The sequence below is a fragment of the Rhizobium sp. 'Codium 1' genome (assembly GCF_020889605.1).
Lineage (GTDB): Bacteria > Pseudomonadota > Alphaproteobacteria > Rhizobiales > Rhizobiaceae > Allorhizobium > Allorhizobium algae.
On record NZ_JAJGPW010000001.1, the window covers coordinates 112,322 to 339,935 of the forward strand.

General features: G+C 62.1%; 220 protein-coding genes, 1 tRNA gene, 3 pseudogenes and 1 riboswitch (1 of these 225 only partly in view). Of the genes and pseudogenes, 87 read left to right on the top strand and 137 right to left on the bottom strand.

The genetic code is table 11. The features are described from left to right. A protein-coding gene (locus LJE98_RS00535) for a YkgJ family cysteine cluster protein (protein WP_229572786.1) crosses the window boundary here: on the bottom strand, positions 1–72 show its beginning. 270 nt of this gene lie to the left of the window's left edge; only the first 72 of its 342 coding nucleotides appear in the window; its start codon is at positions 70–72; the stop codon falls past the left edge of the window. A gap of 5 nt (positions 73–77) precedes the next feature. Next, positions 78–1,262, bottom strand: coding sequence for an MFS transporter (locus LJE98_RS00540; RefSeq protein ID WP_229572787.1), 1,185 nt, complete (start codon positions 1,260–1,262; stop codon positions 78–80). A gap of 214 nt (positions 1,263–1,476) precedes the next feature. On the opposite strand from LJE98_RS00540, the gene LJE98_RS00545 reads away from it, so the two are divergent. After that, a complete protein-coding gene (locus LJE98_RS00545) occupies positions 1,477–1,710 on the top strand; it encodes a hypothetical protein (protein ID WP_420710073.1) in 234 nt (77 codons plus the stop codon). A 150-nt stretch (positions 1,711–1,860) separates the two neighbouring features. Here the strand turns inward: LJE98_RS00545 and LJE98_RS00550 are convergent, their stop codons facing one another. The 6 genes from LJE98_RS00550 to LJE98_RS00575 form a co-directional block, all read right to left on the bottom strand. Then, the gene (locus LJE98_RS00550; protein WP_229572788.1) at positions 1,861–2,649 is read right to left on the bottom strand and encodes an outer membrane protein; all 789 of its coding nucleotides are present in this window, start codon (positions 2,647–2,649) and stop codon (positions 1,861–1,863) included. A 269-nt stretch (positions 2,650–2,918) separates the two neighbouring features. Continuing rightward, positions 2,919–4,838, bottom strand: a complete 1,920-nt coding sequence (gene dxs, locus LJE98_RS00555; protein WP_229572789.1) for a 1-deoxy-D-xylulose-5-phosphate synthase — start codon at positions 4,836–4,838, stop codon at positions 2,919–2,921. Between the two features lie 89 nt (positions 4,839–4,927). Then, positions 4,928–5,854 carry a pirin family protein gene (locus LJE98_RS00560; protein ID WP_229572790.1) on the bottom strand — a complete coding sequence of 309 codons (927 nt, stop codon included), beginning with the start codon at positions 5,852–5,854 and terminating at the stop codon, positions 4,928–4,930. Between the two features lie 92 nt (positions 5,855–5,946). Beyond that, positions 5,947–6,336: a DUF1850 domain-containing protein gene (locus LJE98_RS00565; protein ID WP_229572791.1), complete on the bottom strand. Its 390-nt coding sequence runs from the start codon at positions 6,334–6,336 to the stop codon at positions 5,947–5,949. After that, a complete protein-coding gene (locus tag LJE98_RS00570; RefSeq protein WP_229572792.1) occupies positions 6,333–8,450 on the bottom strand; it encodes a TRAP transporter permease in 2,118 nt (705 codons plus the stop codon). Before LJE98_RS00570 ends, LJE98_RS00565 begins: the two co-directional genes overlap by 4 nt. 100 nt (positions 8,451–8,550) lie before the next feature. Then, positions 8,551–9,507, bottom strand: coding sequence for a TAXI family TRAP transporter solute-binding subunit (locus LJE98_RS00575; RefSeq protein WP_229572793.1), 957 nt, complete (start codon positions 9,505–9,507; stop codon positions 8,551–8,553). Between the two features lie 508 nt (positions 9,508–10,015). Here LJE98_RS00575 and LJE98_RS00580 point away from each other — a divergent pair. Next, positions 10,016–11,029 (top strand): TerC family protein, encoded by a 1,014-nt coding sequence (locus LJE98_RS00580; RefSeq protein ID WP_229572794.1) that lies wholly within the window; start codon positions 10,016–10,018, stop codon positions 11,027–11,029. 99 nt (positions 11,030–11,128) lie between these two features. On the opposite strand, the gene LJE98_RS00585 is transcribed toward LJE98_RS00580, so the two are convergent. Together LJE98_RS00585 and LJE98_RS00590 are read right to left on the bottom strand one after the other, a co-directional pair. Beyond that, the gene (locus LJE98_RS00585; RefSeq protein ID WP_229572795.1) at positions 11,129–11,383 is read right to left on the bottom strand and encodes an exodeoxyribonuclease VII small subunit; all 255 of its coding nucleotides are present in this window, start codon (positions 11,381–11,383) and stop codon (positions 11,129–11,131) included. A gap of 2 nt (positions 11,384–11,385) precedes the next feature. Beyond that, positions 11,386–12,321, bottom strand: a complete 936-nt coding sequence (locus LJE98_RS00590; protein WP_229572796.1) for a histone deacetylase family protein — start codon at positions 12,319–12,321, stop codon at positions 11,386–11,388. 179 nt (positions 12,322–12,500) lie between these two features. Here LJE98_RS00590 and LJE98_RS00595 point away from each other — a divergent pair, with 179 nt between their 5' ends. From LJE98_RS00595 to LJE98_RS00605, 3 genes are all read left to right on the top strand, one after another. Further along, entirely contained in the window at positions 12,501–12,902 is a 402-nt protein-coding gene (locus LJE98_RS00595; RefSeq protein WP_229572797.1) for an acyl-CoA thioesterase, read from the top strand. Between the two features lie 345 nt (positions 12,903–13,247). After that, positions 13,248–14,072, top strand: coding sequence for a TlyA family RNA methyltransferase (locus LJE98_RS00600; RefSeq protein ID WP_229572798.1), 825 nt, complete (start codon positions 13,248–13,250; stop codon positions 14,070–14,072). Then, positions 14,069–15,319 (top strand): class I SAM-dependent RNA methyltransferase, encoded by a 1,251-nt coding sequence (locus LJE98_RS00605; RefSeq protein WP_229572799.1) that lies wholly within the window; start codon positions 14,069–14,071, stop codon positions 15,317–15,319. The genes LJE98_RS00600 and LJE98_RS00605 overlap by 4 nt, the downstream gene beginning before the upstream one ends. A gap of 150 nt (positions 15,320–15,469) precedes the next feature. Here the strand turns inward: LJE98_RS00605 and LJE98_RS00610 are convergent, their stop codons facing one another. The 4 genes from LJE98_RS00610 to LJE98_RS00625 form a co-directional block, all read right to left on the bottom strand. Then, positions 15,470–15,775: a hypothetical protein gene (locus tag LJE98_RS00610; protein ID WP_229572800.1), complete on the bottom strand. Its 306-nt coding sequence runs from the start codon at positions 15,773–15,775 to the stop codon at positions 15,470–15,472. 198 nt (positions 15,776–15,973) lie between these two features. Further along, on the bottom strand, positions 15,974–18,064 hold the full coding sequence (locus LJE98_RS00615; RefSeq protein WP_324255806.1) for a methyl-accepting chemotaxis protein: 2,091 nt from the start codon (positions 18,062–18,064) through the stop codon (positions 15,974–15,976). Positions 18,065–18,249: 185 nt separating this feature from the next. Continuing rightward, entirely contained in the window at positions 18,250–19,008 is a 759-nt protein-coding gene (locus tag LJE98_RS00620) for a crotonase/enoyl-CoA hydratase family protein (RefSeq protein WP_229572801.1), read from the bottom strand. Positions 19,009–19,154: 146 nt separating this feature from the next. After that, entirely contained in the window at positions 19,155–20,933 is a 1,779-nt protein-coding gene (locus LJE98_RS00625; RefSeq protein WP_229573856.1) for an acyl-CoA dehydrogenase, read from the bottom strand. A gap of 401 nt (positions 20,934–21,334) precedes the next feature. Between LJE98_RS00625 and LJE98_RS00630 the strand changes: the two genes are divergently transcribed. Further along, complete coding sequence (locus LJE98_RS00630; protein WP_229572802.1) at positions 21,335–23,251, top strand: PhoX family protein; 1,917 nt, start codon at positions 21,335–21,337, stop codon at positions 23,249–23,251. Positions 23,252–23,362: 111 nt separating this feature from the next. On the opposite strand, the gene minE is transcribed toward LJE98_RS00630, so the two are convergent. From minE to LJE98_RS00660, 6 genes are all read right to left on the bottom strand, one after another. After that, on the bottom strand, positions 23,363–23,623 hold the full coding sequence (minE, locus tag LJE98_RS00635; protein ID WP_006726700.1) for a cell division topological specificity factor MinE: 261 nt from the start codon (positions 23,621–23,623) through the stop codon (positions 23,363–23,365). After that, positions 23,620–24,435, bottom strand: a complete 816-nt coding sequence (gene minD / locus LJE98_RS00640) for a septum site-determining protein MinD (protein WP_229572803.1) — start codon at positions 24,433–24,435, stop codon at positions 23,620–23,622. The genes minE and minD overlap by 4 nt, the downstream gene beginning before the upstream one ends. A 29-nt stretch (positions 24,436–24,464) precedes the next feature. Further along, positions 24,465–25,235 (bottom strand): septum site-determining protein MinC, encoded by a 771-nt coding sequence (gene minC / locus LJE98_RS00645; protein WP_229572804.1) that lies wholly within the window; start codon positions 25,233–25,235, stop codon positions 24,465–24,467. 189 nt (positions 25,236–25,424) lie between these two features. After that, a complete protein-coding gene (locus LJE98_RS00650) occupies positions 25,425–25,883 on the bottom strand; it encodes a BA14K family protein (protein WP_229572805.1) in 459 nt (152 codons plus the stop codon). Between the two features lie 276 nt (positions 25,884–26,159). After that, entirely contained in the window at positions 26,160–27,245 is a 1,086-nt protein-coding gene (locus LJE98_RS00655; RefSeq protein ID WP_229572806.1) for a hybrid-cluster NAD(P)-dependent oxidoreductase, read from the bottom strand. Position 27,246: 1 nt separating this feature from the next. After that, positions 27,247–28,491 (bottom strand): aromatic ring-hydroxylating oxygenase subunit alpha, encoded by a 1,245-nt coding sequence (locus tag LJE98_RS00660; protein WP_229572807.1) that lies wholly within the window; start codon positions 28,489–28,491, stop codon positions 27,247–27,249. A 98-nt stretch (positions 28,492–28,589) separates the two neighbouring features. After that, positions 28,590–28,793, bottom strand: a riboswitch (cobalamin riboswitch). A gap of 304 nt (positions 28,794–29,097) precedes the next feature. Between LJE98_RS00660 and LJE98_RS00665 the strand changes: the two genes are divergently transcribed. Next, on the top strand, positions 29,098–29,703 hold the full coding sequence (locus tag LJE98_RS00665; protein WP_229572808.1) for a DUF6656 family protein: 606 nt from the start codon (positions 29,098–29,100) through the stop codon (positions 29,701–29,703). A 17-nt stretch (positions 29,704–29,720) separates the two neighbouring features. Here LJE98_RS00665 and LJE98_RS00670 read toward each other — a convergent pair whose 3' ends face one another. Then, positions 29,721–30,800 (bottom strand): GGDEF domain-containing protein, encoded by a 1,080-nt coding sequence (locus tag LJE98_RS00670; RefSeq protein WP_229572809.1) that lies wholly within the window; start codon positions 30,798–30,800, stop codon positions 29,721–29,723. Between the two features lie 216 nt (positions 30,801–31,016). Here LJE98_RS00670 and LJE98_RS00675 point away from each other — a divergent pair, with 216 nt between their 5' ends. From LJE98_RS00675 to LJE98_RS00685, 3 genes are read left to right on the top strand one after another with little or no spacing between them, the layout of a single operon-like run. Then, on the top strand, positions 31,017–32,015 hold the full coding sequence (locus LJE98_RS00675; protein WP_229572810.1) for an L-threonylcarbamoyladenylate synthase: 999 nt from the start codon (positions 31,017–31,019) through the stop codon (positions 32,013–32,015). A 5-nt stretch (positions 32,016–32,020) separates the two neighbouring features. Then, positions 32,021–33,448: an FAD-binding oxidoreductase gene (locus LJE98_RS00680; protein ID WP_229572811.1), complete on the top strand. Its 1,428-nt coding sequence runs from the start codon at positions 32,021–32,023 to the stop codon at positions 33,446–33,448. A 4-nt stretch (positions 33,449–33,452) separates the two neighbouring features. Beyond that, on the top strand, positions 33,453–33,839 hold the full coding sequence (locus tag LJE98_RS00685) for a winged helix-turn-helix domain-containing protein (RefSeq protein WP_229572812.1): 387 nt from the start codon (positions 33,453–33,455) through the stop codon (positions 33,837–33,839). A 16-nt stretch (positions 33,840–33,855) separates the two neighbouring features. Here the strand turns inward: LJE98_RS00685 and modC are convergent, their stop codons facing one another. From modC to LJE98_RS00705, 4 genes are all read right to left on the bottom strand, one after another. Then, the gene (modC, locus tag LJE98_RS00690) at positions 33,856–34,944 is read right to left on the bottom strand and encodes a molybdenum ABC transporter ATP-binding protein (protein ID WP_229573858.1); all 1,089 of its coding nucleotides are present in this window, start codon (positions 34,942–34,944) and stop codon (positions 33,856–33,858) included. Beyond that, positions 34,941–35,642, bottom strand: coding sequence for a molybdate ABC transporter permease subunit (modB, locus tag LJE98_RS00695; RefSeq protein WP_229572813.1), 702 nt, complete (start codon positions 35,640–35,642; stop codon positions 34,941–34,943). Before modB ends, modC begins: the two co-directional genes overlap by 4 nt. A gap of 25 nt (positions 35,643–35,667) precedes the next feature. Beyond that, positions 35,668–36,462, bottom strand: a complete 795-nt coding sequence (gene modA, locus LJE98_RS00700; RefSeq protein WP_229572814.1) for a molybdate ABC transporter substrate-binding protein — start codon at positions 36,460–36,462, stop codon at positions 35,668–35,670. Positions 36,463–36,551: 89 nt separating this feature from the next. Next, positions 36,552–38,735, bottom strand: coding sequence for a DUF1217 domain-containing protein (locus tag LJE98_RS00705; RefSeq protein WP_229572815.1), 2,184 nt, complete (start codon positions 38,733–38,735; stop codon positions 36,552–36,554). A gap of 350 nt (positions 38,736–39,085) precedes the next feature. Here LJE98_RS00705 and LJE98_RS00710 point away from each other — a divergent pair, with 350 nt between their 5' ends. Next, positions 39,086–39,652, top strand: a complete 567-nt coding sequence (locus LJE98_RS00710; protein WP_229573859.1) for a DUF6101 family protein — start codon at positions 39,086–39,088, stop codon at positions 39,650–39,652. A gap of 132 nt (positions 39,653–39,784) precedes the next feature. Here LJE98_RS00710 and ubiA read toward each other — a convergent pair whose 3' ends face one another. Next, the gene (gene ubiA / locus LJE98_RS00715; protein WP_229572816.1) at positions 39,785–40,738 is read right to left on the bottom strand and encodes a 4-hydroxybenzoate octaprenyltransferase; all 954 of its coding nucleotides are present in this window, start codon (positions 40,736–40,738) and stop codon (positions 39,785–39,787) included. Positions 40,739–40,819: 81 nt separating this feature from the next. After that, positions 40,820–41,617 (bottom strand): MipA/OmpV family protein, encoded by a 798-nt coding sequence (locus LJE98_RS00720; RefSeq protein WP_229572817.1) that lies wholly within the window; start codon positions 41,615–41,617, stop codon positions 40,820–40,822. Between the two features lie 300 nt (positions 41,618–41,917). Between LJE98_RS00720 and LJE98_RS00725 the strand changes: the two genes are divergently transcribed. The 3 genes from LJE98_RS00725 (at position 41,918) to LJE98_RS00735 (ending at position 45,555) form a co-directional block, all read left to right on the top strand. Then, a complete protein-coding gene (locus LJE98_RS00725; RefSeq protein ID WP_229572818.1) occupies positions 41,918–42,805 on the top strand; it encodes a branched-chain amino acid aminotransferase in 888 nt (295 codons plus the stop codon). 102 nt (positions 42,806–42,907) lie between these two features. Then, a complete protein-coding gene (locus LJE98_RS00730) occupies positions 42,908–45,016 on the top strand; it encodes a S9 family peptidase (protein WP_229572819.1) in 2,109 nt (702 codons plus the stop codon). A 221-nt stretch (positions 45,017–45,237) separates the two neighbouring features. Then, the gene (locus LJE98_RS00735; RefSeq protein ID WP_229572820.1) at positions 45,238–45,555 is read left to right on the top strand and encodes a hypothetical protein; all 318 of its coding nucleotides are present in this window, start codon (positions 45,238–45,240) and stop codon (positions 45,553–45,555) included. Positions 45,556–45,626: 71 nt separating this feature from the next. Here LJE98_RS00735 and LJE98_RS00740 read toward each other — a convergent pair whose 3' ends face one another. Then, the gene (locus LJE98_RS00740) at positions 45,627–46,340 is read right to left on the bottom strand and encodes a cation transporter (RefSeq protein WP_229572821.1); all 714 of its coding nucleotides are present in this window, start codon (positions 46,338–46,340) and stop codon (positions 45,627–45,629) included. Positions 46,341–46,420: 80 nt separating this feature from the next. Here LJE98_RS00740 and LJE98_RS00745 point away from each other — a divergent pair, with 80 nt between their 5' ends. From LJE98_RS00745 to LJE98_RS00755, 3 genes are all read left to right on the top strand, one after another. After that, on the top strand, positions 46,421–46,834 hold the full coding sequence (locus LJE98_RS00745) for a MerR family transcriptional regulator (protein WP_229572822.1): 414 nt from the start codon (positions 46,421–46,423) through the stop codon (positions 46,832–46,834). 312 nt (positions 46,835–47,146) lie between these two features. Then, a complete protein-coding gene (locus tag LJE98_RS00750) occupies positions 47,147–47,638 on the top strand; it encodes a GNAT family N-acetyltransferase (RefSeq protein WP_229572823.1) in 492 nt (163 codons plus the stop codon). A gap of 32 nt (positions 47,639–47,670) precedes the next feature. Continuing rightward, positions 47,671–48,246, top strand: a complete 576-nt coding sequence (locus LJE98_RS00755; protein ID WP_229572824.1) for a DJ-1/PfpI family protein — start codon at positions 47,671–47,673, stop codon at positions 48,244–48,246. Positions 48,247–48,256: 10 nt separating this feature from the next. On the opposite strand, the gene LJE98_RS00760 is transcribed toward LJE98_RS00755, so the two are convergent. The 6 genes from LJE98_RS00760 to LJE98_RS00785 all read right to left on the bottom strand — a co-directional run bounded on the left by LJE98_RS00760 (position 48,257) and on the right by LJE98_RS00785 (position 53,216). After that, positions 48,257–48,481 carry a hypothetical protein gene (locus LJE98_RS00760; RefSeq protein WP_229572825.1) on the bottom strand — a complete coding sequence of 75 codons (225 nt, stop codon included), beginning with the start codon at positions 48,479–48,481 and terminating at the stop codon, positions 48,257–48,259. Positions 48,482–48,556: 75 nt separating this feature from the next. After that, positions 48,557–49,474, bottom strand: coding sequence for a cytochrome c (locus tag LJE98_RS00765; RefSeq protein WP_229572826.1), 918 nt, complete (start codon positions 49,472–49,474; stop codon positions 48,557–48,559). A gap of 89 nt (positions 49,475–49,563) precedes the next feature. Further along, on the bottom strand, positions 49,564–50,007 hold the full coding sequence (locus tag LJE98_RS00770) for a c-type cytochrome (RefSeq protein ID WP_229572827.1): 444 nt from the start codon (positions 50,005–50,007) through the stop codon (positions 49,564–49,566). A gap of 164 nt (positions 50,008–50,171) precedes the next feature. Beyond that, positions 50,172–51,047 (bottom strand): metallophosphoesterase, encoded by an 876-nt coding sequence (locus tag LJE98_RS00775; RefSeq protein WP_229572828.1) that lies wholly within the window; start codon positions 51,045–51,047, stop codon positions 50,172–50,174. A gap of 63 nt (positions 51,048–51,110) precedes the next feature. Beyond that, positions 51,111–52,187, bottom strand: a complete 1,077-nt coding sequence (locus LJE98_RS00780) for an AI-2E family transporter (protein ID WP_229572829.1) — start codon at positions 52,185–52,187, stop codon at positions 51,111–51,113. A 147-nt stretch (positions 52,188–52,334) separates the two neighbouring features. Then, the gene (locus LJE98_RS00785) at positions 52,335–53,216 is read right to left on the bottom strand and encodes a VOC family protein (protein WP_229572830.1); all 882 of its coding nucleotides are present in this window, start codon (positions 53,214–53,216) and stop codon (positions 52,335–52,337) included. Positions 53,217–53,426: 210 nt separating this feature from the next. Here LJE98_RS00785 and LJE98_RS00790 point away from each other — a divergent pair, with 210 nt between their 5' ends. Next, on the top strand, positions 53,427–53,837 hold the full coding sequence (locus LJE98_RS00790; RefSeq protein WP_229572831.1) for a universal stress protein: 411 nt from the start codon (positions 53,427–53,429) through the stop codon (positions 53,835–53,837). Positions 53,838–53,862: 25 nt separating this feature from the next. Then, positions 53,863–54,183, top strand: a complete 321-nt coding sequence (locus LJE98_RS00795; RefSeq protein WP_229573860.1) for a TraR/DksA family transcriptional regulator — start codon at positions 53,863–53,865, stop codon at positions 54,181–54,183. Between the two features lie 65 nt (positions 54,184–54,248). Here the strand turns inward: LJE98_RS00795 and LJE98_RS00800 are convergent, their stop codons facing one another. Continuing rightward, the gene (locus LJE98_RS00800) at positions 54,249–56,567 is read right to left on the bottom strand and encodes a Tex family protein (RefSeq protein ID WP_229572832.1); all 2,319 of its coding nucleotides are present in this window, start codon (positions 56,565–56,567) and stop codon (positions 54,249–54,251) included. A 276-nt stretch (positions 56,568–56,843) separates the two neighbouring features. Between LJE98_RS00800 and purD the strand changes: the two genes are divergently transcribed. The 4 genes from purD to LJE98_RS00820 all read left to right on the top strand — a co-directional run bounded on the left by purD (position 56,844) and on the right by LJE98_RS00820 (position 62,877). Further along, positions 56,844–58,115: a phosphoribosylamine--glycine ligase gene (gene purD, locus LJE98_RS00805; RefSeq protein ID WP_229572833.1), complete on the top strand. Its 1,272-nt coding sequence runs from the start codon at positions 56,844–56,846 to the stop codon at positions 58,113–58,115. 124 nt (positions 58,116–58,239) lie between these two features. Further along, complete coding sequence (locus LJE98_RS00810; RefSeq protein WP_229572834.1) at positions 58,240–58,689, top strand: plant virulence effector HPE1-like domain-containing protein; 450 nt, start codon at positions 58,240–58,242, stop codon at positions 58,687–58,689. A 276-nt stretch (positions 58,690–58,965) separates the two neighbouring features. After that, on the top strand, positions 58,966–60,801 hold the full coding sequence (locus LJE98_RS00815) for a methyl-accepting chemotaxis protein (RefSeq protein WP_229572835.1): 1,836 nt from the start codon (positions 58,966–58,968) through the stop codon (positions 60,799–60,801). A gap of 258 nt (positions 60,802–61,059) precedes the next feature. Further along, positions 61,060–62,877 (top strand): methyl-accepting chemotaxis protein, encoded by a 1,818-nt coding sequence (locus LJE98_RS00820; RefSeq protein WP_229572836.1) that lies wholly within the window; start codon positions 61,060–61,062, stop codon positions 62,875–62,877. Positions 62,878–63,181: 304 nt separating this feature from the next. Here the strand turns inward: LJE98_RS00820 and LJE98_RS00825 are convergent, their stop codons facing one another. From LJE98_RS00825 to LJE98_RS00900, 16 genes are all read right to left on the bottom strand, one after another. Further along, entirely contained in the window at positions 63,182–64,174 is a 993-nt protein-coding gene (locus LJE98_RS00825) for an MDR family oxidoreductase (RefSeq protein WP_229572837.1), read from the bottom strand. Between the two features lie 15 nt (positions 64,175–64,189). Next, positions 64,190–64,846, bottom strand: a complete 657-nt coding sequence (locus LJE98_RS00830) for a TetR/AcrR family transcriptional regulator (protein WP_229572838.1) — start codon at positions 64,844–64,846, stop codon at positions 64,190–64,192. A 41-nt stretch (positions 64,847–64,887) separates the two neighbouring features. Further along, positions 64,888–65,406: a DUF523 domain-containing protein gene (locus LJE98_RS00835; RefSeq protein WP_229572839.1), complete on the bottom strand. Its 519-nt coding sequence runs from the start codon at positions 65,404–65,406 to the stop codon at positions 64,888–64,890. After that, positions 65,403–65,702, bottom strand: coding sequence for a type II toxin-antitoxin system RelE/ParE family toxin (locus LJE98_RS00840; protein ID WP_229572840.1), 300 nt, complete (start codon positions 65,700–65,702; stop codon positions 65,403–65,405). The genes LJE98_RS00835 and LJE98_RS00840 overlap by 4 nt, the downstream gene beginning before the upstream one ends. Next, a complete protein-coding gene (locus LJE98_RS00845) occupies positions 65,695–65,946 on the bottom strand; it encodes a type II toxin-antitoxin system ParD family antitoxin (protein WP_229572841.1) in 252 nt (83 codons plus the stop codon). The genes LJE98_RS00840 and LJE98_RS00845 overlap by 8 nt, the downstream gene beginning before the upstream one ends. A 104-nt stretch (positions 65,947–66,050) precedes the next feature. After that, positions 66,051–68,204 (bottom strand): glycine--tRNA ligase subunit beta, encoded by a 2,154-nt coding sequence (glyS, locus tag LJE98_RS00850; protein ID WP_229572842.1) that lies wholly within the window; start codon positions 68,202–68,204, stop codon positions 66,051–66,053. A 124-nt stretch (positions 68,205–68,328) separates the two neighbouring features. Beyond that, positions 68,329–68,859, bottom strand: a complete 531-nt coding sequence (locus LJE98_RS00855; protein ID WP_229572843.1) for a hypothetical protein — start codon at positions 68,857–68,859, stop codon at positions 68,329–68,331. 42 nt (positions 68,860–68,901) lie between these two features. Then, positions 68,902–70,836 carry a DUF2207 domain-containing protein gene (locus tag LJE98_RS00860; protein WP_229572844.1) on the bottom strand — a complete coding sequence of 645 codons (1,935 nt, stop codon included), beginning with the start codon at positions 70,834–70,836 and terminating at the stop codon, positions 68,902–68,904. Continuing rightward, entirely contained in the window at positions 70,833–72,098 is a 1,266-nt protein-coding gene (aroA, locus tag LJE98_RS00865) for a 3-phosphoshikimate 1-carboxyvinyltransferase (RefSeq protein ID WP_229572845.1), read from the bottom strand. The genes LJE98_RS00860 and aroA overlap by 4 nt, the downstream gene beginning before the upstream one ends. 37 nt (positions 72,099–72,135) lie before the next feature. Next, complete coding sequence (locus tag LJE98_RS00870; protein WP_229572846.1) at positions 72,136–72,687, bottom strand: LemA family protein; 552 nt, start codon at positions 72,685–72,687, stop codon at positions 72,136–72,138. A 103-nt stretch (positions 72,688–72,790) separates the two neighbouring features. Beyond that, positions 72,791–73,723 (bottom strand): glycine--tRNA ligase subunit alpha, encoded by a 933-nt coding sequence (locus LJE98_RS00875; protein ID WP_229573861.1) that lies wholly within the window; start codon positions 73,721–73,723, stop codon positions 72,791–72,793. A gap of 149 nt (positions 73,724–73,872) precedes the next feature. Beyond that, complete coding sequence (locus LJE98_RS00880; protein ID WP_229572847.1) at positions 73,873–75,012, bottom strand: sensor histidine kinase; 1,140 nt, start codon at positions 75,010–75,012, stop codon at positions 73,873–73,875. A 137-nt stretch (positions 75,013–75,149) separates the two neighbouring features. Beyond that, positions 75,150–75,347, bottom strand: coding sequence for a hypothetical protein (locus tag LJE98_RS00885; protein WP_229572848.1), 198 nt, complete (start codon positions 75,345–75,347; stop codon positions 75,150–75,152). 36 nt (positions 75,348–75,383) lie between these two features. After that, a complete protein-coding gene (locus LJE98_RS00890) occupies positions 75,384–76,247 on the bottom strand; it encodes a S49 family peptidase (RefSeq protein WP_229572849.1) in 864 nt (287 codons plus the stop codon). A gap of 93 nt (positions 76,248–76,340) precedes the next feature. After that, positions 76,341–77,117, bottom strand: a complete 777-nt coding sequence (locus tag LJE98_RS00895; protein ID WP_229572850.1) for a tRNA1(Val) (adenine(37)-N6)-methyltransferase — start codon at positions 77,115–77,117, stop codon at positions 76,341–76,343. 35 nt (positions 77,118–77,152) lie between these two features. Beyond that, complete coding sequence (locus LJE98_RS00900; protein WP_112240894.1) at positions 77,153–77,383, bottom strand: DUF2007 domain-containing protein; 231 nt, start codon at positions 77,381–77,383, stop codon at positions 77,153–77,155. A 126-nt stretch (positions 77,384–77,509) separates the two neighbouring features. On the opposite strand from LJE98_RS00900, the gene LJE98_RS00905 reads away from it, so the two are divergent. The 4 genes from LJE98_RS00905 (at position 77,510) to moaB (ending at position 81,908) form a co-directional block, all read left to right on the top strand. Continuing rightward, on the top strand, positions 77,510–78,526 hold the full coding sequence (locus LJE98_RS00905) for a polyprenyl synthetase family protein (protein ID WP_229572851.1): 1,017 nt from the start codon (positions 77,510–77,512) through the stop codon (positions 78,524–78,526). Positions 78,527–78,645: 119 nt separating this feature from the next. After that, positions 78,646–80,457: a tetratricopeptide repeat protein gene (locus tag LJE98_RS00910; RefSeq protein WP_229572852.1), complete on the top strand. Its 1,812-nt coding sequence runs from the start codon at positions 78,646–78,648 to the stop codon at positions 80,455–80,457. A 5-nt stretch (positions 80,458–80,462) separates the two neighbouring features. Next, positions 80,463–81,359, top strand: a complete 897-nt coding sequence (locus LJE98_RS00915; protein WP_229572853.1) for a 4-(cytidine 5'-diphospho)-2-C-methyl-D-erythritol kinase — start codon at positions 80,463–80,465, stop codon at positions 81,357–81,359. Further along, on the top strand, positions 81,360–81,908 hold the full coding sequence (moaB, locus tag LJE98_RS00920; protein WP_229572854.1) for a molybdenum cofactor biosynthesis protein B: 549 nt from the start codon (positions 81,360–81,362) through the stop codon (positions 81,906–81,908). Here the strand turns inward: moaB and LJE98_RS00925 are convergent, their stop codons facing one another. Continuing rightward, positions 81,909–82,430, bottom strand: a complete 522-nt coding sequence (locus LJE98_RS00925) for a glycosyl transferase (protein ID WP_229572855.1) — start codon at positions 82,428–82,430, stop codon at positions 81,909–81,911. A gap of 130 nt (positions 82,431–82,560) precedes the next feature. Between LJE98_RS00925 and LJE98_RS00930 the strand changes: the two genes are divergently transcribed. Both LJE98_RS00930 and LJE98_RS00935 read left to right on the top strand, forming a co-directional pair. Continuing rightward, on the top strand, positions 82,561–83,718 hold the full coding sequence (locus LJE98_RS00930; protein ID WP_229572856.1) for a PA0069 family radical SAM protein: 1,158 nt from the start codon (positions 82,561–82,563) through the stop codon (positions 83,716–83,718). A 143-nt stretch (positions 83,719–83,861) separates the two neighbouring features. After that, positions 83,862–84,545 (top strand): ribonuclease HII, encoded by a 684-nt coding sequence (locus LJE98_RS00935; RefSeq protein WP_229572857.1) that lies wholly within the window; start codon positions 83,862–83,864, stop codon positions 84,543–84,545. Positions 84,546–84,792: 247 nt separating this feature from the next. Here LJE98_RS00935 and LJE98_RS00940 read toward each other — a convergent pair whose 3' ends face one another. From LJE98_RS00940 to LJE98_RS00985, 10 genes are all read right to left on the bottom strand, one after another. After that, complete coding sequence (locus LJE98_RS00940) at positions 84,793–85,272, bottom strand: F0F1 ATP synthase subunit B (protein ID WP_229572858.1); 480 nt, start codon at positions 85,270–85,272, stop codon at positions 84,793–84,795. A gap of 5 nt (positions 85,273–85,277) precedes the next feature. Beyond that, positions 85,278–85,868, bottom strand: coding sequence for a F0F1 ATP synthase subunit B (locus LJE98_RS00945; RefSeq protein ID WP_229572859.1), 591 nt, complete (start codon positions 85,866–85,868; stop codon positions 85,278–85,280). An 81-nt stretch (positions 85,869–85,949) separates the two neighbouring features. Then, complete coding sequence (locus LJE98_RS00950) at positions 85,950–86,177, bottom strand: F0F1 ATP synthase subunit C (RefSeq protein ID WP_112240872.1); 228 nt, start codon at positions 86,175–86,177, stop codon at positions 85,950–85,952. Between the two features lie 68 nt (positions 86,178–86,245). Next, positions 86,246–86,998, bottom strand: coding sequence for a F0F1 ATP synthase subunit A (locus LJE98_RS00955; RefSeq protein WP_112240870.1), 753 nt, complete (start codon positions 86,996–86,998; stop codon positions 86,246–86,248). Positions 86,999–87,055: 57 nt separating this feature from the next. Further along, positions 87,056–87,418, bottom strand: a complete 363-nt coding sequence (locus tag LJE98_RS00960; protein WP_229572860.1) for an AtpZ/AtpI family protein — start codon at positions 87,416–87,418, stop codon at positions 87,056–87,058. Between the two features lie 365 nt (positions 87,419–87,783). Beyond that, positions 87,784–88,977: a cell wall hydrolase gene (locus LJE98_RS00965; protein ID WP_229572861.1), complete on the bottom strand. Its 1,194-nt coding sequence runs from the start codon at positions 88,975–88,977 to the stop codon at positions 87,784–87,786. A gap of 174 nt (positions 88,978–89,151) precedes the next feature. Continuing rightward, positions 89,152–91,053 (bottom strand): potassium transporter Kup, encoded by a 1,902-nt coding sequence (locus LJE98_RS00970; RefSeq protein ID WP_229572862.1) that lies wholly within the window; start codon positions 91,051–91,053, stop codon positions 89,152–89,154. A gap of 15 nt (positions 91,054–91,068) precedes the next feature. Next, positions 91,069–92,046, bottom strand: coding sequence for a magnesium transporter CorA family protein (locus LJE98_RS00975; protein WP_267498918.1), 978 nt, complete (start codon positions 92,044–92,046; stop codon positions 91,069–91,071). Between the two features lie 154 nt (positions 92,047–92,200). Beyond that, positions 92,201–93,367 carry an iron-sulfur cluster carrier protein ApbC gene (gene apbC, locus LJE98_RS00980; RefSeq protein WP_229572863.1) on the bottom strand — a complete coding sequence of 389 codons (1,167 nt, stop codon included), beginning with the start codon at positions 93,365–93,367 and terminating at the stop codon, positions 92,201–92,203. 344 nt (positions 93,368–93,711) lie between these two features. Continuing rightward, positions 93,712–94,449, bottom strand: a complete 738-nt coding sequence (locus LJE98_RS00985) for a helix-turn-helix transcriptional regulator (RefSeq protein ID WP_420710094.1) — start codon at positions 94,447–94,449, stop codon at positions 93,712–93,714. A 389-nt stretch (positions 94,450–94,838) separates the two neighbouring features. Here LJE98_RS00985 and LJE98_RS00990 point away from each other — a divergent pair, with 389 nt between their 5' ends. Both LJE98_RS00990 and LJE98_RS00995 read left to right on the top strand, forming a co-directional pair. Then, positions 94,839–95,675: an SMP-30/gluconolactonase/LRE family protein gene (locus LJE98_RS00990; protein WP_229573864.1), complete on the top strand. Its 837-nt coding sequence runs from the start codon at positions 94,839–94,841 to the stop codon at positions 95,673–95,675. 220 nt (positions 95,676–95,895) lie between these two features. After that, a complete protein-coding gene (locus tag LJE98_RS00995; protein ID WP_229572864.1) occupies positions 95,896–96,543 on the top strand; it encodes a PRC-barrel domain-containing protein in 648 nt (215 codons plus the stop codon). Positions 96,544–96,609: 66 nt separating this feature from the next. Here the strand turns inward: LJE98_RS00995 and LJE98_RS01000 are convergent, their stop codons facing one another. Further along, on the bottom strand, positions 96,610–98,652 hold the full coding sequence (locus LJE98_RS01000) for an NADH:flavin oxidoreductase (protein ID WP_229572865.1): 2,043 nt from the start codon (positions 98,650–98,652) through the stop codon (positions 96,610–96,612). Positions 98,653–98,669: 17 nt separating this feature from the next. Next, positions 98,670–100,211 carry a trimethylamine methyltransferase family protein gene (locus LJE98_RS01005; protein ID WP_420710077.1) on the bottom strand — a complete coding sequence of 514 codons (1,542 nt, stop codon included), beginning with the start codon at positions 100,209–100,211 and terminating at the stop codon, positions 98,670–98,672. A gap of 87 nt (positions 100,212–100,298) precedes the next feature. On the opposite strand from LJE98_RS01005, the gene LJE98_RS01010 reads away from it, so the two are divergent. Then, positions 100,299–101,201, top strand: coding sequence for a LysR substrate-binding domain-containing protein (locus tag LJE98_RS01010; RefSeq protein ID WP_229572866.1), 903 nt, complete (start codon positions 100,299–100,301; stop codon positions 101,199–101,201). A gap of 11 nt (positions 101,202–101,212) precedes the next feature. Here the strand turns inward: LJE98_RS01010 and LJE98_RS01015 are convergent, their stop codons facing one another. Together LJE98_RS01015 and LJE98_RS01020 are read right to left on the bottom strand one after the other, a co-directional pair. Then, complete coding sequence (locus LJE98_RS01015; protein WP_229572867.1) at positions 101,213–102,574, bottom strand: putative bifunctional diguanylate cyclase/phosphodiesterase; 1,362 nt, start codon at positions 102,572–102,574, stop codon at positions 101,213–101,215. Between the two features lie 113 nt (positions 102,575–102,687). Next, a complete protein-coding gene (locus tag LJE98_RS01020; RefSeq protein ID WP_229572868.1) occupies positions 102,688–104,460 on the bottom strand; it encodes a response regulator in 1,773 nt (590 codons plus the stop codon). Between the two features lie 279 nt (positions 104,461–104,739). Between LJE98_RS01020 and mutL the strand changes: the two genes are divergently transcribed. Next, a complete protein-coding gene (gene mutL / locus LJE98_RS01025; RefSeq protein WP_229572869.1) occupies positions 104,740–106,587 on the top strand; it encodes a DNA mismatch repair endonuclease MutL in 1,848 nt (615 codons plus the stop codon). 94 nt (positions 106,588–106,681) lie between these two features. Continuing rightward, the gene (locus LJE98_RS01030) at positions 106,682–106,912 is read left to right on the top strand and encodes a DUF2093 domain-containing protein (RefSeq protein ID WP_229572870.1); all 231 of its coding nucleotides are present in this window, start codon (positions 106,682–106,684) and stop codon (positions 106,910–106,912) included. 3 nt (positions 106,913–106,915) lie between these two features. Here LJE98_RS01030 and lpxK read toward each other — a convergent pair whose 3' ends face one another. The 6 genes from lpxK to LJE98_RS01060 all read right to left on the bottom strand — a co-directional run bounded on the left by lpxK (position 106,916) and on the right by LJE98_RS01060 (position 112,740). Continuing rightward, a complete protein-coding gene (lpxK, locus tag LJE98_RS01035) occupies positions 106,916–107,950 on the bottom strand; it encodes a tetraacyldisaccharide 4'-kinase (protein WP_229572871.1) in 1,035 nt (344 codons plus the stop codon). Between the two features lie 113 nt (positions 107,951–108,063). Next, entirely contained in the window at positions 108,064–108,771 is a 708-nt protein-coding gene (locus LJE98_RS01040) for an HAD family hydrolase (protein WP_229572872.1), read from the bottom strand. Between the two features lie 22 nt (positions 108,772–108,793). After that, complete coding sequence (waaA, locus tag LJE98_RS01045; RefSeq protein WP_229572873.1) at positions 108,794–110,119, bottom strand: lipid IV(A) 3-deoxy-D-manno-octulosonic acid transferase; 1,326 nt, start codon at positions 110,117–110,119, stop codon at positions 108,794–108,796. Positions 110,120–110,271: 152 nt separating this feature from the next. Then, positions 110,272–110,508 carry a DUF4170 domain-containing protein gene (locus LJE98_RS01050; protein WP_229572874.1) on the bottom strand — a complete coding sequence of 79 codons (237 nt, stop codon included), beginning with the start codon at positions 110,506–110,508 and terminating at the stop codon, positions 110,272–110,274. A 62-nt stretch (positions 110,509–110,570) separates the two neighbouring features. Continuing rightward, complete coding sequence (locus LJE98_RS01055; protein WP_229572875.1) at positions 110,571–111,407, bottom strand: 3'(2'),5'-bisphosphate nucleotidase CysQ; 837 nt, start codon at positions 111,405–111,407, stop codon at positions 110,571–110,573. After that, on the bottom strand, positions 111,394–112,740 hold the full coding sequence (locus LJE98_RS01060) for a TldD/PmbA family protein (RefSeq protein ID WP_229572876.1): 1,347 nt from the start codon (positions 112,738–112,740) through the stop codon (positions 111,394–111,396). Before LJE98_RS01060 ends, LJE98_RS01055 begins: the two co-directional genes overlap by 14 nt. Positions 112,741–112,875: 135 nt before the next feature. Here LJE98_RS01060 and LJE98_RS01065 point away from each other — a divergent pair, with 135 nt between their 5' ends. After that, positions 112,876–114,684, top strand: a complete 1,809-nt coding sequence (locus tag LJE98_RS01065) for a monovalent cation:proton antiporter-2 (CPA2) family protein (RefSeq protein WP_229572877.1) — start codon at positions 112,876–112,878, stop codon at positions 114,682–114,684. A 4-nt stretch (positions 114,685–114,688) separates the two neighbouring features. On the opposite strand, the gene LJE98_RS01070 is transcribed toward LJE98_RS01065, so the two are convergent. Genes LJE98_RS01070 through LJE98_RS01080 form a run of 3 tightly spaced genes read right to left on the bottom strand, consistent with a single transcriptional unit; the run spans position 114,689 to position 118,121 of the window. Beyond that, entirely contained in the window at positions 114,689–115,564 is an 876-nt protein-coding gene (locus LJE98_RS01070) for a patatin-like phospholipase family protein (protein WP_229572878.1), read from the bottom strand. Between the two features lie 28 nt (positions 115,565–115,592). Further along, positions 115,593–116,153 carry a 16S rRNA (guanine(966)-N(2))-methyltransferase RsmD gene (gene rsmD / locus LJE98_RS01075; RefSeq protein WP_229572879.1) on the bottom strand — a complete coding sequence of 187 codons (561 nt, stop codon included), beginning with the start codon at positions 116,151–116,153 and terminating at the stop codon, positions 115,593–115,595. 6 nt (positions 116,154–116,159) lie between these two features. Next, complete coding sequence (locus LJE98_RS01080) at positions 116,160–118,121, bottom strand: pseudouridine synthase (protein ID WP_229572880.1); 1,962 nt, start codon at positions 118,119–118,121, stop codon at positions 116,160–116,162. A gap of 69 nt (positions 118,122–118,190) precedes the next feature. On the opposite strand from LJE98_RS01080, the gene LJE98_RS01085 reads away from it, so the two are divergent. Then, on the top strand, positions 118,191–118,643 hold the full coding sequence (locus LJE98_RS01085) for a nucleoside deaminase (protein WP_229572881.1): 453 nt from the start codon (positions 118,191–118,193) through the stop codon (positions 118,641–118,643). Continuing rightward, positions 118,643–118,963 (top strand): hypothetical protein, encoded by a 321-nt coding sequence (locus LJE98_RS01090; RefSeq protein WP_229572882.1) that lies wholly within the window; start codon positions 118,643–118,645, stop codon positions 118,961–118,963. The genes LJE98_RS01085 and LJE98_RS01090 overlap by 1 nt, the downstream gene beginning before the upstream one ends. A gap of 16 nt (positions 118,964–118,979) precedes the next feature. On the opposite strand, the gene LJE98_RS01095 is transcribed toward LJE98_RS01090, so the two are convergent. The 3 genes from LJE98_RS01095 to ileS form a co-directional block, all read right to left on the bottom strand. After that, positions 118,980–119,462, bottom strand: a complete 483-nt coding sequence (locus LJE98_RS01095; protein ID WP_229572883.1) for a GNAT family N-acetyltransferase — start codon at positions 119,460–119,462, stop codon at positions 118,980–118,982. Between the two features lie 69 nt (positions 119,463–119,531). Beyond that, positions 119,532–120,164 (bottom strand): hypothetical protein, encoded by a 633-nt coding sequence (locus LJE98_RS01100; RefSeq protein ID WP_229572884.1) that lies wholly within the window; start codon positions 120,162–120,164, stop codon positions 119,532–119,534. A 136-nt stretch (positions 120,165–120,300) separates the two neighbouring features. Then, complete coding sequence (ileS, locus tag LJE98_RS01105; protein ID WP_229572885.1) at positions 120,301–123,204, bottom strand: isoleucine--tRNA ligase; 2,904 nt, start codon at positions 123,202–123,204, stop codon at positions 120,301–120,303. 315 nt (positions 123,205–123,519) lie between these two features. Here ileS and LJE98_RS01110 point away from each other — a divergent pair, with 315 nt between their 5' ends. Then, positions 123,520–123,804 carry a hypothetical protein gene (locus tag LJE98_RS01110; protein WP_229572886.1) on the top strand — a complete coding sequence of 95 codons (285 nt, stop codon included), beginning with the start codon at positions 123,520–123,522 and terminating at the stop codon, positions 123,802–123,804. Then, positions 123,801–124,088 (top strand): type II toxin-antitoxin system RelE/ParE family toxin, encoded by a 288-nt coding sequence (locus tag LJE98_RS01115; protein ID WP_229572887.1) that lies wholly within the window; start codon positions 123,801–123,803, stop codon positions 124,086–124,088. Before LJE98_RS01110 ends, LJE98_RS01115 begins: the two co-directional genes overlap by 4 nt. Before the next feature lie 15 nt (positions 124,089–124,103). Here the strand turns inward: LJE98_RS01115 and LJE98_RS01120 are convergent, their stop codons facing one another. The 8 genes from LJE98_RS01120 to soxR all read right to left on the bottom strand — a co-directional run bounded on the left by LJE98_RS01120 (position 124,104) and on the right by soxR (position 130,121). Beyond that, positions 124,104–124,343 (bottom strand): BrnA antitoxin family protein, encoded by a 240-nt coding sequence (locus LJE98_RS01120; RefSeq protein WP_229572888.1) that lies wholly within the window; start codon positions 124,341–124,343, stop codon positions 124,104–124,106. A 101-nt stretch (positions 124,344–124,444) separates the two neighbouring features. Next, complete coding sequence (locus tag LJE98_RS01125) at positions 124,445–124,888, bottom strand: DUF6691 family protein (protein ID WP_229572889.1); 444 nt, start codon at positions 124,886–124,888, stop codon at positions 124,445–124,447. Next, entirely contained in the window at positions 124,888–125,316 is a 429-nt protein-coding gene (locus tag LJE98_RS01130; RefSeq protein ID WP_229572890.1) for a YeeE/YedE family protein, read from the bottom strand. The genes LJE98_RS01125 and LJE98_RS01130 overlap by 1 nt, the downstream gene beginning before the upstream one ends. Positions 125,317–125,421: 105 nt before the next feature. Continuing rightward, the gene (locus tag LJE98_RS01135) at positions 125,422–126,402 is read right to left on the bottom strand and encodes a bifunctional riboflavin kinase/FAD synthetase (protein WP_229572891.1); all 981 of its coding nucleotides are present in this window, start codon (positions 126,400–126,402) and stop codon (positions 125,422–125,424) included. A gap of 13 nt (positions 126,403–126,415) precedes the next feature. Further along, positions 126,416–127,264: a TIGR01459 family HAD-type hydrolase gene (locus LJE98_RS01140; RefSeq protein WP_229572892.1), complete on the bottom strand. Its 849-nt coding sequence runs from the start codon at positions 127,262–127,264 to the stop codon at positions 126,416–126,418. Between the two features lie 111 nt (positions 127,265–127,375). Further along, positions 127,376–128,716 carry a chromate efflux transporter gene (chrA, locus tag LJE98_RS01145; RefSeq protein WP_229572893.1) on the bottom strand — a complete coding sequence of 447 codons (1,341 nt, stop codon included), beginning with the start codon at positions 128,714–128,716 and terminating at the stop codon, positions 127,376–127,378. Continuing rightward, positions 128,716–129,537, bottom strand: a complete 822-nt coding sequence (locus tag LJE98_RS01150; protein ID WP_229572894.1) for a chromate resistance protein ChrB domain-containing protein — start codon at positions 129,535–129,537, stop codon at positions 128,716–128,718. Before LJE98_RS01150 ends, chrA begins: the two co-directional genes overlap by 1 nt. Before the next feature lie 107 nt (positions 129,538–129,644). Beyond that, on the bottom strand, positions 129,645–130,121 hold the full coding sequence (gene soxR, locus LJE98_RS01155) for a redox-sensitive transcriptional activator SoxR (protein WP_229573866.1): 477 nt from the start codon (positions 130,119–130,121) through the stop codon (positions 129,645–129,647). Between the two features lie 106 nt (positions 130,122–130,227). On the opposite strand from soxR, the gene LJE98_RS01160 reads away from it, so the two are divergent. The 3 genes from LJE98_RS01160 to groL all read left to right on the top strand — a co-directional run bounded on the left by LJE98_RS01160 (position 130,228) and on the right by groL (position 132,777). Continuing rightward, on the top strand, positions 130,228–130,587 hold the full coding sequence (locus LJE98_RS01160; RefSeq protein ID WP_229572895.1) for a hypothetical protein: 360 nt from the start codon (positions 130,228–130,230) through the stop codon (positions 130,585–130,587). A gap of 181 nt (positions 130,588–130,768) precedes the next feature. Beyond that, positions 130,769–131,065: a co-chaperone GroES gene (groES, locus tag LJE98_RS01165; RefSeq protein WP_076392581.1), complete on the top strand. Its 297-nt coding sequence runs from the start codon at positions 130,769–130,771 to the stop codon at positions 131,063–131,065. A gap of 68 nt (positions 131,066–131,133) precedes the next feature. Further along, complete coding sequence (gene groL / locus LJE98_RS01170) at positions 131,134–132,777, top strand: chaperonin GroEL (protein ID WP_229572896.1); 1,644 nt, start codon at positions 131,134–131,136, stop codon at positions 132,775–132,777. A 210-nt stretch (positions 132,778–132,987) separates the two neighbouring features. Here the strand turns inward: groL and LJE98_RS01175 are convergent, their stop codons facing one another. Further along, complete coding sequence (locus LJE98_RS01175; protein ID WP_420710095.1) at positions 132,988–133,893, bottom strand: lytic transglycosylase domain-containing protein; 906 nt, start codon at positions 133,891–133,893, stop codon at positions 132,988–132,990. A 770-nt stretch (positions 133,894–134,663) separates the two neighbouring features. On the opposite strand from LJE98_RS01175, the gene LJE98_RS01180 reads away from it, so the two are divergent. Both LJE98_RS01180 and LJE98_RS01185 read left to right on the top strand, forming a co-directional pair. Continuing rightward, the gene (locus LJE98_RS01180) at positions 134,664–135,104 is read left to right on the top strand and encodes a hypothetical protein (RefSeq protein WP_229572898.1); all 441 of its coding nucleotides are present in this window, start codon (positions 134,664–134,666) and stop codon (positions 135,102–135,104) included. Positions 135,105–135,314: 210 nt separating this feature from the next. Then, on the top strand, positions 135,315–135,761 hold the full coding sequence (locus tag LJE98_RS01185; RefSeq protein WP_229572899.1) for a DoxX family protein: 447 nt from the start codon (positions 135,315–135,317) through the stop codon (positions 135,759–135,761). Between the two features lie 132 nt (positions 135,762–135,893). On the opposite strand, the gene LJE98_RS01190 is transcribed toward LJE98_RS01185, so the two are convergent. The 5 genes from LJE98_RS01190 to hisS all read right to left on the bottom strand — a co-directional run bounded on the left by LJE98_RS01190 (position 135,894) and on the right by hisS (position 140,735). Continuing rightward, entirely contained in the window at positions 135,894–136,541 is a 648-nt protein-coding gene (locus tag LJE98_RS01190; protein WP_229572900.1) for a phytochelatin synthase family protein, read from the bottom strand. 200 nt (positions 136,542–136,741) lie between these two features. Then, positions 136,742–137,341, bottom strand: a complete 600-nt coding sequence (locus LJE98_RS01195; protein WP_229572901.1) for a class I SAM-dependent DNA methyltransferase — start codon at positions 137,339–137,341, stop codon at positions 136,742–136,744. A 7-nt stretch (positions 137,342–137,348) separates the two neighbouring features. Continuing rightward, the gene (gene hisG / locus LJE98_RS01200; protein ID WP_229572902.1) at positions 137,349–138,044 is read right to left on the bottom strand and encodes an ATP phosphoribosyltransferase; all 696 of its coding nucleotides are present in this window, start codon (positions 138,042–138,044) and stop codon (positions 137,349–137,351) included. After that, complete coding sequence (locus tag LJE98_RS01205; protein WP_229572903.1) at positions 138,041–139,162, bottom strand: ATP phosphoribosyltransferase regulatory subunit; 1,122 nt, start codon at positions 139,160–139,162, stop codon at positions 138,041–138,043. Before LJE98_RS01205 ends, hisG begins: the two co-directional genes overlap by 4 nt. Position 139,163: 1 nt before the next feature. Continuing rightward, positions 139,164–140,735 carry a histidine--tRNA ligase gene (hisS, locus tag LJE98_RS01210; RefSeq protein ID WP_229572904.1) on the bottom strand — a complete coding sequence of 524 codons (1,572 nt, stop codon included), beginning with the start codon at positions 140,733–140,735 and terminating at the stop codon, positions 139,164–139,166. Positions 140,736–140,911: 176 nt separating this feature from the next. On the opposite strand from hisS, the pseudogene LJE98_RS01215 reads away from it, so the two are divergent. The 6 genes and pseudogenes from LJE98_RS01215 (at position 140,912) to LJE98_RS01240 (ending at position 144,256) form a co-directional block, all read left to right on the top strand. After that, positions 140,912–141,133, top strand: a pseudogene (locus tag LJE98_RS01215) (type II toxin-antitoxin system RelE family toxin). Positions 141,134–141,136: 3 nt separating this feature from the next. After that, positions 141,137–141,883 carry a hypothetical protein gene (locus LJE98_RS01220; protein ID WP_229572905.1) on the top strand — a complete coding sequence of 249 codons (747 nt, stop codon included), beginning with the start codon at positions 141,137–141,139 and terminating at the stop codon, positions 141,881–141,883. A 52-nt stretch (positions 141,884–141,935) separates the two neighbouring features. Beyond that, positions 141,936–142,328, top strand: coding sequence for a hypothetical protein (locus LJE98_RS01225; protein WP_229572906.1), 393 nt, complete (start codon positions 141,936–141,938; stop codon positions 142,326–142,328). 63 nt (positions 142,329–142,391) lie between these two features. Further along, entirely contained in the window at positions 142,392–142,775 is a 384-nt protein-coding gene (locus LJE98_RS01230; RefSeq protein WP_229572907.1) for a DUF305 domain-containing protein, read from the top strand. Positions 142,776–142,874: 99 nt separating this feature from the next. Then, the gene (locus LJE98_RS01235; protein WP_229572908.1) at positions 142,875–143,582 is read left to right on the top strand and encodes an HAD family hydrolase; all 708 of its coding nucleotides are present in this window, start codon (positions 142,875–142,877) and stop codon (positions 143,580–143,582) included. Between the two features lie 8 nt (positions 143,583–143,590). Next, the gene (locus LJE98_RS01240) at positions 143,591–144,256 is read left to right on the top strand and encodes a DNA-3-methyladenine glycosylase I (RefSeq protein ID WP_229572909.1); all 666 of its coding nucleotides are present in this window, start codon (positions 143,591–143,593) and stop codon (positions 144,254–144,256) included. Positions 144,257–144,259: 3 nt separating this feature from the next. Here LJE98_RS01240 and LJE98_RS01245 read toward each other — a convergent pair whose 3' ends face one another. Then, a complete protein-coding gene (locus LJE98_RS01245) occupies positions 144,260–144,889 on the bottom strand; it encodes a DNA-3-methyladenine glycosylase I (RefSeq protein WP_229573867.1) in 630 nt (209 codons plus the stop codon). 210 nt (positions 144,890–145,099) lie between these two features. Between LJE98_RS01245 and LJE98_RS01250 the strand changes: the two genes are divergently transcribed. The 3 genes from LJE98_RS01250 to LJE98_RS01260 all read left to right on the top strand — a co-directional run bounded on the left by LJE98_RS01250 (position 145,100) and on the right by LJE98_RS01260 (position 147,495). Then, on the top strand, positions 145,100–145,903 hold the full coding sequence (locus LJE98_RS01250; RefSeq protein WP_229572910.1) for a L,D-transpeptidase: 804 nt from the start codon (positions 145,100–145,102) through the stop codon (positions 145,901–145,903). A gap of 90 nt (positions 145,904–145,993) precedes the next feature. Beyond that, on the top strand, positions 145,994–146,680 hold the full coding sequence (locus tag LJE98_RS01255) for a L,D-transpeptidase (protein ID WP_370660311.1): 687 nt from the start codon (positions 145,994–145,996) through the stop codon (positions 146,678–146,680). Positions 146,681–146,832: 152 nt separating this feature from the next. Further along, the gene (locus tag LJE98_RS01260) at positions 146,833–147,495 is read left to right on the top strand and encodes an outer membrane protein (RefSeq protein WP_229572911.1); all 663 of its coding nucleotides are present in this window, start codon (positions 146,833–146,835) and stop codon (positions 147,493–147,495) included. A gap of 3 nt (positions 147,496–147,498) precedes the next feature. Here the strand turns inward: LJE98_RS01260 and LJE98_RS01265 are convergent, their stop codons facing one another. The 5 genes from LJE98_RS01265 to LJE98_RS01285 all read right to left on the bottom strand — a co-directional run bounded on the left by LJE98_RS01265 (position 147,499) and on the right by LJE98_RS01285 (position 152,415). Further along, entirely contained in the window at positions 147,499–147,966 is a 468-nt protein-coding gene (locus LJE98_RS01265) for a hypothetical protein (RefSeq protein ID WP_229572912.1), read from the bottom strand. Positions 147,967–148,029: 63 nt separating this feature from the next. Beyond that, a complete protein-coding gene (gene glcF, locus LJE98_RS01270; RefSeq protein WP_229572913.1) occupies positions 148,030–149,343 on the bottom strand; it encodes a glycolate oxidase subunit GlcF in 1,314 nt (437 codons plus the stop codon). A gap of 49 nt (positions 149,344–149,392) precedes the next feature. Beyond that, positions 149,393–149,767 (bottom strand): DUF4870 family protein, encoded by a 375-nt coding sequence (locus tag LJE98_RS01275; protein ID WP_229572914.1) that lies wholly within the window; start codon positions 149,765–149,767, stop codon positions 149,393–149,395. Positions 149,768–149,779: 12 nt separating this feature from the next. Further along, positions 149,780–150,973: a glycolate oxidase subunit GlcE gene (glcE, locus tag LJE98_RS01280; RefSeq protein WP_229573869.1), complete on the bottom strand. Its 1,194-nt coding sequence runs from the start codon at positions 150,971–150,973 to the stop codon at positions 149,780–149,782. Positions 150,974–150,981: 8 nt separating this feature from the next. After that, positions 150,982–152,415 (bottom strand): FAD-linked oxidase C-terminal domain-containing protein, encoded by a 1,434-nt coding sequence (locus tag LJE98_RS01285; protein ID WP_229572915.1) that lies wholly within the window; start codon positions 152,413–152,415, stop codon positions 150,982–150,984. 136 nt (positions 152,416–152,551) lie between these two features. On the opposite strand from LJE98_RS01285, the gene LJE98_RS01290 reads away from it, so the two are divergent. Continuing rightward, positions 152,552–153,448: a LysR family transcriptional regulator gene (locus LJE98_RS01290; RefSeq protein ID WP_229572916.1), complete on the top strand. Its 897-nt coding sequence runs from the start codon at positions 152,552–152,554 to the stop codon at positions 153,446–153,448. On the opposite strand, the gene LJE98_RS01295 is transcribed toward LJE98_RS01290, so the two are convergent. Together LJE98_RS01295 and LJE98_RS01300 are read right to left on the bottom strand one after the other, a co-directional pair. After that, on the bottom strand, positions 153,445–154,863 hold the full coding sequence (locus LJE98_RS01295) for a DUF6880 family protein (RefSeq protein WP_229572917.1): 1,419 nt from the start codon (positions 154,861–154,863) through the stop codon (positions 153,445–153,447). The genes LJE98_RS01290 and LJE98_RS01295 overlap by 4 nt on opposite strands. Positions 154,864–154,929: 66 nt before the next feature. Further along, positions 154,930–156,201: a DUF3422 family protein gene (locus LJE98_RS01300; RefSeq protein WP_229572918.1), complete on the bottom strand. Its 1,272-nt coding sequence runs from the start codon at positions 156,199–156,201 to the stop codon at positions 154,930–154,932. A 165-nt stretch (positions 156,202–156,366) separates the two neighbouring features. On the opposite strand from LJE98_RS01300, the gene LJE98_RS01305 reads away from it, so the two are divergent. The 11 genes from LJE98_RS01305 (at position 156,367) to LJE98_RS01355 (ending at position 167,991) form a co-directional block, all read left to right on the top strand. Then, a complete protein-coding gene (locus tag LJE98_RS01305) occupies positions 156,367–157,197 on the top strand; it encodes a FadR/GntR family transcriptional regulator (protein WP_229572919.1) in 831 nt (276 codons plus the stop codon). Further along, positions 157,194–157,967, top strand: a complete 774-nt coding sequence (locus tag LJE98_RS01310; RefSeq protein ID WP_229572920.1) for a (Fe-S)-binding protein — start codon at positions 157,194–157,196, stop codon at positions 157,965–157,967. The genes LJE98_RS01305 and LJE98_RS01310 overlap by 4 nt, the downstream gene beginning before the upstream one ends. 21 nt (positions 157,968–157,988) lie before the next feature. After that, positions 157,989–159,413, top strand: a complete 1,425-nt coding sequence (locus tag LJE98_RS01315) for a LutB/LldF family L-lactate oxidation iron-sulfur protein (protein WP_229572921.1) — start codon at positions 157,989–157,991, stop codon at positions 159,411–159,413. A gap of 3 nt (positions 159,414–159,416) precedes the next feature. Beyond that, positions 159,417–160,106 (top strand): LutC/YkgG family protein, encoded by a 690-nt coding sequence (locus LJE98_RS01320; protein ID WP_229572922.1) that lies wholly within the window; start codon positions 159,417–159,419, stop codon positions 160,104–160,106. 134 nt (positions 160,107–160,240) lie between these two features. Beyond that, entirely contained in the window at positions 160,241–161,578 is a 1,338-nt protein-coding gene (locus LJE98_RS01325; RefSeq protein ID WP_229572923.1) for a glycosyltransferase family 4 protein, read from the top strand. Continuing rightward, entirely contained in the window at positions 161,575–162,336 is a 762-nt protein-coding gene (locus tag LJE98_RS01330; RefSeq protein WP_229572924.1) for an HAD-IIB family hydrolase, read from the top strand. Before LJE98_RS01325 ends, LJE98_RS01330 begins: the two co-directional genes overlap by 4 nt. A gap of 175 nt (positions 162,337–162,511) precedes the next feature. Next, positions 162,512–163,021, top strand: a complete 510-nt coding sequence (locus LJE98_RS01335; protein WP_229572925.1) for an NUDIX hydrolase — start codon at positions 162,512–162,514, stop codon at positions 163,019–163,021. Between the two features lie 176 nt (positions 163,022–163,197). Beyond that, on the top strand, positions 163,198–164,703 hold the full coding sequence (locus LJE98_RS01340; RefSeq protein WP_229572926.1) for an inorganic phosphate transporter: 1,506 nt from the start codon (positions 163,198–163,200) through the stop codon (positions 164,701–164,703). A gap of 19 nt (positions 164,704–164,722) precedes the next feature. Next, positions 164,723–165,460 (top strand): 16S rRNA (uracil(1498)-N(3))-methyltransferase, encoded by a 738-nt coding sequence (locus LJE98_RS01345; RefSeq protein WP_229572927.1) that lies wholly within the window; start codon positions 164,723–164,725, stop codon positions 165,458–165,460. A 141-nt stretch (positions 165,461–165,601) separates the two neighbouring features. Further along, on the top strand, positions 165,602–166,975 hold the full coding sequence (locus LJE98_RS01350; RefSeq protein ID WP_229572928.1) for a glutamate--cysteine ligase: 1,374 nt from the start codon (positions 165,602–165,604) through the stop codon (positions 166,973–166,975). Positions 166,976–167,088: 113 nt separating this feature from the next. Next, positions 167,089–167,991, top strand: coding sequence for a DUF937 domain-containing protein (locus LJE98_RS01355; RefSeq protein WP_229572929.1), 903 nt, complete (start codon positions 167,089–167,091; stop codon positions 167,989–167,991). Positions 167,992–168,065: 74 nt separating this feature from the next. Here LJE98_RS01355 and LJE98_RS01360 read toward each other — a convergent pair whose 3' ends face one another. Beyond that, entirely contained in the window at positions 168,066–170,564 is a 2,499-nt protein-coding gene (locus LJE98_RS01360; protein WP_229572930.1) for a methyl-accepting chemotaxis protein, read from the bottom strand. Between the two features lie 205 nt (positions 170,565–170,769). After that, a complete protein-coding gene (locus LJE98_RS01365) occupies positions 170,770–171,081 on the bottom strand; it encodes a DUF1127 domain-containing protein (RefSeq protein WP_229572931.1) in 312 nt (103 codons plus the stop codon). 191 nt (positions 171,082–171,272) lie between these two features. Between LJE98_RS01365 and LJE98_RS01370 the strand changes: the two genes are divergently transcribed. After that, positions 171,273–172,226 carry a LysR substrate-binding domain-containing protein gene (locus tag LJE98_RS01370; protein WP_229572932.1) on the top strand — a complete coding sequence of 318 codons (954 nt, stop codon included), beginning with the start codon at positions 171,273–171,275 and terminating at the stop codon, positions 172,224–172,226. A 19-nt stretch (positions 172,227–172,245) separates the two neighbouring features. Here LJE98_RS01370 and LJE98_RS01375 read toward each other — a convergent pair whose 3' ends face one another. Both LJE98_RS01375 and LJE98_RS01380 read right to left on the bottom strand, forming a co-directional pair. Next, positions 172,246–172,872 carry a TetR/AcrR family transcriptional regulator gene (locus LJE98_RS01375; protein ID WP_229572933.1) on the bottom strand — a complete coding sequence of 209 codons (627 nt, stop codon included), beginning with the start codon at positions 172,870–172,872 and terminating at the stop codon, positions 172,246–172,248. 137 nt (positions 172,873–173,009) lie between these two features. Continuing rightward, complete coding sequence (locus LJE98_RS01380; RefSeq protein ID WP_229572934.1) at positions 173,010–174,149, bottom strand: DUF3734 domain-containing protein; 1,140 nt, start codon at positions 174,147–174,149, stop codon at positions 173,010–173,012. 186 nt (positions 174,150–174,335) lie between these two features. On the opposite strand from LJE98_RS01380, the gene LJE98_RS01385 reads away from it, so the two are divergent. Next, positions 174,336–174,791, top strand: a complete 456-nt coding sequence (locus LJE98_RS01385; RefSeq protein WP_229572935.1) for a hypothetical protein — start codon at positions 174,336–174,338, stop codon at positions 174,789–174,791. Between the two features lie 76 nt (positions 174,792–174,867). Here LJE98_RS01385 and adhP read toward each other — a convergent pair whose 3' ends face one another. The 5 genes from adhP to guaB form a co-directional block, all read right to left on the bottom strand. Then, positions 174,868–175,896, bottom strand: a complete 1,029-nt coding sequence (adhP, locus tag LJE98_RS01390) for an alcohol dehydrogenase AdhP (protein ID WP_229572936.1) — start codon at positions 175,894–175,896, stop codon at positions 174,868–174,870. A gap of 179 nt (positions 175,897–176,075) precedes the next feature. Further along, positions 176,076–176,951 (bottom strand): dienelactone hydrolase family protein, encoded by an 876-nt coding sequence (locus LJE98_RS01395; RefSeq protein ID WP_229572937.1) that lies wholly within the window; start codon positions 176,949–176,951, stop codon positions 176,076–176,078. 84 nt (positions 176,952–177,035) lie between these two features. Continuing rightward, a complete protein-coding gene (locus LJE98_RS01400; protein WP_229572938.1) occupies positions 177,036–177,449 on the bottom strand; it encodes an MAPEG family protein in 414 nt (137 codons plus the stop codon). A 22-nt stretch (positions 177,450–177,471) separates the two neighbouring features. Then, positions 177,472–178,038, bottom strand: coding sequence for a hypothetical protein (locus tag LJE98_RS01405; RefSeq protein WP_229572939.1), 567 nt, complete (start codon positions 178,036–178,038; stop codon positions 177,472–177,474). Then, positions 178,035–179,525, bottom strand: a complete 1,491-nt coding sequence (guaB, locus tag LJE98_RS01410) for an IMP dehydrogenase (protein WP_229572940.1) — start codon at positions 179,523–179,525, stop codon at positions 178,035–178,037. Before guaB ends, LJE98_RS01405 begins: the two co-directional genes overlap by 4 nt. A 305-nt stretch (positions 179,526–179,830) precedes the next feature. On the opposite strand from guaB, the gene LJE98_RS01415 reads away from it, so the two are divergent. Further along, positions 179,831–180,142 (top strand): ATPase inhibitor subunit zeta, encoded by a 312-nt coding sequence (locus tag LJE98_RS01415; protein WP_229572941.1) that lies wholly within the window; start codon positions 179,831–179,833, stop codon positions 180,140–180,142. Between the two features lie 44 nt (positions 180,143–180,186). On the opposite strand, the gene LJE98_RS01420 is transcribed toward LJE98_RS01415, so the two are convergent. Next, a complete protein-coding gene (locus LJE98_RS01420; protein ID WP_229572942.1) occupies positions 180,187–181,176 on the bottom strand; it encodes an MBL fold metallo-hydrolase in 990 nt (329 codons plus the stop codon). A gap of 234 nt (positions 181,177–181,410) precedes the next feature. On the opposite strand from LJE98_RS01420, the gene LJE98_RS01425 reads away from it, so the two are divergent. Further along, positions 181,411–182,817, top strand: coding sequence for a DHA2 family efflux MFS transporter permease subunit (locus LJE98_RS01425; RefSeq protein WP_229572943.1), 1,407 nt, complete (start codon positions 181,411–181,413; stop codon positions 182,815–182,817). Here the strand turns inward: LJE98_RS01425 and LJE98_RS01430 are convergent, their stop codons facing one another. From LJE98_RS01430 to LJE98_RS01440, 3 genes are read right to left on the bottom strand one after another with little or no spacing between them, the layout of a single operon-like run. Continuing rightward, complete coding sequence (locus LJE98_RS01430) at positions 182,818–183,201, bottom strand: VOC family protein (RefSeq protein ID WP_229572944.1); 384 nt, start codon at positions 183,199–183,201, stop codon at positions 182,818–182,820. A 36-nt stretch (positions 183,202–183,237) separates the two neighbouring features. After that, positions 183,238–184,014 (bottom strand): RlmE family RNA methyltransferase, encoded by a 777-nt coding sequence (locus LJE98_RS01435; protein ID WP_229572945.1) that lies wholly within the window; start codon positions 184,012–184,014, stop codon positions 183,238–183,240. A 2-nt stretch (positions 184,015–184,016) separates the two neighbouring features. Then, positions 184,017–185,678, bottom strand: a complete 1,662-nt coding sequence (locus LJE98_RS01440; protein WP_229572946.1) for a Ppx/GppA phosphatase family protein — start codon at positions 185,676–185,678, stop codon at positions 184,017–184,019. Positions 185,679–185,988: 310 nt separating this feature from the next. Here LJE98_RS01440 and LJE98_RS01445 point away from each other — a divergent pair. Together LJE98_RS01445 and LJE98_RS01450 are read left to right on the top strand one after the other, a co-directional pair. Further along, positions 185,989–186,062 (top strand) — tRNA-Gln (locus tag LJE98_RS01445). A 306-nt stretch (positions 186,063–186,368) separates the two neighbouring features. Further along, entirely contained in the window at positions 186,369–186,536 is a 168-nt protein-coding gene (locus LJE98_RS01450; protein WP_229572947.1) for a hypothetical protein, read from the top strand. 13 nt (positions 186,537–186,549) lie between these two features. On the opposite strand, the gene LJE98_RS01455 is transcribed toward LJE98_RS01450, so the two are convergent. Together LJE98_RS01455 and choX are read right to left on the bottom strand one after the other, a co-directional pair. Continuing rightward, on the bottom strand, positions 186,550–187,383 hold the full coding sequence (locus LJE98_RS01455) for an alpha/beta fold hydrolase (RefSeq protein ID WP_229572948.1): 834 nt from the start codon (positions 187,381–187,383) through the stop codon (positions 186,550–186,552). After that, on the bottom strand, positions 187,383–188,336 hold the full coding sequence (gene choX, locus LJE98_RS01460; protein ID WP_229572949.1) for a choline ABC transporter substrate-binding protein: 954 nt from the start codon (positions 188,334–188,336) through the stop codon (positions 187,383–187,385). The genes LJE98_RS01455 and choX overlap by 1 nt, the downstream gene beginning before the upstream one ends. Positions 188,337–188,453: 117 nt before the next feature. On the opposite strand from choX, the gene betI reads away from it, so the two are divergent. Continuing rightward, positions 188,454–189,041 (top strand): choline-responsive transcriptional repressor BetI, encoded by a 588-nt coding sequence (gene betI / locus LJE98_RS01465; protein WP_229572950.1) that lies wholly within the window; start codon positions 188,454–188,456, stop codon positions 189,039–189,041. A gap of 212 nt (positions 189,042–189,253) precedes the next feature. Here betI and phnE read toward each other — a convergent pair whose 3' ends face one another. The 3 genes from phnE to LJE98_RS01480 all read right to left on the bottom strand — a co-directional run bounded on the left by phnE (position 189,254) and on the right by LJE98_RS01480 (position 191,721). Continuing rightward, positions 189,254–190,045, bottom strand: a complete 792-nt coding sequence (gene phnE / locus LJE98_RS01470) for a phosphonate ABC transporter, permease protein PhnE (RefSeq protein WP_229572951.1) — start codon at positions 190,043–190,045, stop codon at positions 189,254–189,256. Next, positions 190,038–190,787, bottom strand: a complete 750-nt coding sequence (locus LJE98_RS01475) for a phosphonate ABC transporter ATP-binding protein (protein ID WP_229572952.1) — start codon at positions 190,785–190,787, stop codon at positions 190,038–190,040. The genes phnE and LJE98_RS01475 overlap by 8 nt, the downstream gene beginning before the upstream one ends. A gap of 76 nt (positions 190,788–190,863) precedes the next feature. After that, a complete protein-coding gene (locus LJE98_RS01480; RefSeq protein WP_229572953.1) occupies positions 190,864–191,721 on the bottom strand; it encodes a PhnD/SsuA/transferrin family substrate-binding protein in 858 nt (285 codons plus the stop codon). Between the two features lie 112 nt (positions 191,722–191,833). On the opposite strand from LJE98_RS01480, the pseudogene LJE98_RS01485 reads away from it, so the two are divergent. The 8 genes and pseudogenes from LJE98_RS01485 to LJE98_RS01520 form a co-directional block, all read left to right on the top strand. Next, positions 191,834–193,003, top strand: a pseudogene (locus LJE98_RS01485) (alpha-D-ribose 1-methylphosphonate 5-triphosphate diphosphatase); the annotation flags it as partial. Between the two features lie 13 nt (positions 193,004–193,016). After that, on the top strand, positions 193,017–193,790 hold the full coding sequence (phnF, locus tag LJE98_RS01490; protein ID WP_229572955.1) for a phosphonate metabolism transcriptional regulator PhnF: 774 nt from the start codon (positions 193,017–193,019) through the stop codon (positions 193,788–193,790). Positions 193,791–194,544: 754 nt separating this feature from the next. Further along, positions 194,545–195,852: a sn-glycerol-3-phosphate ABC transporter substrate-binding protein UgpB gene (ugpB, locus tag LJE98_RS01495; protein ID WP_229572956.1), complete on the top strand. Its 1,308-nt coding sequence runs from the start codon at positions 194,545–194,547 to the stop codon at positions 195,850–195,852. A gap of 77 nt (positions 195,853–195,929) precedes the next feature. Then, positions 195,930–196,811, top strand: coding sequence for a sn-glycerol-3-phosphate ABC transporter permease UgpA (ugpA, locus tag LJE98_RS01500; protein ID WP_229572957.1), 882 nt, complete (start codon positions 195,930–195,932; stop codon positions 196,809–196,811). 9 nt (positions 196,812–196,820) lie between these two features. Further along, positions 196,821–197,669 (top strand): sn-glycerol-3-phosphate ABC transporter permease UgpE, encoded by an 849-nt coding sequence (ugpE, locus tag LJE98_RS01505; protein WP_229572958.1) that lies wholly within the window; start codon positions 196,821–196,823, stop codon positions 197,667–197,669. Continuing rightward, a complete protein-coding gene (locus LJE98_RS01510; protein WP_229572959.1) occupies positions 197,669–198,718 on the top strand; it encodes a sn-glycerol-3-phosphate import ATP-binding protein UgpC in 1,050 nt (349 codons plus the stop codon). The genes ugpE and LJE98_RS01510 overlap by 1 nt, the downstream gene beginning before the upstream one ends. Positions 198,719–198,948: 230 nt before the next feature. Further along, the gene (locus LJE98_RS01515) at positions 198,949–200,586 is read left to right on the top strand and encodes a phosphoethanolamine transferase (protein ID WP_229572960.1); all 1,638 of its coding nucleotides are present in this window, start codon (positions 198,949–198,951) and stop codon (positions 200,584–200,586) included. After that, positions 200,583–200,972, top strand: coding sequence for a diacylglycerol kinase (locus LJE98_RS01520; RefSeq protein WP_229572961.1), 390 nt, complete (start codon positions 200,583–200,585; stop codon positions 200,970–200,972). The genes LJE98_RS01515 and LJE98_RS01520 overlap by 4 nt, the downstream gene beginning before the upstream one ends. 111 nt (positions 200,973–201,083) lie before the next feature. Here the strand turns inward: LJE98_RS01520 and LJE98_RS01525 are convergent, their stop codons facing one another. Beyond that, on the bottom strand, positions 201,084–201,623 hold the full coding sequence (locus LJE98_RS01525) for a cytochrome b/b6 domain-containing protein (protein ID WP_229572962.1): 540 nt from the start codon (positions 201,621–201,623) through the stop codon (positions 201,084–201,086). A 3-nt stretch (positions 201,624–201,626) separates the two neighbouring features. Beyond that, positions 201,627–201,893: a PepSY domain-containing protein gene (locus tag LJE98_RS01530; protein WP_229572963.1), complete on the bottom strand. Its 267-nt coding sequence runs from the start codon at positions 201,891–201,893 to the stop codon at positions 201,627–201,629. A 156-nt stretch (positions 201,894–202,049) separates the two neighbouring features. On the opposite strand from LJE98_RS01530, the gene LJE98_RS01535 reads away from it, so the two are divergent. Both LJE98_RS01535 and LJE98_RS01540 read left to right on the top strand, forming a co-directional pair. Beyond that, positions 202,050–202,718, top strand: a complete 669-nt coding sequence (locus LJE98_RS01535; protein ID WP_229572964.1) for a response regulator transcription factor — start codon at positions 202,050–202,052, stop codon at positions 202,716–202,718. Next, positions 202,708–204,057 (top strand): sensor histidine kinase, encoded by a 1,350-nt coding sequence (locus LJE98_RS01540; RefSeq protein WP_229572965.1) that lies wholly within the window; start codon positions 202,708–202,710, stop codon positions 204,055–204,057. The genes LJE98_RS01535 and LJE98_RS01540 overlap by 11 nt, the downstream gene beginning before the upstream one ends. A gap of 52 nt (positions 204,058–204,109) precedes the next feature. Here the strand turns inward: LJE98_RS01540 and LJE98_RS01545 are convergent, their stop codons facing one another. The 12 genes and pseudogenes from LJE98_RS01545 to gcvA form a co-directional block, all read right to left on the bottom strand. After that, positions 204,110–205,273, bottom strand: a complete 1,164-nt coding sequence (locus LJE98_RS01545; RefSeq protein WP_229572966.1) for an AGE family epimerase/isomerase — start codon at positions 205,271–205,273, stop codon at positions 204,110–204,112. Positions 205,274–205,313: 40 nt separating this feature from the next. Continuing rightward, positions 205,314–206,627 carry a glycoside hydrolase family 130 protein gene (locus LJE98_RS01550; protein WP_229572967.1) on the bottom strand — a complete coding sequence of 438 codons (1,314 nt, stop codon included), beginning with the start codon at positions 206,625–206,627 and terminating at the stop codon, positions 205,314–205,316. Positions 206,628–206,665: 38 nt separating this feature from the next. Then, positions 206,666–208,945, bottom strand: coding sequence for a glycosyltransferase family 4 protein (locus tag LJE98_RS01555; RefSeq protein WP_229572968.1), 2,280 nt, complete (start codon positions 208,943–208,945; stop codon positions 206,666–206,668). Between the two features lie 97 nt (positions 208,946–209,042). Next, a complete protein-coding gene (locus tag LJE98_RS01560) occupies positions 209,043–209,246 on the bottom strand; it encodes a hypothetical protein (protein ID WP_229572969.1) in 204 nt (67 codons plus the stop codon). Between the two features lie 16 nt (positions 209,247–209,262). Beyond that, on the bottom strand, positions 209,263–209,541 hold the full coding sequence (locus LJE98_RS01565) for a hypothetical protein (RefSeq protein ID WP_229572970.1): 279 nt from the start codon (positions 209,539–209,541) through the stop codon (positions 209,263–209,265). A 246-nt stretch (positions 209,542–209,787) separates the two neighbouring features. Further along, on the bottom strand, positions 209,788–210,090 hold the full coding sequence (locus tag LJE98_RS01570) for a hypothetical protein (RefSeq protein ID WP_229572971.1): 303 nt from the start codon (positions 210,088–210,090) through the stop codon (positions 209,788–209,790). 119 nt (positions 210,091–210,209) lie between these two features. Then, a complete protein-coding gene (locus LJE98_RS01575; RefSeq protein ID WP_229572972.1) occupies positions 210,210–210,497 on the bottom strand; it encodes a DUF1488 family protein in 288 nt (95 codons plus the stop codon). Continuing rightward, positions 210,494–210,742: a hypothetical protein gene (locus LJE98_RS01580; RefSeq protein ID WP_229572973.1), complete on the bottom strand. Its 249-nt coding sequence runs from the start codon at positions 210,740–210,742 to the stop codon at positions 210,494–210,496. The genes LJE98_RS01575 and LJE98_RS01580 overlap by 4 nt, the downstream gene beginning before the upstream one ends. 200 nt (positions 210,743–210,942) lie before the next feature. After that, on the bottom strand, positions 210,943–212,214 hold the full coding sequence (locus tag LJE98_RS01585) for a glycerate kinase type-2 family protein (protein WP_229572974.1): 1,272 nt from the start codon (positions 212,212–212,214) through the stop codon (positions 210,943–210,945). After that, a complete protein-coding gene (locus LJE98_RS01590; protein WP_229572975.1) occupies positions 212,211–213,227 on the bottom strand; it encodes a LacI family DNA-binding transcriptional regulator in 1,017 nt (338 codons plus the stop codon). Before LJE98_RS01590 ends, LJE98_RS01585 begins: the two co-directional genes overlap by 4 nt. Positions 213,228–213,232: 5 nt before the next feature. Next, positions 213,233–213,951, bottom strand: a pseudogene (locus LJE98_RS01595) (DUF993 family protein); the annotation flags it as partial. A 282-nt stretch (positions 213,952–214,233) separates the two neighbouring features. Beyond that, a complete protein-coding gene (gene gcvA, locus LJE98_RS01600; RefSeq protein WP_229572976.1) occupies positions 214,234–215,118 on the bottom strand; it encodes a transcriptional regulator GcvA in 885 nt (294 codons plus the stop codon). 107 nt (positions 215,119–215,225) lie between these two features. Between gcvA and LJE98_RS01605 the strand changes: the two genes are divergently transcribed. Further along, positions 215,226–215,930, top strand: a complete 705-nt coding sequence (locus LJE98_RS01605) for an SDR family oxidoreductase (RefSeq protein WP_229572977.1) — start codon at positions 215,226–215,228, stop codon at positions 215,928–215,930. Between the two features lie 4 nt (positions 215,931–215,934). Then, positions 215,935–216,834 (top strand): DMT family transporter, encoded by a 900-nt coding sequence (locus LJE98_RS01610; protein WP_229572978.1) that lies wholly within the window; start codon positions 215,935–215,937, stop codon positions 216,832–216,834. A 79-nt stretch (positions 216,835–216,913) separates the two neighbouring features. On the opposite strand, the gene LJE98_RS01615 is transcribed toward LJE98_RS01610, so the two are convergent. From LJE98_RS01615 to LJE98_RS01635, 5 genes are all read right to left on the bottom strand, one after another. Continuing rightward, a complete protein-coding gene (locus tag LJE98_RS01615) occupies positions 216,914–217,717 on the bottom strand; it encodes an inositol monophosphatase family protein (RefSeq protein ID WP_229572979.1) in 804 nt (267 codons plus the stop codon). 32 nt (positions 217,718–217,749) lie between these two features. Beyond that, complete coding sequence (locus LJE98_RS01620; RefSeq protein ID WP_229572980.1) at positions 217,750–218,808, bottom strand: ABC transporter ATP-binding protein; 1,059 nt, start codon at positions 218,806–218,808, stop codon at positions 217,750–217,752. Beyond that, on the bottom strand, positions 218,805–221,036 hold the full coding sequence (locus tag LJE98_RS01625) for an ABC transporter permease (RefSeq protein ID WP_229572981.1): 2,232 nt from the start codon (positions 221,034–221,036) through the stop codon (positions 218,805–218,807). Before LJE98_RS01625 ends, LJE98_RS01620 begins: the two co-directional genes overlap by 4 nt. Positions 221,037–221,112: 76 nt before the next feature. Further along, on the bottom strand, positions 221,113–222,138 hold the full coding sequence (locus tag LJE98_RS01630) for an ABC transporter substrate-binding protein (protein ID WP_229572982.1): 1,026 nt from the start codon (positions 222,136–222,138) through the stop codon (positions 221,113–221,115). Between the two features lie 108 nt (positions 222,139–222,246). Then, positions 222,247–223,221: an ABC transporter substrate-binding protein gene (locus LJE98_RS01635; RefSeq protein WP_229573871.1), complete on the bottom strand. Its 975-nt coding sequence runs from the start codon at positions 223,219–223,221 to the stop codon at positions 222,247–222,249. Positions 223,222–223,483: 262 nt separating this feature from the next. Between LJE98_RS01635 and LJE98_RS01640 the strand changes: the two genes are divergently transcribed. From LJE98_RS01640 to LJE98_RS01650, 3 genes are all read left to right on the top strand, one after another. Beyond that, positions 223,484–224,224, top strand: a complete 741-nt coding sequence (locus LJE98_RS01640; RefSeq protein WP_229572983.1) for a response regulator transcription factor — start codon at positions 223,484–223,486, stop codon at positions 224,222–224,224. Continuing rightward, positions 224,221–226,344 (top strand): sensor histidine kinase, encoded by a 2,124-nt coding sequence (locus LJE98_RS01645; RefSeq protein WP_229572984.1) that lies wholly within the window; start codon positions 224,221–224,223, stop codon positions 226,342–226,344. The genes LJE98_RS01640 and LJE98_RS01645 overlap by 4 nt, the downstream gene beginning before the upstream one ends. A 313-nt stretch (positions 226,345–226,657) precedes the next feature. Then, the gene (locus LJE98_RS01650) at positions 226,658–227,428 is read left to right on the top strand and encodes an RNA polymerase sigma factor (protein WP_229572985.1); all 771 of its coding nucleotides are present in this window, start codon (positions 226,658–226,660) and stop codon (positions 227,426–227,428) included. Positions 227,429–227,614: the final 186 nt, after the last annotated feature.

Below are 227,614 nucleotides of genomic sequence, written 5' to 3' on the forward strand. Positions count from 1 at the left end.
ATCGGCCGAATAGGCGCAACAGGCGCCGCAAGCCTGGCAGTCGAAGATTTCGGGGGGCGAGGTTTCGAGCATCGGCGTCACGCCCGCGATGCGCGGATGCGCATGAGGTTGAGGGCGAAGAAACCGGTGAAACCAAGCATCAGCATGCCGACGAAGACAGGGCCGGCATCGACCGAGACCAGATCCATTGTGAGCCCCGTGGCGCCGGAGCCCGTGGCACTGCCGATCGCGTAAGCCAGCGCGAAGACGGCGGCACCCGAGACGAGAAGACCGCCTCGGAAGCGCTCGCCGAGCAGTGTCAGCGCTGCCGTATAGAGCGAAAAGCTTGCCGCGCCGAGGATCGAGATCGTGATCAGCAGGGCCGCCTGTGATGTCATGAAGGGCAGAACCAGGAAGGCAGCAGCCGTGATCAGCGATCCGGCGACGGCAATCACCGGGCGCGACAATCGGTCAAGCAGCCAGCCGACGAAAGGCTGGGCAAGCGCAGTCGGCAGCGCCACCATGGTGACAACGAAGGCCGCAAAATTCTGGCTGTACCCACGCTCGACGAAATAGAGGGGAATCATCGAGATCGCCGCGATGTCCGAAAAGCCGAAGGCAACAACCATCAGCGTCAGCACCGGCGCGAGTTTGACGAAGGTGAGCAAGCCGCCGGCCTCCGAGGCTTCAGGCCGGGTGCGGGCGTAGCGGCCGAGCATGACCGAGGCAAAGGCGACGAGCGCGACATAGGCCGCCGTCAGCGCGAAGGCGAAGCCGTCCTCGATGCCGACAAGCGGAATGGCGAGCGGGCCGGCGGCAAAGCCTGCACACATGCCGGCGCTATAGGCGCCGGAAACACGACCGCGCAAGCGATCCGGGCAAGCGGTGTTCAGCCAGGCTTCGCTCACCGTGTAGATGATGCTTGTGCAGAAGCCGAGCAGGAAGCGGGCGACGAACCAGATCCAGAGCTGGTCGAAGGTCGAGAAGGTGGCGAGCGCTACCGACACCCCGAGCAGCGACGCGACGATCAGCCGGTCGCCGCGCATTGCCTGCGTCAACTTGCCGATGATCAGCGTCGAGGAAGCAAGCCCGAGTGCAAAAACCGAGGCGTTCAGCCCGGCCATGCTGGACGAGACTCCCCGGCTTTCGAGGATCAGCGCAATCAGCGGATAGGTGAGCCCCTGCCCCACCGCAAAGGCGGTGACGCCGAGAATGACGACCGCGATCGCTGCCCAGTCGGGCGCGAAGTCGGGGACGAGTTCCGTGGTCTCTGCCGTCTGCATGGGGCCTCCGCAACCCATGGAAGGGTCTGCCAATGAGGCCCCGGTCTAACCGGGGGATAGGGGGAAGTCCAGAGAGGGTCCTGAGGTTCAGAGGTCTGCCAGCATCTTGCGTCTGACGAGGTTTTCGCGTCCAGTCGCATCGCCGCACGTTTACGCTCCAACGGCTGGCCGTAAAACTTTACCTCATCCTTCGGTCGCTACAGGAGAGCAAGCCATGCTCAGCATTCTCAACGTAAATTCGCTCGTGCATTGGGAGGAATGCGAAATCCTTCGGCGCGAGGAGTTCATCCGCCATTTCTCGAAAGGGGTCAGGGCCTTCCTTCGTTCTATCAATCCCGCTTGGGACATGCGCCGGGTCGAGGCACCAACGCTCATCCCCTGCCACATGATCTCCGACGCCTATGAAAACGCGGACATATCGGTTCAAGAAAAGATCACTCTGAAGTAGGCCGAGCTTGTCCTCCGACCGGAGACAACGCCATCAACTGACGCATACATGACCCCCCTTCTTCAGAGCCCCCCTCGGAGCTTATGCACTGCCGTTTCATCTGTCGTTATCGACACATAAATTGCGGGCCCGTCTTAAAGACCAAAGGGATCAGAAGCGCTTGATCAGCGCCAGACGCAGATTGTGCGACTTGAAGGCAGAGCCATAGGAAAAATCATCATTGCCATCGCCGTTGAGATCGGAACTGCCGCTGGCAATGTCCGGATAGTAGCTGAACACATAATCGCTGCGCAGCACCCAGCCATCGGACACCATGTAGCCCACGCCAATGCTGCTTGAAATACCGTACGCGGTTTTGCTGTCTGAGAATGTCACGCTGTTGCCGCCACCCCAGGTGTCGGAATATTGATGGTTCATCTTGAACCGGCTGACCGACGGACCGGCGGACACGTAGAACTGGAACGGGCCACTGACGTAGCCAAGCTTGGGACGAAGGCTCAGCAGAAAATCGGATTCAACGGTGGTCCGGGTGGTGAGAGTCTCGGCCGGCTGGGTATCGTAATTGATGGGACCGGCAGATTGGGTTTCTGAAAACCCCATGAAGGTGAGATCACCCTCCAGACCATATGTGATGTTGCCGGACTGGAAATCATATCCCGCCAACACGGATCCGGTCACGTCCTGACCGCTTATACGCCGCTGCAGGATCGGGTTGAGTTGATTCCGGTCGCTCGCACTCCCCGCATCGACGAAATAGCCGTTATAGACCACACCGGTGTCAGGTTTGGCTGCACTGTCAGCACCACCGAGTGCCAGGCCGAGATAAAAGCCCTGCCAGTCCGTGTTGGTAGCCGGGTCCTCCGCCATTGCAGGGGATACAGAAAGCACAGCCGCCCCAATGCCAGAAAGCAGCAGGGCTTCAACGCGTCCGAACAGCATTATAGTTTTCCCCAGAGAATCAGTTTTTTACAGTCAAGTCATCCTCAAAAAACTCACACGGCCGGGTTCATTTTGCAACACTGAATTGTTCCGATCTCATTCTGGTTGTGCAAGCCTATACCAGTTCCCAGGAGAGCTTGGCCCAGCCGATCCGAATAGGAGAACCGTTCCGTGAAATCGACAAAGTGGGCATTCAGGGCATAGAAACCGATCACATCGCCGGCCTCAGAGGTCATCACATAGACGCGCACATTTTCGGCCTTGGAGCTTCAGCCCGCCGCGATCACGCCCGGCACGTCCTGGCCCAGCGCTGCAAACACCGTCTTCAGAATGCCCACCGCATCCAATCCGGCCTTGGCATACATGGTTTCGGGCTTGGCCTGGTCCATCCAGACGTCAGGCAGGACCAGCGAGCGGACCTTGAGGCCGTTGTCGAGCAAGCCCTCATTGACGAGGAAATGCATGACATGGCTGCCGAAGCCGCCGACGGCGCCTTCTTCGACGGTGACCACCACCTGATGGTGGCGGGCGAGCTGGCGGATCAGATCGTGGTCGAGGGGCTTGGCGAAGCGGGCGTCCGCGACGGTGGTCGAAAGGCCTGATGCGTCGAGGTCTTCGGCGGCGAGCAGACAGTCGGCCAGACGCGTGCCGAAGGAGAGGAGCGCCACCTTCGAACCCTGCTTGACGATGCGGCCCTTGCCGATTTCGAGGATCTCGCCCCGCTCGGGCATCGGAACGCCGACCCCCTCGCCGCGCGGATAGCGGAAGGAGATCGGGCCTTCGTCGTAAGCTGCGGCCGTGCGGACCATGTGCTTGAGCTCTGCCTCGTCGGCAGCGGCCATGACCACGAAGCCCGGCAGTGCTGCCAGGAAACCGGTGTCGAAGGAGCCAGCATGGGTCGGGCCGTCCGCACCGACGAAACCGGCGCGGTCGATCGGGAAGCGGACCGGCAAGCCCTGGATGCCGACATCGTGCACGACCTGATCGTAGCCGCGCTGCAGGAAGGTTGAATAGAGCGCGCAGAAGGGCTTGAAGCCTTCCGCAGCGAGACCGGCTGCGAAGGTCACGGCATGCTGTTCGGCGATGCCGACGTCAAATGTGCGCTCGGGGAAGAGCGACTGCAGCTTGTCGAGGCCGGTGCCCGAGGGCATGGCGGCGGTGATGCCGACAATCTTCTCGTCGTGGCGGGCTTCCTCGACGAGTGCATCGGCGAAGACGGCTGTGTAGGCCGGCGCATTGGGCTTGGCCTTGGCCTGGGTGCCGGTGATGACATCGAACTTGTTGACGCCATGATACTTGTCGGCCGCGGCTTCTGCCGGCGCATACCCCTTGCCCTTCTGCGTCACGACATGGATCAGCACGGGGCCCTTGGCATTGTCGCGGACATTGCGCAGCACGGGCAGAAGATGGTCGAAGGAGTGACCATCGATCGGGCCGATATGGTAGAAGCCGAGTTCCTCGAACATGGTGCCGCCGGTGACATAACCGCGGGCGTGCTCAACGGCCCGGGTGATGGCACGATCGACGGTCTTGCCGAGATAGGCTGTCAGTTTCTTGCCGAATTCACGGATGCCCATATAGCTGCGGCCGGATGCGAGGCGCGCGAGATAGGCGCTCATTGCGCCCGTCGGCGGGGCGATCGACATGTCGTTGTCGTTGAGGATGACGATCAGCCGGGCGTCCAGCGCGCCTGCATTGTTCAGCGCCTCATAGGCCATGCCGGCGGACATGGCGCCGTCACCGATGACGGCGATCACCTTGCGGTCGGTCTTCGACAGTTCGGCAGCAACCGCCATGCCGAGGCCGGCGGAAATCGAGGTGGACGAGTGGGCAGCGCCGAAAGGATCGTATTCGCTTTCCGTACGCTTGGTGAAACCGGACAGGCCGTCTTCCTGGCGCAGCGTGCGGATCCGTTCGCGGCGGCCGGTCAGGATCTTGTGCGGATAGCACTGGTGGCCGACATCGAAAATCAGCCGATCGTCCGGCGTCTCAAAGACCTTGTGGATCGCAATGGTCAACTCGACCACGCCGAGTCCAGCCCCCAGATGACCACCCGTCTTCGACACGGCATCGATCATCTCGTCGCGCAGTTCGCGCGCCAACTGCGGCAAATCGCGGTCGTCGATGGCCTTCAGGTCTTTCGGAAACTCGACCTGGTCCAGCAGCGGCGTATCGGGCATGGATGTCACGGGCTCTTGCCTCTTCAACTCGTTCGGGTGCGCGATAGCATCCCAAGACGAACTGGGCAAATATCCGACACCACGCTGTTATATAGACGTCAACGGCCCTCCGGCAAAGGCACGAACTCTTCTTCATCGCCAGGAACGATGTCAAAACGGCCAGTTCTCCACTCTTCCTTGGCCTGTTCAATGCGCTCCTTGGACGACGAAACAAAGTTCCACCAGATATGTTTCTTCGTTTCCATGGCCGCCCCGCCGAAGAGCATGACGTGGCAGCCTGCCGCGCCGCCGATCAGCGTGATTTCGTCGCCGGGGCGGAAGACCAGCAATTGGTCCTGCGCAAACCGGTCGCCGGCGACCTCGATCTCGCCCGAGAGAATGTAGAGCGCACGCTCCTCCTGACCGGCATCGAAAGGGAAGCGGGCGCCGGGTTCGAGGCTGAGATCGACGTATAGCGTTTCGGAAAAAGTCTTCACCGGCGAATGCAGGCCACTCATGGCCCCGATCACCACACGGCCGCGAGCGCCCCGGTCGTTGAATGTCGGCAGCTCGCCCCTGGCGGTATGGGCAAAGGCCGGGTCCATCTCCTCCATCTCGTCCGGCAGCGCGATCCAGGTCTGCAGACCGGACATGGAGAGCGGATGGCCGCGCAGGTTTTCCGGTGTGCGTTCCGAATGCACGATGCCGCGGCCTGCGGTCATGAGATTGATGTCGCCGGGCGCAATCACGAGTTCGGTGCCGAGACTGTCACGATGCTTGATTTCGCCGTCGAAGAGATAGGAGACGGTTGAAAGGCCGATATGCGGATGCGGGCGCACGTCCATGGCCTCGTCCGCCTTCAGGATCGCCGGCCCCATCCGGTCGAAGAAGATGAAAGGGCCGACCAGCCGGCGCTTGACAGAGGGAAGCGCGCGGCGCACCGAAAAACCGCCGATATCGCTGGAGCGCGGGATGATCAGGTGTTCGATCGCGTCGCAGGCAAAGGCGTCACCGGGGACAGGGTCATTTCCGGGAAAGAAGGACATGGCGAAACCTCTTCGTTCAATCCGGGCAGACTAGCAGGTTCGTGCCCCCGTGACAGGGGCGATGGGCCCTGGCGGCCGTTGACGCTGTGTCTTCAAGGCGATGGATCGACGGGCTTTGTGTCTGCGGCACAAGCCGAGAGAATGCTCTCCTCGCCCGGTGCAGCACCGAGCGTCATGCAGCCGCCGGCATGGCAGAGCGTCCAGCCGCCAGACGTCGCGCCGGAGGCGGCGAGGCGCAATTCTGGAATGGGCGCGAGCGAGGGCTCCCAGCGCCACCAGCCGTCATCGAGCACCGCCCCCTCGCCCGGCTCCATGCCGGCGCCGGATCCCTTGACGCTCGCCTGCCGGAGCTCAAGCCCGGCACGCGTCACCGCCCATTCCTCCCGCCACTCGATCTTCTCGACCGAATGAACCCAGGACAGGGAGAAACTTGTCGCCGGAATCGTCAGCACCGTGGCGGCGATGGCGATGCAGAGGCTCATGGTGTCTCTGTCTTGGGCGGCGTCGTTGCGGCGTCCCCGGCGACCTTGCCTGGGAATTTCCAGACCATGAGGGCAAAGAGCAGGACGAGTGCTGCGCCGACCTCGTCCGTGATCGGCAAGGCTGCGACGAGGAAGAAGGCGGCGGCGGCCGCCACGAGCCGATGCAGCAGCGGCAGGGGCCGGTTGAGGTAACCAATCACGGCGACACCCCAGAGGCCGATCGAGAGGCTGGCCTTGATCACGATATAGACGACGGCGAGCGGATAGCCGATGGCCGCCGCGAGCGGGCCTCCATCCTGCAGCATCAGGGCCGGCGTGTAGACCGCCATGAAAGGAATGACGAAGCCGGCGGCTGCCACCTTCACCGCCTCGAAGGAAATGCGCAGGCCGGATTCTCTCGCGATCGGGGCGGCCGCGAAACAGGCCAGAGCCACCGGTGGCGTCAGGTCGGCGAGAATGCCGAAATAGAAGACGAACATGTGGCTGACGATCAGGGGCACGCCGAGTTCGAGCAATGCGGGCCCCGCGATCGAGGAGGTGATGATGTAGTTGGGGATGGTCGGAATGCCCATGCCGAGCAGGATGCAGGTGAGCATGGTCAGGATCAGCGACAGGAAGAGGCTGTGCTGGCCAACGGCGACAACGAACTGTCCGAATGTATTGGCAGCACCGGTCAGTGTCATGGTGCCGACGATGATGCCGACCACGGCACAGGCGACACCGACCGGCAGCGCCGTCTTGGCACCATCGGCGAGGCTGTCGACGCTGAGCTTGAGGGCTGCGCGACCGCCCTTGACCAGGAAGTTCCAGGCAATCAGGATCAGGATCGCGACCAGCACGGCGCGGAAGCCATATTGGAAGAAGGAGGCCCCGGCGAGCCCGATGCCGATCCAGAAGATGGTGCGCACCGCCGTATTGGACATGCCGATGGCGATCGAGCTGCCGAGGATGAGCAGCAGGGTGAGCGCCAGACCTGCGGTGCCGGCGAAAAGGGGCGTATAGCCGGAGAAGAGGAGCCAGACGAGAGCAGCAAGCGGCAGCAGCAGATACCATTGCCGGCGAATGGCGGCGAGCGGCGACGGGAGATCCTTTGGATCCAGCCCGCTCAGGCCACGCTTGCCCGCCTCCAGATGCACCATCCAGAAGACCGAGGCGAAATAGAGAATGGCGGGGATCAGCGCCGCCTTGACGATCTCGGCATATTCGACGCCGAGCGTCTCGGCCATGATGAAGGCGACGGCGCCCATGACGGGCGGCATGATCTGGCCGCCCATAGAGGCGGTCGCCTCGACCCCTCCGGCAAAAGCGGGGCGATAGCCGAAACGCTTCATCAAGGGGATGGTGAACTGGCCTGTCGTCACCACATTGGCAACGCCGGAGCCCGATATTGTGCCCATCAGGCCCGAGGAGATGACCGAGACCTTGGCCGGGCCGCCACGCTTGTGGCCGACGAGGCCGAGGGAAACATCGGTGAAAAGCTTGATCATGCCCGCCCGTTCCAGGAAGGAACCGAACAGGATGAAGAGGAAGATATAGGACGACGACACATAGGTCGGCACGCCGTAGATGCCTTCCGTGCCATAGGCCATGTGGTCGATGACCTGAGCAAAGTCGTAACCGCGGTGATTGAGCGGCGACGGCAGGTATTCGCCGAACAGGCAATAGGCGAGGAACAGGCCCGATATGATCGGCAGTGCCGGTCCCATGATGACCCAGGCACCGATGAAGACCGTCGCAATGGCGACGACGCCGACATAGATGTCGAACGGAACGAGATCGCCGGCGCGCAGGATCAGCGGCTCATATTCGACGAACTGGTAGACGGCGACGGCGACGCCTGCTGTGGCGAGAGCCCAGGCGCCGGCCGTGTATACGGCCCCCTTGCGGATGTTTGCGGCAACCAGCGGAAAACCGAGGAGAAGCAGGAAGGCGACATGGGTGGAGCGGACGAGCTGGCTCGGCAGGTCGATGAGATGCGCCGCAGTCGCAATCTGGAACAGCGAGAAGAGAACGGCGATGCCATAGAGCATCTTGCCCTCGACCGTTGCCGGGAAATGCTGCTCATGGGTGTTCGGTTCATGCGACAGTGTCTGGTCCGCAGTGGTGGCGCTCATGGGTGTCCGTCCGAAGGATAAGCCGAGGGGCAAAGGACCGGGCGGCATGGTGGCCGCCCGGTCCCTTCAGGAAACATAGAAGCTTAAGAGGCTTTCCGCCTCACAGCAGGCCCTTTTCCTTGTAGTAGCGTTCGGCGCCCGGATGGAGCGGGATCGGCATACCCTTGGTGGCATTCTCCAGAGTGATGTCCTTGGCCGCATTGTGGGCCGCCTGCATGTCGGAGAGGTTCTCGAAGAGCTGCTTGGTCATCTCATAGGCAAGATCGTCCGAGACGTCCGAATGGGTCACCAGGAAGTTCACGACGGCAACCGTTGGCACGTCCTCCGTCTGGCCTTCATAAGTGCCGGCAGGGATGGTCGCCGCAATATAGGGGGCGCCAAGCGCTGTCGCGACTTCGGCAGGAACGGAAACCAGCGAAACCGCCAGCGAGGTGGACAGATCCTTGAGGGACGCAACGCCGAGGCCGGCGGACTGCAGGGTCGCATCGAGCTGGCGGTTCTTGATCAGCTCGACCGATTCGGCAAAGGGCAGATATTCGGTCTTGCCCAGATCATCATAGCTCATGCTCGCGGCGTTGAGGATGGCACGGGCGTTGAGTTCGGTGCCGGATTTCGGCGCACCGACCGAAAGGCTCTTGCCCTTGAGATCGGCCAGCGAGGTCACACCCGAATCCTTGGTGGCGACGATCTGGATGAAATTCGGATAGATGGCGGCGATGCCGCGCAGCTTGTCGAGCGGCGCCTTGAAGCCGGCATCTGCATTGCCTTCCGCCGCCAGCTTGACGCTGTCGCCAAGCGAGAAGCCGATTTCGCCCTTGCCCTGCTGCAAGAGATTGAGGTTCTCGACAGAGGCCTTTGTCGCCTGCACCTGGGTGCGGACATCCGGGATCTTGTCGCCGTAGATCTTCGACAGCGCGACACCCAGGGGATAATAGACACCGGAGGTTCCTCCGGTCAGCACGTTGACGAACTGCTCGGCCCTGACGGACGCGGCGCCGAATGCGACAGATGCGGCAACGGCGCCGGCGAGCAAAGTGCTAAGTCTCGAAAAATGCATGAGTGTCCTCCCAAACAACATTTGCAGTTGCGACATCATGGGGAGGCGAGTGAGGGGCGTCAACCTCGGATTTGATTGTCGGCCCGCATCTGTGCACGAGTGGGTCCGTCAATGTCACTCCCTAACCGGGATTGCAGGCCAACCCCGATGTGGCGAAGCACCACATTGGTTCGCATGCGGCTTATCTGCGGGTTCTCGGCCGCAAGTGGCACGGGTGCCGTCACAAGGCGTGACGTTACGGGCAGTGATGATGGCCTCGTATCGAGCGGGCGTATCAGCGCGCGCCCTCGATCGTGGTAGTCCTGTGTTTTTTCTCGTCACAGGGCTTGAACTCCCCGCGGGATCCCCCATTTGCGCCTCTGCGGACCGGGCCCCTCTGACGACGGATTACCCTCGTGATGTCGGACCGCATCGAGCAAGCTCGATGTCATGCCCGGACCGGACCCCTCCTCTGCGAGACCGCACGCGCGTTGCATCGAGCCCGGTCAATGCAACAGAGGTCAGACACTTGGAACTCCTGCTCATTCTCTTTCTCGGCAAGCCACTCTGGATGTGGCTTCTCTTTCTTGCGCTGGTCGTTGCGCTCCTGGTCTTCGACCTGGGCGTTCTCAACAAGGACGACCATGAAATCGGCATTGCCGAAAGTTTGAAGCTTTCGGCCATGTATATCACGCTGGGCCTGCTCTTTTCCGGCTTCATCTACTGGCAGATGGATACGACTGCGACCGCCCAGTATCTGACGGCCTTCGTGGTCGAGAAGACGCTGGCGATGGACAATATCTTCGTCATTGCCCTGATCTTCGGCTTCTTCGCCATCCCGCGTGAATACCAGCACCGCGTGCTGTTCTGGGGCATTCTCGGTGTCATCATCCTGCGCGGCATCATGATCGGGCTTGGCGCCACGATCGTCGACCAGTATCACTGGGTCCTCTACTTCTTTGCCGGCTTCCTGATCCTGACGGGCATCAAGATGCTCTTCGTGGCGGACAAGGAGCACAAGATCGAGGAAAACGGACTGATCCGCTTCCTCAAGCGCCGGATGAACGTGACCGATGCGATCCACGGCCACAACTTCGTCGTCAAGAAGCAAGATCCGGTGACGGGCAAGATCAGGCGTTTTGCAACCCCACTCCTGCTTGCACTGGTCATGATCGAGATCGCCGACCTCGTCTTCGCGGTCGACTCGGTGCCGGCGGTGTTCACCATCACCACCGATCCCTACATCGTCTACACCTCGAACATCTTCGCCATCCTCGGCCTGCGCGCGCTCTATTTTGCGCTGGATGCCATCCTGCATCGCTTCGCCTACCTGAAGTATGCGCTGTCGGTGCTCTTGATCTTCATCGGTTCGAAGATCTTCATCGCCTGGGGCATGGGCTGGGAGAAATTCCCGCCGGAATGGTCGCTGGGCGTCACCTTCCTGATCCTCGGCGTGGGCGTTGCCTACTCACTGTGGAAGACCGGCAGCGGTGGGCGGCCGCCAGAGCCCAAGGCAGTCGACGTCAGGAACCCGGCGGAATAAGTCCGCCTTTTCGACACCGACAACGACGAATGGCCCCGCGAGGGGCCATTTGCATTTTATACTGTGGCGAGATGACGGCGCGACAAATGCGCCTGCAAATCACGCGCCGTCGAGCGGCTCGGCACCGGTCGGCTTGCCGGCGCGGTCGAGGCGGATCTTTTCGATGCGGTTCTCGGCAGCGGACAGCAACTGCTCGCAATGCTTCTTCAGCAGCTCACCGCGCTCGTAGATGGCGATGGATTCGTCGAGTGCCACATCACCGCGTTCCAGGCGGGCCACGATGCTCTCAAGCTCGGCCACGGCCTTTTCGAAGGAATAGCCGGTGAGATCGGCGGGAACAGTGGCGTCGGACATACTCAACCCTTCATCAGTCTCAGAATGTGCAGGCCCGCCGATTCGGCGAGGCCTTCGAGATCATAGCCGCCTTCGAGCAGGCTGACGACCCGGTTATGGGCGAAACGGTCGGCGACTTCGAGCAGCCTGCCCGTCGCCCAGTCGAAATCCTCGCCGACCAGATTGATCTGCGCCAGGGGATCGCGGTGATGCGCATCGAAGCCAGCCGAGATCAGAATGAAGTCAGGCGAGAAATCATTGAGCGCGGGCAGAACGCGGCTCTTGAAGGCTTCGCGGAAATGATCGGAGCCAACATTCGGCGAAAGCGGTGCATTGACGATATTGCGGTGTTTGCCCGTCTCGTCCTTGGCACCGGTGCCGGGGTAAAGCGGCATCTGATGGGTGGAACAGAAGAGAACCGACGGATCGTCCCAGAAGATGTCCTGGGTGCCGTTGCCGTGGTGCACGTCCCAATCGACAATTGCGACGCGCTCGACGCCGTAGGTCTTCTGTACATGCCTGGCCGCGATTGCGACCGTGTTGAACAGACAGAAGCCCATGGCCTTCGTCTTTTCGGCATGGTGGCCCGGCGGACGGCCGGCAACGAAGGCGTTGTCGGCCTTGCCTGTCATCACGTCGTCGACTGCCGCAATCGCCCCGCCGATCGCCGTCAGCGCCACCTGCAGGCTTTTCTGCGAGGCGTAGGTGTCGGATTCCAGCTGGTTGATCTCCCCCTCCTCCTCGGGGATCTGACGCATCACCGCAAGGAGATGCTCCTCGGGATGTGCGAGTGTCACCATATCCTCGTTCGCCTGCTGGGCCTCGATCCGCTCGAGGCGGGCGAAGTTCGGATGCTCCAGCGCGATGTTGAGCGAGCGCAGCCTGTCGGCCCTCTCGGGGTGGCCCTCGGGGGTATGGTGTTCGAGGAAGATCGGGTTCTCGTAAAGACGGGTGGCCATGGGCATCCTTCCTGGGTCGAGCCGAACATAATGCGCCCGGCCGTCATCTTCCACCTTACTTTCCCGGTTTTACCCAGCCCACTGGTGCAGCAAGCCGAAGGCGGCACGGACCGAGACCTTGTGAAGCCGGCTGCTATGCCGTTAGATGCCGCTAACACCTAGATAAACCGGGGAAGAGCATGGACGAGATGGAACGTGTGGAGGTGAGCACGCTGACGGTTGCCTATCGCGACATCGGTCCGACGGGCGAAATGCGCGCTTCTGCCTATGTGATCCATGCCGAGGAGGCCGTGCGACACTTCTGGCGCTATCGCCCGCCGCTCGAAGACGAGCCAGTCTACAGCCCGACCAAGCTCGAGATCCGCCTGCACCAGCCGCTCCGGTTCGAGGACGAGGTGCGCATGATCGTCCAGGTCGACAAGATCGGCGGCAAATCGGTCGGCTTCGAGGTCGCGATGGAAAAGGACGGACAGACGATGGCCGAGGTCGATCTCACCTGGACCGCACGGAATGGCGAGGGTGGCGACCCGGTGGCCCTGCCGGAGGACATCCGGGACTGGCTCTACAGGTATGTGCGCTAGCGCTTCGGTCGGCCGAGAGCAGGCGATACGCCAAACGAATGAAGCCCCCCGGGCCCGAAACCGGGGGGCTTCCATTCCCTACAGGCCTCGAGGAGGAGGACGGCCTGCAGTCTCGTGTCGGAGCGCGCTGCTTGGGAGGGAGGACCGCATCGCGCCGGCCAGTGAACATTAGAATAGATTGCTTAATGTATCACTAATAAAACTCTGAATGGATGAAACATTGACTTGTGCGGACAAGTCTCGAGACGGAGCTGCCAGGCCGAGCCGGCAGCCCTTCCCCTGCTCCGGGCCTGCCAGACGCGAAAAACACTTGCGCGCTGCGGCCACAAGCATCATTGACGGGGCATGAAGAAGCTCCCAGAACCCCAGCGCCTCGACCAGCTCCTGGTCGCCCTCGGCCTTTTCGCCAGCCGGTCCCGCTCTCGTGACGCCATCCAGCGCGGCACGGTGAAAGTGGATGGCAAGGTGGTGGCCAAACCCAGCCTCGTCTTTGCTGCCACGCACCAGTTCGATATCGACGATCCGGCACAGGACTATGTCTCGCGCGCGGCATTGAAACTCGACGCCGCCCTCGACCATTTCAACCTCTCGCCCGAGGGCTGTCACTGCCTGGATGTCGGCGCCTCCACCGGCGGCTTCACCGAGGTGCTGTTGAAGCGCGGGGCTGCCCATGTGACAGCAATCGATGTCGGCCACGATCAGATGCATCCGCGATTGCTCAGTGATCCGCGCGTCACCAATCTCGAAGGGTTGAATGCGCGTTATCTGGAACCTGACGATTACGACGACCAGCCCTTCGACTTTCTCGTTTCCGACGTTTCCTTCATCTCGCTGAAGCTGGCGCTGGCGCCAGCACTCGAACAGGCCGAGCCAGGGGCGCATTGCCTGCTGCTCGTCAAGCCGCAGTTCGAGGCGGGCCGTGACGCGATCAGCAAGGCAGGCCTGCTCAAGGAACCGGAAACGGCACCGCTGGTTGCCGCCGAACTCGAACGCTGGCTGACGGAAGACATGGGCTGGACGAGCCTCGGCCTCATCCCCTCCCCGATCGCAGGCGGTGACGGCAACGAGGAATTCCTGCTCGCCGGCGTGAAGCCTCTCGATGCCGAGAGGGGCGAGGATGACGATGGTGATCTCGAAGACGATCTCGACGCCGAAGGAGACGCCGAATGAGCGCTCAAACCGTTACGATCGCGAGCCTCGGCGCCAAAGGAGACGGGGTGGCGCATGGTGCCGATGGTCCGGTCTTCGTGCCCTTCGCCTTGCCCGGCGAGACCGTTTCCATTGCGCGGGTGAAGAACGAGGGCACGATCATGTCGTTTGGCACGACCTCGCCCGATCGCGTCCAGCCCCCTTGCAAGCATTTCGGTCCTGATGGAGTGGGTGGCGTATGCGGTGGCTGTTCGCTGCAGCACATGGCCAAACCCGCCTATAATGGTTTCAAGCGGCAGCTGCTGATCGATGCCCTGAAGTCGAAGGGAATCGCGGCGCCGGTCGGCGAAATCTTCGAAGCCCATCCGCATCAGCGGCGCCGCCTCGTCTTCACCGCCCGTCGGCGGGAACAGGGCCTCGTCATGGGCTTCATGCAGGCGGAAACCCACCATGTCGTGCCGGTGGAGGAATGTCCGATCGCGTCGGACGGGCTGATCTCCCGGCTGGACGCAATCAAGATCATCGCCAATGCCTGCGGTGCCGAGCACTTCCGCATCACGGTGACCGAGACGACCACCGGTCTCGACATCTCGCTCGACGGTTTGCGCGGCGGGCTCGGTGACCAGGAGCGGCGCGCTGTCACCAATGCGGTCATCAGGCTCAAGGACATCGCCCGCGTTTCGGCCAATGGCGAAATCGTCATCGAGCCCCACAAGCCGCTGCTCGACTTTGCCGGCGCCCGGGTCATGTTGCCGCCCGGTGGCTTTACCCAGGCGACCCATGAGGCCGAAGAACACATGGCGGCACTCGCCCGCGCCCATATCGGCAAGGCGAAGAAGGTCGTGGACCTCTTTGCCGGCGTCGGCACCTTCGCGCTCAGGCTCGCCCGCGCATCCTCCGTGCTTGCCGTCGAATCCGACGAGAGGGCGGTGAAGTCGCTCGATTTCGCCGCGCGCAACACGCAAGGGCTGAAGCCGGTGACCGTCGAGCGGCGCGATCTCTTCCGCCGTCCGCTGATGACTTCCGAATTCAAGGGGTACGACGCCGTGCTCTTCGACCCGCCACGCGCAGGTGCGGAGGTGCAATGTGCGGAACTGGCCAAATCGCAAGTGAAGAAGATCGTTGCGATCAGCTGCAATCCCCTGACGCTTGCCCGCGACCTCTCCATCCTGATCGCCGGCGGCTATCGGGTCGACCATGTCACACCGGTCGACCAGTTCCTCTGGTCGCCGCATGTCGAGGCCGTTGCGACGCTGAGCAAGGGATAACAGGGAAGATCCATCCTCCGCGCTGATGTCGTGGAGGATGGTTGATCGCGGGGCTACCGGCCGGCCTGCACCTGGTTGAGGCGCAATCCCGCATGGGCGGATCTCGTGCGCCTCGTCGGAAAGATCAGCCGACCGGCTGAACGGGTGGGCTCAATAGGTGAGCAGCGTGCCGGATCCCGTGACATTGGCGCAGCGGCAACGGCCACCGACACGGCCGGCCTTGGCCGGGCAAGACACCTGACCGCCGCCGCCGACATTGCCGGACTGATCGACAACACACACGTAGCGCTGCGGGCGCGGGCGCGTCGACTGCTTCGGCGTATTCTGGGTTTCACTGATCACATCATTGGGTTCGTTGATCTGGACATCGGATGTGCCGCCGATCGGCATGGTATCGGCGGCCGAGACGGAGATGCTGAGGAAAAGGCTGAGTGCGACACAAAACAAGCGCAACATGACGACCTCTGATGAGTTTTTGAGAACTCCGACCGCGCTCGCCACGGTCGCGTGGATGTAACCCGAACGCCGCAGTCGGCGCATGGTTGCAGACATTAGCGGCAAAGACTGAATGCAGGCTGAACCAGTCCCGAACCCGGAAAAGGGAAACGGCGCCACAGGGGCGCCGTTTCGATACTGTCACGACAGGTGCTTCGATCAGGCCGCGCGGCGATGGCCGGAGGATATGCCCGAAGCGCGGTCGTCGATGCGGAACTGGTTGAGCAGTGCCGTGAGGGCTGCTGCTTCCTGGGCCAGGCCGTGGCTTGCCGCCGTCTGCTCCTCGACCATGGCGGCGTTCTGCTGCGTGCCCTGGTCCATGGTGTTGACCGCGGTGTTGATCTCCTGAAGACCGGTCGACTGTTCACGCGAGGCCGTCACGATGGCATTCACGTGGCCGTTGATCTCCTGGACTTCGCGGACGATGACGTCGAGCGCCTTGCCGGTTTCGTTGACGAGGTCGACGCCGTGCTTGACCTGATCGCCCGAGGCGCTGATCAGGGCCTTGATCTCCTTGGCGGCAGTCGCCGAACGCTGGGCAAGTTCGCGGACTTCCTGGGCGACGACCGCAAAACCCTTGCCGGCGTCACCGGCACGCGCGGCTTCGACACCGGCGTTGAGGGCGAGCAGGTTGGTCTGGAAGGCAATTTCGTCGATCACACCGATGATGTTGGAGATCTCGCCCGAGGACTTCTCGATGCCCTGCATGGCATCGACGGCCTTGTCGACGATCTCGCCGGACTTTTCCGCACCCGCACGGGCGCGGCTCACCAGTTGGCCGACTTCTTCGGCGCGGCGGGCGCTGTCCTTGACGGTGGTGGTGATTTCCTCGAGGGCCGCCGCCGTTTCTTCGACCGAGGCTGCCTGCTGTTCGGTACGGCGGGCGAGATTGTCGGCGGAAGAGCGGATCTCGGTGGCGCCGCTGTCGATGGCGCGTGCGTTGCGGCCGACGGTCGCGAGCGCATCATGCAGCTTTTCGACGGAGGCATTGAAGTCGACGCGCAGACGATCAAGGTCTCCGGCGAAGGGCGTTTCGATACGCGAAACGAGGTCACCATTGGCAAGACCGCCCAGTCCCTCGGCCAGCGAATGCACGGCAAAGGAAACCTGCTCGGCCTCACGCATCTTGGCGGCTTCGCGCTCGCGACGCTCCTGTTCCGTCATCGTGCGGGTTTCATCCGCCTCACGCGCCAGACGGCCACGCTCGATGATGTTGTCACGGAAGACGGCGACGGCAGCGGCCATCTGTCCGATCTCGTCCCGGCGCGCCGTGCCGGGGATCTCGGCCGAGACGTTACCACCGGCGAGCTTGCCCATGACGCCGGTCATGTCGACCACCGGACGGACGACGAGGCGCGACAGCAGCATGGCCAGCACACCGATCATGGCGACGACGCCGATGAACGTGGCCACTGCAGCGGCCGTGCGGAACTCGCCGACCGCGGCGAAAGCCAGATCGCGGTCGATTTGAACGCCAAGATACCAATCGTCGCGCGGCAGGCCCTTGATCGGCAGGAAGGAGACGAGAACATTCGCGTCAGCGACAGCCGTTTCAGTGATGCCGGCGCCGATGGCAGGCGTGTTGGAGGGGAAGGCATCCTTCAGCGTCTTGGTGACGAGGTTGCCGTCGCGGTGTACGAGGATCGTGCCGTCCTGCTTGACGAGGAAGGCCGAACCCTTGCCACCCATGTCGATGGAATTGACCATGGAGACGAGCGAGGTCAGCGAGAAATCGGATGCGGCGACACCGTAGAGCTTGCCGTCCTTCTTGACCGGAATGGCCGCACTGATGATCAGATTGCCGGTCGAGGCATCGGCATAGGGGTCGGTCAGGACCATCTTGTCGGCCTTGACGGCGTCCTGGTACCAGGGGCGCTTGCGCGGATCGTAACCGTCCGGCAGCGACTGGTTCGGCACGCTGGTGAAGACGCCCTGCTCGTCGCCGACATAGGTCGTCATGAATTCGCGGATCAGAACGGGATTGTCAAAGGCTGCCATGATGCCCGACGCATCGGGCGCCTTGGCGGCGGCATTGCCGGCAAGCTCGGTCAGCATCACGCGTGCGCCAAGCCAATTGGCGATGCTCTGCGAGGCCTGGAGACCGGAACTGTCGATCTCGCTCTTAACGGCAGCACTCGTTGCGTCGCGCTGGAGACTGTCGATGTAGAATGAGAAACCGGAAAGGGCGGCAACCACCACGAGGGAGGCAACCACCAGGATCTTGGTCATCAGGTTGGAGCTGGTCTTCACGATAAGGTCCTGCAAAGCACCGCGCGTCGGTTCAGCGCGGCAACGTCAACGGCATTTGGGGATCACGGCACCGTCATGGTGAGGAAGCGGTGGATGTGCCGCTTCCTCAAATGTAACAAGCAGGATTTAATGGGTACTTAAGCGAACGCCGAAAAGCAGATATCCCCTCCGGCCCCGGCGTTGCCTCATCGCCCCTTCATGAACGCTTCGAAGGCGGTGCGGGCTTCCGTGCTTTTCAGCTGGGCGACGAAGTGGACGAGCTCTTCCTGCATGCGGGTTCGCACCTCGTCCGGGCTCCCCTTGACCAGGGCGCGGGCGATCCTCATCGCGGCCGGCGGCTTGGAGGCAAGCGAGGATGCGAGCTTCAACGTTTCGGTCTCGACCTGATCGGGAGCAACCACCTTCCAGATGAGACCGGCCTCACGAGCCTGTTCGGCGGAGAAGCCTTCGCTGGCGGCGAGCATTGCAAACGCACGCTGGTGGCCCATGACGCGCGGTGCGATGAGACTGGAGGCGGCTTCGGGGACCAAGGCAAGGTCGACAAAGGGCGTCTTGAACAGGCTGCGGTCAGAGGCCACAGTCAGATCGCAATGCATGTTGAGCGTCGTGCCGATGCCGATCGCCAGGCCATCCACACCCGAGACCAGCGGTTTGGTGACCTCGGTCAGAGCCTTGAGAAGGCCGAAAGCGGCCGGTTCGCCGACGGCACCGGCCATGGCGAAGCCCAGGAAATCGGCCATGTCGTTGCCGGCGGAGAAGCAACCTTCGGTGCCGAGGAAAACCATGGCGCGGATGGTGTCATCCTCTTCGCCTACCAGCAGGCCTGCCGTCAGCTTCTGATACATGGCTTGCGTGATGGCATTCTTCTTGTCCGGACGGTTGAAGCGCAGGACGAGGACGCCGGGATGGGCTTCCGGGCGGGAAATCTGGATGTGATCGGTCAAGGGGTTCTCCTTCTTTTCTCCCCAGCGGAGAGACATGCCGAGCGATTGCGAGGCGATGAGGGGTTCTCGCAAGGATTTGCCGTCCCCTCATCCGGTCTTCGGCCACCTATTCCCCGCTGGGGAGAAGAGGACGCGCGGCCCGCATCTTATGCAAACATCAGTCGAGCCGCTTCCAGGCTTGCCGCACCATTGACGACACGGTCCTTGAGTGCAGCCGTCTCTGCGATCAGGTTCTCGGCGGCGAAGCGGCAAAGAGCCAGGCGGTTGTCGCGGCCATGGTCTTCGTCTGCGAGAGCGCCCTTGGCGAGATAGATGCCGGTAAGCGCCAGGCCGAAGAGGCGCTGGTAGGGTGTGGCACCGGCGAGCACTGCCGATGTGTTGCCGCTGGCCAGCTGCGAAAGCAGCCACTCGGTGGTGTCCTCGAGATCGGCGAGGCACGCGTCAAGGCGGGCGGCGGTTTCGCCGAAGCCTTCGAGATTGGAGGCCCGCACTGCATTCACCACCTGCTTCAGTTCGGTGACGAAACCGCGAACATGGTTGCCGTTGGAAAGCGGCAGCTTGCGCGTGACGAGGTCGGCGGCCTGGATGCCGTTGGTGCCTTCGTAGATCGGGGCGATGCGGCTGTCGCGCCAGAAGCGGGCAGCGCCCGTTTCCTCGATGAAGCCCATGCCGCCATGAGTCTGGATGCCGAGCGAGGCGACATCGACGCCGGCGTCGGTGGCAAAGCTCTTGGCGATCGGGGTCAGCAAGGCAGCGCGCTCGGCCCAATGGCGGGCCTCATCGCCTTCCGCGTGGTGGCTCATGTCGGTGGCATGGGCGCAAACGTAGCAGATGGCGCGCGAGCCCTGCGTCAGCGCCTTCATGGTCACCAGCATGCGGGCGACATCCGGGTGATCAAGGATCGGCGACATGCCTGATCCGGTCCAACCCGGGGCCTTCCCCTGCGTGCGGTCCCTGGCGTATTGTACGGCCTTCTGGGTGGCGGCTTCGCAGATGGCGACGCCCTGCATGCCGACGGCGAGGCGGGCATTGTTCATCATGGTGAACATGCAGGCGAGGCCCTTGTTCTCCTCACCGATGAGGTAACCGATGGCGCCCGGCTCGTCACCGAACTTCCCGTCACCATAGATCATGGTACAGGTCGGCGAGCCGTGGATGCCAAGCTTGTGCTCCAGCGAATGACAATGCAGGTCGTTGCGGGCACCGATCGAGCCGTCGTCGTTGACGAGATATTTCGGCACGAGGAAGAGCGAGATACCGCGGGTGCCTGATGGCGCGTCGGGAAGGCGGGCGAGAACCAAATGGATGATGTTCTCGGTGATCTCGTGCTCGCCCCAGGTGATGAAGATCTTCTGGCCGAAGATGCGGTAGGTGCCATCATCGCGGCGCTCGGCGCGCGACTTCATGACGCCGAGGTCCGAGCCTGCATGGGGCTCGGTAAGATTCATCGTGCCCGTCCATTCGCCGGAAACCATCTTCGGCAGGTACTTCGCCTTCAAGTCCTCGGAGCCGTGGGCTGTGACAGCATCGACGGCACCCATGGTCAGGGTCGGTCCGAGCGCAAAGCCCATGGAGCCGGAATTCCACATTTCGAGCGCGGCGACGTTCAGCATATGCGGAAGCCCCTGCCCGCCGAAGTCTTCCGAGGCCGTCAGAGAGTTCCAGCCGCCTGCGGCCCAGGCGCGGTAGAGATTGTCCCAGCCATCGGGCACGATGACCTTGCCGTCGACCATACGCGCGCCCTGCCTGTCACCGATCTCGGCGAGCGGCGCGACTTCATCACTGGCAAAACGGCCGGCTTCGGAGAGGATGGCATCAACGAGGTCGTCGCTCAATTCCCCCAGCTTGCCGTCTTCGATGGCCTTGGTCAGACCGGCGACGTGCTTCAGGGTGAAGGCGATTTCTTCTACGGGCGCCTGGTACATGACGTTCTCCTCCAACTGGCGTATGCTCTCGGCCACGCCCAGTCTCCACCCAGGAAGCGCGGCACATTCTCCATTCTGGCTAATTGATTTTTACGTAAACGTCAAATCTTTTGCATGCGGCAGGAGGTCTCGTCCACGGTTCGAAGCAGGTGAAGCGGAGGCACCGGCGACGGCCTGAACAAACGTGTTCAAGCGCGACAAAGAGGCGCCGGCTGACACGTCCATCGCGGGCGGAGCAAACTGAGCGGGAACAAGGACTTACATCACCCGAGACCCGACATTTTCCAGCGACAGCGAAGATGCAGGTTCCCCGAACCGCTGCCTGTCCCCGACATCGTCACATCACTGTTACCCCTGCTGGCTAGTCCGAAGGTCGACTTCAACCCAAAGGAGGCTTCGCGATGACCGAGACCGAGACCAACACCAATCATCTATCCTGGGACGAATGGGACGAACTGCACAACCCGCCGCCGGCCGTGACGGATTTCGACCGTGTGGTCGAGCGTGCCGTATCGCGCCGAGGCTTCCTCGGCATTCTCGCCATGGGCTCTGCTGCCGCCGCCATGGGCTCTGTGGGCAATCTGATGTCTTCGACCTCGGCCGTCGCGCAGGACGCCGCTTCGCGCTTCCCGTTCAAGCCGATCGCCGCCCAGACCGACGCAACCGTGCATGTTCCGGAGGGCTATAGCTGGAAGCCGCTGGCCAAGTGGGGCCAGCCGCTGTTTTCCACCGCCTCCGACATCGATCCGTTGAAGGGTGTTTCGCTCGAGAATTCGGACAAGGTCTTCGGTGAAAACACCGATGGCATGGAAGCCTTCGCGATCGGCAATCATCAGGTGATCGCGGTCAACCATGAATATGTCAACAACGAAACCAACCTGCCGCACGCCCCGGAAGGCATGCCGCAGTCGATGGACGACGTGAAGATCCTGCAGAACCTGCAGGGCGTGACCGTCATGGAAGTGACCGAAGCTGCAGACGGCTGGCAGATCGTTGTCGACAGCCCGTTCAACCGCCGCATCCACCACAACACGCCGATGAAGCTCTCCGGTCCCGCCGCCGGCTCGGAACTGGTCAAGACGGCTGCCGATCCTGCCGGTGTCGACTGTCTCGGGACCTTCAACAATTGCGGCGCCGGCCGCACGCCCTGGGGCACCTATCTCACCTGCGAAGAAAACTTCAACGGCTACTTCGGCTCGACCAATGCCGACTTCGCAATGCCGGATGACTACAAGCGGTACGGCATTGTCGCGGAAACCCGCTACGGTTACGAGAAGTTCGATGAGCGCTTCGACGTTTCGAAGAACCCGGCCGAGCCACGCCGCGCCGGTTACGTCGTCGAAATCGATCCGTCGGATGCGTCCTCGACGCCGATCAAGCGCACAGCACTTGGTCGCATCAAGCATGAGAACGCCGCCGTGGTCGTTGCCCGTGACGGTCGCGTGGTCGTCTATATGGGCGACGACGAGCGGGGCGAGTTCCTCTACAAATATATCTCCAATGGCATCTACGTGCCCGGCGGAGACACATCCAAGCTGCTCGACGAGGGCACGCTCCATGTCGCCAAATTCTCCGACGAAGGCACCGGCGAATGGCTGGCGCTGACGGAAGAGACGACCGGCATGAAGATGGACGAGATCTGCGTCTTCACACGCCAGGCCGCATCCAAGGTCGGTGCCACGACCATGGACCGTCCGGAATGGGTCGCGGTCAACCCGGTCGCCATCGAAGCCTATTGCGCGCTGACCAACAATTCGAACCGCGCCGTTCTCAAGGACGGCAAGATGCGGACGAATGCGGGTGGCGACGTGATGGAGCTGAATGCCGTCAACCCGCGGGAAGGCAATGAGTTCGGCCAGATCGTGCGCTGGTATCCCGAGAACGACGATCACGCCGATGGCAAGTTCAAGTGGGACCTGTTCGTCATGGCTGGTAATCCCGACGTGCACAAGGAAGGCCCCTATGCCGGCTCGTCCAACATCAATTCCGGCAACATGTTCAACTCGCCCGACGGCATGATGTTCGACAGCACCGGCCTGCTCTGGATCCAGACGGACGGTGAAGATTCGAACGAGGGTGACTTCGTCGGCCAGGGCAACAACCAGATGCTGGCAGGCGACCCGGCAACGGGCCGCATCGAGCGCTTCCTGACCGGCCCGAAGGGCGGCGAAGTGACCGGCATGACCTGGTCTGCCGACAAGCGCACCATGTTCGTCGGCATCCAGCACCCCTCCGCGCCGTTCCCGGATGGCGAAGGCAAGCTGCCGCGTTCGACGATCGTCGCGGTCAAACACGATGGCAATGCACTGATCGGCTGATGTCGGACCACCAGGCAGGGCGGGACGACCGCCCTGTCGTCTTGCCCACATGAGAAGACCGCCGATCGGAACTCCGACGGCGGCCTTTTCATGAACAGTTGAGATTTCGGATCAGGCGGCGAGGCGCTGGGCGTTGCGCGGGATCTCGACGTCGATCTCGAGGATTGAGACGTCCTCGTCGCGGTCCATCTTGATCTGGACCTTGTCACGGTCGAATTCGACATGCTTGGCGATCACAGCCAGGATTTCCTCACGCAGGATGGCGACCAGATCGCTTTCGAGCGAGGCCCGTTCATGGGCCAAGAGGACCTGCAGTCGCTCGCGCGCCATCGGGGCGGAACGCTGCTTGCGGAACAGGGAGAAAATGCTCATGCGGCCCTCCGCGCGAAGATCTTGTCGAAGAGGCCACGCTTCTCGCCAGGAATGGTGATCGGAACGGTCTCGCCAGCCAGACGGCGGGCGGCGTCGAAATAGGCAAGTGCCGGGGCGCTGCGGACATCGGCCAGGGTGACCGGAGCGCCGATGTTGGAGGCGCGAAGCACGTCCATGCTTTCCGGGATGATACCGAGCAGCGGAATCGACAGGATCTCCAGAACGTCGTCGACCTTCAGCATGTCGCCGCGCTGGGCGCGGGCGGCATCGTAGCGTGTGAGCAAGAGAAACTTTTCCATGCGCTCGCCACGTTCGGCCTTCAGCGTCTTGGAATCGAGCAGACCGATGATGCGATCGCTATCACGCACCGAAGAGACTTCGGGGTTGGTGACGACGACGGCCATGTCGGCATGGCGCATGGCAAGCGTTGCACCCCGTTCGATGCCGGCTGGGCTGTCGCAGATGATCCAGTCGAAGTATTTCTTGAGCTCGTTGATGACCTGCTCGACGCCTTCGGCGGTCAGGTTATCCTTGTCGCGGGTCTGCGAGGCGGGCAACAGGAAGAGCGTTTCCAGCCGCTTGTCGCGGATCAGCGCCTGGGGCAGCTTGGCGTCGCCCTGGATGACATTGACCAGATCATAGACGACGCGACGTTCGGCGCCCATCACCAGATCAAGATTGCGGAGACCGACGTCGAAATCGACGACGACAACCTTTTCATTGCGCTGCGCGAGCGCTGCACCGAGAGCGGCCGTCGAGGTGGTCTTGCCAACCCCGCCCTTGCCGGATGTCACGACTATAACCTTGCCCATTTGGTTCTCCTGTCTATCCCCGCTCAAGTTCACGTCATTCTCTCTGTCATGATGGCATCCCCTTCCAGCCAAAGCTGAACTGGATGCCCCTTCAGTTCTGGATTCATATCGTCGGTCATCGCGTAGACGCCATCGATCGCCACCAGCTCGGATTCGAACTTACGACAGAAGATCCTTGCGTCGGCATTGCCAACGCATCCGGCGAGCGCTCTGCCGCGCAACGCGCCGTAAATATGGACGGAGCCGCCGGCAATCACCTCGGCGCCCGACTGGACCGATCCAATCACCGTGACATCGCCCTGGGTGTAGATCACCGACTGACCGGAGCGGATGGTTTCGCGCACGATCATGGACGGCGCCGAAACCGGGCTCTGCTGTACCGTCACCTGTGGCGGCGCCTGCTCGGCGGTTTTCTTCTCCGCCTTACGAGAAGGCTTCGCATCCGAAATTTGCGGCGCCTCCTCGCGTGGCACTTCGTAATCCGCGGCTGGTTTGCCGCCTTTCAACTGCGGCGGCATACCCGGTTCGACCAACGAGGGGCGACCACCCTCGATGCCCATGATCGAGACGTTGCGGGCGCCAAGTTCGGCGATCAGCGCCTTTAGCTGCGGGCGGTCGATCTCGATGTCGGAAACATCGAGGACCACGGGACGGCCGAGGAAGAAACCGGCCGACCGGGCCGCGAGATCGTCGAGCCGGACAAGCCAGTCGTCGAACGGCGGATCCGGCGTCAGGACGACGGCCAGGAAAGATCTTCCCTTGATGCGGATGGAGCGGGGTTCGGTTAGCACTTTGGTCATCTATGTAAACAAATCGTTGATGACAGAAGTACCGCCGATTTGGTTAACAAATGGTTAACGCGCGGATTTTGCCGTTAGGAAACAGGCGGATCGGAGACATGAAAAAGCCGCCCGCAGCAAAGGCCGGGGCGGCTCTATATCAACACATTCCAGCGTCCCGCTTAGAGCTGGCGCTGTCAGTTCTGCCGCTTAATAATAGGGCGACAGGCACTGGCGGCGGGGGCCGTTATACGGCTGGAAGGTGTTCGAACGGCTGTCGTAGGAACGATAGCGGGCCTGGCACCAGCTGTAGTGGCGCGGATTCAAGCCGGCCGCGCGCGGCGCTACCGGAACCGCCCGCGGCTGGGCGATCGCACCGCCGATGATGGCGCCGGCTGCAAATGCTGCGAGTGGATACCAATAGCCATTGCGGTAGCGGTAGCCTGCACGGCGCTCGCGATAACCGCGATGGCCGTTCCAGTAGCGGGCGCGCTCGTAGCGATCATAGCGGTCATAGCGGCGCTCGCGGTACTGCACGTTGGTGGCATCGGTTGCAGCTGCGATCGGCGCGACCGGGCGGATGATCTGGGCCTGAGCCGGGACCATGCTTGTGACGGCCAGGATTGACGCGAGCGCGGCGACGGCGGTTGTCTTCAATGCAGTCATCATGGTGGTTCTCCCTGCATGTTTCTCACAGTCGTCAGGAGCGGGCGACACCCGAGCCTCGACCTTGAAGCGTAAGTTAGTAAAGCCAGCCTGAACTCAAAATTAACATGCCGTTCATGCTCGCGCTCTGCGCGTAACGGTTTCGTGACCACTCTCGCGCGCAAGTTTCCGTCAACGGTAAAAGCGGGATATTGTTCCATCCAATGGCAAAACGCCGAAAGGGCGGCGCCAATGGCGACCGCCCTTTCTCGATGGCTGCAAGGCAATCATGCCTTCGGCTCAGGCCTCGATCTCGATGTCGCTCTTCGGTCGCGAACAGCAGGCGAGAATGTAGCCTTCGTCAATCTCGTCGTCGAGGATGCCGCCATTATGGTCCATTTCGACCTCGCCCGAGAGCTTCATCACCTTGCAGGTGCCGCACAGCCCGGACTCGCAGGCCGCCCCGATGCGCACGCCAGCGGCACGGGCTGCCTGAAGAACCGTGTGGCCGGGCGCGCAGAGACCGTCCCTGCCCGACATGGCGAAGGTGACCTTCGTCGCCTGCTCTCCATCGGCGTGATCGGCGACAACAACCAGAGGCTCCGCCTTGACCGGCTGGAAAGCCTCCTCGTGATATTGCTCCATGTCGAAGCCGGCGCCTTCGAGCGCTTCGCGCACGGTCGCCATGAAGGGCGCCGGGCCGCAGCAAAAGACTGTCCGCTCAAGGAAATCAGGCGCGAGAAGTGCGATCTTCGCCTTGTCGATGCGACCCTTCAGACCCGACCAGAGCTGACCCCGGCCGAGCTGCTCGATGATGAAGCCGAGCTGGAAGTTCGGCATATCGCGCGCCTTGGCTTCCAGCTCCCAGCGGAAGATGATGTCGTCGGGCGAACGCGCGCAGTTCAGGAACGTGATGTCGCTGTCGGGGGCCCGGTCGCTCAGATCCCGCGTCATCGACATCATCGGCGTCACGCCGGAGCCGGCGGAAACGAAGAGGTATTTCTTGCCAGGATGCTTGGCGTAGGAGAAGTCGCCAAGCGGGCCGAATGCCTTCAGCGCCATGCCAGGCCGCAGATTGTCGAACATCCAGCGCGTGCCGATACTCTCCTTCTGCGCCTTGACCGTCACGGCAACCGTATAGGGCCGCGACGGGCTGGACGAGAGGGTATAGGTGCGCATGACCGGCTCGGGGCCGACCGGAATTTCGAGTGTGACGAACTGGCCGGGCAAATAGCGAAACCACAGGCCCGGCTTGCTGGGCCTGAAGGTGAAGGTCATCACGTCGGCGGCCTCAGGTGTGACGGCGACGCATTCGAGCAGATGCTCCCGGTCGGACCAGGGGCGCATCTCATCGACGTGGCGGTACTGGGTGATGGCGATGTTCATCTCATGCCACCACAGACAGACGGGCCTTGTCGCCCTGGAGCCGGTTGATCATGAAGGTCGTGTACCAATCGACGAATTGCATGACGCCACCCTCGTGCTCGACGGAATAGGGACCAGGTTCATAGGCGGGCGAGCGAATGCCAAAGGCATTTTCCTCGACGATCGACCGGTCCTGATCGTTCGTCATTTCCCAGACATGGGTGAGTTCCTTGAGGTCGTAGTCCACACCTTCGACCGCATCCTTGTGCACGAGCCATGTGGTGGTGACGGCAGTTTCTTCGGCAGACAGGGGCGTCACCCGGAAAGAGATCGCATGGTCGACGAGGATGTGGTTCCAGGTCGAGGGATAGTGGAACAGCAGCAGGGTGCCGATATGCGAGGTGGAAACGTCGTCAGACAGCGGCCGGCGGACAGCGCGCTTGCCGGACAGAGTGTAGCTCTCGGCATCCTGGATCAACGGCATGCGGGCCGTGCGGAACTGGCCCGACGGATCCATATTGAAGGCGCTCGGAAGCCCGGCAGCCTCGCAGCGCTGCCAGTGCTCGGCGATCACGGGATCGTCACCGGCGCCCTGCACGCCGGTCGCTGTCGGGGCTTCCGGATAGGTGCGGCAGAGTTCCGGATGATTGCCGGCGCAATGGTAGCATTCGCGGTTGTTTTCCCAGACGAGCTTCCAGTTGCCCTTTTCGATGATCGTGCTGCGATGGGCGACCTTGGCCTCGGAAAGCCGGTGCGGCTTCATGTAGGGCTCGATCGAGGCCCGGACCGGCGCGAAATCGGCAGGCTCATTGGCGAGGCAAATGAAGATATAGCCCCCGACACTTTCGCAATGTACCGGCTTCAGGCCAAATTCGCTCTTGTCGAAGGTTTCGCCCATCTGACGGGCAAAGACGAGCGAGCCGTCGAGGTCATAGGTCCAGTTGTGATAGGGACAGACGAGCTTGGCAGAGGCACCGCGATCGGAGGTGCAGACGCGGTGGCCGCGATGGCGGCAGGTGTTGTGGAAGGCGCGGATGACCTGATCCTTGCCACGAACCAGGACCACCGGATAATCGCCGATCTGGGCGGTGAAATAATTGCCGGCGCGGGGAATCTCGCAGTCGTGGCCAATGAACAGCCAGTCGCGATACCAGATCTGCTCCATGTCGAGCTTGAAGTAGTCCTGGTCGATGTAAAAGGGCTGCTCGAGCGAGAAGCCTTCGCGGCGATTCTTGAGCTGGCGCAGCATGTTGGCCTGCAGGTCCATGTCGTCCTCGTTTGCAAAACCCGGGGGAGAAGAGAGCACAGCCCGTCACCGCCTTGAAAAGACGCTGCATGGCTATCTCCGGTCGCCCTCCGCAACCTCAAATGTCCATCTGCCAAGGCTGGTTTCCGGGCTCAGGAGTGGTCCATTCGCGGACCGCGTCGGCGCCTTCCCAGGGTCGCCCCCAGTGGCCTTTTGCCATAACGCATTCTCCACCACCGTTGCGGGGGCAGCGCCGGATTTCGACCGGCTTCCCGATTTCCCACCCTCCCTAGCAGGGCAGCACCTCGAGCTTGACTTGCATCTAATCACACGGCGCAGACGCGCGCTGCACTGCGAAACGACACGGCCCAAATCGTTTGCGACATGGAGCGAAGTCGTTGTGGAAACGAAGATCCGGGGAATTTTCCATTGTTTTCCAAGGCCTGCAGCAACGGACTATATTTCGCCTCTGAAAGCATGGCGCAAACGGGCGACTGAGATCGATTTACAATATTTGCGCTGCGGCAAGCCTCGCGAAATCTCGACCCGATAGAATACCGTCAAATCATGATTAACCATGCTGCGTTAAGCTCAAACAATCAGTCCGGGTACAGTCAGAGCGTCAAGATGCAGAAACTCAGATACTACGCGGCTCCCAAAGCAGAAACAAAAGCGGCGCCGCCCACCAGGGCAGTCCATACCGAGTTCCTGAGGACCGGTCGGATCTCGCGCAGCCGCGAGGATTGGCTGCCGGACGAGCGGCGCTATCTTTCCTATGAGGAAGTCGCAGCACGCACCGGACGCCGGCTGGAACGGGCCGCCGAGACCACCCATGAGCGGATCAACGCCTTTCACCACTCGGTGAAGTTTCCCAAGATCATCTTTCATCGCACGCTGAACGACAGCCCGCATCTGGGCTATTGTCACGTGACGGCGGCGCGCACGAACTTTGCGCAATATGCCGATGTGAAATGGGCTTTCTATATCGCCAATTTCTTTGCAGAACTCGGCGGCGAAGACGTCTTCTTCGAGCAGATCAAGCAGAATTACGGACGGATGTATTTCGCTGTGGCGATCAAGCCGGAAGCAGAGAACAAGTCGATGACCATCGACCGCTCATTCCGCGACAATGGCCTGCTCTTCCAGACCATCGATCCAAAAGAGGCGCTGCGCAATGTGCTGATGCTCGGCGCAAGAAACGCCGAGCTTCGAAAGATCATCACGACGCTCTGAAAGACGAGGCCTGGACCTCAGGTTCCGAAACCGCCGACCGGCTTTTTCTTGTAGAGCAGCCAATCCTTCGAGACATAGTCGCTCGCACCGTAGATCGTCACCGTGTCGCCGCCGGCCGTCTTGGAGGTGGCCAGCGCCTTTTCAGCGAAATTGGTGAAGTCGAAGGCATTCGGGGCCTGCTCGGAATAGCAGATTCCAAAGGACATGCTGAGCTGGCCGACGCGGGCGCCACTCGAAGAACCGACGAAATTCGTGGCCTTCAGCTTGGCCCGGACGAGATCGACCACGCGGCTGATCTCCTCCTGATCCGACGTATAGAGCAGCAGGCCAAAGCGGCCGGCATCGAAGCGGCAGGCGAGATCGCCACCGCCAGACACGGCTTCGAGCACCTTGGCGACCTGCATCAGGAAGCGCTCGGCGACCGCCGGACCCATCTGTTCCTGGATACGCGCATAGTCGTCGATCTCGCCGATCGCGACGCCGCAGAGAACGGGCATTTCGGGGTTGGCATAGATCTTGGCGACGGCCTTGTTGAAGGCGCGGCGAGACGCGAGGCGGGTGACCGGATCGACAAATTTCGCGGCTTCCGCCTCTTCGGCTTCGCGCTGGAGGTCAGCGAGCGATGCGGTCTTGTCGACGACGGCGCGGACGACATTGCTGTTCTGGTGGGCGCGCTTCTCGGTCGCCGCCTTCAGCATCTTGATCGACTGGCCGAGCGGCGTGCCTTCAAGGTCGGCCTCGGTGAGGATGCTCTTCGACGCATGGCCGATGACGCGGCCGTAATCGGTCAGGGAGATCTTCTCCTCGTTGAGCAGGCTGATGAAGTTGCTCATCTCGGCGCGAACCTGGCCGTTCTGACGGCTCAGCAGCCCATCCTCATGCTGGTGCGGCAGGTATTTGCGGCCGAGTTCGTCGAGGGCTTCCTGGGTCTTGACCTTGCCGAGCGCGATAAATTCGCGCACCAGTTCCGGATTGCTGCCAGAATAGGCCTCGTAGACCAGCTCGTAATTGCGCGGCAGACCGTCGATGCCCATCTGATGCATGGCGGTTGCAACGCGGAGCGCAATGCTGGCGGCCGGATTCTTGACTTGCTGCATCTGTCCACTTCCCCGAGTGAGGCTCTTTCGTCTCTTGAGCGAACCATAGGCGAAGTTCTCTTTCTTTCGGTTACATCGGTGGTTAAAAATTGAACGGTTTCGCCATCCCATAAAAAATCAGGGTGAAACCGGCGGGCTAGCTGCGTCGAAAAGAGGTTTGCCGCCTGGCTTCACACGGGATATGCACGGGCAAAAGCGACTGGAAGGCTCGGACAAATGGCGCGGATCATCCCGATAGAAAGCGGAACGGACGAGGAGAAGGCGCAGGCCATTGCGGCCGCAACGGACGTGCTTCTGCGCCACAGGCCCGTCGCCATCCCGACGGAGACCGTCTATGGGCTCGCTGCCGACGCCACGTCAGCGGCGGCGATCACCTCCATCTACGAGACCAAGGGACGGCCGCGCTTCAACCCGCTGATCTGCCATATGTCTGATCTCGACATGGCCGAGCGCTATGCCGTCTTCGACCCGGTCTCACGGACACTGGCCAGTGCCTTCTGGCCCGGTCCGCTGACGCTCGTGCTGCCACTCAAGGCGGATGCCGGCATTCATCCGCTTGCGACGGCGGGGCTTGATACGGTGGGCATTCGGGTGCCGGTCGGCTTCACCGCGGAGCTGATCCGCAGCCTGGGCCGGCCGCTCGCGGCGCCGAGCGCCAATTCCTCCGGGCGCATCAGCCCGACGACGGCTCAGCATGTCGAAGCCGATCTCGGGCAAAAGATCGAGGTCATCATCGATGGCGGCCCCTGCCCCGTCGGCGTGGAATCGACCATCGTCAAGGTGGAAAACGGCGAGATCCATTTGCTGCGCCCCGGCGGGATCGAGGCCGAGGCGATCGAGGCCGTCACCGGCAAGACGGTCATCCGCCTGAAGGCCTCCGGCACGGCGGCGATCGAAGCGCCGGGCATGCTCGCCTCGCATTACGCGCCCAATGCTTCCGTAAGGCTGAATGCAACCGGGGTGGCGCCGGGCGAGGCCCTGATCGCTTTCGGGCCAGGGGAGATATCCGGTTCTTCGGCAGCAAGGGCCGTGCTCAACCTCAGCCCCGGCGGCGATCTGGCCGAGGCTGCGAGCAATCTCTTCGATTTTCTGAAGCGTGCGGATGCCAGCGGCGCGACGGGCATTGCCGTTGCGACGATCCCGTACGAGGGGCTGGGCGAGGCGATCAATGACCGGCTGATGCGGGCGGCGGCCCCTCGCGGTACGGAAGGATGACTGACATGACCGTGAAAATGAGCCTTGCCGAACGTTTGCGTGCCTTCGTCGACATCGTCGGCGAGGCCAATGCGCTGACCTCGGCCGAGGACATCAGACCCTATCTCACCGAGAACCGCGGCCTCTATCACGGCGCCTCGCCGCTTGTGCTGAAGCCGGGCTCGACTGCCGAGGTTTCGGCAATCCTCAAACTCGCCTCCGAGACGGACACGGCGATTGTGCCCGTCAGCGGCCGCACCGGGCTCGTCGGCGGGCAGGTTCCGCGCGACGACGGCGCGGATGTGCTCCTCTCGCTCGAGCGGATGAACCGCATTCGCGAAGTTGATCCGGTCGCCGACGTGATCGTCGCCGACGGTGGCGCTATCCTTGCCGACGTGCAGAAGGCGGCGGAGGCGCATGGGCGGCTGTTTCCGCTGTCGCTGGGTTCGGAGGGCTCCTGCCGGATCGGCGGCAATCTCGCGACCAATGCCGGAGGCACGGCCGTGCTCGCCTATGGCAATATGCGCCAGCTTTGCCTCGGCCTCGAAGTGGTGCTGCCGACTGGCGAAATCTGGGACGGCCTCAGGCGGCTGAAGAAAGACAATAGCGGATACGACCTGCGCGATCTCTTCATCGGTGCGGAGGGCACGCTTGGCGTGATCACCGGCGCCGTTTTGAAGATGGTGCAGCGTCCGCGCGGGCGGCAGGTAGCCTATGCGGGCCTCGCTTCACCGGAGGCAGCCCTTGCCCTATTTGAGAAGGCCTCGCAGCGCTGCGGCTCGGCGCTGACAGGCTTCGAGCTGATGCCACGCATCGGCGTGGAATTCACCACCAAGCATATTGCAGGCGTGCGCGATCCGCTTACCTCCATCCATCCCTGGTATGCGCTTATCGACATATCGACCTCAGACTCCCCGGAAACAGCCGAGGCGATGATGCAAGAGCTGCTCGCAGAGGCGCATGAGGCCGGCCTGGTCTCGGATGCGGCGATCGCCAGCTCGATCGCGCAGCAGGACGCCTTCTGGCACCTGCGCGAGAGCATGTCTGAGGCGCAGCGCCCCGAGGGCGGATCGATCAAGCATGACGTCTCCGTACCCGTCTCGCGCATCCCGGACTTCCTGGCCGAGGCGGATGCCGCCGTGCATGCGCTGATGCCGGATGCCCGGATCTGCGCCTTCGGGCATCTCGGCGACGGCAATATTCACTACAACATCAGCCAGCCTGTCGGCGCCGACAAGGCCGAATTCATTGGCCGCTGGCGCGAGGTGAATGGCGTGGTGCATGCGGTCGTGCATCGGCATACCGGCTCGATTTCGGCCGAACACGGCGTCGGCCAGCTGAAGCGCGACGAGCTTGCCGCGAGCCGGCCGGCGATCGAAACGGAGCTGATGCGGCGGATCAAGCAGGCCTTCGATCCGACGGGCATCATGAACCCCGGCAAAGTGATCAGCTGAAACCATGACCGGCTCCCCTCGCCTTTCACTGCGCATCGATCTTGCCAACGGCGCCCGGCTCGGGCCGGGCAAGGCTCAGCTTCTGGGGATGATCGAGCACCATGGATCGATCCGGGCAGCGGGGGCCGCGCTCGGCATGTCCTATCGGCGCGCCTGGCTGCTCGCCGACGAGATCAACCGGATGTTCCGGGAGCCGTCGATCTTCACCCGTCACGGGGGCAAGAGCGGCGGCGGGGCGGGGCTGACCTCGTTCGGCGAAACGCTGCTTGCCGCCTGCCGGCGGATGGATGCGGAAAGCCGAAAGGCGCTGGCAGGCGATCTGGATTGGCTGGCCAGCGTCGAGGCCGCGGATTTCGTCCCTGCGGGTCGCAAGGGCGACGACGAAGGCTGAGGACGGTGCGGAAGGCTCAGTCCCGGGCTTCCCGGTAGAGGGCGTCCGAGGCGATGGACACGGTCTTGAACAGAAGATGGACCGTCTTGCCGGGCGCCAGTGCCAGCTGGCGCAGGGACCGGCGCGTGACCTCGGCGACAATCATCTGGCCGTGGCAATCGACGGTGAGCGTGACAGCAGCGCCCGCGCCCTCTTCGATCGCGACCAGGTCCCCGGACAGTCGGTTGAGCGCCGAAAGACCCTCGACCCGCTCCGTCGCGACGACAATATCCGATACCGGCACGAAGACGCGGACCCGCGTGCCGAGAGCGAGGCTTGTCCGGCGCAGGAGAAGCGGCCCGACGGCGGATCTCGCCTCGGTCAGGCCGTCTTCCGGATGATGGGCGACGATTGCCGCCTCGATGAAGTTGCCGGCCGGAAGGCCGCCGGACGCGTGCAGGACGGTAGCCAGCGCTTCGTCGGGGCGACCAACAGCGCTCGCCCTCCCCCGGTCGAAAGTGACGACCGCCGTCGCAAGCCTTGCGACTTCTTCGACCGAGTGGCTGACATAGAGGATGGGCACGCCGAAATCGTCGCGGATGCGCTCGATATAGGGCAGGATCTGCGCCTTCAGGGCGCCATCCAGGGCTGACAGCGGCTCATCCATCAGAAGCAGTTTCGGGCTCGTCATCAGGGCGCGGCCGAGAGCCACACGCTGTTTTTCGCCGCCCGAGAGATGGACCGGACGACGGGCGAGCAGGTCGGTGATGCCGAGCAGGGACGCAATGCGGTCGAGATCTTCGCGCCGCTCGGCGCGCGGCAGGAGGCGCTCTCCGTAGCGCAGGTTCTGCAGCACGGTCTGATGCGGAAAGAGGCGTCCCTCCTGGAAGACATAGCCGATGCGGCGGCGATGCGGCGGCAGGAACGTGGTGCCGTCGCCCCAGGTCGTGCCGTTGAAGTGGAGGCGACCTTGCGTGGGACGAACGAGGCCGGCGACGATGTTGATCAACGTCGTCTTGCCCGAACCGGACGGGCCGAAGAGTGCGGTCAGGCCTTGCCCTACGGTCAGGTCGGCTTGAAGGGTGAAATCGCCCTGACGATGATGGATCGCGAGGTCCAGCATCAGACAGCCCCGACGCGCGCGGCGATGCGCCTGGAGAGGAATTCGGAGGCGATCAGGGCGCCAAGGGAGAGGACGATCGAGATCACCGTCAGACGCATGGCGGCGAGGTCGCCGCCGGGGACCTGTGTATAAGCGTAGATCGCCGAGGCAAGCGTCTGGGTTTCGCCGGGAATGTTGGAGACGAAGGTGATGGTCGCGCCGAATTCGCCCATGGACTTGGCGCAGGCCAGGATGGCGCCGGCGGCGATGCCGGGCAGGATGAGCGGCAGAGTGACCGTGAAGAACACGTAAGCCGGGGGCGCGCCGAGCGTGGCGGCGGCGGCTTCCAGGCGTTGATCGACGGCATCGAGCGAGAGACGGATCGAGCGGACGAGGAGCGGAAACCCCATGACGGCCGCAGCCAGCGCGGCACCCGTCCAGCGGAAGGAGAAGACGAGGCCGAAAGCCTGGTCGAGGAAGGCGCCAACCGTGCCGCGACGGCCGAAGGTGATCAGCAGCAGGTAACCGGTGACGACGGGCGGCAGGATCAGCGGCAGGTGGACGAGGCCGTTCAGCAAGGCCTTGCCCCAGAACTCCCGGCGCGACAGCAGCCAGGCGACCAGCAGGCCCAGAGGCAGAGAGAAGACCACGGCGACGGCCGCGACCTTCAGGCTGAGGAGCATCGCGGTCCACTCTTCGGACGTCAGGGTCAACAGGGGCATCCCGGATATTTGGATAGAGGCGCGCTCAATTGGTCTTGGCGAGCACGGTGAAACCGGCTGCGGTGAAAATGGCACGGGCGTCCGAGCCCTGCAAGTAAGCCAGGAAGTCGGCCGCTCGCGGGTTTTGCCCATCGGTCGTCAGGGCGGCCGGATAGACGATTGCGGGATGGCTCTCCTCCGGGAAGCGGTCGAGTATCCTGACGCCCGGATCGACCTTCGCATCGGTCTCGTAAACGATACCGAGAGGCGCCTCGCCGCGCGAGACGAGCAGCAAGGCGGCGCGGACGTTTTCGGCCTGGGCAATCCTGTCCTTGAGGCTATCCCATAGGCCGAGGCTTTCGAGGGCCGCCTTGCCATAGGTTCCGGCGGGGACGGCAGCGACATTGGCCATGGCGAGGCGCCCGTCTCCGAGCAGCGCGGCAAGCGGGAAATCCGGGGCGATCTTCGTGGTGATGGTGGCATCGCGCGGCGCAACAAGCACAATCTGATTGCCAAGCAGATCCATTCTCGTATCCGTCCGGATCATGCCCGCCTCGTCCAGATAATCCATCCACCTCAGGTCTGCGGAGAGGAAGATGTCCGCCGGTGCCCCTTTCTCGATCTGGCGGGCCAGCGCCGAACTGGCGGCAAACGAAAACCGTATGTCTTCACCAGTGTCGGACCTCCAGGCTTCCGAGATCTCCTCGAGGCTTTCCTTCAGACTGGCGGCGGCGAAGACGGTCACTGGCTCCTCCGCCCGTGCGCCGCTCACGATTGCCCCCGACAGGCAAAGCGTCATCATCAGCAGCGCAAGTATCGAAGTCTTGAGGGGGCGGGCCATGCCATGCTCCGAGCGATGTATCCATTGAGATATATCGATAGCGAAAAAGAAACCCGCCGCCAAGCAGCGGGCTTCCGAAAGACATGGGATCAGGCCTTGAGTTGCGCCAGGCTCAAGAGGAGATCCGCCGAGATCCCGGCGGTGCCTCCGCTCAGGATGGACAGGGCCGGGCTGTCATAGGTGGCGTATTCGGTGTCATACATGGCCGCATAGCGCTGGAGGAAACGTTCCAGCTTGGCCGGATCCTGCAGATCCGCCAGTTCCATGTCCTCCTCGATGATGCGCGCCTGCTGGTCGACATCCATATTGGAGAAGTCGTCCGTATAGCCAAAGGTGGTGCGGAAGACCGCCATGAGCGCGTCGTCGGCGATAAGGCCATAGGCATCGGTGATGGTCGGTGCGGTGCGCTGGAAATAGAGTGCGACGCGCACGGCTTCGTTGCTCTCGCCTTCCGTTTCTTCCAGTGTCTGGCGCAGGTACTTGTTGACCGTTTCCAAAGTCTCGCCGCGCTGCTGGACAGTGCCGATCGTTTCGCGGGTGAGATTGCCACTCGCATCGAAATTGAAGGAGGCAACGAGCTCAGCCCAGCGGCTGTCGGACTGCAGGTTGACGAAGCTCTTGGAACTGGACAGGTCGGATGCGAAGATCTGCTTGAGGAAGTCGTCGGTCACCTCTGCCGGGTCGAGCCCGAAGGCGCCAATGACCACGTCGATAACGTCGCGATCCGCCAGCAATTCGCTCACGGTGTCGATCGACTGGATCTTCTCCTGGTAGTTTTCCGCCTTCTCGGTCGCCGTCTTGCGGACCTCGGTCTTTTCCGGCTCCTCCAAGAAACGCACCTCGTTGATCACATACTGCTTGGCTATCATCGTCGCTGTCAGCGAATTATGTGCCTGCAGGGGCACGGCGGCGTTGCCTTCGCTGTCGAAGTTGAAGAGCTTCGACATTTCGATCAGGCGGCTATCCTTCGACTTGTTGGCATAGCTGTTCGGATCGGTGAAATCGCTTGTCAGAGCCTGTCTCAGCTCGCGCACCGAGAATTCATTGCTCTCGAAGCCGAATGTGCGCTGCAGGATGAGGCGTGCGGCCGTGTCAGAAAGCAGGTCATCGACGTTTTCGACCTTGGCCATGTTGGTCTTGAACAGTTCGGTCAGCGCCTCCTTACGCTCCGCATCGGCATCGTCGTAGAAGGTCGAAAAGCCCGAATGGGTCGATGCGAGCTGCGTCGATCCCTGGGCGCTCATGCCCGCGTCCACCGTGCCATCGCTGGCGAAGTTGAACTTGCCGGCAATGGCAACCCAGGCATCGCCGCCATTGGTGGCAGCGTAGCTGCCCGGATCGGAGGTGTCGCTCGTCACGATCTGCTTGAAGGTCGAGGCGCTCATGGAGCCCAGCTCGAAAGCGGTCCTGACATAGGTGAACAGGCGGGTGTCGGCGGTCAGCTCATCGACCGTGGTGATGGTCGAGATCTTCTGCTCGTAATAGGCACGCTCGCGCTGGCGATAGTAGTCGGTGACATAGATCTGCTCTTCGTCGACATAGAGCGAGACGGTGGCCTCCTTCTGGGCTGCCGTCTGGGCCGTCGCGCCCGAGAGTGTGCCATCGGTGTTGAAGTCGAAGGCTTGGGCCAGCTTGAGGAAGCTCGCCGCATTGGCCGTACCATTGGCGACCATCTGGTTGACGTAGCTGCCCGGGTCGGACGTGTCGCTGGTGAGGATTTGGGTGAGATGATCCTTGGTGTAATAGGTGCCATCGATGCCGTAGGCATCGAGCGCGAAAGTCATCAGGCGGCTGTTGTTGACCAGCCCGCTGACATTGGTGATCTTGTCGATCATCGTCTCGTAATAGAAGGCGTCCGCTTCCAGCGTATCGCTCTGAGCCGTCAGCGAGGCCTCGTATCTCTCGAGAAGAATCGCCTGCTGGGAATCCGTCTGCAGATCTGTCGCTTCCGTCGAGAACTGGAAGGAGGCGGCGAAATTGCGGTAGCGCTCATCCGTCAGCTGGTTGGCGAAGCTATCCTCGTCCGAAAGGTCACTGTCCAGCACCTTCTTCATGAAGGCCTTCGCATAGGTCATTTCTTCCAGACCATGGGCCTTCATTGCATAGGAATAGAGCTGGTAGTCGTCGAGGAACTCCTCGACCGAAGAGACCTTGCCGATGTTCTCCTTAAAGTACTCCGTCTGGCGCGCCACGAGCGGGTCGGACACCGTGCGTTCAAGGCTCGCCTTGATGTCGCGATTGACGAGGTTGTAGCTCAGATAGGTCGAAACCATCGGGATTCCCATACAGAACGGAAGGCGCGCGAATCACAGCATGACGCAAAATCCTTGCCTCAAGCTTTACGAAACCATGAAGAAGCGATGATTTGGCAAACGGGCATTCCGGCACTGGCGACAGGACCATTGCCAGAGCGTTTCGCCCTGCAACACTCCGAGGCGAGTTTCACCATTCTGAAACCTTAGCCGGTACGACAAAACTAACCATCTGACGCCGCAAGGTTTTTTTTACCGCGATTTTTAAGCTGTCTCCAACAGCGGCTGGCTATGTTCACCCCACAGAGGACGAAAAGTCCCAACAGACGAGCACATGACGCGCTCTCGGGTAAAACAAGGGTAGCATGAAGATGACGAACACGGTTTTGAAGCCAGCATGGGCCGGCGCCACTCTGCGACTGGATCCTTCGCGGTTCCCCCAGCAAGTGACCTATGCTCTGCGCGGCGCCCTCGGCGACGTCACGATCACCATCGACGAACGCGGCGCCGTCCTGCGCAAGATCCTCCCCGGCAGCGGACTTCCGCTCTCCTTCGCCCTTCCTGCCCGCGCCTTCAAGGGCGTCGCAGCGCGTGCCATCGACCACGGCGATGGCGAAGTCACCGTGACGCTGGAACTGCATCACGACGATCCGGAACTCTGCATCCCGCTGCTCGTCGCCCATGATCTCTGCGATATTGCCGCCGACTGGCGCGGCTGGGCAGAGGCCTTCCGCATTCCCATGCTGATGGTGGAAGCCGACGGCATTGCCCGTCCGCTCGAGGACCATCTCGGCGATGTGCGCACCAGGGAAACGCAGCCGCGTCGCCGCCATTCCTATTTCGCAGAGCGTCGCCCGCGATTCCTCGTGCGCCGCACCACCGGCAAGCTGGGTGTAAGCATGAAGATTTCCGGAAAGGAAATCATCGCAAGAAGCTGATTTCGTCCCAGGACTGGACAGACAAGAGGCCCGGAAGGCAACTTCCGGGCCTCTTGCGTTGCAGCTTCATCCATCGCGATCGTTCCGAAACGGTGCAAGATTTCACCCGCACCGGAGCCGGCTCGAAATGGCTCAGGCGAAGGGAATGGCCGCAACCAATCCCAGAAAAATGATGAGGCCGACGCGGCTGTTCGACTTGAACAGCGCCAGGCACTGGGCGCCATCGTCGATGTCGAGCACCTTGATCTGCCAGGCGAAGAGGCCCGCTGCGACGAAGAGGCCAATGATCGCCGGGAAGGCTGCGCCGGCGGACAGGAATGCGGAGAGAAGCAGAACAAGGGTCAGACCATACAGGCCCATCAGCCAGATCTTGGTGTCGCGGTCGAACAGCCGTGCCGTCGAGCGAACGCCGACAAGCGCGTCGTCCTCCCGATCCTGATGGGCGTAGATCGTGTCGTAACCGATGGTCCAGGCGACCGCGCCGACATAGACAAGGACCGCCGCCAGGGAGAGACTGCCATGCAGGCCGGCCCACCCCATCAAGCCGCCCCAGGAAAAGGCGAGCCCGAGGAAAAGTTGCGGCCAGTCGGTGAAGCGCTTGGCGAAGGGATAGATGGCAACGGCGGCAAGCGACAGGATGCCGAGCAGGATAGAGAAGCCGTTGAAGCAGAGCAGCACGCCAAGCCCGACCAGCGACTGCACCACCATGAAAATCTTGGCGTTGCGGCGCGAGATGCGGCCTGACGGCAGCGGCCGCGATCGGGTGCGGGCGACCAAGTTGTCGATGTCGTGGTCGACGAGGTCGTTATAGGTGCAGCCGGCGCCGCGCATGGCGACAGAGCCGACAAAGAAAAGCACGAGGTGGAAAATGAAGAGCGGGACATTCAGCCGGCCTTCGGCGGCGAGCGCGTTTGCGGCGAGCGCCGAGGACCAGAAGCAGGGCCACATCAGGAGCTGCCAGCCGATCGGGCGATCCCAGCGGGCGAGCTGTGCATGCGGCCAGAGCCATCGCGGCAGGACGCGATAGACGAAGTTGTCGGAGGGCGCGTCGATGACGCGATCGATGTTCGGATCGGCTGTGTTCATGCCCTGTTTGATAGAGCATGGCCGGCCTCAAGAAAACCGCCCAGCCCTAACGGGACCATGAAAATCGGCTGCGGCCTTTCGTCAGTCGAAGCTGACGCCGAACTTGTAGCTGGCAGATACGCCGAACATCAGCTGGTTCTTCGAACCTCGTTCTTCGACGAGGCTCGAATCGGCGACGGGACCCGCAAGGCGCTTGTATTCGGTGAAAGCGCTCATCGAGATCTTGTCTGTGGCCTCCCAGGTGATCGCGCCGCCGGCACCATAGGAGGTGAGGCCGCCATCCGGATCATACTGGGCGAGGCCAGATGCTGCGGACTCGGCTGCGTTTACGCCATAATAGGTCTGCGTGTAGCCGCTCGTGGCCAGGGTCATGCGCGGGCCGGCCGAAACACGCAGGCCCGGAGCGATATCGGTGAAGGCATCAACCGCGATATCGGCAACGAGTCCGTCATGAGCGCGGATACCCTGGCGAACCTCGGCGCGGGCACGCATCCAATCCGTGACATAGACATCGGCGAAACCACCGAGTTCGCCGCCCCAATCAACGTCGGACAGTCCGCGCAGGGCGGCGTCGTCACCGGCATCGCGGCCCCTCACGAACTTGCCGACGATGCCGGCGCGCAGCACGTCGGTGTCATAAATCGCAAAGCTCGGATTGTCGTTGCGCGAGGAAAAGCGCGGAGCCCCGCCACGGCCAACCGAAATGATCGGCGAAAAGAAGTACTCGTTGTCCTTGGCGCCTTCGAAAGTCGGGGCCGAAATGCCGGCGCCGCCGAGCGTCACATACCAGTTGCCGGAGAAGAAGCCCTCAGCGCATGCCGGCGAAGACGTGACCGCAACGGACGCGGCGAGAAGAGCGACGAGACGCACCTTGTTCATAATGACCCCCAAGAAAACGCAGAACACTTGACCCGCAGGCCGCGATCTCAACTTCATTCAATATTTCAGGAATCCGTTACGGGATCTTTAACCACGTGCGACCGCCCAGGTCTGAACCTCCCACCCGCATCAGCTTCGTTGATCGGTCCATCATTCAAGTTTCTGAATCCGCGACGAAATCTGCCTTTTCTTCGCATTGACGGCATGTTGCCTGAGGATTCCCGTCTCCGTGACGTGTTTCGCCTTGACCTTGCTGCCGGCTGCGACTTTGCTGCAAGGCAACGAGAACAGGAGACCATCATGGCCGTCGACACATCCGCGCGCACTCCCACCTTCACCTATGTTGACGGAGACTGGTTTACCGGCAATCCGCCACTGATCGGACCGGTCTCGCATGCGATGTGGCTGGGATCGACGGTGTTCGATGGCGCGCGCTGGTTCGACGGCATTGCGCCGGATCTCGACCTGCACTGCCAGCGCGTCAACCGCTCGGCCGAGAACATGGGCATGAAGGCGACAGTCGCTGCGGAAGAGATCGAAAGACTCGCCTGGGAGGGCATCGCCAAGTTCGACGGCCGGACGGCGATCTACATCAAGCCGATGTATTGGGCCGAACACGGCCAGATGGGCTCGGTCGTGGCGGCCGATCCGGAGTCGACCCGGTTTGCGCTCTGCCTGTTCGAGGCGCCGATGCACACGGCAAAACCCTCGTCTCTGACGCTCTCACCCTTCCGCCGGCCGACGCCCGAATGCGCGATGACGGATGCGAAGACCGGCAGCCTCTATCCGAATTCCGGCCGCATGATCATCGACGCCCGCAAACGCGGCTTCGACAATGCGCTGGTGCGCGACATGAACGGCAATGTGGTGGAGACAGCGTCTTCCAACGTCTTCATGGTGAGGGACGGCGTGGTCTACACTCCGGCTGCCAACCGCACCTTCCTCGCCGGCATCACCCGCGCCCGCATCATGGGCCTGCTCCGTCAGGCCGGCTTCGATGTGCGCGAGGCGACGCTGTCGGTCGAGGACTTCATGAATGCCGACGAGATCTTCCAGACCGGCAATTATTCCAAGGTCGTGCCGGTGACGCGTCTCGACGACGTGCAGCTGCAGGAAGGGCCGGTGACGCGCAAGGCACTGGAGCTTTACATGGACTGGGCAAAGTCGACGGCCGGCACGGACGGCTGAGGGCAACGCTGACCTTCCTCCCGTCCCGGGCCGCTTGATCGCGGCCCCTCGCCTCTCTATCTCTCGCTGAGCTGAATGTTCCCATTCCCGGAAGGATCTCCCTTGTCCGTCTTCAACAACCTGCCCTCCCCGCCCGCCGTCGCCAAGAAGCCCGTCTCCGATACCCGCCACGGGATCACCAGAACGGATGATTATGCCTGGCTGCGTGCCGACAACTGGCAGCAGATGTTCAAGGATACCTCGATCCTCGACCCGGAGATCCGCTCATACCTGGACGCCGAGAACACCTATATGGAAGCGGCGATGTCGGACACGAAAGAGCTGCAAAAGGTGCTCTTTGCCGAGATGAAGGGACGCATCAAGGAAGACGATTCTTCCATTCCGATGAAGGACGGCCCGTTCGCCTATGGTTCGGCCTTTGTCACCGGCGGCGAGCAGCCGCGCTACTTCCGCATTCCCCGCGACGGCGACCCGAAAAATGAGAGCCTGCGCGACCTGCTACTCGATGGCGACAAGGAAGCTGCCGGCAAGGATTATTTCCGCCTGTCAGGCATCGACCATACGACGGACCACGCCTTCGGCATCTGGGGTTATGACGACAAGGGCTCGGAATATTACACGCTGCGCATCCGTGATCTCAAGACCAAGCAGGATCTCGACGACGTGCTTGAGAACACCGCCGGCGGCGGTGTCTGGGCGCCGGACGGTCTGAGCTTCTTCTACACGCTGCAGGACGAGAACCATCGGCCGTCCAAGGTCTTCCACCATATTGTAGGACGGCCGCAGTCCGAGGATCGCCTGGTCTACGAGGAGAAGGATCCCGGCTTCTTCATGGGGGTTGGCGGCTCGCTGCTCGACGACTTCATCTTCATCGACATCCATGATCACGAGACTTCGGAATACCGCCTGCTCTCGACCAAGAACCTGACGGCCGAGCCCGTGCTGGTCGCCGAGCGCGAGGAAGGCGTCGAGTATTCGATGACGGAAGGCGGCGACGTCTTCTACATCCTGACCAATGCCGACGATGCCAAGGACTTCAAGATCGTCGAGGCACCGGTGTCGGCACCGGGCAAGGCAAACTGGAAGGAAGTGGTGCCGCATGAGCCGGGCCGTCTGATCCTCAATCACATGGCCTTTGCCCGCCATCTCGTCTGGCTGGAACGCCGCGAGGGCCTGCCCGTCATCATGATCCGCGACCGCACCTCCGGCGAAGAGCATTCGATCGCCTTTGCCGAAGAAGCCTATTCGCTCGGGCTGCAGGGAGCTGCGGAATACGAGACCGATGTCATCCGCTTTTCCTATTCGTCGATGACGACGCCGTCCCAGCTCTTCGACTACAATATGGCGACGCGTGAGCGCACGCTTCTGAAGACGCAGGAAGTGCCGTCCGGCCACAAGCCGGAAGATTACGTTACGCGCCGGGTCTTTGCCGAAGCGCATGACGGCGAGATGGTGCCGGTTACCCTACTCTATCGGAAGGACGTCAAGCTCGACGGCTCCGCCCCCTGCCTGCTCTATGGCTATGGCGCCTATGGCATTGCCATTCCCGCTGGCTTCAACACCAACTGCCTGTCGCTCGCCGATCGCGGCTTCGTCTATGCGATCGCGCATATCCGCGGCGGCAAGGACAAGGGCTTTTCCTGGTACGAAGACGGCAAGATGGAAAAGAAGGTCAATACCTTCAGGGACTTCATCGCGGCCGCCGACCATCTGGTGAAGGAGAACTTCACCTCGTTCGACCGGATCATTGCCGAGGGCGGGTCAGCGGGCGGCATGCTGATGGGGGCCGTCGCCAATATGGCGCCGGAGAAATTCGCCGGCATCATCGCCGCCGTTCCCTTTGTCGACGTGCTCAACACCATGCTCGACGATACCCTGCCGCTCACCCCGCCGGAATGGCCGGAATGGGGCAATCCGATCGAGTCGGAAGAGGAGTATCGCTGGATCGCGGCCTATAGCCCCTACGACAATGTGGAGAAGAAGGCCTATCCGCCGATCATCGCGCTTTCTGGTCTCACCGACCCGCGCGTGACCTATTGGGAGCCGACCAAGTGGATCGCCAAACTGCGCGATAGCGCCCCCGACGCCGGCCCGTTCCTTTTGAAGACCAACATGGCCGCCGGCCATGGCGGGAAATCGGGACGCTTCCAGCGGCTCGAAGAGATCGCATTCGAATATGCCTATGCGATCAAGGTGGCGGGAAAGATGTGAGGCGGTGACGCCCATCACATTCTGCAAGCAATAACGGGTGTGTTTTGGGCATTGTTTCGGCAATGCCTGAAACAGCAACAACCGTAGGCCATGATTCGGTGCGCGTACTTTCACTTGCGGGCTTTCGCAAGGGCCAATCTCAATGCTGCGATGCGGGACGCAAGCTTCGCGCAAGGTTGAAAAGTTAACAAAAGGTTAATTCTTCAACCGAGGTGTCCGCCATGAGGATCGAAAGCGGCCTGAGTGGCTATTCCTATCAAAGTCGCCACGTGCCAAGCACAGCCGGCGCGCAGGATGCTGCACCGGAAACGGCAAGCACGATTGCCCCACGCGCCAGTGGCGCCAGCACATTTTCGAGCACGCTCCTGTCGAACCAGCTTGCGTCAGCGCTCTGGACAGTGGAAGGCGCACGCAGGGCCGCCGTCGAGGTCGGCGCCAACCAGAACCGCAACCGCTTCGAAGAGGCCTCCCGCGTCCAGGCGGTTGAGGCTGCGTATCGGGAATACGAGATACCCCCTTCGGCCTATCAGGAATTCTGATCTGACGATGTGGTCAAGAAGGCCGGCCGGCATGAAGCCAGGCCGGCCTTCTTGCGTTTGTCGGGCTCTTCTCACGTGTGGCGGTGGTCGTGAGCGTCGGCATGCCCATCATGGTCGTGCCGATGTTCGGCTCCGCCCGAACTGCAGCAAGACGAGGTCAGGGTGACCGGCTCGCCCGCCCGCCACTCGCGAAAACTCTGCGAAAGAATCTGGATCGCGGAGTTGAGGAAGAGGCCAGCCATGATGCCGGCGACGATCAGGTCCGGCCAGGCAGTGGCCGTGCCCCAGACGCCGACGGCCGCGATCATGACAATGACATTGCCGATCGCATCATTGCGCGAGCAGAGCCAGACGGAGCGGACATTTGCGTCACCGTCCTTGTAGGACATGAGAAGCAGGACGCTCGCAACATTGGCGGCGAGCGCCAGGAAGCCGATGAGGCCCATGACCGGGGCCTCGGGAACGCCGCCCTGAAACACCTGCCAAACGGTGGAGCCGAAGACCCAAAGACCCATGAGGAACAGGCTGAGGCCCTTGCCCGCGGCGGCCAGGCTGCGGGTCTTCAACGACGCCCCGATGACGGCCAGCGATATACCGTAGGTCACGGCGTCGGCGAAGAAATCCAGCGCATCGGCCTGCAGCGCCTGGGAACGGGCAAGCTGGCCCGCCGTCATCTCGACGGCGAACATGGCGGCATTGATGGCGATCACCATCCAGAGCCGGCGTTTGTAGGTCTCGGACATGCCGTCGAAAGGGGCGTGGTCATGGCCGCAGGCAGCACTCATATCTATCATCCTTCAGGTCTTGATGTGGTCACGGATCGACCTTAGGATCTCTAGTGACTAGAGGTTCAAGAGGTTTTTTCATGTTTTCGATCGGAGACCTGTCGCGGCGGGCCGGGGTCAAGGTACCAACCATTCGCTATTACGAACAGATGGGGCTGATCTCGGCGCCGGACCGCACAGAAGGGAACCAGCGGCGCTATGAGAAGGGCGACCTCGACCGGCTGACCTTCATTCGCCATGCCCGCGACCTCGGTTTTCCCATCGAAGCGATCAAGGAGCTTCTGACACTCAGCCGACATCCGGAAGAGCCTTGCGACCGCGCGGACCGCATCGCTCAGGAACAGCTCGACGAGGTGCGTGAGAAGATCGCACGGCTGAAGAAGCTGGAGGCGGAGCTCGCCCGCATCGTCTCGCATGACGGCTGCCACACGATCGGCGATTGCTATGTAATCCGGGCCCTGTCCGATCACGGGCTGTGCGACCATGAACATTGATGGATCATGACATTGCAGGCGGGTTCGATGTATCGGCTGATGCTCCGGGACAAGGCCTTAAAAGGATCCTGCCCGCGGATTCCCGAATGCAGTTCGTTGCTTCACGGACCCCGTTGACAACAGATCCAAACTGGCGCATCAAACGCGCCATGATCGACATCCGCGCAACCATCTGCTGCACGTATTTTTGGGCCTACCGGTAACCGGCGGCCTGGCAAGATCACATTGTCAACAGGCCGCCGTCAGGCGGCCTTGTTGTTTTCCGGACGACTTTCCCCCTGACGGCACGAAATGAGACCAAGGGAAAGTGACATGACCGAAGATACAGACCTTACGCTCCCCCGCCCGCCGATCGTGGCCATCCGCCATGCCAAGCCGCGCGACCTGCCCGAACTCAACACGATGATCGCGGCCCTCTCCGCGCATCTCGGCGATGCTTCGGCGATGACGCCGGAGGCGCTGGAACGCGACCTGTTCGGGCCCATGCCCTGGATCCAGGCGCTGGTTGCCGACAGCGGCGAAGAAGGCCTGATCGGCTACGCGATCCTGGTGCCACTCTACAAGGCGCAGGAAGGCAAGCGCGGCATGGAACTGCACCATCTCTTCGTGCGCGACGGCCAACGTGGCAACGGCATCGGGCAGCATCTCGTCGATCGCGCCAAGCAGATCGCCCGCGCCTCGGGCTGCAACTTCCTCTCGGTGTCCGCCGCTACCGGCAATTTCGCCGCACATCGTTTCTACGAAAACATGGATTTCATTCCGCGACCGGTCACTGGCATGCGCTACCATCAGGCGCTGAGCTGAGCACACGGATCTGGCACCCCGAGGAGAGCGACATGTCCCGCATCGTGATTGCCCTACAGAACGACTACGCCGACTGGGAACCCGCATTGTTGATGGCGGCCACGCGCTACTGGCTTAACTGCGAGGTCGTGACCGCGAGTCCGGACGGACAACCGGTGATTTCCATGGGCGGCCTGAAGGTGGCGACGGATATCGGTTTCGACGCGATCAATGCCGAGAGTTTCGACGCGCTGATCATTCCCGGTGGCTATGCCTGGGAACAGGGTACGGCATTTGACTTTACCGCGCTGGCGACGGGTTTTCGCGACCACGGCAAGGTGCTGGGCGGCATCTGTGCGGCCGCGAGCGCGCTGGCGGCTACGGGCGTGCTGGACGATGTCGCGCATACCGGAAATTCGCTCGCCTCCCACAAGAAACAAGCAGGCTATCGGGGCGAGGCTCGCTATCTGGATCAGCCGCAAGCGGTGCGCGACGGCAAGATTGTCACGGCTGCGGGTTCGGCACCGGATACGTTCACGATCGAAGTGCTGAAAGCGCTCGGCCTCTATGGCCCGGAGGCCGAACAAGAACTGGCAGAATTTGCCGCCGAGCATCGTCGGCCGGCCTGACGTTTTCGCCTCAGTGCCTGACGGGCGGATTTTCCGACCATTTCTGCAGGGTCGTCTTGATCAAAATGAGGGCCGCCTGCTGCGCATGATCGCGCTCACGCGGATCGACGATGGCGGAAAGCCGTTTCTCGAAGGCGCCGACAGTCTCGTGCACCCAGCGGTGCAAAGCCGGATCGGGATAATTGTCGAGCAGGGACTGGAGCGCATACTCCATCCGCCGGCGTTCTATGCTCATGTCCCCTCCGAAGTCCTCTGGACGACAGGAAGATGACAGCCAAGGCTTGCGCGATGCTGAACTGGACCTGCACTCTCACTCAACGGCGGGCACGGCCTTCAGATAGGCGGCAATTGCCTCGCGATCGGCCGCTGCCAGTTCGGCCATGTTCTTCTGCACCTCGACCATGGAGCCGCCGACACTGTCATAGTCCGGCGTGAAGCCGGACTCGAGATAGGCAACGATGTCGCCTTCACTCCAGGAACCCATGCTCTTCGAGCCCGGCGTGATGTTGGGTATGCTGCCCTCGCCTTCCGGATTCGGGCCACCTGCCAGCCAGCGGCCGCTCTCGAAGCCACCCAGCGCGTTGCGCGGCGTGTGGCATTCGCCGCAATGGCCGGGTCCTTCGACGAGATACTGGCCCCGTTTCACCATGTCGGAGGCATCGGCCAGCTCGAGCCTGGGCGCATCGGTGAGATAAAGGAACTTCCAGCCGCCGAGAACCAAACGCTGGTTGAAAGGGAAACCCAGCTCATGAGCCGGTGCAACGGCGTCACTCGTCGGCAGCGTCTTCATGAAGCCGTAGAGGTCGTTGATGTCCTTGGGCGTCATGCGAGCGTAGGAGCTATAGGGGAAGGACGGATAGAGGTGTTCGCCCCCGCGCCCGACGCCGCGGGTCATCGCATCGCCGAATTCGGCAAGCGTCCAGGCGCCGATGCCGGCTTGCGGATGGCTGGAGATGTTGGGGGCGTGGAAGGTGCCAAAATCGCTCTTCAGGGGCGCGCCGCCTGACAGCACCAGTCGTGCATCTCCCGCGGCGCCTGCCGGGGCATGACAGCTCGTGCAGCCGCCGGCGAAGAAGACCTCGCGGCCGTGGGCGAGATCCGGTTCCCCGAGATTGGACCACACCGACGGGGCCTGGCGATCGGGCGCCGTGACGACCAGGAAGGCGCCAAGACCGGCTGCGCCGAGCGCAGCGATCGTGCCCAATCCCTTAATCCATGTCGATACCATCTCAGTCTCCATCGTCTCACTGCCGCGCACGGCAAGGCGCAAAGCGGCAAGCGCTCCGGCTCGGCCGGAGATCGCCTGCCGTCAAGATCCTACTTCTTCAGACGATAGGTCTGGTGGCAATCGCCACAGGTTCCGCTGATGGCCTTCATGGCAGCGCCAACGGCTGCCTGATCGGCCGGGAGGCTCGCGAGCTGAGCCTCTGCAGCGGCAGTGAGCTTGGCGGACTTGGCCTTGAAGTCGTCCATGTTCTGCCAGATCGCCGGTGCGGCCTCGGAATCCATCCCGGTTTCGCTGCCGGCGGGGAAATGATCCGGGAAGGTCTTGCTGACCTCGACCAGCGTCGTGAGCGCAGCCGTCACGGCTGCCGCATCATAGGGCTTCTCTCCCTTGGTGATGGCGCCGAGGACACCCAAGGCGCCTCCGACCTTCTTCATCTCGTCCTGACGGACGACCTGCGGTTCGCCCGCAGCAATCGCTGCGGACACGCCAAGACAGATTGCCGTCACGGCGGACAGAACGACTTTCAACTTCATCCGATTTTCTCCAAGAGTTCAGCCGGCGAGCCGGCAATCGTTAGCGGGCAAGGCATGTTTGCCGTCTCGCAACATATGAATGAAGTCACAAAGGAGTGATGTGGGGCGCTCGGAGCAACTTTCGGATATTCATGACGAATTTCGGACAGGGCACTGTCAGCCTGTCAGGAATGATGGTTTTTCAAGGCCTTCGCTGGTGCCAGAGGAAGGCGCCGGCTGGGTTCCCGACCATGGCCTTCGATCTCGATGCGATCGTCGAAAAGTGACAGGATCGCAAAGGCATTGTCCTGTTCCGTGTCTACCATGCCGCAGAAGTTGATGAAGTGGACATCGTCACGTTCGGCACAATTGCCGCGGTGATCGTGACCGCAGAGATAAGCGATCGCCGCAGGAGACGCCGTGACCATATCCGTCAGGTCCTCGGCTCCCCACAGGACATGATCTGTCGGCGGGTAGATCGGATAGTGCCCGAGCAGGATCACTTTTTCTCCGGCTTGCTCCGCCGCTGCAAGCCGCTCGGCGATCCAGCCTGCCTGCAGGTCGGAAATCCCGGCGTTCCAGGTGTTGGCGTTCGCCATGTCCCTCGCCTTCATCGCCGCCAGACGCTGCTCGGCCTCCAAACGTTTCCTGTCCCCTACGGGCGGCGCAAACAAGGAGATCTCGTTGCCGTCGGTGACGAGCAGGCGCAGACCTTTGAGCCTGACCTCGTGATAGGGCGCCGGCATGCCAAGCGCGGCATGAACATCGGCCAGGCGGTCGGGCTCGACCAGAAAGTCGTGATTGCCCGGCAAGAGGATGCGCGGTGCGTCGAGTGTGTCGAGGATTTCGAGGACCGGCGCCAGGCTTTCCCAATCACGATCGATGAGATCGCCCAGCACCACCACGGCATCCAAGTCCTGTGTATTGAAACGGGTGACCGCCTCGCGCAGCTTGGCCAGCGAGTGGCGAAAATGGCGGTTCAACCGGGTGTTCGGATCGAGGTCGGCATATTGGGGATCGGCAATGATGCCAAGCTTCAGGCGGGGAGTGTCAGTCGTCATGGGTTGCACCGCTCATTGTTTGGAGCGGAGCCATACGGATGGCCCATGACGACCGGATGACACTCAGCCCGGCAGGTTAGGCTGCCTCTTCGCCGGGGGCATCAATCCGGCATAGACCGTCATACAGATGAGGGTGAGCGGAACGGCGAGCATCGCGCCGACGGCGCCCCAGAGCCAGGTCCAGAAAACAATCGCGATGAAGAGCATGAAAGCGTTCATTTCCAGACGCTTGCCCATCACGGCCGGTATGAGGAGGTTTTCCATAAGTCCGTTGAGCGTGAAGAAAACCAGTGCGGGCAACAGGCCCATCAGCAGCGTATCGTGCACCAAAAGTCCACTGACGGCCATGGCAGCGGTCACCATGGCAATGCCGAGGAAGGGGATGAAGCTCAGGAGGAAGGCGGCCACGCCCCAGAGCGCCGGATTGCCCAGACCACCGACCCAGGCGACGAGGCCGGCCACCACACCGAACAAGCCATAGACGATAACGGCAGTTGCGAAGTAGTAGCCGAGCGCTTCTTCGACTTCGTTCAGCATGCGGATGGCCTTCAGTCGGCGATCGCGGTGGGAAAACGTGCGGATGAGCGCACGGCGCAGCCCCACGCGCGAGGACAGAAACAGGAGAAGGCTGGCGATGAAGATGAAGATCTGGATCAGCGCCGGCGTCACGCCCGTCGCCACGGTGGACAGAATGGCGCCGGAGTTTTCCAGCACGGCTTCCGTCGAATCGGGGCCGCGCGAAAGCACCCGCATGGGCTCCTTAAGCCAAGAGACCTGCTGCAGGTATTCGATGGCCCGATTGACCATGTCAGGGCCGGTTTCGATGAGCATGCTGATCGGCGACCAGATTATGCTGACGAGAAACCCGAGGATGACCATGAAAAGACTGGAGAGGATAATCGCGGTCAGCATCGGTGGCGAACCAAGTCTGCCGAGGCGGTCGGCGGCGAGCCCGAGAATGAGACCGACAACGATCGCCATTGTCAGCGGAATGAGCACGAATGAGGCGAGATGCAGCGCGACCAGCGTGAAGATCCCAAACAGGCCAATGACGCTCCAGGACACAGCATAGTCGAGGCCCGTCTTCTGGAAACGGACCTTGCCAAGCGACTTATGACGATCAGCGATCTCGATGTTCACCGGCATCTCTCCGATGCAGGCCTGCAGGGCCGGTGTGACTTCATCATGGCGTTGTTCCCCCTTCGAGATGCCTCTCAACGCTCGGGAACAGTTTCCGTTCCACCGGGGAAACAGCGTACAAGGAGGTGCAGCCGCCCCCCCTCAGGATCAGACCTCGCTGGCCACCAGGGTAATGCCGATGCCCCAGGGATCGGTCAGGCGATAGCCTTCGGCGCTTCGTTCAACCACGATCTCAAGACCTTCGAGCGTTGTCAGGACCTTGTCGAGGGTCTCACGATCATTGAAGGCAAGCGCATAGCCCTGCAGACCGGTCATAGCGCCAGTGCGGGCCGGCGCATTGCGGCTGTTCCAGACATTGGCGGCGACATGGTGGTGATAGCTTCCGGAGGAAAAGAAACTGGCACCCGGATAGCTCGCCATCTTTTTCAGGCCGAGCACACCCTCGTAAAAACGGTCCGCCTCGGGCATATTACCGACCTGCAGGTGGATATGGCCGAGGGCAGCCTCGGGTGACATGCCGGCCCAAGGCGTCTTCGTGGCGCTGTCATACAGTGCCTGCAGGTCGAGGCGGCGCGTGTCCATCTCGACGGTACCATCGGCGTGGTAGGTCCATTCGTCAGGGCTGCGGTCGCGATAGACCTCGATGCCGTTGCCCTCAGGGTCGGACAGGTAGATCGCCTCACTGACCAGGTGGTCGCTCGCTCCATCGAATTGGAGGCCGAGATGCGCCGCATGGGCGACCCAATGAGCGAGTTCGGCTCGATCCGGCATGAGGAAGGCATTGTGAAAGAGGCCCGCCGCATTGCGCGGTGCGCGAGCTGCATCACTGCGTGTCGTGAGCGTCAACAGATGGCGCTCGCCTGCTCCGAGCTCGATACCACTGGCGCTCTGCTCAAGAGGCTTGAGGCCCAGCGCCTCACTGTAGAAACGCGCCATGGTTTCAAGATCTCGAACGACGAGATGGGCGCGCCCGACATGGACGGGACGGCTCAAGGCAAAGGATTCGGGTTTGCTGGTTCCTGCGGACAACGGATATTCTCCTTCTGCCTGTGTGGCGCATGCACATGATATGGCGCACCTTTGTCGTTCACAAAAGACAGCAATCAGGCGATGGATCGTTCGATAAAGCTTGACGATGGATCGCATCTCAAAGTTGATCTTGATCAATGCGCATTTCGCCGCCGAGACGCATTCTCTGCTCACAAGAGGAAGCACCCTTGGGTGACAAAGGAGAGCAAGATGTACAAAAAGATCATCGTTCCGGTCGATCCGGCTGCCATCGACATCGGGGAGCGGATCCTGGCCAAGGCCAAGTCCCTGCTGGATACAGGCGGTGAGATTGTGCTGCTGACCATCATCGAGGACATTCCGGGCTATCTCGCCATCGACGTTCCCGTCGATCTGATCGAAGGCGCGATCAATGATGCCAAAGCAAAGCTGGCCGAGCTCAAGAAGAAGACCGAAGTGACGGCACAAATCGAGATCCGCTCCGGTGCGCCGGCCCGCGAGATCCTGGCCACAGCCGAGGAGCACAAGGCGGACCTGATCATCGTTGGCTCGCATGTGCCCGATTTCTCCAACTACTTCATCGGCGCCACCGCCGACCGCGTGGTGCGCCATTCGAAGATTTCCGTCCTGGTCGACAGGTGAGATCATGCAGAACCCCACACAACCCATGGACACTGCCCATTTCGAACGCGTCCTGCTCGCGCGCAAGGCCGAGATCGAGCGGCGTCTGGAGAAGATCGACACGGACCTTGGCACGCTGAAAAGTGCCGATAGCGCCGAGCGCGCGACCGAGGCTGAAAACGACGAAGTGCTGGAAGAATTCGGCCAGGTGGGCGAGGAGGAATTGCGGGCGATCGACGCCGCTCTGGACCGGATCGCCAAGGGGCGTTATGGTCAGTGCGTCACATGCGATGAGCCGATTTCGATCGAAAGACTGAATGCGGTCCCGCATACGCCATTTTGCAAGGACTGCGCAGCCTCCCATTGAGAGGCGCTTTTCGGGGGCGATGGGCAGGCCGGAGTGATGAGCTCCGGCCTGTTTCTATTTGGGCGCTACTTCTTGCGCATCGCTTCTGCGAGTGCTGCGCCCAGACCGCCGATTGCGGGCTGCTCCGGCTTCGTCGGGCGGGCGTTCGCGTGCTTCATGGCGTTTGCGTTTCCACGCGCGTCACCGCGCATCGATGGCGCTTGAGCCTCGCCACCATCTTTTCGCATGGTGAGCGCGATGCGCTTGCGTTTCACGTCGACCTCGACGACGCGGACCTTCACGACATCGCCAGCCTTCACCACCTCATGCGGATCCTTGACGAAACGATCGGCGAGCTGGGAGACGTGGACAAGACCATCCTGATGCACGCCGATATCGACGAAGGCGCCGAAGGCGGCAACATTGGTGACGGTGCCTTCGAGCGTCATGCCGATCTTGAGGTCGGTGATCTCGTCCACACCTTCGGCAAAGGTCGCGGTCTTGAAGCTCGGGCGCGGGTCGCGGCCGGGCTTTTCCAGTTCAGCGAGAATGTCCTTCACTGTCGGCAGGCCGAACTGCTCGTCGATGAAACGCTTGGGGTCGAGGCTCTTCAGGGTGGCGCTGTCGCCCATGAGCGAGCGCAGGTCGCGGCCGCAGGCGGCGACGATCTTCTTTGCCACGCCGTAGGCTTCCGGGTGGACCGAGGAGGCGTCGAGCGGCTCCTTGCCATTGGGGATGCGCAGGAAGCCGGCGCATTGCTCGAAGGTGCGGGCGCCGAGGCGCGGCACTTTCAAGAGGTCCTTGCGGCTGCCGAAAGGGCCGGTCTCATCGCGATGGGCGACGATGGCCTCGGCCGTCGTCTTGCCAAGACCGGAGACGCGAGCAAGAAGCGGGGCAGAGGCCGTATTCACGTCAACGCCAACGGCATTCACCGCATCTTCGACGACGGCATCGAGCGAGCGGCCGAGGCGGCCCTGATCGACATCGTGCTGATACTGGCCGACGCCAATCGACTTCGGCTCGATCTTGACGAGTTCGGCGAGCGGATCCTGCAGGCGGCGGGCAATGGAGACAGCGCCGCGCAGGGAGACGTCGAGATTGGGGAACTCCTTGGCGGCCGTTTCCGACGCCGAATAGACCGAGGCGCCGGCTTCAGAGACGATGACCTTGGTGGGTTTCGGCGCGGTCGACGGAAATTGCGCCAGCATGTCGGCCACCAGCTTTTCCGTCTCGCGGCTGCCGGTGCCGTTGCCGATCGAGATCAGTTCGATGTTGTGCTTGCGGATCAGCGAGGCGAGTTCGGCCTGGGTGCCCCTGATGTCGTTCTTCGGCGGGAAAGGGTACACTGTCGTCGTTTCCAGCACCTTGCCCGTGCCATCGACGATGGCGACCTTGACGCCCGTGCGGATGCCCGGATCCAGGCCCATGGTGGCACGGGAGCCGGCCGGAGCCGCCAGCAACAGGTCCTTGAGATTGCGGGCAAAGACGTGGATCGCCTCTTCCTCGGCGCGCTCGCGCAAATCGCGCATCAGGTCGAGCGAGAGCGACACGGAAAGCTTCACCCGCCAGGTCCAGCCGGCGACGTCCAGCAGCCATTGGTCGGCGGGGCCCTTGCCCGCGACCTGGTAGGCGGCAGCGATCATGCGCTGGCTGGTCTTGATCGGGGATGTATCGTCACGATCGACCTCGATCGAGAGCGAGAGAAACTCCTCGTTCCAGCCGCGCAGCATGGCGAGCGCCCGGTGGCCAGGTACGGTTGCCCAGCGTTCAAAATGGTCGAAATAGTCCGAGAACTTGGCGCCGGCCTCGGCCTTGCCGTCGACGAGCTTGGAATAGAGGATCGCGCGATCCTTCATGTCGTTGCGCAGCCGGCCGATGAGATCGGCGTTTTCGGAGATCTGTTCGGCGACGATGTCGCGTGCGCCCTCAAGGGCTGCCTTCACATCGGCGACTTCGGCAGTGATATAGGCCTCGGCCAGCTTGTGCGGATCGCATGTGCGGTCGGCGAGGATCGCATCGGCGAGCGGTTGAAGCCCCTTTTCGCGGGCGATTTCGGCGCGGGTGCGGCGCTTGGGCTTGTAGGGCAGATAGAGGTCTTCGAGTTCGGCCTTGGTGGTGACGGCCGCGATCTTGCGGGCGAGATCGTCGGTCATCTTGCCCTGGCCGTCGATGCTTTCGAAGATCGACTTGCGGCGGGCGGCAAGCTCGCGCAGGTAGATCAGCCGTTCAGCCAGATTGCGCAGCTGGGTATCATCGAGGCCGCCGGTCACTTCCTTGCGGTAGCGGGCGATGAAGGGCACAGTTGCGCCTTCATCGAGCAGGCCGACGGCTGATATCACCTGGTCAGGCCTCGCTTTGATTTCGTTGGCGATGAGGGCGGCAATGGATCTGATGTCGTCGGCCATGGGTCATCCGTCTTGTGCTGAGCAGACATTCGCTGGCAAGCCAACGATTCATACGCTTAGCATCTTTGTTCTGTCGCGGGTTCTCATCGCAAAACCGTGGGACACTTTTGCGGAACCTGCCTGATGGAGGCGGACCATAGCGGGGGAATGCGGCAAGGCAACGGGCCTGCGGCCCACTTCACAGGAAAGCAGGGCCATCCGAGGTCAATTCGGCTTGACCTTTTCCCCCTTCCCCCTTAACCGCCGGGCATTCCCTTGTGGCACTGGAGGCTGGTGATGAAGGTTTTGTTGATCGGGTCGGGTGGACGCGAACATGCGCTGGCCTGGAAGATCGCGCAATCTCCGGCGCTCACCAAGCTTTATGCTGCACCCGGCAATCCGGGGATCGCCGAAGAGGCGGAGCTGGTCGCTCTCGATACGGATGACAATGCAGCCGTCGTTGCCTTCTGCAAGGACAAGGCCATCGACTTCGTTGTCGTCGGACCTGAAGCACCGCTTGTGGCTGGCATTGCCGACCGTCTGCGGGAAGCGGGCATCGCCGTCTTCGGACCATCTGCGGCCGCAGCCCAGCTCGAGGGCTCCAAGGGCTTCACCAAGGATGTCTGTGCCCGCTTCAACATTCCGACCGGTGCCTATCAGCGCTTCAACAATGCGCCCAAGGCAAAGGCCTATGTGCGCGAACAGGGCGCGCCGATTGTCATCAAGGCCGATGGCCTTGCTGCCGGCAAGGGTGTGACCGTCGCCATGACGCTGGAGGAGGCGCTGGCCGCCATCGACGACTGCTTCGAGGGCGCCTTTGGGGCTGCCGGTGCGGAAGTCGTGGTCGAGGCTTATCTCGACGGCGAGGAGGCGAGCTTCTTTTGCCTGTCCGACGGCAAATCGCTTCTGGCTCTTGCGACCGCGCAGGACCACAAGCGTGTGGGCGACGGCGATACCGGCCCGAACACCGGCGGCATGGGCGCCTATTCGCCAGCACCGGTCATGACGCCTGACATGGTCGAGCGGACGATGAAGGAGATCATCGAGCCGACGATGCGTGGCATGGCGGAGATGGGACATCCCTTCCAGGGCGTCTTCTTTGCCGGGCTGATGATCACGGCCAAGGGCCCGGAACTGATCGAATACAATGTCCGCTTCGGCGATCCGGAATGCCAGGTGCTGATGATGCGGCTGAAGAGCGATCTTTTGCCGATCCTCTACGCCTCTGCCACCGGCACGCTCGAGCAGGTGTCAGCCGAGTGGAGCGAGGATCCGGCGCTGACCGTGGTGCTGGCCTCCAAGGGCTATCCGGCTTCGTATGAGAAGGCGACGCCGATCACAACCCTGCCGGAAGCCGGCCAGGGCGCCAAGGTTTTTCATGCGGGAACGGCGCTGAAGGACGGCCAGCTTGTGGCGACCGGTGGTCGTGTCCTCAATGCGACGGCGCGTGGCGCGACGGTGGCGGAGGCTCAGGCTGCCGCCTACCGCCTCGTCGATGCGGTCCAGTGGGACAACGGTTTCTGCCGCCGCGACATCGGCTGGCAGGCAATTGCCCGCGAAAAGGCCTGAATTCTCGACCGGCGGCTCGCTTTTTGACTGGAAATCGGTCCATTCGTTCAAATTTTACCAAAGCTCCTGACCGGATCGAAAGAAACGCTTGCTAACGTTCATCCCAACAATCGGGGAAAACGTAATGCGCCGTATCGTTTCGACAGCCATGATCATTGCCACTTCCATGTTCGCCATGCCGGCCATGGCAGGATCGATCTCGACCGTCACCGGGATCGCGACGACCCAGCCGAGTGTTCTCACGATCGACTGTGCCCATTGCCCGGCACCGGCCATGAAGGCATCCAAGTCGCACTATCAGGTGCCGACCGTTCCCTCCGGCAGCCAGACGGCCGAAGTGGTCGATATCAATGGCGAGAAGAGGCTGAAGCGGGTCGAAAGCTGGCTCGGTGGTTCACCCGTGGTGGTCTACACCTCCGCTGCCGGCTGGGCGACCGACGGTGCGACCATCGTCGCGGGCGCTTCGCCTGCAATCAACGAGATCGACCATGAGGCAACCACCGCTGCGGTCGAGGTGCCCCAGGACGAAAAGCCAGCTCCGGCGCTGGCCGGTTTCGACCTTCGCCTGAACTGATCCATTTCTCATCCGCCCGCCAAACGATCCGGGCGCGGCGGTCTCTCGTGGTCGACACGGACATAACGCCCGGACCAGTCCCGGGCGTTATGCCGTAAGCACCCCCTAAATTTCACCGGTACATTCTTACCGCGCCGTCTGTTCGGCGGCTTAAAGTCATTTCAACCTTTGACCATCAGAGTCTGTCGTACCTATTCGACACATGAGGTGCCGATCCCGTTCGCTTGATCCCTCCCCGGCGCCCGAACCGCTCGACAGACGAAAGCTCACTTCGCCATGAAGAATCTCAGGATTTCACTTCAGCTCATCATGCTGATCGGTGGACTGATGGCCGCCTTTGCAGCTGCCACATTTCTCCAGGTCCGTTCCTCCACTGAAACCATTTACGAACAACGCTACGAACTCCTGAGAACGCAGGTCGAGTCGGCGCTCTCGATCTTGAAGGGCTATGACGAGCGCGTAGCAGCCGGCGAGATTTCGGTCGAGGAGGCCCAGAAGCTCGCCTATGCCCAGGTCGGCAAGATGCGCTTCGAGCCGGATGGCTATTTCTTTGCCTATGACTACGACGTGGTGATGGTCTTCCATCCGAACACCAAGCTGGTCGGCAATTCCAGCAAGGGCAAGGGTGACACGAACGGCTTCCTCTACCGCGACGAGCTGGTCAAGCACGGCCGGGCTGGCGGTGGTTTCGTGGAGTTCATCGGCCCGAAGCCGGGTCAGGATCCGAACGACTACAGCTTCCCCAAGGCCGCCTACGGCAAGGCTTTCGAGCCCTGGAACGTGGTCATCGTGACAGGTCTCTACACCGACGACCTGAAGGCCGAAATCCGCTCCAGCATCATCAAGACCATCAGCCTGTCCGTCGGCATCTTCGTCCTTGCCCTGATCGCCGCATTCATCGTCATCCGTAACATCACCACGCCGCTCAAGGCCATTCATGATGCGCTCGAAGCGGTTGCCGACGAGAATGTTTCGATCGCCATTCCGCATACGGACCTGGGCAACGAGATCGGCATGATGGCGAAGGCGACCAAGAGCCTGCAGGACAAGGTGCGCGAGCGCCATGCACTGGCAGCGCGCGAGGTTGAGCAGCAGCGCGAGCTCGATAGCGAGCGCAACCAGAATGCCGAGGCGCAGCTTTCCGAAGCCCGCCAGCAGGCGCATGTGGTCTCCACCATCGGCCAATCGCTGGAAAACCTCGCCGACGGCGACCTGACCGTGCGTTGCGCCGATCTCGGCCCGAAATATGCCGGTCTGCGCGACAACTTCAACGAAGCGCTCGCCCGTCTCGAAGAAGCCATGGCCCGCGTCAACCTCAAGGGCAACGACATCGCCGTCTCCAAGGAAGAAATCCGCCGCGCGTCCGGCGAACTCGCCGCCCGAACCGAGCGCCAGGCCGCCAATCTCGAAGAGACATCGGCAGCCCTCGACGAACTCACCGTCGCTGTTCGCCATACGGCAGACGGTGCGCGTGAAGCGGCCAATCGCGTCGGCACCGTCAGCGCCGAAGCCCGCCAGAGCGACGAGGTCGTCAGCAAGGCGATCAACGCGATGAGCGGCATTGAACAGTCATCTGCCGAGATCACCAAGATCATCGGCGTGATCGACGAGATTGCCTTCCAGACCAACCTTCTGGCACTCAATGCCGGCGTCGAGGCCGCGCGTGCCGGCGAAAGCGGCAAGGGCTTTGCCGTCGTCGCCCAGGAAGTGCGTGAACTGGCACAGCGTTCGGCGGCTGCCGCCAAGGAGATCAAGGACCAGATCGCCCGCTCGTCTGCGCAGGTCCAGCAGGGCGTGCAACTGGTCGGCCAGACCGGCGAAGCGCTGAAGCGCATTTCCGACCAGATCGCAAGCGCCAATGACATCGTCTCGAAGATCTCGCACAGCGCACAGGAGCAGGACACGACCCTGCGGTCGATCTCGTCTGCGGTCAACCAGCTCGACACGGCGACCCAGCAGAACGCGGCCATGGCCGAGGAAACCACGGCATCCGCCGAGGTCCTTGCCAACGATACCGGCGACCTGCTGGACCTGATCCGCAGCTTCAAGGTCTCGGGCTCTTCCGGCGCCGGCCTTGGCAACATGGCCCAGCAGATGCGACGCGCCGGCTAAGGCAGCCGGTCGCTCACCGCCAGACATCGAAAGGCCGCCGGGAGAAATCCCGGCGGCCTTTTGGCTGCTCGGTCGGATAATTATGGTTTACGGATGTATAGCATTTTAGGAATTCTTTATCATTGGAACCTATGGTCGACCCACAGGCCCGGAATTTCGGTCGCCGCTGGCGCATGAGGCGCACCCCCCTCACAATCTCCATGTCGTCGCCCGGCCAAGAGGCCGGCGACACGGGCCGTAAACTGGATGTTTCCGCAGATGAAGAATGCAAAAATTTCCTCCCAACTGATCACGCTGATCGCCGGATTGATGATCGCCTTCTCCGTCGTCACGTATCTTCAGATCCGTTCTGCGGCACAGGCGGTCTATGCCGAGCGTTACGACATGCTGCGCATGAATACCGAAGGTGCGATCTCCATCCTCAAGCACTACCACCAGCTCGAAGTCGACGGGAAGATGACCCGCGAGGAAGCCCAGGCGGCCGGCTATGACGCCGTCGAGGCGATCCGGTTCGAACCGGACGGCTACTTCTTCGGTTACGACTATGCCGGCACGCGCGTGGTCTATCCTGGCAAGGCAGCGCTCGGGAAGAATTTTGCCGATCTGGTCGACAAGGACGGCAACCGATTCCTGATGAACATCATTGCCAAGGCCCGACAGGGCGGCGGCTGGACGGAATACGACTGGTCGAAGCCCGGCCAGCCCAAGGAAGATCTCTATCCGAAGGCGGCTTATTCCCTGGCGTTCGAGCCATGGCAGATGACGCTTGGTACGGGTGCCTATCTGGACGACCTCGACGCAACGATCATGGAGGGCGCCCGCAGCACCATCATCCTCAGCGCCCTGGTCTTTGCCTTCGGCCTCGCCTCTGCCTGGCTGGTGATCCGCGGGATCACGCGGCCGCTGACCTCGATTCACAGCGCGCTGGAAGCCGTGGCAGACGAGAATGTTGCCCTGGAAATCCCGCATACCGACATGGGCAATGAAGTCGGCATGATGGCCAAGGCGACCAAGACACTGCAGCAGAAGGTCCGCGAGCGCCATGCAATGGCCGCCCGTGAGGAAGAACAGCAGCGCCAGCTCGACTCCGAACGCCAGACCAATGCCGACATGCAGCGTTCAGAAGCCGAACAGCAGACCCGCGTCGTCACCACGATCGGTTCGGCACTCGAACAACTCGCCGAGGGCGACCTGACCGTCCGCTGCGCCGATCTCGGCACCAAGTATGCAACGCTGCGCAGCAACTTCAACGAAGCGCTCGAGCATCTCGAAGCGGCAATGGCCAAGGTCAATGCCAAGGGCATCGACATCGGCGGCTCGAAGGAAGAGATCCGTCGCGCCTCCAACGAACTGTCCCAGCGTACCGAACGTCAGGCCGCAAGCCTCGAAGAGACTTCGGCAGCGCTTGATGAACTGACCGTTGCCGTGCGCCAGACCGCAGATGGCGCCCAGGAAGCCGCCAAGCGCGTCGGAACCGTCGCCAACGAGGCCGCCAAGTCGGACACGATCGTCGGCCAGGCAATCGATGCCATGAGCGGCATCGAGCAGTCGTCCGAAGAGATCGGCAAGATCATCGGCGTGATCGAGGACATCGCCTTCCAGACCAACCTTCTGGCGCTCAATGCCGGCGTCGAGGCGGCACGTGCCGGCGAGAGCGGCAAGGGCTTTGCCGTCGTCGCCCAGGAAGTCCGCGAACTCGCCCAGCGCTCCGCGGCAGCTGCCAAGGAGATCAAGGACCAGATCTCGCGGTCCTCGGGTCAGGTCGGGAACGGCGTTCAGCTGGTCGGTCAGGCCGGCGAGGCGCTGAAGCGGATCTCCGACCAGATCAAGGCGGCGAGCGATATCGTCACCAAGATCGCGCATTCGGCAACCGAGCAGGACACGACGCTGCGCTCCATCGCATCCTCGATGAACCAGCTTGACACGGCAACGCAGCAGAACGCGGCGATGGCGGAGGAAACCACGGCATCGGCCGAGGTTCTCGCCAACGACACGGAAGACCTGCTGAACCTGATCCGCGGCTTCAAGACCAGCCAGGCAGGCGCCGGTCAGCCGCAATATCGCAAGGCGAGCTGAGCCGGGACTGGATCAGATCCGGTCGGGCCGCAAGCCAGAGACATCGACACAACGCCCGGGATTCCCGGGCGTTGTTTTATTCTGGGGTCGTCTGACGCGCCCATTTACCGCCATGGTTCCAGCAAAGGCGAAGCGCCCCGATGCTGATGTCGGCGGATGACCTCGCGAGTTTCGACCGGACCCCAAGCCGTAGACCGTCTCGATATCCTGCAGCGGTCAGGGCCGGTTCGGCGCATCGCTCTTGGTGGCGGACCGAGGCCGTGCCAACCGAATATCGGCGGCATGCCCCCTCCCTTCGATCTGCTCAGCCGAGCATGGGATTGATGGGAACAATAACGCGACCGCGCACCTTGCCATCGAGAAATGCCGGCGCCCTTTCGATGACATCCGCCAGGGGGATTTCGGTGGTCATGGCTTCAAGGCTGGTCATGTCGAGTTCCTCGGCCAGTCTGGACCAAGCCGCCACCCGATCGGGCCTGGGGCACATGACGCTGTCGATACCGGCAAGCGTGACGCCGCGCAGGATGAAGGGAGCGACAGTTGTCGGCAGATCCATGCTGGCGGCCAAACCGCAAGCAGCAACGACACCACGATAGCGCATGGCGGCGATGACATTGGCAAGAACCACACCGCCGGCCACATCCACGGCCCCTGCCCAGCGCTCTTTCGCCATTGGACGGCCCGGCACGGACAGTTCCGCCCGGTCGATGATGGATGCGGCGCCAAGGCCGGTGAGGTACTCGGCTTCCGATGGCCTGCCGGTGACTGCGGCAACCGTGTATCCCCTGGCGGCCAGGAGAGCCACAGCCACGCTGCCGACGCCGCCTGCGGCTCCGGTGACGACAACCTCGCCACTCTCCGGCCGGAGGCCATGACGCTCCAATGCCATCACGCACAGCATGGCCGTATAGCCCGCCGTGCCGATGGCCATGGCCTGGCGCAGGCTGAACGCCTCCGGCACGGGCACAAGCCAATCGCCCTTCACTCTTGCCTGACCGGCAAGTCCGCCCCAGTGCTTTTCACCGACACCCCAGCCATTCAAAATGACGCGGTCGCCAGGTTTGAACTCAGGATGACCGCTCTCTTTGACCACGCCGGAAAAGTCTACGCCGGGGATCATCGGAAAGCTGCGGACCACCGGCGAGGCACCGGTGATGGCAAGCGCATCCTTGTAGTTCAGGGTCGAAAAGGCGACATCGACCAGCACGTCTCCCTGCGGCAGATCCTGCGTGCCCAGCTGGGTCAGCCTGACGGTCTGCTCACCGTCCGGCTTTTCAATCACGATGGCATCAAACATGTTTATCTCCCTTTCTCAGTTCAGCATGGCGAAGAAGCCGTCGGCGAATAGGATGAGCGGATCGGGGCCCTGTTCGAGCTTGGCGCGCAAGACCGCCCCTTCCCAGCCGATCCAGAAGATCGCCGCCAGTTTTGCCGGATCATGATGAGCGGCGATCTCGCCGGCCGCCTGAGCGGCGGCCAGGCAGCGGGCTGTCCGGCTCTGCCAATCCTCCAGCGCATGGATCAATTTTGCCCGGTATTCCGGTGGCAGGGCCCCCATCTCCTGGCCAAGATTGCCCACCAGACAGCCGCGCCTGAAGTCATGGCGCTCCATGCCGTTTCGGGCATCCGCAACAAAGGCCTGCAGCCGCGACAGCGGCGACTGGCTTTCCTCAAGAAGCCAGCGGTCGAGCTTGTCGGCGAAATAGGCGTGATAGACGTCGATGAGGGCGCTGCCGAAATCGGCCTTGCTCTGAAAGTAATGGTAGAAACCGCCTTTCGGAACGGATGCATCACGCAGGATCTCGTCGAGACCAACGGCGGAATAGCCTTTTTCGGTCAGGAACTTCAGGCCGGTGCGGAGCAACCGCTGGCGCGCCTCGGCATCGGCTGGCGCCCGTTTCGGCCGGCCCCTCCGCCTGGCCGTCACATTGCGTCCGTTGTCATTCTGCGCGTCAATTGGCTGGCTCATGACTATTTTATAGACCAGTCAGTCTATAAAATAAACCCTCCTCATGACCCACTCTTGCATGGGGCCTCTGCCAGGCTGGTCACCAGGTCTTCAATCTGCCGGGGGGAAAAGACTTCGATGCCTGCCCGGCGCATCAGCGCCGCTGTGACGCCAAAGCCTGGATGGCGGGTACCGGAAAAGGTGCCGTCATAGATGAAGCCCGAACCGCAGGAAGGGCTGCTGTCGATCAGGAGCGCGAAGCGACAGCCCTGCTCCTCAGCAAATGCGACCGCCCTCTTCCCGCCTGAGATGAACTCTGCGGTCACGTCGCCACCCGTCACTTCCAGCACGCGGGCACGACCGGCCAGCACGTCATCGCCATTCATGCCACCCTCGATCTCCGCCGGTGGACGCGGTGTCGGAAGACCACCGGCCTGTTCCGGACAATAGCCGACGAGGCAGTCTTCGGATTTCCAGCGTTCAAGGATGGGATCATGCAGGGGCTTGCCCTTGCCGTCGTAACGGACGGGGCGACCGAGCAGGCAGGCGCTGATGAGGATTTTCGGGGGCATGAGGCTCACTCGTCCAGCCGGCGCGAGACGTCTGCCCGCTCTTGGATGATGCGGATGACTTCGACCATGCCATCCTCAAGAATGATGTAGAAAATCAGATGTGAACCAGACCGGCGGCGGCGATAGCCTTGTCGAAGTGCGCCCACCTCGCCACCCGAAAACGGATGCGTTCCGATGTCGGCAATGATGCCCAGGATTTGCCGGAGGTACCGCTCAGCCTGAGCTTCTGACCATAGGTCCCGCGTGTAGTCACCGATGTCCAGAAAGTCTCGTCGTGCGGCGGGACTGAGCCTGACCTCAGCCACGGCTTTTCCATCTTTCACCAACGGAAGCCGTGAGGTCTTCTGGATCGAACGGCACGGACGGCCCGCTGTTCTCGCCCTCGATCAACGCCTTGCGCAGCCATTCGGCCCTGGCCTGCTCCTCCTTCAGAAGCCGCAGACCCGCCTCGACCACTTCTTGCGCCGAGTTGAACTCACCGCTTTCGAGTTGAGCGTCGATAAAGCTGTCATAGGGCTCGGCAATGGTGACCTGAACGGGCTTGTTCATTCGGGTGGCTCCGGCTGTCTTCGTGTCCAGGATAACACAAGACACCGGGGGCGGAAAACGGATCACTGGAAACGAAAGACCCCGCGAAAGCGGGGTCTCAATCATCAGCCTGTGATCTTGGAGAAGTCTGCGACCGTCGCGGTCGCCTCACGGATCGCCTTCAAAAGCGCCAGGCGATTGGCACGGATCGCGGCGTCCTCATCGTTGACCAGGACGTCCTCGAAGAATTTGTCGACCGGGCTGCGCAGGGTCGAGAGGGCCTGCATGGCGGAGCGGAAGTCTTCTGCGGCGACCGCGTCAGCCGCCGATTTCGAGGCGGACTGGATGGCGGCGAAGAGCGCCTTTTCGGCGTCGAGTCTCAAGAGCGCTTCCGAGACGCCATCGGCGACGACGGTGCCCTTCTTCTCTTCGGCCGCCAGCAGCTGCGTGGCGCGCTTGGTGCCGGCGAGAAGGTTCCCCCCGTCTTCCGAGGTGATGAAGGCGGTCAGGGCTTCGGCCTTGCGGGCAACCATCAACAGGTCGTCGGCATCCGGCGTCAGCACGGCATCGATGATGTCGTGGCGGGCGCCCTGGTCGCGCAGGTAGACCTTGAGGCGGTCGTGGAAGAAGGAGAGGAGGTCGGCATCCTTGGCGACGGACGCCAGCGGCAGACGAATACCCTTCTCCAAAATCATGCGCACAACGCCGAGTGCCGCACGACGCAGTGCATAAGGATCCTTCGAGCCGGTCGGCTTTTCGTCGATGGCCCAGAAACCGGCAAGAGTATCCAGTTTGTCGGCGAGTGCGACAGTCACGCCGACCTTGTCTTCCGGCAGGCGATCCGAGGGGCCGTTCGGCTTCCAGTGGTCTTCGATCGCGGCAGCAACGGAGGCGTCTTCACCCTGCAAAGCTGCATATTTGCGGCCCATGGCGCCCTGGAGTTCGGGGAATTCACCGACGGCTTCGGTGCGCAGATCGGCCTTGGCCAGCACCACGGCGCGGTCGACGAGGGCGGCATCGGCACCGACGATCGGGGCCAGCACCTTGGCCAGCTCGCGGATGCGCGCGACGCGCTCTCCCTGTGTGCCGAGCTTGGCATGGAAGGTGACGTTCAGCGCGTCGAGCTTGGCCATGCGCTGGTCGAGCGGCTTCTTCAGGTCGAGGTCGAACTTGGCGGCAGACGCCTTCAGCGTGTCTAGGTCCGGCAGGTCGCCCTGGTCGCGCTTCCAGAAGTGGAGGGCATCCGACAGGCGGGCGCGCACGACCTTGCCATTGCCATGCATGATCTCGCGGCCGCCATCGGTGGCCTGGATGTTGGAGATCAGGATGAAATGGTTGGAGAGCTTGTCGGTCTCACCCTGCGGGCGCACGACGAAACACTTCTGGTTGGTCTTGATGGTCAGTCGGATGATCTCGGCCGGGATCGAGAGGTAGTCCTCTTCGAAGGTGCCAAGCAGAACCTGCGGCCATTCGACGAGGCCGGAGACCTCCTCCAGCAGGCCTTCGTCCTCGACCAGTTCCAGCCCATTGGCAAAGGCGATGTCGCGGGCATCGTGCAGGATCATGTCCTTGCGGCGCTCGGCATCGAGGATGACCTTGGCACGCTCCAGATTGGTCACGTAGTCGTCGAAGCGCTTGACGGTGATGGCCTCCGGCGCATGGAAGCGGTGGCCATAGGTAATGTTGGACGCGACGATTCCATCGATCTCGAAGGGGATGACCTGGACTTCGTCATGCTCGGGACCGAAGGTGCAGACGATCGACTGCAGCGGGCGGACCCAGCGCAGGCTTTCCATACCCTTGCCTTCGATGCCGCCATAGCCGGAGCCCTTGGGCATGGAGGCAAAGCCCGAGCGCATCGATTTGGGCCAGGGGAAGGTCTTGATGATGCCCGGCATCACACCGGCGATGATCTCTTCGGCAGCCCGACCGGGCTTTTCCATGTAGGCGACATAGAAATCGCCCTTCTTCGGATCGGTCTTGACGATGGCCTGGTCGATGGAGGTGAGGCCGGCACCACGCAGGAAGCCGTCGATCGCGCCTTGCGGCGCAGAAACACTCGGACCCTTCTTCTCTTCCTTGACGTCGGCCGACCGGGCGGTGAGGCCGCGGATGTCGAGCGTCAGGCGCCGCGGCGTCCAGTATTCGCGCGCACCTTCATAGGTGAGACCCGCGTCGACCAGCGCATCAGTGACCATCTTCTTCAGATCGCCGGCCGCCTTGCGCTGCATGCGGGCAGGGATTTCTTCGGAGCGGAGTTCGAGCAGTAAATCGGGCATGGGTCTTCTGCTTGGCTGAGTGGAAAAAGCGCGTGGCGCGGCTTAGCAAGGCCCAGAGCGGTTGTCATCCCATTTGGAGGAAAAACCGCAAAGGGCGAGGTTTGCGACCGCCCCCCGGCAGTCGTTACCGCATCCGGCGGCGCAACAGGAAAATGGCAAGCGCAAGCACAATTGCCCCGCCAACGCCATAGGGCACCACCGCCTGCCCGGCGTCGGGGCTTGCAGCCAGGCTCCAGGCAATCTTTATGGCCGCGCCCGCAAGCGCGACAGCGAAACCGACCCGCCACGACCGCAGCCAGAAAGCGGTGACGATGGCGACCCCGTAGGACAGAACCGCAATCAATCCGAGAATGTTGGAGGTTGTCCAGCCGCCGCGCAAAACCGCCCGCTCCATCTCCAGAAAGGCAGCGACATCGGGGCGCGCCTCTGGTGGTGCCGGGAACCAGAACATTGAGCTCAGGATGGCCAGAAGGCTGAAGGAAACACCTGCGGCCGTGCGGCGCCAGGCTGAATAGCAAAGTGGCAGAAGAAGCAACGGGCGCATGAGCCAGGACGCGGTGTTCTGGTGGCGGTCAAAGGCCCAGTCAAAGAATGCATCGCTGCGGAAGAAGAGCAGGATCAGCGCCACTGTCAGGCCGAGGCCGACAAACGCCAATATCCGATCTGTCTTGCTGCTCGGGTCAGGCATAATCCAGCGCTACCACCCTCCCCCGCCGCCACCTCCACCGCCGCCGCCCGAGGATCCGCCGGAGAAGCCTGAGGAGGACGAGGAGCTGGAGGGCGGTGGGGTCGGGATGGTGGAGGCGATGGTGGAGGCCATTGACGACGAGAACCCGCCGATGCGACCGCCGAACCCGCCCGGATTGTTGCCGTGATACCAGGCCGGAGCATAGGCTGCGGATGCGGCTCCGGCGGCAGCGGTTGCAAGCCAGGCTTCGAAGGTTCGCGACCAGGGCTTTTCAACGCCGAGCGCCACGGCGTAGGGCAGAAGTTTTTCGAAATGGCTGGGCGACATGGTCGAGGCTCCGGCCATGTTCATCCGGTCCCTTTCGGCCAGCGTCAGATAGATGCGCAGGCCCTCGATGCCGTCCATCAGCTTGCGACCGAGTGGCGTGGGCGCGCCCATCAGGAAGAGGAACAGGAAATTGACGAGCAGGATGCCGCCGAACGCCAGCAATACCGGGATCTGGTGGGTCTGTTCAAGATCCATCCACATGGAGATCAGCATCAGCCCCATGGTCGACAGGGCGACGAAACCGATGAATGCAAGCGCCAGAATGGAGATGATCTTGGTGAAGAGCGAGCGGCCGCGCTGGAACATCTTGACGAGCCCGACGGTGAAGCTGCCGAAGAAAATGGCGAAGAAGGTGGGGACCAGCATCATGGCATAAACGTCTTCGTCCAGCGAACCGAAGATGAAGAGCGCGAGAATGATGACGACGGACAGGCCGATACCGAAACCGATATAGCCGACATTACCCTTGTAGTACTTGTCGCGGTGCTCCTTCTCGATCGCCTGACGGAAGGCGGAGCCCACGCTCTGGACGCGCTTGCCGTTCTCCTTGTCGATGACGAGTTCGTCACCCGCAGACGGGATTTCCCTGATCAACAGCGCCTGACCGGATTCGAGCCTGCCGTCGACAGGCTTCTTGGTGCGGCGGATGGTGATGCCGGCGTCGAGATCATCGAGTTCGACATAGCCCTTGACGGCGAGATCAAGCGCCGAGGCCGAGAGCGCCGTCCAGCCACCGCCGGAAAAGCCCTTGTTCTCGATGTAGTTGACCAGCGCCGGGGAGATACCGTCAGGGGCATCCCAGCGCGGCACGACGACCCCCCTCGCGGGATCGCGGCCAACGGCGAACCAGGAGCGCAGATAGTAGAGCGAAACGACGATCAGGCCACCCAGAGCGATGATCAAGTTGAGATTGTCGCGCAGGAACCACCAGAAGCCGTCCTCAGCCGATGGCGCTGCGACCAGGCCCTTGTCGAAGCCGATCACGATGGTCAGCCCCTCCCCGGGGCCAAGCGACTGGGTGGTCTCGAATTCCCGACCGTCCGAGCCGGGCATCTCGCGGGCATTCTGGGCCGTGGATCCCATCGGGCCGGTGTAGACGGCTGTTCGCGTCGGCACCGCACCGTCCGGCAGCGTTACACTGGCGCTTGCCTGCTCGATCGGGAACATCCAGCCATTGCCGGTGACGTTCCAGTAGAGTTCGTCGTGGTCGTCGAAATAGCGGATCTGGCGACCGGTGCGATAGGTGATCGCGTAGGTGAATTCGCCGGGCTCGAGGAAGACCTCGGCCGAGCCGGTATAGATGCGGATACCGCCGGTTACGCTTTCGGTGTGGTGGTCTTCCGGCTGGCCGTCCCGTTCGACCGAGATCAGGTCGAAATCGACCTGCCGGCGAAAGCCATTCTGATCGACGGCATAGAGCGGGAAATCGCGAAAAATGCCGCGCTTGATGTCATTGCCCTCGGCATTGACGGTGATCGTTTCCGTCACCTCGATCGTGGCATCGGGAAGGACGGTGATGTCGGCGTGGTAGTCGCGGATGACTTCCTCGGCCTGCGCGCCGCATGCCATCCAGAGAACGAGAAGCAAAGCGGGGCACAGGCGAAGGAGCATTGTCATTTGGGGGCGTTCCTGACGAGATCGACGCCGAGCGAGGCCAGCGCATCCCAGTAGCCGGGATAGGTCTTGGCCACGCAGCCGGAGTCGAGGATGGTGATGTCGCGGATCTTCAGGCCGGCCAGCGCAAAGCTCATGGCGATGCGATGATCGGCGAAGGTGTCGATATCAGCCGGCAAAGACTGGCCGGCCAGCGACGGATCGGCGAAAACGAGAAGATCGTCGCCCTCTTCCTTGGCCAGGCCCTGGCGGATGGCGTTGAGGCCCGTCGAGACGGCGCGGATGCGGTCGCATTCCTTGACGCGCAGGTTCTCGATACCGACGAAACGCACCGGCGTCTCGTTGAAGGCGGCGAGCACGGCAATCGTCGGGATCGCATCCTGCATCTGGCTGCCATCGATGACGGCGGGCATGTTCGGGAACTGCGCGATCACGTCATAGGCCTTGGCATCGGGCTGGGTGAAATCGGCCGAGGGTGTGCCGATGTCGATCTGGCCCCTGGTCAGCACTTCCGCGCCCCAGAGATAGGTGGCGGCGGAGGCATCCGGTTCGATGTGGAAATCGGTCGCGGTATAACCCGTTGGCTCGATGCGCCAGGAGGCCGGCGTCGGCTGCTCGACCCGGGCGCCAAAGGCGCGCATGGCGGAGAGTGTCAGGTCAATATAGCCGCGGGCGCCGATATCGGCACCGGCCAGTTCGATCTCGAAGGGCTCGGCGGCGCAGGCGGCGGCCATCAGCAGCGCCGAGACATATTGACTGGAGAGGCCGGCATCGATGACGACGTTGTTCTTCCCGAAGGCACCCTTGGCATCGATGGCGACCGGTGGGCATCCCGAGGGGGCGGCGATGGCGACACCGAGCGACTGCAACGCCTCGACCAGCGGCTTGATCGGCCGCTTGCGCATATGTTCGTCACCATCGACGATGTAGCGGCCGTGTCCCAGCGCCAGCGCTGCCGTCAGGAAGCGGGTGGCGGTTCCGGCATTGCCGAGGAAAAGCGGGGCGGCAGGCGCCTTCAGCTCGCCGGTGCTGCTGACGACGAAGGTGGTCGCATCCGGCTCATCGACGGTCACGCCCATCTGGCGAAGGGCTTCGGCCATATAGCGCGTGTCGTCGCTTTTGAGGGCGCCGGTCAGGCGGCTCGTGCCTTTCGCAAGGCCGGCAAGCAGCAGGGCGCGATTGGTGATGGATTTCGAACCTGGAGGGCTCACCCTGCCGGTCAAGGCATGGGTGGGCGGGAGGATGGTTACACTGTCAGTCGTCATGATCCCGGTCTCTACTGTGGCGTCCGCCAAAAGGACGTCAGAACTTGACCGTCGGTACCGCACGGTCGGCCTCGTTGGCAATCTCGAAATAGGGTTTCTTCGAGAAGCCGAACTGGCCGGCAACGAGATTGGAAGGGAAGCTCTCGACCTTGACGTTCAGATCACGGGCGGCACCATTGTAATATCGGCGGGACATCTGGATCTCGCCTTCAATGGTTTCCAGCGACTTCTGCAGCTCGACGAAATTCTCATTGGCCTTGAGGTCCGGATAGGCTTCTGCAAGGGCGACAATCTTGCCGAGGGCAGCACCCAGCAGACCTTCGGCGGCAGCGCGGCCGGCCACATCACCTGACGGTACGGCCTGAGCCTTGTTGCGCAGTTCGATGACGCTTTCGAGCGTGCCCTTTTCGTGGCCGGCGTAACCCTTGACCGTCTCGATCAGGTTGGGGATCAGATCGGCGCGGCGCTTGAGCTGCACGTCGATGCCGGACCAGGCCTCTTCCGCCATCTGCCGGGCCTTGACGAGGCCGTTGTAGACGAAGACGAGATAGGCACCGATGGCGGCGATAATGGCCAGTGTCGTGAACATGTATGGCGGGCTCCCAGCTGATATGGCCGCACGTTAGCGGTTCATCGCGAGAAAGTCATGGCCATCTCGCGCCGGGTTCAGACCATTTCGACGGGAAAAACCGTCAAGCCGCCTTGCCGAAATTCACGCCACCGGCATCGGTCAGCAGGAATGCCTCGCCGCAGCTTTTCGCCAGCGCGCGGACGCGGCCGATATAGGCCTGGCGTTCTGTCACCGAAATCACGCCTCGGGCGTCGAGCAGGTTGAAGATGTGGGAGGCCTTGATGCACTGGTCATAGGCCGGGAAGACGCATTTGTGCAGGGGCTGGTTTTCCGGGTCGACGGGGGCGCCGGCGGCGAGCAGGGCCTGGCATTCTTTTTCGGCATCGATGAAATGGCGATGCAGCATCTCGGTGTTGGCGAATTCGAAGTTGTGGCGGGAATATTCCTGCTCGGCTTGCAGGAAGACGTCGCCATAGGAGATTTTTTCTTCGCCTTCGCGGCCGTTGAAGTTGAGGTCGTAGACATTGTCGACGCCCTGAACATACATGGCAAGACGCTCAAGGCCGTAGGTCAGTTCGCCCGCGACCGGCGAGCAGTCGATGCCGCAGACGGCCTGGAAGTAGGTGAACTGCGAGACTTCCATGCCGTCACACCAGCATTCCCAGCCGAGGCCCCAGGCGCCGAGCGTCGGGCTTTCCCAGTCGTCTTCCACGAAACGGATGTCATGCAGCAGCGGGTCCAGCCCGATTGCCTTCAGCGAACCGAGATAGAGTTCCTGCAGGTTCGACGGGTTCGGCTTCAGGATGACCTGATACTGATAGTAGTGCTGCAAGCGGTTCGGGTTTTCGCCGTAGCGGCCATCGGACGGACGGCGCGAGGGCTGGACGTAAGCCGCACGCCAGGGCCTGGGGCCCAAAGCACGCAGCGTGGTCGCCGGATGGAACGTGCCGGCGCCGACTTCCATGTCGTAGGGCTGAAGCACGGCGCAGCCCTTGTCGGCCCAATAGGCGTGCAGCGTCAGGATCAGCGCCTGAAAGGAACGCTTGGGGTCCATGTGCGGGGCAAGGGGCGTGGTCATCGGGCTATCCATCGGCTTGGCTCATGTTGCGGCCCGTCTGGTGCCATGAGCGGAGGTAAGGGTCAAGCACCTCCGCTGCCGGGACGCTTCAACAGGCCGAAATGCCAGCCCCCATATCGGCCGTCTCAATGGTCGAGGTCCGCCACCTGATGCAGCTTGCCGACCAGCGAGAAGACGACGCCATCAGGCGCGAAATCAATTTTCGCCTGGCCCTTGAAGAGATCGGAGACGATGCGCTCCGTCAGGCGTGAGCCGAAGCCACGACGGGTCGGTTGTAGGACATGCGGCCCTCGGCTTTCACGCCAGTCGAAAGTGAAGTCGTCGCCGAGATGATGAGACCAGGTTATGTCCACACGTCCCTGCGGCACCGAAAGGGCGCCGTATTTCGTCGCGTTGGTGGCCAGTTCGTGGACGGCCAGCGACAGGCCCAGGGCCTGCTGGGCGGACAGGTAGACGCGCGGGCCGTCAAGGTGGATGCGGTCAGCGCCATCCTGGTGGGGGGCGAGTGCAGCATTGGTGATGGCGGAGATCTCGGCAGCTGTGACGCTCATGCCGGTGAGCACGTCCTGCGCCTTCGCCAGGGTCTGGATGCGGGCGGCGATGATGGCACTGGCATCTGTCAGTGACGTTGCGTTGCGGAGGCTCTGGCTGACAATGGCCTGCACCATGGACAGCGTGTTCTTCATCCGGTGGGCAAGCTCGCGGTTGAGAAGCCTGAGTTCGTCTTCATATCCTGCACGCTCGACCAGATGCGTCTGGGCATCGCGATAGGCCTCTTCAAGCGCCTTGCGGTCCGCCACCGCCTGAGTGGTTTCGGTCACGGTGTTCAGAAGTCCGGAGATGCGACCATCATCGTCGTAGAGTGGGCTGTAGGAAAAGGTCCAGTAGGTCTGTTCGTCATAACCGTTGCGCCTCATGACCAGCGGCATGTTTTCCTGCCAGGTTCCCTTACCGGAAAGTGCCATCTGGATAAAAGGATAGACGGCATCCCAGACATCGGGCCAGACCTCGCGAAAAGGCCTGCCGATCGAGTGATCGACGCGATTGCCCAGCATGGGCGCATAGGAATCGTTGTGAAATTGCAGCAGGTCTTCGCCCCACCAGAAGGACATGGGCTGGCGGGAAGACAGGGCCGTGCGTGTGACGGCCTTCAGGGAGAGCGACCAGCCATCGACCGGACCAAGGGAAGTTGCCGCCCAGTCCACCTCGTTCAAGTGGCGTGCGACGCCGCATTCGACGCCCAGGAATTCCTCGCCGTACCTCATCAAACTCCCGCGTCACACTTTATGACAGCTATTTAAAAGCACCATCGCGAAAATTGTTCCCTCCAACACATCGAGAGATCGAATTTTTCGTCAGAACACCCCAGGCAAGTGGATCCCGTACGAAAAGCAGGTCGCGTTCAAATCTCATCGTCCGCGCGGCGGGGTCGATACTCGCCCGTTTCCGGGTCCTGAATGAGCGTGCCAATGGCCTCGTTCTGACGCTCCTTTTCTTCGGCGCGCGATTTCGCCGCCAGCTTTTCCGCATCGGCGACAAACCGGCGGTAGAGCAACCAGGCGCCACCGACCAGAATCGTCAGAAATATCAGCTGCGCCATGTCCCCTCGCCCATCCGCCTTCGAATCGCGCTTCGGTCAGAGACCGTAGCGGCCCCATAGTGCCTTTTCCTCAAGCGTCTCTGCAAGACCGGCGACGGCCTGAACTGCGATCTGGTCAACCGACCCGAAGGCACCAATGCCGGGGGCGCGGCGGCCGAAGAGACCTTTTTGCGCACCGATGAGTTCGAGCCGGGCATCCTTGCCATAGCGTGTCTTGATCTCCTCGCGCATGCCGCCGAGGCGATCGACGAGGCCGAGATCCAGTCCCTTGCGACCGGTCCAGAACAGGCCCGAGAACAAGGTCGGGTTGTCGGCGAGCAGCGCGCCACGGCGTGCCTTGACCATGTCGATGAAGATCTCGTGGATCTCCAGCTGGAGGGTCTTCAGATATTCAATGTCGCTTTCCTTCTCCGGCTGGAAGGGATCGAGAATCACCTTGTTTTCGCCTGCCGTATAGACGCGGCGTTCAACACCGATCTTCTTGAGGAGTTCGGGGAAACCGAAGCCGCCGGAAACGACGCCGATCGAGCCGACGATGGAGGTCGCGTCAGCAATGATCTCGTCGCCGGCGATGGCGATCATGTAGCCGCCGGAGGCCGCGACGTCCTCGATGAAGACAAGCACGTGCTTGTTCTTCTCTTCGGCAAGCGCCCGGATACGGTCGTAGATCATGCGCGACTGAACGGGAGAGCCACCGGGCGAATTGATCGAGAGTGCCACGGCCGGGCTGTCCTTCATGGAGAAGGCCTTTTCCAGCTGACCGGCGATCGAGGAGAGATTCAGCGCGGGGCGAAAGCGCGAACCGCCGCTCATGATCGGCCCGTGCAGCCTGACGACCGGAATGACGACGCCCTTCTTCTGGAAGCGCTTGGGAACCAGCCGTTTCAGAAAGTCTGCCATTGTCGCGTTTCAACTCCTTACAATCTTCAATCTGAGACGAGATGTAAGGAGCCAAGGGCCGAACACAATGGTTCCGGCGAAAAATCAAAGCTCTCAACGCAAACGCGAATAACCGGCGCGACCGTTGTTCAGGCTGTCCACAAGGGGCGCGAAGGCATGACTGTCAGGTCGGTCATGCATGAGGAGAGGCGCGCGCATCTGCAGACGGGCGCGCGATCCCTTGACACCCGTCACGAGGATCCGGGTGGCATTTTCCCCTGCGCGTGGATGGATCGCCGTGATCTCGAGGCCGCCGAAGCGACGACCGCAGGCGGCGATGATTTCGGCAATCGACTGGGGCCGCGCGATCAGGGAAAGCTGGCCGCCGGACATCGCAATTGCGGCCGCCGTGCGTATCCAGCTTTCGAACAGGTTCTCCGTCATCGCATGGGCCTCGGCCTTCAGGACATCCGGCGTCCTTCGATCACCGGGATCATTGAAGGGCGGGTTCATGATGACATGGTGGAAGCTGTTATCGACGAGGCCGGCTGCCACCCGCGCATGGCCCGTCAAGGTGACATCCGTCTCCAGCACTTCGGCGCGCGTCGCCAATTCGGCATTGTCTTTTAAAGCGAGGCTCTTGCGCGCGAAACCCGCCATATCCGGAGAGCGCTCGACGAGAACCACGCTGGCCTTTGGCAGGCGCGAGGCAACAGCGAGACCGGCTGCACCGGCTCCGGCGCCGAGATCGGCGACACGGACAACACGGTTGTCGGCGACGAGCGAGGCGAGCAACATGGCGTCCATGCCGGCACGATGGCCATGGCCGGCCGGCTGCACGAGATGGAACCGCCCCCGGTGAAAGGCGTCAACGCTTTCTTGGACGGCCATGTCGGCGTTGCTGTCAGACGCTTCGACCATGGCGCTCACATATCGTGGTCGCGCAGTTCCGCACCGAGGCCGGCATCGGTGAGGATGCGGCGGGCCTGATCGATGCAATCGGCATCGACCAACAGGCGCCGCTGGAGCATTCCGAGCGACCCTTCCAGGATGCTCATCGACTGATCGGCGATCATCGAGGCGATGCCGGCGTCGCGCATCAGGCTTTCGGCGAAAGACAGCAGGACGACGTCGTTGCTGCGAATGATCTCATGCATCGAATTCAGAACTCACTGTTAACGGGTAAAACCGTGTTCCAGCCGCCAGCCGAGGCAATTCGCCCCTTGCCGTGGCCTTCCCGGCTTTTTATTGTCGGCGACCAAACTGAACAGGAGTCCGGTGCGTTGGGCGTAGTCATACCGCTTGAGGAAAGCAAAAACAAACAGGCATCCGTCAAGCCTCTGGTGGACCTGACGAAAAGCGGCATGGAGCGCGTCAACCAGCTGATCCTGTCGAAGGCCGGCTCGGATGTGCAGATGATTCCGGAGGTGGCCAACCACCTGATCTCGTCCGGCGGCAAACGCCTGCGCCCCATGCTGACGCTCGCGACCGCTGCGATGTTCGGCTATGAAGGGGATCACCACATCAAGCTCGCGACCTCGGTCGAATTCATGCATACGGCAACGCTTCTGCATGACGACGTGGTGGACGAAAGCGATCTTCGCCGCGGCAAGTCCACGGCCCGCACCATCTGGGGCAATCAGGCAAGCGTGCTGGTCGGCGACTTCCTGCTCGGCCAGGCGTTTCGCATGATGGTCGAAGTCGGATCGATCGACGCACTCGACGTTCTCTCGACGGCGGCCTGTGTGATTGCCGAAGGCGAGGTGCTGCAGCTTTCCGTCGCCAAGAACATGGAAACGACGGAAGATGACTATCTCGCCGTCATTCGCGCCAAGACGGCAGCGCTCTTTGCGGCGGCGGCCGAAGTCGGCCCGATCGTCGCCGGCACCGACCGGGCGACCCGCAGCGCACTGAAATCCTATGGCATGAATCTCGGCCTTGCCTTCCAGCTGGTCGACGATGTGCTGGACTACGGCGGCAAGGCTGCCGAAACCGGCAAGAATGTCGGCGACGATTTCCGCGAAGGCAAGATCACGCTGCCGGTCATCCTCTCCTACCGCCGGGGCACGGCTGCCGATCGCCAATTCTGGAAAGAGTCGATCGAAGGCGGCCAGAACGACGATGTCAGGCTGGAAAAGGCACTCGGCCTGATCAGCAAGTATGGCGCCCTTTCGGATACGATCCAGCGGGCGCAACATTATGGCACGATCGCGCGGGACGCTCTTGCCCCGTTGCCGGAAACGCCATGGAAGAGCGCCCTGAACGACGTGATCGATTTCTGCATTTCCCGTGTGAATTGACGCAGATCCCGTGATCGCCTTGCGGGGCTGCTTCAAAAAAGCCATTCTGTCCATGAATCATTGCTGATTGCCCGGTCCCGGGCATCAGCAATCGAACCCCGGTTCTTGAAAGGCTCGTCATGCGGCAAAGCCCCGCCCTTCGCACTCTCGCCAGCACAGCGCTGGCGCTGCTCCTGAGCGTCTCGCACGGACAGTTCGCGTCAGCCTCCTCTGCCCCAGATCAGGCCGGCTCGGAGAGCTTCGACATCCAGGGCGTCGATTCCTACGCCGGCGCATTCCTGGCCGCGCGCACGGCAGAGACTGACCGCGACTATCCGAATGCGGTGAAGTTCTACAAGAAGGCGCTGGAATTCACCCCGAATGAACTCGAACTGCAACAGCGTCTGATGATCGCGCTGTTCATGAACGGGGAGTTCGATGAAGGGGCCGACCTCGCCAGGACGCTGGAAAGCGATCCGGCCGTCGAGCGGGTGACCTCGGTCGCGCTCGGCTTCCGGGCCATCCGGGATGGCGACTATTCGGATGCCCTGAAGCACTTCAAGTATGAAGGCCCGAACGATCTCGACCGGCTGATGAACCAGCTTCTCATTGCCTGGGCCATGGTCGGCGACGGCAAGGGCAAGGAAGCGCTGAAGCTCGTGCAGGAGCTCGAAGGCCCCAGCTGGTACGGCATCTTCCGCAACTACAATGCCGGCGTCATCGCCGCGCAGACCGGCGACATCGATGCCGCCCGCAAGGCGCTCACGGACACGGTGACGGACCGGAATGGCGGGGCGACAGCTCCTGACACATTCGCCCGGGCAGTCATGGCGCTCTCCACACTCGAAGCTGGTGCCGGCAACAAGCAGAAGGCGCTTGATGCGCTGGCGGCCGGCGATGAACTGATCACCAATTTTGCACCGTTCAAGGCGCTGCGTGACGAGATCGAGGCCGGACGCCAACCGGATCCGATCGTCGCCAATGCCGTACAGGGTGCGGCCGGCGTGCTCTTCTCGATCGGCGGGGCCCTCAATCGCGAAGGCGCCGAAGACACCGTCATGCTCTATCTCCAGCTCTCGCATGCGCTGGACAAGGATGCGGCCGACACACTGGTTCTGCTGGGCGGCATTGCCGAAAATGCCAAGCAGCCGGAAAAGGCGATCGCCTTCTACCGGCAGGTGCCCGAGACCTCGCCGATGCGGCGCATTTCCGAGCTGCAGCTCGGACTGACGCTGGCGGAGACCGGCAAGGTGAAGGAAGCGCGCGAACACCTTCAGGGACTGATTGCTTCCGACCCCAATGATGTCCGCAGTTATCTGGCCTATGGCAGCGTGTTGTCCGATTCCAAGGACTACGGAGCGATGGCCGACAATTATGACAAGGCCATCGAGATCATCGGCCAGACGCCGGCGCGGAACCACTGGTCGGTCTACTTCCAGCGCGGCATCGCCTACGAACGGCTGAAGAAGTGGGACAAGGCGGAGCCGAACTTCAGCAAGGCGCTGGAACTCAATCCCGACCAGCCGCAGGTTCTCAATTATCTCGGCTATTCCTGGGTCGACATGAACCGCAATCTTCAGGAAGGCCTGGAGATGATCAAGAAGGCCGTCGAACTGCGCCCCGATGACGGCTACATCGTCGATTCGCTTGGCTGGGCCTATTATCGCCTCGGCCGTTTCGATGAGGCGGTGGTGGAACTGGAACGGGCGATCGAGCTGCGCGCAGGCGACGCGACGATCAACGACCATCTGGGCGACGCCTATTGGCGCGTGGGCCGCAAACTGGAAGCCACGTATCAGTGGAAGCGTGCGCTGGCATCCGAGCCTGAAGAGGCAGAGGTGCCGAAGATCCAGGCCAAGATCAACAAGGGCCTGCCGCCGATCGAATCGGATGCGGCCAAGGTCGAGGCCAATCCGGCCGAAGAGCCCAAGAAAGACGACAAGAAGACCTGATCCGCATGAAGCCTGTTGCAGAGCACCGGCCGGAGCGCGTCATCGAGACTGCCCCGGCCAAGATCAACCTCGCTCTGCATGTGACGGGCCGACGGGCCGATGGCTATCATCTGCTGGACAGTCTCGTCACCTTTGCCGAGGACGGGGACGAATTGGCGTTCGAGGCTTCGCAGAAGGACGAATTCTGTCTCCTCGGTCGTTTCGGCGGCGAACTCTCCGGTGACGACAACATGGTCTTGAAGGCACGCGACCTGCTGCGGGCAGCGCTTGCCGACGCCGGTCAGCCGCACGGGCCCGTCTCGATTACCCTCGACAAGAGCCTGCCGATCGCTTCGGGCATCGGCGGCGGGTCGGCGGATGCGGCTGCGACCTTTCGGGGATTGCTCAGGCTCTGGAAGGCGGAGCTGCCGCAGGCCACACTGCAACAGATCGCATTGCAGCTCGGGGCCGACGTGCCGATGTGTCTCGCCTCGATGCCGCTGCGGGCGCGGGGGGTCGGCGAAATCATCGAGACGGCGGCGATGCCTTCCGTGCCGCTGGTGCTGGTCAATCCGCTGAAGCCGGTGTCGACGCCGGAGATCTTCCGGAACCTGACGCGGCGCAACAATCCCCCCATTGGCGAGGTCCCGGGCGCCACAGATGTTCCGGACTGGCTGCGTTCGCTCGCGCCCCTGCGCAATGACCTGCAGCCGGTGGCGGAAGTGCTGGTGCCCGAGATTGCAGAGGCCTGCGATCTTCTCGGCCAAAGCCTTGCCGGTTTTGCGCGCATGTCAGGCTCCGGAGCCACCTGTTTCGGGCTCTACGAGACCGAGGCTGGCGCCATGAAGGCGGCGCTCGCGCTTTCCGCCTACCGGCCGAACTGGTATGTGCTCTTGACGCGCACCGTTCCGGGAGAGGCCTGAATGAGCCGAATCGACGAAAACCGCCCCTTCATTCCCGTCGGCATCGCCGTGCTGACGGTATCCGACACACGTGGCCACGCCGACGACAAGTCGGGCGATACGCTGGTTGGGCGGATCGAGGAGGCGGGCCATCGGCTGATTGCACGCGCCATCGTGAAGGACGACAGGCTTGCGATCCGCGATCAGGTCGAGGCCTGGACCAAGCAGAGCGAGATCGACGTGGTGATCACCACGGGTGGGACCGGCTTTACGGGCCGTGACGTGACGCCGGAAGCGCTGGAGCCCCTGTTCGAGAAGCGCATGGACGGCTTCTCGGAAGTCTTTCATCGGATTTCCTACGACAAGATCGGGACGTCGACGATCCAGTCGCGAGCGACCGGGGGCGTGGCCAACGCCACATTCATCTTCGTCCTGCCGGGCTCTCCCGGTGCCTGCAAGGATGCCTGGGACGGCATCATCAAGCTGCAACTCGACTATCGGCACATGCCCTGCAATTTCGTGGAGATCATGCCGCGGCTGGACGAACATCTGAGACGCGGCCAGAGCTGATCAGCGGCGTGCTTCGCGGGCGACCCAGGAAGGAATGATCTCGGAAGCGAGACGGCGGGGCTTGTGGCCTCTGGCCAATTGCAGCAGTTCCCGGCCCTCACCCGCCAGACCAAGGGCCTGACGCTTCGGGATCAGCAGGCCGTTTTCCAGAAGCTGACGGCTGCGCGTCAGACGGCGATAGAAAGGCAGCCGGTACCGGCGCGCTTCGGAAAACCGAGCCGGCGCCTTGTTGAGGGCGACATATTCCGCGACTTCATCCACCCAGCCGAGACCCAGACGGGCACCGGGCTCGATGAGCAGCAGCCATTCGCCACGCGCGGTCGCCAGCAATTCCTTCATGTCCCATTGCTGGTAAAAGCGGCAGCCGGCCGCATCCGCAACGATGGATGAACCATCGCGCGAGCCGTGATCCAGCACGATGACGTCGCTGACAAGACCTTCCACCGCACCCGCCACCAGCACCGACAGGGTCTGTGCGAGTTCGGGCTCCTGATCGTGGCATTCCATGATGACTGTCAGCATTGCCTATATCTACCGCATTGCACAAAGTTTTGCCACAGTCAGTTTTCTGAAGTTTGTTCTTGCATTGTTCTCTTTTCCGCGGTAGGAATATAGTCATTGAACGGGGCCGCCAAACCCGTGAGGAGCAAACATGAACGAGCTGTCTCTTGCGAGCCAGGCTGCCTTCCAGCCTGGCAATACGGCAGATATTGCCGATGCGCTGATGAGCGCCTCCGGAATGCGGATCGAGATCGACCGTCGGCGCGGCCGTGCGGCCGGGATCAACCCGGCCGGTCGGTTCGAGACCCAGGAGCGTGTTGCCTTCGACGATGGCTGGCAGACACTCGAAGACATGCCGCCCTTCAAGACAGAGGTGCAGGTCGAAAAGCCCCGCACGGTGATCACCCGCAACGACTCGCCCGATATCCCCTTCGACCGCTCGATCAATCCCTACCGGGGCTGCGAGCATGGCTGCATCTACTGCTTCGCCCGGCCGACGCACAGCTATATGGGCTTGTCTGCCGGTCTCGACTTCGAGGCCAAGCTGTTTGCCAAGCCGGACGCGCCGCGGCTGCTGGAACGCGAGCTGTCGAAGCCGGGTTACAAGGTGAAGCCGATCGCAATCGGCACCAATACCGATCCCTATCAGCCGATCGAGCGGGAATGGCGCATCATGCGGCAGATCCTCGAAGTGCTGGACAAGGCGAACCATCCCGTCGTGATCGTCACGAAGTCCTCGCTCATCCTGCGGGATCTCGACATTCTGGCGTCGATGGCGAAGCGTGGCCTGGCCAAGGTCGGCATTTCCGTGACGACGCTTGACCGGAAGCTGGCGCGGACCATGGAGCCGAGAGCCTCGACGCCAGCCAAGCGGCTGGAGGCGATCAAGGCTCTGTCTGAGGCCGGCATTCCCGTTGCGGTGATGATGGCGCCGGTGATTCCGGCCCTCAATGACCACGAGATCGAGCGTATTCTCGACAGCGGCAAGGCCGCCGGCGCTTCCGAGGCGAGTTATGTTCTTTTGCGCCTGCCGCTGGAGGTGAGCCCGCTGTTTCGTGACTGGCTGCTGCAGAACTATCCTGACCGCTATCGGCACGTGATGTCGCTGGTGCGCTCCATGCGCGACGGCAAGGATTACGACGCCGAGTTCGGCAAGCGGATGAAGGGGGCCGGTCCCTATGCCTGGCAGATCAGCCGCCGGTTCGAAATGGCGACCAAACGGCTCGGCCTGATGCGCCGCAGCCTGCAGCTTCGGGAAGACATGTTCGTTTCGCCCAACAGCGACGGAGTGCAGCTCTCGCTGCTCTGACACTGTTTGATTTTTTCAGTTCCGGTGCTGTTGTCCGCCGCCTCGCACCGGATGTTGTCCCTGGTAAGCCGCCCCTGTCGCCATGATCGGCGATCGGGACCGGGGACTTGCAGGAGGTCGGGTGCGCGTGCGATTTCAGCCGCATGAAAAAGCGCACGCCACCCGATTCTCCTGGCCTCTTTCCCGACCTGCCGCTTGTGCCGGACTTCTCGCTGGAGAACCGGGCCAGGAAGCGTCTGCTGTGGCCGGTGGCGGGCACGGACGAGGCCGGCCGAGGGCCACTGGCCGGCCCTGTGGTGGCGGCCGCCGTCATTCTCGATCCGACGCGCATTCCCGAGGGCCTGAACGATTCGAAGAAGCTGTCCGCCGCCCAGCGCGAAGTGCTGTATGAGCGGATCCTTTCCCTGGCCACCGTCTCCATCGCCTCCTCTTCGCCGAAACGGATCGACATCATCGACATCCGCAAAGCCAGCCTCGATGCCATGCGACGGGCTGTCGCCGGTCTCGGGCTCGAGGCACGCCATGTCCTGGCCGACGGGCGCGATGTTCCCATGGGGCTTACCTGTTCCGGCGAAGCGGTGGTGAAGGGCGACGCACGTTCAGTCTCCATCGCAGCCGCATCGATCATCGCGAAGGTCATGCGCGATCGGATGATGGTACGGGCCGGCATCGTCTATCCTGATTATGGCTTCGAAGTGCATGCCGGCTACGGCACCGACCGTCATCGTACCGCCCTCGTCACACACGGCCCCTGCCCGCTGCACCGCATGAGCTTTCGCCCCCTCAAGGCGACAGTGATCGATGAAGCGGGTCCCCAGCGCCACTGACATCAGCATCCGGTCCGCAACCGCAACCGCAAGAGGATCGCTTGAACCCTCATGGACGATCTTCGGTTGCGCAGACCGTCGGCATCCGTACAGGTGGGCGGCAGCCGCCTGCGCCAAGCCCGTCCAGTGCCAGAGACGATAGCCGGAAGGTTGTCATCCCTTGTCCTCGCAAACGAAAACGCCCCGACCGGGCGAACCGATCGGGGCGTCAATAATAAGACTGCCTTCGCAGGCTTGTCGGCCGAACTCAGTTCAGACGCGACTTAACCTCAGCAACAGAGGCCTTGAACAGCGTCTGCTGAACACCCTCGTCGGCCTTCTTGGCAAGCACCTTCTCGGCAGCCGCGATCGCGAGATCGACGGCCGCAGCGCGAACGGCGTTCACGGCTTCGGTTTCGGCCTGCTTGATCTTCTGCTCGGAAAGGGCGTTGCGGCGGGTCACGAATTCCTCGGTCTTCTGCTTGGCTTCAGCCGTGAGGGCTGCGGCCTCGCGCTCGGCTGCAGCGACGATCGAGGCTGCCTCGGCTTCGGCTTCCTTGCGCTTGCGCTGATATTCGGCCAGCACGTGCTGGGCCTCTTCGCGCAGGCGCTTGGCTTCGGCGAGTTCGTCGCGGATCTTGTCCGCGCGCTCGTCGAGGGCCTTGGCCATCATGCCCGGAACCTTCAGGTAGGCCACGAGAACGAGAAACAGGATGAGACCAACGAATGCCCAAAATGTTGCGTCCATGGTGCTCAGGCTCCCTGCTTGGCGATGCCGGACACGGCAGCCTTGATGTCGGCTGCGGTCGACTTGGCACCGATGAGTTCTTCGACGATCGTGCCGACAGTGTCGATGGCGATCGTGTCGACTTCAGCGAATGCGCGGGCCTTGATGTCAGCGATGCGGCTTTCGGCGGCGGCGATCTTTGCGGAGAGTTCCGCTTCGATGGCAGCGCGCTCGGCGTCGGCCTTGGCCTTGGACGCATCACGGGCGGCAGACGCGATCTGGCCGGCTTTCGCCTTGGCCGCGGTCAGCTCGCGCTCGTATGTTTCAATGGCAGCATCCGCTTCGGACTTCAGACGAGCAGCCTCGTCGAGATCCTGAGCGATGCGGTCGTGACGATTTTCGAGAATGCCGCCGACGCGCGGAACGATGACCTTCTGCATGAGCCTGTAGAACACGCCGAAGGTAATCACCAGCCACAGAAGCTGCGACGGATAGGTCGAGAAATCGAACGGCGGGAACACGCCGCCGCCATGTCCCGCGTCTTGGGCCACGCCGGTCTCGGTGTGAAGCTGGCCTTCTGCCGGAGTTTCCTCTGCAAAGGCGGGGGTCACAAACATGCTCACCTCCAGGTGTATGCTCAGATGCACGAGATCACGGCGTCCTTGTCGGCGCGCCGTGATCTCAAACTCCAGCCGTTATCAGACGGCGAACAGGAGAAGGAGAGCGATGAGCAGCGAGAAGATGCCCAGAGCTTCCGTAACGGCGAAGCCGAATACCAGACGGCCGAACTGGCTGTCAGCGGCAGACGGATTGCGCAGAGCGCCCGCCAGGTAGTTGCCGAAGATGTTGCCGAGGCCAAGAGCCGTGCCGGCCATGCCAAAGCAAGCCAGACCTGCGCCGATGTACTTTGCTGCTTCCGCTTCCATGAATAAACTCCTTCGAGATGGGTTGTTGCGGCTTTTGACTGGCGCGAAAGCGCCGATGTCGGTGATCCTTAGTGCCCGCCGGGGTGTATTGCGTCGTTGAGGTACATGCAAGTCAGCACCGCAAAAACGTAGGCCTGGAGGAAGGCGACGAGGAACTCGAGACCCGTCAGGGCGACGGTCATGAGAAGGGGCAGGATCGCACCACCGATGCCGAGCGCACCGAGCGCGCTGAGCGAGGTGACGAAGCCTGCGAAAACCTTGAGCGTGATGTGTCCGGCCAGCATGTTGGCGAAGAGACGCACGGAGAGAGAGATCGGACGCGACAGGAACGAAATGATTTCAATCATCACGACCAGCGGCAGAAGCGCGCCGGGCACACCGCTCGGCACGAAGATCTGCAAGAAGTGGAAACCGTGCTTGTAGAAGCCGTAGACGACCACTGTGCCGATGACGAAGAGCGCGAGGGCGAAGGTCACGATGATCTGGCTGGTGACGGTGAAGAAGTAAGGCATCATCCCGAGAAGGTTTGCCGTCAGAATGAACATGAACAGCGAGAAAACCATGGGGAAGAACTTCATCCCGTGACTGCCGGCACCTTCGCGCAGCATCGAGGCAATGAATTCATAGGACATCTCGGCGACCGACTGCATGCGCGTCGGGATCAAGCCGCGATTGGCCGTGGAAAAATAGAGGAAACCGGCAGCGACTGCGACCGTTGCGACCATGAACAGCGAAGCGTTGGTGAAGGAGAAATCGATTCCACCGATTTCGATCGGCACAATCTTTTGAACCAGGAACTGATGAGTCGGATCGTTCGCCACGTTCTGCTCTTTCGCTTTTGCCGCCAGAGGCGGGCACTTTCATACTGCGACGACCGACTAGCGGTCTTCGCCCTTGTTGGTCAAATCCATCTTGCGATCCGCCGGATGAGCCGAGGCCACCATTCCCACAGTCCGCATGACGTTCAATACGCCGGCACAGAAGCCCAACAGCAACATGACAATCATGCCCCATGGCCCCGTGCCCACAAAGTGGTCAAAAAGATAGCCCAGGATCGCACCCACGATGACCGCCGAGATGAATTCGCTCGAGATCTTCATCGCCATTCCGTAACCCTTCCGGGTTTCTTCGGCGCGCTTCTCGTCGCGTTCCTCGGTCTTGTCCGCGACACCTCGCTGTGCGAGCTCCGCGGCCAGTCGTCGACGACGTTCGTCCAGACCTTCTTCTTGCTTGTCCGTCATGGTCAGTTCGCCCGCTCCGTCTTCTATGGGCCGTTTACGCCCGAAAGGAATGCAGAAACGGCCGGATACAAACCCTTCTGGCCCGCTTTGAAGTCGGCCGCACCATAATTTTGAGGCCCCGCATAGTCAAGGCATAGAGAGGGCAAGTTACAAGACAAATTAACCCATATAATTCATAGGTTTAAGCTCAATGCGGCGTTTTATGCCGCATGACATGGGACAATTCGGTCCACTTGGCTGCAAACAAGCACGAGAATCCCGCGCTTGCCGGACGCCGGAGACTCGCGCCGGGCCCTTGCAGAACGAGTCAGCGCTCGGTTCGTGTCGGGTTGGCGGTCAGACATGCGGCATGTCGACTGGTGCGATCAGCTCCAGCCGCCGCCATAGGTGCGGTAGAAGATGTGCTTGCCGATCTTCTCGACCCGTTTCATCGTCGGGCCCCAGGCGGGGCGGACATAGGTCGCGTGGTAATGGGTGGCCGAGCCGACATCCTTGAACCAGATCTTGCCGGCGGTGACCGCCATGGCGATCTCCTTGGCGACCTTCCAGTGGCGCGGTGAGGTGATGATATCGGGGATACGGTCGCAGGCGAAGGAGAACTGGCAACGGTTGCGCCAGTCCTCGTTCTGATAGACGACGCCGCAAATGCTGCCCGGATAGTGTGGGTTGCGGACGCGGTTGAGGATGACCTGAGCGACGGCCGCCTGGCCTTTCACCGATTCCCCGCGTGCTTCGAAATAGATGCCCTCTGCCAGGCATTTCTGCTCCTTGTCGGAGAAGACACCAGCCGGCAGCGGGGTGGCGGCCCAGGCATGGTCCTGCGGCCCGATCTCCGGAATGAAGCGGCCCTGGTCCTCCTGCTGATCCGTGAGGATGCTGTCGAACGGGGAGACGGAAGCATAATCCGGCGGCGGTGGCGCGTAGGCGGTTGCCAGCACGTCGGGAACCGTGTTTGTGACGAGGTCCGCGACCATCGGCGTGAGTGACGGGTCGATAGGCGGCTTGTCGCGCTTGAAATAGAAACTTGCGAGTTCGACCGGCGTCGCCTTGTCGCCTTCGCGGGCGAATACGGACGGCGTCTTCAATTTCGGCTCCATGAGGGAGCTGGAGCGCTGCAGGATCGATCCGGCAGAGAAAGCGCGCGGCGGCAGCATGTGTTCGACAGCGACCACCCTGCCCTTCTTCTGGTCGCGGGTGACGCGCATTTCGTCCGGCAGCGAACCGGGATCCGCCTTGCCGCCATCGAAGGCGATCCGGCGGCCATCGGGCAGGATGAGGCCCGCGCCCCCGGAGAGGGCCAAGGACGCCTCGTCCTCGGAAAAGGCGAGACTGGCCTGGTGGATAGAGCCGGCCGGCGACGATGTCATGACCATGCGCCAATTGCTGGTGCCACGATCAAGCCCGGTGAGAAGACCGGCCATATCGGCCTGTGCGGCCACAGTGGGGAAGATCAGCCAGGAGGCGAGGCCGAAGACCAGGGGAGAGGTCCAGTTCTCCAATCGGGAGAGGACCTTCTTCGAAGGACGAAACTTGGGACGCAAGGCCACACTCCAACTCATACCGACGCGGGTCCGGCGTACCGGTCCCCAACAGGATTACATTAGAGAAATATCTCCTGTTAACCTTGATGCTTGGTTAACACCGGATCACAGGTTCGAGAGTGCATGGGAGAAACGGAGAAGGCCGCCGGATGCGCCGACGGCCTTGCTGTATCTCGCGGCGCTCCCTCACCGTCAGATGACGACGTGCGAGCCCAGTTCAATGACGCGGTTCGCCGGCAGCCGGAAGTAGTCCGACGGGTCGGCGGCGGCCTCGGCGAGCGCGATGTAAAGGCGATCCTGCCAATGGGGCATGCCCATGCCGGCACCCACCACCAGCTTGCGCCGCCCCAGATAGAAGGAGGTCGACATGATGTCGAACTTCAGCCCCCCGCGGCGCAGGCTGGCCAATGTCTTCGAGACGTTCTGTGTTTCCATGAAGCCGAATCGTATCTCGACGCGCGAGAAACGTTCCGAGATCTCCTCAACCTCGAACCGGTCCTGCTCCGCGACGCGTGGCCGGCCGAGCGTTCGGATGGTCAGAATGATGTTGCGTTCATGGATGACGTGGTTGTGCTTGAGATTGTGCATCAGGGCCGCTGGCGCGCGGGTCGGGTCGCTGGTCAGGAAGATCGCCGTGCCGGACACACGCGCCGGGCCATGCTCGCCCTTCTTTTCGATCATGCGGACGAAGTCTTCGAGCGGAATGTCGTCGCGCCGGGTCTTCCGGAAGATGATCGCCGTGCCCCGCCGCCAGGTCCACATGACGACGGTGAAGGCGGCTGCAAAGAGAACCGGCACATAACCGCCGTCCTGGATCTTCAGCAGATTGGCCCCCAGGAAGACGAGTTCGAGGACGAGCAGCGGAAGGAGCATGACGGTGGCGAGCGGCAGGCTCCAGTTCCACTTCTTGCGGACGAATTCGAAGGCCATGATCGTGGTCACCACCATGGCCCCGGTGACGGAGATGCCATAGGCGGTGGCGAGCGCTTCCGAGCTCTCGAACAGCAGGACAAGCGCCAGAACGCCGACCAGGAGAAGCGTATTGACCGAGGGCAGATAGATCTGGCCTGTCTGGGTTTCCGAGGTGAAGAGGATCTGCATGCGCGGCAGGAAGCCGAGATGGATCGCCTGGCGAACCAGTGAGAAGGCGCCGGTGATGACCGCCTGGCTGGCAATGATCGTGGCAAAAGTCGCCAGAATGACGATCGGCAGCAAGGCCCAGGACGGGAACATCAGGAAGAAGGGATCGGACATGGCAGCGGGATTGCTGAGAACCAGGGCCCCCTGCCCCAGATAGTTCAGGACAAGCGCCGGAAAGATCAGCGCGAACCAGGCAAGCTGGATTGGCCTGCGGCCGAAATGGCCAAGGTCGGCATAAAGCGCTTCGGCACCTGTGACCGTCAGGAAGACGGCGCCGAGGACGACGATCCCGAGAAAACCTTCCCGCACCATGAAGGTTGCCGCATACCAGGGATTGAAGGCCGCGAAGATGCCGAGATCATCGAAGATGTGCATGATGCCGCCGGCCGCCATGACGATGAACCAGAGCGCGGTGATCGGGCCGAAGAAACGCGCCATAGCGCCCGTCCCTCGTGACTGGACAGCAAAGAGGCCGATCAGGATCGCCAGGGAGATCGGGACGACAAAATCCGAGAGTTCGGGGGCCACCAGCTTCAGGCCCTCGACTGCGGAAAGCACGGATAGCGCCGGCGTGATCATGGAATCGCCGAGGAAGAGTGCGGCACCGATTAGCCCCAAAGCCATCAGGATCGGGCCATGTCCATTGGCGGTCTTCGACAGGAGCGCCAGAAGGGACAGCGTACCACCCTCACCGTCGTTGTCGGCGCGCAGCAGGAACAGCACGTATTTGAGGGTGACGATGATGGTCAGGGACCAGATCATCAGCGAGATCACGCCGATGACCTCGACGCGAGTGATGCCGTCGACGCCGATGGGCTTCAGCGCCTCACGAAAGGCATAGAGGGGGCTTGTGCCGATGTCGCCATAGACGACGCCGACTGAACCGAGCGCGAGAAGAAGAAGACTGCGCGCATCCTTCGGTCCAGCCCCGGACTGGTCATCGATCTTTTGCATGGGACTACAGGCTCGTCAGAGCCAGCCTTTCCAACGGAAAAACAGGAAGGGGATGATGGCGGACAAAAGCATGGCGAAAAGCGCCAGCGGATATCCAAGATTCCATGCGAGTTCCGGCATGAAGTCAAAGTTCATGCCGTAGATCGATGCGACCAGAGTGGGCGGCAGGAAGACCACCGAGGCGATCGAAAAGATCTTGATGATGGCATTCTGCTCGACATTGATCAGTCCGAGCGAGGCATCGAGCATGAAGGTGATGTTGGTGCCGACAAAGGCCGCATGCTCACCGAGCGACTGGATGTCGCGCGCGACGATGCTGCAGAGTTCGGCGGCCTCTTCCTCGCGCCGCACGATCGGCTGCGACTGGAGGAACACGACGAGGCGCGACAGCGAAACGAGGCTGTCGCGCAGCTTGCTGACCAGTTGGTGATGGCTGGCGATATCGAGAAGCTTGTCTTCCAGGAAACGCGGTGGGCGGCGCTTGGCAGCCTTTCGATTGACAAAGATGGTGATCGACAGCGCATCGAGGCGGGCGGCAAGCGTTTCCAGGATCTCGGCGGTGCGGTCGATGATGGTCTCGAGAAGGTGGCCGAGCAGCTTTGCGCCGGTGTCGCACTGGCCATTCATCCGCAACAGGCTGGCACTGAAGAGGGCAAACGACTTCGGCTCGGCGTAGCGGATGGTGATCAGGCGGCCGCGAGAGAGGATGAAGGCGACATCGCTCAACAAGGGATAGGTGGATTCCGTCCGGTAGAGCAGCGACGCCGTCATGTAGATGGCGTCGTGCTCGACATACAGACGGCTGGACGGCTCGATATCCTTCAACTCTTCCGGTGTCGGAAGGGGAATGCCGATCCGGGCCTCCACGAGGTGTTCCTCCTCGAGCGTCGGCGTAATCAGATCAATCCAGATGATGTCTTCGGGAAAATCGCCAGATATCGGCTCTTTGCCGATGACTTCGACACTTCCGTCTCTTCGATAGGCCCTGATCAAGGACTGGTCACCTTCGTGGCACGCCGGCGTTGGAAGTCTTGGACACAATCATAGACCCGAAGCGAAAGCCAAAGCAATTGCTGCAGCACAGCAATGCTGCCCGTGCACGGCTGGCTCAGCCGAAGCCGGAACAGGCGCCTGAATTCAGCTCAGATCACTCAAAGACGATCGAGGGCGCGGCGCGGCCGGACCGGGCCTTCACCTGCTCCCAGACCTTCGTCGCGATGTCGCGATAGATCTTTGCCTGCGGACCGTCCGGCTCGCTGACCACGACAGGCGTACCGGCATCGGATGTCTCGCGGATGGAAATCGTCAAAGGCACTTCGCCGAGGAAGGGCACGCCGATCGTCTCGGCTTCGGTCTTCGCACCGCCATGGCCGAAGATATCGTAGCGATTGCCTGTGTCGGGCGCGATGAAGTAGCTCATGTTCTCGACGATGCCGAGCACGGGAACCTCGACCTTGTTGAACATGTTCAGTCCCTTGCGGGCATCGATCAGGGCCAGGTCCTGCGGCGTCGAGACGATGACGGCGCCAGACAGTGGCACCTGCTGCGCCATGGTCAATTGCGCGTCACCGGTGCCCGGCGGCATGTCGACCACGAGCACGTCGAGATCACCCCAGGCGACTTCGCGCAGCATCTGCATGAGAGCCGACTGGACCATCGGCCCGCGCCAGATCATCGCCGTGCCTTCATCGACGAGGAAGCCCATGGACATGACCTTGATGCCGTAATTCTCCATCGGCACGATGATGCGGTTCTCGATCTGCTGCGGCCGACCGGTAATCCCGAGAAGGCGCGGCATCGACGGGCCGTAGACGTCGGCATCGAGAATGCCGACACGCAGGCCATTGGCCTTGAGCGCCAGAGCGAGGTTGACTGATGTGGTCGACTTGCCGACGCCACCCTTGCCGGAAGCAACCGCAATGATGGCGTCGATGCCGGGAACGCCTGCCTTCGTTTTCTGCTGGCCACTGGGGGCGGGACCGTGATTATGCCCATGCCCATGCCCATGCCCATGGGCGGGCGCAGCGGCCTGAGGGCGCGGCGGTGGCGGAGCAGATCCCTGCTTGCGCTCGGCAGTCAGGCTGACCACGGCTCCCTTGACCCCCGGAATTGCCTTGACCGTGCGCTCGGCCGCCTGCCGCAATGGCTCCAGTTCCTGAGCACGCTCGGCGGGAACATTGATGGAAAAATAGACCTTTCCGTCCGAGATGAAAACGTCGGAGACCATTCCCAGGTCGACGATGTTTCCGTCCAGATCCGGGCCACGGATCCCCTTCAACGCCTCAACCACAAAGTCACGCGACAACTCGGTCATTTCGATATTCTTTCCGCTCGGACATTCATGTCTGCGACACCAGATAATAGACCGGGAGGCGTTCGCCAACCGCAAATGCGGCGAAGAGGGTGCGACCATTGCCGCAGAAACAGACAAGCCGCCTGCGGAGAGCACCCCCCGCGGCGGCTTGTCAGGCTGCACCCGTTGTCGGGTGTCGTGCAACGTCCCCTCTGGACTGACACTGTGAATGCAGGAAGCGTGCCAGACGACAAACAGCCGGAAAATGCGGACCGCAGGCAACAGAAGGCGCCGAGGACGGGAAAACATGCCAGGAAAGTAGGCGGAACCACACCTGGCGCACAAAAATGCGCCATCGTTTACACTTACTTGATCAAGCCGAGCCGCAGCGCCTTGGCGACCGCCTGGGTGCGGTTGACTGCATCCAGCTTCTTGGTGGCACGGTTGAGATAGTGGTTGATCGTGTGCTCGGAGAGCGTCAGGATCTCGGCGATTTCGACGCTTGTCTTGCCGGCTGCCGTCCAGTTGAGGCAATCGAGCTCACGTTCGGTCAGCATGTCGCTGCTTCGGCTGTCCATCTCGCGGATCTCGGCGAGACGGTTGAAAACATGGGCCGCGAGATAGGCGAGTTCCATCATCTCAAGCGTGTCGAAAGGTTCTCGATCACCGACGAAGGAGATGGCGCCGCGGGCCCCGGTTGCATCGTGAACCGGGAAATAGGCGCCGCGAGTCATGCGGAAACGGGTGAACAGAGCCTTGGAGGTCTCGCTGGACTTGGGATCGCGCTGAAGCGCAACTTCGTCGATATCAACGCGCAGCGGGATCGAAGAGCGCCGCAGATGGGCCAGTACCGGGCTTCCTGCCAAGAGCGCCACCTGATCGAATTCCGTCAGCAGATCCGCCGGCCAGTTGGTGATGATCGAGCTGCTGCCCAGGCTCTGGGCGGTGGAACCCGGCATGTTGAGCACCATGAAGGCGCGCGCGCCATAGAGTTCGGTCACTCGCTTCATGAAGCGAAAGACGTCGAACTGGGTCTTGAAGACCTTCACATCGGCGACCAAACCTTCAACGCGCGCCGCAGCTGCCATGTCCTGGTTCGTCATCACGCACAGATCCTAACCGGAACACCGGTCATGATTTTCGGAAAGCTTGTCAAAGACGCATACGTCAATTGTTTTTGCACCTGCCATTGGCCGAACATTGAAAAAAGCGCGATGAGCCCGAGACATCACGTCAAGCCAGGACACACCCGCTCGTCGGACCTGCAACGACGGTGTGAAAGACACCAAAGGCAACACGAACGCGAATCTCTTCCTTCGGGTGCCGGAGCATAGACTTGTAAAGCGAACAGGGTCCAGATACCCCATCAATTTTACCGTAAACGGCTGTCTGCAAGATCAGATGCGCGGCTAGGTAGCGATGACCATCGACAAGGAGGACAGGCGTGATTGCGACAGAAAGCTTCAACGGCACGGTGCTGACCGAGGAACGCATGGAACTGGGCGAGGGTCCGACCTGCGACCCGCTCTCGGGCTCGCTCTTCTGGTTCGACATTCTCGGCAAAACGCTGTGCGAACTCGACGTCAACGCCGGCGGCCTGAAGACGCATGCGCTCCCGTTTCTCGGTAGCGTTCTGGCCGTGATCGACCAGACCCGGCAATTGATCGCCTCCGACCAGGGGCTCTTCCTGCGCGACAGCGTGAGTGGCACGCTTTCCTCCTATGCCGCGATTGAAGACAAGCCGCAGAACCGATCAAACGACGGGCGGGTGCATCCAAGCGGCGCGCTGTGGATCGGCACGATGAGCCGGACGGCTGAAACCGGCGCCGGTGCGATCTATCACGTGGCGGGGACCGAAGTGACGAAGCTCTTCGATGCCGTCAGCATTCCGAACGGGATCTGCTTCTCCCCCGATGGGTCAGTCGGCTATTTCAACGACTCGAAAGTCAATCATATGATGCGGGTCGAACTCGACCCGGCGACCGGACGCCCCACAGGACAGCCGACCGTGTTCATCGACCAGTCCAAGCGGGACGGGGTCATCGACGGTTCAGTGGTCGACCTCGAGGGCACGATCTGGAATGCGAACTGGGGTGGTGGTGGCGTCGACCGCTACAGCCCGGACGGCCGTCATATCGCGCGTTATGCGACCCCGATGCGTCGGCCTACCTGCCCGGCGTTTTTCGGAGAGGGCTTCAACCTGCTCGCCGTGACCTCCTGCTGGGAGGGATTGTCGGATGCGGAGCGGGCAGCTGATCCGCTGGCAGGTGCAACCTTCGATCTCGGCGTGGCCGTGAAGGGCAATGCCGAGCCGCGCTTCAAGCTCTGATTTCATTCCTCAATTCATGAAATACCCGGCCCTCGTTGCGGGGGCCGGCAAACCGCCGAGCGGTCATTTTGTTCCCGTCAGGCGGGTAAAATAAACCTGCATCTCCCGGCGGAACGAAGCTGCTTCCCGGACATTTTCCTCTCGAACCGACGCCGCCGCAGTCGTCATGACAACAGGCAGCGTCAGTCGCAGACCATCTCAGAGGAAAGGTAGGTCCACCATGAACAAGTCTCTCAAGGCACTCGCCGCAGTTATGCTGCTCAGCTCCACCGCCATGGCTCCGTTCGCCGTCGCACAGGACGCCACCAGCAACACCACCACGACCCCTCCGGCCGCAACCGATGGCGCAGCCACCCCGGCTCCGGTTACCCCTGACGCCTCCACGGACGGCTCCATGGGCACGACTGCCCAGACCGCTCCCGACGCTGCCGGCTCCGCCACATATCTGACGGAACAGGCTGAAAACCACATTTCGGTCAACGACTTCCTGGGTCAGCCGATCTACACCGCCGACAACCAGTCGATCGGCGACATCAACGACCTGCTCGTGCAGGATGACGGCGGCGTCGTCGCAGCTGTCGTCGGCGTGGGTGGCTTCCTCGGCATCGGCGAAAAGAATGTCGCCATTCCGTTCGACAAGATCACCATTTCCCGCGAGATGGATGATGCAGCCGCCACCGGTGACGCTGCCACCACGACGGAAGCCGTTGCGGACGCCGAAGTTCGCCTGACGACCACGGAAACCGCCGAAAGCCTGACCAACGCGCCGGAATTCCGCACGCTGGATGACCAGGCCGCCGACGCCAGCTCCACGGGCACGGGCATGGTTCCGACCGACGGCACCACAACCTCGTCGACGGACAACTGATCCCGGAACGAGGGACGCATCACGGTCCTGACGGGCGGCGCTTCGGCGCCGCCTTTTCCGTTTGTGCTAGAGCAGACTGCAATAGCGCAGCGCGTCATAGATGGCGGCGTGAATGTTGCGGCTTTCGATCGCATCGCCGATGCGCAGGAGATCGAACTGCGCCGCTTCATCCTTGACAGGCAGCGGATCACGCCTTGCAATGAGAGCGGAATAGTCCACAGCGCCGCGGTTTCGCGACAGGGGCTTAAGCTCGAAATAGAGATCCGCATTGGCCATGGTGCCATGTTCGACCACCACCTGGGCGACCCGGCGTTCCACCGTCGCATCCGAAAAATCCGAGCCGAGCGTGGCGACCAGTCGGTTGCCGTCGCGGCGCACACCGGCCAACCTTGTATTGATCGTCACCGTGACATTCTTCTCAGCAAAGGTCTTCGCATAGGGCACATGGTTCATGCCGCCCATTTCGGGCGCAAAGTAGCGCTCGGGCGAGATCAGTTCGAGTTCGACACCTGCATTGGCGATGACCTCCGCAGCACTCATGCCCTGATGGCCGCCATTGTCATCGAACAGCAGGACCGGACCCTCCGGCTTCACGGTGCCGGCCAGAATATCCCAGCTCGATACGACCAGATCCTCACCATGTTCGAGTTCCGGCGATTGCGCGATGCCACCCGTGGCGATCACCACGAGGTCCGGCTCGAAGGCGAGCACCTCGTCGACGCCGGCATAAGTGTCATAGTGGATTGCGACGCCGAGCCGATCCAGCTCTGCCAGCCGCCAGTCGACAATCCCGACCATTTCGCGGCGGCGGGGGTTGCGGGTTATCAGGTTGACCTGACCGCCCGCCTTGCCAGAGGCTTCCAGAACTTTGACGTCATGTCCTCGCTCGGCGAGCACGCGGGCCGCTTCCAGCCCGGCGGGCCCTGCCCCGACAACCACGGCCTTGCGCGCTTTCGCCGCCCTGGACAGGTCGTGCGGGATGAGCGCTTCGCGGCTGGTCGCTGCATTGTGAATGCAAAGCGCCTCGCCCCCTTCATAAATCCGGTCGAGGCAATATGTGGCGCCGACGCAGGGGCGGATCTCCGCTTCCCGGCCCTCGATGATCTTCCTGACGATATGCGGATCGGCGATATGTGCCCGGGTCATGCCGACCATGTCGAGCTTGCCCTCGGCGATCGCATGGCGGGCAGTTGCGACATCGGCGATGCGGGCGGCATGGAAGACCGGGAATTGGGTCGCCGCGCGCACGTCGCCTGCAAAATCGAGATGCGGCGAGGCCGCCATGCCCTGGATGGGGATGACGTTGTTGAGCGCGGCATCGTGCTCGATGTGCCCTCTGATGATGTTCAGAAAGTCGATCTGGCCACCACCGGCAAAGCGGCTGGCGATCTCAACACCTTCTTTGCGGCTCAGCCCCCTGTCCCAGTCCTCGTCGGCGACCATGCGAATGCCGACGATGAAATCCGGGCCTACGGCCTTTCGGACGGCTGCGATCACCATGTTGGAGAAGCGCATGCGGTTGTCGAGCGAGCCGCCGAATTCATCCTCGCGACGGTTGGTGGCCGGCGACCAGAAACTGTCCATCAGGTGGCCATAGGCCTCGAACTCGATGCCATCGAGGCCGGCCTCCTGCATGCGGGCGGCGGCAGTCGCATAGTCGGCGACGATGCGCTCGATGTCCCAATCCTCGATCTCCTTGGGGAAGTGCCGGTGAGCGGGCTCGCGGATCGGGGATGGGCTGAGCACCGGCAGCCAGTCTCCCTTGTTCCAGTTCGTGCGGCGGCCGAGATGGGTGAGCTGGATCATCACGGCGCAGCCGTGTTCATGACAGTCGTCGGTCAGACGCTTCAGATGCGGGACGATCTCGTCCTTCCAGGCGAGCAGGTTGCCGAAGGCCGGCGGGCTGTCGCGGCTGACGCTGGCGGAGCCGGCCGTCATGGTGAGCGCAATGCCGCCCCTGGCCTTTTCGACATGATAGAGACGATACCGCTCGGTTGGCATGCCGGCTTCCGAATAGGCCGGTTCATGTGCCGTCGACATGATGCGGTTCTTGAGGGTGAGGTGTTTCAGCTGGAAGGGCTGGAGAAGGGGATCGCTGTTCCCGGTCATACGTGCTGCATTCCTGTTCAATACCAGGCGTCCGGCTTGGCGCGCTTCGTCCGATCCACGTAGTCTAGAAGAGCCTCGTCGATGGCGATGTCCAAAGGCGGCGCTTCGTATTCGGCGAGCGTCTTTTTCCAGCGGGCATTCGCCCGGGTCGCCATGTCGGTGGAGCCGGCCTCGGACCATTTTTCGAAGGGCTCGTTGTCGGACAGACCCGAATCCCAGAAGGCCGTCTGATAATTGCGCATGGTATGGGCCGAGCCGAGAAAGTGACTGCCCGGACCGACCTCCTCGAAGGCATCCATGGCCAAAGTGTTGTCGTCGACCACGACGCCGGCGAGGTAGGAATGCAGGGCACCGCAGAAATCCGTGTCCATGACGAACTTTTCGTAGGACATGGCAAGCAGGCCGTCGACGAAGCCGGCCGAATGCAGAACGAAGTTTGCCCCGCAATGCACGGCCGAGAGCATGGACATGACCCCCTCCTGCATGGCCTGGGCATCCGGCAACTTGGAATTGGAGAAGTTGCCGGCACAACGGAGCGGCAGCTTCAGGCGACGGGCAAGCTGGCCGATGACCATCGAGCCGATCGCCGGCTCCGGTGTTCCGAAGGTGGGCGAGCCCGAGCGCAGCGACATGGAAGAGAGAAAATTGCCGAAGATGACCGGCGCGCCTCGGCGCTCGAGCTGGGTGAGCGCGCAGCCCGCCATGGTTTCCGCCAGGGCCTGGGCGATGGCGCCCGCATTGGTGACCGGGCCCATGGCTCCGCCAAGGATGAAGGGTACGATGACGGCGGCCTGGTTGGCGCGGGCATAGGCTCGAAGCGCCCTGGTCATGGTGCCGTCCCAGACCAGCGGCGAGTTGACGTTGACATTGCCCAGTATGACGCAGTTCTGATCGACGAAATCGGCACCGAAAAGGATGCGCGCCATGTCGATCGATTCCTCGGCGCGATCCTCTGCCGTCACCGAGCCCATGAAGGCGCGGTCGGAATATTTCATATGGCTGTAGACCATGTCGAGATGGCGCTTGTTGACGGGCACATCGACCGGCTCGCAGATCGTGCCGCCAGAATGGTGCAGCCAGGGCGAGGACTGGGCAAGCTTGATCAGATTGCGGAAGTCCTCGATCGTGCCGTAGCGGCGCCCCTTGTCGAGATCCATGACGAAGGGCGAGCCGTAGGCCGGCGAAAAGACCACGGCATTGCCGCCAATCTCGACATTGTTGGCGGGGTTGCGGGCGTGCTGGGTGAACATCGCCGGCGCGGAGGCGAGGATCTCGCGCAGCATGCCCTTTGGGAAACGCACGCGAAGGCCATCCATATCTGCTCCGGCCTTGCGCCAGAGGTCGAGGGCTGCCGGGTCGTCACGAAACTCGATGCCGATTTCGGCCAGGATACGGTCGGCCACGGCCTCGATCCGCAGCAGGCTCTCCTCCGACAGGATGTCATAGGTCGGGATGTTGCGTCGGATGAAGGGCACCACGAGCGGCGAGACTGTCGCCGTGCCGCGTCGAGCCGGGCGCTGCCGCCGCGTCGGCATTGGTTCCGCAATCACCTGATCCATTCGCACCCCTCCGTTTTACCGCAGGCTATGTCAGGGCTATCGCCCTGTGACGCTGGAAAATTACTGGAGATGCGATAAGCTGAACTTATGACAAGCTTTCGCAGCCTCATTCCCTCGGCCAATGCCCTCGTGATCTTCGAGGCTGCGGGCCGGCACGAGAATTTCACCCGCGCGGCGCAGGAACTCGGCATGTCTCAGGTCGCGGTATCCTATGCGATCCGCGGTCTGGAGCAGCAGCTCGGGACGCCGCTTTTCGAACGCCAGCATCGGGCGGCGAGGCTGACCGAAGTGGGCGAGCGGTTTCATGCCGACGTCTCGGCAGGGCTCTCGCGCATCGGGCGGGCCGCGGAGGAGATCCGCAGCAAGGGCCGTGAAGTGAATGTCACGCTGGCTGCTTCCACGTCTTTTGCCTCGATGTGGATGTTGCCGCGGCTCTCGGCGCTTCGGGATGACCTGCCCGATATCGATCTCAGGATCCAGACGAGCGTGCGTGATCTTGATCTCGACGAAGAGGACATTCCGCTCGGGATTCGCGGTGGCGATCCCAAGGACTGGCCGCACTATCATTCGGCGGAACTCGCCGCGGAAATAGTCTCGGCCGTTGCAAGCCCCGCATTCGTCGAGGCGAACGGGCTGCCGGACAGTCCGGCAGCCCTTGCCCGATATCGGTTGATCTGGCTGGAAGAACCGGTGCGCCAAGCCTGCAGCTGGCCGGAATGGTTTGCCTCCGCCGGCACCGATTATCGGCCGACCGGACGGCGATTGGCGATCAATGACTATGTGCTCGTCATCCAGGCGGTGCTGGCGGGCCAGGGCATTTCGCTCGGCTGGCGGCATCTTGTCGAGCGGCTGGTCGATCAGGGACAACTCGTCGAGGTGGGCGGCCATGCACTAAGGACCGGTCAGGCCTTCCACGTGGTCTGGCCACGCTCACGGGAGCTCAGTGCGCCTGCGACACGGGTGCGTGACTGGCTGCTGACGCAGACCTGAGGCAAAGGCGTTCAGGCGGTCGCGCGGTTGACGAGCGCGAAGTCGTGGTGATGCTCCGCGAGGTAACGCAGGGTGGCGGCCGCATCGACGGGTTTGCCGAAATAGTAGCCCTGCCCCATACCGCAGCCGAGTTCTCTCAGCTTCTGCGCTTCGAATTCCGTCTCGATACCCTCGGCGACAACCTCGAGCTCCAGACCTTCGCACATGCTGACGATTGCCTTGATGATGTGTTCGGAGGTGCGGTCGGTGGTGATTGCCGAGACGAAAGCCCGGTCTATCTTCACCTTGTCGAAAGTGAATTCCCGCAATCGGCCGAGGCTCGACTGGCCGGTGCCGAAATCGTCGAGCGAGATACGGATGCCGGCATCCTTCAGCTGCTTGATGATCAGGCGGGCGGTATCGGCAGACGACATCACGGCCGTCTCGGTTATCTCGAGCTCCAGGCGGCGCGGGTCGAATCCGACGCTGTTCAGGATCGACAGCGTGTTCAGGGATGTGCGGAGGTCCATAAGCTGGACCGAGGAAAGATTGAAGGACAGGAAGAGATCGCGCGGCCAGGCGAGCGTCGCTTCTGCGGCCTTGCGCAGGAGCGTCTCGGAGAGCGTGTCGATGAAGCCGCGCTCTTCTGCAAGCGGCACGAAGACGGCCGGAGAAACGAAACCCAGGTCGGGATCGATCCAGCGGGCGAGCGCCTCGAAGCCGACGACCCTGTTGTCGCGAAGCCTGACGATCGGCTGGAAATGCACGTCGACCGTATCGTTGATGATGGCATTGCGCAGCGCCTGTTCGAGCTGCGTCGCCTGCTTCATTTCCTGGGCAATCTCACGGGAATAGACAGTGATCTGGCCACGGCCGCGGCGTTTGGAGCGGTAAAGCGCCGTCTCGGCGCTCTTCATCAGTTCCTCGAAATCCTCGCCGGCAAAGGGATAGACGGCAAAGCCGAGGGAAGCGGAGAGGCGCACATTTCGATCGCCGAGATCATATGGGGCCGACAGCACATCCTTGATCAGTTGGCCGGCGCGTTCAGCCCCGAGACGCTCGAAGACGAGCGGCAGCACAATCGCAAATTCGTCGCCGTCGTGGCGGGTGACGGTGGCACCGTCAGGGGCGCAAGCTTTCAGGCGGTGGGCGACCTGGCAAAGGATTTCATCGCCGGCGGCCTGACCGAAAAGGTCGTTGATTGGCTTGAAGCCATCGAGATTGACAATACCGACGGTGAAGGGAGCGGGGTCGGCCGCGCGATCGGCTGCGAGCTGGCGCACCTTGTCGCCCAGCCGGTGGCGGTTGCCAAGGCCGGTCAATCGATCGGTGTAGCCTATCGTCTTTTGGTCGCCCTGATCTTGCTGGTCAGGGGCGCTTCGGGCGGGACCCATTCATGCTTCCTGGTACGGTTCTTTCCATGCGTGCCAGAATGGGGCCAAACCTTTAAAATTATAATATCGATCCATCCGGATCAGACACCAGGAATACCCCAATATTCGGGTGATCAGGCGGTCGATGCGTGCCGGGCGATGTCCGGTACGAGGCGGCGGATCGCCTGGTCGATGAGATCGGGGCTGAGAGGCTTCAGGATCACCTCGTCCATGCCGCAGGCAAAGCAGGCTTCGCGGTCGCGATCGAACGCCTGGGTGAGGACACCGATGATGGGTGTCTGGCCCGCGCCCTCGGTCGGCATCTGGCGGATGCGGCGGGCCGCCTCGAAGCCGTTGATGCCGGGGAGCGTGACATCCATCAGGATGATCGCCGGATTGAGTTCGGACCAAAGACGGACCGCACTCTCGCCGTCTGCACAGATGCGGTAGGCATAACCCAGCCCCTCGAGGATCTGGGAGAATACGATCTGGTTGATCTCGTTGTCTTCGGCGACGAGGACCATGGAGGGCGAGAGAGGGGAGCGTGACGGAGGGGCGACCGGTGGAGCCGCAACCTTGCGGCTGCGAATTTCCGGGAGCCTTGCCTCAGGAGGGGGCTCGCGGACAGGCAAGGACGGCGTATCTTCCGTGGTGATTTCCCAGTCATCCGCCGGCACAGGTGCCGCCCGCAGGGCAGTCATGCGATCGAGCACACTGAAGGCAAGGTCACCGGAGATGTCGGAATACTGCAAGGTGATATAGTCGACATCCACCGCCTGAAGAAGTTCCAGGCAGCGCATGTCGAGGTCGACATCGACGATCGCGAGATCGACGACCACGGCAACCGACCGGGCGACTGACAGGAATGCATCGAGTTCCTGATCGTCGCGGACACAGCAACTGTCGAGACCGAGCAATTGCAGGATTTCGAGCGCACGCGCTTCGAACTCCCGGTCGCCGGTGACGAGCAAGGCCTTCCGGCCGGTCAGACGGCCGTCAATCACACCGTGATCCCGGTCACCATCGGCCGGCGAGTTGGCAGGCTCGCCCGGATGGGGAACACTGCCTGCCGTGCCCGCCATCTCGCCGAGGCTCGCGACCACGAGATAGCGACCGGGTGTGCCGACACGCTGGAAATGTACGAGGATCGGGTTTGGCGGACCGCCATCGAGCTGCAATGGCACGGTGAGCGACGATGTGACCCCCGTCTCCAGAACATGGCGCGAGGCGGCTGATAGCCGGGTGGCGACCTCAGGTTCGAAGAAATTGGCAATCGACCCGCCAAGGGCATTTTCGGCGCCGACGGAGACAGCCGAGCAGAAAACCTTGTTGACGGCGACGAGCTGGAGATTGCGATCCTGGACGAAGACCGGATGGGCGAGATTGTCGAGGATTTCCTCGGTGAGCTGGACACGCTCGATGTCGGCACGCCACTGCTCTTCGCGGCGCTTCTGCTCGGTGATGTCACTCATCACGCAGAATCCAAAACCCGAGGACAGCCTGCGCTTGGAGAAGCGGGTCCAGCGCTTGCCGTCATCGCTCGACTGCAGCTCCGAACGTTCCTTCCAATGCGCGGCGATCTGGCAGGTCAGCCATTCTTCCCGGCTGAGCGGCGCGCTCCCGGACTGGCCGCTCACGGCATGGCTGAGCCCTGCGTCATAGGCTGCGCCGAGTATGTCTCTCAGGCGCGTTCCAGGCGTGAAAAAGGTTGAAGGCAGCGGCATGAACTGGCGGGCGCTGCGGCTTGCGAATATCAGATGGTCGTGACGATCATAGACAATCAGGGCCGCAGAAAAGGCCTCCGAAACCGCATCCAGCAGAGCAGCGTCGAGGGAGGCATCGGTCGACGGACTGTCGTGCCCCTCAACTCTCATGTCCAGACCGGGGACCGGTGGAAACTCGCTCACACTGTTGCCTCTGGGGACCTCGCCGCTGATGGCAACGAGAAATGCATCGGGCCGATGCTATGACGGACGCATGCCGGGGAGCGCTTCGGGCAGTGGTGAAATCGAGGAGCACTCCGGCCCGTGTCCTCATTCCGCCGCCAGCAGACCTGCTGCAGAGACATCGCAAGTCATGGATCAAACTAGAGACATTCCGTTAAGGCCCGCTTAATGATGGGCATGAGCGGCCACATCTTGCGATTTCACCTTCCGTCGGCGCCCCGAATCCGCGAAAATGGATCGATGAACATCAAGCAGCTCTCCGAAACGCTTATCAACCAGATCGCTGCGGGCGAGGTCATCGAACGGCCGGCCAGTGCGGCGAAGGAGTTGATCGAGAATGCGATCGACGCCGGCGCGACCCGGATCGAGGTGGCGACGGCCGGCGGCGGCAAGACGCTGCTGCGCGTGATCGACAATGGCTGCGGCATGGGTCCGGAGGACCTGGCGCTCGCCATTCGCCGTCATTGCACGTCGAAGCTCAACGATTCCCTGTTCGACATCCGCTCGCTCGGCTTCCGGGGCGAAGCCCTCCCCTCGATCGGCTCCGTTGCGAAGCTGACGATCACCAGTCGACCCGCCGGGGCCGACAGTGGGGCGGAGATCGCCGTGTTTGGCGGCAAGGTCGGGGACGTCCGCCCGGCGGCGGCCAATCCCGGCACGACGGTCGAGGTGCGCGACCTGTTCTTCGCGACGCCGGCGCGGCTGAAATTCATGAAGACGGAAAAGGCGGAAGCGGGTGCGATCACCGAGATCGTCAAGCGCATGGCGATCGCCTTCCCGGCGATCCGCTTCGTACTCTCGGGCACGGACCGCTCGACGCTCGAATTCCCCGGCACCGGCGACGATCACTTGGCGCGTATCGCGCAGATCCTGGGCGCCGATTTCAAGGACAATGCGATCGAGCTCGACGCCGAGCGCGAAGATGTGCGGCTATCGGGCTTTGCCGGCGTGCCGACCTTCAATCGGGGCAATTCCGCCCATCAATATGCCTTTGTCAACGGTCGGCCTGTGCAGGACAAGCAGATCCTGTCGGCGATCCGCGGCGCCTATGCCGAGACCATTCCGCAGGGGCGCTATCCGGTCGCGGTGCTGTCGCTGACGCTCGATCCGGCGCTGGTCGACGTCAACGTGCATCCGGCGAAATCCGACGTGCGCTTTCGCGATCCGGCGCTGGTGCGCGGTCTGATCGTCGGCGCCATCCGGCAGTCCCTGCAAAGAGAGGGCGACCGGGCAGCGACGACAGGCGCCGGCGGCATGCTGCGGGCCTTCCGTCCCGGATATTCACCGCAGCCGGCGCAAGCTTGGTCGCCGGCCAATTCGCCGTCGCGGCCATTCCATGGTGCAGCGCCAAGCTTCAGCGGCGGCTTTACTGGTGCGGCAGCACCTGCCGCACATGGTTTTGCCGAAGCGGCGCAGGTTGCATTCGACAGCCTGTCCATGCCAACGACCCGGAGCGAACCAATCCCCTCGCCTGTCCCTCAGGGCGCATCCGTGGAGGCGATCGCGAATTATCCGCTGGGTGCCGCGCGGGCGCAGGTGCACGCCAATTACATCGTGGCGCAGACAGAGGATGGTCTCGTGATCGTGGACCAGCATGCAGCCCATGAGCGGCTCGTGTTCGAGCAGATGCGCAAGGCGCTTTCCGGTCGCCGCCTCCCCTCGCAAGGTCTGCTCATTCCAGACATCGTCGATCTTCCGGAAGAGGATTGCGACCGGTTGATGGTCCATGCAGCAAGCCTCGAGCAGCTGGGGCTTGCGATCGAACGCTTCGGCCCGGGCGCGATTGCCGTGCGCGAGACACCGGCCATGCTCGGTGAAATGGACGCCTCGCAACTGGTGCGCGACCTCGCCGACGAGATCGCAGAATGGGACACGGCCGACCGGCTGTCGGCCAAGCTGGAGCATGTCGCAGCGACCATGGCCTGCCACGGTTCGGTGCGATCCGGGCGCCGTCTTCGGGTCGAGGAAATGAACGCGCTTTTGCGCCAGATGGAGCAGACGCCGGGCTCGGGTCAGTGCAATCACGGACGCCCGACCTATGTGGAGCTCAAGCTCTCTGATATCGAACGGCTGTTCGGGCGCAGCTGAGCGGCCAGATGGTGGGTTTTGCGACGAGCCATCTTTTAATCGCGCGGAGGGCGCTGTATTGCAGTTCCGTGACACGCGGCGCAGGAGAAAAGTGATGAACCGTTTCGAAGGCGGCGGAAACCGCGAAGCCAAAATCCGCTATCTGGATGCCGACTTCCAGATCCTGACGCCGGGAACCTTCGTCACCTGCGCGATCACCGGACGGCCCGTCATGGTCGACGAACTCCGGTACTGGAGCGTTGCGCGGCAGGAAGCCTATGTCGATGCGGCCGCATCGCTGGAAGCCGAGAAACGTGCGGGCGCACTGCCCAACCAGCGGCGCTGAATTTCAGGCCTTCTTGCCGAGACGCCGGCGACGGCAGGCCTGGATCGCACGGTCGATGATCAGGTCCGGCGCCCTGGAATCATCGAAGACCATGTCGACATCCACGACCCTCGATTTCTCCTGAAGCTCCCCCGAGCGACCATGGCCGCCCGACAGGCGGACGCTGTCCTTTGCCGTGGTCACGAGCTGCAGCCCCTGCCTTTCGGCGCGGGCGAGCAGATCTGAAACCTCGTCTTCACCCAGATGATGGTGATCGGGAAAGTCCTGCCGATCGACGATGACCGCGCCAAGTTCCTCCAGCGTGCGATAGAACTTGTTGGGATCGGCAATACCTGCGTAAGCCAGTACTGACCTACCGGCGAGATCGCCACCCGCCTTCGGTACGACATTGGCGACCAGGACCGGCTTGCCGCTGCGCGACGCCTGTCGGACGAACTGGTCGGCTGCATCACCCTTGCCGACCTTCAGGATCGCATCGAGTTGACGCATCTGGATGCCGATCGGTGCGCGCACGGGACCCGAGGGCACGACCCAGCCATTGCCGATGCCACGCATGCTGTCGACGACGATCAGCGCGTAGTCGACCAGAAGCCGTGCACTCTGGAAACCGTCATCCATGATGACGAGGTCGACACCTTCGGCCACCAGCCTCTCTGCCCCGGCAACCCTGCGACGGGAGATCACTGTCAGCGCCTCGCGGGCGAGCAGGAGTGGCTCGTCACCGACGGCGGTGGAACGATGGTGATGCGGATCGACCACGGTGGTCACATCCAGCGAGCCGCCATAACCGCGGCTCAGGAATCCGGGTTTCAAACCCTTGGCTTTTGCGGCACGGGCAATCGCGATCGCGGTCGGCGTCTTGCCGGCACCGCCGATGGTAAAGTTTCCGATACAGATGACGGGGACCGGCAGGACATGACCGCGGCGATGACGCATGACGGCACCGGAAATCCGGCCATAGACGAACGATAACGGATAGAGGCAGATCGCCTGCCAACCGGTCTTGGTCCACCAGAATGGCGGTGCCTCGGATACCATTTTCGTCCCTGCCGTGACCTCGGCGCCCCTCTGGCGCCTTCCCTTGGGCGCAACAAGAACCACTGGCTTGCGCGATGGTCAAGCGGAGCCGTGCCGAAATGACACGCCAACCCTCAGTTGATCGCCGCTTCAAGCTCGGTGATGTCGGCCAGGACCAGATCGGAATGAAGGGCCAGCGTCTCGCGCGAGCCGGTTCCGGAGAGAACGCCGATCTTGAGGCCGGCACCGGCATTGTGCCCCATGTGCAGGTCGTGATTGTTGTCACCGACGACGGCGACCTCGGACGGGGCAAGGCCGGTCGCGGCACAGAAGCCGAGCACCATGCCAGCCTCCGGCTTCTTGCCATGACCACTGTCATAGCCGGCGACGAAATCGACATATGGCAGGATGCCGAAGCGTTCGGCGGCGACCCGGATCGAGCGCTCGTTGTCGCTGGAAGCGATGCCGAGGCGCAGACCCTTGCCATGCAACCTCGAGAAAAGCGGTGCGAGTTCGGTAACCGGTACGGAGAGCTGAGCGGCGTCGGCAAAGCAGTCGTCGATCTGTGGCACCAGAACATCGAGCGTCAAGGGCGAACCGGCTTCGATCATGCCTTCGGCAATCTCGATGGTGTTGCCAGACGCAAACAGGCTATCCGGCACGATGTCGCCCGTGACGGGATCCATGCCACAGGCCTCAAGCAGGCGGTCGGCCAGGACCGCGTCGCCATCTGCGGCCATCTTCGCCACCTTGCGGTTCACGGGCCCCCAACTCGCGTCGAAATCGAGCAGCGTTCCGTCCTTGTCGAACAGGATGCCGGCAATCCGGGGCTTCTCAAGCATGGGAACGATCCTGGTTCAACTATCAGCCCTGGCTGGCGCTGCGCGGTTCGAGTTTCGCCTTGACCGAGAGCGGACTGACATAGGGTTCGAGCCCCTTCAGCGTTGCCGTCAGCGCCCCGCGCATTTCCTGCATGCTTTCGAGGCCGGCATCGATCATCTTGGACCGGGCCACGTCATTGCTCATCAGGAAGTGTACGGCCTTGGCCAGCATTTCGGCATCGCGGATGATCCGGGCCGAGCCCTTGCGCACCAGCCGTTGGTAACTCTCGCGGAAATTGCTGACCTGCGGACCCGACAGCACGGCACAGCCGAGCATGGCCGGCTCCAATGGGTTCTGGCCGCCCTCTGCCGAGAGCGAGCGACCGACAAAGGCTATTTCGGTCAGGCGCAGATAGAGGCCCATCTCGCCGATCGTGTCGCCGAGGAATACGTCGGTTTCCGCCGTGATGACATCGCCGCGCGTGCGGCGGGCGACCACAAGCCCCTTCTCGACCAGCATGGCCTCGATCTCGTCGCAACGGTCGGGGTGGCGTGGGACGAGGACCGTCAGAAGTCCCGTATGGGCCTTCAGCGCCCGGTGCACCATGGAGGCGATCTTCTCCTCGCCTTCAAAGGTGGAGATCGCCGCCCAGGTCTTGCGCGTGCCGATCTGCTGTCGGTACCCCTCGAGCACCTGCTCGTCGCAGGGCGGCGCATCGCTGTCGACCTTGATATTGCCGGACACGCTGACCGGCCAGGCGCCGAGATCGCGGAAGCGCTCCGCATCGAGATCGGACTGGGCGATCACCAGAGCGAGCTTGCCGAACAGGGTTTCCGCGATCGCCGGATGGCGCTTCCAGCGGTCGAAGGAGCGATCCGACATGCGGGCATTGACGAGGATCTGCGGAATGTGGCGGCGATGCAGCTCGGCAAGTGTTGTCGGCCAGATCTCGGATTCGACGCCAATGGCGACGTCCGGTTGCCAGTAATCCAGGAAGCGGCGAACGGGCGGCAGGAGATCGAGCGGTACATATTGATGCAGAACCATGTCGCCGAGACGGTTCTTGGCGACTTCGGCGGAGGTGACGGTCCCCGTGGTCAGAAGCACGTGGATGTCGCGACGCCGCAGTTCCCGCATCAGGGCCAGGACAGCCGTCGTTTCTCCGACGCTTGCCGCATGGATCCAGACGAGAGGACCTGCAGGCCGGGGCAGGCTTGCATTGCCGAAGCGCTCGGCGCGGCGGGCGCGATCCTCCTTGCCCTTGGCCGCACGATAGGCCAGCAGCGGGCGCGACAGAGGGTAAGCTGCAAGACCCAGCCAGCCGTAGGACGTCAAGGCAAAGGAGGCCAGGCCATCACTTAGTGCCATCGGTCGAACCTGCTGATCTTCATCGACAATGCCATTCTGCCCGTTCAGGAGGCGTCACTGCGCCACAAGTGAGAGATGCAAGAAGACTGAGTTCAAAACGTGACCCTTGCGGGCCATCCCTTGCGGCCCTCAGCAAACCGCCGTCCTTCGGCTCACTTGTCCGAAGGGTTCAGCAGCCGATGCATGTGGACGATGAAATAACGCATATGGGCATTGTCGACCGTTGCCTGCGCCCGCGCCTTCCAGGCCACAAGGGCGCTGGCGTAATCGGGGAAGATGCCGACGATGTCGAGCGCGTTCAGATCGCGGAACTGCACTTCCTCAAGGTTCGACAGTTCACCGCCAAAAACCAGATGGAGAAGCTGCTTGTTTTCGTTGGTTTCAGTCATGTTTTTGGCCTTGTCCCATTCATAAGTAGTTGCCACCCATCTGCGCGATTTCGCCCCAAAGGTCAACTCCGGGGAATTCGGGAGATGTTCTTCAGCAATGCCGGAAGAATGTCCGCCGATGCTGCACAGAGCACCGGATGCGTCACGTCTTGCCTGTTGTATACGAGTGATTGTCCTTCGAGATCGGTGATCGATCCTCCAGCGCGGGCCAGAATGAGATCGGCTGCCGCGAGATCCCAGTCATGCGAGCTCTTCTTGACCAGCGTCGCGTCGATGCGTCCATCGGCCACGAGAGCCAGCCGATAGGCGAGCGAGGGGATGTGATCCACCCGTTCGATCCGGGGTCGCAAGATCGGGCTGAAAGTCGCGACCATGTCCTGGGCGGAGGCGATCTTGATGCTATCCTCGATGCCGACCGTCGAGACGGCGATATCCTGGCCGTTGCGGCGAGCGGGTTCATCGATCGCGGCTGTGAATTCTTCCCCGAGCGACGGCGCGACCAGAATTCCGGCGACGGGCTTTCCCTTGTGGACGACGGCCACCGACACGCACCAGGTATCCTTGCCGGCGAGGAAGGCGCGGGTGCCGTCGATCGGGTCGATGACGAAGAGCGTGTCGCCTGAGAGACGCGCCGGGTCGTCATCCGTTTCCTCGGAGAGCCAGCCGTAGTGCGGCCGTGCGTGGCGGAGAATCTCTTCCAGAACACGATTGGCGGCGTAGTCGGCCGCACTGACCGGCGAACGGCCCTCATTCTTCCACCAGACCTCGGGTGACTGGCCGAAATAGGCAAGCGCCACCTTGCCGGCCTCCCGGGCGGCGTCTGTAATCAGGGCGAGATCCGCCAGCCAGTCGAAACGCGGCTGGGCGGGGTCCGATCGTTTTTCTTCAGAGTCCGGCAAGGGTCATGCCCTCGATGGCGAGTGTGGGAGCAGCCACGCCAAACTTGCGGTCGATGTCGTTGGCCACCGTAATCCGCATGAACATGTCCTTGAGGTTGGACGCAATGGTGATCTCCGACACCGGATAGGCCAACTCGCCATTCTCGATCCAGAAACCGCTCGCGCCGCGGCTGTATTCGCCCGTTATCATGTCGACGCCCTGGCCGATCATGTCGGTGATGTAGAGGCCCGTGCCCACGTTGCGGATCAATTCTTCCGGTGAGATGTCACCGGGCTCCAGCGCCAGATTGGTGGAGGACGGAGAGACCGATGTCCCACCGCGCACGCCGCGACCATTGGTCTTGAGGCCGAGTTCGCGTGCGGCAGACGAGGATAAGAACCAGTGCTTGAGCACGCCGTCCTCGATCATCGTGAGTGGCTTGCCGGAGACGCCCTCGCCGTCGAAGGGGCGCGAGGAGGAACCACGAACCTTCAGCGGATTATCGGTGATGTTGAGACCCGCCTTCAGAACCTGCTGGCCCATCTTGTCGCGCAGGAAGGAGGTCTTGCGGGCGACCGAGGCGCCATTGATCGCACCGGCAATCGTGCCGACGAAACCGCGGGCGACGCGCGGGTCGAAGACGACGGTCAGATTGGAGGCCGTCGGGACCTGACGCGGGTTCAGGCGACGGATGGCCCGCTCGGCGGCACGGCGACCGATTTCTTCCGGGCTGTCGAGTTCGGCGAAATAGAGGCGGCTGTCGAAATCGTGGTCGCGCTCCATCTTGGTGCCTTCGCCTGCAATGACGCCGACGGAGCGTGAGAAACGCGAACCTGCATAGCTGCCGGAGAAACCGTGGGATGTGACGAGAACCAGGCCACCCATGCCAGCGGAGGCGCCAGCGCCAAGCGAGTTGCTGACACCGGCGACCGAGCGGGCCACCTCTTCCATGGCGAGCGCGCTCTCGCGCAGCTGGTCGCTCGATACATCCATATCGTCGAAAAGTTGCAGGTCGGGGATATCTCTGGCGATGTCGCTCTCGTCGGCGAGGCCGGCGAAGGGATCCTCGGGCGAGACCTTGGCCATGGCGACGGCGCGCTCGGCGAGCGCCGTGAGATCAAAGCCGGGATTGGCCGAAACGGACGCCACCTGACGGCCGATGAAGACGCGGAGCGAAAAGTCGTCGCTCTCGGAGGCCTCGGTCGACTCGACCTTGCCGAGGCGAACGCTGACGCCCTTGGAGCGGGAGCGCACGACCACAGCATCCGCCTTGTCTGCACCCGCCTTGATGGCGAGGTCGACAAGCTGTTCGGCGCGTTCTAGGAGATTGGCGGAATCGATTTGATTGGGCATGGGTTGGCCTTTCCTTCCCGCTCCATTTATTGTGCCTTAGAAGGGGCATCAAGGGCGGTTCGGGCTTTTCCGTTCACTTGCCCGGCATAGGTTCCATTCCAGTCCGCTCGATCCCGGAAAACGAGGAGATTACCCTTGGCCAGCGCAACCGAAGCACTGTTCGCCCAACCCCTGCTTCTTCTCGGAGGGGCGGTCATCGCAGCCCCGATCTTCCGCAAGCTGGGGCTCGGAACGGTGCTCGGCTATCTCGCGGCCGGCGTGGTCATCGGCCCCATCCTGCACCTGATCGGTGGTTCGGGAGAAATCCTGGCGGTCGCCGAACTTGGCGTCGTGCTTCTGCTCTTCATCATCGGACTGGAACTCAAGCCCAGCCGGTTGTGGCACATGCGGCGCGACATATTCGGGCTCGGCAGCAGTCAGGTTGTGCTTTCCGGTCTCATCTTGACGCTGCTGGTCTATTGGGCGGGCCTGCTCGACTGGCGCGGGGCACTGGTCGCCGGCTTCGGTCTGGCACTGTCTTCCACCGCCTTTGCGCTGCAGTTGCTGGATGACTACGGCGACATGAACAGCCGCTACGGACAGCGCTCCTTCTCGATCCTGCTCTTCCAGGATCTCGCCATCGTACCCCTCCTCGCCATGGTTTCGGTGCTTGGCCTGCAGGGTGGCGAAGCGCAGCATTCTCCCCTCATCGAAGTCGGTATTGCCTTGGCTGCGGTGATCGGGATGATCTTTGCCGGGCGATATCTGCTGACGCCGATGTTTCAGATCATCGGCCGCACCGGGGCTCGGGAGGCAATGATCGCGGCTGCCCTCTTTGTCGTGCTGGGTTCGGCCTATCTGCTGCAGGCGGCCGGCCTGTCCATGGCCATGGGCGCCTTCCTTGCCGGCGTCATGCTGGCGGAGTCTTCCTATCGCCACGAGCTTGAGGCGGATATCGAGCCTTTCCGCGGGCTCCTGCTTGCGCTCTTCTTCATCGCCGTCGGCTTGTCGATGGAACTCGAGGTCATCATCGACAATGTGGCCCTGATCGCCATTGCCGTGCCGGTGCTGATGGCCGTCAAGGCGCTGATCATCTTCAGCATCTGTAGGGTCTCCGGCTCCTCGCGCAGCGATGCAATCCGGATCGCCGTGCTCCTGCCGCAAGGCGGCGAGTTCGGCTTTGTCTTGTTCACCACGGCCGCGGCTGCAGGCCTGTTCTCGGGCGCACAGTCGTCCCTGCTCATTTCCATCGTCACCCTGTCCATGGCGCTTACGCCGCTCACCGCGCTGATCGGCCAACGGCTCCTGGCGCGGGAGGCTGGCGAAAAGGAAGAGATGGATGAGGACTTTGAAGGGGCAGGCTCCGACGTACTGATGGTCGGGTTTTCCCGCTTCGGGCAGATCGCGGCGCAAATCCTGCTCGCCAGTGGACGTGACGTTACCATTCTCGACGACAGCCCGGATCGCGTGCGCCAGGCGGCAACCTTCGGGTTCCGGATCTATTTCGGCGATGGCACGCGCCTCGACATGTTGCGGGCCGCCGGCATCGAGAAAGCCAAGATCGTCGCTGTGTGCACGCACAGGAAGGATATCACCGACAAAATCGTCGATCTCATCCGCTCCGAATATCCGGATGTGCGTCTCTTCGTGCGGTCCTACGATCGCATCCACAGCCTGGAACTCAGAGCCCGAGACGTGGAATATGAACTGCGAGAAACCTTCGAGTCCGGTCTTCTCTTCGGACGCCGCACGCTGGAAGGGCTCGGCGCGACGGAGGACGAAGCCTACGAGGTCGGCGAGGACATCAGGCGCCGGGACAACGAACGGCTCCGGCTGCAGGCCCAGGAGGGCATTCTTGCGGGCCGGGAACTGATACACAAGCGACCGGTCAAGCCCGAACCGCTCATCAAGCCGAAGAAGCCGGTCCACACCGTCGAAACCTCGACGGAAGCGCCCGCCGCCTGATCGATCACCGGCGGACGAAGTCCTCGATACGGGCGGCGAGATCCCGCTTCAGGGGTTCCTTCAGCCGATCGCAGATTTCGAGGATCTGGCGCGCCTTGAAGAAGTCGAGGACCTTGTAACTGTTGATCTCCGGGCGGATGTAGATGTCCGGCTGGCAAATCTTCATCTTCAGGGCAATGTGCGACTGCATCATCAGCTGCGAGGCGCCGAAAAGACTGTCGATGCGGTTGGGCATCCGCGAACCGTCGCCCTCCGGCGCACCGATCACGTCGACGGCCAGCATGATGTCCACCTTGCCGACGAGGTGATCGTAGGGCACCGGATTGAAGATCCCGCCGTCGATCATCAGCCGGCCGTCAATGGTAACGGGCGCAAAAAGCGCCGGAATTGCAGCGGAGGCAGAGAGCGCCTCATAAAGATCACCCTCGCTGCGCACCATCTCGCATTGCCCATAATAGTCCGTGGCGATGATCGTCACCGGGAGCTTGAGGTCTGCGAAATTTTCGGGGATCTCGGGCGGCAGGAAGGCGCGCAGCAGGCGCGGCAGATTGAACTGGCCGAGGCGAAAACCGCCAAGCGCGCGGATGCTGGCCGGGCGCAGGCTCCAGAAGCGGTTGAGGACGAGGCCTCTGTTGTCGGCCAGTTCCAGCGTGTAGTCCCTGATATCGCGGCCACTCATGCCGGCGGCATAACCGGCGCCGATGATTGCCCCCATGGACGAGCCCGCAATCAGGGCCGGCTTGATGCCGAGTTCGTCGAAGACCTCAAGAACCGGAATATGGGCAAAGCCGCGTGCGCCCCCTGCCCCGAGTGCCAGGCCGATGGTCGGATCGGCCTTCACGGCATTCGACGGGATGGGCGTTTCAGCGACGAGATCCATGAGCCAAGCCTCTTATTCAGGACGGGGATCAGGACGGCCTATAGGAAAAGAAGTACATTTTCGTGTCACCGAACACGCGCTCCTCGATGAAGGCGAAGACCGGATCGGCGGAGACCTGCACGTCGCCCCGCTCCTCGAGGATGACGAGCGCGTTCTTTGCCAGCCAGCCGCCCTGATGGGCCGAAAGCAGCGCTTTTTCACCGAGACCCTTGCCATAGGGTGGATCTGCGAAGACCAGTTCGAAGGGCTCGATGTTGTTGGCAGGGCCGAGATCGGTGGCGTCGCGTCGCAGCATGCGGGCGCGGCCATGCAGGCCGAAGGCATCGATGTTTTCCCAGAGCAGGCCGCGGCCCTCGACGCTGTTTTCGACGAAGAGTGCGGACTTGCAGCCCCGCGACAGGGCTTCGATGCCGACGGCACCGGTTCCGGCAAAGAGGTCGAGGATCCGGGTGCCGTCGAGCACGCCCGGATGGGCGTGCGCGAGGATATTGAACAGGCTTTCGCGCGTCCGGTCTACTGTCGGCCGAATGTCGTTGGACTTCGGCGTAGCCAGCGTGCGGCCACGAAATTCACCGCCGACGATACGCATGCCGGCTTACCTCTTGCCCTTCGGGGCACCGCGGCTGCCGCCCGTGGGTTTGCCACTCGGGCCGCCGGAGCGTGGGCCACCGGCCGGGCGTCCGCCCGGCTTGCCGCCAAAGCTTTTTCCACCACCGGGCTTGCCGCCAAAGCTCTTGCCGGCCGGTTTGCCTGAAGGCTTGCCCGCAGGCTTGCCGAACGACTTGCCTGCAGGCTTGTCGCCGAAGGAGCGGTCGCCCGCGGGTCGCGCGCCGCGCGGCTTGTCACCGAAAGGCCTGTCGCCGGCCGGACGCTCGCCCCGGGGGTGTTCATCACGGGGTCTGGCGTCACGGGGCCGATCATCACGGGCGCGATCCGGCGTGAACCGTTCCGTGCGCGGACGATCCGGCTTGTCGCCGAAGGGCTTGCGAGGACCGCGATCGCCGAAATCCTTGCGGGGGCCACGGTCGTCGCCTTCCCGGCGCGGGGCGCGCTCGGCACGATCCCCGAAATCGCGCTTGGGGCCACGATCGGAACCCTCACGACGTGGCGCACGATCGTCACCGTCACGACGGGGCGGACGGGCACCGAAGCCACCGGGCTTTCCACCACGGCCGCCATCGCGACCGCCGGGCTTCTGGTCCGGACCGTCAGCGCGGATCCAGTCGCCTTCCTCGTCCCGCGCACGGGTGATCTGAACGGTCGAGGTTGGCCGGTCGTCAAAGCGCTCTGTGGGCTTGGGACCGCGCGGATCGGGCTTGCGACGGGCGGCCGCTGCGGCAGCCTTTTCGCCGAGCGGACGGGCGCCGGGCGCCATCCAGACATTGGCGGTGCGGCCCTTCGTGTTGCCCGCCGGACGCTTAGGCTTGTCGGCAAACTTGTCGCCAGGCTTGCCATCGTCACGACGGGTGTCGAGGCGCCCAAGCGCACGCTCGCGGCGGTCGCCCTTGTCGGACCAGTCCTTCGGCGCCGCACGCTTCTTGTCTGCCGGGCGCTCTTCACGGCTCCATTCCGGCTTTGCCTCGCGGCCAGGCTTTTTGGCCGGCGCAGCGGGTGCATCCTCTTCGTCGGTCTCGACGCCATGGGCATAGATCGGGGCGTCGAAATTGGCCTTGGATTCCTCGATCAGGCGGGGACCGAGCTGATCGCGCAGCATGCGGCCACGCACTTCCTGGACCTTGCCTTCCGGCAGGTCGCCGAGCTGGAAGGGACCGTAGGAAACACGGATCAGGCGATTGACCTCGAGGCCGAGCGCGCCGAGCACGTTCTTGATCTCGCGGTTCTTGCCTTCGCGCAGACCCATGGTGATCCAGACATTGTGACCCTGCTTGCGGTCGAGCGTTGCATCGATCGCGCCGTAGAGCACGCCGTCGACGGCAATGCCTTCCTTCAGCGCATCAAGCGCCGGCTGGTCGACTTCGCCATAGGCACGCACGCGGTAACGGCGCAGCCAGCCTGTGGTCGGCAATTCCAGGACGCGGGCGAGGCCGCCGTCATTGGTGAGCAGCAGCAGGCCCTCGGTGTTGATGTCGAGACGGCCGATGGACATGACACGTGGCAGTTCTTCCGGCAGGTTCTCGAAAACCGTCGAGCGGCCTTCTGGATCGGCATTGGTCGTCACCAGGCCGGCCGGCTTGTGATAGAGCCAGAGGCGCGTGCGTTCGATGCCGCGGATCGGCTGGCCATCGACCTCGATCTTGTCGGCCAGCGTCGCGTTGAGCACGGGGGTTTCGAGCACCTTGCCGTTCACGGCCACGCGGCCTTCCATGATCATGCGCTCTATGTCACGACGGGATGCGACACCAGCGCGGGCGAGCAGCTTGGAAATGCGCTCGGGCTTCATGGTGTCGTCGCCGGCCGCTGCCTCGGTGCGTGGCGCACGAACGGGCTTCGACGCGGGCTTGTCTGCGGAGGCTGCGGACGGTTTTCTGGTTTGCGGCTTGCCGCTGCGGTCGGAGGGCTTGCCCGCCGGACGCTTGGACTTGTCTTTGAATGTCATTTGCTGTTTGCCTGTGGTTTGGGCTGTCGTATCAGGTCGCGCGGCTCGGGTTAAGTGGAAAGTTCGTGCATGGGGAAGACAAACGGCTTCATGGAGGCAGCCTTCGAGGAGGCTCGCGCCGCCGGCGAGCGCGGTGAGGTTCCGATCGGCGCCGTGGTCGTGCGCGACGGCCGGATCATCGGACGGGCCGGCAACGAGACGCGGGCGCTGAACGATGTGACCGCCCATGCCGAAATTCTCGCCATCCGCCGTGCGGCGGCAATCCTAGGCGACGAACGGCTCGTCGAGGCCGATCTCTACGTCACGCTCGAGCCTTGCACGATGTGCGCTGCGGCAATCTCCTTTGCCCGGATGCGGCGACTGTATTATGCTGCCGCGGACGCCAAAGGCGGGGCGGTGGAAAACGGCGTGCGCTTCTACCGACAACCGACCTGCCACCACGTTCCTGAAGTCTATTCCGGCATTCGCGAGAGCGAGGCTGCCGACATGCTCCGGGGCTTCTTCCAGGACAGGAGAGACTGATGATCTTTGTTGCGCTCACCTTGTCGATTGCCGGCATGGCTGGCATTGCGTTCTGGGCTTATCGCAATGTTGCACCGGGCGCAGACCGCTTGCCGATGCAGTGGTCGACGACCGGTACCGTCAACTGGCGCGCACCACGGCTGATCGCCATCGCCGCGGCACCTGTGCTGATGCTTGCTCTGATCGGCCTGATCTTCGTATTTTCACGGGATGACCATGCCGAGCGCGACATGGCGCTGCTGTGGATCTCCTTCATCGCTCCCGCCTTGCAGGCCATGCACATGGCGCTGGTTGCGCGCACGGTCGAAAACGAGGAATGAGGCAGGCGCGACGGCCTCACCCGGCGGCGGCGAAATCCTCAAGCTTCCGGCCGGCCAGCCGGTAGCGGATCCATTCCGTCTGCGGTTCGGCACCAACAGCGTCATAGACGCGGATCGCCGGCTCGTTCCAGTCGAGCACGCTCCATTCGAAGCGACCGCAACCCCGTCCCACCGCAATGCGCGCGAGATGTTTCAAAAGCAGCTTGCCGGCACCCGAGCCGCGATAATCCGGCGAGACATAGAGATCCTCCAGATAGAGGCCGTTCCTCGCCTGCCAGGTGGAATAGCTGTGAAACCAGACCGCAAATCCCGCAGGCTGACCATCGGCCTCCAGGATCACCGCCTCGGTCACAGACCCCTCGCCGAAAATCGACGCGCGGATCGTCTCCGTGGTCGCCTCCACCTCATGCCCCGCCTTTTCATAGATAGCGAGTTCGGTAATGAAGCCGAGAATTGTGGCGGCGTCCTCAGGCGTGGCAGGACGGATGGAGAAAGGCATGGACAAGACCTCAAGCAAAAGGGCAGGTCGTTTCCGCCCTGCCCTGGAAAATTCACGATCGAAAGGCGCTTATTGGAAAGGCATCCACCAGGAGCTGTTCTGCTGGGCAGCCTTGGCTTCCTTCTTGCGGCGCTTTTCCTTCTTCTGTTCCGGCTCGCCGAGATCGACCAGTGCGGCTTCCTGCGTCTGGCGATATTCGGCCGGCGGATCGGAAAGAAGGCGACGCTGGTCGAGATAGGCGCCCTTCTGCAGCTGACGGGCGTCACGGAAGGCCTGCCACTTCTGCGTCTCGGTCATCGTGCCGGCCGTGCCATAGCCGGCGAGCAGTGGTGAGCGGTAACGCGGATTGCCGGCATTGGCGTCGGCTTCGGCCACGAGACGCTCACGCGCCTCTTCCGGCGATTCCACCCACTCGGGATTGTTTTCGCGGCTGGCAACCGACTGTTGCGGCGCGACGAGCCCGGCCGTCTGGGCGCCGCCCGGCGGCAGGACGAGGTCAGGACGCGGATTGTATTTGGTACCCTTGTTGGCGGCTTCGCGCGGCGCGATCGACACGGCCGAGCCGACGTCATCCACCAGCTGCTCCATCGCCGTCTTGTCCGTGCCATAGGTCGGGCTGCCGACGCAGCCGGAGACACCCGACGTCAGGCCAACAAGGCCAACCAGACCGAGGCCAACTCTGAACAGATATGCCGAATTCATGAATGCCTACCAGCCTCGCCGCAGTTACATCAGTCGTGCCGAATACATTCCACCAGCCCTGCCGGTCGAATTCGGCCATTTTCAGGCAGTTTTACCGGATGACCCGCAAAAGCGCAAATCATCCGGTCATATTTCCTTATCCGCGCGCTGCAAGCTCGCGCAGAGCCTGGGCATCACGGGCCGAAACATCGGGATAGTCGGCATCGGAGCCGACATCCCTGGTGATCTTCCATGAGCGGGCGCATTTCGTGCCTTCGGCGAGCTTCGGTTCGACGGCGACCTTGGTGCCATCGTCCAGACGGAAGGCTTCAGCAGGGCCTTCACCCGAGACAACGGAGATGTCCGAGGTGATGCAGATCTCGGCAAAGTCGAGACCGTCGAGGGCCTTCAGAAGATCCGCATCGCCGACGTGAACGACCGGGGCCGCTTCCAGCGAGGAGCCGATGCGCTTTTCCTTGCGTTCGATCTCCAGTGCGCCTGTCACGGCACGGCGCACCGTGCGGACCTTTTTCCACTTCTCGGCCACCGCCTCGTTCGACCAGTCGGCCGGGATCACCGGGAACTGTTCCAGATGGACGGACTCGGCCTTCGGATCCCGCGAGAGCCATGCCTCTTCCGTGGTGAAGGGCATCATCGGCGCGAACCACAGAACGAGGCAATCGAAAAGCTTGCGGATGACAAAGAGGGCCGAACGGCGCTTCAGGCTCGACGGGGCGTCGCAATAGAGCGCATCCTTGCGGATATCGAAGTAGAAGGCCGAGAGCTCGACATTGGCAAAATCCGAGAGAGCGCGGACGATGCGCTTGAAGTCGAATTCGTCGTAGCCCTTGCGCACGAGCTGGTCGAGTTCGGCCAGACGGTGCAGCATCAGCTTTTCGAGTTCCGGCAGGTCCGCATAGGCGATCTCGTCGCCATGGTCATGGGCGAGCGTGCCGAGCATCCAGCGAACCGTGTTGCGGATCTTGCGGTAGCTGTCGATATTGGTCTGGATGATCGTCTTGCCGAGGCGCTGGTCTTCCCAGTAGTCGGTGTTCATCACCCAGAGACGCAGGATATCGGCACCCGACTGGCTCATCACTTCCTGCGGCGTGACGGTATTGCCGAGCGACTTCGACATCTTGCGACCGTCTTCGGCCATCGTAAACCCGTGGGTGACCACGGCATTGTAGGGCGCGCGACCACGGGTGGCGCAGCTTTCGAGCAGCGAGGAATGGAACCATCCGCGATGCTGGTCGGAACCTTCGAGATAGACGTCTGCCGGCCATTTCAGGTCGGGGCGGTCTTCCAGGGTGAAGGTGTGGGTCGAACCTGAATCGAACCAGACGTCGAGGATGTCTGACACCATCTGCCAGGTGTCGCCGTCATGCTCGCCGGCCAGGAAGCGTTCCTTGGCGCCTTCGGCGAACCAGGCGTCTGCGCCTTCCTTCTCGAAAGCTTCGAGGATGCGGGCATTGACCTTTTCGTCCTGCAACACATTGCCCTCGGCATCGGCGAAGACGCAGATCGGCACGCCCCAGGCGCGCTGACGCGAGAGAACCCAATCCGGGCGCTGCTCGATCATGGCGCGCAGGCGGTTCTGGCCACCAGCGGGGACAAAGCGGGTCTGGTCGATGGCCGAGAGCGCGCGGCTGCGCAGCGTCGTGCCGTCGGCGAGGTCCTTGTCCATGTAGACGAACCACTGCGGCGTGTTGCGGAAGATGACCGGCTTCTTGGAGCGCCAGGAATGCGGATATTCATGCTTGATGCGGCCACGGGCAAAGAGGTTGTTCGCCTTGATGAGAGCGTCCATGACGCGTTTGTTGGCGTCGCCCTTCTTGCCGTTGTCGTCGAGCACGCGAGCGGCACCGCCTTCGGCGGACGGGCCGAAACCGGGGGCGTCTTCGGTGTAGAAGCCGGCATCGTCGACCGGGAACGGGATTTTCGTATCGATGCCACGAGCTTCGAGCGCGCGGACATTCGCCATCCAGGCTTCAAAGTCTTCGCGGCCGTGCGAGGGCGCCGTGTGGACGAAACCGGTACCGGCGTCATCGGTGACATGGTCGCCGTCGAGCAGCGGGACGGCGAAGGTGTAGCCGAGGTCGGCCAGCGGGTGGGCGCAGGTGATGGCTGCGAGCTCGGCACCGGTCACGTCACGGACGAGGTTGAAGGTCACCTTGGCCTTGGCTGCTGCATCTTCGGCGAGGCGCTTGGCGAAGATGAGCCGCTCGCCCGGCTGCGGGCCGAAATCATTGGTGGCTTCGGTGATCTCGTAAAGGCCGTATTCGATCTTCGAGGAGTAGGAGATCGCGCGGTTGCCCGGGATGGTCCAGGGCGTGGTCGTCCAGATGACGACGGAGGCCGACTTCAGATCCGAGGCGGCATCAACAACCGGGAACTTCACCCAGATCGTGTCGCTCTCGACCTCGGCATATTCCACTTCGGCTTCGGCGAGCGCGGTGCGCTCGACGACCGACCACATGATCGGCTTGGAGCCGCGATAGAGCTGGCCGGACATGGCGATCTTCAAGAGTTCGCCGGCAATGCGGGCTTCCGCGTGGAAGGCCATGGTGGTGTAGGGATTGTCGAAATCGCCCTCGATGCCGAGACGGCGGAACTCGTCCGACTGGATGTTGATCCAGCCTTGCGCGAACTCGCGGCATTCCTTGCGGAATTCGTTGACCGGGACCTCGTTCTTGTCCTTGCCCTTCTCGCGATATTTTTCCTCGATCTTCCATTCGATCGGAAGACCATGGCAGTCCCAGCCAGGCACGTAGTTCGAGTCAAAACCACGCATCTGGAAAGAGCGGGTGATGACGTCCTTCAGCACCTTGTTCAGCGCATGGCCGATATGGATGTTGCCGTTGGCATAGGGCGGGCCGTCATGCAGGACGAATTTTTCGCGGCCGGCGGCAGATGCGCGCAGGCGCTTGTAGAGACCCATCTCTTTCCACTTCGCCGCCATTTCCGGCTCCTTCTGGGGAAGGCCGGCGCGCATCGGAAATTCGGTCTCGGGCAGAAAGAGGGTCTTGGAGTAGTCGATCTTTTCAGGGGTATCGGTCATGGATCAGCCATCGGATGGGGCGACCTCAAGCGGTCGCGGAATTATGTCATGGATTGGCGGCAAGCGGGCGCGGGGCTTGAAACCCAACGCCAAAAACCCGGACCTTCCCGCAGCTCATCAAGCCGCCGGGAGGGCCGGGCCAATAATTCGAATGATCCGGGCCGCCGAAAGATACGTCATGGCCGCGTTCTTTAGGGGTTTTTCGCGCCAAAAGGAAGGGGCAAGATGGGCGAGATGGACAGGCAGGCGGGACATGCTTAGACTGTCTTCATCACCCCATGTCTGCGGGCCATTCAAGAGCAGGGCGGAGACGGCATGACACGCAAAGCGCAGCTAAAGGTCGACCTCGACGCCAAGCTCGCCGATGATTTTGCCGCAGCGGTCACGTCCGCACAGACGTCAGAAAGCGAAGTCCTGCGGGAGATGGTACAGGACTATGTCGAGCGGCAGAAGGTCGATAGCGGCTATCGTCAGTTTATGGAGGCCAAAGTCGCGCGTGGTCGCGACGACGTGGCTGCCGGAGAGGTCATAGCGGCAGACGATGCCGAACGGATGTTTGCTGAGCGACGGGAGCGCGCTCTCAAAGCGAGCCGCTTATGATCGTTCAATGGACGCGCCAGGCCATTCATGACCGCGCTTCCATCTTCGAAGACATCGTGGAAAAAAATCCGGTTGCCGCACTGGCCATCGACAATACGTTCGAACAGGCGGTCATTCAGCTTGGTCAGTTTCCCCATTCGGGTAAAATCGGCCTGGTCCCTGGCACTCGCGAGCTTCTGCCGCATCCCAGCTATCGCCTCATCTATGAGGTGACTAACGGCAAGCTCGCCATCCTCGCGATCGTCCATGCCTCACGGCAATGGCCACCGACTGATCGCGACTGACCCAATCTGCCGGCTTTACTCGCCGCCATCCCTCTCGACGACCGCGCGAAGGGCGTCGTTGATGCGATCCTGCCAGCCGGGGCCGTCCTTCTGGAAATGCTCGATCACCGCACTGTCGAGCTTGATCGAGACCAGTTCCTTGACATCGGGGGCTGCGCGGCGCTCGACGACCGGGGCTGCCGGCTTCTTCGCGGGGCGGAACAGGGCTTCCGCGGCATCCTTCGGGTTCATGGGTCTGCGCGGCGTCATGGCCATGGGGTGCCTTTCGGGCTGTCTCTGATGATTTGCTGGCCGCACTAGGCGGCAATGCGGACAAGGCGTCAAGCCGGCATCGGCGGCGTGGACACCGCCGTAGCTCAGCCTGACCGGGCAAGGTCGGCAAAGAAGTCTGCCCTGGCGAGCCTTCGGGCGATCAGAATGCCGAGAAGCAGGGCCGCAACGAAGATCGCCGCCGAGGTGTGACCGAGGCCGAGCGCCGGGATCGAGGCGCCGGGACAGAAGCCGGCAATGCCCCAGCCGATTCCGAAGATGGCTGAGCCGCCGATCAGCCTTGCATCGATGGCGCTCGCTCCTGGCAGGCGAAAGCTCTGGTCGAACAGCGGCTTCTGCCGCACGCGGAAGAGCAGTGCGTAGCCCGGAGCGGCGACCGACAGCGCACCGGCCATGACAAAGGCGAGGCTGGGGTCGAAGCTGCCGGCGAGATCGAAAAAGTTCAGGACCTTGGCCGGGTTTGCCATGCCGGAAAGGGCAATGCCGGTTCCGAAGAGGGCACCGATCAGAAAGACAATGAGGAAGCGCATCAGATCGTGACCCCGAAGACGTGGCGAATGAGAAAGACGGTGAGAACGGCAAAAGCCATAAATGTGACCGTCGCCGCAATCGAGCGTCGCGAGAGGCGCGCCATGCCGCAAATGCCGTGTCCGGAGGTGCAACCGGAGCCGAAGGTGACGCCGATGCCGGCGATCAACCCGCCGATCACCAGGGCCGCGGTGGAGACGGGAACCGCATATTCGACAACGTATCCGCTGAGCGACAGCGCGAAAGGTGCGAGGATGGCGCCGGCGAGGAAGGCGAGCTTCCAGGACCAGTCGGCGCCGAGCGGGGGCAGGATGCCGCCCACAATCGCAGTCATGCCGGCGATCCGGCCCCAGGTGAGCATCAGCAGAAGGGCAGACAGCCCGATCAGCAGGGCGCCGGCAAAGGACATCAGGGGCGTGAATTCAGTCAAGGCGGTCTCCAACCTCAGGCCCGTGGCGGGCCCCTTACATATCTCCATGCATATGTGACGCTGTGCGAATCGGCAACTCACATCGCCGACATGTAGCCGCCTTGCTCAAAAGGCGATGGCTGCGTCGAGCGTTCCGATGGGCGTGACACCGGAAAGCAGCGCCCGCGCCTCCTCCACATCCTTGTGGATCTGGGCAACGAGCGGATCGAGGCCTTCGAACTTCCACTCGTCGCGCAGGAAGCCGAAGAGCGATACGGAGCAGACCTCGCCATAGAGATCGCCGGAGAAATCGAAAACGAAGGTTTCCAGCCAGGGGTCACCATTATTGGTGACGGTGGGGCGATAGCCGAAGCTCGCGACACCATCGCGAATGATCCCGTCGGGACGGCGAAAGCGGACGGCATAAATTCCGGGGCGTAGCGTCGCTTCCGGCGGCAGGTGCATATTGGCGGTGGGGAAGCCCAGGGTGCGGCCGAGTTGCTGCCCCTTCATCACCTCGGCCTCGACCGTGAAGCGATAGCCCAGGAGCCCCGCGGCCTCGGCGACATCACCGGTGGCGATCAGGCCCCGGATGCGGCTCGAGGAAATGACTTCGGCCCCCTCGTCGCGGAAGGCATCAACAAGGCTGACGCCGAAGCCGTGTCGGCTGCCAGCCTGCATGAGATAGGCGGGGCCGCCCTCCCTGCCCTTGCCGAAATGGAAGTCGAAGCCGGTCACGACTTCGCGCGCACCCAGCCAGTCGCCCAGGATCGACTGGACGAAGTCTTCCGCAGAGCGCTGGGAAAACTCCCTGTCGAAGGGATATTCGATCACCGAATGGAATCCCATGGCCTCCAGGATGCGGGCGCGCAGGGACGGCGGCGTCAGGCGGAAAACCGGCTTGTCGGGATTGAAGATGGTGCGGGGATGCGGCTCGAAGGTGAGCACGAGAGCCGGCACGCCGAGTGCTTCTGCACGCTCCAGCGCACGCTTCAGCACGGCCTGGTGGCCGCGATGCACGCCATCGAAATTGCCGATCGCCACCACGCCGCCGCGCAAGGCTGATGGCAGAGGTTCCTTCTTCTCGTTGCGGTGAAAGACGGTCATCCGAGCCGCTGCCTCATGCCAGCCTGTGCATCCAGAATTGTGGCGCGACCTTTTCCCGTTCGAGGAACAGCTGCAGCCTCGTTTCGTCGGTCACGTTGTTCGTCGCGTAGTCGGCGGCATGAATGCCACCGGAGATATAGAGGAGATTGAGCCCGGCATCGATGGCGCCCTTGACATCGGTCGGCATGCCGTCGCCGATCGCGAGGACGCGGGCCTTGTCGAAGTCTCCGCGGGCCTCCTTTGCCGCAGCCAGTGTCGCCGCGTAGATCGGCGCATGCGGCTTGCCGGCGATGCGGGTCTCGCCGCCAAGCTCTGTGTAGAAGGCGGCGACCGCGCCCGCACATGGGATGATGCGGTGGCCGCGCTCGACCACCAGGTCCGGGTTGGCGCAGATCAGCGGCACCTTGCGGGCAACGAAGTCGGTGAGCATGTCGCGGTAATCTTCCGGCGTCTCGACCTCGTCGTCGAAGAAGCCGGTGCAGACCACACAATCGGCCTCTTCCTTCGAGACGATCTCGACATCGAGCCCGTCGAAGAGCGGAAGGTCGCGCTCGGGACCGAGCAGGAAGACCTTTTTCGGACCGGCGGCGATCAACGTGCGGGTGACATCGCCTGATGTGACGATGCGGTCATAGGCCGAGTCGGGAACGCCGATGGCGCGCAGCTGCGGGATGACACCGATGGCGGGCCTCGGCGAATTGGTGATCAGCACGACGGTCAGGCCCTTTTTGCGGGCGGCCGTCAGCGCTTCACCTGCCAGCGGAAAGGCATCGATGCCATTGTGCAGGACACCCCAGACGTCGCACAGAATGACGTCATAGGCGTCGGTCACGTCGCCGAGGGTGGTAATGCTGCGGGTCATCGTCTGTCCTGACTGCTGAATGTGTGTCCGGTGACATGGCAAAGGACGGGCGGCAAGGCAAGGGGCAAGCGTCGCGACACCCGAAATTGGCAGCCGTCGATGAGTGCTCCATCAGAGCAGGAAACGGGCGGCAAGCCCGAGCAGACCGGCCGCGATCAGCGTCTTGCCGATGCCGAGATGGAAGCGGAAGATCATGACGGCGGCAACCATGGCGATGACCAGAGCCGGCCAATCCAGGGACGACCAGACCGGCAGAGGGACGGAGAGCGTCAGCGGAGTAAGGCTTACGAGATCGACCGGCTCCACCCTGGCAAAGACGACATGCAGCGCGAACCAGACGGCAAGATTGAGAATGACTCCGACCACGGCGGCGGTGATGGCCGAAAGCGCGGCGCTCAGCAGGCGATTGCCGCGCAGGCGCTCGATATAGGGGGCGCCGGCAAAGATCCAGATGAAGCTCGGGACGAAGGTGGCCCAGGCGGCGATCACGCCACCGAGCAGCCCGCCGATCAAGGGATCGAGCGCGCCGCTCTGGCGGAAGCCGGCGAGGAAACCGACATAGGAGAGGACCATAACCAGCGGTCCCGGCGTCGTCTCGGCAAGTGCCAGCCCGTCCAGCATCTCGCCAGGTTTGAGCCAGGCGTAGTGATCGACCGCGACCTGGGCAACATAGGCAAGCACGGCATAGGCGCCGCCGAAGGTGACAAGCGTCATCTTGGAGAAAAACGTCTGGACCTCGGGAAGTGCGGTTTCCGGAACGAGCAGCCAGAGTAGCGGCAGGGGCGCCAGCCAGACGACGACCCAGAACAGCAGTGTTGCCAACTGACCAAGCAGTGGCGGCCTTGCGCGGACTTCCTCGGAGATCTCGACAGCTGCTGATGGTACGCCGCGAGCGTGGATGAGGCCGATCAGGGCGGCCGTGAGCACGACAAGCGGGAACGGCAGGGAGAAAAAGAAAAGCGCGATGAAGGCGGCCGCCGCCAGGCCGCGGTGGAAACCGCTCTTCAAGGCCCGCCTGCCGATCCTGACCACGGCTTCAACGACGATCGCCAGGACCGCCGCCTTCAGACCGAAGAACAGGCCCGTGACAAGGCTTGCCTCCTGATAGAGCGCATAGAGGCCGGACAGACCGAGGATGACGGCGAGCCCCGGCAAGACGAAGAGCAGGCCGGCGACCATGCCGCCCCGCACGCCGTGCAACAGCCAACCGATATAGGTCGCGAGCTGTTGGGCTTCGGGACCGGGAAGCAGCATGCAGTAATTCAAGGCGTGGAGGTATCTGTCCTCATCGATCCAGCGTTTTTCCTCGACGCAGATCCGGTGCATCAGCGCGATCTGGGCCGCTGGACCGCCAAAGGACATGAGGCCGATGCGGGCAAAGGCCGAGACCAGTTCGGTGAATGTCGGCCGGATTTCAGTGATCCTGGCCGGATTTCCCACCACGATACTCATCACCCAACCTCATTGCGCGAACTGCGGGCGACCCAGTCGTGCTTTTCGTCCATGGCGTCGCGCGCCCAACGGTACAGGGCATCATAGACAATCAGGCCCTGCTCCAGTTGATCGAGGTCGCTGGCATGGAGCCTCGACAGCCCGAGCGACACCGCCAGCAGGCCGGCGGCCTCCGGCGCAAGGTCCAGCCGGTTCGTATCGGCGCCGCGAACTATCTGTGCGAGGGTCATCAGCGCGGGCGTCTCAAGACCAAATTCGGTCAGCATCGTATCAAAGGTGCAGCGCTCGGCGCGGTGGCTCCAGAACCCTTCATCCATGTCGAATGCGACAGCGTCGAACCGTTGGGCGACGCCCTCCACTTCCGAGGGCGAGACAAAGAGGAAGCGCGCCAGGGGATCAACGAAGCGGCGGATCAGCCATGGGCAGGCGATACGGTCGATCTTCGGCCGGTTGCGGGTGACCCAAAGCGTGCCGCCGCCATGACTTGCGAGCCGGGCCAGCGGCACGCGGGGAAGCCCCGCTTTCGCCCAGGCGACGTTTCCGCCTTCCAGGACTTCAGCGGAGAGCCCCAGAAGGCGCAGATGGGCTGCCACGCCTTCGCTGAGCTTTCGCCCTTTATGGCAGATGATCACGACGGAGGGGGATTTGATCTCGGCCGCCCAGCGGTCGACGAACCGGTGATCGCGGCGGACAGCTGACGGCAGGAGAAAGGGATCAGCCTCGGCATCTTCGTCAAGACTGACATCGACAAGGAAGGGGGACTGGGATGAACCCAACAAGCGAAAGAGTTTGTCTGCGGAAATTGCGCCAAAGGGTGCCATGTTCGGTGTCCGTTGTTTGAGAATGACGGATGCGAAATTCCGGCATGGCGCCTCATGGAGCTTTCGCGCACTCCACGGTTCAAACCTGTCAAATTCATATTGGCCTGTCAAACGCCTTTGTCAGTTGCGCCATCGGCCAGAAGCCTCGCCCCCGCGCCGGACTTGCCCATGTGGTCGCCGCCATTGCGCAAGGGACAATCCTCCATGGACAGGCATCCGCAGCCGATGCAGCCATCGAGCCTGTCACGCAGCCCTTGAAGCTGCATGATCCGGCGATCCAGGTCGGCACGCCAGATTTGCGAAAGCCGGCGCCAGTCATGGACCGAGGGCGGCCGATCATCCGGCAGGGTCGAGAAGGCGGTCGAGATTTCGGCGAGCGACAGGCCGAGCGACTGGGCAACCTTGATGACAGCGACACGGCGGAGCACGCCGCGCGGAAACCGTCGCTGGTTTCCGCCACTGCGCAGCGAATGGATCAGCCCTTCACGCTCGTAATAATGCAGCGCCGAGACAGCGACGCCGGCGCGGCGTGCCACCTCGCCAACACTGAGCAGAACCGGTGCTCCAGACTTCTGAACTGCCATTTGATCTGCCACGACACTTATTCCTTGACCTCAATGAAGGTTGAGGTCCTATCCATGCCTGCGTCCCGATCAAACTGCAAGTTCTCACACAGATACGGAGCGCATCATGACCACCCCTTTCCCTTCGCCACTGGAACTCCGCAATGCGGATCGGTCGACCGTTCTTCGGATCGACCGGTTCACCTGCCCGCTTGCCCATTGGCCGGATTTCGCAGAACGTCTGGCCTTTATCGACGGGCATCTGCAGAGACATGCGCACTGCAAAATGAGCCGCGTCGCCGCATCCGAACGCGATGGCCAGGTTTTCGTAATCACCATTGCCGAGTGGGAAAGCCGCGATGCACTTCTGGCGGCCAAACAGGAGATGGCGGCAATTTATGCCGCGAACGACTTCGATCCTGCCGCATTTCTCGTTCAATATGGGATAGAAGCCGAGTTCGCCACCTTCGAGACCATGGTTCTCTGAAGGTAAACAACCCATCCGGTGCCGTTTACGATAGGCACCGGATTTTTGCACACCCGGCTTGACTCATCCGCATGCTGTTCTTATCTCAGCCTCGCTGGCACTCACCAAGAGCGAGTGCTAACAGTATCGATGCGGACCCTCTCTGCGGTCCGCGAATGTCATTTGATCGAGGGATTAGACAATGGCAAGCACAACTTTCCGTCCGCTGCACGACCGCGTTGTAGTCAAGCGCGTCGAGTCCGAAGCAAAGACCAAGGGCGGCATCATCATTCCTGACACTGCCAAGGAAAAGCCTGCTGAAGGCGAAATCGTCGCTGTTGGCCCTGGCGCCCGCGACGAAAGCGGCAAGCAGATCGCTCTCGACGTCAAGGTCGGCGACCGCGTCCTGTTCGGCAAGTGGTCCGGCACCGAGGTCAAGCTCGACGGCGAAGACCTGCTGATCATGAAGGAAGCCGACATCATGGGCGTCATCGGCTGATCTTAGCCTGATACCCGTCTTCCTCTTTAACAATTCACCAATGGGCTAGATGCCCGGGAGTTTTGACAATGGCTGCTAAAGAAATCAAGTTTGGCCGCACCGCGCGCGAAAAGATGCTGCATGGCGTCGACATCCTCGCTGACGCCGTGAAGGTAACGCTCGGCCCGAAGGGTCGCAACGTCATCATCGACAAGTCCTTCGGCGCGCCGCGCATCACCAAGGACGGCGTATCGGTCGCCAAGGAAATCGAACTGGAAGACAAGTTCGAGAACATGGGCGCCCAGATGGTCCGCGAAGTTGCTTCGAAGACCAACGACATCGCCGGTGACGGCACCACGACCGCAACCGTTCTTGCCCAGGCCATCGTTCGCGAAGGCAACAAGGCTGTTGCAGCCGGCATGAATCCGATGGACCTGAAGCGCGGTATCGATCTGGCCGTCGCAGAAGTCGTCAAGGACCTCCAGGCCAAGGCCAAGAAGATCTCGACTTCGGAAGAAGTCGCACAGGTCGGCACGATCTCGGCAAATGGCGACATGCAGGTTGGCCGCGACATCGCGGAAGCCATGCAGAAGGTCGGCAACGAAGGCGTTATCACCGTCGAAGAAGCCAAGACCGCTGAAACCGAACTCGAAGTCGTCGAAGGCATGCAGTTCGACCGCGGCTACCTGTCGCCCTACTTCGTGACGAACCCGGAAAAGATGGTCGCCGATCTCGACGACGCCTACATCCTTCTGCACGAAAAGAAGCTCTCGAACCTCCAGGCCATGCTGCCGGTTCTCGAAGCCGTCGTTCAGACCGGCAAGCCGCTCGTCATCATCGCTGAAGACGTCGAAGGCGAAGCTCTTGCTACGCTCGTCGTCAACAAGCTGCGTGGCGGCCTGAAGATCGCTGCCGTCAAGGCTCCGGGCTTCGGCGATCGCCGCAAGGCCATGCTGGAAGACATCGCCATCCTGTCGGGCGGCACTGTCATCTCGGAAGACCTCGGCATCAAGCTCGAGTCGGTTACGCTCGAAATGCTCGGCCGCGCCAAGAAGATCTCGATCACCAAGGAAACCACCACGATCGTCGACGGTGCCGGCCAGAAGTCGGACATCGAAGGTCGCGTTTCCCAGATCAAGGCTCAGATCGAAGAAACCACTTCTGACTACGACCGCGAAAAGCTGCAGGAACGTCTTGCCAAGCTCGCTGGCGGCGTTGCCGTGATCCGCGTTGGTGGCTCGACGGAAATCGAAGTCAAGGAACGCAAGGACCGCATCGACGACGCGCTGAACGCAACGCGCGCTGCCGTTCAGGAAGGCATCGTCCCCGGCGGCGGTACCGCTCTCCTGCGCTCCTCGACGAAGATCACCGTCAAGGGTGCAAACGACGACCAGGAAGCCGGCATCAACATCGTGCGCAAGGCCCTGCAGTCGCTGGTTCGCCAGATTGCTACCAATGCCGGTGACGAAGCTTCCATCGTTGTTGGCAAGATCCTCGACGGCGACACCGACAACTTCGGCTACAACGCCCAGACGTCGGAATATGGCGACATGATCGCCATGGGTATCGTCGACCCGGTCAAGGTCGTTCGCACCGCCCTGCAGAACGCAGCTTCGGTTGCTTCGCTGCTGATCACCACCGAAGCCATGATCGCCGAACTTCCGAAGAAGGAATCTGCTGGCGGCGGCATGCCTGGCGGCATGGGCGGCATGGGCGGCATGGACATGATGTAAGACCTCAGGGTCTTATCATCAGGTTCAAAAAAGCCGCCCATCACTCAAAGTGGTTTAGCGCGTCAAGCGCGCTGAACAGGCGGCATGGACATGATGTAAGGCCTCAGGGTCTATCATCTGGACCATCCGGTTCAGTCTTTCAGAAGGGCGGCCCTCGGGTCGCCCTTTTTCTATTGTGCATCGTCTCGGCCGGGAACCTGGGCTGTGATCCTAGTTCTTGAGCACCGTACAAGGCACGCCCGCGGCCCTGATCTCGGCGCAGAGCTTGTTCGCCTCCTGGCGGGTTTCGCGGCCGATCCTTGCGGCATAGCGGGGTCTGTAGCCAAAATTGCCGCCGCGCTGGCGCACGATGAGGGCGCGCTCGGCGTTGAGTGGCGCCGGCAGGCGGCTGAGGGCGCGTGTGAACAGCTGGTTGACGATGGCTGGGCGGAAATGCGCGGCCAATTGCACGCCCCATGGCGCCCAATCTGCAGAGCCTGAAAAAACGGGCTCCTTCATCCGGCGCTTGTCCGCGAGAGCCACGCAAGCGTCCTGAAAGCTCAAGGTTTCGTCCAATGTCGGCGCTGCGATTTCCGGCGGCTGATCGCGCCACATCTCGACCGTCGCGCCGGTGATGGCAAAGACGTAATCCCGGGTTTCGATGGGCAGGCGCTCGGTGGACAGGAAACGTGAAAACCCATTTTCGCCGGCGTTGTAGGCTGCGGCAGCGAAGCCGAAATTTCCGAAGCGAGTCCTCAGCTCCACGAGATAGCCGGCGGACGCATCGAGTGCCTCAAGCACGTCGAAACTGTTGGCAATCCCACGCATGCGCGCTGTGCCGGGCATGAACTGGGCGATTCCTTCCGCCCCCTTCCGACTGACCGCCTCAGGGCGGAAGAGGCTTTCCCGCCAGATCAGTCGAGCGAAAAACGCAGGTGGCACGTCATGCACTTGAGAAAAATGGCCGATCACACGGCAGAGATCGGCGTTGAAACTGTCACGCCTGATGCAGAGAGACGACGAGCCATAGGTACCTGCATAGAGGCATGCCGGCTCGTCTGCTGAATTCGACGGCTCGGCATGGGCGGCAAGGGTGCCGCAGGCAACCGCGGTCGCGAAAACGCCAGCTGCCAGCATGAAGACCCGCCGCGTTGCATCCATCCAGACCACTCCCGACAACCGAAACAGGGATCCGATTCTATTCGCGTTCCCCACCAGCGCAATGCGTTTGCCTTGTCGGTGTTTCATCTGGACCATCCGGTTCAGTCTTCGACTGGGGGGCCGCGCTCGAATTGCCCTTTTTCGTATGAAGCTCCGGCATGCCCCAGGATGGCCAGGCCACACCCGTCAACGGACCAATTGACAGCGGTCGGAATGACACCAAAAGTTGCGTGGCGCCGGACTGGTGGTGCGTCGCGTCGACAGACACACATCTACCAACACACTGAAAATCATATTATTCCAATATCAAGGTTCCCAGAATTGAGACGGTTCCTGCACCAATTTGGGACATGGGCCGTTTTCATGCTGAATAAATCATGGTATCCAAACCGTTAATTCCGGTGCATGCAAGATTTTTCCTTTTCAGCTTTCTTGTGGGAGACGGTTGAAATTCCGGTTTAGCTTGCGCTCCGGCATGCATACATCGTGGCGATGGGGCAACTCGCGGCGGTGTTCTACGTCTGAAGACCGGTCGGATCACTGAAAGGTCTCAAGCACTCACATCGTGAATTCCCGGATGACGGGAGCGCGGTGTCTGCGGTTCCGGCGGGCCGCTTGAAGAACCTGGTGAACGGGCATCCGCTCGCCAGCGGTTTCGGTTTCGGCCGGACAGGGGTCGGCTTCCGGGAGCAAGTTCCCGGGCTGGATAATTGGGGCCAGTTCTGGCTATCGACTTGGGGATCGCCTTGTTCAAAATCGCGAATGCTGATCTTGCGAACACCTTCATGATGAGCGAGCAGGAAGGAGACGGCGTGCTGGGGCAGCATGCGTGCCGCTTCGGCCTGTCGGAAGACTGGACGGGTGACCTGACGAACGGCCTCCTGAAGCTGGGGGAGAACGCGCGTGCCCTACACGGTCTCAACAATCATGAATGCGGACTGCTGACGGTCATGCGCAGCTATGATCCGGCAGATCGCGGACATATTCTCAGACTGTTCGAACAGGCCGCCACGCAGCCGTCGCGCTTCTGCTACTCGACCACCATCGTCGCCGCGTCGCAGCACCGCCAGCCGGTCTTCTGCATCGGCGAGTCCTCCGGTTTCGACAACGCCGGTGGCAACATGGTCGGGCTCTTCATTTTCCCGCGTTTCCAGTTGCCGACGACAGCCTCCGTCACGCCTGCCTGATATTCCGGCAAGCCAGCTTCCAGCGGCCCGTGACTGGTTCACGCGGGTTCCTGAACACATGCCCAAGGTCCCGTTTGTTCCGTTTTTGTGAACAATCAGTCAAAAATTGTTCATCTATGCCTGCGACAAAAAAGCAGGCATCTAGGCTCCACGAACTGAAACCACCCGATCAGAGGGGTTTCAGGCATCAACGCCAAATGGAGCCTTTCGATGTCGTCCACCAATAATGCACTTCTCGTTCTCGTCCGTATTCTTCTCTCCTTCATGTTCATCATGTCCGGCTTCGGCAAGCTTGCCGATCCCGCTGGCACTGCCGGCATGATCTCGGGCGCCGGCCTCCCGGCCGCCGACCTGCTCGCCTATGCCGCCGGCCTCTATGAACTCGTCGCCGGCCTCTTCATCCTCGTCGGCTTCCAGACCAAGATCACCGCCTGGACCATCGCACTGTTCTGCGTGTTCACCGGCCTCGTCTTCCACACCGGCACCGTTGCCATCGAAGGCTGGCCGGAAGGCGCGCTCGGTTGGATCAACACGCTGAACCAGATCATGATGATGAAGAACATCACGCTGGCCGGCGGTTACATCGCGCTCGCCATCGTTGGCGCTGGGGCCTACTCGCTCGACGCCCGCCGCGGTTCGACTGCCGCTATCGCCTGATATCCCTGCCCTACAAGGCAAAAAAACCCGCCGGAGCGATCCGGCGGGTTTTTCGTATCTGTGTCGGCGAGGCGCTGGAGCGGGGCGCATCCTCAGAAACTGGGTGTCCCTGCCTTCGGCGCCTCTTCCGGCTCATTGCCTGATGATATGCACCCACCCGCCTGTCTCGCCGGCAAGCACGCCTTGATCCGCCGGAGCGGGTCGTTGCAGGGCCTTGAACAGGGTTTCGGTCTTTGTCCAGTACGGAACATACCATTCGCGGTCGACATCCATGATCAGGACCCGATCGGTCGAAGCATCATAGGCGCCGATCGGCGACACATGCGGTCCATCCCAGTCGCCGGTGACGACGCCCTGGTTGAAATAGATCAAGACCATGTCTTTGGCCGAGACTTCATTCTCGAGAAGCATTGCCCGAAAGGCTTCAAGCGTTGCCGCCTGGTCTTTGCCCGGTTGTGCCGATCTGACGTCTGCTTTGATGTCGAAAGCCTTCAGGCTTTGTGTCGTGTCTTCGATCAAGTCGACAAAGGTCACGCCGTCGCCATCTTCGGCGGCCTGAGCGGCCCAGCGCTCGTCCTTGGTGGCCTCCAGCAGGTTGTTCTGAGTTACGAGCGTGTCTTCTGACCGCCCGGGCAGTCCGCGCAGCGTGTTGACTGCAACCGTAACCGACGCGAGCGAGCAGGCGGAAGAGGTTTGCTGGTGGATATAGTAGGGCGAGATGGCCCAGTAGTCGGGTGCTTCGGCCTTGGAGATATATGCGTGATCCGATGTGATCGGCACGGCATCGGGACCGAGTTTTGGTTTGGGTGCCTCATCGGCCCAAACCGAGGCTGAAAACAGTGATATCGAAAAAGATGCAACAACAGTTCTTAGAATTGTCACAGGTATGTCCCCTCTTGTCGTCAAGACAGTATGCACAACGGCAGGAGGAAACAAAAGGCCGCCGGATCGCTCCGAGGGCCCTGTCGTGTCTTTCCGAATTACGTCTTTTGCGCCAGCCAGACGGTGGCACCACCGCATGCGGGATCTTCGACCACGTGCTGCAAAATGACGAAGCCACTTTCCGCCAGAAGGAACCGATACTCCGCAGGGTCGAGGCTCGCATGGTAGAGCGGCTCCCCTTCGAATTCGCCGATGGCCACACCGGCAGACGGCCCTGATGTGAACATCAGCACGCCGCCTCTCGCTGCATGAGACGCAAATCGCGGGAACATGGTCCGCTGCGCCTCGGGTGTGAGGTGGAAGAAGCTGTGCCAGGCGACGATCGCCTCGAAGGTCCGCCCCAGAGACAGATCCCGCATATCGCCGACATGCCAGTCGTGTCCGGGGAATCTCTCCCGACACAGACGTATGAGAGGCTCGGAAACGTCGAGCCCGGTGACGAAAAAGCCCCGGCCAATCAGATCCGCCGCAATCGGCTCGCCGGAACCGCATCCAATGTCGAGCACATGAGCATGTTCAGGCAATGGCGCGACAAGCCGATCCAGCCAGGGACGCTCGAAGCCATTCTTGCCCCGTATGCGATCAAAGGCTTCTGCGTGCCGCGCATACAATCCGGGAATCGCATTCGCGTGTGACATGGGGCCCTCAGAGTGCGCCGCGCACCGCCTCGATGATGCGGCCGATCATGGGATTGCCCGCGTGCTCCGGCTTTCGTGCGCGCACAAGGCAGGCCTCGGAGCGCAGGATCACGCCGTCCGACAACACCTTCAGGTGATTGGCGCGCAGCGTCGAACCGGTCGAGGTGATGTCGACGATGATGTCGGCCTGGCCAGCGGCAGGAGCGCCTTCGGTCGCCCCTAGGCTTTCGACGATGCGGTAGAGCTGGATGCCGTGACTGCCCGAGAAATGCTGTTGCGTCAGACGCCAGTATTTGGTGGCGATGGCCAGACGGCGCCCATGACGGGTGCGGAATTCGGCGGCGACATCGCCGAGATCGGCCATGGTGTCGACATCGTACCAGATCTCGGGCACGGCCACGATGACATCGGCATGGCCGAAGCCGAGGCGGGCTGAGATCTCGACGCGGGTATCGGCTTCCGCCAGGCCTTCGCGGATCAGGTCTTCGCCGGTGACGCCGAAATCGACCGTGCCATTGCCGATCTCGCGCGAGATCTCGGAGGCCGAGAGATAGGCAACCTCGACATCGTCGAAACCTTCGACGCGGCCGCGATAGGAGCGGTCATTGCCGACAGCGATGATCTTCATGCCGGCCTTTTCAAAGATGGCGGAGGCATCGTCCTTCATGCGGCCCTTGGAGGGCAGACCGATGGTGATGGTCATGTCGCGCTCCTTTCGGAGTCAATTCGATCCAGCCACAGCGAGAAGCCGACGGCCGGGATATGGCTTTCCGCGCCAAGCAGGGTGAGCAGCCGGTCGAAGCGGCCGCCCCCGGCGAGCACGGCCGGCTTGCCTTCAACGACCACCTCGAAGACGAGACCGGTGTAGTAATCCAGCGGCCGACCGAAGGCGGCACGGTAGGTGATCAGGTCGAGGTCGACGCCGGTGCTGGCAAGGGCTGCGACGCGTTCGTCGAAGCGGCCAAGTGCCGACCCGAGCTTCAGGCCTGCGGCATCGGCAAAGCCGGCGAGTGCGGCCGAAGCATCGGCGAGCGGCAACTCCAGCGAGAGGAATTCGCGCAGCAAAAGCAGGGCCGCGCCGTCGAGCCTTGTTTCGGACAGCTCGAGCTTCTCCTTCAGGCGGCGGGCGATCTCGGCCGGCGTGCGGCTGGCATTGGTGAGATAGCCGGTTTCCTGCATGGTCGCATCGATATGGGCGATGAGCGCATCATGGTCACCCTTCACCAGAAGCGCCGAAACCGCGGGATCAAGCCCTGGAACCGGCGTCGGCGTGGCGAGCGTCCGCAGGAGTTGTTCGATCTGTGCCGGATTGCCGAAGGCCTGGATCAGGCGTTTCTGCCAGCCGGCAGGCAGGCCGAGTGCCTTGACCACGGCTTCAAAGACCGACTGATCGCCGAGAGTGACGGCGAGCGGTCTGGTCGGCAGAAGGCGCGTGAGGATGGATACGCTATCGGCAATCGCGCGGGCGTCGGCTGCCGCGGTTGCGATGTCGCCCAGATCCTCGATGCCGGCCTGGTAGAATTCCTGCGGGCCTTCGCGGCGCTGACGGAAGACCTCGCCGAGATAGGCATAGCGCTTCGGCGTGCCGGTCGCCGTTTCGATATGGCGCAGGCAGACGGGGATGGTGAATTCCGGCCGCAGGCAAAGGCCTTCGCCGCGCTCGTTTTCGGTCAGGAAGATGCGCCGGCGCAAGTCTTCGCCCGCCATGTCGAGGAACGGAGCCGCTGGCTGGATTACCGGCGTGTCAACACGGGTGGTGCCCCGTGATGAGAATTCCTGCAGGATGGTGCCGGCGAAATCCGGCATATCGGTCAGGGGCATTTCAGCCGCCCTTCGCCCGACGGCGATCTTCCGCCTGGGCAGCCAGGATTTCCTTGACCTTGGCCACTAGGTCCGCCTCGGCCACGACTTCCTGGGCGACGCGGGCCTCGCGCCATTCGGCATTGTCGGTGATTTCGCCGGACAGACGCTTTCCCTCGATCAGGTCCTTGATCTGCACCATGCCCTCAGCGCGCTCGTCACCGCCCTGAATGATGGCGATCGGGGCGCCACGGCGGTCGGCATATTTCAGCTGGTTGCCGAATTTCTTCCAGTTGCCCTGGTACATTTCGGCACGGATGCCTTCGGCCCGCAGAGCCTGCGTAAAGCGCTGGTAGCGGCCCATGCTCTCGACATCACCATCCATGACGGTGACGAGGACAGGGCCAAGCACGTCGTCCTGGCCGAGCTTGCCGAGGTTCTTCAGCGCCGTCATCAGGCGCGAGACGCCGATCGAGAAGCCCGTGGCCGGGACCGGCTGGCCCATGAAGCGCGAGACGAGGCCGTCATAACGCCCGCCACCGCCGACCGAGCCGAAGACGACCTTCTCGCCCTTTTCATTGGTGACGTCGAAGGTGAGTTCGGCTTCGTAGACCATACCAGTGTAATATTCGAGACCGCGAACGACGGAGGGATCGATGAGAATGCGATCAGGTCCATAACCGGCAGCCGCAACCAGAGTTCCGAGAGCAAGTAGCTCGTCGACACCGTTCAAGTATGTCTCGTTTTGCTTCTCTCCGCCGAGGAGACCTTGGAATGGCAGCATCATGTGCTGCCGGATGGCTTCGGTTGATTGCTTCTGTCGGGTCGATGCATCGTCATTCGTCTTCAAAAACAAATTTGCGATGAAGTCTATGTGCGTTTGTTTAAGCCCGGCACCCTTAGTAAAGTCGCCTGACTCATCCTTGCGACCTTCCCCAAGCAGCAGACACACGCCTTCAATGCCGAACTTGTCGAACTTGTCGATGGCGCGCAGCACGGTCAGGCGGCGTCCCGCATTCTCCTCGCCACCCAGGCCGATGGCCTCCATCACACCGTCGAGAACCTTGCGGTTGTTGACCCGGATCACATAATCCCCGCGCTTGATGCCCAGCGCTTCCAGCGTGTCGGCCATCATCATGCACATTTCGGCATCTGCCTGGACGCCCGGCGCGCCGACGGTGTCGGCATCGAACTGCATGAACTGGCGAAAGCGGCCCGGACCGGGCTTTTCGTTGCGGAAGACGTAGCCGGCGCGATAGGTGCGGAAGGGCAGCTGGATTTCCTGGAAATTCTCCGCGACATGACGGGCCATGGGGGCGGTCAGGTCGTAGCGCAGCGACATCCACTGCTCGTCATCGTCCTGCAGCGAGAAGACGCCTTCGTTCGGGCGATCGCTATCAGGCAGGAACTTGCCGAGTGCATCGGTGTATTCGAAGAGCGGGGTCTCGATCGGGTCGAAGCCGTAGCGCTCATAGACCTCGCGGATGGTCTCCATCATCTGGTTGGCGGCGCGGATATCGGCAGCCTCGCGATCGACGAAGCCGCGCGGCAGGCGGGCCTTCAGCTTCTGGGGCTTCTTGTTCTTATCGCTCATGATGACAACCGGAATTTTCGTTTCAAAAAGGTGCCGGTGTCTTAGAGGATCAAGGATTTGGCGGCAAGGGCGAAGGCGGGTAGTGCTGAGGGCGGATGCTGGAAAACGGGTGTGTTCGGTGGTATATTCGCCCGCGAAACCAGAGGTTGGACCGATGAACAAGCGCGTCACGATCGATATGCCGGAAGAAAGATGCCGAGCGCATTGTGACGTTTCTGGAAGAGCGTCTTGCCAGACACGACAACCCCAGAAGCCTCGGAGAACCACTTCAAGGGAATCTGCTGGGCGCTTACTAGCGCGACCGGGTCGGCGACTACCGCATCATCTGCGATATCCAGGACCAAAAACTCGTCGTACTCGTGGTCGAGACCGGCCATCGCATCTCCGTCTATCGGTAAAACATGATCCTCGAAGCTTTGAACTATGCCGCAAGCTGGCCGCTGACATCGGCTGCCCATCGTCCCTTCATTCGGTCCTCCGTCAATCTCTGGGCGCGCGCCAATCGCTGCGCAAAGGATTGGGCCGAACATGAGACACGGACAAAGGCGGCCATACTGGCGAGGGCTCAAGCTTGCCGGCAACAGCGCACGGTGGTGGTGCTCGGTTCGGGGCTGCTGCGCGACGTGCCGGTGGTCGAGCTTGCGCAGCTGTTCGATACGGTCGTGCTGGTCGATCTCGTGCATCTGGCCAGTGTGCGCTGTTGGATCGTCATGAAGGGATTGAAGAACGTCCGGCTGATCGAGCGGGATCTCTCCGGGCTCGATGCAGCCCTTGCCGGCCAGACTCTCGAACCGCTCTCCTTCCTGCGGCAGGTGCCCTATCTGGATCTCGTCGTCTCGGCCAACCTGCTCTCGCAAATCGGCATCGGCGCAACGCGGCGACTTGAGGGGCATCCGGCAAGCAATGCCATCGTGCCTCAAGTGATCTCAGCCCATATGGAGGGGCTGGCGCAGGTTCCGGCTGCAACCTGCCTTGTCACGGACATCAGCTATACCGTGGTGGACCGCAGCGGAGCCCGCCACGAGACCGTCGATCTGATGCACGGGGTCGATCTTGGGCCCGGGCTTGGCGAGTGGGATTGGCCGGTGATCCCCTTTGGGGAGGAAAGCCGCGAATACCGGATTCTGCATCACGTCATCGCGAAGTGACCGGCCACAATCCGGTCTTGCTTTCGTCCAGATCGAGCATCATCTTCACGCCATGAAATCGCTCGCCCGCATCCTGCTGTTCCTTGCAGCGCTCGCTTACGGTGCCATGCCGACCACCGGCATGGCGGCCATGGCTATGCCCATGGTGCATGCGACGGATACGGCGGGCGAAGCTGCGGTGCCGGCTTCCCTCACGAAGGCTGTAGCGGACCTCGATTGTCCGCATTCCGCGACAGAGATGACAGTCGCCGATATCGATCATGGCAGCGCGTCCCACTCAACGTCGACGAAGATGATCTGGCATTGCGCGGCATGCCCCATGTTGCCCGTCGCCCTATCGCTGTCCGACAGCGGCAAGCCCGCGCGCGCGGCCGAAGCAGCCACGCTCTCCCCGAGGCTTGTGTCGCAGACGGCCGCTCCTCTGACACCCCCTCCCCGCAGCTGACCGGATGACGGCGGCCCGATGGGCCGTGAACTTCCCAATCACCGATCACCACAGGAAATTTCAATGCTCAGCAAGCTTCTCATCGCGGCGTCGATTGCGACCGCGCTATTCACCCCTGCCGTCTTCGCCCAGGACAACAGCATGCATCAGGGCCATGGCATGTCCTCGATGGACCATGGCATGATGGAGGACAATGCATCCTCCAAGGCTTTCGCAGAGGCCAGTGCCAAAATGCACCGGGACATGGCCGCGCCGCTCACCGGCAATGCCGATGTCGATTTTGTCCGCGGTATGATCCCGCACCATCAGGGCGCGATCGACATGGCGAAAATCGTGCTCGAACACGGCAAGGATCCCGAGATCCGCAAGCTTGCGGAAGGCGTGATTGCCGCCCAGGAAGGCGAGATCGCCATGATGAAGGCCTGGCTCGCCAGGAACGGCCAGTAAAAGCTGCCAGATCTGCAAACGGCAATGGCGTCTTCGGGCGCCATTGCTTTGCCGAAGAGAGGGGCTAGTCTCACCCTCCTTGATCGATAAGGAGGCGTCATGTCCAATCGCCCTGTCTCCGTGATCGGCTTCGATGCCGACGACACGCTCTGGCAGAACGAGCAGTATTACAAGCTGACGGAAAGCCATTTCCGCAGCCTGCTCTCCGAGTTTGCCGAAGGCGAGCATGTCTCCGAACGCCTGCTGGAAGCGGAAAAGCGGAACCTCGCCCATTACGGTTTCGGCATCAAAGGCTTCACGCTGTCGATGATCGAGACGGCGCTTGATATCACCGAGGGCCGGGCCCCTTCGTCCGTCATCAGCGAGATCCTCGCCATCGGCCGCGACTTGCTCAGCCACCCCGTCGAATGCCTGCCACATGCCCGCGATGCCCTGGAGGCGCTGTCGGGGAAGTATTTCCTCGTGCTGATCACCAAGGGTGACCTGTTCGACCAGGAGCGCAAGCTCGCCCAATCCGGGCTTGGCGACTATTTCGACGCGGTCGAGATCGTCTCCGACAAGACGGCCACCACCTATCGACGGATCTTCGGCAAACATGGCGAAGGACCGGAGCGGTCGATGATGATCGGCAATTCGTTGAAGTCGGATGTCGTGCCAGCGATCGCGGCGGGTGCCTGGGGCGTCTTCGTGCCGCATGAGCTGACCTGGGTGCTCGAACATGTCGAGAAGCCCGAGGAGGCGCCGCGTTTCCGCGAGATCCCGGATCTCGGCCATGTTTCCGCTCTGATCGCCAACCTGCAGCAGTGAGGTCCGCGATGCACTCCTTCGATGAGATCCATGCGCTCGCCGTCGCCCGCAAAGGTGAGGCCGGGGTGCTTGAAAGCCTGCAGCATCCAAAACCGCAGCCCGAGATCGCGGCCATGCCGGATGATCGCTTCCTCTCCCTGATGACCAGATGCATCTTCCAGTCCGGCTTCAACTGGAAGGTCGTCGAGGCGATGTGGCCGGGTTTCGAGGCGGCCTTCGACGGCTTCGACATCGGGCACTGCGCCATGCTGCATGACGAGGAGTTTGCGCGCCTCGTCTCGGATACACGCATTGTGCGGCACGGTCCGAAGATCCGGGCGGTGCAGGAGAATGCCGTGTTTCTTTCCGGAATTGCTCGGGAGCATGGTTCGGCGGGCGCCTTCTTTGCCGGCTGGCCGACAGAGAATTATGTGGGCCTGCTCGATCTTCTGCAGAAAAAAGGCTCGCGGCTCGGTGGCAATACCGGTCAATATTTCCTGCGCTTTGCCGGCATCGACAGCTTCATCCTGTCGCAGAGCGTGGTGAACCGGCTGATTGCCGAAGGCATTGTGAGCAAGGCGCCGACTTCGGCGAAGGACAAGGCTGCCGTGCAGGCGGCGTTCAACACCTGGCGGGCGCAGTCCGGCCGGTCCCTCACGGAGATCAGCCGCATCCTCGCGGTCAGCATCGACTGAGGTTCAGGGGCGGACGAGCTGTGCTCTCAGCTCTTCGTTGCGGGCACGGCAGCAGCAGCCCTCGATGTGGTCGTTGACCAGACCCATGGCCTGCATGAAGGCATAGACCGTGGTCGGGCCGACAAAGGTCCAGCCGCGCTTCTTCAGGTCCTTCGACAGGCGGATCGAGGTGGGCGAAGTTGGATTGGCCTTCAGCGTCGCATAGTCCATGCGCTGCGGGCGCTCGGAAGCGTCGGGTTCGTAACTCCAGAAGTAGCGCGAAAGCGAGCCGAACTCGGCCTGCAGGTCGATCGCGCGGCGGGCATTGTTGATGGTCGAGACTATCTTGCCGCGATGACGGATGATGCCGGCATCGGCCAGGCAGCGGGCGATGTCGTCGTCGCCGAAACGGGCAACCGCGTGGAAATCGAAGCCGGCGAAGGCGGCGCGGAAATTCTCCCGCTTTCTCAGGATCGTCAGCCAGGAGAGGCCGGACTGGAAACCTTCGAGGCAGATCTTCTCGAAGAGCCTGACATCGTCGGTGACCGGCTTGCCCCATTCCTCGTCGTGATAGCGGCGGTAGTCCTCCAGACCGCCGTACCAGAAGCAGCGGTCGAGACCGTCGTCTTCTCGGATCAGGCCTTCGGCGATCATGTCCATGCGATTCTCCCCCATGCGGAGACGCGTTTACCATTTGTTCACGATTTTTCCAAACCGGATGCTAACCCTTCCGAAAGGTTTGCGGCCTCGATCGCATTTTCATGAACGGCTCTTTACCAAATGGCGGGGTGGGCTCTGGCAGGCTCAAAGCGAGTTGGCGGCATTCCGTGCCGCTGCATCCGGTCCCAAGTTGCGAGTTGTCCGATGTCGAAGACTTCCCTGTTCCTGGCCGTTCTGGCCTGCCTGCCGCTTGCCCTGCCCGCTCATGCGAATGATCGCTACCAAACCCGACCGCCGGTGATGGTGAGCCCGGACCTGCAGGCGTCGTGGGTGTTGCAATTGGGTGGCGTGCCTGCCCAGACGCGCGCATACACAACGCCGCAGCGCCAGCGTCAGGTCGTTCCGGCTGGCCGTCAGCGGGTGCTTCACCAGCCACAGCCGGTGCAACAGCAACGCCGTCTCGTCCAGCAGCGGCGCGTGCTCTTCCCGCAGCAGCAGCCGTCAGCGCAGCAGGTCGCGATGCGGCCGGACAAGCCGGTGCGAACCCAGATCGATCCGCAGTTCCTGCCACAGATGGTGGAATACCAGACCAAGCACAAACCCGGCACGATCGTCATCGATACGCGCGAGCGCTTCCTCTATCTCGTCATGGCCGACGGCATGGCCAAGCGTTATGGTGTCGGCGTCGGCAAACCGGGCTTCGAATGGGCCGGCACGCACAAGGTGACCGCCAAGCGCGAATGGCCGGACTGGCGTCCGCCGCAGGAAATGATCGCCCGCGAGGCAGCGAAGGGCCACGTCCTGCCCGCGCACATGCCGGGCGGCCCTGAAAACCCGCTTGGCGCCCGTGCGCTCTACCTCGGATCGACGCTTTATCGCATCCATGGGACGAATGCGCCGTGGTCGATCGGCAGCGGCGTGTCCTCCGGCTGCATCCGCATGCGCAATGAGGATGTCACCGATCTCTACGGGCGCGTGAAGGTCGGCACCCGGGTCATTGTGATCTGAGACACTGATCCGATCACAAAGTCTGGATTAACCCTTGCGTTGCAAAAGGAAGAAGCTAGGCTTCAACCCTGCAAATTCAGGGGATAGAATATGCTCAAAACCATCTCGAAGAGCGTCACCGCCGCCATGCTGGCGGTGACCTTTGCCATGCCGCTACCAGCATCCGCCATCAGCCTCGACCGTATCCGGACTGCCAGTGACGTGACGCTCGTCGCGCAGCAGCGCAAGGAAGTGCCGGAGAAGTTCAAGCGCAAGGTCGTGCGTCTGACGACGGACGAAAAGCCGGGCACGATCATCATCGATACGAACAACAAGTTTCTCTACTATGTCGAGGGCAAGAACCGCGCGACCCGTTACGGCGTGGGCGTCGGTCGCGAAGGCTTCGGCTGGTCGGGCGTGGTGAAGATCGGTCGCAAGGCGGAATGGCCGTCGTGGCGCCCGCCGGCAGAAATGCGTCGCCGCGAAGCCGCAAAGGGTCATATCCTGCCAGTGGTGCAGGAAGGCGGGCCGGACAATCCGCTCGGCGCGCGCGCCATGTATCTCTACAAGGGCGGCCGCGATACGATTTTCCGCATCCACGGCACCAACCAGCCCTGGACCATCGGTCTCAACATGTCGTCGGGCTGCATCCGCATGATGAACAAGGATGTCGAACATCTCTACGACCGCGCCGGCATCGGCTCCAAGGTGATCGTGATCGGCCCGGGCAATCGCCAGGGCGATGTTTCCTTCGACGACAAGGGCGTGGATATTCTGCGCACCATCTTCGGCGGCTGAAAACGGCCGCATCAAGGGATTGCACCGACGGCCGCGCTGCGAAGCGCGGCCGTTCTGGTGTCATGATATTGTTGTCTCGACGGTGCAGTCTCCGCACAGGTCGGGGCTCGTGGCCCCAGGGCTGCCATACATCGTTTCTCGGGGACCCGTTCATGATCCATCGTTCGCTTGCGCTCGCCCTTGCCGGTGCGTGCCTCACCACGCTCGCCACAATGCCGGCGGCCGCTGAAATGGGTGTCTCCGTCTATGGCGGCTTCCAGACGGCACCGCACAGCGATATCGAGGTGTCTGATGGCCCCGACTTCCGTGCCGGCTGGGAAGGCAAGTCGTTTGAAATGCCGCCCTATTACGGCCTGCGTGGAACCTGGTGGATGACCGGTCTGGGCAAACCGAATCTCGGCCTTTCCGTCGATTTCACCCATGCCAAGGTCTATGCCGACAGCGAGACGCTGAGTACCTCCGGCTGGTCGCATTTCGAATTTTCCGACGGGATCAATCTGCTGACGCTGAACGCGCTCTATCGCATGCCGATCGAGGGGACGAAGTTCGTGCCCTATATCGGTGCCGGCGCCGGCATCAACGTGCCGCATGTCGAGGTGACGCGCGGTTCGGGCAGGACTTTTAAATACCAGCTGGGTGGGGCGACAGTGCAGGCGCAGGCCGGTGTCGCCTATGACTTCAACGAGCGCTGGTCGGGCTTCGTCGAGTACAAGGGGAATTATTCCTGGGTCGACGTCGATATCGATTCGGGCGCGTCGCTGAAGACGAATATCCTGACCAATGCCGTGAATGTCGGCGTCAGCTACCGGTTCTGAGCTTCAGCGCTTGATATCGCAGAAGATGACGCCTTCATGGGCGATGATCGTCTCGGCACCGACGGTGCTGCCCATTTTCAGCTTCTCGACCTTCAGGTCGTAGCTTCCCTTGAAGCGCGTCGCGGAGCTTCGGTCGGTGATCATCGACATGGTCACCCGGTAGAGAGGTTCCCTTTGCGGCGCGAAGGCATGAATGCTGAAACGCAGGTCGCGATCATCGATCCAGTACTGACGCAGCATGTCCGAGCTGATCTGGAAACGGCGGAAGCCTGTGGGGGCGGACTGGTCCTTCACCCCGGCCATGCCGCGGAAATGCACCAGTTTTTCCTGGTCCTTGCTGCTGAAACCGCTTTCCAGCGACAGATCGACCACCGGATCGGAAGCGGCGCAATAAATGCGCTCTGCCGCTTCGGCGGACAGAGCCATGGGACAGAGAAACAGCAACGCGGCAAGCAAGGATTTAGTGCACATGATCGGCCTTCCAGGATGTACCATCCTGAAGCTCACACTAGAAGAAACCGCTTAACAATTCGCTCAGCCGATCTCATGTCGCTCGATACTTTTCGGGCGCGGGCCACCATAGGCCCAGTTCAACAGCTCGACCGTGTGCACGACCGGAATGCCGGTGGCAGAGCCGATCTGGGTCATGCAGCCGATGTTTCCGGCAGCGATGACATCCGGCCTGGTCTTCTCGATGTTCCTGACCTTGCGAGCCTTCAGCCTTGCCGAGATCTCCGGCTGCATGATGTTGTAGGTTCCGGCAGAGCCGCAGCAGAGGTGGCCTTCCGGCGGGTCCTTCACGGTAAAGCCCGCGGCCTTCAGCAGCAGCTTCGGAGGCATGGTCACCTTCTGGCCGTGCTGCAGGGAGCAGGCGGAATGATAGGCGACGGTCATGCCCTTCGCTTCTACGATCGGCAGGTCGAGGGTGGACAGATATTCCGTCACATCCTTTGCAAGAGACGAGATGCGCGCGGCCTTTTCGGCATAAACGGGGTCGAGGCGCAGCATGTGGCCGTAGTCCTTGATCGTCGTGCCGCAGCCCGAGGTCGTGACGATGATCGCGTCGAGGCCGCCGTCTTCAATCGCTTGCGTCCAGACGTCGACGTTGCGGCGTGCGCTTTCCAGCGCCTGCTCTTCGCGACCCATGTGATGGACAAGCGCACCGCAGCACCCCTCCCCCTGCGGCACGACGACCTCGACACCAAGACGGGTGAGAAGCGAGATCGCCGCTTCGTTGATGCCGGGATCCAGGACGGGCTGGGCACAGCCGGTGAGGATCGCGACACGGCCACGGCGGGTTGCCAAGGGAGCGTGGGTCGCGGGCCTTGCGAAGTCGGAGGGTGGCGCGACGGTCGACGGCGCAAGCCTGAGCATGGCGGCCATCGGCTTCAGCGGTCCCACCTTGTCGAAGAGGCCGGCAAACGGGCGTCCGAGGGCCGCAAGCTTCAGGGCCAACCGGAAGCGGCCGGGATAAGGCAGCACCATGGCCAGCATGTTCCGGGTCAGCCGGTTCATCAGCGGGCGGCGATAGGTCTTTTCGATATGGGTGCGGGCGTGATCAACCAGATGCATGTAGTCGACGCCGGAGGGACAGGTCGTCGTGCAGGCGAGGCACGAGAGACAGCGGTCGATATGGGTTACGATCTGCTCGTCTGCGGGCCGCCCGTTTTCCAGCATGTCCTTGATCAGGTAGATGCGGCCGCGCGGGCTGTCGAGCTCGTTGCCGAGCGTCACATAGGTGGGACAGGTGGCGGTGCAGAAGCCGCAATGCACGCATTTGCGCAGGATGCTCTCGGCTTCCGCCACATGGGGGTCGGCGAGCTGCTCGGCGGTGAAATTGGTCTGCACGCTTTTTCTCCCCCGGAGCGGCCGGCATGGCCGCTCCCGTGACTTGAATTCAGATCCACCAGCTGGTGGGACGGGCGATGGGTTCGCCGGCCGAGGCCTTCTGCAGACCGATGACGCAGCGGACGACGAACCAGATTGCCGTGGCAAAGATCAGGAGCATTCCGACCATGGCCACCATCAGCAGGGCGGAGACCAGGGCATATAGCAGGCCGATCCAGAAGGTCCTGATGGCATAGGTGTAGTGCGTATCGATCCAGGCCGTGCTCTTGCCGCGGTTCACATAGGCCATGATCAGGCCGACAATGCCGGTGATGCCGACAACAAGGCTGACGAGATAGAGAACATAGACCATCTGGACATTCAGGCGGCCAGGGGAAAACCAGCCTTCGCCGCCAGAGGGTGGCTGGTAATTCGGATCAGTCATGACAAAACTCCTTCATGCCATCAGACCGGGATTGAAGATCCCGTGTGGGTCGAGTTTTGCCCTGACCCGGCCCGAAAGCAAGGCGACGGCAGGAGACAATGGCTCGAAGGTCGGGACTTCGGCCCGGATTTCAGGGGCGGCCCGGACGAGCGTGGCATGACCGCCGCCGAGGCTGCGGATGCCATGGCGCAGCACATCTGCCTCGTGGTCGGCCTCCATGCGCATCCAGACGAGGCCGCCCTGCCAGTCGTAATAGGCATCGATGCCGGCGCGGAGCCTGAGGCCCGCCACCAGTTTCCACGCCTCCGACGGAGGCATGGACACGCGCCAGAGCGGCCGGGCCGTGCCATCGCCATAGGGCGTGACATCGCGGATTTCGGTCCAGAGCGCTTTCGTATCGTCAGCGTCGAGGCGGTTGATCGGGCCGAAGCCAGCCATGGCAGACATCAGCTTTTCGGCACGGACCGCGACGGAGGCCTCCAGTCCTTCGAGGCGCATGACAGACGCCGCCCCTTCAGGGAGCTTGCCGCCGATAAAGCGACCCCGCACGCTTTCCGGCAGATGGGCAGCGCCGGACACCTCGACGGAGAGCGAGAGGGCAGCGGCAAGCGCCTTCATCGCGTTTTCATCCTCCAGCCCGGAGATCACCATGGTCGCAGCCGTCTTGGGCACCGGCAGAACCTTGAAGGTGACCTGGGTGAGGAAACCCATTGTACCGTAAGACCCGGCGAGCAGCTTGACGAGATCGAGGCCGGTGACGTTCTTCATCACCTTGCCGCCGGCCTTTACCACATCGCCGGTGCCGTTGACGAAACGGACCCCCAGGAGATGGTCGCGGGCAGCGCCTGCGGTGAAGCGGCGCGGGCCGGAGCTGTTGACCGCGAAGACGCCTCCGATGGTCGGCGTGCCCGACGTCCCCATGGCGCCGCGGTAATCCATGGGTTCGAAGGCCATGCCCTGCCCGTTTTCGGCAAGGGCCGCTTCGATCTCGGCAATGGGGGTTCCTGCGCGGGCGGTCATGACCATTTCAGCGGGGTTGTATTCGACGATGCCGGTGATGGCTGCCGAAGACAGTACCGCTTCTGCGGAGACGGCATTGCCGAAGCCCGAGCGCGTGCCCCCGCCAAGGATTTGGAGCGGGGTCTTGCGGGAGGCGTGGTCGCGGATCAGTTCAGCGGCTTCGGTTTCGGTCGAGGGGGTGAGCATGCTTGGCGTCATCCCCTGCCCTCCAGCGGAAAGACCTTGGACGGGTTGAGGATCCAGTCCGCATCGAAGGCGGAGCGCACGGCCATCTGCTGATCGAGATCGACCTGGGTAAACTGGTGCAGCATGAGGTCGCGCTTTTCGATGCCGACGCCGTGTTCGCCGGTGAGACAGCCGCCGGCGTCGACACAGAGTTTGAGGATTTCCATGCCGGCCGCTTCAGCCTTGGCCGCGTCTTCCGGGTCGTTGATATTGTAGAGGATCAGCGGGTGCATGTTGCCGTCTCCGGCGTGGAAGACGTTGGCGACGCGCAGTCCGTAGCGATCGATGATCTCGGAGGTCTTGCGCAGCACGTAGGCGAGCTGGCTGAGCGGTACGGTGCCATCCATGCAGATATAGTCGGCGATGCGGCCGGTGGCGCCGAAGGCAGATTTGCGGCCTTTCCAGATGAGGGCCGCCTCATTGGCGGACTGGCTTTCGCGCACGATCTTCACGCCATGGCGCTTGGCGATCTCGACGATGGCAGCGAGCATGGCGTCCATCTCGGCCTCGGACCCCTCGACCTCGACGATCAGCAGGGCCTCGACATCGAGTGGATATCCGGCCTTGGCGAAGGCCTCGCAGATCTCGATCGCCGGCTTGTCCATGAACTCGATGGCAACCGGAATGATGCCGGCGCCGATGACATCGGCAACACAGGAGCCAGCTTCCTCCGCACTGTCGAAACCGAAGAGCACGGGGCGTGCGCCTTCTGGCTTGGCGAGCAGGCGAACGGTGGCTTCGGTGACAATGCCGAGCTGGCCCTCGGAGCCACAGACAAGGCCGAGCAGATCATAACCCTCGGCGTCCAGATGCTTGCCGCCGAGATCGACCACCGTGCCGTCGACGAGGACCATCTTCACGCCGAGCAGGTTGTTGGTGGTGACACCGTATTTCAGACAGTGGGCACCGCCGGAATTCATGGCGATGTTGCCGCCGATGGTGCAGGCGAGCTGCGAGCTCGGATCTGGGGCGTAGAAATAGCCGTCGGCACCGACGGCATCGGATATCGCGAGGTTGGTGACGCCGGCCTGGACCGTGGCGCAGCGGTTGGCGTAGTCGACCTCGATGATGCGGGTCATGGCGGAGAGGCCAAGGACGACGGCATCTTCCTGCGGGATCGCACCGCCCGAGAGCGAGGTGCCGGCGCCGCGGGGCACGACGGGGATGCCGTAGCGATGGCAGTATTTCATCACGGCAGCCACCTGGGCTGTCGTTTCGGGCAGGACGACCGCGAGCGGGCGGCGACGGTAGGCGATGAAGCCGTCCGTTTCGAAGGGCACGAGGGCATTTCGCTCCTCGACGAGACGGCCTGCGGGCACCAGTTCCTTGAGATCGTCGAGGATTTCGGCGCGGCGCAACAGCACCGCTTGCCGCGGCGGCAAAAAGGCGATGGCCTCGGTCATGACATTCTCCCCTCTTTGTCCTGATCCTAGCGGCGCAGCACGTGCATCTCAACTGGTTCAGTTTTCTTACCACTAGGACTTTCGCAGGGCAAATGCTATGCACTTATGACGAAAACGGAAACAGTGGCATCCATTCATGACCAATCTAGGGGATCTCGAAGTCTTCGTTCGGGTGATTGCAGCCGGCAGCATGTCGACGGCAGCGCGTGATCTCGGGCTGTCACCGGCCGTCGTCTCCAAGCGCATCAAGCGGCTGGAGGACAAGCTCGGCACGCGGCTTTTGCAGCGAACGACGCGGCAGATCTCGCTGACGGAGGCGGGCCAGGGATTTCACGAACGGGTGCTGACCGTGCTGGGCGGGCTGGAAGAGGCGGAAGCCTTTGCGTCCGGTCGCTCCTCCGAGGTCAACGGGACCTTGAAGATCTCCGCATCGACCTCCTTCGGCCGCATGCATGTGGCGCCGCATCTGAAGCCCTTCATGCAGGCGCATCCGGATCTCGCGATCCATCTGGTGCTGTCGGACGAGTTTACCGACATTGTCGGCGGCGGCTTCGATATCGCCATCCGCATTGCGGAGCTGAACGACTCCTCGCTCGTTGCGCGCAGGCTCGCGCCCGTGCGTCGGGTGCTGTGTGCGGCTCCAAGCTATCTTGCTGCACACGGGACGCCTGAAACCCTCGACGACCTGAAGAAGCATCGCTGCCTGCCAGCACACAATCACGATTCATGGCGACTGGAAGGTCCCAACGGGCCAGTGACGCTCAGGCCCGAGGGCATGCTGATCACCAATTCGAGCGAGGTCATCCGCGAAGCCGTCATCGCCGGTCTGGGGATTGCGCTGCGCTCGACCTGGGATGTCGGCGCGGAACTGAAGAGCGGCAAGCTCGTACAGGTGCTGCCGCAGTATGAAAGCTCGCGCAACGTGGCGCTGTCGGCCGTCTATCCGAGCCGCCAGTTTCTGCCGGCCAAGGTGCGGCTGTTCATCGACTATCTGGCTGAGCTCTACGGGCCGGTGCCCTATTGGGAGCGCTAGGGCTGACCCGACAACCCGCCCGGCACCGAGCTCCAGAAGCCGTATTTCTTCGAATGACTGCGCCTTAGCTCCGCGAGGAAGGCGGCGTGGGTCGACAATCCGTGACCTTCGGGCAGGTTCGGCATGAGGCGTGCGAGTTCGCCGACATAGCGGCTGGCATGCGGATAGGCCATGCCGATGCCGCGTCGCAGGATATCTTCGACCAGTACACGGTAGAGCACGACGGCGGCCAGCGGCTCCTTGGCAGACAGGGCTTCGGCGGCAGGGGCGAGGTCGTCGTAGTGGCGGCCCTCCCAATCGTGGCGGTGGCGCAGCACATGGGCTGCGGCGAGATCGAGGCGCGGCCAGGCGAGGAAGAAATCGAGCCCGAGATAGATGTCCTCGTGTTCCTTAGCGAGCGCGAGTGCCCGGTCCAGCTCATCGAATTCCGCAAAATCGTCGAGCTTCGAGAGGTAGAGCTTGAGGACACCAGGATCGAGAGTTTCGGCAAACTCCCGCCAGCGCAGTTCCTGCGCATCTTCACGGCGCTTCAATTTATCGAGGATCTCGGCTTCGAGCAGGCGGCGCTCATGGGCACCATAGTCCGGACCGACGGAGGCCAGCACGCCGTTGACCGGGATGAGACGCACGCCGCGCGGGCGCTCGCGCACCCATTCCAAGGCATCCTCGAATCGGCCTGCCTGGTGCAGCATGTCGGCAACCGCAAGCGTGTCGCGCCTGTTGTCGGGCTTCTGGCGTTCGAGCGCCAGAAAGTCGTCGATGTCGCCCTGGTGCAAAGCGAGTGATTGCAGGAGATCGAGGGCACCGAGCTTCAAGGGCTCGCTTGGAACGAGCTCAGCCAGCACGGTGCGCCAGGCCTTGGCCGCCGGTGCCGAAACAACGCCGGTCAGTGCCCTGAGGAAACCGGTGTGTTCGCCGTAGCGGTCGCGCAGCCGCAGACGTTCCAGATGGGCAACTAGCAGGGCCTGCTCCTCGGCACCGACGCTCTTGATCAGATCAATCGCTGCGAGTTCCGTATCCTCAAAGACCTTCCAGAGCCGGGCATTGTCGGTCGCCAAGCGGGCCGAGACGGGGAAGCGCAGGCCGAGGAAGCGCAGGATACGTTCCGCTGCAGCCTGAGGATCGGCTCCGCCAAGTTCGGAGAGAATGTTGCGGGCAAGGGCTGCAAATTCGCCGGCGAGATCACGGGCGCGGGCGCGATTGATGCGCGTCGTCGCCTGGTCGATCGCATCGAGGCGCTTGTCGATGAGCCGGGCCATTTCGTCCGGCCCGGTTTCGCCGGCCAGCGCCGTCTGGAGCCGCGCCTTCAGAGCCTTGTTGGCCGCAGACTCCTCCAAGAGGATATCGACCAGTTTCTCAAGACCAAGACCTGATAGCCCCTTCTTGTCGAGTTTCGCCTTGGTCTGCTTCGCCATTCCGCCTGTCATCCGCAACTGTCTGTCGCCTTATATCGACCGGCAGCGGCAGGCAGCAAGCGCTGATCAAGCCGGCCGTTCATGGCTGCGGCGGATTCGCCTCACCACCCACCAGACGCCGAAGACCGCGAACGGCACCGAAATGCCGGTAATGATGGCCGTGTCGAAGGGCAGGAGATCGTGCGGGATGGCTTTGGCGGCATAACCGACGAGACCGACGACATAGTAGGAGATGGCAGCGACGGAGAGCCCTTCGACCGTCTGCTGCAGGCGCAATTGCATTTCGGCACGACTGTTCATGGCCGCAAGGAGGTCGGAATTCTGCCGTTCCAACTCCACATCGATCCAGGAGCGGACAAGGGCCGTGGCGCGCGAGAGTTTTCGCGATAGGTTCGCCTGACGTTCCTCGATCGACTGACAGGTGCGCATCGCCGGTGCCAGCCGTCTTTCCAGGAAAGCACCGAGCGTCTCGTGTCCCGGGACCGGCGTCTCGTCCAGTGTCTTGATGCGCTCGCGCACGATGCCGTCATAGGCGCGGCTGGCGCCGAAGCGATAAAGACTGAGCGCCGCGTCGGCCTCCAGCTCCGCCGCAAGCCGGGTGAGTTCCGACAGCATTTCATCAGATTCATTGCGGGCATGGGCCTTCATGCGCTGGGTGACGGCCGTCAGGCCATCCTCGATGCGGCGCATTTCCGGTGACAGCGTCTGTGCGAGCGGGAGGCCGAGCATGGCCATGGTGCGATAGGTCTCGATGTCGAGCAGGCGCTGGACGACGGCGCCGCGACCGGCTTCCGTCATGCCGCGATCAATGACGAGGATCTGCGTGAGACCATGCCCGTCCTGACGGAAGTCGGTGAGCACCGCCGCCTGACCGTTCTTGAGCTCGCTGTAGCAAAGGCTCGCCGGATCGAAGGCTGCGCGTGCGTCGGCAATCTCGGAACCATCGGGGCGCATCTCCAAGCGGATGCCGGAGATCAGCGGACCAGGCGCAATGAAGCCGTCACCGAAGGGATGGATCGGCACATCACCGCCGAAGGTCTCCGGCAGGGGGCCATCCCAGAACCAGGTGGAGAATTCCGTGTGACGCTCCCAGCGCAAGGTTCCCTGCCCCCAGGCGAGCGCGTGATAACGCCCCTGCTTGTCCGGCGGAGCCACGCCGCGGGCGCGGGACAGTTCGGAAATGGCCGCGTGATGTACGGCCGAGCCGCCATCCATCATGAAGGCGAGCTGAAAGATCACCCGGCTGGATTTCACCAGCGCATACGGCCTTGCGTGGATTTCACCGAGCGCCAATGCGCGCTCCGGCGCCATCGGAAATGCGAAATCACCCTTTGCCACGCAGCTGTCTCCCTTGGCCCGGGATCAAGCTAACAGTGCCGCGGCGCCAGCGCAAAGGCACAAACGTCACAGCCTTTGCCCATGGCTTCTTCTGCGAAAGATGAAGTGGACAATAAAATTGACCAATTGTTGCAAGGCTTGTTATGAAACGGCATGGAGAGCGTGATGACAGACGATGAAGACAGCCTGTTTTCAGGCGTGAGCCACAGCCGGACCGCAGACGAGGTGGTCCAGCAGATCGAGCTTCTGATCCTTGACGGCGTGTTGCGCGACGGGGACCGGCTGCCGGGGGAAAGGGAACTTGCCCAGTCGCTCGAGGTGTCGCGACCGATCTTGCGGGATGCGCTGAAAGAGCTGGAAAGCCGAGGGCTGCTGGTCAGCCATCATGGCGGGGGTACATTTGTCGCCGACATCATCGGTCAGGTCTTTTCCAAGCCGATCACCGACCTCATCTCGCGGCATGCGCAGGCGACGCGAGATTATCTCGAGTATCGCCGTGAGCTTGAAGGCCTGACGGCGGAGCTTGCCGCCCAGCGTGCGACGGAGACCGACAAGGCGCTTCTGTCACGCATCATCGAGGACATGCGGCGCGCCCATGCCGAGGCGCAGCCGGAGGACGAGCTGGTGGCGGATGTGGAGTTTCACAATGCCGTCGGCGAAGCCGCGCACAACATCATCCTGCTGCACACCATGCGCGCCTGCTACCGGCTTCTGTCGGAAGGCATCTTCTTCAACCGCAAGGCCGTGTTCTCGCTGCACAATGCGCGGGAAAGGCTGCTGGAACAGCATGTGGCGATCCATGATGCGATCCTGGCCGGCGATCCGGAAGCCGCCAAGGCGGCAGCCCAAGCGCATATCGACTTCGTCATGCGGGCCGCAGACGAAAGCGCGCGGGCCGGCGAATGGGGCCGGGTCGCGAAACTCCGGCTGATCCGGCGCGACGGCAGCCGCGGAACCCGCACAACAGCACCTTCCAGAACGGAGACGAAACCGTGAGCCAAGCCCAGAACCGGCCGAAGGTCGGCCTTTTCGCCACCTGTCTGGTCGATCTCTTCCGGCCGAGCGTCGGGTTTTCCTCTGCCAAGCTGATCGAAGAGGCCGGCTGTGACGTGCATGTGCCAATCGCCCAGACCTGTTGCGGTCAGCCAGCCTATAATTCCGGCGACACGAAGGACACCCGCGATCTTGCCAGGCAGGTGATCGAGCAGTTCGAGGGCTTCGATTATGTCGTCGCTCCTTCCGGCTCCTGCAGCGCCATGCTGAAGAAGCACTATCCCGATCTCTTCAAGGGTGATCCGCTTTGGGAAGAGCGCTGTCGGCGCTTCTCAGACAAGGTGTTCGAGCTCGTCTCCTTTCTCGCCGACGTGCGCGGCATGAGCCAGGTGCAGGCCCGGCTCGACAAATCGGTGACCTATCACGACAGCTGCTCGGGCCTCAGGGAACTCGGCATCGCCAAACAACCGCGTCAGTTGCTGGCGACAGTCGAGGGGCTGGAGCTGAAGGAGATGGCGGGATCCGATGTGTGTTGCGGCTTCGGCGGTACATTCTGCGTCAAATATCCCGATATCTCCGGCAAGATCGTTTCGAAGAAGACGGCGACGATCGCCGAGAGCGGGGCAGACATTCTGCTCGCCGGCGACATGGGCTGCCTGATGAACATGGCAGGCAAACTGAAGCGCGAAGGCTCAACCATTGAGGTGCGGCATGTCGCGGAAGTGCTGGCCGGCATGACCGACGGCCGGCCGATTGCCGGCAGCGGCAAGTAGAGAACACGGGAGGAGGAAGAGATGCAGTTCACCGCTCCGCAGTTCAAGGACAATGCCGCCAGGGCGCTGGCCGACCCCCAGTTGCAAAAGGCGCTCACCAATGTCGAAAAGGGTTTCATCGGCAAGCGCGCTGCCGCCGTTGCCGCCCTTCCTGAATTCGATGCGCTGCGCGACAAGGGCCGCGAGATCAAGAACCACACGCTCGCCCATCTCGACCTCTATCTCCAGGCCTATGAGAGAAAGGTGACGGAGTCGGGCGGACATGTGCATTGGGCCGAGAGTGCCGAAGATGCACGCCGGCTGGTGCTCGATATCTGCCAGCGGGTCGGGGCGAAGACCGTGACCAAGGGCAAGTCGATGATCACCGAGGAGATCAACCTCAATGATTTCCTCTTCGAGCATGCAATCGAGCCGGTCGAAACCGATCTCGGCGAATACATCATCCAGCTCCGGGGCGAGCATCCGAGCCACATCATCGCGCCGGCCGTGCATCTCAACAAGGAGCAGGTTGAGGAGGACTTCCGCCGGGTGCATACGCATCTCGACCCAGAACGCGACCTGACGGCACCGGAAACACTGTTGTCGGAAGCGCGGCAGGTGTTGCGCAAGCGCTATTTCCAGGCGGATGTCGGGATTACCGGCGCCAATTTCCTGATCGCCGAGACCGGAACCTCCGTCATCGTCACCAATGAGGGCAATGGCGACCTGACGCAGTCGCTGCCAAAGGTGCACATCGTCGTCGCCTCGATCGAGAAGCTGGTGCCGACGCTGGAGGATTGTTCGCAGATCCTGAGATTGCTCGCCCGCTCGGCGACCGGCCAGGACATCTCCGTCTATACGACCTTCTCCACCGGCCCGCGCCGCACCGAGGATCCGGACGGCCCGGAGGAGTATCACGTCATCCTGCTCGACAATGGACGCACCGCCATGCTCGGCAGCGAGTTCCAGGACATGCTCCGCTGCATCCGCTGCGGGGCCTGCATGAACCATTGCCCTGTCTACCATGCCGTCGGCGGCCATGCGTACGGCTCGGTCTATCCGGGCCCGATGGGCGCCGTTCTGACCCCGTCGCTGTTCGGTGTCGACATCTCGGGCCATCTGCCGAACGCCTCGACCTTTTGCGGACGGTGTGAAAGCGTGTGTCCCATGCATATTCCGCTGCCGAAGATGATGCGGCACTGGCGCGAGCGCGAATTCGAAAAACACCTCAATCCCGCCACCGCACGCTACGGTCTTGGTGTCTTTGCCTTCATAGCCAAGCGGCCGAGGCTCTACCGGATGGCAACCGCGATCGGCGCACGATTGCTGAACCTGATCGGCGGATCGAAGGGCCGGATCACCACCCTGCCTTTCGCCTCCGGCTGGACCAGCATCCGAGACCTTCCAGCGCCCGAGGCCCAGACCTTTGCGCAGCAATGGGCCGCGCGCCAGAAACAGGGGGCCTGAGCCATGGACAGCCGCCAAGCCATTCTTTCCCGGATCCGGACCTCGCTGAAAGTGAGCGGAGACGACGCCGAGCGCGCTGCGACCGTTGCGAGCAGGCTCGTCGAGCGCCCGCTCGGCATCATCCCCAAACGCGGGCAGTTGCCAGCCGAAGAGCGGCTCGCGCTCTTCATCGCCATGGCCGAGAAATACAATGCCACGACAGAGCGCATGTCTAGCTGTGCGACTTTGCCGGCAGCCGTTGCCGGCTATCTCAAGCAGCGGAACCTGCCCGCCGCCATCCGCATCGGCGCCGACGCGCGGCTCGCAAACCTTCCCTGGCATGCAACAAGTGCACTGGAAATCAAGCACGGGGCCTCTGACGGCAATGACCTCGTGGCCGTGAGCCATGCCTTCGGGGGCATCGCCGAGACCGGAACGCTCTGCTTGCTGTCCGGCCCGGACAATCCCGTGACGCTGAATTTTCTGCCCGATCACCACATTGTCGTGGTCCAGGCCACAGACATTGTCGGCGACATGGAGAGCCTCTGGGCGAACTTGCGGGCAGCGCAGGGTGACACCATGCCGCGAACGGTCAACATGATCACCGGACCGTCGCGTTCCGCCGATATCGAGCAGACGCTGCTGCTCGGCGCGCATGGTCCGAGGGCTCTTCATATCGTGATTGTTGGAGAGAACGAGGGGCGCCTGACCTGAGGGAGATCCTGCGGCGATCGAATCTAGCAAAGTCGCCTGTTATTGAAAATTTCGTTCAAAATTTGAAACATTCGCCCGTTTCGTGCATTATCATCTCCTCTTCTTAAGAACGAAATTTTTAACAGTGGGGATTTATGGCACTACTAACGGACCCGCATGAAACGCCGCGCATTGCGCTCGTTTCCACGCATGGCTACGTCGCCGCACACCCGCCTCTCGGTGCCGCCGATACTGGCGGTCAGGTCGTTTACGTCCTTGAACTTGCAAAGAAACTCGCCCAGCTCGGGCATAAGGTCGACATCTTCACCCGCCGGTTCGAGGACCAGCCTGAGATCGATGAGGTGGACGAGAACGTTCGCGTCGTGCGCATTCCCTGTGGCGGCCCAGACTTCATTCCGAAGGAATATCTCCACCGTCACCTGGCCGAGTGGAACGAGAAAGCCCTGCGCTGGATCAAGCGCGAAGATCTGACCTATCTTTTCATCAACAGCCATTACTGGGATGCGGGCGTCGCAGGACAAAGACTTTCGGAGGCGCTGCATGTGCCGCACATCCACACGCCGCATTCGCTGGGCATGTGGAAGAAGCGTCAGATGGAAACGGACTATCCGGAACAGGCGGACAAGTTCGAGCAGGAGTTCAATTTCAAGGAACGCATCCAGCACGAGTTGATCATCTATCGCAGCTGCCAGCTGGTCATTGCGACGACGCCGATCCAGCTGGACATGCTGACGGAAGATTACGGGCTGTCACGCAGCCGTGTGCACATGATCCCGCCTGGTTACGACGACAACCGCTTTTATCCGGTATCGTCGGCCTCGCGCAAAATGTTGCGCCAGCGTCTCGGCTTTGAAGGCACGACCATTCTCGCGCTCGGGCGGCTTGCGACCAACAAGGGCTATGATCTCCTGATCGATGGCTTCTCGGTTCTGGTCGAGCGCATGCCGGAGACACGCCTGAGACTTGCCGTGGGCGGCGAGAATATGGATCCTCATGAAGAGACGATCCTCGCCCAGCTCAAGCAGCAGGTCGCCGACCTCGGAATTTCTGACAAGGTAGAGTTTTCCGGCTTCATTGCCGACGACGACCTTCCGGACATGTATCGTGCGGCCGACCTCTTCGTGCTGTCGAGCCGATACGAGCCTTTCGGCATGACAGCAATTGAGGCCATGGCAAGCGGTACCCCCACGATCGTTACGATCCACGGCGGGCTGTACCGCGCCATCAGCTATGGCCGCCATGCCCTCTTCGCCGACACGTTCGACAAGTATGATCTCGGCATCACGATGATGAAGCCGCTAAAGCATGCGCGTCTCTACGGTCGGCTGTCGCGCATGGGTGCCCACAAGGCGCGCAGCCTCTTCACCTGGACCGGAATCGCCCAGCAACTCGTGGCACTTGTCGAAGGCCGCCCGGTGGCGCAAGCTCTTGAAGAAAGCGACTGGGCCGAACCATGGAACGACGGGGATTGAAACCGATACGCCTGTTCTCCTCCGATCTGGACGGAACGCTGGCGGGTGACCGCGATGCGTCACAGGAATTCGCGCAGCTGTGGCAGTCCCTGCCCGACGGCGAGCGGCCGCTGCTCGTCTACAATAGCGGCCGCCTGATCGAGGACATCATCGAATTCACGGCGCAAGAGGGGTTGCCGCCAGCCGATTTCCTGATCGGCGGCGTCGGCACCATGGTGCATTCGGAGAGCCATCCGCATCTGACCGCGGAGTATCAGACGCTGATTGGCGAAGGCTTCGACGTGGACCTGATCGAGGCGGAACTGGTGATGATGGAGCGCCTCAAGCGGCAGCCGGCGCAATACCAGCACGACTATAAATCTAGCTGGTACCTGCATGACGCGACAATCGAAGACATCCAGGAGCTGGAACAGCTTCTCGCCGGGTCGGGACACCGCGCCCGGATCATCTATTCGAGTGGGCGGGATCTGGACGTGTTGCCGGAGGTCGCCGACAAGGGCCAGGCGCTCAGCTGGCTCTGCCAGACCCTTGCGATAGATCTCGACGAGGTGGTGGTGGCCGGTGACACCGGCAATGACCGGGCAATGTTCGAACTGGATGCCGTACGCGGGATTTTGCCGGGCAATGCACTTCCGGAACTCGCCAGCCTCGCGCAAACAAGGCCTGAGACAATCATCGCCACCGGAGGCATCGCCGCCCGGGGCGTGATCGAGGGGCTCACGAGATTTGGCGTGTTTGCGCCATCCGAACCGGCTTGAATGTCGGAAAAAGCGACTTCTGGGCACAGAATGTCGCATTGTAATGAACGCCTCGGGCCCGCACCTGATAGGCAAGCAATAACCATCGCGTGAAAAGTGCCTGAACGCTTTAACATCACGCGTATCATGACAGCATTTTGGCGTATTCTAATCAACGAATCGAGGTGACAACTCCTTGGGTATCATTGGCCGCATCACATCCGACCTCAGGCTCATGCTGCAGCGTCCGCCGCGACAGCAATTCGCTGCGATCTGCCATCGCACGAAGAAGAAGACGGGCGATCTGGAGGTCCTGCTGATCACGAGCCGGGATACGGGCCGCTGGGTCATTCCCAAGGGGTGGCACATGCAGGGCAAGCAGCCCCATGCCATTGCCGAGCGGGAAGCCTTCGAGGAGGCCGGCATCAAGGGCAAGGCGACGTCGGAGCCAATCGGCTTCTACACCTACATGAAAAAGATGCGTGGCGGGCACAAGGTCGCGACCCGGGTCCAGGTTCATGCACTCGAGGTCAAGGGCGCCGCAAAAGAGTTTCCGGAGAAAGGCGTGCGCCGGCTGGAATGGGTCAGTTGCGACGAAGCTGCTGCTCGCGTCGAGGAGCCCGAATTGAAATCGCTGCTCGCCGACTTTGCCAAAATGTCACAATCCGCCGCCCCTTCGATAAAAAAGGCTGCAGAACGCGCCTGAATATGACCGTCACAAAACTGTCATATTGCAGCCCGACCCCTTTATCGCTAGGGCCTTTTGCGACCCGATGAATTTTGTCGCGCGCGGCCAGTGGCCCACGGCTTAGCCTTCATCATCAATCGCTAGACTGCAGACCGAGGATCCGGACACGGAAGCCTCGTCCGGAGACACCCAGCATGGGCAAGACAAAGCCGAAACTCGTCAAGCCGACCCTCGACAAGGATCTCGACAAGATCGCCCATGTCGAGGAAGCGGCACATTACGTCTCGCGCGGATTCGCGCCCCTCGGGATCGCGCTGATCTTCCTGGTGCTTGCAACCCTGCTGGCTGGTGCGCTTGCCATGGATCGCCCGGGGGCCTGGATCATCGTGGCGGCGGCCGCGATCGGCGCCTACATGGCGATGAACATCGGCGCAAACGACGTCACCAACAATGTCGGCCCCGCTGTCGGCTCGCGCGCCATGACCATGGGCGTCGCGCTGGCGATTGCCGTGGTGTTCGAAACTGCGGGCGCGATGATCGCCGGTGGCGATGTCGTGTCCACGATTTCCCGCGGTATTGTCGATCCGGGCAAGATGCCGAATGCGGACGTCTTCATCTGGGCGATGATGGCTTCGCTGCTCTCGTCGGCGCTCTGGGTCAATCTCGCGACCTGGATAGGCGCGCCGGTCTCGACGACCCATGCGGTTGTCGGCGGCGTGCTCGGCGCAGGGATCGCTGCCGCCGGCATGTCGGCCATCGACTGGGGTGTCATGGGTGGTATTGCCGCGAGCTGGGTCATTTCGCCCGTGCTCGGAGGCGTCATTGCCGCGCTCTTCCTTGCCTTCATCAAGGAATTCATCATCTACCGCGAAGAAAAGATCGCGGCGGCGCGGCGCTGGGTGCCGGTCCTGATCGGCATCATGTCCGGTTCCTTCCTCGCCTATCTCGCGCTCAAGGGCCTGAACAAGGTTGTTTCCGTCAGCCTCATGCAGGCCTGCCTGATTGGTCTCGGTTTCGGGCTCCTGTCCTGGTGGCTGAGCGTGCCCTTGATCCGGCGGCAGTCGCGCGGGCTCGAAAACCGCAACCAATCCCTGCGAAAGCTCTTTCAGCTTCCGCTGATCTTTGCAGCCGCCCTCCTCTCCTTCGCGCATGGCGCCAATGACGTGGCCAATGCGATCGGGCCGCTATCGGCCATCGTGCACGCCGCGCAGGACCACGAAATCTCGGGGCAGGTTACCGTGCCGCTTTGGGTCATGGTCATCGGCGCTGTCGGCATTTCGCTCGGTCTTCTGCTCTTTGGGCCCCGCCTGATCCGTCTCGTCGGCGAGCAGATCACCAAACTCAACCCGATGCGCGCCTTCTGTGTCTCGCTTTCGGCTGCCATCACCGTCATCGTCGCCTCGGCGCTCGGTCTGCCGGTGAGCTCGACGCATATCGCGGTCGGCGCCGTCTTCGGCGTTGGCTTCTTCCGCGAATGGTACACCCGCAACTCCAAGCGGCGCATGGCCTACATGCGCAACAAGGCCGAACGCTTCGAGATCGAAGCAAAGCCCGAACGCAATCCGGAAGAGATCCGCCGCCGCTACCTCGTGCGTCGGTCGCATTTCATGACGATCGTCGCGGCCTGGATCATCACCGTTCCTGCCTCGGCCGGGCTTGCAGCCGTCTTGTATTGGGCTATGTCTCACCTGGCTCTTTGATCCCGGAGACTAGACGTCCATGCGTGCCAATTATCGAATGCAACGGCTGTACGTGACCGCCGACCTGACGTTGAACCAGCCCTTCGAGGCAACGGCGGAGCAGTTCAACTACCTCGCCAATGTGCTGCGCTTCGAAGACGGGGCGGAGCTTCTCGTCTTCAACGGCCGGCATGGCGAGTGGAAAGCTTCGGTGCATTTCCCATCGCGCAAGAAGATCCTGCTGACCCCGAAGGAGGAGACGCGTCCGCAGCCTGCCGATTGCGACCTGCATTTCCTCTTTGCGCCGCTCAAGGTGGGGCGGATGGATTATCTGGTGCAAAAGGCGGTCGAAATGGGTGCGGGTACCCTGCAGCCGGTCATGACCCAGCATGTCCAGGGCAAGATCGGCAGCGTCGAGAGATTGCAGGCCAATGCCGTGGAGGCAGCGGAGCAATGCGGCATCCTCGCGATTCCCAAGGTCGCCGAGCCTCAGAAACTGCGCGACCTGCTCGACCGCTGGCAAACGGACCGGCGCATCATCTATTGCGACGAGGATAGTGCCACCCAGAATCCCCTTCCCGCCCTGTCCCGCATCGAGGAAAGATCACTGGCGCTGCTGGTCGGGCCGGAAGGTGGCTTCTCGGAAGAAGAACGCCAGCTCTTGCGCTCCCTGCCTTTCGTCACAGCCATTCCGCTCGGCCCGCGCATCCTGCGCGCCGACACGGCGGCCGTTGCCGCAATGGCTGTCGTGCAGGCTGCCATCGGCGACTGGCGATAGTGTTTGCAGCGCGTTGCTGGTTCCGGTTTTTTGAGCCGAGCTTGAGAGAATTTCACTTGCGCGGCACATAAATCCGGTTCAATCAGCCTCGGTACCGGGCTCCAGACGTGCCCACCGGCGATGACCACCAAGGTAGCTTTCATGGCTCGTGATACCACTGACCAGACCCCTCTCGGCACGCTCGACGACATGGCGGCCTACATGGCCGCAGGGTCGAAGCCGAAGGAGCAATTCCGGATCGGCACCGAACATGAGAAGTTCGCCTTCTTCCGCGCAGACAACAGCCCGGTTCCCTATCATGGCGAAGCCAGCATTTCGGCACTCCTGAAGGGCATGCAGTCCAAGCTCGGCTGGGAGCCGATCATGGACGGCGACAACATCATCGGGCTTGGCGAACAGCACGGTCTGGGCGCCATCTCGATCGAGCCGGGTGGCCAGTTCGAACTCTCAGGCGCGCCGGTAGAAACGCTGCACCAGACCTGCAAGGAATCGAACCAGCATCTCGCCGTGCTGCGCGACGTGGCAGAGCCCATGGGCATCCGCTTCCTCGGTATCGGTGGCAGCCCGAAATGGTCGCTGGCCGAGACACCGCGCATGCCGAAGTCGCGCTACGAAATCATGACCCGTTACATGCCAAAGGTCGGGACCCAGGGTCTCGACATGATGTATCGGACCTGCACGATCCAGGTGAACCTCGACTTCGCCTCGGAAGCCGACATGCGCCAGAAAATGCGGGTGTCGATGAAGCTGCAGCCGCTGGCGACCGCGCTCTTCGCATCCTCGCCGTTCACCGAAGGCAAGCCGAACGGTCTCGTCTCCTGGCGGGGCAATATCTGGCGCGATACCGACAACCAGCGTGCCGGCGTGCTGCCTTTCACGTTCTCGAAGGATTTTTCCTTCGGCGACTATGTCGCCTGGGCCATCGATGCGCCGATGTATTTCATCGTGCGTGACGGGCGCTATCACGACTGTACCCACATTACCTTCCGCCAGTTCATGAATGGCGCGCTCAAGGGCGAAGTCGCCGACTGGGCGCCGGAGCTGGGCGATTGGACCAATCATCTTTCCACACTCTTCCCGGACGTACGGCTCAAGCGCTTTCTCGAGATGCGCGGCGCAGACGGCGGTCCCTGGCGGCGCATCTGCGCGCTGCCTGCGCTGTGGGTCGGCCTCCTCTATGACGAGACAGCACTCGCCGCTGCGGACGAACTGACTGCGAACTGGACGGTCGAGGACGTCGTCGCCATGCGCGACGCGGTTCCGGCCCAGGGGCTGAAGGCTTCGGTTGCCGGGCGTCCGCTGATGGAGGTCGCCCGCGAGGTCGTCGAACTCTCGCGTTCCGGCCTCAAGGCGCGGGATCGGCAGAATTCCGAAGGCCAGGACGAGAGCGTCTTCCTCAACACGCTGGACGAGGTGCTCGCCAAGCGCACGACGCTGGCGGACGACATGCTGGCGCTGTATCACGGCCGCTGGAACGGCTCCGTGGAACCGGTCTTCGAGGACTATCAGTACTAAAGGCATCAAGCGCCGCAGCGGCATAGGTTTGCACAAGCCGGCAAAAAGCGGTTTGCCTCGCGGCCTTTCCGGATATAGTGCTGAATCAGCTGCACTAATCCGAGGAGATTGCCATGCTGCCACTGTTCGACATGATGATGCAGGCGCAGAACGGCATGGCCGTGGATGCCATGGCCAAGCAGTATGGCCTGGCACAGGAACAGGCCGCCAAGGCGGTCGCCGCGCTGATGCCGGCCTTTGCATCCGGCTTCAAGCGCAATACGACCAATCCTTACGACTTCTCCGCCCTGCTCCAGGCGATGACCTCAGGCAGCTATGCCAAGTATTTCGAAGACATGAGCTCGGCCTTTACGCCGCAGGGCATAGCCGATGGCAACCAGGTGCTGCAGCAGCTCTTCGGCTCCAAGGAAGTCTCGCGCGCGATCGCCGCACAGGCCGCACAGCTTTCGGGCATCGGCCAGGACATTCTCAAGCAGATGATGCCTGCCATGGCCGACACGTTGATGGGCGGGCTGTTCAAGCAGACGACGGGGCAGTTCCCGGGCGCCAACGCCTTTGCCGGAACGCCGATGGCGGCGATGATGCAGCAATGGCTGGAAAGCACCGGCATGCAGCCTAAACCGCAGGCCCAGGCCGCGACGATGTTCGACAACCCGTTCACGCGTGCCTTCCAGGATATGATGGGCGGACAGAAGAAGCCGGACCCGCAGGCCGCTGCCAATCCCTTCCTCGACAATCCGTTCACAAAGGCGTTCCAGGACATGGCGGCTGCCTATTCGGCGCAAGTGACCGGCCAGCCGGCGGAAGCGCCAAAGGCCCCACAGGAGCCGGCAAAGACGTCGGAAAAAGACACGCAGGAAGGTTTCGCTGCGATGATGAACACCATGTTCGACAGCGGGCTCGAAGTGCAGAAGAGCTACCAGAAGAGCATGGAACAGATCTTCGACACCTATCGCACCACCTCTCCCAAGGACGCACAGAAGCCTTCGGCGCCAGAGCCTGACAGCAAGGGCTGAGAGGTCCACCTTTTGCAGAAACGAAAAACGGCGCGGTCTCCCGCGCCGTTTTCGCGTTCAGGAACGGCTCTGGCTCAGAACTCTTCCCACTCGCCATCGGACTTGTTGTCCTTGGCCTGGGTCAGCTTTGCGCCGAGACCGATGGAGATCTTGTCCATCAGGGAGCGCGCCGGCGAGATGACCGCGCGGCTGCCGGCTTCGGCCGGGGCGACTTTCGGCTTCAGGAAGGAGCGCGTGGCCGGCTTTGCAGCGGCCGGTGCGGGCTGGGAGACCGACGGTTGGGCCGGACGGCTGAAGCCCGTGTCGAGTTGATCGGCGAAGCGGTTCTGCAAGGTGGAGGCACCCGCCTCGACCGTGAACTGGCCGACGAGACCCGACAGCATTTCAGCGTCCCGGGTCAGGCCAGCCATTTCCGTGTTCGTCTGTTCGGCGGCACGGGCGTTCTGCTGGGTCACGTTCTCCATGCGGGCGACCGCATCGTTGATCTCGTTCAGGCTTGCGGATTGCTGTTTCGACGTGGAGGCGATCGAATGGATATGGTCGCCGATTTGCACCACCTGTCCGGCGATGGAGGAAAGCACCGTTCCCGTTTCGCGAACGAGGCCGACGCCGTTTGAAACTTCCTGGCCGGACTTGGTGATCAGGGCCTTGATATCCTTTGCAGCAGTCGCCGAGCGCTGGGCAAGTTCACGCACTTCCTGGGCAACAACGGCGAAACCCTTGCCGGCCTCACCGGCACGGGCTGCCTCGACACCGGCATTCAGCGCCAGAAGGTTGGTCTGGAAGGCGATCTCGTCAATCACGTTGATGATCTTGGAAATCTCGCTCGAGGCCTGCTCGATGCGGCTCATCGCATCGATCGCGCCCCCGACGATCTCGCCGGAGCGATCCGAATTGGTGCGGGCCTCACGTGCGAGGGTCGATGCATTTTCCGCGCGCTCCGACGAATGGCGGATCGCCTCCATGATCTGACGGATCGCCGTGGAGGTCTCGACCAATGCGGCGGCCTGCTGTTCCGTGCGGTTGCTGAGATCGGCGGTGGCGGAGCTGACGGCGCCGCTCTTGCGATTGATCTCTGCGACATTGCCGTGAACGGAGGCGACCGTGGCCGACAGGCGTTCCAGCGAGGTGTTGAAGTCGAGGCGCAGGCGATCGAGATTGCCGACGAGCGGCTTGCGGATCGTTGCGGTCAAATCACCATTGGCGAGCGACTGGAGGCCTGTACCGAGCACCTCGATCGCCTCGGTGAGTTCGGCCTGGGCTGCGGCCCGCTCGGCCTCGCGCTGATGGCGTTCGCTTTCGGTTGCCGAACGTCGGCTTTCATTCTCCGTCTCCAGCGCGCGCTTGTCGATTTCGGCCTGGCGGAAGACGGCAACGGAGCGCGCCATGTCGCCGATTTCGTCCGAACGGTCTATGCCCTTGAGATCGATATTCGTCCGGCCGTCCGCCAGCTGTCCCATTGAGGTCACAAGTTCGGAGATCGGCCGGGTCAGGCTGCGCGAGAAGACCAAAGCGACCAGCGAGCCGACCAGCACCAGGATGGCGCCCATACCGACCGATTTCAGGCCGGCCGATACGAGTTGTGCCGTGATTTCATCTTCGCCGATCAATGCGACGACGGCCCAGCGGACATCGCCGAAATCGAGCGGCACCAGCGCAGCATGGCTCGTCATGCCACGATAGCCTTCAAGCTCGCCGCTTGCATCCTGTCCGCTCATCGCTGCTGCGAGAACCGGTGCGCTTAGGTTCACCTTGAGGCTATCCATGTCGGCGGTGCGCGGGCTGTCGGAAACGAGCATGCCCGCCCTGTCGACCAGCACGGTTTCACCGGTCGCGCCGAGACCTCGCGTATTGGCGAAGATGCCGTTCAGCTGATCATTGGGCAATTGATAAGCGAGCACGCCAAGCTTGCGCTCGTTCATGATGATCGGAACGGCGATGAAAGCAGCGGGCTCTCCAGCCAGGGGCTCGTAGGCTTCAAATTCCGAACTGGCAAACAGGTTCGGATCATCACTCCCGATAGCCTTCACGAACACCTTGGCGAGGCCGGTATCCTTGTAGGGGCCACTGAGCAGGTTGGTCCCGAAGTCGCGCTTCTTCTGAACCGTGTAGACGACATTGCCGTCAACATCGATCAGGAAGATGTCGTAGTAGCCCTGAGCCTGTAGGTGCTTGAGGAAGGTGGTGTGCCCCTGACGATGGGCGCGGTCGTAGCTATCCTTCTTGGCGCTGTCGAGGTTGTATTTTTCGCCGACCGGATTGGGATTGTCGTCGATGTAGCGCTTCTGGAGCTCGGCCGCCGGGTTGTCGCCGAGCTTTGGCCAGGCCCCCGTGATGCCGAACAGTGCCTGCTGGGTCATCATGTCGGACGCGGTCGCGCGAGCATCGAGCTGGATGGCTTCGAGGAAACGACGCGCCTCGTTGCGGCGACCATCCGCGGTCGCCTCCAGTTGCTGATACACCTGCTCGTCGAGGATGCGGCTCTGCTGCACGAGGCCGATCGCCACGGAGGCACTCAGAATTACGAGAGCGAACAGCGTCGCGGCCAAAGGCAGCTTCGTCGATATACGCATGAGGGGTCTCCAGATAGGTAGCACGTCAGGCAGTTCATGGCTGACATACGCCCGTTAGCAACAGGTTACTTCCCGCCACTTTTCCCCTCATATTCCACAGGTCAGGTCACTAATTTAGCATCCACAAAAAAGCCCGGTCCGAAATAATCGGGACCGGGCAAGAAGCAGGGCTATTGGCTGTCACCCTGCGGGGATGGAAGGCGAATCAATCGGCTTTCAGGCCGCGAAGGGACTGCTCGGCGCGACGGCGCGCGAGACGGGTCAGATGCAGCGAAGGATCGTCAGCGTAACCGTGGCGGCGAAGCACGTCCTGAACCTCCCCGCGGCTGAGGCCGAGGTCGTTCAGGAGGCGCTCGTCGAGCTCGGCGAGGCTGTTCGCAGCGAGACGATTGCGCAACGCAACGCGAAGGGATCCGAACCACACGTTGAGGCGGGCAAGGCGCGCGGCAAGCGTCTGGCTCGGCCGTCCAACGGCAATATCGAGGTCAAAGTCAAGGATCCGATCGTTCGTGCGCATGGCAAATTCCTTTCAGCGGGCACGAGAAGACAGCCGCCCGCGGGAGCGGACAGGCGATGAGGGTAGGAGGTGAAAGCTTGGCCGGTAACCGGCCGGTGAGGATTGCGAGAGTGAAGATCGCAAAAGGACATTGATCAGTCCAACGAATGTTTCTAATGGTAGTCATCAACCCTTCTGATGGATGAATTCCCATGTCGGCCCCACTCGATATCGATCAGTTGCAGACCTTCATCGCCATCGTCGACACAGGCAGCTTCACCAAGGCTGCCGGACGCGTGTTCAAAACCCAATCGGCCGTTTCCATGCAGATGCGCAGACTTGAGGAACGGGTCGGCAAGCAGCTGTTCATCAAGGACGGGCGCGGCAACCGCCTGACGGCAGACGGCGACAAACTGCTCAATTATGCGCGCAGGATCATCCGGCTGAATTCCGAGGCGATGGCAGCCTTCGACGACAACAGGCTGGAAGGCACGCTCCGGATCGGGACACCCGATGATTATGCCGACCGCTACATGCCGGAGATCATTGGACGCTTCGCCAAAACCCACCCGAATGTCGAGCTCTACATCGTCTGCGAACCCTCGATGGACCTCGCCGACAAGATGGCCAAGGGCGAACTCGACATCGCGCTCGTGACGCATAATCCGCTGCTACGGCAGTCCGACGTCGTGCGCACCGAACCCCTGTGCTGGGTCGGATCGGCCAACCATCCGCTGAAGGATGACGCGCCGGTTCCACTGGCCGTCGGCCGGCGCGATTGCCAGTGGCGACAACTTGCCTGCTCGGCACTCGATGCTGATGGACGCGAATATCAGATCCTGTTCACGAGCTGGTCCTCGACCGTGGTCGCGGCTGCAGTGCTCGCCGGCATGGCCGTCTCGATCCTGCCGGAGTCGGCGCTTAGAACAGGCATGAAGGTGCTGACCGCCAATGACGGTTTTCCGCCATTGCCGCCGGTGCAGATCGGCCTGATGAAACGTCCGGGCCTCTCGACCTCGCTGGTCAATGCAATCACCGACCACATTACCGCATGCCTCGACAACATCACGCCGGCCCAAGTGGACGACGACCTGGACGGCGAGCCAAAGACCTATTCGCGCTACTATCCGCGCCTTCGTGCCAGCAACATGATCCCGGGCTGGTAACGGTATCGGCAGGTGATGCTCAGTAGGCGAACAGGGACACGCGCGTAACACGGCGCCACTGATCGAGGTGCGCGCGCGCGACGTCTTCTTCCTGCTGCGTGGCGTACCGGATGACTTCACCGGTCGCGAGGATCATCAGCTTCAAATTGACCCGGAAGCGCTGGTAATCGCTTTCGGGAACGAGATGCGACAGGTCGCGATAGAAGCATGTAATGACATGTTCATGGTAGTCGGCGGAAATCTGGCCCAGATCCCTATCCGTCACGATCGCCTGCCAGAGCGTCGTATAGATCCGTTCCTGGCGGAATATGTCGTGAAGCTCGATCAGACTGTCGGCCGCGCGATCAGCTGCTTCCTCCAGGGATTTGACCCCGATGAAAATCTGTCGGATGAAACCATCCAGACGCGCGGAAAATCGGTCGTGCAGCGCCTTGATGACCGCAGCCTTCTGCGGGAAGAACTGGTAGAGCGAGCCGATTGAAATCCCCGCCCGCTGAGCAACCTCGCTCATCGTCGTCTGGGCTATGCCCTTCTCCAGGAAGAGCTCGATCGCAGCCTCGAGGATCGCCTCCAGGCGCTGGATGCTCCGTTCCTGCTGCGGCTTCTTGCGCAACTGAAGCCGCCCCTCCCTCACATGATCGTTCATTCCATTCCCCGAGCAAGGCGGCTGTCATTGCCGCCGATAGATGCCATGGCAATAGGCCAGGGGTCTGGCCAAATTATTAATGATTTCCATCTGCCCCATGATTGGACGATTTCACACAGAAAAGGTGCGTCCCGACGTCAGCTGCCGTCCTGCAGATGCCGCTCGCGGGCCAGGTCGAAGGTCTGGATGCCGTCCTTCGGGCGCCCCCGATCACGCCACGTCGGATGCTTCAGAGTATAAGTCGCGTCGTCATATCCCGCCTTCCAGTGATCCTCGATCGAAAGACGGGAGAAATCCACGTCCATGGCATGGGTGGCATGCGAGGCACGGCGATGGATGAGATGTACAATCGTCACGTCATATTCGTAGCCAATGGAGCGCAAGATCCTTGCGTCCTCATCGTCCTGGAACTCCGGCGGCAGTCTTTCCAACAGGCGTTTGGCAGCGCGGCGGACGATCTGGCGCCTCGCGAAATCATCGGTGTTCATGCGGGTCCGGCTCGAGTAGCGGATTTCCTTGATCCGGCTTTCCACCTCGAACTGGTCGCGAGGCATGTCGCCGCGGGCGTTGAAGAGGTCGACCTGGAAGATCTCCAGATCGCGGGAGGCATCGTTGACGTTGAGCACATGCTGCAGCGGCGTGTTCGAGACGAGCCCCCCGTCCCAATAATGGCGGCCATCGATCTCGATTGGCGGAAAGCCGGGAGGCAGGGCGCCGGATGCTGCGACATGACGGGCATCGAGCTTTGTCGTGCGGTTGTCGAAATAGGCAAAATTTCCGGAGCGGATCTCGACGGCACCGAGGCTGAGACGGGTCTGGCAATCGTTGAGCAGTTCGAAATCGACCAGCCTGTCGAGGGTCTTCACCAGCGGCTCCGTGTCATAGGCGCTGACACGCATGTCCGGATTGGCAAAAAGCTGCTGCGGTGTCGGAAGGCGGGGAGAAAAGAAGCCGGGGATGCCGAAGGCCGTCGCGGCAAGCGCTGCGGCATCGTTCTGGACGCGCCTCAGCCTGTCGTCTCCGGTCGCCCAGCCGAAGTCGAGACCGGATGACACGGTCTGCCAGAAGTCGCGCAGGTTGGCGATCCGTCGCTCGTGGGGGCTTCCCGCAATGATCGCTGCATTGATCGCACCGATGGAGATGCCGGCCAGCCAGTCCGGCTCCACCTCGTTTTCATGCAGGGCTTCATAGGCGCCTGCCTGATAGGCCCCGAGTGCCCCGCCGCCCTGGAATACGAAGATGCGATCCGTGCCTGTATTGATGCCTGTTTCTGCCATTCGCCTGCCCGGTTATTGCTGCGCCGCACAAAGATAGGGCTGTTGCGGGCTCAATGCCAGTGGGGGGCGACCTCACGGTCTTCCCTGTCGCAGCGTTTCCTCGGCATTCGACCCAAAAGAAATGCGATGCGCACCTGCGTTTCCAGATTATGAAGGAGTCAGCCCATCCGGAGACGAGGACAGCCGATGACCCAATCCCTTTCCACCCTTGCCGCCCTTCTGGTCGGTGCAACCCTTTTCCTGTCCACGCCGGGCTATGCCGACGAGGCGGAGGTCGACCAGCAGATCGAAGCCCTGCTCGGTGATCCCCGGACCTTCCGGAGCACGATTGCCGACCTGCAACGGCGCGTTGCCGACGAGGATTCCATCGCGGTGTCCGCCTTCATCTCCTATCCGATCACCGTCTCCATCAATGGCATGCGCAAGACGCTCCGACAGGCGGAGGATCTCGAGGAGTATTACAGCGACATCTTCACCCCGGATATTGTCGAAGTGATCGTCAACCAGGACTATGGCAGTCTCTTCGTCAACAGCGACGGCGTGATGTTCGGCAATGGCGAAGTCTGGATGAGTGCCGTTTGCCTTGATGACGGCTGCGCCGAGGTGGAAGCCCAGATCATCGCCATCCAGGCGGTGGAATAAGCCACGGGCACGAACATGCAACAATCAAAAACGGCGCGGTCCTGCCGCGCCGTTTTGGCCTGTCTGGAAGCTCAGATCAGGTTGCGAGATCAAGCACGATGCGGCCGTCAATCTTGCCTTCTTTCATGCGGTCGAAGATGGTGTTGATGTTCTCCAGCTTGTCCCAGCTGAAATGCGATGCGACCTTGCCCTCGCCGGCAAATTCCAGGCTTTCCTCAAGGTCTTGGCGCGTGCCGACGATCGAGCCACGCACGGTGATACGCTTCAGGACGGTCTCGAAAACCGGTAGCGAGATGAAGCCCGGCGGAAGGCCAACCAGCGCCATCGTGCCCTTGGAACGCAGGAAGCCATAGGCCTGCTCCATTGCTTTGGGTGACACGGCCGTGACCAGCGCGCCGTGAACGCCGCCGGTTGCCTTTTGCACCTGCGCGATCGCATCGGCATCCTTGCCGTTGACGACCACATCGGCGCCCAGGTCCTTGGCGAGCTTCAGCTTGTCGTCGAATATGTCGGCGGCGACCACATGCATCCCCATGGCCTTGGCGTATTGCACGGCCATGTGGCCGAGACCGCCGATGCCGGAGATGACCACCCATTCACCGGGCTTCACCTCGGCTTCCTTCAGCCCCTTGTAGACGGTCACGCCGGCGCAGAGCACCGGTGCTGCCGGGCCGAATTCCAGATTGTCCGGCAGGCGGCCGACATAGTCGGGATCGGCGAGGCCATATTGGGCAAAGGTGCCGTTGACCGAATAGCCGGTGTTCTGCTGGCTGCCGCAAAGCGTTTCCCAGCCAGTGCGGCACGGCGAGCAGCAACCACAGGCGGTGTGCAGCCACGGCACGCCGACACGATCACCTTCCTTGATGCGGGATACGCCCGCGCCGAGCTTTGCGACGTAGCCCACGCCCTCATGGCCCGGAATGAAAGGTGGACTGGGCTTGACCGGCCAATCGCCACTGGCTGCGTGGAGGTCGGTGTGGCAGACGCCGGTCGCCTCATACTTGACGAGGATCTGACCAGGGCCGGGTTCCGGGATCGGCCATTCCTCGATCGTCAAGGGCTTGCCGAATTCCCGCACCACGGCGGCTTTCATCATCGATGCCATATCAAACTCCCATCGTTCTTCGAACTGGACCCCCGCCAACTGGACTTGCAGGGCGGGCATGACCAGACCTTATGCGCGCTGGGGATGTGGGCGATTGATCGGTGTCAAACCATCGGCGATTTCATCGAAACTTCACAATGCCGGGGGAACCCTTCAGGGCTCTCCCGGCAGATGTCGATTCAGGCCAGGTTCTTCTTCAAGAACTCGATCGTGCGGGACCAGGCGAGATCGGCGGCAGCCTTGTCGTAGCGCGCCGCCGAGGTATCGTTGTTGAAGGCGTGGTTCACGCCATCATACATGTGCAGTTCGTAGGTCTTGCCGTTGGCATCGAGGGCTGCCTTGTAGGCGTCGATGCCGGCATTGATGCGCTCGTCAAGGCTTGCATAGTGCAGCATCAGCGGCGCCTCGATCGACGGCACCTGATCGGCCGGTGCCTGCGAGCCGTAATAGGCGACGCCTGCGCCGAGTTCCGGAGAGGCGACCGCCATGCGGTTGACCATGCCGCCGCCCCAGCAGAAACCGATCGCGCCAACCTTGCCGTTGGTCTTTTCGTGGCCTGACAGGAAAGCGCGTGTCGCCTCGCCATTGGCTGTGGCACCGTCCATGTCGAGGGACTGGAACATCGCCCGGGCTTCATCTTCATTGGCCGGCGTTCCGCCATCGGGCGACAGGAAATCGGGGGCGAGTGCGACAAAACCTTCGAGTGCCATGCGCCGGGCCACGTCGCGGATATGCGGATTGAGCCCACGGTTCTCGTGAATGACGATCACGGCCGGCAGCTTGTCCGCCGCGTCCTTCGGGATCGCAAGGTAACCCTTCATTTCACCTGCTGCGCCCGGATAGGTCACGTCAGCGACGTCGAGGCGGGCGTCGGTCTCTTCGACCATGGCGGCACTCGCCTTGCTGGCGGCCAGCATTGGCATCACCGCGGCGGCGGCGGCGCCGGAGCCTGCAAGCGCCGTCAGCTTCTGCATGAAGCCTCGGCGGTCGAGGCTCAGGTGGGTGTATTCATCATAGGCATCGATCATGGCCTGGGTGATTTCGGGCTTTGACATGGCACTCTCCTCGCGGGACGGACTGGATGCCTCCGAAAGATAGCGCCATGTTTCCTTCCGCCCACACACGTTGCCGTGAAGGCGTCAGCTGGTCGCCATCCAGATGGCGAGCCACAGCCACATCAGGAAGAGCGCCACAAAGCCCAGCATGAAGGACAGACGACGAAGCGGCAGGTTGCCGATCACCTGCATGGCCGCCTGGACGTAGCGAGCCAAGACGAAGATCCAGGCAAGCGCCACGGCAGCAAGGTTGTCTGCCTCGGTCATGAACAGCAGGACCGAGACGGCGTAGAACAAGACAGGCAGTTCGAACTGGTTGGCAATTGCCCTGTTGACCACCCGGCTCTCCTCCGGCTCGGCGAGGTTTTCGCGAAAGGCGATACGCTCAACCTTGCCGGCCCTGACGACGGCAGCGCGTCGGACCACCAGGAGGGCATAGAGGCCGAAGACAAGGAAGGCATGGGCCAGGAGGGGCCAGAACATTTCAAATCCGGTCATTCGACGCGCGCTTCCTTAAAGCTCATTCGTGGTCATGTTTCGGGCCGAAGGCGAGGCGCAGCACCAGAATGCCTGAGACAACCAAGGCGGCAAACTTCAAGCGTGTCAGCCAGGCCAGGGCCTCTGCCAGCAGGTTCGCTGTTTCCGGCAGTGGTGTGGATGGCGGGAAGAGCATGAGGCTGACGATGTTCTCTGCATAATCGACCAAGCCATAAACGATCGGCAGGGAAAGCAGTGCGGGCAGCAAGCGCTCGGCGGGGCGACCGTAGAGACCGGCACCGGGAGCGACCCGACACATCAGCAGGACGAGAAAGAGGCCGAGGACTGCCGGGAGGACGAGATCCGGCCCCAGATGCACGGCCCGAAGAAGCTCTGCCGCGTCTGGCCTGGTCTCCAGCACGGCCTTGAGGGCGAGCAGAGCCTCGCCCGTGCTTTCGATATCGAGGTCGGGCATCGCCCTTACGCCGGTCAGTTCAGTGAACCGAGACGCAAAGCCGAGGTTCATCCAGGCGAGCAGCGCAGCCGACAGGACGCCGCTCGCCCAGAGGAGCGGCGCCTGACGTGGTCCGGGCAATCGCCCCAGGATCATGCAGCGCCCGGATAGTTCGGGCTTTCGCGGGTGATGGTGACCCCATGCGGATGGCTTTCACGCAGGCCGGCACCGGAGATGCGCACGAAGGTCGCCTTCTCCTGGAAGTCCTTGATGTCCTTGCCGCCGACATAACCCATGGCAGCCTTCAGGCCACCGGCGAGCTGATGCAGCACCGCCGAGACCGGCCCCTTGTAAGGCACCTGGCCTTCGATGCCCTCAGGCACGAGCTTCAGCGTATCGCGCACCTCTGCCTGGAAGTAGCGATCGGCCGAGCCGCGGGCCATGGCGCCGACGGAGCCCATGCCGCGATAGGCCTTGAAGGAGCGCCCCTGGTAGAGATAGACCTCGCCCGGGCTTTCGTCCGTGCCGGCAAGCAGCGAGCCGACCATGACGGCCGATGCGCCGGCTGCAATCGCCTTGGCGACGTCGCCCGAGAACTTCAGGCCACCATCGGCGATGACGGGAATGTCGTGCTTGTTGCCTTCCTCGACGGCAGCCATGACGGCTGCAAGCTGGGGAACGCCGACGCCGGCCACGACGCGGGTGGTGCAGATCGAGCCCGGACCGATGCCGACCTTGATGCAATCCGCGCCAGCGTCGATCAGGGCGCGCGTGCCCTCGCTCGTGGCGACGTTGCCGGCGATGATGCGGATCGCGTTCGACATCTTCTTCACATGTGCGACGGCATCCAGCACCTTCTGGCTGTGGCCGTGGGCGGTGTCGACGACGATGACGTCGCAGCCGGCGTCGATCAGACGCTCGGCGCGCTCCACGCCGTCGTCACCGGTGGAGATGGCGGCGGCCACACGCAGACGGCCCTGGGCGTCCTTCGCAGCATGCGGGTTGAGCTGAGACTTCTCGATGTCCTTGACGGTGATCAGGCCGACGCAACGGCCCTCATTGTCGACCACCAGAAGCTTCTCGATACGGTGCGAATGCAGGAGACGCTTGGCTTCCTGCTGGTCGACACCATCCTTGACCGTCACGAGGTTTTCGTGGGTCATCAGTTCGTAGATCTTCTGGCTCGGATCAGAGGCAAAACGCACGTCGCGGTTCGTCAGGATGCCGACGAGGCGACCGGGGCGACTTGCGCCCTCAACGACCGGAATGCCCGAAATGCCATGCGCGTTCATCAGCGCTTTCGCTTCGGCCAGTGTCGCCTCGGGACCGATGGTCACCGGGTTGACGACCATGCCGCTTTCGAACTTCTTCACCTGGCGAACTTCTTCGGCCTGCTCGATGGGGGTCAGGTTGCGGTGGATCACGCCGATGCCGCCTGCCTGGGCCATGGCGATCGCAAGACGGCTTTCGGTGACCGTATCCATGGCGGAGGAGAGAATCGGCAAAGAAAGATCGATGTCCCGGGCAATCCGCGTCGCGATATTGGTCTGCCCCGGCATCACTTCAGAGTGCCCCGGCTGCAGGAGGACGTCGTCAAAAGTGAGCGCTTCTGCGCCGGTTGCCGACATTACGATGCGTGCCATTGCCAATTCCTTCGTTTGAATAGGCAGAATCCGCCCGGAAAACGGGAATCCCCGTTCGGTCGCTTCTGCATGAAATGCTTGGAAGTTGGCGAGGGCTGGTAACACGTTCATGACAGGAAGGGAATAGCAAAACGCCCGACGGTTCCCCTCTCCCCGGCTTGCCGCAAGGCCCATACAGAAAAATCGACAATCATTAGAATTTTAAGCAGCGGCTACACGGTCTTTGAAGTCCTCGCTTATATAAGGGAGGTGCTCTCAGGGGCTGGGGGCACCAACAACAAACAAGAAGACGAAGGGGACCGTCCATGACCGCATTGAAGCAGCGCGCCCAGGCACTCGAGAACCACTTCGCCCGCCAGGCAGAGATCCAGTTCAAAGCCCGTATGCGCGGCAGCAAGATGGCCGGCCGCTGGGCCGCCTATACGATGGGCCTCGACGATGTCGAAGCCTATGCCGGCACTGTCGCCGTCAAGCAGGTGGTCGAGCCGCACCGTCTCCTGGAGCAATTGCGCCAGGACTTTTCCCAGGCCGGCGTCACAGTGAGCGACGCCGATATCGACAGCCGTATTCATCACTTCATCGAGCAGGCAACCGACGAGATTTTCGCCGGCCACTAAGCCGGTGACGGGGCCGCAATTCTGGCGCGGCCCCTCGGCAACCTTCAAATCTCGAACTGATAGGCCTTCGGAACGTAGCGATAACCCTGGTCGATCTTCTCGACGAAACCGACTGCCGGGAACGGCATGTGGTAGCCGAGGAAGGCGAGCTTGTCGGTTGCGAGCATGTCGAAGACCTTCGTGCGGGTCGCGGCCGCTGCTGCCTTGTCCATGTCGAAGCGGACTTCCCAATCCGGGCGCTGAAGAGACAAAACGAAATGGTTCGCCGTATCGGCCGCCAGGACCAGCTGGCGACCTTCCGATTCCAGACGGTAGATCATGTGGCCCGGCGAGTGACCGAAGGCTGCCATGCCGGTAATGCCGGACACGACTTCTCCGCCATCGCCGATAAAGGTCATCTTTTCCGCCATGGGCGTGACGTTGGCGAGCACCCCCTTGTGGCCGTTCTCGGCCGGCGTGCCGACGCGGGCCGGATCCGCCCAGAAGTCGTATTCCGCCTGGCCGGTGACGTAGCGCGCATTCGGGAAAGCCGGCTGGCCGCCTTCCATCATGCCACCGATATGGTCTCCATGCATGTGAGTCAGCACGACAATCGTCACGTCTTCGCGCTTGTAGCCGGCCGCTGTCAGACCCTCGGCAAGCCGGCCCAGACCGTTCGCACGACCGCCTTCACCGAGGCCCGTATCGAAGAGAATGACATCTGAACCCGTATTGACGAGCACCGGCGCGAAGCTGTTGACGAAGTTGTCGGCGGGAAGGAAGTTGGCCTCCAGCAGCGCGCCTACGGTCTCCACGCTCTGGTTGGTACCGAAGGTCTCCTGCGGATTGCCGGAGGCGCGGGCGCCGTCCTTGACCACAAGCACCTCGAATTTTCCGACATTGAAGCGATGGGTTTCTGGCGGCATGGCATGATCGATATCCATCGAAGTCTCGGTGCCTGTCCCCTGTGCAATGGCGGCCCGGGTCATGATCATCGGGGATGCCAGAGCTACACCGGCCCCACCGAGAAGCGTACGTCTCTTGATCGAATTCATCCAAATCTCCCTGCAAAATATTCTGCGCCCGTATCGCGGGCTGCAGCGCAAATAGGCTTCGGACCCGCCGCAGAAAGCTCTCTCACACCATCGTGATGCCGCAAGATGATTTCCATGGAACATGACAAGCGGCGTGCGCCTTGATTTGACGCCATAAACTGCATGTCCAGGTTGCCTGGGACGGCAGAACGGCTAGAAGTCGTCAGGCCCTGTGCCGCCCGCCCCGGAATACCGATGAACCGCATCACACCTCTCATTCTCGCCGTCGCACTTTTCATGGAGCAGATGGATTCGACCGTCATAGCCACGGCCCTGCCGACGATCGCCACCGATCTCGGCGTCGGGCCGATCACCCTGAAGCTGGCGCTCACTTCCTACATGGTGGCGCTTGCGATCTTCATTCCGGCGAGTGGCTGGATGGCGGACCGATACGGTGCCAAGCGGGTGTTTCGTGCAGCAATCCTCGTTTTCATGCTGGGGTCGCTGTTCTGCGCAATCTCGGATTCGCTCATCACCTTCGTCGCTGCGCGCTTCCTGCAGGGCATGGGCGGGGCAATGATGACCCCGGTCGGGCGCCTGGTGCTTCTGCGAACCACGAAGAAAAGCGACCTCGTTTCGGCCATGGCACTGCTCACCATTCCGGCCCTGCTCGGTCCGATCACCGGCCCACCGGTCGGCGGCTTCATCACCACCTTCTTCAGCTGGCACTGGATTTTCCTGATCAATATCCCGATCGGAGTTCTGGGCCTCTGGCTGTCCAGCCTCTATCTGCCAGAGATCGATCCGATCGAGACGGCGCGAATCGACTGGACGGGCTTTCTGCTCAGCGCCTGCGCCGCATCCGGGCTCGTCTTCGGGCTATCCGTGATGAGCCTGCCTGCCCTGCCCGTCTGGGTCGGTGCGATAGCAACGGTGGTCGGGCTTCTATCGATGATCCTCTATGTGATCCACGCCCGCCGGCATCCGGCCCCGCTGCTCGACCTGACACTTTTCTCCAACAGGAGCTTCCGCGCCTCTATTGTCGGCGGCACTCTGTTTCGCATTGCCGCCGGTGCCACACCCTTCCTCTTGCCCCTGATGCTGCAACTCGGCTTCGGCATGTCGGCCTTCCAATCCGGCATGACAACTTTCATCGCTGCCGTGGGTGCAATCTCGACCAAGTTCATCGCCAGGCGCGCCTTTGCGGCCGTCGGCTTTCGCAATGTTCTCATCCTTGCTGGCCTGTTCGGGGCACTGACGACGGCGGCGAACGCATTCTTCACACCCGCGACGCCGATCCTGCTGATCATGGCTGTCCTGCTCGTCGGCGGCTTCTGCCGCTCGTTCTTCTTTACCGGGGTCAACACGCTGGGCTACGCGGATATCGAGGATCGCGCCGCCTCGCAGGCGACTTCGCTGACTTCAGTGCTTCAGCAGGTGAGCCTGGCCCTCGGCGTGGCGACGGCGGCGTCGATCCTCGAGGCAAGCACGCGGATGACAGGCGGCACGCTGTCGCTCGGTGATTTTCACCTTGCCTTTGCGATCGTCGGGGGGCTGTCGATCTTCGCGGTCTTGCCGTTTTTCGGGCTGCCGCGCGATGTCGGCTCGGCGGTGTCCGGCTATCGGCGCGGGACCGGAGACGAGACGATCAGCGTGAAATAGTCATTCCGGCCGCTCGCACAGGGCCGACAGTTTGTTGCCATCGGGATCGCGGACATAACAGGCGTAAAAATTGGGATGGAAATGGCGGATGCCCGGCGCGCCGTCATCCGTGCCGCCATGGGCAATTGCTGCTGCATGGAAGGCATCGACCACGGCCCGCGAAGACGCGTCGAAGGCCGGCATGGAACCATTGCCCACGGTCGCCGGCTGGCGATCGAAGGGGTGATTGATCCAGAATCGGCAGCGGTTATCGCCGGCCATACCATAACCCGCCTCGTTTTCGTCGGTCTCCCGGCGCTCCAGCCCGAGCGTCGCCAGAACCGGATCATAGAACCGGATGGCGCGGGCCAGATCATTGATGCCGACGGTGATGTAGGTGAACATGGCCATCCTCCCTGCCCTTCTCGAAAGGTTTCCGGATCAGTCCTGGTCTTCGTCGGCTGGAATGTCTTCGCGCGGATCGCGGGCGAAGCCCTCCTCATCCAGCTCGACCAAAGCCGGGCCATTGCGCCCCTTGAAGCCCTTGGCCAGCAGGAACATCTCGACGGATTCCTGACGCGACGATGCCGGCTTGATGTGCAGGACCTGGCGGAAATTCTGCTTCAACATGTTGAGGAGCTCCTTTTCCGTTCCGCCCTGGAAAGTCTTGGCCAGGAAGTGCCCGCCTTCGGCCAGAACCTCGACGGCGAAATGGGCCGCAACTTCGCACAGATGCATGGTGCGGATGTGGTCGGTCTTCTGGTGGCCTGTGGTGGGTGCGGCCATATCCGACAGGACGAGATTGGGCGTGCCGCCGACGGCCTCGATCAGCTGGCGCGGCGCGTCGGGATCGAGAAAGTCGAGCTGCAGGATCTTCACGCCCGGAATCTGCGCCATTTCCAGGAAATCGATCGCGGCGACGCGGATATCGTCATCGGAGGAATCGGTCACCTTGGCGGCGATCTGCGACCAGCTGCCGGGGGCGGCACCCAGGTCGATGATGCGCTTGGCACCCTTCAGGACCTGATGCTTCTCGTCGATCTCGAGCAGCTTGAAGGCCGCACGGGCCCGGTAGCCCTCGAGCTTGGCGCGCTGGACATAGGGGTCGTTGATGTGGCGCTCGAGCCAGCGCCTGGACGACGCCTTGAGCTTGCCCTTCTTGACCTTCTGGCCGAGCTTTCGGCCCGTGCGATTGCCGGCGATGGGTGGTTTGGCCATGGTCAACGCTCCCTGGAGACTGGAGGACGGCGGTTGCGGCCGCGGCGCCAGACGCCGTCATCAGCCATCATGTCGGTGAGCAGGCCCTCACGCAGGCCGCGATCGGCGACCCGCATGCGGCTCGAGGGCCAGCGGCGGCGGATCGCCTCGAGAATTGCACAGCCGGCCAGAACAAGGTCGGCGCGGTCCGGCCCGATGCAGGGATTGGCGGCGCGGCCGGCATAATCCCAGGACAGGAGCTTGGACTGCATGGCGGTCACCTCCGCGTCGGACAGCCAGAGACCGTCGACCTTGCGGCGATCGTAACGCGGCAGGTCGAGATGAACGCCGGCGAGCGTCGTTACCGTGCCCGACGTGCCGATCAGATGGAAATCGTCCAGGCCGCGGGGAATATCGGGGCAATCGAACCTTGCCAGCATGCCCTCGACCTCCTGGGTCATCGCCTCGAAGATGTCCGGGGTCACGTCACGGCCACCATGGCGCTCGGACAGCGTGACAACGCCGACCGGCAGCGATGTCCAGTGGGTGATGTGGTTGGCGAGACGGCTGGAACGGTTGTCGTTGATCCGGATGACGGCGATCTCGGAGGAGCCGCCGCCGATGTCGAAGAGCACCACAGACCGGGCTTCGCGCCCGACCAGCGAGGAGCAACCGGAGACGGCGAGACGCGCCTCGGTTTCCCGGTTGATGATCTCGAGTTGCAACCCGGTCTCACCCGTGACGCGATCCAGGAAGAGTTCACCGTTTTCGGCAGCCCGGCAGGCTTCCGTCGCAATCAGGCGCATGCGCCTGATGTCCCGGCCGGAGAGTTTGGCTGCGCAGACACGCAGCGCATCGACGGCCCGGTCCATGGCATCCTGCGAGAGGCGTCCGGTGGCGCCCAGACCTTCACCCAGCCGCACGATGCGCGAAAAGGCATCGACGACGCGGAACTGGCCGGGGCGGGTCGGTTGTGCGATCAGCAGCCGGCAATTGTTGGTGCCGAGATCGAGCGCGGCGTAAAGATCGTCCGGTCCGGCATCCGGGACGGGGCGCGACCGTTCCGGGGGACGCGCCTGCATCTGCGGCTGGGCGGACCCACGTGTGTGAACGGCCGGCGCCACCTGCTGCTCCGGTCGGCGCGCCTTGGCGACCACGACGGAGGGTGGTTCGGAGCCGGCGAGCGGACGCACCTGGCCGGGCTTTTGGGCCGCGGCATGGCGGTTTCGATTGCGTTTGCGCTTGCGACCGGGGCGATGGCCGGCCTGATCGGCCGGCGTTGCCTGTGGCGAGGCAGACGCATGCGGCGGCGACGCGGTGACGCCTGCCGGGCGTGGACCATCGTTGCGCGCAGCCATCGGCACAGCCGTGCCGCCGGCAGACGGCTCGCCGCCAACACTTGCGCTGCCACTTGAGATGTCAGGGGTGTCCACAGACGACTGAGCGCCGCCCTTGCCACGCCGGCGACGCTTTCGCTTGCGGATGGGACCATCCGCAAAGGCTGATTCGGAACGTCGCTCGGCGACCGGCGCGACTGCCGATCCTGCCGAGGCAGAAGCATCGTGACCGTTCCTGACCGGTCCCGCCTTCTTGCCCTTGCCGCGCCGGCGGGAGCCCCCACCCTTGCGCTTGCCTGTCGACGCCCCCTCGCTGTTCGGCTGTCCGCCGCGATTGGGGTCTGTCACTTAAGTTATCCACTGCACCGCGCAAGGCGCCAAGATCGACGCGTGCCGCTGGTGTCATCATTCGTTTCGTTGGCTGAAGCATACCAGCGCCTGCCCCCGGCGCCAAACGGTTTTTCGAACGCCGGTCGCCGGGCCCGCCGCAGCGCCGCCACGCCAGCGCCCGACGCCCGATGCACAGTCCCGATGCCTGTCAGCGACCTCTTCCACGCCACCTTTCTCAGCCGCATGCATTTTTTTGCAAAAACGGTCTTTGCAACGCAGAAGCTTTTGTCTATAAGCCCGCTCACCGATCGCTGCGGCGATACCCTGGTGGGGAATAGTTCAACGGTAGAACGACGGACTCTGACTCCGTTAATCTTGGTTCGAATCCAGGTTCCCCAGCCAATTCTCCCAAAAACCCATGATTCCTACGTCTTTCCGTCGTGCCGGATCCCGTTTTGGCGTCATCGGCGACCTGATGCCCAAAACTGATGCCCAAAGGTGATGCCCAAGCTGAAATCGGTACGAGGTGACCTTCGGGCCTGATACGGGGTGTCTTCGTCATGGCAGTTCGCCACGGGGTCGAAAATCTTATCCGTCGGGGAAAACGTCTTTTCCTGGCGGCCACGCATTCCAGCAGCCTTCATTCACTGCCAACCCGGCAGCCGACTTTCACTGACCCTTCATTGTTCGGATCATAGGAAAGCACAGATGATCGGCCGCAAACTCAACACGCGGCTTGCCGAATTGAAGATGCAGTCGAAGGAAACAATGTCCAAACAGCAGTTCCAGAAGCTCTTTGAACATGAGCGCGACAAGGAAGTCGAGCGACTGGGAGAGATCAGCGACACGAATTCTCGAGCATTTGCCTGCGCATGACAACGTCAAGGCTTCACCTGAGGGCGCGATCGCGATCCCTCACAAGAGCGTCCAACCAGTCCGTGATAATCGTTGCGACCTGTTGCGGCGCTTCCCAGTGCGGATTGTGTCCGACCCCCGGTAGCCTGATGTCATGCCCCCGACGCAGGCCCTGGCCGAGTGCATCGACGTGACGGGCGCCGAAGAGCTGATCGCGGTCACCGGCGATCGACAGCAGCGGCGCCTCGATCTCTTCCAGCTTGCTGCGGAGATCCAGTTTTTCCAGGAGATCGAGATAGTGGTGCCAAGTCCTTACCGGCATGCGCACAGCGTCCGCCTTCACCAAGGCAAGAAACTGCGGATCCAGCGCCACAGGGCCGGAATACCAATGCGTCAAAAAAGGGTCTGCGGCCTCCACCGCGTCACCGAAACGGCGGATGGGGTCGAGAGCCTGCAAGCCCGTCAGATTCGGACAGGGTGATCCCGCGAGCGTGACAATCTTCAGATCGCTCCAGGTCTTTTGCCTGGCAATTTCCAGGGCGACCAGAGAGCCGAAGGAGTGGCCGATCACCAGCGAGGGTGCGCAGTCGAGATGGTCGGCAACTGCCGCCAAGTCCTCCACGATTGTCGACAGGTCCGCCTGGCTATCCTCTGCGCTGTCGCCATGCCCGGGCAAGTCGGGGATGACGAGGCGAAAGCCGCCCAGATAGCGTGCAATCGCCTGGTAGCTGCGGCTCGTATCGGTGTAGCCGTGGAGCAGGAGGGCGGTTGCCCCGTCGCCTTTCGTGTCGACGACGGCAAGGTGCCGGCCTGAAGGCAGCCGAATCTGCTGCTTTCCCCTGCGCCAGGCATCCTTCGCCTGAGGCATCAAAGGCCGAGACCCTGACGTACCGCTTCAAGCCCGGGCTTGCCGTCGAAAGTCGCAACACCGGCAAGCCAATTCTCCAGTCTCGCGGGCTCTTCTGCGATGGCTTTGACTGCTGCTGCTTCGGGCTCCAGTCCGTCATCCATCAGATAGCCCATGCCCTTGTTCTCGAACTCCACATCGAATTTCAGATTTTCGAGCAGCTTCGTCACATTCGGGCATTCCTGCTTGTAGCCCTTGCGCACCTGCGTCGAGACCGTGGCGGCGCCGAAGTTCGGGCCGTAGAATTTGTCGCCTCCGCTCAGATATTTCATGTCAAACCGCGCGTTCATCGGATGTGGCGCCCAACCCTGGAATACGATGAAGTCCTTCCCCCTCTCGTGTCGCTGTACTTCAGCCAACATCCCCTGTTCGCTGGACTCGACCACCTTCCAGCCGTTCAATCCGAGAGCTGGATCGTCTAGGGCGTCCAGCATGAGCTGGTTCGAGCCGGGCTCGATGCCATAGAGCTTGCTGTCAAACCTGTCGGCAAATTTCTGCAGATCCGCGAAGTCGCGTACGCCTGCCTCGTAGACATAGGATGGCACCGCAAACGTGTATTTGGCGCCCTGAAGATTGACTGTGACAGTCTCGACGGAACCCTCCTCAAGATAGGGCTTGGCATAGGTGATCATTGCCGGGTCCCAATAGCCGAGGAACACATCGAGGTCGTTGTTCTTCATGCTGAGGTAGATCACGTCGATGCCCAGAAGCGATGATTGCGCATCATAACCGAGTTGCTTCAACAGCGTCATACCGATGCCGGTGGTGAAAGCGAGGTCATTCCAGCCCGGTTCAGCCAGACGGACCGTCTGACAGGTCGCGGGCTCCGCAGCCCGGGCAGAATGAGTTCCGGCCGTCACTGAAAGGGCGGCCAATGAGGCGACAAGCGCGGACTTGGAGGCAGACTTCTTCATGATCCCGGTTCCCCGTTCCTGATTTTATACGAATGGTCAGTTAATTGACCGCTCGGTCAAGTCTTGATCTTTTGGGATAGATTGTCAATGACAGGCGGACTTTGCAGAGATGACATCATGGCGAGACTTTCCAGGATCAGCGAAATCCGGCGCAGGGAGCTGCGACATGCCGCCTATTGCGTCCTGCAAACCGAGGGTGTAGCCGGCACGACGCTTGAGAAGGTGGCAGCCTATGCCGGCGCATCGAAAGGCATTGTGTTGCACTACTTCCGCAACAAGGAAGAGTTGTTCGAGCATGCGATGCGCGAGGCGAACGGCGCCTTGCGGCTGGCGGTGGTCAAGCGGCTACGCGATGCCCGCGGCCCGCGAGAAAGGGTGATGGCGATCATCCTTGGGAATTTCGAGGAGGAGTTCTTCAAGCCTTCGATCAGCCATGCCTGGCTGTCGCTTTGCGCAGAAGTCCCACGCGAGCCGCAACTCGCCCGTCTTCAAAAGGTCTTTCATGCCAGAATGCGCTCCAACCTCTTGTCGGCGCTTCAGCAGCTCATGGCTCGCGAGGAAGCCGAGGAATTGGCGCTTGGCATCAGTGCGCTGATCGACGGATTGTGGCTGCGCATGGGGCTTGAGCCCGGTTCGGTGACACGTGAGAGCGCCTTGAAGCAAACACAGCTCTATCTGGACCAGCAACTGAAGCGTCAAACATAGAGATCCGGTTGCGCAACCGGGCTTTCGAACGAGCGGCGAAGACATCGAAATTGGGGAGTTCGTGAGGAGCAGCTTCAGTTGAGACGACGCACAGAACCGTCGCCATTCCCTGCCTTCATGGCCGCTCTCGTCAGCCTGGCCGGCGAAAGCCTTCGCGCGGTGCTATCAGGATTGGTGAGATTATCTGACCGCACATAGGTGGCCGGCCGTGCTTATTGCGCCTTCTGCCGCAGCCAATCGGTCGCAAGCTCCATCAGAAGAACGATCGCGAAGATCACCAGGATGATGGTCGAGGCATTGCGATACTGGAAAAGGTCGAAGGCGACTTTCAGTTCCTGGCCGATTCCCCCGGCGCCGACGAGGCCAAGCACGACCGACGAGCGGACCGCCTTTTCCAGCGCGAACTGCGAAGTGTTGATCAAGGACGGCATGATATCGGGCACAACCGCGCCGGAGAGGACGGAGAACCGGCCGGCGCCAGCGGAGAACAGGGCTTCCTGCGGCTCCTTGTCGGCATCCTCGATCGCTTCGGCGAAGAAGCGTCCACAGAACCCGATCGTATCGATGATGATGGTCATGGTGCCGGCGACGGCGCCAAGCCCGATGGAGGCGACGAAGAGCAGTGCCCAGACCATGTCGGGCACGGTGCGGAACAGCGAGATCATCACCTTGAAGACGTGTCGGAAGGGTCCGATAGGCGACAGCGTGCGCGAGGCGAGCCAGGCAATCGGCAAACTGAGCAGCACGCCGATGACGGTGCCGACAAAGGCGATCTGCAGCGTCTCGATCGTGCGCCAGATGACGCGCATCAGGAAACCGGGTTCCAGGCTCGGCGGCAGCATGCGCTCGATCAGGTTTGCCATTCTCGGAGCGCCGTTGATCAACTGGTTCGGTGTCGGCGCGACCTGCGTGGCCGAGACGATCAAGAGCGCACCAAGAGCGACCAGAACGGCAAAGGCAAAGGGCGAGGCACGGAAGAAGCGGGCGGGCACAGCATCACGCATGGAAGACACCCTCCAGGCGTTCGCGGTCCACATCGGCCACCGGGAGGTCGAAATGTACGCGGCCGGCCTTCAGCGCGACGATCCGGTCGGCGAAGCTCAACGCATGATCCATGTCGTGGGTCGTATAGACCAGCGTGATGCCCTTTTCGCGCACGAGATCGGAAAACAGCGCCATCACGTCGCGGCCCGCCGTCGGGTCGAGGCTGGCAGCCGGCTCGTCGGCGATCATCAGCCTAGGCTTGCGCACCAGGGCGCGGGCAATGGCGACGCGCTGCGCCTGACCGCCCGAAAGTTCGTCGGCGCGCGCGGTCGCCTTGTGGGAAAGATTCACCTGGTCCAGCGCATCCATCGCCTCTTCGCGACTTTCACGCTCGGCAATCGCCTGATGCCAGGCACGCCAGGTGCCGGGCAGTCCGAGCTTGCCGTGAACGACATTGGTCAGCACCGACTGGCGGCGAACAAGGCCATGATGCTGGAAGACGAAGCCGATCTGCTGGCGCATGCGCTTGAGCTGCGACCCGTTTGGCGTGCGGCAAAAGGCTTCGCCAAGCGTCGAGATCTCACCATCGCAGAATGCCGTGTGGCCAATCAGGCACTTGAGCAGCGTCGACTTGCCCACTCCGTTGGCGCCGACAAGCGCCACGCGCTCGCCACTGCGGATTCGGATGTCGACACCGGAAAACACCGGTTTTCCGTTCGCATAGCCCTTCTTCAGGCCCTGCGTGCTGATAACGTCCATCATCTTGTTCTTTCTGCGGATATGGCGAGGGGCCGGCGCTGATCGCGCCGGCCCGATGGCGGGATCGGGGCCAATCCGCTCAGTTGACGAAGTCGTTGAAGGTGTCGACGCCGATCGTGCGATACATCGAGCGGACGTAGTCGTAATCGCTGTCCTTCACATCGGCCAGGAAGAAGCCCCCCTTGAACTTCTGATTGTCGTCGCCGGTGAGCACGGCGGCCATCAGGTCGCTTCCCTGTTCGACAAAGGCGGTGCGGATCTTGGCAACGATCTCTTCCGGCAGATCCTTGCGGGCAACGAGGATGTCGTTCGGCAGGTCGCGGCCACGGGCAAGAACGGCGAAGGCGACGTCCGGGAAGGCTTCGCGGATCGAGTTGAGGTGGCCGAAGTTGAGGCCGATGGCCGCGATGTCGCCACGGATCAGGGCTTCCGCCGCGACGTTGCGGGCGAGGATCACAGGCTCGTAGTCCTCATTGTACTTGATGCCGAAATCGGTGAGCGCCTGGGCGGGACCGAGATGCTGCGAGGTGGAGCCGACCGAACCGAAGGAGACCTTCTTGCCCTTGAGGTCTTCCAGCGAACGGATCGGGCCATTGGCGAGCACGGCGATCTGGGCGAAGTAGTCCGGACGCTGCCAGGCGACGACGATCTCCGGCTGGGCGAGTTCCTTCATGACGACGTATTCGGCAGGACCCGTGAGGACGAGGTCGACCTGTCCGGAATTCAGAGCTTCGACGGCAGAGGTGCGCGAGCTGACCGGAAAGAGCTCGATTTCCAGGCCGGAGGCCTGCTCAAGCGCTTTTTGAAAGCCGCCGAATTCCTGCTGCAGGGCTTCCATGCCCTCGATATCGGTAACAGCGAACTTGATGCTCTCGGCCGCGGCCGGCGCGAGAGAGACCAGAGAGATTGCACAGGCTGCGAGAAGGGAGCGGATCATGATATCTTCCTTTGCTGTATAGACAGGAGCATCTTCTGCGACTATCCCTAGCGACCAGACGTGACGGGCACGTGACAATTTCCGCCCCGGGACGAAAACGAGACAGAGAGACGCGATGACCTGGACCATCCGCAACGGCACCGTGCTGGGCGCCGAGAGGCTCGAACGCACCGATTTCTTCATCGACGGCGGCATACTGTCGGACAGGGGCAATGGCGGGCGCGAGATCGACGCTGACGGCCTGCTCGTCCTGCCGGGCATCGTCGACATCCATGGTGACGGCTTCGAGCGGCAGATCATGCCGCGACCGGGCGTGCGCTTCGACGTCGGCCTGGCACTGCGCGACACCGACCGACAACTGGTGGCCAACGGCATCACCACCGCCTTTCACGGCGTGACTGTGTCCTGGGAGCCCGGCCTTCGGTCCCTGCAGGCCGCCGGCGACTTCGTCACTGCACTTGCCACCGCCCGCCCGCATCTGGCCTGCGACACCCGCCTGCACCTGCGCTGGGAAACCTTTGCACTCGATGCGCTACCGCAGGTGATCGATTGGCTGTCTCTCGACCCGAAGCCGCTCGTGGCCCTGAACGACCATACGACGGGATCGGTGCTGAAGGGCACGATTGCCCGCAAGATCGGCCAGATGGCGGAACGCTCCGGTTTGTCGCGCGACGACTACATGGCGCTGCTCGACAGGGTCTGGGCACGGCGCAAAGATGTGGCCGGTGCCATCGAAGAGCTCGCGGCAGCAGCGCGCGAGAACGGCAACGTGCTGCTTGCCCATGACGAGGCCTCACCCGACGAGCGCCGCACCTTCCGTGCGCTGGGGGCAGTATCGTCGGAGTTTCCGCTGACGCTGGAGACGGCTGCCGAAGCACGCGCCGCCGGCGAACATGTCATCCTCGGCGCGCCCAACGTCGTGCGCGGCGGCAGCCACAATGGCGCGCTTGACGCAACGACGGCAATCCGCGACGGACTTTGCACCGTGCTTGCGTCCGACTACCACTATCCGTCACCCCTCCATGCCGCCTTCCGGCTGGCATCCCCCGAGGATGCAGACTTCGCCAGGGCCTGGCACCTCGTGTCAGCCAATGCCGCTGCCGCTGCCGGCCTTACCGACCGGGGACGGTTCGAGAAGGGAAAACGCGCCGATGTCATCCTCGTCGATGCGAAAGACATCCGCCACCCGAAGGTGGTGGCAACCTTCGTTGGCGGTCGGCTGGTCTATTCGGCACTTACTCTGATAGAGACCGAATCCGCGATTGCCTCGGCTGCCGCCTGAACCGGAAACCATCATGCTCGACACGCCTGAAATCCCAATCACCACCTTCGATGGGCTGGTCTTTGGCCCGCGGAGCAACATGCCGATCTGGCAGCAGATCCGCGACCACATCCTCGGCCTGATCGAAAGCGGGACGTTAAAGCCAGGCAGCCAATTGCCCGGAGAAACGCATCTCGCCGCAAGCCTCGGCGTCACCCGCATCACGCTGCGCCAGGCCCTGCAACAGTTGCAGAACGAGGGGCACCTGACGGCGCGCAAGGGTGTCGGCATCTTCGTGCGCAGCCCGCCGGCAATCTTCTCCGTCCGCGATGGCCATCCGTTCCGGGAGAATATCGAGACCCATAGCGCGCCCATCACCACCGATACCCGCTTTGTGCGGCGCGAACTCGCGACTGCCGAACTCACAGCGCGGTTGCGCATCGCCGAGGGCGCAGACATCATCCACCTGCGGCGTCTGCGGCTGCTCGGCGACCAACCGGTCTATGTGAACGACAAGTACTTTCCCGCCAGTCGCTTTCCCGATTTCGAGGCGCTCTATGCCGAACGGCAGTCGGTGACGGATGTCTTCCGCGCGAATGGCATCGCTGCCTTCCGGAGGGTCGAGACCCGTATCAGTGGCTGCTTCGCATCGGCGGAGGAGGCTGACAACCTGCGACTGACGCCGGGAACGCCGGTATTTCACCTGAACGCGCGCAACGAGGACAGCAATGGCCGCACGATCGAGTGGACGTCAGGCTGCTGGCCGCTGATGTCGGTCGAGTTCGTTTTTGGGACCCTGGCGAAGTAGCGCGCCAGAACGGGAGCCGATGATTATGCTTCCCGGACCAGCAGCAACAGGACGGACGGCACAGGGGCGTTGCAATCGTCGGCGGCAACAGAATGAGAGGCAGGCGCCAGACGGAAAAGGCTTGTCGCGACAATTTGGCGGCGCATGTTTCAGTCTCCCCTGACTATGGAAAGGGCGCGGTCGAACTCGGCGGGCGCAAGGGTTCTGGGACCGGATAACACGGGGTGAACCGACCTTCAGGTTTGCGCGGATGAGATCAAACTCAGCGCTCGATATGCAAGGTGTAAACTCGCAGAGCATCTCCGCCTGCCCGACCTCAAGACAATTGTCGCCACCCGGCTGATTGAGATCGATGAGCTTGAAATTGCCGACAAGATCGCGACCCAGAACCAGGTAGAGAGCCGGCCGCCGAGGGGCGGACGTCCGACTTCGACAGGTTTGGCTGGGGATCCCTGCGCGTGGTAGAAGATGTAACATTCCGACAGGACAAGTGTCTTCCGGCAGCCCGACATGAAGGCAGCGAGGCATAGCCCTCGTCAAAAATGCCCATGTTCTCGCACGCTGATCCAGTACGCCCCTTGATTGTACACACCTAGAGACAACCGACTGTCACAATTTCGTTGCGGGTTCACATATTTTCGTTTCCTATGTGAGCTGCTTCAAACGAAGCGAGCTCACGCCGGATCGGGAGGATCTGTCGTGGGGCCATGCTTGCCAGCGTTAGCTGGACCAAGTGGAACATCAGGGAGGCACCATGTTCACCAAACGTTTAGCTGCATCCGCAGCGACCCTCGCACTTTCGCTTTCTTTCGGCTTCTCGGCTTTTGCTGCCACGGAACTGCAGTGGTGGCACGCAATGACCGGCGCCAACAACGAGGTGGTCGACCAGCTCGCCAAGGAGTTCAATGAAAGCCAGAGCGACTACACAATCACGCCAGTCTTCAAGGGTACCTATCCGGAAACCCTGAATGCCGGCATCGCTGCATTCCGTTCAAAGCAGCCGCCAGCCATCATCCAGGTCTTCGATGCAGGCTCCGGCGTGATGATGGGCGCTGAAGGCGCCATCGTTCCGGTCGCCGAAGTCCTCCAGAAGGGCGGTTTCGAATTCAACAAGTCGGACTATCTGGCTGGCATCGTTGCCTATTATTCCAAGCCGGATGGCACCATGCTGTCCTTCCCGTATAATTCATCGTCGCCGATCCTCTATTACAACAAGGACGCCTTCACCAAGGCGGGCCTCGACGCGGAAAACCCGCCGAAGACCTGGCCCGAAGTGTTCGAGGCAGCTCGGAAGATCAAGGAGAGCGGCGCTGCACCCTGCGGCATGACATCGACCTGGCTGACCTGGATCCAGACCGAGAACTTCGCCGCCTGGAACAATCTTTCCTATGGCACCAATGAAAACGGCCTTGCGGAAGGCACCGTCGAACTGCAGGTCAATTCGCCGGTCTTTGTCGAGCATTTCCAGTCCATTGCCGACTTGGCCAAGGACGAAGTGTTCCGCTACGGCGGTCGCACGTCTGAAGCGAAGCAGCTCTTCCTGTCGGGCGAATGCGCCATCATGACCGAGTCCTCGGGCGGCCTCGGTGACATCGTCAAGTCTGGCATGAACTATGGCATCGGCCAGCTTCCCTACTACGAAGGCAATGGTCCGCAGAACACCATTCCGGGCGGCGCCAGCCTCTGGGTCTTCGGTGGCAAGAGCGATGAAGAATACAAGGGCATTGCCCAGTTCTTCAACTTCCTGTCGCAGACGGAAATCCAGGCACGCCTGCACCAGGTTTCCGGCTATCTTCCGGTGACCAATGCGGCTTATGAGGCGACGAAGTCGTCGGGCTTCTACGAGAAGAACCCGGCGCGTGAAACGCCCATCCTGCAGATGACCGGCAAGGCTCCGACCGAAAACTCCAAGGGCGTGCGTCTGCCGAACCTGCCGCAGGTTCGCGACATCATGAACGAAGAGTTCGAAGCAATGCTCGCCGGCTCGCAGGACGCCAAGACGACGCTCGACCGCATCGTCGATCGTGGCAATGCAGCCATCGCAGCCGTTTCCAGCAACTGATCTGACCGAATGACGACACTGCCCGCATCGCAACGTGCGGGCAGTGCTTTTCCCTTGGCCGGCTGAGGAGCATCGCCTTGCACACGGTTCACTTCCCGAACAAAATCCTGCCCTACCTGCTGTTGGCGCCCCAGATCATCCTGACGCTGGTCTTCTTTTTCTGGCCGGCAAGCCAGGCGATCTACCAGTCCATGCTCCGGGAAGATCCGTTCGGGCTGAAAAGCACCTTCGTGGGTTTTGCTAATTTTTCCGATATTCTCTCGGATCCGAACTATCTCCATTCGCTCCAGGTCACGATCGTGTTCAGCGCGCTGACGGCTCTGGTGTCGATGGCGGCGGCGCTGCTTCTCGCGACGGCTGCCGACAAGGTCGTTCGCGGCCAGACGTTTTACCGCACGCTTTTGATCTGGCCCTACGCAGTGGCTCCAGCCGTTGCCGGCATGCTTTGGCTCTTCATGTTCAACCCGGCCATGGGAACGCTTGCCTATCTGCTGCGCTCCACCGGCTTCAACTGGGACCCCCTTCTGAAAGGCGACCAGGCGATGACCCTCATCGTCTTTGCCGCCGCATGGAAGCAGATCAGCTATAATTTCCTGTTTTTCGTCGCCGGCCTCCAGGCAATCCCGAAGTCTCTCATCGAGGCGGCCGCGATCGATGGTGCCCGTGGCAGCCGACGCTTCTGGACGATCATCTTCCCGCTTCTGGCGCCGACCACCTTCTTCCTGCTGGTGGTCAATACGGTCTACGCCTTCTTCGATACGTTCGGCATCATCCACGCCGTCACCGGTGGTGGCCCGGCAAAAGCAACCGAAACGCTGGTGTACAAGGTTTACAACGACGGCTTCGTCAACCTGAACCTCGGCTCGTCTGCCGCGCAGTCCGTCATCCTGATGATCATCGTGATTGGCCTGACCGCCTTCCAGTTCCGCTTCGTTGAGAAGCGGGTCCATTACGGCTGAGGACCGGACATGATTGAAAATCGCCCCATCGCCAATCTGATTGGCCACCTGATCCTCGTGATCGGAATCGTCATCGTCGCCTTTCCGATCTACTACACGTTCATCGCCTCATCGATGAGTTCGCAAGATATCATCCGTCCGCCGATGTCACTGTTGCCGGGCGGCCACCTGACCGAAAACTACACCGAAGCCATGTCCGGCGGCGTCGAGCGCGTCGTCGGGGTCAGCCTGGAACGCCTGCTGTTCAACTCGTTCGTGGTCGCGATCGCAATTGCCGTCGGGAAGATCCTCATCTCGTTCCTGTCGGCCTTTGCCATCGTCTTCTTCCGCTTCCGATTCCGAATGTTCTTCTTCTGGATGATCTTCATCACCCTGATGCTGCCGGTCGAGGTGCGCATTCTGCCGACCTACAAGGTGATCGTGGACCTCGGTCTGATTGACACCTATGCGGGTCTCACCTTGCCGCTGATGGCATCGGCAACCGCAACCTTCCTGTTCAGGCAGTTCTTCCTGACGATACCGGGCGAACTGGTCGAGGCGGCGCGGATCGACAATGCCGGTCCCTTCCGGTTCATGAAGGATATCCTGCTTCCGCTTTCGACTACCAACATCGCAGCGCTCTTCGTGATCTTGTTCATCTATGGCTGGACCCAGTATCTCTGGCCGCTTCTGGTCACCAATGATGCCAAGATGAACACGATCATCATCGGCCTGCGCCGCATGGTCGATTTCACCGACGCCTCCACGCCCTGGAACTACGTCATGGTGACTGCGATCCTCGCCATCATCCCTCCCATCCTCGTCGTCGTCCTGATGCAGCGATGGTTCGTCAAAGGTCTTGTGGAGACAGAAAAGTAATGGCTCAGATTGTTTTGAACGATGTCCGCAAGATGTATGGCAATGTCGAAGCCATCAAAGGCGTGTCGCTGGAAATTGCCGATGGAGAACTGGTTGTTCTCGTCGGGCCTTCAGGCTGCGGCAAGTCCACGCTTTTGCGCATGATTGCAGGCCTTGAGGGAATTTCAGGCGGTGAAATTTCGATCGGCGACCGGGTCGTGAACGAGCTGGAACCTTCCGAACGCGACATCGCCATGGTGTTCCAGAACTACGCGCTCTACCCCCACATGACGGTGCGCCAGAATCTGGCCTACGGCCTGAAAAACCGCAACACGCCGAAAGACGAGATCGACCGGCGGATCGAGCAGGCCGCCAAGGCGCTGGAGATCGAGCCGTTCCTCGAGCGCAAGCCGCGGCAATTGTCGGGCGGCCAGCGCCAGCGTGTGGCTATGGGCCGCGCGATCGTGCGCGAGCCTGCCGCCTATCTCTTCGACGAACCCTTGTCGAACCTCGATGCCAAGCTCCGCGTGCAGATGCGCGTCGAGATCAAGCGGCTGCAACGCTCGCTGGCCACGACCAGCGTCTATGTCACGCATGACCAGATGGAAGCGATGACGCTTGCCGACCGACTGGTCGTCCTCAATGCCGGGCGCATTGAACAGGTCGGCACGCCGATCGAACTCTATGAACGTCCTGCCACGACCTTTGTCGCAACCTTTATCGGGTCACCCTCGATGAACCTGCTGCACATGGGCAAGGCGACGGAGAGCTGGTCGATGAAATCAGGCGCGTCGGTTCCACCAGGCACCGCCACCCTCGGCATCCGGCCGGAAGACCTGCACATGATCACGGATGCGCCGGGCGACGAGATCTTCACTGCCAGCGTCAAGGTTGCTGCAGTCGAGCTGGTCGGGGCCGAAAGCTATGTCCATGGAACGCTGGCCGATCGCAGCGACATCGTTTTCCGCGTCGCCGGTCGCTCGCGGATCGAGATGGACGACATGGTCCAGATCGGCGCGAAAGCATCCGATTTGCACTTCTTCGGCAAAGACGGCGTCCGTCTCGACTGAACCACCAGGCGGACGGTGTCATGGGGCAATATTGCCAATTCGGGTTTGTGTGAATCTGAATTGCGTAACGCTGCGCGAACCTCATCGTGCGGTGCGTTTCGATGATTGCCCGGCGCACCCGTCTTTGCATTTAGCCTCGCGTCGCAACTGAGCCGAGTTGCGTTCAGGTTCCTGTCAGCTTTCCGCTCCAGTGCATCGGATCTCTTATCCATGCACGAAAGGAAGCGGGCTTGTTCAAGACGCTTTTGAAGGTCCGGCCGAGGATGCGCAGCGAGTGGCTGTGCATCCTCACCGCAGTCTATCTTCTCATCTTCATGAACGGGACGTTCTGGGACAAGTCCTCAGTCTTCCTGAAGGGCGATGCGCTGGCACTCTTCGCGCTTGGCACTGGACTGCTCGCGGGATTCATTGCGCTCACCGTCACCTTTTCGGCCAAGTACGTGATCAAGCCAGTGCTGATCGTGGTCATCCTGGCAAGCGTCGGGGGAGCCTGGTTCATGGACCGGTTCGGTGTCATCATCGATGGCGAGATGATCCGCAACGCCATGGAGACCAATCAGGCGGAAGCCGGTCACCTCATCACCTCCGCCTTCATCCTTCACATGGTCCTGTTTGGCCTTCTCCCGGCGCTGTTCATCGTCCTGGTGGACATTGTGCATCGGCCGATCCTGAAGAAGGTCGCCGTCAATCTGATGATCATCCTGTCTTGCCTTGTTGTCTTTGGTCTGGCGGGGCTCTCGAACAGCGGCAGCTTCATCTTCAACATTCGCGAGCATCGGGACTGGTTCCGCACGTTGAACCCGGTCTTCCCCATGGCGAGCGCTGCCGGTTTCCTGATCGGGGAAAGCAAGGAGCAGAACATCGTCGTTCAGCCCCTCGGCACCGATGCGAAGGTCGTGGATGCTCCGACGTCCGGACTGCGTAAGCCGCGGGTGACCATCGTCGTGGTCGGGGAGACAGCCCGCGCACAGAATTTCCAACTCGGCGGCTATGCCCGAGAAACCAATCCCGAACTTTCGAAGCGCGACATCGTCTATTTCGACAACACTTCCAGTTGCGGAACTGCGACAGCCGTTTCCGTGCCCTGCATGTTCTCGGTCTACGGCCGCAAGGACTATTCGCACGCGAAGGGGCTGGCCACCGAAGATCTGATGGATGTTCTCACCCATGCCGGGATCAAGACGGAATGGTGGGACAACAATACCGGCGACAAACATGTCGCCGACCGGATCAAGAAGACGGAGTTCTTCAAGTCGAACGATCCGCGCTTCTGCGATGGAGGCGAGTGCCTCGATCAAATCCTGGTCGACGGTCTCGACGCATGGCTCGAGAAGGTCGACGGCGACGCGGTGCTGGTGCTGCACCAGCTCGGCAATCACGGCCCCGCCTACTATCTCCGTTATCCGCAAGACTTCGCGAAATTCACCCCCGACTGCCGCTCCGTCGACTTCGATACCTGCACGCCGGAGACCATCACCAACGCCTACGACAATGCTCTGCTCTATACCGACCATATTCTGTCAGAAGTGATCGACGCGCTCGGCGCCCATGGCGACCGGCTGGACACGGCGATGATCTACATGTCGGACCATGGGGAATCGCTGGGTGAAAACGGTCTTTACCTTCACGGGGCGCCCTACATGTTCGCACCGACCGAGCAGACCCATGTGCCCTTCGTCCTCTGGGTATCGCCGGGCCTGCGGAAATCGTCAGGGATCGACACCTCCTGCCTCGCGGCCAATGCAGAGGCAGCCCATTCGCATGACAACCTCTTTCACAGCGTTCTCGGTCTGATGCAGGTGGACACGCAGGTTCGTGATCCCGCGCTGGATATCTTCGCCGCCTGCCGCACGGGAGCTTCCTCATGACCCATCAGACTGAACAGGCGCCGCTGAAGCAGGCAGGTCTTGCACATCTGTTCTCCGCTGCCGGCTATTCGGCAGGCGGTCTGACACGGCTGGCGAAAGAAGCAGCCTTCCGCCACGAGGTTGTGGCTGGCGCAGGGTTATTGGCCGCCTACGCCATCATGGATGTGACGGCCGCGATTAGGCTGTCTGCGGCTGTGCTGTTTCTCCTTCTAATGGCCATGGAGGCGGTCAACACGGCAATCGAGGAGATCATCGACCGTATCTCGCCCGAAGTGTCCGATACCGGCAAGCATGCCAAGGATCTCGGCTCTCTCGCCGTCTTCTGCCTGATCCTGGCCAATTCCCTGCTGCTCCTGTACGCGCTCTCGATTCACTTCTCGATGTGACGCTGCCGTTGCCGGCCTCGCAGTGTCGGACATCCGCTGAAGCGAGCCCAAGATAGAACAAGGACGCCGCGGGCAGCGGCGTCCTTGTTTGTTATTAGCTGATATCAGAAATCAGGCGATATCGCCGCTGGCAGGCGCGCGCTTGCGGCCGGTGATCATGGCCAGCACCAGGTTCTCGTGGTGCCGGAGGCTGGCATGGATGACGCCTGCAACATGCAAGGCGATCGCCACCAGGAGCAGTTCTGCCAGCGTCTCATGCGTTTCCGCCACCCACTCTATGCCCCAATAGGCATCGGTGGTCTGCATCCAGCCGGTCAGCGCAATGCCACCGACCATCATGATCAGCGCTACGACCATGGCCGCCCCGAGCGGATTGTGGCCCAGGTAACGCTGCTCTTTGTGGCGCAGCATCTCACGGGCATAAGTGAGCGTGCTCTTTGGCGAGCGGATGAACTGAGTGAAGCGGGCGTAACGCGTGCCGGCCAAGCCGAGGACGAGCCGCAGGCCAATCAGGCCCGCGGCTGCATAGCCTGCCACTTCGTGCAGGCTCTGCAACTCGTCCGCCGTCAACCAGCACAAGGCGACACTGCCCGCAAGGCTCCAGTGAAAGAGCCTGACCGGGCGATCCCAGACCTTGACAGTCGACGTCATCGATCAGTCCTCGACCTTCATGTCGACGGACTCGAGCGTCTGCGGGTTGAAATAGGCTTCGACCTTCTCTCCCTTGGCGTTGATGGCATAGGCTTCGTAGCAACCATCTTCGGTCTTGATCGAGCGGACCTTCCAACCTTCGCCTTCGAGCCTGGCCTGCAGGACCTCGCGCGGCTTCCAGTCCGCCATGGCGACGTTGCATTTTTCCGAGGCAAGAGCGGTGCCGCCGAATGCTGCTGCAAGGCTGAGGGCGATGATGATCTTTCGCATGTGATGTGTTCCTTTCCTGTGTTGGACACGGGAAGGAAGATCGATGCCCACGCTGACAGCCACCTGAATAGGTTCATCCAATCTTGCGGCAGGTTCAGCAGCCTGTCAGTTTCGTGAGACACAAGGGATCACAGTCGCTTGGATAGAGGTCATGAGATGCGCGTACTCCTGGTGGAAGACGATGAGATGCTGGGCGATGCTGTAAAGACGCATGTGGACCGTCAGGGCCATGCCGTGGACTGGGCGCATTCGTGCAACGAGGCCGAGGCGAGCCTCGAGGTCGCCACCTATGATCTCATGCTTCTTGATTTGCGGCTGCCGGATGGGAGCGGGCTCGATATCCTCAAGGCTCTCCGCGCCCGTCGCAACGAGATGCCCGTCATCATCATGACGGCACACGACCAGGTGTCTGACCGGATCGCCGGATTGAATGCCGGTGCAGACGATTACCTTGTAAAACCTGTCGATCTCGGCGAATTGCAGGCGCGAATACACGCCGTGTCGCGGCGCTACGGGACACATAAGCTGCCTGATCTCACCATCGGCGGCATCGCGATCTATCCTTCCGAACGACGGCTTACCGCAGAAGACGGCGAGGAGATCCTGCTTTCCTCACGCGAATGGGCCGTGCTCGACCGGTTGATTGCGCGCAAGCGCGCCATCGTTTCCAAGGCACAGATCGAAGAAGCGCTTTATGCCTTCGGGGCGGAGGTTGAGAGCAACACCGTCGAGGTCTATGTCAGCCGCCTGCGCCGAAAGCTGGGCAGGCAAGCCATCGAGACCGTGCGCGGTGTCGGCTACAGGATTTCTGCCGATGCGATTTGAGACCCGAAGCCTTGCCGGACGCCTCGTCTGGTCCCTGTCGATCCTGCTTGCCGTCTTCTGGATGATCGCAGTCGGGCTGTCCATCCATGTGATGCGCGCGGAATTCGACGAGGTCTTCGACAGCGCGCTGCAGGAAACCACTGAACGCCTCGCGCCACTGGTGGTCGACGACTATTTCCGTCGGGATGCCGGCTCCATGCCAAACCGGGTCGGCGCGCTCACTCCGGGCACAACCGACGAATACCTGACCTATCAGGTGCGTGATGCCGCAGGGCGCGTGCTCATGCATTCGCACAATGTCGGGAAGGAGCCGTATCCCGCGCCGCTCACTCCTGGCTTCTGGAGCGGTGATGACAGGCGGATCTTCACCATCGCGACCATCAGCGACACGCTGTTCATACAGGTGGCGGATTCGCTCGCGCATCGCCGCGAGGCCACACTCGAAAGCGCCTTGACGCTTCTCTTGCCGATCCTGCTGCTTTTGCCGCTCGGCATGTTCGCGACCCGCTGGATCGTGGTGCGTGCCACGTCTCCTGTCAACGCATTGCGCGACGCCATCAGCGCACGAGACGGCAACAATCTCGAACCGATCGATCTCAACGGTCTGCCGACAGAGATCGCAACGATTCCCGGTTCGGTGAACACTTTGCTCGCCCGCCTGAAACACGCAATACAGGCCGAACGAGACCTTGCTGCCAACAGCGCCCATGAACTGCGCACGCCACTTGCCGGGGCGCTCGCCCAGATGGAGTTGCTCTCCCAACAGGTAACCGAGCCACAGGACAGGGCTCGATCTGAGCGGGTGCTCGAAGCGCTGCGTCGTTTATCCGCGATGCTCGAGAAGCTGTTGCAGCTCTCGCGCGCGGAAGCCGGCATAGGATTTGCCAGTACACCGGTCGACCTGGTCGCCCTCGTCAAATTGCTTGTCGAGAGCTTTCAGCGCTCTCGCCCGGCGGTGACAATCATCATGGAGCCATCACCCGGCCTATCGGAGCTCATGCGAGCGGTCGACCCTGATGCCTTCGCGATCGCCTTCAACAACCTTCTGGAAAACGCCGCCCACTACGGGACTGACGGTCAGCCGATCACGGTCGCCGTGACGAGGGATGGGCGCATCACCGTGACCAATGCCGTTCCCGCCCCCCTCGCTCCCGACCTGAATGTCTACCGGACGCGTTTCAAACGCGGCCAGACCAGCAAACCGGGATCGGGTCTTGGCCTTGCAATCGTAGACAAACTCATGGCGCAGATGAACGGCACGATGACCTTGCGGAGCGCGGCATTGCAGACCGGGCACACCGGCTTCGAATGCGAGCTCTCATTTCCCGGTACGGGATGATGCTGAAGCTGCTCGACAGCGATCGTTTGCGCCATGACCCCGCGCGGAATGCTCAACGGCTTTCGGTTTCCAGTACGGAGCTGATTGGTCTGAGATCCTCGACCTGATCTCCGACGGCCGTCCAGAGGTGATACAGCGAGCTGGCCGGGATCGTGCGGGCGATCGGCATTTCGTCAAGGTCCAGACAGTCATGCCAGCAGCCATACGGTGCACCCCCCATATAGGCTGCGAGAATGGCAGAGGCCACGTCGTCTGCCTCTGTGCAATATCCCGGCAGGCCAAGTCGCTCATGCAGTGCCATGAAAGCCTTGAGCATCTCCACCTGCGGCCATAGCCGCCGTGACGGGCTGATCGCCTTGCTTGCCGAAACGGCATCCACCAGAAAGGGCGATCCGTCCATGCGCCCGACCGCCAGCGCGGTCGACAACAGGTCCCGGCATATCTTCGTATTGTCGCTGTGGGCGAGGATATCGTGACGGCTTGTCAGCCAGACCCACTCGCACATATGGCCTGGCTCGAGCCGATCGGATCCGTATCGGTCGGCAAGCTCCCATTGAGGACCGAAGAATTCATGCAGTGGCCCATTCGGTCCGACGAGAAAATGCGAGCGCAGGAGAGCGAAAGCCCTGCCTTCGGACCTCATATGCCCCGAGGTCCGGTTGTTTTCGCATAAGGCCAGCGTGGCTTCGAGGTAGTGCATATGCGGGTTCTGGCGGCGTGGAAGCGTGCCATTACTGTCTTCGGTCCAGCCACCGAAAGGATCGATCAGGGTGCGGTCGACCGCGAGGATCGTCTGGTCGATCTGGTGTCTGTAGATCTCCTTCCCGGTGGCCGTCAGCAACCAGGAGAGCGCGAGCAGCACGCAGGCATTGTCGTAGAGATCGCGAACCGGATCGGTGATGAGCTCGGTATGGCGGTTGAAGCTTCTCGCATAGCCGCCGCGCTTCCCGCTGACCCAGGCGACGCGGTGCAGGTTTTCAAAGGCATGCTCTGCCATGGCGAGCGAGGTTGACGGGGCAACTCGGAGATGGGCGGCATGGGCGTGAACATAGATCTGACGGGCCACCGTTCGGGTCCGGACCTCACCTGCCTTCTGGGGCGAACCATCCAGCTCCAGATATTCGACAAATTGCCCGCAAGTCTCATCAAAGCCGGATTTGCTCCACGTCGGCAGGATTTCCTCGATGAAGACGCGTTTCAGTTGCTGGACGCTCATGACCGACCGCCGGGTGAGGCCGCCTTCCTGCTCGTAGCATTCACAAGGCTTCCCCGATGGGATGCATCGTCTCCAGAAGCCTGCTGATCTTGATCGTGGTGAAGTTGGAATAGGTATCCGAGACGGCATATGGCAGCGCGATCAGATCGCCGTGCCGCATTGCACCGCAGGAATAGACGACGTTTGGCACATAGCCCTCGCGCTCTGTCGATTCGGGCTGCAGCAGCGGCTCGACCGTCCGCGACAGGATGATGCTCGGGTCATGCTTGTCGAGCAGCGTCACCCCGATTGCATAGCGCCGCATGGGGCCCACGCCATGCGTGAACAGCAGCCATCCCTCGTCGATTTCAACAGGGGAGCCACAATTCCCTATCTGGACGAACTGCCAGGCGAATTCCGGCTTCTGCAGGAGTTGCCCTTCATCCCAATGAAGCAGATCGTCGGAATAGAGCAGGAAGAGATTTTCACTGTCCTGCCGGGCGATCATCGCATAGCGGCCGTCGATGCGGCGGGGAAAGAGTGCCATGCCCTTGTTGCGGGCGGCGGGTCCTCGCAGCGGCGTAAGGGTGAAGTTGAGGAAATCTTCCGTTTCCAGGAGCTCCGAGCGGATCGAGGAACCGCTATAGGCAGTATAGGTGGCAAAGTAGATCGTCTTGCCTTCGTCCTCGAAAGCGACGAAACGCGCATCCTCGATGCCGTTCGATTGCGCCTCGGTCACCGGAAAGATGACCCGCTCGCTGAGATCGCTTTCGCTTTTGAAACTGAGCCCGATGCAGCCGGCAGGTGCCAGTCCGTCGCTGGCATGGATGTCCGGTAACATCGCCATTTGTGTCGGCGCATCGATGGTGACGGCCCCTTCGGCGTCGATTACGCCGCAGCGGAAGGTGAGCGAGGAGATGTGCCCCTCGCCCACAGCCCTCAGACTGAGGATCACCCGGCGGCTGCCCTCGCCAATGCCGGACTGGTCGGGATGGGGCACGATGCTCGGATTGAACAGGGCGGCGGACTCGAACGAATATTCGTTCATGAAATAGGCCCCGACCAACTGCCTCTGCTGCTGGCTGAACTGTTGATGGTGGATAAAGGCATCCTCCATCGCGTCCGCCCGCAACTCGAACTGTCGCAGCAGATTGCGATGCCGGCCGTCGAAATTGGCAAGAATGTCGCGCAACTGATTGGCGGTCGAAGTCGGGTCCAGAGAGAGAACGCGATCGACGATTTCATTCGCCCGGGTCTTGTCGCGCGGATTGAGATGCCGAGGTTCGGTCGATGGCTTGAACGGGCGCACGATGACGCGTGTCGGATCCGGCTTCAGATAGAGGGCCTGCCGATTGAAGAGGCTGGACTGGGGCAAATTCGATCTTTCGGTATGTTCGATGTGACCGGCGCGGCTCATGACACTTGCCGAGCGCCGACCCTTGGCATGACGGGCCGCAGCATCTGGTTGACGCGACCGAGCTCCACGCAGGAGATCAAGTAGCAGAGCACGGATTCGGCACCCCGGTTTTCATTGGGGCGATCCGCATGCAGGCCGTCGCGGCAACTGCCCGTTTCCGTGTCTACAAGGGAAACGCCGTGATCATTGCTGCCCGTGAACCAGTCGAAGGCCATGTGCGCGGCCTCGATCCAGCGCTTGTCTAAAGTCGCTTCGTGAGCAGCAAGACAGGCGGCCACGGTTGCCGTTGCCTCAACCGGCTGTTGGTCGAAGGGCTTGGGTGACTGTCCGACCTCGAAGAAGCCATCGGTGCCGACGGGACGAAAATGGCCTTTATCTCCCGTCTGTTGGGTCATCAGCCATTCAAGCGTGGCAACGCCTGTCTCAACGAAAGCCGCCACCTTGGTCGATAGGCCCGTTATGATCAAAGCCTGGCTCAGGCGGGCATTTTCATAGGACAGGCCCGCCTCGAACCAGCGACGCCCGCCTCTCGACACACCTTGCTCCAGATCCATCAGATTCTCAGCGAGCCGGATGCGCAGCATCCGTGCACGGGAATCTTGCGGATTGGCCGCACAGTAATCGTTGAGGCCGAGAAGTGTGAAGGCCCAGGCCCGCGGTGAACGGAAGTTGAGCGTGGCCGACATGGCGCGGGCGAAAAGGGCACTCGCCCATCGACGGCGGGGCGCATCGGTATCGGACAGGGCGCAGGCGCCAAGCGCCCAAAGCGTTCGCCCGTGACTATCTTCCGAGCCCTCGTCTTCGAGCCATCGGCGGTCGTAGCTCATGAAGTTTCGGAACCGGTCTGTGTCCGGGTTCCAGGCGTGTTCGACAAAGGCTGCAAAGGAGGCCGTCATGCGATCCGCTATGCCCGTTTCACCGGCGGCCGAGAGGAGTGAGGACAGAAGCAGGGCGCGCGCATTGTCATCGACGCAGTAGCCATGCGACCTGTCCGGCACGGAGAAGACCGCATGCTGGATGATGCCCGTGTCATCGCACATTGTGTGCAAGTGGCCGAGCTTCAGGGCCGCCTGCTGCGGCGGGCGCTTGATCCTTAACGATATCAGGTCGCTGACGAGTTTGGGCCGATAGGCGGTTCGCGCCTTTGCCATGCAGTCGAGATAAAGGGTGGCGACGTGCGACCAGATCATCGCGCGACCAGCCTCATAGGCCCCCTTGCGCATCGCCATCCGGGCCTCGTCATCGCCGAGCAAGGTAGCGATTGCCTTCGCCGTCGCCGGCGCATCGCCAAAAGGAACCAGAACGCCGCGGCCGTTGCCCAAGAGATCGCAGGCGTGCCAATAGGGCGTCGAAACCACGGCACTTCCCATACCAAAACTGTAGGAGAGCGTTCCCGATGTCATCTGCGCCTCATCGAGATAGGGCGTCACATAGACGTCGCACATGGCGATGAAGTCGAGAAGCGTTGGCAGATCGACGAAACGATTGAGAAACTGCACCGCATGATCGACGCCCAGCCGCTCGGTGCGCTGGCGCAAACTGTCGCGGTAGGCCTCACCCTGCTGGCGCAGAAGCGTCGGATGCGTTGCGCCGAGAACGATGTACAGGGCCTCGGGGGTCTGCTTCAGGATCGACGGCATGGCGTCGATCACCACCTCGATGCCCTTGTTGGGAGAGAGAAGGCCAAAGGTCAATATGACCGGCCGTCCATCGTAACCCCGTCCGATCTTGGCCAGGTCCGGATCGTGAAAGGGTCTATCGGGTATGCCATGGGCAATGACATCGATCTTCTGGGGGGCCACGCCATAGACTTCCGTCAGCAGGGTGCGCCCCTTTTCGGCCATGACAACGACGCGGCTGGAATGGGCCGCAACCTTTTGCAGAACGCGATGCTGAGACGGCGTCGGTTCGGCGAGGATCGTGTGGCAGGTCGTAACCAGCGGAATTCTCAGGTTTTCCAGAAGTACGAGGATGTGCTCGCCAGCGTCACCGCCGAAAATGCCGAATTCGTGCTGCAGCGAAACCACATCGAACCGACCTTCGTTCAGGACCCGCGCGGCCGTCATGTAGTCTTCGACTTCATCCTCACGGATCTCGAAGATCACATCCCGAGGGTAGGTGTAATGCTGATTGGCATCCGTTACTGCGACGATGCTCGTCTGCACGGGCTCGGCGGCGTCGAGGAGCGCCTGGGCGAGATCACCCGTAAAGGTGGCGATGCCGCATTGCCGGGGAAGAGAATTGCCGATGAAGGCGATACGGGTCGGTCTGTTCATATGCGTTCCCTCCAGAACATGGTGGCGAGGTCTCGCCAAAAAAGCCAGGGACGCACAGCGCGGCCGCATGGTGGATTCACGCGCTCAGGCATCGGGATCACGCGGATCCGACAGGCTCCAGATCCCGCTCCAGGGCGACGCGCCCCTGGTGAAGCTCGGCATTCCAGAGCCGGTACTGCGGGCTGTTCAGATAGGCCGGCATGGGAGCCTCGATCGTGTAGGTGACGGCGGCGGCCGGTGACAGACCCTTGGTGCTTACGAGACGAACCACTTGGCCGACGGTAAAACGGTGAGAAGGCATGGGATTTTTCCAATCATCAGTGTGTTGTGTTGAGACTTTTCTGGCCGGACAGGACCCTGTCCATGTCGAGAGCGGCATCCAGCTCCGAGGGATCGATCGGGACCAGACTCCGCTTCTTGCCGGCAACGATTTCCATGACGGTGGCCACGTGGCGATAGGCGAGCCAGGAGATTCCGGTGATCTGTTCCTCGTCGTCCTGCACCTGGTAGTCGCCGGGCGCATGGACACCCTCCAGACCGGTCAGGGTGAAGGGCGCATCGAAATGCACGGTTCTCGTCTTCGTTCGCGTAAACATGTGAGACTCCTTTGCGGGGGACCGTGCCAATTGGTGGCGGTTCAGAGATCAGATCGAAATGCGACCTCAGTGTTCATCAGACCTGTTTCGGCGGAACACCGGGCCGCGCGGTAAACGGATGGATACTGCAATCCGGCCGCTTCCCAGCCCCTGTCCTGATCTCGAAGACGTTCGGCCGGCATGTCGCCGAAGCGATCCGTTTCTTGCGAATGTCAGCCAGTACGATCACCTTGTCCGAAGGCTGCATCAGCTACCTCGCCTTTCGGGCGTGACGGCCTGATCGTTGGTCGATGGACTTCCGCCCTCGCCTTCCCAGCGCAACAGATCCGCCGCTTCCGTGAAAACGACATTGGCCCGGACGGCTGCCTGCGTAGTGCTCGTCACCATTCCCTCGCGAATGCGGTTGATGATCACGACCTCTCTTGCGTGGTTGCCACCGGAGTGCGCCCGGAGATCCGCGCTCGAGTAATTGGAGCGATGAAGCAGCGCACGCAGCAGCGCCTGGTCAACCAGCTTTTGTTCACCCTCTGGCGGATTTTTCCTCAGCATGGAGGGAGGCCAGAAGTCTGCCCAAGGCAGTCATCCTGGAAGATCACTGCAGTGGATTGCTCACGATCGACCATGACTTACTCCTCTTTCGAGCTTTCGAAGCGCGCTGATTGGCGTCGTCAGGTCGCCGACTGGAGGGACGACCCGAATGCACTGAGATCGAGTTCGATCGTATGTCGTCGTCGGGACTGATAGGCTTGCCTCGCTGTCGCAAGGATGCGGTCCCGCAGGCGATCGAATGCCAGAAGATAGTCGTGTTCCTTCCCACGGTTTGTCGCCCCGTCACGATCAAAGAGTACGACAGGCAACAGAAACAGAACCTGGTTCAGGCCGTCGTGTCCGATGAAACGGATGAGACCGCGGGTCTCGTCGTAGGCACGCGTCGGATTGGGAAAGGCAAGAGTCATTGGCTCGTTTCCTGACCGCTGCTCTTCAAGCGCGCGTCGACTGCTTCATCCGCCCAGAGGTTGACCGCAGGAACCAGGTCGCCGGATCGACGCAAGCCCTTCTGGTAAAGGGTGATTGCATGGCGCGCCGCGCCGCGGTCCAACTCGCACAGTGGTTCTTCGTAGCGAAATCCGGCATGCCGGAGCGCATTTCTGATGATGCTGATGTCGAAGCTGCCGATAGGCTGATGAAGGTCGGAAGACATGACGTCCTCCTATATTAGGGCCAGGGTGAGTGCCGCCCAGAAAATGGCAGTGCCCGTTCAATGGCTGCCACTTCCATGTATATGGGCCCACTTATCAGAACTTGCAAGAGCCTCCGGGAAACATCCATAGGGCGTGGTCGTGTGACCACTCATCTATTCCCGTCACGCTCGATGACGGAGTTGCGGCGCTGGTCCCGTCTTCACCCAGCGCGTGGCGACTGCACCAGGATGGCGCGGAAGTCGTTGACATTGGTGAGCGTGGGGCCGGTGACGACCTGCGCGTCGATTGAACCGAAGAAGGAATGGGCGTCGTTCCGATCAAGGGCGAGCCGAGGATCGACCTTGCGCGCGGCCGCAATCTTCAAGGTGTCTGGTCCAATGGCGGCACCGGCAACTTCGGCGGCGCCATCCACGCCGTCCGTATCACAGGCCAGGGCATGAATGCCCTGTGCGCCATCCAGCGCCAGCGCAAGCGCGAGGCAGAACTCGGCATTCGGTCCGCCAATACCATCGCCACGGCGGGTCACCGTCAGCTCTCCACCTGACAGAAGGAGGATCGGCGGATCGCCTGCCATCATGCCGGATTGCAGAGCCAACGTCTCTTTCGCCTGCGCTTCGGCTGCCATTCGCGCCTCTCCTTCGAGCGCGTCGCCCAGGAGATGCACGTCGCAACCGGCTTCTCGGGCAAAAGTTGCGGCGGCCTCCAGCGATTGCCGTGGCGCGGCATAAATGACGTTTCGGGTACGCGCAAGGCGGGGATCGTCGGGCTTTACGACACCCGACCCATGCGACAGGGCGTCACGAATGGAAGCCGCGACATCGACCTTCCACCGATCGATCACCGCAAGGGCATCGTCCGGTGTCGAGGGATCACCAACAGTCGGTCCGGAGCCGATGAAAGCCGGATCATCTCCCGGCACGTCCGAGATGATCAGCGCGAGCAGATCAGCCGGCCAGGCGGCGGCCGCCAGTTGGCCGCCCTTGACCCGGCTCAGATGCTTGCGCACCGTGTTCATCCGGTCGATCGGCGCGCCAGAGGCCAGAAGCGCCTGGTTGACCGCCTGCTTCTCGGCAAGCGACACGCCGGGCACCGGCTGGACCAGCAAGGCTGAAGCGCCACCGGAAATCAGTGCGAGGACAAGATCCCCCTCCTTTGCGCTTTCAACCAGCGTGAGCATGCGTGCGGTCGCCTCGAGACCAGCCTGATCCGGCACCGGATGGGCTGCCTCGACAACCTCGATCCCCCGACAGGGACGGGCATAGCCGTAGCGCGTGATGACCAGGCCCTCGCAGGGACCCCAGGCCGCCTCGACGGCTTCGGCCATGCGCGCACTCGCCTTGCCGGCGCCGATGACGATCACGCGTCCCTTCGGTTTCTCGGGGAGGAAATCCCTGAGCGAGCGCATGGGATCTGCGACTTCGACGGCCCGATCGAACAGGCGCCGGAGAAAGAGGTGCGGTCGATCGATCATGGAACGTCCCCTAGGCCACTGGTGTCGCGGATCACAAGCTCCACCGCCGTCAAGGTTTCCGGTTCGGGGCGCTTCCCCTCTTCCAGCCAGCCCAGGATCGTGGCGGCGATGCTGCGGCCAAACTCCGCGATGCCGCAATGAACTGTCGAGAGGGTTGGAAACACCTGGCTGCATTCCTCGATATCGTCGAATCCGACCATGCGGAAATCCTGCCCGACCTTGCGGTTCAGCCTGGCAAAGCCCGAGAGCATGCCGAGTGCGACGAGATCGTTGAAGCAGATCGCCGCATCGATTTCCGGATGCGTCCGCGCAAGCTCCTCGGCTGCTTCGCTGCCGAAGGTGCGGCTCGCCCTGCCCGACAGGACAAACGGCTCCATGCCGGCTTCGGCCAGGGCTTCGACGTAACCGGTCATGCGTTCCCGCGTGACGGCGCGGTCCGCCAATCCACCGACAAAGGCGATGCGGCGCGGCGCAAAGGAGAGGAGATGCTGCGTTGCCAGAAGGCTGCCCAGCCGATAGTCGGGCGCGGCAAAGGGAAACTGCTCGACGCGGGGATCGACCTTGCGGAGTACCTGCATGGTCGGAATGCCGCCGCGCGCGATGGCATCGAAGACACCCCCGTCGTCACCATAGGCAGGAGACAGGACGAGCGCGGAAACGCCGTGCTCGATCATGGCGCCGACCACCTGGGCCTGCACGGCCGGGTCTTCATCGGTGTTCGCGACGACCGTGGCGTAGCCCCGAGCCGAGAGCGCCATCTGGAGCGAGGTGGCAAATTCGGTGAAGAACGGATTTCGCAAGTCGTTGATGACCAAGCCGATCAGCCCCACGTTCGACGAGCGGAGGTTGGCGGCGGCCCTGTTGTAGACGTAGCCGACCTTGTCCATGGCCTCGCGCACGAGGCGGCGCGTCTCGTCCTTGACGAGCGGGCTGTTCTGCAGGACGAGGCTGACGGTGGATTTGGAAATCCCCGCCACGCGCGCCACATCGATGATCGTCGGCCGCCGTTCCATGCCCGTCAGTCTATCCCGTTCAGCTCCGCCAAGACCCGCATCCTTCTCACGGCAAGCTCTGGATCGGCAAGCAGATTTGCCTGATCGGCGAGCCGGAAGACCTGCGCATAGTGGACGATGTCACGGCTGGACTGAAAGCCCGCCGGCATGATGAAGTGGCGTTGATGGCCATTCAGCCAGGCGAGAAAGGCGATACCGGCCTTGTAGAAGCGGGTCGGGGCGCGGAAGATTTCCCGGCTGAGCGGCACGGTCGGCGCGAGCAGGCGGTGATAGGTCTCAAGGTCACTCGCGGCCAGTGCGTCCAGCGCCTGCGAGGCTGCCGGGGCAATGGCTGCAAAAATGCCGAGCAGCGCATGGGAATAATGCTGACCATCACCGGCAATCAGGTCGGCATAGTTGAAGTCGTCGCCCGTATAGAGACGCACGCCTCCGGCAGGCGCGCGCGAAACGCCTCTTCATGCGCCTGGTCAAGCAGCGAGATCTTGATGCCGTCGACCTTGGCCGGGTTCTCGCTGATCAGGTCAAGGACGAAGTCACTCGCTTCGGCGACGTTTCCGCTGCCCCAATAGCCTTTCAGCGCCGGGTCGAACATATCGCCCAGCCAGTGCAGGATGACAGGCTCACGCGCGCCGTCGATCAGCCGGCGATAGACGGATCGGTAGACATCAGGCCCCGCGTCCATGGCGGGGAAGGCGCGGGATGCCATCAGGATCAACTGCCCGCCGGCCGAAATAGACGGCGTGATGCAGGCGCAGGGAAAGCAGCCGGCCGCGCGTGCGGATGACGGAGGCCCAAATCTGTTGAAGAATGACGTGCCAGTTTCTCACGTCGACGCCGTCCGCGCGACTTGTGCGGCGCCTTACCACAGCGCTTCGCCCGGGTTTTGATGCCCGCGTCTGCAGATCGGCCGGCCAGTTCGAGACAAAAAAATTCCCCGATGCGCCGCTTTCACTCCTTCAGAGACTATCAGGTGGTGGCGAACTCACGGGCGAAAGGCCCGATGCCTTCAACGGCGTGCGTTCATCCACTCTCGAACCTCCCGGACCGCCGCCGGATAACGGGGTTTTCGCGGGGAAACGAGATAGAAATCCGCGCCGACCCTCAGCTCTTCCTTCAGCGGTTGGACAAGGCGACGCGACTCCAGGTCATGCCTCACGAAAAAGAGGCTGGCGAGAGCAAGGCCCTGTCCGGCCACTGCCGCCTCAATGGCCAAAGAGGTCTGGTTGAACCGGATGTTCTTGCCCGTTGCGACCGAACCAGTCGGAAAGGCGGCCTCCAGATATTGCGGCCAAAGATCATGGGAATCATGCAAGAGCGCATAGTGCCTGAGGTTGTCGAGCTCATTGGGTGGTCCGAGCTTGTCGATCAGCAGCGGACTGGCTACCGCAACGAGCACCTGCTCGAACAGAAGGTCGGCAACGAGGCCAGGGCCGAAAGGCGGCCGGCCGTAGCGCACGGCCAGATCTACCGCATCCGTCTGGAAATTGGAGATCCGATCCGTCGCGAGGATTCGCAGGTCGATATCGGGGTGCGCTTCCGTGAAGTCCGGCAATCGCGGGATCAGCCAGCGCGATGCAAAGGTTGGTGTAACGCTGATGGTCAGGTGGCGGGGTTCTGGTTTCAGAGCGTCGGTCGCATCGGAGATCAGCTCGAAAGCGCGGCTGATATTGCTGACGTAGCTTCTCCCCGGTTCGGTAAGCGCGATTGTCCTTGCGCGGCGGTCGAAGAGTTTCAGCCCCAGGACCGCTTCAAGACCGCGGACCTGCTGGGCCACCGCGCCTTGCGTCACCCCGAGTTCTTCAGCCGCAAGCCGAAAGTTCAGATGTCGCGATGCCGCTTCGAAGGCCCGGAGCGCATTGAGGGGAGGAAGCCGCCTTGTATCGTCAGCCATTGAATAGTTTTTCTACTGGATGATGCGCATCGTTCTGGTTCGTTTGCGCTTTCGCAACATGCTATCACCGTGAACAGGTAACGCAAATTCCAACGAAGGAGATCGACATGTCTGCAGGAAAAGTGGCGGTGGTGGTTGCTGGCGGCTCCGGTATGGGGGCGGCATCAGCCCGACGTCTGGCCGCTGATGGGTTCAAAGTGGCCATCCTGTCGTCGTCGGGCAAGGGCGAAGCGCTGGCGCAGGAACTCGGTGGCCTGGGAGTTACGGGATCGAACCAGTCGAACGACGACCTCAAGCGGCTGATCGACGGCACCATGGACCGTTGGGGCCGCATCGATGTTCTGGTCAACAGTGCTGGCCACGGCCCGAGGAAGCCGATCCTCGAAATCACCGACGAGGACTGGCATGCCGGGATCGATGTCTACTTCCTGAACGCGGTGCGTCCGACAAGATTGGTGACGCCTATCATGCAGAGCCAGAAATCCGGGTCCATCATCAACATTTCCACCACCTGGGCGTTCGAGCCGAGCGCGATGTTTCCGACATCCGCCGTCGCCCGGGCGGGCCTTGCCTCCTTCTCCAAGGTGTTTGCCGACACCTATGCCGCAGAAGGCATCCGCATGAACAATGTCCTGCCGGGCTGGATCGACAGCCTTCCGGCCACCGAGGAACGGCGCGACAGCGTGCCGATGAAGCGCTACGGCACAAGCGAGGAGATTGCGGCGACCGTTTCGTTCCTCGCCTCGGATGGTGCGGCCTACATTACCGGCCAGAACATTCGTGTCGATGGCGGCGTGACGAGGTCCGTATAATTCTATGAGGAATTCTGCACTTGTCGCCTTCTGCTTTCTCGGCCTCGTCTGGGGGAGCAACTTCATCTTCGTCAAATGGGCGGCTCTTCATATCACGCCGGTGCAGATCACGCTGTTGCGCGTCATCTTCGGCTTCATTCCCGTCGTCGTCTACGCGCTCTGGCGGGGCGATCTGAGATGGAGCCAGCTTCGCCACGGCCACCACTTCGTCATCATGGCGCTGCTCGCAACTGCGCTCTACTACTATGCATTCGCCCGTGGAACGGTGCTTCTGCCCTCGGGTGTTGCGGGCATGCTCAGCGGGGCGATCCCTCTGTTCACGCTTGTCTGCGCCTTCCTGTTCCTGCGCGAGGAGCCGCTTGGCATGGGGAAGATGGCAGGGTTGGTCCTCGGCTTTCTTGGCGTGCTTCTGGTCGCGCAACCGTGGTCCGCAACGGGGCAGATCGACATTGACGGCATCGGCTGGATGATCGGCGGATCGCTCAGTGTCGGCTGTTCCTTCGTCTATTCACGCAAGTTCATCAGCCCGCTGAAGCTTCCGGCCGCAGCCCTGACGACATGGCAGATTGGTATCGGCATGGTGCTTCTGGTACTTGTGACACCGTTGCAGGGAATTGGCGCCGTGTTCGATGACCATCGCGCAGCCGCAGGGCTGATCCTCGGTCTTGGCCTTTGCGGCACGGGTCTGGCCTATGTCGCCTACTACCACATCGTCGAGAATCTCGGTGCGCTGGCTGCGTCCAGCGTCACTTACGTACCGCCGGTCGTGGCTCTCCTGATCGGCGTGGCGCTCGTGGGTGAGACGATCCCGCTTTCGGGATATATCGCACTTGTCTCGATTCTGGCCGGTGTCGGGCTGATCCAGTGGTCTTCAGTGCGGGGGTACAGAGCACAACGCCTTTGAGCATGGGCGGAGCGGCGGGCGAGACGTTGCGGCAGGCGGAGCACGCCTCGCCGCAACGGTCAGCGGGACCGCATGGGTGTCACAGATTGCTCGTGTGAAGCTGCAGGAGTTCGTCATAACATGACGGGTTGGCGGCGAGCACCGGATGTCCATTCAGGAATTCGGCGCCCGCGCCCGGGAAGTGAAGGTTCTTGCCGCCGGCTTCGCGCACCAGGCAGAAACCCGCCATGCAGTCCCAGGCGCGCATGTGGGGCTCATAGTACCCAACCAGGCGACCAGCGGCGACATAGGCGAGCATCAGTGCACCCGAACCGTTGCGGATGAAGTTGCCGCCACGCTCCATCAGACCGGCGATAATGGCGCCGACGCGTTCGGGGGTGACGTAGTTGTTGCAGCCGATCCCCGTCATCGCATTCTGCAAATTGCGGGTGGGATCGAGACGCAGGGGCAGGTCATTCAGCGTCGCACCGAAACCGAGGGCCGAGGCGTAAAGCTCATCCGAGCAGGGCACATGGATCACGCCGACGACCGGTTCACCATCGCGAACGATGGCGACGGAGACACACCAGGTGGGCATGCCGTTGACGAAGGGTGCCGTGCCGTCGATCGGATCGACGACCCAGGTGAAACCGGAGGTGCCTTCGTCATGGCCGAACTCCTCTCCCAGGAACCCGTCATTCGCATAGATTTCAGCAACACGCGTCTTGAGGAAGGTCTCGACGTTGCGGTCGGCGATGGACACCACGTCCTGAAGATCGCGCTTCGTTTCGATCACCAGCGTATCGCGCCGGTTGAAGTAGTCGAGCGCCATAGCCCCCGCTTCGGCTGCCAGCGTCCTGGCGAGGGAGAAACGCGCCGCGAGCGCCGTGTCATTTACCGTCATTCTCTTTATCCTTGAACTTTGTGAAATCGGTTTCAGCCGCTGATGACGGCAATGCCACGGTTCTTGAACGCCAGTGTGACGTCGCTCGTGGCGGCATGGGCATGATCGACATCGTGATCGATCACAAAGAGCGTTCCGACATCGGTTTCGACCTCGTATTCGACGTGGCCGCCAAGATAGGCAGAGTGAAGGATGCGCCCCTTCAGACCGTCTGCGCCGGCAGAGCCGATCCGGATGGAACCGGGGCGGACTGCAAGTTTGGCTGGGCCCTGGCCTGCTTTGGACTGCAGCCGATGCTCGAGATTGCTGACGCGCACAAGGACTTCGCTGCCATCGGAGTGCACGACCTCGCAGGGCAGCACATTCGCCTCCCCCATGAAATCGGCGATGAAAGGCGAGGCCGGCGCTTCGTAGAGTTCACGCGGCGCACCCGACTGCGCGATCTCGCCGTCCTTCATCACGATGATCCGGTCCGAGACAGCGAGCGCCTCGTCCTGGTCATGGGTGACGTAGACGGCGGTAAAGCCGAGACGCTGCTGGAGATCGCGGATTTCGGTGCGGACACGACGCCTCAGACGTGCATCGAGATTGGAAAGCGGCTCGTCGAGCAGCAGCACCTGCGGCTCCAGAACCAGGGCACGGGCGACAGCGACACGCTGCTGCTGGCCGCCCGAAAGCTCTGCCGGAAGGCGGTGCCCCATACCGGCGAGGCCCACAAGCTTGAGACCCTCTTCGGCCTTCTCACGCGCTTCCTTCTTGGCCAAGCCGGACGACTGCAGGCCATAGGCGACGTTTTCGAGCGAGGTCATGTGCGGAAAAAGCGCATAGGACTGGAAGACCATCGAGACGTCGCGTTCGTTGGCGGGCAGCATGGTGACATCCTTGCCACCGATCAGGATCTTTCCGGATGTCGGATGTTCCAGACCTGCCAGCATCCGCAATGTTGTCGTCTTGCCGCAACCGGAGGGCCCGAGCAGGGTCACCAAGGTCCCGGGCTCGATGGTGAGGGAAAGGTCGTGAATGGCGGTGAAGGCACCGAAGGTCTTGCGGACATTCTGGAACGTGACGGATCCGGCTTTGACGGCGATCATGCGGTTTTCTCCTGACCGAGAGGAACGGGATTGTTGTTGCCGAGACCGGCAACACGATTTTCGCGGCGAAGCTTGCGTTCGCCGACAAGGAGCTGGAAGCCGGCAATGACCGTGATCATCACGACGATCAGCATCGAGGAATAGGCGATTGCCACCCCGTATTCGCCGTTTTCGACGAGGCCGACGATGTAGGAGGTCGCCATGTTGTGTTCGGCGCTGACCAGGAAGATCACAGCGCTGATCGAGGTGATGGCCCGCACGAAGGAATAGACGAGTGCAGCGGTGATGGCCGGCCTCAAGAGCGGGAGGATGATCTTGCGCACCGTGCGGAAGCTGTCGGCCCGCAGCGTCAGCGAAGCTTCATCCAGGCTCTTGTCGAGCTGGCTCATCGCCGCGATCCCGCCGCGCACGCCGACCGGCATGTTGCGGAAAACGAAGCAGGCGATCAGGATCAGTGCCGAGCCCGTCATTTCAAGCGGCGGCAGGTTGAAGGCCATGATGTAGCTGACGCCGATGACCGTTCCGGGAATGGCAAAGCTCATCATCAGGGCGAACTCGAAGAGGTTCCGGCCGGCGAACTTCTGCCGGACGATGATGTAGGCGGTCAGCAAGCCGACGGCCGCCGTCAGCGGCGCGGAGATGAGGGCAATCTCCATGGTCGTCCAGAAGGAATTCCAGGCGACACCCGTCCAGGCGATCGAACCGTTCTGGATGCTCACGGAAAACGCGCGGGCGTAGTGTTCGAGGGTCAGTGTGTTGTCCAGGCCCCAGGTGGTGACGAAGCCCCCGACGAGGATCATGCCGTAGACGACGACGGTGAAGACCATCCACGGGATCACGATCGCATGCACGCCGATGGAGATGCTGCGCGGCAGGGCGATATGAGCGCCGCTGTCCCCCTTGCCGGTGACGGTGGCGAAATTCTTGCCGGACAGCCAGACGCGCTGGGCGAGAAAGGCCGACAGGGTAAAGAACAGGAGGACAAGCGCGAGGACAGCCGCGCGGGATGGATCGTTCTGCGAGCCGACCACGGCGAAGAAAATTTCGGTCGAGAGCACGCCATTGCTGCCGCCGAGCACCAGCGGATTGCCGAAGTCGGCCATGCTCTCGATGAAGCCGATCAGGAAGGCATTGGCCAGACCCGGCTTCATCAGGGGCAGCGAGACGCGCCAGAAGGTGCGCCAGCGGTCGGCACGAAGTGTCTGCGAGGCTTCCTCCATCGAGGGACTGACGCCCTCGACAACGCCGATCAGGACAAGGAACGAGATCGGGGTGAAGGACAGGACCTGGGCGATCCAGATGCCGGTCAGGCCATAGAGCCAGCGACCCGGTTCGATGCCGAAGAGGCTCGACAGGGCTTCGGTGACAACGCCCGCCCGGCCAAAGAGCAGCACGAGCGCAAGACCGATGACGAAGGGTGGCGTGATGATCGGCAGAACGGTCAGAAGGCGCAGACCCTTCTTGAAGGGGAAGCGGGTGCGGGTCGCGACGAGCGCGAAGGCCAAGCCCAGCAGAGTGGAGGCAGACGCCGTCATGATGGCAAGCGTGAAGGTGCGCCAGGCGACGCCACAGCGTCCGTCGCCGATCAGGCAGCTGAGGCTCCAGATACCCGGATCCTGCAGATTGCGGATGAAACCGTCCGGTTTGAAGGAACCGTCGAAATCTTGGACGGCAGCGACGAGCATGCTGCCAATCGGATAGAAAACGAACACAAAGACCAGAAACACGAGCAGCGAGATTGAGCCGACGACGAAGGCGTCGCCTTTCATGACCCCACGCTCGACAAGGCCGAAGGCGAACATGAGCACGAAGACGATCGCCATGGTGACGGCACCGGCGCCCATGGAGGCCTGACCGTCGGAGAGTGGTCCGAAAAGGGTTTCGCTGATCGCCCAGGTCCAGCCGGAGAAGCCAACCGCAAGTCCCTGCAGGCAGAGATAGACGAGACCCGCAGCGCCTGCGGCCGAGAAGAAGGCTCCACGGCGCATCGGGTCGGCGATGAACCGGGCGGCGAAGCCGAGCCCGAAGAAGAGGACAACACCAAGAAGCCAGAGGCGGCCGTGACCCAAAAGCTGAAGGACCCCTGGCGCGCTTTGCTCCGACAACGGGTAATCGCCGAGCCAGCCAAGGCCGAAGAAGCCGCTATCCAGCCTATACCAGGGAAGCATCAAGAAGGACGCGGCGCCAAAGGCCAGCAACAGGTCCAGTCTGCGGTTGCCATGTCTCATGGTCGACCTCATCAGTAAATTCGCGAGAAGGAGATGGGCCGGCGGTCAAAAGGCCGCCGGCGGATAGGGTCAAGCGTCAGTTGGCGACGGCGCCAATCTCACGATCCCAGCGCTCGAGCAGAGCCTTGCGCTTTTCCGGATCGCCATAGGACTTGAAGTCGTAGTCGATCAGCTTGATGTCTTCGAACCGCGGCGCTTCCTTGGGGATCTCGGCTGTCTTGTTCGAGGGAAGCTGGAAGGACTTGGCGTCCTTCATGCGCGACTGCACTTCCGGCTTCAGAGACCAGTCGTACCAGATCTTGGCGTTCTCCATGTTGCGGGCGCCCTTGACGATCGACATGGAGCCGATCTCGTAGCCGGTGCCCTCGCAAGGTGCGATGGACTTGACGGGGAACCCTTCGGCCGTCTGAGCTACGGCATCATGCATGAAGACGATGCCGAGGCCGGTTTCGCCACGGGCAGCCGCCTTGACCGGCGCGGAGCCGGACTTGGTGTACTGCGAGATGTTGGCGTTGAGCGCCTTCAGGTATTCGAAGGCCTTGTCTTCACCCATGATCTGCACGAGCGAGGCGAGTGCCGTATAGGCGGTCCCGGACGAATTGGGATTGGCGATCTGGATCTCGCCCTTCAGTTCCGGCGCCAGGAGGTCGGCCCAGCAGACCGGTTCCTTGTAGCCCTTCTGTTTGAAGATATCGGTGTTGTAGCCCCAGCCGAGCGCCCCGGCATAGACGCCGACGGTCTTGAAGCCCGAGCTTTCGGCCTGATTCTTCGCCCAATCCTGCAACTCGTCGAGCATCGGCGACTTGTATTCTTCCGTCAGCCCCTCGGAAGCGGCCTGGAGATGGGGATCGCCGGTGCCGGCCCACCAGAGGTCGGTCTTTGGGTTGCGGGCTTCTGCACGGATCTTGGCATAGGCCTCGCCCGAAGACATGCGAACCATGTTGACCTTGATGTCATGGGCCTTTTCGAAATCGCCCTGCATCTGTTCGCAGATGACGACGTCCGCAGCGCAGATGAGGTTGAGCTCACCGGCGGCCAAGGCCGAGCCGGCAGACAAGCTCGTGCCGGCGAAGAGTAGAGTGGAGAGTATAGTCAGTCGCATGGGTATCCTCCTGTTGCTTGCGTCTGATGGAAGTCGAAGACAATGGACAAGCCTTCGGCGGCGGTGCCGAAAAGGCGCCGATCGAGGGATCGTCCAGTTGTTGAAGGTTCAGTTGGTCGGGTTGATCTCGCTGTCGAAGCGGCTCAGCAGCCGACTTCGCTGTCCGGGTGAACCGAAGGTGGCGAAATCATAGTCCACCATCTTGATCATCGAGATGTCGGGAGCGGCAGGCGGCAGCATGGCCCTGGCGTGGGATGGCACCTGGTTCTGGCCGGCGGTGGCGCCGGTTGCCTGTCCATCCGGGCTCAGGGCAAAATCGACGAAGCGGCGCGCCTCCTCCAGATTGCGACTGCCCTTGACGATGCTGACGGCTCCGATTTCATAGCCGGTACCCTCGCAGGGTGCGACGATCACGAGGGGAGCGCCCGCCTCCTTTTGAGTGACGGCATCATGCATGAAGGAGATGCCAATGGTGATCTCTGCCCTGCCCGCCGCCTTGACCGGCTCGGCACCGGCCTTGGTGTATTCGGTGATGTTGCGGCCGAGTTCGCGCATGTAGACAAATGCCTCGTCTTCGCCGAGGAGTTGCACCAGCGTGACGAGGGTTGTGAAGGCCGTGCCCGAGGAATGCGGATTGCCGGACAGGATATGCCCGCGATAGATGGGCTTGGCGAGATCCTTCCAGCAGTTGGGCGCCGGCAAACCGGCAGCCGAGAGAAGATCCGCGTTGTAGGCGAAGCCGAGTGCACCGGCATAGAGGCCGACGGCCGTGCCACCAGACAGGGAGAAGAAATTCCGCGCCCAGGGCAGAAGGTCAGCTTCCTGCTGCGGGCGGTAGGGTTCGAGCAGTCCCTCATAGGCCGCCTGCAGGTGTGTAACCCCGGTGCCACCCCACCAGACGTCAACCGTGGGCTGATCTTTCTCATCCCGAACACGATCGAGTATTTCGCCGGTGCTCATCCGTGGCATGTTGACCGCAAGGCCGGTCTTTGCCTCGTAGGTCTTCTCCATGACGGCACACCAGACTTCGTCGACGCCACAAAGAACGTTCAGCGCGTCGGCTCCACGGGTCGCGGTGGTCATGGCGAGGGTTGCAAAAAACCCGGCGCCGATGGCGGTCAGTAACTTCACGTCGTCCTCCCTTGGAACCTCCCCGTTCCAATAGATGAAGCATGTCCATAACGGTCCGGGCAGGCAAGCCGGGATATGGTTACCGATCTTTCACCGCACCATCGTCACCCATTGCAGAGATTGCAAATGTTACAATTGTGACGCTTGCCGATAACCACCAAGTCTTTGGCGTTTTCGCCCGGCGCGGTTATGATGCTGATGGGAGGACTGCAACTTGTTGAACCAGAAGGTAAAAATTCTGATCGTCGAGGACGATCCGGATATGGCGGAGCTTATCTGCGATCTGGTGGAGGCAGAGGGCTGGATCCCGATCACCGCGCCCTCCGCCGAGATCGCGCAGGAGCGATTGCAGCACGAGACGGTTCAACTCGTTCTGGTCGATCACAATCTGCCCGGTCTGTCCGGTCGGGCCTTCGCGCAGCGTCTGAGAGCCCAGACCGATGTCGGCATCGTCATGGTAACGGCAGCGGGAAGCGCGACCGATCGGGTGCTCGGACTGGAGACCGCAGCCGACGACTATGTCGTCAAGCCGTTCGAACCGAACGAACTGACCGCACGGATCAAGGCCGTTCTCCGACGCACCCATCCGCAACTGCGCCACGACAGGGAGAGCGACCGCGAACAGACGCCGGCAGCGCTGCGGCTCGGCGAATGGGCCATCGATCTCGCTCAACGCCGGGCTGTTTGCCTGACCGATCCGACGAAGACACTGACCTCCGCCGAGTTCGCCCTGCTGGAAATACTCGCCGAGACGCCGAACTCGCCCGTCAGCCGCGCACAGATTCTCGACCGGATGGGGGCTGATTCCGATCGCTTCGTCGATCGGAACGTCGATGTCCTGGTGCTGCGGCTGCGGCGCAAGATCGAGCGCAACCCCGACCTGCCCAGCCATATCCAGACACGACGCGGCAAGGGCTATGTGCTGCACATCGACGACGCCGGATCATCGCCTTGATCAACCGCGCCTTCCTCTCCTCCATCGCCTTTCGATTGCCCTTTGCAATCGCCTTCATCTGCGTCTCGGTCCTCCTGTTGTCGACCGTCGCCATTTATGGCCTGCAAAGAGCGCGCAGCGAAATGTCGGCCTATAGCGTGCAGGCGTTTACAAGCCTCGCCAAGGCCTCACTTGTTTCCAGGCAAGTTTCCGACCTTGTTTCCAGCGCGCCATTCCTGATGAATGCCACGTCTCCCTACCGTGTTTCGAGCGAGAGCCGTGCCGTGGTCGCACAGGTCGCGACACTGCTTGAGACAATGGCACCGGATCAGCCAGGTGTAACCTTGCAAGGCGCCGGTGCGCGCCGGATCATCGAACTGCTCGAGGATATCGAAGCACAGACGCTGGCCCTTGCGGCAAATGCCGATGCCGCCCAAGAGCACAAGGCTGAAGCGGCCGTGGCCCTCGGAGAAATAGCGACCGCTCGCACGATCCAGGATCAGGATCTGCGGCAACGCCTGAATGGCATCGCACAATCCGCCTCGACATCAGACAGTCTGTTCCAGCTCGGGGAACTTCAACGTCGCTTCGTGGCCGAGACGACCGCCCGAATGCTGGTACCAAGCCCCGACCTGCGGGTCTCGCCTGAACAGCTCGAACCGTATCGGCGGATCTTCGAGGCCCAGACCCGTTACCTCCTCGAGATGTTCACCATCCGCGCCTCCGTCTCGCGCCTGCACACGGTTTCGCGTGACCTTTCCCATGCAACGGAAACCCAGAGCGCATTCGTTGCCAGCGCGCTGAACCAGAACCTCGAAGCCACCTCGAGCGCTTTGCGCCAGCTGCTCGTCATGATCGCGCTGGCATCCTTCGCGGTGGTCATCCTTGCCATTCTCTCCATCCGCTCGGTGATGCGGGTTTCGCATGGAATAGGCGATCTCTCGCGCGGCATGAATGCGCTGGCGCGCGGAGAGGAAAATGTGGGGCCGCCCGTTTATGCCGGAACCGAAACGGAACTGATCCGCTTGCTTGACGCCTTTCGCGCTTTCAAGGAGAGCGTGGATCGTGTGTCCCGCCTGAGACGAACCGCCGAAGCGGCTGCCCGCACAATCCGATCGACATTCCGGACGATGAACGAAGGCATTGCGCTCTTTGATCCCGCAGGCCGACCGATCACCATGAACCGTCGCATCATCGAGCTCATGCGGCAGACGGGATCGTCGCGGAAGATGTCGCTGCGGCGCTTCGTCGGAACGGTCCCGGAGATCAATCCTTTGCTCATGCCGACCGAAAACGAGAGGGGGTCGCTTGTCGAGCGTCAAATGCTGCGGCACCGGTTTGCCGACGACCAGGTTGTGGAGATTTCCGCATCACGGCAACCCGACGGAGGGGTGGTGCTGCTTGCCCGTGACGTGACGGCCCTGGATCGCCAGGAGATGGAAGCGGCGCGCGCCCAGCGACTGGATGTCGTGATGCGCATGACACATCAGGTGAGCCACGAGGTCGGCAACATGATCGGCATCATCACCGGAAGCCTTGGCCTGCTTGAGCGAGAACCTGGTTTCACGGAGCGGCAGAAGCGCCACCTGGGACGCATACGCAAGGCTGCCGAGCGCGGGCGAGCGCTCGCCTCCAGCATGTTGTCCGTCGGCAGCCAGCAGCAGATACGTCCGACTTCGATCGAGGTCGGCACGATCCTTCAAGGGATGGCCGATGTCCTGGAAATGGCGATCGGCAGCCGCAATCGGCTGGAGCTGAAAGTTGCAGGCAATCTGCCAACCGTCAGCCTCGATCCCGCGCTGCTCGAGCAGTCCATCCTCAACCTGTGTCTCAACGCATCGGCCGCCATGCCGGACGGCGGAGCAATCCGCGTGGAAGCATTGGAAAGTTCCCAAACCATCATCATCGCAGTCATTGACGAAGGGGTCGGAATGTCTCCTGAAGTCCTGGATCAAGCGATGGAACCCTATTTTACGACACGCTCGAAAACCGGGGGATCGGGCCTCGGGCTCGCCATGGTCTATGGGTTCGTCCGCCAGTCTGGTGGTGAAGTCAGGATCGAATCCCGCCTCGGGGAAGGAACACGTGTCGAGCTTTGTTTTCCTGCCGTTAAAGTCGGATATGACGCCATGGCGGGCTGAACCAGAGTGGACCCAAGCTCGCCGTTGAAGGCCTGTTGCCTGTCCGGGATCCAAGCCCGTGAGACAGAGCGCGTTTCGTTGTCATCAGAGGATTTTCGGCTCACCCATGTCTTCGCACCGTCGCTGCACCTGGCTTGCCTTAATGCCAACCATGCCACGGCGCCCCGGCGCCCGGGAGTTATATTGCCTCGCCACTGCATCGGCGGGCAATGTCATGGCCCTCAGCCTGACGCCAAGCAACCCGACCCCGCCGGAAAGACACCGGTGACCACGTCGTGGGACACGGTCTTCAATTTCCCGAGACCCGGCCTGCATGACCTTTACTTTCCTGTCTTCAACGACGTTTAGTAGCTCCGCAGCGTTGGGTAAGCGCGCAGTGATCGGAGTACATATGGGCTTCACATTCTTCGTCGCCGCAGTCGGCTTCGGCCTGCGCATTCACGCAGACGGGCTGTTTCTTGATCAGCTTCGCAGTGGAGACCCCGAGGCGCTGCGTCTGCTCGTCGAGCGTCATCAGGCTGCCCTTGTCGGCCTGGCGCAGACCATCGTGAAGAACCGCGCAATGGCCGAAGACGTCGCTCAGGAAACCTGGCTTTCGGTCATTGCCAACATCTCCAGATTTGAAGGCAAGGCTGCCCTGTCGACCTGGATTATCGCCATTCTGCTGAACAAGGCGAAAACCCACGCCAAACGTGAAGGACGCTATGCGCCTCTTGCCGAGGACCATGATCAGGGCGATGAGAAGCACACCGTGTCGCCATCGCGTTTCGATGCGACAGGGCACTGGGCCAACGCACCTCGCTCCTTCGACGGCTTGAACCCGGAGCGGATATTCGCCGGGCGACAGTTGTGGAACCATGTTCGCGAGATGATCGATCGACTTCCTCCCGCGCAGAAAGCGGTTCTCATCATGCGTGATGTTGAGGGTCATGATGCCGCGAAAACCTGCGAGCTTCTCGAACTCACCCCTGAGAACCAGCGTGTCATGCTGCACCGCGCCCGCACCCGTATCCGCAATGAGATTGAAATCTTGCTTGTCGGAAAGGATGCCGGGCATCACGCAAGCGTGAAAGGAATGCTGTAACGTTCCCGGTCAAGCCAAGTCTTACTGGCAGAACCCGCCCGGGTTTAGACCAAGAGGCGAACGACATTGTTGCGTTGCAGAGACATTCCAGAGATTGCCAGCGATTACATCAATCGCGAGGGTTCGATGCGGACCCGGATGATGATGTCTCTTCATCTGGCGCAATGCAAAAACTGCAGAAGCTAT

Bases quoted from the DNA above. Each gene is read 5' to 3' on its own strand.
- LJE98_RS00540 (WP_229572787.1), bottom strand. From the start codon at position 1,262: ATGCAGACGGCAGAGACCACGGAACTCGTCCCCGACTTCGCGCCCGAC.
- LJE98_RS00545 (WP_420710073.1), top strand. From the start codon at position 1,477: ATGCTCAGCATTCTCAACGTAAATTCGCTCGTGCATTGGGAGGAATGC.
- LJE98_RS00550 (WP_229572788.1), bottom strand. From the start codon at position 2,649: ATGCTGTTCGGACGCGTTGAAGCCCTGCTGCTTTCTGGCATTGGGGCG.
- LJE98_RS00560 (WP_229572790.1), bottom strand. From the start codon at position 5,854: ATGTCCTTCTTTCCCGGAAATGACCCTGTCCCCGGTGACGCCTTTGCC.
- LJE98_RS00565 (WP_229572791.1), bottom strand. From the start codon at position 6,336: ATGAGCCTCTGCATCGCCATCGCCGCCACGGTGCTGACGATTCCGGCG.
- LJE98_RS00570 (WP_229572792.1), bottom strand. From the start codon at position 8,450: ATGAGCGCCACCACTGCGGACCAGACACTGTCGCATGAACCGAACACC.
- LJE98_RS00575 (WP_229572793.1), bottom strand. From the start codon at position 9,507: ATGCATTTTTCGAGACTTAGCACTTTGCTCGCCGGCGCCGTTGCCGCA.
- LJE98_RS00585 (WP_229572795.1), bottom strand. From the start codon at position 11,383: ATGTCCGACGCCACTGTTCCCGCCGATCTCACCGGCTATTCCTTCGAA.
- LJE98_RS00590 (WP_229572796.1), bottom strand. From the start codon at position 12,321: ATGGCCACCCGTCTTTACGAGAACCCGATCTTCCTCGAACACCATACC.
- LJE98_RS00595 (WP_229572797.1), top strand. From the start codon at position 12,501: ATGGACGAGATGGAACGTGTGGAGGTGAGCACGCTGACGGTTGCCTAT.
- LJE98_RS00600 (WP_229572798.1), top strand. From the start codon at position 13,248: ATGAAGAAGCTCCCAGAACCCCAGCGCCTCGACCAGCTCCTGGTCGCC.
- LJE98_RS00605 (WP_229572799.1), top strand. From the start codon at position 14,069: ATGAGCGCTCAAACCGTTACGATCGCGAGCCTCGGCGCCAAAGGAGAC.
- LJE98_RS00610 (WP_229572800.1), bottom strand. From the start codon at position 15,775: ATGTTGCGCTTGTTTTGTGTCGCACTCAGCCTTTTCCTCAGCATCTCC.
- LJE98_RS00625 (WP_229573856.1), bottom strand. From the start codon at position 20,933: ATGTACCAGGCGCCCGTAGAAGAAATCGCCTTCACCCTGAAGCACGTC.
- LJE98_RS00630 (WP_229572802.1), top strand. From the start codon at position 21,335: ATGACCGAGACCGAGACCAACACCAATCATCTATCCTGGGACGAATGG.
- minE (WP_006726700.1), bottom strand. From the start codon at position 23,623: ATGAGCATTTTCTCCCTGTTCCGCAAGCAGCGTTCCGCCCCGATGGCG.
- minD (WP_229572803.1), bottom strand. From the start codon at position 24,435: ATGGGCAAGGTTATAGTCGTGACATCCGGCAAGGGCGGGGTTGGCAAG.
- minC (WP_229572804.1), bottom strand. From the start codon at position 25,235: ATGACCAAAGTGCTAACCGAACCCCGCTCCATCCGCATCAAGGGAAGA.
- LJE98_RS00650 (WP_229572805.1), bottom strand. From the start codon at position 25,883: ATGATGACTGCATTGAAGACAACCGCCGTCGCCGCGCTCGCGTCAATC.
- LJE98_RS00655 (WP_229572806.1), bottom strand. From the start codon at position 27,245: ATGAACATCGCCATCACCCAGTACCGCCACGTCGATGAGATGCGCCCC.
- LJE98_RS00660 (WP_229572807.1), bottom strand. From the start codon at position 28,491: ATGGACCTGCAGGCCAACATGCTGCGCCAGCTCAAGAATCGCCGCGAA.
- LJE98_RS00665 (WP_229572808.1), top strand. From the start codon at position 29,098: ATGCAGAAACTCAGATACTACGCGGCTCCCAAAGCAGAAACAAAAGCG.
- LJE98_RS00670 (WP_229572809.1), bottom strand. From the start codon at position 30,800: ATGCAGCAAGTCAAGAATCCGGCCGCCAGCATTGCGCTCCGCGTTGCA.
- LJE98_RS00675 (WP_229572810.1), top strand. From the start codon at position 31,017: ATGGCGCGGATCATCCCGATAGAAAGCGGAACGGACGAGGAGAAGGCG.
- LJE98_RS00680 (WP_229572811.1), top strand. From the start codon at position 32,021: ATGACCGTGAAAATGAGCCTTGCCGAACGTTTGCGTGCCTTCGTCGAC.
- LJE98_RS00685 (WP_229572812.1), top strand. From the start codon at position 33,453: ATGACCGGCTCCCCTCGCCTTTCACTGCGCATCGATCTTGCCAACGGC.
- modB (WP_229572813.1), bottom strand. From the start codon at position 35,642: ATGCCCCTGTTGACCCTGACGTCCGAAGAGTGGACCGCGATGCTCCTC.
- modA (WP_229572814.1), bottom strand. From the start codon at position 36,462: ATGGCCCGCCCCCTCAAGACTTCGATACTTGCGCTGCTGATGATGACG.
- LJE98_RS00705 (WP_229572815.1), bottom strand. From the start codon at position 38,735: ATGGTTTCGACCTATCTGAGCTACAACCTCGTCAATCGCGACATCAAG.
- LJE98_RS00710 (WP_229573859.1), top strand. From the start codon at position 39,086: ATGACGAACACGGTTTTGAAGCCAGCATGGGCCGGCGCCACTCTGCGA.
- ubiA (WP_229572816.1), bottom strand. From the start codon at position 40,738: ATGAACACAGCCGATCCGAACATCGATCGCGTCATCGACGCGCCCTCC.
- LJE98_RS00720 (WP_229572817.1), bottom strand. From the start codon at position 41,617: ATGAACAAGGTGCGTCTCGTCGCTCTTCTCGCCGCGTCCGTTGCGGTC.
- LJE98_RS00725 (WP_229572818.1), top strand. From the start codon at position 41,918: ATGGCCGTCGACACATCCGCGCGCACTCCCACCTTCACCTATGTTGAC.
- LJE98_RS00735 (WP_229572820.1), top strand. From the start codon at position 45,238: ATGAGGATCGAAAGCGGCCTGAGTGGCTATTCCTATCAAAGTCGCCAC.
- LJE98_RS00740 (WP_229572821.1), bottom strand. From the start codon at position 46,340: ATGAGTGCTGCCTGCGGCCATGACCACGCCCCTTTCGACGGCATGTCC.
- LJE98_RS00745 (WP_229572822.1), top strand. From the start codon at position 46,421: ATGTTTTCGATCGGAGACCTGTCGCGGCGGGCCGGGGTCAAGGTACCA.
- LJE98_RS00750 (WP_229572823.1), top strand. From the start codon at position 47,147: ATGACCGAAGATACAGACCTTACGCTCCCCCGCCCGCCGATCGTGGCC.
- LJE98_RS00755 (WP_229572824.1), top strand. From the start codon at position 47,671: ATGTCCCGCATCGTGATTGCCCTACAGAACGACTACGCCGACTGGGAA.
- LJE98_RS00760 (WP_229572825.1), bottom strand. From the start codon at position 48,481: ATGAGCATAGAACGCCGGCGGATGGAGTATGCGCTCCAGTCCCTGCTC.
- LJE98_RS00765 (WP_229572826.1), bottom strand. From the start codon at position 49,474: ATGGTATCGACATGGATTAAGGGATTGGGCACGATCGCTGCGCTCGGC.
- LJE98_RS00770 (WP_229572827.1), bottom strand. From the start codon at position 50,007: ATGAAGTTGAAAGTCGTTCTGTCCGCCGTGACGGCAATCTGTCTTGGC.
- LJE98_RS00775 (WP_229572828.1), bottom strand. From the start codon at position 51,047: ATGACGACTGACACTCCCCGCCTGAAGCTTGGCATCATTGCCGATCCC.
- LJE98_RS00790 (WP_229572831.1), top strand. From the start codon at position 53,427: ATGTACAAAAAGATCATCGTTCCGGTCGATCCGGCTGCCATCGACATC.
- LJE98_RS00795 (WP_229573860.1), top strand. From the start codon at position 53,863: ATGGACACTGCCCATTTCGAACGCGTCCTGCTCGCGCGCAAGGCCGAG.
- LJE98_RS00800 (WP_229572832.1), bottom strand. From the start codon at position 56,567: ATGGCCGACGACATCAGATCCATTGCCGCCCTCATCGCCAACGAAATC.
- purD (WP_229572833.1), top strand. From the start codon at position 56,844: ATGAAGGTTTTGTTGATCGGGTCGGGTGGACGCGAACATGCGCTGGCC.
- LJE98_RS00810 (WP_229572834.1), top strand. From the start codon at position 58,240: ATGCGCCGTATCGTTTCGACAGCCATGATCATTGCCACTTCCATGTTC.
- LJE98_RS00815 (WP_229572835.1), top strand. From the start codon at position 58,966: ATGAAGAATCTCAGGATTTCACTTCAGCTCATCATGCTGATCGGTGGA.
- LJE98_RS00820 (WP_229572836.1), top strand. From the start codon at position 61,060: ATGAAGAATGCAAAAATTTCCTCCCAACTGATCACGCTGATCGCCGGA.
- LJE98_RS00825 (WP_229572837.1), bottom strand. From the start codon at position 64,174: ATGTTTGATGCCATCGTGATTGAAAAGCCGGACGGTGAGCAGACCGTC.
- LJE98_RS00830 (WP_229572838.1), bottom strand. From the start codon at position 64,846: ATGAGCCAGCCAATTGACGCGCAGAATGACAACGGACGCAATGTGACG.
- LJE98_RS00845 (WP_229572841.1), bottom strand. From the start codon at position 65,946: ATGAACAAGCCCGTTCAGGTCACCATTGCCGAGCCCTATGACAGCTTT.
- glyS (WP_229572842.1), bottom strand. From the start codon at position 68,204: ATGCCCGATTTACTGCTCGAACTCCGCTCCGAAGAAATCCCTGCCCGC.
- LJE98_RS00860 (WP_229572844.1), bottom strand. From the start codon at position 70,836: ATGACAATGCTCCTTCGCCTGTGCCCCGCTTTGCTTCTCGTTCTCTGG.
- aroA (WP_229572845.1), bottom strand. From the start codon at position 72,098: ATGACGACTGACAGTGTAACCATCCTCCCGCCCACCCATGCCTTGACC.
- LJE98_RS00870 (WP_229572846.1), bottom strand. From the start codon at position 72,687: ATGTTCACGACACTGGCCATTATCGCCGCCATCGGTGCCTATCTCGTC.
- LJE98_RS00875 (WP_229573861.1), bottom strand. From the start codon at position 73,723: ATGGACCCCAAGCGTTCCTTTCAGGCGCTGATCCTGACGCTGCACGCC.
- LJE98_RS00880 (WP_229572847.1), bottom strand. From the start codon at position 75,012: ATGAGGTACGGCGAGGAATTCCTGGGCGTCGAATGCGGCGTCGCACGC.
- LJE98_RS00885 (WP_229572848.1), bottom strand. From the start codon at position 75,347: ATGGCGCAGCTGATATTTCTGACGATTCTGGTCGGTGGCGCCTGGTTG.
- LJE98_RS00890 (WP_229572849.1), bottom strand. From the start codon at position 76,247: ATGGCAGACTTTCTGAAACGGCTGGTTCCCAAGCGCTTCCAGAAGAAG.
- LJE98_RS00895 (WP_229572850.1), bottom strand. From the start codon at position 77,117: ATGGCCGTCCAAGAAAGCGTTGACGCCTTTCACCGGGGGCGGTTCCAT.
- LJE98_RS00900 (WP_112240894.1), bottom strand. From the start codon at position 77,383: ATGCATGAGATCATTCGCAGCAACGACGTCGTCCTGCTGTCTTTCGCC.
- LJE98_RS00910 (WP_229572852.1), top strand. From the start codon at position 78,646: ATGCGGCAAAGCCCCGCCCTTCGCACTCTCGCCAGCACAGCGCTGGCG.
- LJE98_RS00915 (WP_229572853.1), top strand. From the start codon at position 80,463: ATGAAGCCTGTTGCAGAGCACCGGCCGGAGCGCGTCATCGAGACTGCC.
- moaB (WP_229572854.1), top strand. From the start codon at position 81,360: ATGAGCCGAATCGACGAAAACCGCCCCTTCATTCCCGTCGGCATCGCC.
- LJE98_RS00925 (WP_229572855.1), bottom strand. From the start codon at position 82,430: ATGCTGACAGTCATCATGGAATGCCACGATCAGGAGCCCGAACTCGCA.
- LJE98_RS00930 (WP_229572856.1), top strand. From the start codon at position 82,561: ATGAACGAGCTGTCTCTTGCGAGCCAGGCTGCCTTCCAGCCTGGCAAT.
- LJE98_RS00935 (WP_229572857.1), top strand. From the start codon at position 83,862: ATGAAAAAGCGCACGCCACCCGATTCTCCTGGCCTCTTTCCCGACCTG.
- LJE98_RS00940 (WP_229572858.1), bottom strand. From the start codon at position 85,272: ATGGACGCAACATTTTGGGCATTCGTTGGTCTCATCCTGTTTCTCGTT.
- LJE98_RS00945 (WP_229572859.1), bottom strand. From the start codon at position 85,868: ATGTTTGTGACCCCCGCCTTTGCAGAGGAAACTCCGGCAGAAGGCCAG.
- LJE98_RS00950 (WP_112240872.1), bottom strand. From the start codon at position 86,177: ATGGAAGCGGAAGCAGCAAAGTACATCGGCGCAGGTCTGGCTTGCTTT.
- LJE98_RS00960 (WP_229572860.1), bottom strand. From the start codon at position 87,418: ATGACGGACAAGCAAGAAGAAGGTCTGGACGAACGTCGTCGACGACTG.
- LJE98_RS00965 (WP_229572861.1), bottom strand. From the start codon at position 88,977: ATGAGTTGGAGTGTGGCCTTGCGTCCCAAGTTTCGTCCTTCGAAGAAG.
- LJE98_RS00970 (WP_229572862.1), bottom strand. From the start codon at position 91,053: ATGCAAAAGATCGATGACCAGTCCGGGGCTGGACCGAAGGATGCGCGC.
- apbC (WP_229572863.1), bottom strand. From the start codon at position 93,367: ATGACCGAGTTGTCGCGTGACTTTGTGGTTGAGGCGTTGAAGGGGATC.
- LJE98_RS00985 (WP_420710094.1), bottom strand. From the start codon at position 94,449: ATGACGAACCAGGACATGGCAGCTGCGGCGCGCGTTGAAGGTTTGGTC.
- LJE98_RS00990 (WP_229573864.1), top strand. From the start codon at position 94,839: ATGGAACTGGGCGAGGGTCCGACCTGCGACCCGCTCTCGGGCTCGCTC.
- LJE98_RS00995 (WP_229572864.1), top strand. From the start codon at position 95,896: ATGAACAAGTCTCTCAAGGCACTCGCCGCAGTTATGCTGCTCAGCTCC.
- LJE98_RS01000 (WP_229572865.1), bottom strand. From the start codon at position 98,652: ATGACCGGGAACAGCGATCCCCTTCTCCAGCCCTTCCAGCTGAAACAC.
- LJE98_RS01005 (WP_420710077.1), bottom strand. From the start codon at position 100,211: ATGGATCAGGTGATTGCGGAACCAATGCCGACGCGGCGGCAGCGCCCG.
- LJE98_RS01010 (WP_229572866.1), top strand. From the start codon at position 100,299: ATGACAAGCTTTCGCAGCCTCATTCCCTCGGCCAATGCCCTCGTGATC.
- LJE98_RS01015 (WP_229572867.1), bottom strand. From the start codon at position 102,574: ATGGGTCCCGCCCGAAGCGCCCCTGACCAGCAAGATCAGGGCGACCAA.
- mutL (WP_229572869.1), top strand. From the start codon at position 104,740: ATGAACATCAAGCAGCTCTCCGAAACGCTTATCAACCAGATCGCTGCG.
- LJE98_RS01030 (WP_229572870.1), top strand. From the start codon at position 106,682: ATGAACCGTTTCGAAGGCGGCGGAAACCGCGAAGCCAAAATCCGCTAT.
- lpxK (WP_229572871.1), bottom strand. From the start codon at position 107,950: ATGGTATCCGAGGCACCGCCATTCTGGTGGACCAAGACCGGTTGGCAG.
- LJE98_RS01040 (WP_229572872.1), bottom strand. From the start codon at position 108,771: ATGCTTGAGAAGCCCCGGATTGCCGGCATCCTGTTCGACAAGGACGGA.
- waaA (WP_229572873.1), bottom strand. From the start codon at position 110,119: ATGGCACTAAGTGATGGCCTGGCCTCCTTTGCCTTGACGTCCTACGGC.
- LJE98_RS01050 (WP_229572874.1), bottom strand. From the start codon at position 110,508: ATGACTGAAACCAACGAAAACAAGCAGCTTCTCCATCTGGTTTTTGGC.
- LJE98_RS01060 (WP_229572876.1), bottom strand. From the start codon at position 112,740: ATGCCCAATCAAATCGATTCCGCCAATCTCCTAGAACGCGCCGAACAG.
- LJE98_RS01070 (WP_229572878.1), bottom strand. From the start codon at position 115,564: ATGGATCTCGTCGCTGAAACGCCCATCCCGTCGAATGCCGTGAAGGCC.
- rsmD (WP_229572879.1), bottom strand. From the start codon at position 116,153: ATGCGTATCGTCGGCGGTGAATTTCGTGGCCGCACGCTGGCTACGCCG.
- LJE98_RS01080 (WP_229572880.1), bottom strand. From the start codon at position 118,121: ATGACATTCAAAGACAAGTCCAAGCGTCCGGCGGGCAAGCCCTCCGAC.
- LJE98_RS01085 (WP_229572881.1), top strand. From the start codon at position 118,191: ATGGGGAAGACAAACGGCTTCATGGAGGCAGCCTTCGAGGAGGCTCGC.
- LJE98_RS01090 (WP_229572882.1), top strand. From the start codon at position 118,643: ATGATCTTTGTTGCGCTCACCTTGTCGATTGCCGGCATGGCTGGCATT.
- LJE98_RS01095 (WP_229572883.1), bottom strand. From the start codon at position 119,462: ATGCCTTTCTCCATCCGTCCTGCCACGCCTGAGGACGCCGCCACAATT.
- LJE98_RS01100 (WP_229572884.1), bottom strand. From the start codon at position 120,164: ATGAATTCGGCATATCTGTTCAGAGTTGGCCTCGGTCTGGTTGGCCTT.
- ileS (WP_229572885.1), bottom strand. From the start codon at position 123,204: ATGACCGATACCCCTGAAAAGATCGACTACTCCAAGACCCTCTTTCTG.
- LJE98_RS01110 (WP_229572886.1), top strand. From the start codon at position 123,520: ATGACACGCAAAGCGCAGCTAAAGGTCGACCTCGACGCCAAGCTCGCC.
- LJE98_RS01115 (WP_229572887.1), top strand. From the start codon at position 123,801: ATGATCGTTCAATGGACGCGCCAGGCCATTCATGACCGCGCTTCCATC.
- LJE98_RS01120 (WP_229572888.1), bottom strand. From the start codon at position 124,343: ATGGCCATGACGCCGCGCAGACCCATGAACCCGAAGGATGCCGCGGAA.
- LJE98_RS01125 (WP_229572889.1), bottom strand. From the start codon at position 124,888: ATGCGCTTCCTCATTGTCTTTCTGATCGGTGCCCTCTTCGGAACCGGC.
- LJE98_RS01135 (WP_229572891.1), bottom strand. From the start codon at position 126,402: ATGACCGTCTTTCACCGCAACGAGAAGAAGGAACCTCTGCCATCAGCC.
- LJE98_RS01140 (WP_229572892.1), bottom strand. From the start codon at position 127,264: ATGACCCGCAGCATTACCACCCTCGGCGACGTGACCGACGCCTATGAC.
- chrA (WP_229572893.1), bottom strand. From the start codon at position 128,716: ATGAGTATCGTGGTGGGAAATCCGGCCAGGATCACTGAAATCCGGCCG.
- LJE98_RS01150 (WP_229572894.1), bottom strand. From the start codon at position 129,537: ATGGCACCCTTTGGCGCAATTTCCGCAGACAAACTCTTTCGCTTGTTG.
- soxR (WP_229573866.1), bottom strand. From the start codon at position 130,121: ATGGCAGTTCAGAAGTCTGGAGCACCGGTTCTGCTCAGTGTTGGCGAG.
- LJE98_RS01160 (WP_229572895.1), top strand. From the start codon at position 130,228: ATGACCACCCCTTTCCCTTCGCCACTGGAACTCCGCAATGCGGATCGG.
- groES (WP_076392581.1), top strand. From the start codon at position 130,769: ATGGCAAGCACAACTTTCCGTCCGCTGCACGACCGCGTTGTAGTCAAG.
- groL (WP_229572896.1), top strand. From the start codon at position 131,134: ATGGCTGCTAAAGAAATCAAGTTTGGCCGCACCGCGCGCGAAAAGATG.
- LJE98_RS01175 (WP_420710095.1), bottom strand. From the start codon at position 133,893: ATGCTGGCAGCTGGCGTTTTCGCGACCGCGGTTGCCTGCGGCACCCTT.
- LJE98_RS01185 (WP_229572899.1), top strand. From the start codon at position 135,315: ATGTCGTCCACCAATAATGCACTTCTCGTTCTCGTCCGTATTCTTCTC.
- LJE98_RS01195 (WP_229572901.1), bottom strand. From the start codon at position 137,341: ATGTCACACGCGAATGCGATTCCCGGATTGTATGCGCGGCACGCAGAA.
- hisG (WP_229572902.1), bottom strand. From the start codon at position 138,044: ATGACCATCACCATCGGTCTGCCCTCCAAGGGCCGCATGAAGGACGAT.
- LJE98_RS01205 (WP_229572903.1), bottom strand. From the start codon at position 139,162: ATGCCCCTGACCGATATGCCGGATTTCGCCGGCACCATCCTGCAGGAA.
- hisS (WP_229572904.1), bottom strand. From the start codon at position 140,735: ATGAGCGATAAGAACAAGAAGCCCCAGAAGCTGAAGGCCCGCCTGCCG.
- LJE98_RS01220 (WP_229572905.1), top strand. From the start codon at position 141,137: ATGATCCTCGAAGCTTTGAACTATGCCGCAAGCTGGCCGCTGACATCG.
- LJE98_RS01225 (WP_229572906.1), top strand. From the start codon at position 141,936: ATGAAATCGCTCGCCCGCATCCTGCTGTTCCTTGCAGCGCTCGCTTAC.
- LJE98_RS01230 (WP_229572907.1), top strand. From the start codon at position 142,392: ATGCTCAGCAAGCTTCTCATCGCGGCGTCGATTGCGACCGCGCTATTC.
- LJE98_RS01235 (WP_229572908.1), top strand. From the start codon at position 142,875: ATGTCCAATCGCCCTGTCTCCGTGATCGGCTTCGATGCCGACGACACG.
- LJE98_RS01240 (WP_229572909.1), top strand. From the start codon at position 143,591: ATGCACTCCTTCGATGAGATCCATGCGCTCGCCGTCGCCCGCAAAGGT.
- LJE98_RS01245 (WP_229573867.1), bottom strand. From the start codon at position 144,889: ATGATCGCCGAAGGCCTGATCCGAGAAGACGACGGTCTCGACCGCTGC.
- LJE98_RS01250 (WP_229572910.1), top strand. From the start codon at position 145,100: ATGTCGAAGACTTCCCTGTTCCTGGCCGTTCTGGCCTGCCTGCCGCTT.
- LJE98_RS01255 (WP_370660311.1), top strand. From the start codon at position 145,994: ATGCTCAAAACCATCTCGAAGAGCGTCACCGCCGCCATGCTGGCGGTG.
- LJE98_RS01260 (WP_229572911.1), top strand. From the start codon at position 146,833: ATGATCCATCGTTCGCTTGCGCTCGCCCTTGCCGGTGCGTGCCTCACC.
- LJE98_RS01265 (WP_229572912.1), bottom strand. From the start codon at position 147,966: ATGTGCACTAAATCCTTGCTTGCCGCGTTGCTGTTTCTCTGTCCCATG.
- LJE98_RS01275 (WP_229572914.1), bottom strand. From the start codon at position 149,767: ATGACTGATCCGAATTACCAGCCACCCTCTGGCGGCGAAGGCTGGTTT.
- glcE (WP_229573869.1), bottom strand. From the start codon at position 150,973: ATGCTCACCCCCTCGACCGAAACCGAAGCCGCTGAACTGATCCGCGAC.
- LJE98_RS01285 (WP_229572915.1), bottom strand. From the start codon at position 152,415: ATGACCGAGGCCATCGCCTTTTTGCCGCCGCGGCAAGCGGTGCTGTTG.
- LJE98_RS01290 (WP_229572916.1), top strand. From the start codon at position 152,552: ATGACCAATCTAGGGGATCTCGAAGTCTTCGTTCGGGTGATTGCAGCC.
- LJE98_RS01295 (WP_229572917.1), bottom strand. From the start codon at position 154,863: ATGGCGAAGCAGACCAAGGCGAAACTCGACAAGAAGGGGCTATCAGGT.
- LJE98_RS01305 (WP_229572919.1), top strand. From the start codon at position 156,367: ATGACAGACGATGAAGACAGCCTGTTTTCAGGCGTGAGCCACAGCCGG.
- LJE98_RS01315 (WP_229572921.1), top strand. From the start codon at position 157,989: ATGCAGTTCACCGCTCCGCAGTTCAAGGACAATGCCGCCAGGGCGCTG.
- LJE98_RS01320 (WP_229572922.1), top strand. From the start codon at position 159,417: ATGGACAGCCGCCAAGCCATTCTTTCCCGGATCCGGACCTCGCTGAAA.
- LJE98_RS01325 (WP_229572923.1), top strand. From the start codon at position 160,241: ATGGCACTACTAACGGACCCGCATGAAACGCCGCGCATTGCGCTCGTT.
- LJE98_RS01340 (WP_229572926.1), top strand. From the start codon at position 163,198: ATGGGCAAGACAAAGCCGAAACTCGTCAAGCCGACCCTCGACAAGGAT.
- LJE98_RS01345 (WP_229572927.1), top strand. From the start codon at position 164,723: ATGCGTGCCAATTATCGAATGCAACGGCTGTACGTGACCGCCGACCTG.
- LJE98_RS01350 (WP_229572928.1), top strand. From the start codon at position 165,602: ATGGCTCGTGATACCACTGACCAGACCCCTCTCGGCACGCTCGACGAC.
- LJE98_RS01355 (WP_229572929.1), top strand. From the start codon at position 167,089: ATGCTGCCACTGTTCGACATGATGATGCAGGCGCAGAACGGCATGGCC.
- LJE98_RS01360 (WP_229572930.1), bottom strand. From the start codon at position 170,564: ATGCGTATATCGACGAAGCTGCCTTTGGCCGCGACGCTGTTCGCTCTC.
- LJE98_RS01365 (WP_229572931.1), bottom strand. From the start codon at position 171,081: ATGCGCACGAACGATCGGATCCTTGACTTTGACCTCGATATTGCCGTT.
- LJE98_RS01370 (WP_229572932.1), top strand. From the start codon at position 171,273: ATGTCGGCCCCACTCGATATCGATCAGTTGCAGACCTTCATCGCCATC.
- LJE98_RS01375 (WP_229572933.1), bottom strand. From the start codon at position 172,872: ATGAACGATCATGTGAGGGAGGGGCGGCTTCAGTTGCGCAAGAAGCCG.
- LJE98_RS01380 (WP_229572934.1), bottom strand. From the start codon at position 174,149: ATGGCAGAAACAGGCATCAATACAGGCACGGATCGCATCTTCGTATTC.
- LJE98_RS01385 (WP_229572935.1), top strand. From the start codon at position 174,336: ATGACCCAATCCCTTTCCACCCTTGCCGCCCTTCTGGTCGGTGCAACC.
- adhP (WP_229572936.1), bottom strand. From the start codon at position 175,896: ATGGCATCGATGATGAAAGCCGCCGTGGTGCGGGAATTCGGCAAGCCC.
- LJE98_RS01395 (WP_229572937.1), bottom strand. From the start codon at position 176,951: ATGTCAAAGCCCGAAATCACCCAGGCCATGATCGATGCCTATGATGAA.
- LJE98_RS01400 (WP_229572938.1), bottom strand. From the start codon at position 177,449: ATGACCGGATTTGAAATGTTCTGGCCCCTCCTGGCCCATGCCTTCCTT.
- LJE98_RS01405 (WP_229572939.1), bottom strand. From the start codon at position 178,038: ATGATCCTGGGGCGATTGCCCGGACCACGTCAGGCGCCGCTCCTCTGG.
- guaB (WP_229572940.1), bottom strand. From the start codon at position 179,525: ATGGCACGCATCGTAATGTCGGCAACCGGCGCAGAAGCGCTCACTTTT.
- LJE98_RS01415 (WP_229572941.1), top strand. From the start codon at position 179,831: ATGACCGCATTGAAGCAGCGCGCCCAGGCACTCGAGAACCACTTCGCC.
- LJE98_RS01420 (WP_229572942.1), bottom strand. From the start codon at position 181,176: ATGAATTCGATCAAGAGACGTACGCTTCTCGGTGGGGCCGGTGTAGCT.
- LJE98_RS01425 (WP_229572943.1), top strand. From the start codon at position 181,411: ATGAACCGCATCACACCTCTCATTCTCGCCGTCGCACTTTTCATGGAG.
- LJE98_RS01430 (WP_229572944.1), bottom strand. From the start codon at position 183,201: ATGTTCACCTACATCACCGTCGGCATCAATGATCTGGCCCGCGCCATC.
- LJE98_RS01435 (WP_229572945.1), bottom strand. From the start codon at position 184,014: ATGGCCAAACCACCCATCGCCGGCAATCGCACGGGCCGAAAGCTCGGC.
- LJE98_RS01450 (WP_229572947.1), top strand. From the start codon at position 186,369: ATGATCGGCCGCAAACTCAACACGCGGCTTGCCGAATTGAAGATGCAG.
- LJE98_RS01455 (WP_229572948.1), bottom strand. From the start codon at position 187,383: ATGCCTCAGGCGAAGGATGCCTGGCGCAGGGGAAAGCAGCAGATTCGG.
- choX (WP_229572949.1), bottom strand. From the start codon at position 188,336: ATGAAGAAGTCTGCCTCCAAGTCCGCGCTTGTCGCCTCATTGGCCGCC.
- betI (WP_229572950.1), top strand. From the start codon at position 188,454: ATGGCGAGACTTTCCAGGATCAGCGAAATCCGGCGCAGGGAGCTGCGA.
- phnE (WP_229572951.1), bottom strand. From the start codon at position 190,045: ATGCGTGATGCTGTGCCCGCCCGCTTCTTCCGTGCCTCGCCCTTTGCC.
- LJE98_RS01475 (WP_229572952.1), bottom strand. From the start codon at position 190,787: ATGATGGACGTTATCAGCACGCAGGGCCTGAAGAAGGGCTATGCGAAC.
- LJE98_RS01480 (WP_229572953.1), bottom strand. From the start codon at position 191,721: ATGATCCGCTCCCTTCTCGCAGCCTGTGCAATCTCTCTGGTCTCTCTC.
- phnF (WP_229572955.1), top strand. From the start codon at position 193,017: ATGCTCGACACGCCTGAAATCCCAATCACCACCTTCGATGGGCTGGTC.
- ugpB (WP_229572956.1), top strand. From the start codon at position 194,545: ATGTTCACCAAACGTTTAGCTGCATCCGCAGCGACCCTCGCACTTTCG.
- ugpE (WP_229572958.1), top strand. From the start codon at position 196,821: ATGATTGAAAATCGCCCCATCGCCAATCTGATTGGCCACCTGATCCTC.
- LJE98_RS01510 (WP_229572959.1), top strand. From the start codon at position 197,669: ATGGCTCAGATTGTTTTGAACGATGTCCGCAAGATGTATGGCAATGTC.
- LJE98_RS01520 (WP_229572961.1), top strand. From the start codon at position 200,583: ATGACCCATCAGACTGAACAGGCGCCGCTGAAGCAGGCAGGTCTTGCA.
- LJE98_RS01525 (WP_229572962.1), bottom strand. From the start codon at position 201,623: ATGACGTCGACTGTCAAGGTCTGGGATCGCCCGGTCAGGCTCTTTCAC.
- LJE98_RS01530 (WP_229572963.1), bottom strand. From the start codon at position 201,893: ATGCGAAAGATCATCATCGCCCTCAGCCTTGCAGCAGCATTCGGCGGC.
- LJE98_RS01535 (WP_229572964.1), top strand. From the start codon at position 202,050: ATGCGCGTACTCCTGGTGGAAGACGATGAGATGCTGGGCGATGCTGTA.
- LJE98_RS01540 (WP_229572965.1), top strand. From the start codon at position 202,708: ATGCGATTTGAGACCCGAAGCCTTGCCGGACGCCTCGTCTGGTCCCTG.
- LJE98_RS01545 (WP_229572966.1), bottom strand. From the start codon at position 205,273: ATGAGCGTCCAGCAACTGAAACGCGTCTTCATCGAGGAAATCCTGCCG.
- LJE98_RS01555 (WP_229572968.1), bottom strand. From the start codon at position 208,945: ATGAACAGACCGACCCGTATCGCCTTCATCGGCAATTCTCTTCCCCGG.
- LJE98_RS01560 (WP_229572969.1), bottom strand. From the start codon at position 209,246: ATGCCTTCTCACCGTTTTACCGTCGGCCAAGTGGTTCGTCTCGTAAGC.
- LJE98_RS01565 (WP_229572970.1), bottom strand. From the start codon at position 209,541: ATGTTTACGCGAACGAAGACGAGAACCGTGCATTTCGATGCGCCCTTC.
- LJE98_RS01570 (WP_229572971.1), bottom strand. From the start codon at position 210,090: ATGCTGAGGAAAAATCCGCCAGAGGGTGAACAAAAGCTGGTTGACCAG.
- LJE98_RS01575 (WP_229572972.1), bottom strand. From the start codon at position 210,497: ATGACTCTTGCCTTTCCCAATCCGACGCGTGCCTACGACGAGACCCGC.
- LJE98_RS01580 (WP_229572973.1), bottom strand. From the start codon at position 210,742: ATGTCTTCCGACCTTCATCAGCCTATCGGCAGCTTCGACATCAGCATC.
- LJE98_RS01585 (WP_229572974.1), bottom strand. From the start codon at position 212,214: ATGATCGATCGACCGCACCTCTTTCTCCGGCGCCTGTTCGATCGGGCC.
- LJE98_RS01590 (WP_229572975.1), bottom strand. From the start codon at position 213,227: ATGGAACGGCGGCCGACGATCATCGATGTGGCGCGCGTGGCGGGGATT.
- gcvA (WP_229572976.1), bottom strand. From the start codon at position 215,118: ATGGCTGACGATACAAGGCGGCTTCCTCCCCTCAATGCGCTCCGGGCC.
- LJE98_RS01605 (WP_229572977.1), top strand. From the start codon at position 215,226: ATGTCTGCAGGAAAAGTGGCGGTGGTGGTTGCTGGCGGCTCCGGTATG.
- LJE98_RS01610 (WP_229572978.1), top strand. From the start codon at position 215,935: ATGAGGAATTCTGCACTTGTCGCCTTCTGCTTTCTCGGCCTCGTCTGG.
- LJE98_RS01615 (WP_229572979.1), bottom strand. From the start codon at position 217,717: ATGACGGTAAATGACACGGCGCTCGCGGCGCGTTTCTCCCTCGCCAGG.
- LJE98_RS01620 (WP_229572980.1), bottom strand. From the start codon at position 218,808: ATGATCGCCGTCAAAGCCGGATCCGTCACGTTCCAGAATGTCCGCAAG.
- LJE98_RS01625 (WP_229572981.1), bottom strand. From the start codon at position 221,036: ATGAGACATGGCAACCGCAGACTGGACCTGTTGCTGGCCTTTGGCGCC.
- LJE98_RS01630 (WP_229572982.1), bottom strand. From the start codon at position 222,138: ATGCGACTGACTATACTCTCCACTCTACTCTTCGCCGGCACGAGCTTG.
- LJE98_RS01635 (WP_229573871.1), bottom strand. From the start codon at position 223,221: ATGACCACCGCGACCCGTGGAGCCGACGCGCTGAACGTTCTTTGTGGC.
- LJE98_RS01650 (WP_229572985.1), top strand. From the start codon at position 226,658: ATGACCTTTACTTTCCTGTCTTCAACGACGTTTAGTAGCTCCGCAGCG.